This is a genomic window from Microbacterium sp. SCN 69-37 (assembly GCF_001724435.1).
In the GTDB taxonomy this organism is placed as follows: domain Bacteria; phylum Actinomycetota; class Actinomycetes; order Actinomycetales; family Microbacteriaceae; genus Microbacterium; species Microbacterium laevaniformans.
The window spans coordinates 1-187,406 of record NZ_MEEL01000025.1 but is presented as its reverse complement, the minus strand read 5'-3'; the positions used below and the strand labels follow the sequence as shown (position 1 = coordinate 187,406).

Here is a 187,406-nt window from a genome sequence, read left to right as displayed (position 1 = left end):
CCGGCGGGCGAGTTCTTCGACTCGACCTTGATGGTCCCCGCGACGATGTCGTCCTGAAGCTTCTTCAGGTCGTCGGTGAGACCGGCCGGCAGCTTCGACTCGAAGTCGTGGAAGCTGGAGAGCTTGACGCCCTCGTTCTTCAACGTGCCCACGTAGGGAGTCGGGTCGAACTCGCCCTTGGAAGCCGCGATCGTCGCGTCGTAGACGGCGACGTCGATCGCCTTCATGATCGACACGAGCGTGATCGAGGCGACGTTCGGGTCGGCGACGGCGAGGTCGCTGTCGACGCCGAGCATCAGGGTGTTCTTGCCGCTGTCGGCGATGGCCGCCGCCGCGCTCTTGTAGATGGGGCCACCGACGGGGAGGATGACATCGACGCCCTGGTCGAGAACGCCCTGCGCGGTCTGCTTGGCCGTGTCGTTGGCGTCGAAGGCCCCGGTGAACGAGCCCTTCTGGTCAGCGCTGTCCCACCCGACGACCTGAACGTTGGCGCTCTTGTCCTCGTTGTACTTCTTCACGCCCTGCTCGTAGCCGTCCATGAAGACCGCGACGGAGGGGATCTGCATGCCGCCGAAGGTGCCGACCTTGTTCACGCCGGCCTGCGCCGACCACGCCGCAGCCGCGTAGCCGCCCAGGTAGGCCGCCTCGGCGGTGTTGAAGACGAGGGGCTTGATGTTCGGGGCGTCCGTCTTGCCGTCGAAGTCGGTGTCGGCGTAGTCGTCGATGATCGCGAAGTTCAGCGCCGGGTTCGCCTTGGCGGCCGCGACCGTCGCGGCGGCGAGCTTGAAGCCGACCGAGATGATCAGGGTGCAGCCCTCAGAAATGGCGGTCGTCATGTTCGGCGCGTAGTCGTTGTCGTTGGTCGACTCGAACTCGACAGCCTTGATGCCGAGCTCGCCGACGGCCTTGTCCATGCCGTTCTTGGCGGACTCGTTGAACGACTTGTCGTCCCAACCGCCCGCGTCCGAGACGAGGCAGGGCTTGAAGCCGTCCACGACGGTGCCGCCGGCGGCGGCCGAGCCGGAGCCTGCGGGGGTCGGGGCCGAGCCGCAACCGGCCAGGGCGATGATGAGCCCCGCGGCAGCTGTGATGCCGGCGAGCTTCTTGGTGGTCGAGATGGTCAATGCAGCCTCCACATTGATAGACCCGCGGATTTCGCGGGCGCACGGATCGAAGTTACCTACTGTGACGTGGGATTTGCACGCTGCACACCCGGGTGCGGGCGAAAGGTTACAAAGACGCAATCAAGCCGACACGAACGCGGCATCCTGCCTCGCGCTGTGCGCTCAGAGGACGTCGCCGCGACCGGTGAGCTTCAGCGCGTCCACGACGCCCTTCACGCGCTGGGCGTGCTCGCTCGTGGTCACCAGGAGCGCGTCGGCGGTGTCCACGACGACGATGTCCTTCACCCCGATCAGACTGATCACGCGGTTGGTGTGGCTGACGACGATGCCGCTCGCGGCATCGGAGAGGATGCGCGCGTTCTCGCCCAGGATCGCGAGATCGTTCTTGCGTCCCCCGCTGTTGAGTTTGGCGAGGCTGGCGAAGTCGCCCACGTCGTCCCAGTCGAAGTGACCCGGTACGACGGCCAGGCGCCCCTTCTCGGCGGCGGGTTCGGCCACGACGTAGTCGATCGCGATCTTCGGCAGCTTGGGCCAGATCCGGTCGACGGCGGGCCCCCGCCGTTCGCGGTCGTCCCACGCCTCGGCGAGCTCGAGCAGCCCCGCGTGCAGCTCGGGGTTGTTCGCCTCGATCTCAGCCAGGAGCACATCGGCGCGCGAGATGAACATGCCCGCGTTCCAGAGGTAGTCGCGATCGGCGAGGTACTGCTTCGCCGTCTCGAGGTCGGGTTTCTCGACGAAGCGCTCGACGAGCGACGCGTCGCGCGCGCCGTCGACGATGAGCTCGCCGCCGCGCTTGATGTAGCCGAACCCGACGGCAGGCTCGGACGGCGAGATGCCGACGGTGCAGATATAGCCCTCGCGCGCGACCTCCACCGCGTCACGGACGGCGAACTCGAACACCCGCGTGCCGCGGATCACGTGGTCGGCGGCGAACGATCCGATGATGACGTCCGGCTCGCGTCGGTGCAGGATCGCGGCCGCCAGACCGATCGCCGCAGCGGAATCGCGCGGCTCGGACTCGAGGAACACGTTGCGATCGGGGATGCCGGGAAGCTGGTCCTCCACCGCGGCACGGTGAGCGCGCCCCGTGACGACGGCGATGCGGTCGGCACCCGATAGAGGCGCGAGACGGTCCCAGGTGTCGCGCAGGAGGGAGTGCCCGGATCCGGTCAGGTCGTGGAGGAACTTGGGGGCGTCGGCGCGCGACAGCGGCCAGAGGCGGCTGCCGACACCGCCGGCGGGAATCACGGCGTAGAAATCGTCGATCGGATCGGCCATGCCGCCAAGGCTACCGGGCCGGGCGTGACGGACCGATTTCGTGAAGAAGGCCGTTTCGTTCCGAATCTCTCGATATCGAGAGAACTTAGGCTCGCCTTCGTCGCCCTGCTCTCGAACGCCGACTTAGGATGAGAGTGCGCCCGTGTGCGACGCCGAGGGTCCAGTGCCGTTGTGAACCCCGGGGCCGATGTCAGCCCCCGCCGTGCCGAGGTGTCCGTTCACACCAAGGGAGGACGACCGTGTCTGCACCAGCACGCGTCACACCGTCGGTAGCTCAGACCACGTCCAAGACGCCGCGCGGAACGCTCTACCGCGGCAACGAGGGCATGTGGTCGTGGGTGCTGCACCGCATCACCGGCGTCGCCATCTTCTTCTTCCTGCTCGTGCACGTGCTCGACACGGCGCTGATCCGCCTCTCCCCCGAGGCGTACGACGCGGTCATCGGCACGTACAAGAACCCGATCATGGGCTTTGGCGAGGTCGCCCTCGTGGCGGCGATCGTCTACCACGCCTTCAATGGCCTGCGCATCATCGCGGTCGACCTGTGGCCGTGGGCGACCCGCCACCAGCGCCAGCTGTGGTGGGGCGTGCTGGGCCTGTGGGTCGTGACCGTGGGCGGATTCGCCGCGCGCCACATCCCCATCGTGCTGTCGAACATCGGAGGCGGTCACTGATGTCCACCCTCACCCCGAGCAACGATCAGACCATCCCCGCACCGCGCTCCCCGCAGGTGCGCAAGAAGGGCGCCAACCTCGAGAAGATCGGCTGGATCTACATGCGCGCCTCCGGCGTGCTGCTGGTCGTGCTGATCTTCGGGCACCTCTTCGTGAACCTCATGCTCGGCGAGGGCATCCGCGGCATCGACTTCGCCTTCGTCGCGGGCAAGTTCGCGAGCCCGTTCTGGCAGGTCTGGGACGTGCTGATGCTCTGGCTCGCCCTCATCCACGGCGCGAACGGCATGCGCACGATCGTCAACGACTATGTCGTCGGCGCCACCACCCGCAAGGTGCTGGTGTGGGCTCTGTGGATCGCCGCAGGCTTCCTGATCGTGCTCGGCACCCTCGTCGTCTTCACCTTCGACCCGTGCCTGGGCGTGGAGAACTCGACGACGGACTGGCTCATCCAGATGTGCGCCGCGCGCTGAGCGCGCGCACCACGACGCTCATGACGACGCAGAAGACAAGGCATCCCTGACGTGACTACCCAGCAGCATCCCGAAGCCGTACTCAAGGACGGCGTCTACTACCACGAGTTCGACATCGTCATCGTGGGCGCCGGCGGCGCCGGCATGCGCGCCGCGATCGAGGCGGGCCCGGGCGCCCGCACCGCCGTGATCACGAAGCTCTACCCGACCCGGTCGCACACCGGGGCGGCGCAGGGAGGCATGGCGGCGGCGCTCGCGAACGTCGAAGAGGACTCCTGGGAGTGGCACACCTTCGACACTGTCAAGGGCGGCGACTACCTCGTCGACCAGGATGCCGCGGAGATCCTCGCCCGCGAGGCCATCGACGCCGTCATCGACCTCGAGAACATGGGTCTGCCCTTCAACCGCACCCCCGAGGGCAAGATCGACCAGCGCCGCTTCGGAGGCCACACCGCCGACCACGGCAAGACGCCCGTGCGTCGTGCGTGCTACGCCGCCGACCGCACTGGTCACATGATCCTGCAGACGCTGTTCCAGAACTGCGTGAAGCTGGGCATCAACTTCTTCAACGAGTACTACGCGCTCGACCTCATCACGGTGAAGGATGCCGACGGCAACACCCAGGTCGCGGGCGTCGTCGCCTACGAGCTGGCGACCGGCGACCTGCACGTCTTCCACTCCAAGGCCGTCATCTTCGCCACCGGCGGCTTCGGCAAGATCTACAAGACCACCTCGAACGCCCACACCCTCACGGGCGACGGCGTCGGCATCGTGTGGCGCAAGGGCCTGCCCCTCGAAGACATCGAGTTCTTCCAGTTCCACCCGACCGGTCTCGCGGGCCTCGGCATCCTGCTCACCGAGGGCGCCCGCGGCGAGGGCGCGATCCTGCGCAACGCCTCGGGCGAGCGGTTCATGGAGCGCTACGCGCCGACCATCAAGGACCTCGCCCCGCGCGACATCGTCGCCCGCTGCATGGTCAAGGAGGTCCTCGAGGGTCGCGGCGCCGGTCCCCACAAGGACTACGTGTACCTGGACTGCACCCACCTCGGTGCGGAGGTGCTGGAGACCAAGCTCCCCGACATCACCGAGTTCGCCCGCACCTACCTTGGCGTCGACCCCGTCACCGAGCCGGTGCCCGTGATGCCGACGGCTCACTATGCGATGGGCGGCATCCCCACCACCAACAACGGCGAGGTGCTGCAGAACAACGACACCGTCGTCCCCGGCCTGTACGCCGCCGGCGAGTGCGCCTGCGTGTCGGTGCACGGCGCCAACCGTCTCGGCACCAACTCGCTGCTGGACATCAACGTCTTCGGAAAGCGCAGCGGCCGAAACGCCGTCGAGTACGTCCAGACGGCCGATTTCGTCCCGCTGCCGGAGGATCCCGCCAAGGAGGTCCGCGAGATGCTCGAGGGCCTGCGGAGCAACACGGGCACCGAGCGCATCGCCGTGCTCCGCAAGAAGCTGCAGGAGGAGATGGACGCCAACGCCCAGGTCTTCCGCACCGAGGAGACCCTGACCAACGTCATGGGCACGATCCACGACCTGCGCCAGCGCTTCAAGAACGTGCACATCGACGATAAAGGCAAGCGCTTCAACACCGACCTGCTCGAAGCGGTCGAGCTCGGCTTCCTGCTCGACCTCGCCGAGATCGTCGCCTACGCGGCCCGCAACCGTCGCGAGAGCCGCGGTGGCCACATGCGCGAGGACTACCCCGACCGCAACGACGAGCAGTACATGCAGCACACGATGGCCTACCTCACCGGCGACCCGCACTCGCCCGACCCGGAGGACCACATCAAGCTGGACTGGAAGCCGGTCGTCTTCACCAAGAACGACAAGGGCGAGTTGAACTACCCCCCGATGGAGAGGAAGTACTGATGTCGACCGCCATCGTCGAGCAGGACGTCGTCGCCGAGACGACCGGTGAGGCCCCGATCCAGTCGTACCTCGTCACCTTCATCATCCGCCGTTTCGACCCGGAGACCGACAGCGAGCCGCGCTGGGTCGACTACGACGTCGAGATGTACCCGACCGACCGCGTGCTCGACGCGCTGCACAAGATCAAGTGGGAGGTCGACGGCTCGCTCACCTTCCGTCGCTCGTGCGCCCACGGCATCTGCGGCTCCGACGCGATGCGCATCAACGGCCGCAACCGCCTCGCTTGCAAGACGCTGATCAAGGACCTCGACATCTCGAAGCCGATCTACGTGGAGGCCATCAAGGGCCTGCCTCTGGAGAAGGACCTCGTCGTCGACATGGAGCCGTTCTTCGCGTCGTACCGCGAGGTGCAGCCGTTCCTCATCGCCAACAGCAAGCCCGAGGCCGGCAAGGAGCGCATCCAGTCGATCGTCGACCGCGAGATCTTCGACGACACCACCAAGTGCATCCTGTGCGCCGCGTGCACCTCGTCGTGCCCGGTGTTCTGGACCGACGGCCAGTACTTCGGCCCCGCCGCGATCGTCAACGCGCACCGGTTCATCTTCGACTCGCGCGATGACGCGGCGACCACGCGCCTGGACATCCTCAACGACAAGGAAGGCGTGTGGCGCTGCCGCACGACCTTCAACTGCACCGAGGCATGCCCCCGCGGCATCGAGGTCACCAAGGCGATCGCCGAGGTCAAGCAGGCCGTCATGCGCGGCGGTCGCTGAGTCCGCCGGCCACCGACCAGCAGAGCGGATGCCGGGACCGTAACGGCCCCGGCATCCGCTCTCGCTACGCTGATCTGGTGACGGATTCGTCGGAACGCGCGGATGCCGCGTGGCGTGCGCGCTGGGAGCAGTCGCCCCTGCGGGAGCGCCTGGACGAGCCGATCGAGCGCGCGACGGAGATCACGCGCAAGACGCTCGGGTGGTTCCCGATCCGCGTATGGCGTCATTTCCTGCGCGCCAACGGGTTCCTGCTCGCCGCGGCCATCAGCTACCAGTCCCTGTTCGCGATCTTCGCCGTGATCTACTTCGGCTTCGCGATCGTGGGCATCTGGCTCGGGGGCAGCACTCAGGCCATCGCCGGACTCATCCATATCCTCAACCTCTACATCCCGGGCCTCATCGGGCGCGAGGATGGCCAGGGGCTGGTGAGCGAAGCCGACGTCGCCCAGATCGCGCAGGAGTCGGCGAGTGTGCTCGCTGTCACGGGTGCCGTGGCGTTCATCGCCGCGCTGTGGACGGCGATCGGCTTCGTCACGTTCACCCGGCGCGCCGTGCGCGACATCTTCGGGTTGCCGTTCGACACCCGCAGTTACGTGCTGTTGAAGGCCAGGGACTTCTTCGCGGCCGCCCTGTTCGGACTGGCGCTGGTGATCGGCGCGATCCTCGCCAGCGTCGCTGCGGGTGCGATCGAGCTGCTGTTCCAGCTGTTCCCGTGGCCGGACTACTCGGACTGGGTGTGGGTGACGGGCCGCATCGCCTCGGGGGCGGTCGCCTTCGCGATCAACACCGCTGCCATCGGGGCGCTGATCCGCTTCCTCACCGGAACCTCGTTACGGTGGCGGCTGATCCTCCCCGGCGCCGCACTCGGCGGCGCCGCGATGGTGGTCCTCCAGTACGGGGCTGGAATCCTCCTCTCCTACTCCCCCTCCAACCCGCTGCTGGCGACGTTCTCGGTCTTCGTCGGATTCCTGCTCTGGTTCCGTTTGGTGGGCATCGTGATCCTCGTCGCGGCGTCATGGGTCGCCCTCACGGCGCAGGACGCGGACGTGCCCATCGAGCAGTTGTCGGCGGACGAGCAGCGGCGTCGCGAGCACGCCGCATTGCTGATCGCCGCGCGGGTGCGCGTGCGCGACGCCCATCTCGCGCGCGCCGAAGCACCCTGGTGGCGGCGTTGGCACGAGACGCGTGAGCTCCGGCGCGCCGAAGACGACCTCGCGCGGGTCGAGGCCGACGCTCCCTCGCCCCCGCGCGGCCTCCTCGGCTGAGGGCCGCGGAGGCGCGTCGCGTGTCGGCGGCGCTCGTTAGGGTTGACGGGTGCCCCGAAACCTGCGCGTCGCCTCCGTCAATGTCAACGGCATCCGTGCCGCCGCCCGGAAGGGCATGCTCCCGTGGCTCGAGACGGCCGACGTCGACGTGCTGACTCTGCAGGAGGTGCGCGGAGAGGCGACGCACCTCGCCGACGCTCTGCCCGGGTGGCACATCGTCAACGACGAAGCGCTGGCGAAGGGTCGCGCCGGTGTCGCGATCGCGGCTCGCGAGCCGATCGACATCTGGCGCATCGAACTCGGCGACGACACCCTCGATTCCCGCGGACGTTGGGTCGAAGCCGACATCGACGTCGCCGGCGAGAAGGTGACGATCGTCAGCGCGTATGTCCACACCGGCGAAGCCGACACCGAGAAGCAGGTGGCCAAATACGCGTTCCTCGACGCGATGGAATCCCGGATGCCGAAGCTCGGCGAGTTGGCCCTCATCACGGGCGACCTCAACGTGGGTCACCGCGAACTCGACATCCGCAATTGGCGGGGCAACGTCAAGAAGGCGGGCTTCCTGCCCCGCGAGCGCGCGTACTTCGACCGCTTCACGGGCCCCGAAGGCGAACAGGTCGTCGGCACGGACGGCACCACCGGCACGGGGCTCGGCTGGGTCGACGTGGGACGCCGGTGGGCGGGTGAGGTCGACGGCCCCTACTCGTGGTGGTCGAACCGCGGCAAGGCGTTCGACACCGATACGGGCTGGCGCATCGACTACCACCTCGCCTCGTTTGCACTCGCGGAACGCGTGGTCGACTATCGCGTCGTGCGTGCGCCCTCCTGGGACACGCGGTGGAGCGATCACGCTCCCGTGGTCGCCGACTACGCGTTCTGAACTGTCCGGCGGAGCTGTCGGCCCCGGCGGGCGGCGGGACCCCGGCATCCGTTCTCTAGACTGGGACGATGACCAGGCCCCGCCTCTACTCCGGAATGCAGCCCTCCGCCGACTCCCTCCAGATCGGCAACTACATCGGGGCCCTGCTGCAGTGGCGTGACCTGCAGGAGGAGTACCAGGCGTTCTTCTCCGTCGTCGATCTGCACGCTCTGACCCAGCCGAACGATCCGGCGGAGCTGCGGGAGAAGACCCGGCGCACGGCGGCGCAGTACATCGCCGCCGGCATCGAACCGTCGAAGTCGACGCTGTACGTGCAGTCGCACGTGCGCGCCCACGCCGAGCTCGCCTGGGTGCTCTCGACCATCACCGGATTCGGTGAGGCGAACCGCATGACGCAGTTCAAGGACAAGTCCGCGCGGTACGGCGCCGACCAGACGAACGTCGGTCTGTTCACGTACCCGGTGCTGATGGCCGCGGACATCCTGCTCTATCAGACCGACATCGTCCCGGTCGGCGACGATCAGAAGCAGCACGTCGAACTCACCCGCGACCTCGCAGAGCGCTTCAACTCCCGCTACGGCCAGACCTTCCGCATGCCGATGCCGGTGATCCAGCAGGACACCGCGCGCATCTACGACCTGCAGAACCCCACCGCCAAGATGAGCAAGTCGGCCGAGTCGGATGCCGGTGTGCTGTGGATGCTGGATGACCCGGCCGTGTCGGCGAAGAAGATCATGCGTGCCGTCACCGACAGCGAGGGCGTGGTCCGCTACGACAAGGAGAACAAGCCCGGCGTCTCCAACCTGCTGGTGATCTATGCGGCCCTCACCGGACGCCAGATCCCCTCGATCGAGGACGAGTACGCGGGCCGCGGCTACGGTGACTTCAAGAAGGGGCTCGCAGAGGTGGTCGTGAACGAGTTCGGGCCCGTCCGCGCGCGGGCACTCGAGCTGCTCGATGATCCCGCCGAACTCGACCGCGTGCTCGCCGCCAACGCCGACCGAGCCGCCGAGGTCGCGGATGCGACCCTCGCCGACGTGTACGCGAAGGTCGGACTCCTCCGCCGCCGCTGACAACCGTCGCGGGTTGCGGTTGCCGCGAGGCTTGCCCACGGTCCCGTACTCAGTCTGCATGGTGGTCGAGCTTTCCGAGACTGCGATGTTCCGCGCACGTCACGCTCGCAACAATCGTCGCAGACTGAATATGGCGACCCGGGCTGCACCGTCCACGCCGCGATCCCGTCCAGCCCGCATCGCACGACGCTCCTGCGCGTCCGACGCCGCCGGTGTTCCGTATTCAGTCTCTGATGCATCCGCCGGGCGTTGCACCCGGCGGATGTCTGCGAGGTGCGAGAGTGCGACGAGGCGGCAGACTGAATACCGACCGCGCGGCGAGACCGCCCCGCGCACCCGAACGGTCGGAACGACTGGGGGCGCCGCGCGGTGGAAGAGGTCAGCCGCGACGATTGGCGAAGATCAGACCGCGCAGCGCACTGGCGACGTCCTCGAACCGGTACAGGATGTCCTCCGCCGTCAGCCTGAGCACGGTGAATCCGAGCGCCGCGAGCGCGCGGTCGCGTTGGTAGTCGACACGCTGCTGATTCCAGTCGCTGTGGAACTGCTTGCTGTCGCACTCGATGATCAGCCATCCGTTCACCAGCAGATCCACACGACCGACGCCGTCGATGCTGACCTGCAGATCGACGTCACAGCCCCACCGGCGAAGCAGGAGCCGCACGAGTGTCTCCGTTCCCGCTTCCGCACGGCTGTCGATGAAGGGCCGGATAGCCCTGAAACGCGCCGGGACCGCGCCGAAGACCTGGTCGAGCTGATCGACCGCGACTATGCCGAGGTGGATGGCACTATCCAACGTCGCCACCGCGAACCGCGCCTCCTGACAGCGGATCGCGTGCGACAGAGCATCCACGATGTCGACCGCACCCGATGTCGGCGGTTCGGTCAAGGCGTGCCAGTGCAGGACCAGGTCGCGGCGCTGCGCCGCCGGGCCCAAGGCACCGCCCCCGACGACCGGACGCATACGGCTGTCGCCGCGCTCCATATGGACGTGAAGTCTGGTCGAGTCGGCAACGAACACGCCACACTCGGACAAGAGCGAGAGACAGCCCAGCCTGCCCCCGACGTGCGCGGCTTTGCGCAGAGCCTCCGGCGCGTCTCCGCGAACGTAGTGTCCCTTCCTTGCGCGGACGAGCTGACCGCCCTCGAGGCTCGCTCGGATCGCGCGGCTCGTCATCCCTGCCGCGCGCAACTCGGCCCGCGTCCACACATCGAACATCGCGCCAGCCTTGTCATCGCACGGTCGGAAAGCAGCCGCCCCTGACAATCAGTGGACAGTCCGCGGCGGGCAGCAGGTGGGGAGGATGTCTGTGCGTTCTGGCGGTGACGGATGCCGCAATAGGGGTGTTCCGTATTCAGTCTCCGCCGCCGGGTCGCACTCGAGCGACCGCAACAACTCGCGGCGCGTGCGGAGGTGACATCCCTCCGAGACTGAATACGGATCGCGAGAGCCGTCGTCGGGGTCGGCGCGAGCCGCTGCGGGCGCGGGCCGTCCCCGTACCCGTACACGCCCGGGCAGGCGGGCAGGAGACCGCGCGCGCGGGCGGATAGGCTCGCGGCATGCAACCGGTGACCCTGCGGACGGCGCGACTCGAGCTCTCGCTGCCGACCGAGAACGACGTCGACGCGATCTACGCCGCCTGTCAGGACGAGCTGATCCAACGCTTCACGACGGTGCCGTCGCCGTACGAGCGCGCGCACGCCGAGGGGTTCGTCGACAAAGTCGCGGGCTGGTGGGATGCCGAGACGGAGGCGACCTGGGCGCTGCGCCACGACGGCATGCTCGCCGGCATGATGGGCCTGCATCGCCTCGGCCAGGGATCCGGCGAACTGGGCTACTGGATGACGCCCGCCGCGCGCGGTCGGGGACTGGTCGTGGAGGCGGCGCAGAGGGTGATCGACTGGGGCTTTTCTTCGGACGGACTGGGATTGCAACGGATCGAGTGGCGCGCCGTGGTCGACAATCCCGCATCGCACCGCGTCGCGCAGCGACTCGGATTCCGCTACGAGGGCCGGGTACGCTCCGCTCTCGTCAACGGAGCCGGCGTGCGCGCCGACGGCCTCATCGCGGGCTTGCTCGCCGACGATGAGCGCGCCCCACAGGTGTGGCCCGCCGCCGGCTGACCCCTGACGCGGTGTCGGGGCGCAGTGGCAGGATGAGGCCATGCCCGAGATGCCGGAGGTGCAAGGTCTCGTCGACTTCCTCGCCGAGCGCGCGACGGGACGCACCATCACGAAGGTGACGGTCGCCCACATCGCGGCGCTCAAGACCTACGACCCGCCCATCGACGGCCTCGTCGGGGGCCGCATCAGTGAAGCCCGGCGCCACGGCAAGTTCGTCGACCTGGCGACGGATGCCGGCATCCATCTCATCTTCCATCTCGCCAAGGCCGGTTGGCTGCGCTGGTACGAGACGGTTCCCGACACGGTGATCCGACCGGGCAAGACGCCGATCGCGCTGCGCGTGCGCCTCGGCGACGGCGCCGGATTCGACCTGACCGAGGCCGGCACCAAGAAATCGCTCGCCGTCTACGTCGCTCGCGACCCACAAGATGTCCCCGGTATCGCCCGCCTCGGTCCCGACCCGCTCGCGGAGGAGTTCACGCGGGATGCACTCGCCGGCCTTCTGGCCGGTCGGCGCACCCAGATCAAGGGCGTGCTGCGCGACCAGTCGATCGTCGCCGGCATCGGCAACGCGTACTCTGACGAGATCCTGCACGCCGCGCGCATGTCGCCCTACGCCCTGGCGGCCGGTCTTGCCGACGACGAGGTCGACCGGCTCTACGACGCGATGCGCACGACCCTGACGGATGCCGTCGCCACGGCGTCCGGCAAGCCGCCCGCCGATCTGAAGGACGCGAAGCGCCGTGGCATGGCGGTGCACGGCCGGCGCGGCGAGGCGTGCACGGTGTGCGGCGACGAAGTGCGCAGCGTCTTCTTCGCGGACAACTCACTGGAGTACTGCCCCACCTGTCAGACGGGCGGAAAGCTACTCGCCGACCGGCGGCTGTCGCGGCTGCTGAAGTAGCGCAGCGTCCCTTGCGACCGACATGGAATGAAAACGTCGTCGGGGCGTTGAGTAGGATCAAGTGCAAGAAACGTGCTCCGGGGTCGGTGTGAATCCGAACCGGCGGTGACAGTCCGCGAGCCCCTCTCACGAGGGGTTGATCCGGTGGAACTCCGGGACCGACGGTGATGCATGACGGTTCGACAGAACCCGATCGCTAGTCCGGATGGGAGGCAGCACGGACGTGGTCGCGCGCACGCGGCGGCGTCTGCGGTGTCGGCCGTGCCCCGGAGCCTCACAGGAGGACGACGGATGGCCGCGACAGACCGCGACGACACGGCGATCGACCGTGCGATGCAGCGCGCCCTCGAGATCGCTCGACGGGGGCCGCGCGGCATCAACCCGCAGGTCGGCGCCGTGCTGCTCTCCTCCGACGGCGAGGTGCTCGCCGAAGGGTGGCACCGGGGAGCCGGCACGGCTCATGCCGAAGTCGACGCGCTGACGAACCTCGCCGCCGCGTCGGGGGCGGATGCCGCGCGCGGTGCGACCGCCGTCGTCACCCTCGAACCGTGCAACCACACCGGCCGCACCGGTCCCTGCAGCGAAGCGCTCATCGCCGCCGGTATCGCGCGCGTGGTGTTCGCCGTCACCGATCCCGGCGAGGCCTCTTCGGGCGGCGCCGCACGTCTGCGCGAGGCCGGGGTCGACGTGATCGGCGGCTGGCGCGCCGACGAGGGTGGCGCGCTCTTGGCCTCCTGGCTGGAGGTGCAGCGGCTCGGCCGCCCCCAGGTCACCGTGAAGTGGGCGCAGTCGCTCGACGGCCGCGGCGCCGCCGCCGACGGCACCAGCCAGTGGATCACCGGTCCGGCAGCCCGCACCGATGTGCATCGCCGCCGCAGCCTCGCCGACGCGATCGTGGTCGGCACCGGCACGCTGCTGGCCGACGATCCCGCCCTCACCGCACGCCGCCCCGACGGCTCGCTCTATGACGAGCAGCCGCGGCCGGTGGTCGTCGGGACCCGAGCCGTGCCGCAGGAAGCCGCCGTGCGCCGGCATCCGCGCCCGTTCATGCAGGACGAGGGCGAGGATCTGCCCGACCTTCTGGAGCGCCTCCGCGAGCTCGGCGCACACCGCGTCTTCGTCGAGGGGGGACCGACTCTCGCATCGTCCTTCCTCCGCCAGCAGCTCGCCGACGAGGTGCTCGTGTACGTCGCTCCCACCCTGCTCGGGGGGCCTCGCCTGGCCCTCGGCGATATCGGCGTCACCTCAATCGGCAACCAGCGGCGACTGCGCGCGGCATCCGTGGAACATCTCGGCGACGACCTGCTCATCGTCGGCCGGTTCGACGGCACGGCCTGCTCACACACCTCCACCACGAAGGAAGAGAACTGATGTTCACCGGAATCATCGAAGAGCGCGGCGAGATCGTCGCCGTCGAGCCGTCGGGTGACGGTGTGCGGATGACCGTCCGTGCCCCGCTGGCCGTCTCCGACGCCCACCACGGCGACTCGATCTCGGTCAGCGGCGTCTGCTTGACCGTCGTCGACCAGGGCGAGGACTGGTTCACCGCCGACGTGATGCGCCAGAGCCTGGACATGGCGACCCTCGGCGCATTCGGCCCCGGCACCCGCGTCAACCTCGAGCGCGCAATGGCCGCACACGGCCGCCTGGGCGGACACATCGTTCAGGGACACGTCGACGGGACCGGCACGGTGCGGGAGGTGCGCCCCGGCGCCGAGTGGCGCGTCATCCGCATCTCGCTGCCCGCGGACCTCGCTCCGCTCGTCGTCGACAAGGGATCGATCGCCGTCGACGGGGTCTCTCTCACGGTTTCGAATGCGTCGGATGCCGCCGCCGCCGATGCCTGGTTCGAGGTGTCGCTGATTCCCGAGACCCTGGAGGCGACGACCCTCGGCGACCGCGTTGCCGGCGACCGCGTCAACCTCGAGACCGACATCCTGGCGCGCCACGTGCAGCGCCTGCTCGCCTTCGCCCCCACCGTTTCCGATTCCGCCGACTCCCTCACCGAAGGAGGCTCACGATGAGCCTTGCCACCATCCCCGAGGCCCTCGAGGCGCTGCGCGCCGGACGTCCCGTCATCGTCGCCGACGATGAGAACCGCGAGAACGAGGGTGACATCATCCTGTCGGCCCAGCTCGCCACGCCCGAGTGGCTCGCCTGGACGATCCGCTGGTCCAGCGGCTTCATCTGTGCGCCCATGCCCGCCGAGTGGGCCGACCGCCTCGACCTGCCGCCGATGGTCGCGGTGAACGAGGACGCCCGCGGCACCGCCTATACGGTGAGCGTGGATGCCGCCGACCGCGTCTCGACCGGCATCAGCGCGACCGACCGCTCGCACACCCTCAATGTGCTGGCCGACCCGGCATCCGTGCCGTCGTCGGTGATCCGGCCGGGTCACATCCTGCCGCTGCGCGCGGTGGACGGCGGCGTGCGCGAGCGTGCGGGTCACACCGAGGCCGGCGTCGAGCTGATGCGTCTCGCGGGTCTGCAGCCTGTCGCGGCGATCGGCGAGGTCGTCGCCGAGGACGGGTCGATGATGCGTCTGCCGGGTCTGATGGAGATGGGCGAGCGGGAGGGCGTTCCGGTGATCACGATCGAACAGCTCATCGCCTACCTCGACGAGGTCGAACCGGTCGCCGCGCCCGCTGCGCAGGCGGCGGCCCAGAAGCGCCGCGTGAGCCTGCGCGCCGAGGCGACCGTGCCCACCTCGCACGGAACGTTCCGCTTTCTGGCGTACAAGGACCGCGTGACCGGCACCGACCACATCGCGGTCGTCTCGGGTGACCTCACCGAGAAGGCCCCGCTCGTGCGCGTGCACTCCGAGTGCCTCACCGGTGAAGCCTTTGGCTCCCAGAAGTGCGAGTGCGGCCCGCAGCTGGACGCCGCGCTGGAGCGCATCGACAAGGACGGCGGCGTCGTCATCTACATGCGCGGCCACGAGGGCCGCGGCATCGGCCTCATCAACAAGCTGCGCGCCTACAGCCTGCAGGAGCGGGGCCTCGACACCGTCGATGCGAACCTCGCGCTGGGCCTGCCCGCCGACGCCCGCGACTACGCGGCAGCCGGCGGCATCCTCGCGGATCTGGGTGTGGACAGCATCCGGCTCCTGACCAACAACTCCGACAAGGTGAAGCAGCTGCGCGAGCTCGGACTCGATATCGTCGAGCAGGTGCCGCTGCTCGTCGGCGTCGGCGCCAACAACCATCAGTACCTGGCCACCAAGCGCGATCGCATGGGCCACATCATCAGCGCGGCAGAGCTCGACGCGGCTCTCGCCCACAGCACGGAGGAGCACGCATGAGCGGCGACGGAGCCCCCCAGACCGTCCCGATCGACGCGACCGGACTGCGGGTCGTCGTCATCGCCGGCCTCTGGCACGACGTCATCACCGACGGCCTGATCGCCGGCGCGGAGCGGGTGCTCGCGGCATCCGGGGCCGAGTGGAGCCTGGAGCGCGTTCCCGGCTCGTTCGAGCTGCCCGTCGCGGCGAAGGCGGCCCTGGATGCCGGGGCGGACGCCGTCGTCGCACTCGGTGTCATCATCCGCGGGGGCACACCCCACTTCGACTTCGTGTCGTCGGCGGCCACCGACGGCCTCACCCGTGTCGCCCTCGACACCGGCAAGCCGGTCGGCTTCGGGGTGCTGACCCTGGACGACGAGCAGCAGGGCATCGACCGGGCGGGCCTTCCGGGCTCGAAGGAGGACAAGGGCGCGGAAGCCGCGGATGCCGCGCTGCGCACCGCGCTGCTGCTGCAGCGCCTTCGCGGCTGACACCGCACCGACCAGAAGCCGCGTTTCGACTCGCTGCGCTCGCTCAACGACCGGGGCTCTCATCCCGGTCGTTGAGCGAGGCGCGCAGCGCCGAGTCGAAACGCCCTCAGCCTCGGCGGTGACGCGCGCTCCACCCGCGCACGGCATCGATGCCGCCCTGCGCGTAGGCGAGCCGCTTCGCGTGGCTCCATCCCTGCAACCGCTTCTTCCACGCGAAGGCATCGGAGACACGCGCCATCTCCGCACTCCACACCAGCTCGACCGGCAGGCGTCTCCGCGTGTAGACGGCTCCCTCCCCGGCGGCATGCTGGGCGAGGCGCCGATCGAGATCGAGCGTGCTGCCGACGTACAACGTGCCGTCGGCGCAACGGAGCATGTACACGAAGGGCATGCCGCGACGTTAGTCGTCCGCGACGGTTGCCACGGCGACAATCCACAGGAACCGCGTTTCGACTCGCTGCTCGCTCAACGACCGGGGGCGCGGACGCGCGCACTATCAGTTAGGCTGAAGGCATGGAGATCCTGCGTCACGTCGTCGTCCTCGTCCATCTCACCGGATTCGCCATCCTCTTCGGCGCCTGGGTCGTCGAGGCGGTGGGACAGCGGCGCGTCACCCGCCTGATGACGTGGGGCATGCTCGTCGCCGCCGTCGCCGGCCTCGCCCTGGCCGCGCCGTGGGGCATCGACTACCCGCTGAACTACACGAAGCTGGGCGTCAAGCTCGTCGTGCTGCTCGCGATCGGCGCGCTCCTCGGAATCGGCACCGCTCGCCAGCGCAAGACCGGATCCGTGCCGCCGGCCATGTTCTGGCTGGTCGGCATCCTGACCTTCCTCAACGCCGCCCTCGCCGTCCTCTGGCGCTGACCGCGTCGACGCCGGCAGGTTCCCGCTGCACGAACGAGACGCGCCACGCGGCGTAGACTCGATAGCCGTGCGCCGGGAACCTGCCGGCGCCCCGGTGACCTCATTGTCGCGGCGCCCGCTGCACACACCCCTGCCCCGGACGCCCACCACCGGTGCGTCCCACGAGGACCTACGATCTCTCATCGATAGGTAGCCTCTGCGCATGTCCTCAGCCACCGCGGCCCCCACCGCACCCGTCAACTCCCGCGCCCGCGTGATCACCGCGAGCCTGGTCGGAACGACGATCGAGTTCTACGACTTCTACGTCTACGCGACCGCCGCCGTGCTCGTCTTCCCCGCCCTCTTCTTCCCGACCGGCAACGAGACCACCGCCCTCCTGTCGTCGTTCGCCGTCTTCGGGGCCGCGATGATCGCGCGCCCCATCGGCGCGGTGGTCTTCGGACACTTCGGCGACCGCTTCGGTCGAAAGGCCACGCTCGTCGCGTCGCTGCTCACGATGGGCATCGCGACCTTCCTGATCGGGTGTCTGCCGACGTTCTCGGGCATCGGCTGGTGGGCGGCCCTCCTGCTGCTGATCCTCCGCCTGTTCCAGGGATTCGCCCTCGGCGGCGAGTGGTCGGGCGCCGCGCTCGTGGCCACGGAGAACGCCCCGAAGGGCAAGCGCGCCTGGTACGGCACCTTCCCGCAGCTGGGCGCTCCGATCGGCTTCATCATCGCGAACGCGCTCTTCCTCGTGATCAACTTCGCCCTGCCGCACCCCGACGGCCCGACGCAGCGCTCCGAGGCCTTCCTCGCCTGGGGCTGGCGCGTGCCCTTCCTCTTCTCGGCCGTGATGGTGATCATCGGCCTCTGGGTGCGCCTGAAGCTCGTCGAGTCCGAGACCTTCACGACCGCCGAGAAGAGGGGCGCCATCCGCCGCTTCCCCCTGGGGGAGGTCGTCCGCGGACACTGGAAGAACCTGATCCTCGGCACGTTCATCATGCTCGCCACGTATGTGCTCTTCTACCTGATGACGAGCTTCACCCTCGCCTACGGCACGAAGGCGACGGATGCGCCGGTCGCCGGCCTCGGATTCGGCTACACCGACTTCGTGATCATGCAGATCATCGGCGTGGTGTTCTTCGGGGTGTTCACCCTGCTGTCGGGCCCCATCGCCGACGCGGTCGGCCGCCGCAAGCTCCTCATCTGGGTCACCGCGTTGATCGGCGTGCTCGGCCTCACGTTCAACGTCTTCCTGCTTCCGGCCGTTGATCCGAAGTTCACGGGTGCGCTGGTGCAGGCCTTCCTCGTGTTCGGCTTCATGCTGATGGGAGCCACCTTCGGCCCCATGGGCGCCGTGCTGCCGGAGCTCTTCCCGACGAACGTCCGCTACACCGGCTCGGCGATCGCCTACAACGTCTCGTCGATCCTCGGCGCCGCCGTCGCACCGTCGATCGCACTGGGGCTGTGGGCCGCCGGCGGCGGCGAGCCGTGGCTCGTGGGCCTCTACCTGTCGGGCTCCGCCGTGCTCACCCTCATCGCACTGATCCTCTCCCGCGAGACCAAGGACGTCGACTACGAGACGAACATCGGCCTCGGCGAGACCGGCTCACTCTGACGACTCACGCACGAACGGCGGCCGCTCAGTCGAGGAACAGCGCGCGCAGCCGCTTCGTGGTGAACACGAGACCGATCGCGATCATCGCGACGTAATAGAGGACGTGCCACAGCATGTCGACGTTGAGGATGCCGGTCGTCAGCCCCCGGATCAGCTCGACCCCGTGCCACAGCGGCAGCGCCATGACGATCTGCTGCACCCAGCCCGGGTAGACCGTGATCGGGTAGAAGGTGGCGGAGAAGAGGAACATCGGCAGCAGCACGAAGTTGATCCAGTCCATCTGCTGGAACGTCTTCATGTAACTGGTGACGGCCATGCCGAGACTCGCGAAGCCGAACGCGATCAGGACCACCGCGGGCAGGGCGAGCACCGCCGTCCAGGCGAGGTTGAGCCCGAGGATCTGCATGATGATCATGAACCCGGTCGCATACGCCAGCCCACGCAGCAGCGCGTAGAGGATCTCGCCCAGGGCGACATCGAGCGGGCCGAGCGAGGTGGCGAGCATGCCCTCGTAGAGCTTGCCGTAGTTGAGCTTGAAGAAGACGTTCCACGTGGAGTCGTAGATCGCCCCGTTCATCGCCGAGACGGCCAGCAGCGCCGGCGCGATGAAGGCGGCGTAGCTGACGCTCGCGCCCTGGGCGGTCTCGACGTCGCCGATCAGCGCGCCGAGACCGATGCCCATCGAGGCGAGGTAGAACACCGGCTCGAAGAAGCCCGAGAGCACGACCGCCCAGCTGGAAGACCGCGCGGCGATGAGGCCGCGCTGGACGACGGCACCGGGGTTGCCCGCCCACAGCGCGCGCACGCCCCCGCGACGGGCCACGGTGGAGGACACCTCGACGACGGCGCTCACTTCGCGAGCCTCTCGGTGAAGACGCGGCGGGCGAACAGGTAGCCGACCACCGCGAGGGCGAGCAGATAGACGAGGTGGACCGTGACCATCACCGGGTCGACGGCCGCGCCGTATGTGGCGACGCGTCCGAGTTCGGCGCCGTGCCAGAGCGGTGAGACCCACCCGATCCACTGCAACCACAGCGGCAGCGAGTCCAGCGGATAGAACGTTCCGGAGAAGAGGAACATCGGCATGAAGAGGAAGCGCTGCACGAGAGCGAACTGTCCCTTGTCGTCTTCGATCGAGCCCGCATAGGCCATGAGCGGGATGCCGAAGGCGAGCCCGGCCAGCACACCGGCGAACACCGCGAGCCATCCCGTCGCGGGGTGAGGCACCGCGCCGAAGGGCAGCAGCCACACGATGAGGTAGTAGGCAGCCGAGGCGACGACCATCCGCGCCGTCGCTCCGGCGACGACGCCGTTGGCGATCTGCGGGCTCGACAGCGGCGAGGCGTTGAAGCCGTAGAAGTAGCGGCGCCATTTGAAGCCCGCCATGACCGGGTAGGTGAGCTCCTCGCTGGCCACCGAGATCGTCGCGGTCGCCAGCAGCGCCGGAGCGACGAATATGAGGTAGCTCACCTCCTGGCCGTGATCGACGATCGGCACGCGGATGAGGGCCGCCAGGCCCACGGCGAGCCCCAGCAGGTACAGGATGGGCTGACCGACCGCGCCGACGATGATCGTCCACCCGTAGGCGCGCATCGCGCGGACCATGTGCTCGGTGACGTACCACCCGCCGCGGCGGCGGGGCTTGCGCCCCCACTGCATCGCTTCGGCACGCAGTTCGTCCAGGCTGGGGTGCGTCCCGGCATCCGTCTGGGCGGCGCTCATTCGATCAGCGACCTTCCCGTGAGGCGCAGGAACACGTCTTCCAGCGACGAGCGCCGCACCAGCGAGGTGATCGGCTCGAGCCCCTGTCCGGTGATGCGTTCGAGAGCGGCCTCGCCGTTGTCCGCGTAGATGAGAATGCGGTCGGGAAGCACCTCGACCCGCTCGCCGATGCCGCCGAGGCTGCCCGCGACCTGGGCGTTGCGGTCGGAGCCGAAGCGCACTTCGAGCACTTCCCGGCTGGAGTGCTCGCGGATGAGGGATGCCGGGGTGCCCTCCGCCATGATGCGGCCCTTGTCGACGACGATGAGTCGATCGCAGAGCTGTTCGGCCTCGTCCATGTAGTGCGTGGTCAGCACCAGGGTCGTGCCGCGCTCCTTGAGGCGGAACAGGCGGTCCCACAGGACGTGACGCGCCTGCGGGTCGAGGCCCGTGGTCGGCTCATCGAGCAGCAGGATGCGCGGATCGTTGATGAGCCCTCGCGCGATGGTGAGGCGCCGTTTCATGCCGCCGGAGAGCTGGTCGACTTTGTTCTTCGCCTTGTCCTCGAGCTGCGCGAAGGCGAGCAGCTCATCGGCCTTCTCATGGCACACCTTGCTGGGGAGGCCGAAGTACCGGCCGTAGATGTACAGGTTCTCGCGGGCGTTGAGCTCGCCGTCGAGGTTGTCCTGCTGCGGCACGACGCCGAGCCGGGACCGGATCTCGGGACCGTAGCGATCCGGGTCGAGGCCGAGAATCTGCAGGTCGCCGCCGGAGCGGGTGGAGACCGCGCCGATCATCTTCATCGTCGTCGACTTGCCGGCGCCGTTGGGACCGAGAAGACCGAACGACTCACCGGGCGCGACCTCGAAGCTGAGACCGTCGACGGCGACGAAGTCGGGCTTGCCCTTGACCTTGTAGGACTTCACGAGCTGATGCGCGGAGATGACGGGAGCAGGCACCGACCCACCCTACCCAGTGCCTCCGACACCGTGCGGCGATGCTCGTCGTCGTCGAGAGAGAAGATAGAAGTACCCGAACACCGCAGGAAAGCGCCTCATGTCCTCTGCCAGCACCACCCGCCCTTCCCGCTCCCGCCGCCGCGCGCCCGATGACGGCCCTCGCGCGAGTCTGCGACAGCTACTCCCCTTCGTCTTCGAGCAGAAGGGCGTTCTCGTCGTCGTCGCTGTGCTGAGCGTGCTCGCCGCCGTCGCGACCCTCGCCCAGCCGCTGGTGGTCGGTCAGGTCATCGACCGGGTGCAGAAGCAGAACCCGCTGGGTCTGCTGGTGTGGGTGCTGGTGGGTCTCGTCATCGCCTCCTCGGTGATCAGCGGCATCCAGCACTTCCTCCTGCAGCGCACGGGCACGGCGGTCGTCTACTCGAGTCGGCGCCGTCTCATCGCACAGCTGCTGCACCTTCCCGTACAGGAGTACGACGCACGACGCACGGGCGACCTCGTCTCGCGCGTCGGCACCGACACGACCCTGCTGTACGCGGTGCTCACCCAGGGGCTGGCGGACTCGATCGGCAATGCGCTCATCTTCGTGGGCGCGATCGTGGCGATGTTCATCATCGATCCGGTGCTGCTGGTGCTCATCCTGGTCGTCGTCGGCGCGTCGGTCGCCGTCGTGGTGGCGCTCAGCGGGCGGATCCGCCGGGCGACCGCCGTGCAGCAGGAGAAGGTGGGCGAGCTGGCCTCGGGCGTGGAGCGCGCGGTCGGATCGATCCGCACGATCCGCGCCTCGGGTGCGTCCGACCGCGAACGCGAGAGCATCGAGCACACGGCGCGCGGTGCGTACGAGGCCGGCGTGCAGGTCGCGAAGGCATCGGCGTTCGTGGTGCCGGTCGCCGGCGTCGCCCTCCAGCTGTCGCTGCTCGTCGTCCTCGGTGTCGGCGGCTTCCGCGTCGCCTCCGGAGCGATCACGATCGCCGGGCTGGTGACGTTCGTGATGTTCCTGTTCTTCCTCGTGCAGCCACTCGGCTCGTTCTTCGGAGCGATCACCTCGGTCGGGCAGGCCCTGGGCGCACTGGGACGCATCCAGGAGGTGCTGGACCTGCGCACCGAGACGGCGCGCGATGCGGAGGTCGCGGCATCCGTCGCCGTCGGCACCTCTCCGATCTCGACGGCCGCCGCGCACGAGAACCACGAGACGACGTCGGCGATCGAGTTCCGCGACGTGCATTTCGCGTATCCGGATGCCGTGGTCAACGCGCGCCGTCGCTCGGAGACCGAGGCGGCGGCCCTGCTCGCCGAGGCCCACGCCGACGCGACGGTGGCGGTCTCGGAAGCGGCCGGCGAGGTGCTGCGCGGCGTGTCGTTCCGCGTCCCGCGCGGGGCGCGCGTCGCCCTGGTCGGGCCGTCGGGTGCGGGCAAGTCCACCACCCTCGCGCTGATCGAGCGGTTCTACGACCCGACGGCGGGCTCGATCCTGCTCGACGGCGTCGACCTCCGCGGCATCGACCGCACGCGGCTGCGCGCCCAGCTCGGCTATGTCGAGCAGGACGCACCGACCCTCGCCGGGACGATCGCGGACAACCTGCGGTTGGCGTCGCCGTCGGCATCCGACGAGGAATGCGCCCGCGTGCTGCGCGCCGTGAACCTCGGCGACGTCCTGGAACGCTCGAGCCTGGGTCTGGACGCGCCGGTGGGCGAGGCCGGCGTCATGCTCTCGGGCGGCGAACGGCAGCGGCTCGCGATCGCCCGAGCGCTGCTGGCTGCTCCCCCGATTCTGCTGCTGGACGAGTCGACGTCATCGCTCGACGGCCTCAACGAACAGCGCATGCGCGAAGCGATCGACGCCGTCGCCTCGGGGCGGACGCTCGTCGTGATCGCGCACCGCTTGTCGACGGTCGTCGACAGCGACCTGATCGTCGTGATGGACCACGGTCGAGTCGTCGGGCAGGGCACCCACTCCCAACTCGTCGAGACCGTGCCGCTCTATCGCGACCTCGCGAAGCACCAGCTGCTCGTCTGACCCGCGATCACGACACACGCGTGCGCGTCAGCCGCATCACCGCGACGCGGCGAGCTTGAGGCGGTAGCGAAGAGCCGCGAGCTCGGCGTACAGCGCCGGCGGCACCCGCCCCTCGAACGTGCGGTAGAACTCCTCCGTGAGCCCGGCCTCCTGCAGCCACAGGTCGCGGTCGATAGCGAACAGGGCCTCGAGGTCGGCGTCCGGCACCTCGATGCCATCGAGGTTCAGATCTTCCGTGCGCGGCAGCCGTCCGATCGGGCTGTCGATGGCGGGGACCACTCCCTCGATGCGGCGGATGATCCAGTCGATCACGCGTGCGTTGTCGCCGAACCCCGGCCAGAGGAAGCGGCCGTCCTCGCCCTTGCGGAACCAGTTGACCTGGAAGATGCGCGGGGCGCGGTCGAAGCGCAGACGCTGGCCGACCTTGAGCCAGTGGCCGAAGTAGTCCGCCATGTTGTAGCCGCAGAACGGGAGCATCGCGAAGGGGTCGCGGCGCAGCTCGCCGACGGTCCCTTCGGCGGCAGCGGTGCGCTCGGAGGAGATGTTCGAGCCGAGGAACACGCCGTGGGTCCAATCGGTGGCCTCGAGCACGAGCGGGACGTTCGTGGCGCGGCGCCCGCCGAACAGGATGCCGTCCAGCGGCACGCCCTCGGATGCCTCCCAGTCGGGGGCGATCTGCGGGCACTGTCCCGCGCTGACGGTGAAGCGCGAGTTGGGGTGGGCGGCCGGGCGGCCCATGGCCGGGGTCCAGGGCTTGCCCTCCCAGTCGATCAGCTCCGACGGGACGTCATCGGTGAGACCCTCCCACCAGACGTCTCCGTCGGGACGCAGGGCCACGTTCGTGAAGATCGTGTTGCCCCACAGCGTTTCGACGGCCGCCACGTTGGTCGACGCGCCCGTTCCCGGCGCCACCCCGAAGAAGCCGGCCTCGGGGTTGATGGCCCACAGCCGCCCGTCGTCGCCGGGGCGAAGCCACGCGATGTCGTCGCCGAGGGTCTCGACGCGCCACCCCGGAATCGTGGGGCGCAGCATCGCCAGATTGGTCTTGCCGCACGCGGAGGGGAAGGCGGCGGCGAGGTGGAAGCGCTTGCCCTCCGGGCTGATGACGCGGATCAGCAGCATGTGCTCGGCGAGCCACCCCTCCTCGCGTCCGATGACCGAGGCGATGCGCAGTGCGAAGCACTTCTTCGCGAGGATCGCGTTGCCGCCGTAGCCCGATCCGAACGACCACACCTCGAGCGTGTCGGGAAAGTGCACGATGTACTTCTCGTCGTTGCAGGGCCAGGCGACGTCTTCCCGGCCGGGGGCCAGCGGCGCGCCGACCGAGTGCACCGTCTTGACCCAGGGCTTGCCGGCAGCGATCTGCTCCAGCACCGCAGTGCCGACGCGCGTCATGATGCCGATGGAGGTCACCGCGTACGCGCTGTCGGTGATCTGTACGCCGATGTGCGAGAGCGGACCGCCGACGGCGCCCATCGAGAAGGGCACGACGTACATCGTGCGTCCCCGCATCGACCCCTCGAACAGCGGGGTGATGGTCGCCCGGATCTGATCGGGCTGTGCCCAGTTGTTGGTGGGGCCGGCATCCTCCTGTCGCGCCGAGGCGATGAAGGTGCGCGCCTCCGTGCGAGCGACGTCACTCGGGTGCGAGCGGGCGAGGTAGGAGCCCGGTCGCCACTCGGGGTTGAGCTTGATGAGCTTGCCTTCGTCGACCTGCTGGCGAAGAAGAGCCTCGTTCTCGGCGCGGGAACCGTCGACCCAGTGGATGCGCGCGGGCTGCGTCAGGGCGGCGACCTCGTCGACCCAGGCGAGCAGCGCCTCCAAGCCTGCGCCGGCCAGGACCGGTCGCATCCCGAACCCGCCGCGGGGCTCGTCGGCCGCGTCGGCCCCCGTGGCGGTGCGAATGGCGGTCGGGCGGGTGAACATGTCGGCGATGGCCATGTCGGGCTCCTTCAGCGTGGCGTCGGTGGGGCGATCCGGAGGGGTCTCTTCCAGATTGAGCTCCTCACGACGGATTTGCATGCCCTGACGTCGTCAAGAAACGTGATTCTTTCGCTATGCTCAAGGAATGCCACCCACGTCCCTAGAGCTGTCGACGCTCGGTCATCGCATCCGCCACCAACGGGTGTCGCACGGGCTCACCCTCGACGAGCTCGGCGCGATCGTCGGCGTCGCCGGCAGCCAGCTGAGCCTGATCGAGAACGGCAAGCGCGAGCCGAAGCTCTCGCTGTTGCAGGCGATCGCCGCCGCCACCGGCACCGACGTCACCGATCTGCTCTCCGCCGAGCCGCCCAACCGCCGGGCCGCCCTCGAGCTCGAACTCGAACGTGCGCAGCAGTCCCCCGTCTTCCGCAGCCTCGGTATCCCGGCTCTGCGGGTGACCAAGGCGACCTCCGACGAGACAATCGAGTCTGTGCTGGGGCTGCACCGTGAGCTGCAGCGGCGCGAGCGCGCGGCGATCGCTACGCCTGAGGAGGCCCGACGCGCCAACACCGAGCTGCGGCTGCGCATGCGCGCCAAGGACAACTACCTCCCCGAGATCGAAAAGCTCGCGGAGAAGCAGCTGAAGGCCGCCGGCCACGTCTCGGGCGCCCTCACCCACCGCACGGTCAGCATCATGGCGTCCCAGCTCGGTTTCGAACTGATCTACGTCGATGATCTCCCCCACTCGGCCCGCTCGGTCACCGACCTGGAGAACGGCAGGATCTACCTGCCGCCGGCATCGATCCCCGGCGGCCACGGCCTGCGCTCGATGGCCCTGCAGGCCATGGCCCACCGGCTGCTCGGACACACACCGCCCAGTGACTACGCCGACTTCCTCCAGCAGCGGCTCGAGATCAACTACTTCGCGGCCTGCTGTCTCATGCCCGAGACCGCCTCGGTCGCCTTCCTGACCCAGGCGAAGAAGGATCGCAACCTGGCCGTCGAGGACTTCCGCGATGCGTTCGGCGTGACCCACGAGGCCGCCGGCATGCGGCTGACGAACCTCCTGACGCAGCACATCGGCATCCGCCTGCACTTCCTGCGGGTCGACGGCTCGGGCGCCATCACCCGCGCCTACGAGAACGATGACCTGCCGCTGCCGATGGACGTCACCGGATCGGTCGAGGGACAAGTCGTGTGCCGGCATTTCGCCGCGCGCGCCGCCTTCTCGGAGCAGAACCGCACGGTCGAGCACTACCAGTACACCGACACCCCCGCCGGTACCTTCTGGTGCTCGTCGCAGACCGGACGCACCTCGGACGGCGAGTTCTCGATCACCGTCGGGGTGCCTTTCGACGACGCGCGCTGGTTCCGCGGCCGCGAGACGCAGAAGCGCGCGATCTCGACGTGCCCCGACGAGTCGTGTTGCCGACGGCCGGATGCCGATCTCACGGCACGCTGGGAGGGTCGCGCGTGGCCGAGTGCCCGCGTGCACATGCAGATGTTCTCACCGCTGCCGCGCGGCGCCTTCCCCGGCGTCGACGACGGCGAGGTCTACGCCTTCCTCGATCGGCACGCCCAGGGCTGACGACATCCGGCACCGGCATCTGCCCGGGAGCAGGCGCGACGACGGTTGAGTGGGCGCGACGCAGCGGTGTACGCTCGCTGTTTGTGAGGTTCGCCTAACCTCACTTCCCCTCCCCGAAGAAACGCTCGTGCTTGCCACCTTCCTGATCGGCCTCCGCGAAGGCCTCGAAGCCGCGCTCGTCGTCGGCATCCTCGTCGCCTACCTGCGCCGCATCGACCGGCGCGACGTCCTTCCCCGGCTGTGGATCGGCGTGGGCCTGGCCGTCGCCCTGGCCGTCGGCATCGGCGCGATCCTCACCTTCGGCGCCTACGCGCTCACGTTCGAAGCACAGGAGCTGATCGGGGGCCTGCTCTCGCTGGTCGCCGTCGGCATGGTGACCTGGATGATCTTCTGGATGCAGAAGACCGCCCGCACGATGAAGAAGACGCTCGAGGGCGGCGTCGACCGGGCGCTCGCGACGGGGGGTCTCTGGGGAATCGTCCTCATCGGATTCGTGTCCGTCGCCCGCGAAGGCATCGAGACGACGCTCCTGCTGTGGTCGATGGTGCAGTCCTTCGGCGACACGCCTTCCGCCCTTCCCGGCGCGCTGCTCGGCCTCGCCGCCGCCGTCATCCTCGGGTGGCTCCTCGCCCGCGGAATGGTGCGCCTCGACCTCCGCGTCTTCTTCGGCTGGACCGGCGGCTTCCTCGTGATCGTCGCTGCCGGCGTCCTGGCGTACGCGATCCACGACCTGCAGGAGGCCGGCGCCCTTCCCGGTCCGTTCTCCGCGCTGGCACCCATCGTGGGCGGCACGGTCGCCGTGGGGGCGGCCGGCTTCCCCTTCGGCTGGGCGTTCGACCTCTCGGCGGCGATCGCGCCGGGAAGCCCTCTCGCCGCGATCCTCCAGGCCACCGTCGGCTTCATGCCGCAGATGTCGTGGCTGCAGGTCATCGCCTGGGCCCTGTACATGGCCGTCGTCGGCACCCTCTTCGTCCGGGGACTCGGTCGCCGGCCCGCCCGGGCCTCGGCATCCGCACCCCTCACGCCGGTTCCGCACCACGCGGACCTCTCCCACCACCAAGGAGCATCATGACCCGCACACGCACCTGGGGAGCCGTCGCCGCGCTCGGCGCGACCGCCCTCGTGCTTGCCGGCTGCGTCGCCAAGACCGACGTCGCCGCGTCCGACGCCCTGACCGTCACCTCCACCGACACGGCGTGCACGGTGTCGACCGCGACCGCCACCAGCGGCACGCTCGCGTTCGCGGTGACCAACGCCAGCTCGCAGGTGACGGAGTTCTATCTCCTCGCCGCCGACGGTCTGCGCATCGTCGGCGAGGTCGAGAACATCGCCCCCGGCGCCTCACGCACCCTCACCGTCGTCGCCCAGCCCGGCGACTACGTCACGCTGTGCAAGCCCGGCATGGTCGGTGAGGGCATCGGACGCACCGCCTTCACCGTCACGGGCGACGCCGTCACGGCCACGGGCGACGACGCCGCGCAGAAGCAGAAGGCCGTCGATCTGTACGCGTCGTTCGTCAAGGATCAGGTCGAACAGCTCGTCCCGGCCGTGGCGAGCTTCGTGAGCGCCTACGAGGCCGGCGACGATGAGAAGGCGCGGAGCCTGTTCCCCACCACGCGTGCGTTCTACGAGCGCATCGAACCCGTCGCGGAGTCGCTGGGCGATCTCGATCCCCGCATCGATTACCGCGAGGTGGATGCCGCCGCGGAAGGCCTCGACTGGACGGGCTTCCACCGCATCGAGAAGGACCTCTGGGTTCCGGCGCCCGATGCCCTCAACTCCGACGGGTCAACCCCGGCCTGGAAGGACTGGGCGCCCTCGACGCCCGCCGAGCGCGCGACCTCCGGGGCGAAGCTGATCGCCGACGTGGGCGAGCTGAACGACTACGTCCACGGCGACGCGTTCCAGAAGGCACTCGACGCGCAGGGCATCGGCGGCATCTCCAACGGCGCGATCGCCCTCCTGGACGAAGTGGCCACGGGAAAGATCAGCGGCGAAGAGGACTGGTGGAGCGGCACCGACCTCTACGACTTCGCGGCCAACGTCGAGGGATCGAAGATGGCGTTCTCGCTCGTCAAGGACTTCGCCGTCTCCTCCGGGGCGACCGGAACCGAGCTCGCCGGCCGGATCGACAGCGGCTACGCGGCCCTGGAGGCCGCGCTGGCCAGCCACGGGTCGCTGAGCGCCGGCTTCGTGAACTACCGGCAGCTGAGCGACGCCGACAAGCGTCAGCTCACCGACCTCATCAACGCGCTGGCGGAGCCGCTGTCCAAGCTGACCTCCACGATCCTGCAGTGAGCACCGACCCCGCCCTCGCAGGCGACGACCGCCTCGAGCCCGCGCCGCGCGCCGGCCTCAGCCGTCGGGGCCTGCTGGGCCTCGCGGCCGGTGTCGGTGCGGCCGGGCTCGCCGTCGGCGCCGGAGCCGGAGCGGCGGCCGGCGTCGCCGTCGGCCGCACGCGCGGCGCCGCCGGCGCGGCGTCGCCCTACGCGTTCTACGGCGCGCACCAGGCCGGGATCACGACGCCCGTCCAGGACCATCTTCACTTCGCGTCGTTCGACATGATGGCGGGGACCACCCGCGGGGATCTGATCGAGCTTCTCCAGGACTGGTCCTACGCGGCGGCGCGGATGACCCAGGGTCTCGATGTGTCGGCCAGCGGCGCGGTGGGAGGCTCGCCGGAGGCGCCGCCGGACGACACCGGTGAGGCGCTGGGCCTTGCCGCGAACGGGCTGACGATCACGTTCGGCGTCGGACCGACCCTGTTCACGGCCGTCGACGGCACCGACCGCTACGGACTCGCCGACCGTCGGCCCGCCCTGCTCACCGCGTTGCCGGCATTTCTCGGCGACGACCTGGAGCCCGATCACACCGGCGGCGACCTGTGCATCCAAGCCTGCGCCGACGACCCGCAGGTCGCCGTGCACGCGATCCGCAATCTGAGCCGCATCGCCTTCGGCCGAGCACGGCTGCGCTGGTCGCAGCTCGGCTTCGGAAAGACGTCGAAGACGACCGCCGATCAGGCCACGCCCCGCAACCTCTTCGGGTTCAAGGACGGCACGGCCAACATCCTCGCCGACGGCCAGACGGCGCTGGATCAGCACGTCTGGGTCGGCGACGGCGACGAACCGGCCTGGCTCGTGGGCGGCTCCTATCTCGTGGCGCGCAAGATCGCGATGCTCATCGAGACGTGGGATCGCGTGCGTCTGAGCGAGCAGGAGCGCATCACGGGCCGTGACAAGGCGCACGGCGCGCCGCTCTCGGGCGGGCAGGAGCAGACGGCGCCGGACTTCTCCGCCGTCGGCGCCACGGGCCAGCCCGCGATCGACGCGCGCAGCCACGTGCGCCTCGCCCATCCCGACCTCAACAAGGGCATCCGCATCCTTCGCCGCGGCTACAACTACGTCGACGGCAACACCGATCTCGGACGACTCGACGCCGGCCTGTTCTTCCTCGCGTACCAACGCTCTCCCGCGCAGTTCATCGCCCTGCAGCGTGCGCTGTCGAGGGATCTGCTGAGCGAGTACGTCCGCCACATCGGCTCGGGGCTGTGGGCCATTCCCCCGGGAGCCGAGGAGGGCTCGTATGTGGGGGCCGGTCTGTTCGCCTGAGGAGGCGCAGCGCTACACGCGCAAGAACCGGGCGACGCGCCCGAGAGCGGCCTCCACGGATGCCGCGTCGACCGCGGCGGCGAAGGGGTCGGGCATCGGCGGCAGATGGTGTCTGCCGACCGCCGTCGAGTGACGCCAGGTGCCGAACACCTCTCCCCCGGCGATGAGCACGGGACGCACCAGACCGTTGAGGGTCGGACCGATCGTTGCGAGGTGCTCCGGCGGGCAGACTCGGGAGCGGTCCGCGTACGAGAGGTAGTACTCGTCGAAGGGCGGCAGCGCGAGCACTCCGGAGACTGCCTCGGGCGCGCCTCCGGCTGGCGCGTCGGCGCCGAGGAAAAGGCCCTCGTCGAGCGCCGTGACCCGATCGCCGGCGGCTTCCCGCGCGGCCCGGGCGATACCGACGGGAACGCCGGCCCACCAGCGGAAGTCGTCGAGAGTGGCCGGTGCGTGCCCGGCGAGATACCGGACGAACAGCTCGCCCCAGGGCTCGGCGGGAGCCGCGGCATCGGGCAGCCAGTCGTCGGCGGCGACGAGGTACTGCTCCCGCGTGGGCGCGCCGTCGCGCGGCACGACCGGGCCGAAGACGACACCCCCGCGAACGGCGAGGGCTGAGATCAGGTGACCTCCGCGGGAGCCCGCGACATCCGCACCGGCGGCGGCCATGACCGTCGCCGCCTCGTTTCGCGTCAGGCGGTTGCCGCCCGAGAGCGCGGCCCCGACGGCTCGCTCGGCGCGCACGATGTCGTCGGCTTCGATGCCGAACGCACGGTGCACCCCCGCCGCCTGCCGCTGCTGCCGCTCGCGCGTCAGCTCGAGGATCCAGGCGAGGTCTTCGGCGGCGACGATGTGCAGGGTTCCACGCTGCGTCCACGAGCGCACGAGCACACCGCGCGCGAAGGCGTCGTCGACGTCGGTGAGCGTGACCTCCCCCGCCGTGCGGATGCCGAGAGCCCACCGCCCCGCCCAGAACTCCTGCGCCTGCGTGGCGGTGAGCCGGCGCGCGGCGGCCCCCAGGCCAGCGTCGGGAACGACCAGGGCGTGATGCACCAGACGCGTGGCGCGCAGACGGACGGAGTCCATGCGCCCATCCTGCCCGCCGCCGACGACATCCGTTCTTCTATACTCGACGGGTCCGGACGCGACGCGGCATCCGGTGCTCGAAAAAGGGGCACGCGAGACACATACGGCATCCCTTCACCGTTTCGTCTCCCGGAGGACCCATGCCCACCGTCTCTGCGCACGTCGCCCAGACCCTCGCCGCCCACATCGACCACGTCTTCGGCGTGATGGGAAACGGCAACGCCTACTTCCTCGACGCGCTGGAACGCTCCACCGACGTGCACTACACGGCGGTGCGCCACGAGGCGGGCGGCGTCGTCGCGGCGGACGCCTACCATCGCGCGAGCGGACGCCTCGCCGCCGCGACCGCCACCTACGGCGCCGGCTTCACCAACACGCTCACCGCCCTCGCGGAGTCGGTCCAGGCCCACGTGCCGCTCGTGCTCGTCGTCGGGGACGAACCCACGTCGGGCCCCCGCCCCTGGGACGTCGATCAGATCGCGCTGGCCTCGGCCGTCGGCGCGCGCACGTACACCGTCGGACGGGCGGATGCCGCGGCCACGACGGTCATCGCCATCGAGCACGCGCTGGCCTACCGCGTGCCCACGGTGCTGGCCATCCCCTACGACGTCGCAAAGCTCGAGGCGGGTTCGGTGCCGGCCGCGCCGCAGCCGACACTGCCCGCGCCGATCGCCCCCTCCCCGTTCGCACGTGCGGCGATCGCCGACCTGGCCTCCGCACTGGCCGCCGCGGAGCGTCCGGTGCTGATCGCCGGTCGCGGCGCATGGGTCTCGGGCGCCGCGGCCGCCCTCGGGCGCGTGGCCGACGCGACGGGCGCCGTCACCGCCACGACGGCTCTGGGTCGCGGCATCTTCCCCCGGTCGGAGTTCGACCTGGGGGTGACCGGAGGCTTCGGTGCCGAGGGCGCCATGGAGCTGATCGCGACGGCGGACGTCGCGGTGGTGTTCGGTGCGGGACTCAACCAGTTCACGATGCGCTTCGGCGCCCTGTTCGCTCCGGGAACCCGGGTCGTGCAGGTCGACATCGCTCCCGCCGCCACGCACCCCCACGTCGGGGGCTTCATCCGCGGGGACGCGCGCCTGGTCGCCGAAGCCCTGTGCGACGAGCTGTCCCAGAGGGATGCCGGGCCCAGCGGTTGGCGCGAGCGCGTGGACATCGCCGCGTCACGCGCCCGCGAGAGCGGCGACCCGCTGGCACCCGACGGCCGCCTCGATCCGCGTTCTGTCGCGGAGCGGATCGGTGAGCTGCTGGAGAGCGCGCCGTCCACCCGCGACCGCGTCGTCGTCACCGACGGCGGCCATTTCCTGGGCTGGGCGAACATGTACTGGCCGGTCGCGTCGCCCGACCGGATGATGATGGTCGGCACGGCGTACCAGTCGATCGGGCTGGGCTTCCCCTCCGTTCCCGGCGCGGCCCGCGCCCGGCCCGAGGCGACGATCGTGCTGTCCACCGGCGACGGCGGCGGACTCATGGCACTGTCGGATCTGGAATCCGCGGTGCGCGTGGCGGCGGGCCGCGGATTGGCCGTCGTGTGGAACGACGCCGCGTACGGCGCCGAGGTCAACCTCTACGGCGTGAAGGGCCTCGCCCGGGAGCCCATGCTCATCCCGGAGGTCGACTTCGCGGGCCTCGCCTCCGCGGTCGGGGCTCGAGGTGTCGTCGTGCGCACGCTCGCCGACCTCGACGAGCTCGCGCGGTGGGTGCAGGTCCCGGCATCCGACCGGCCCTTCCTGCTGCTGGACTGCCGGATCTCCGGCGACGTCATCGCCCCGTACCAGCAGGAGATCATTCGCGTGAACTCGTGACGCGGGGCCCGCGGCGGGTCCACCTCGACCCGCGAGGCCCCGTCCGGGAGGCGCCGCCCGTGAGACGGCGCGCCCGTCCCCTGTCCCGTATTCAGTCTGCGCACGCGCCCGCCTCCGCGGCGACCCCGGATTCGCGCAGCCGACCGGCACCGGGCACGGCGCCGAGACGGAATACGGAACCGGCGAGACGACCGGCTGCGAGCGGGCCGCCGCGGCGGGAATGCGCAGACCTGTTGAAACGCTGTGTCTGTGGCGCACACTGGGCTGCGACGGAAATCCGTCGGGACGTGCGCGCGGAATCGGGGTGCCATGGAAGGTCTGGAAGTCACCGTTCTGCTCGGGCTGTCGGTGTTGGCGGGAACGATCCTCGCGCCGCGCCTGCGCGTAGCGACGCCGCTGGTGCTGCTGGTCATCGGGTTGGTGCTGGGATTCGTGGCGGCGCTGCGTCACATCGAGCTGCCGCCGGAGACGGTGCTGCTGCTGTTCCTGCCCGTGATGCTGTTCTGGGAGAGCCTGACGACGTCGCTGCGGGGCGTTCGCCGGTCGCTGCGCTACATCATCCCGATGAGCACCCTGCTCGTGGTCGCCTCGGCGTTCGCGGTCGCGTGGGTGGCCACGCTCTTCGGGCTGCCCTGGCCGGCAGCCATGATCCTCGGTGCCGCCGTCGCGCCCCCCGATGCCACGGCTGTCGCCGCGCTCGGACGGCTGCTTCCCCAGCGCACGTTCATGAAATTGAAGGCGGAGAGTCTGACCAACGACGGCACTGCATTGGTGCTCTACGCCATCGCGATCTCCGTCGCACTCGGCGACACCGTCACGGGCTGGTCGATCACCGCCACCGTGCTCGTCTCCTACCTCGGCGGAGCGATCGCCGGCATCGTCATCGCGGCTCTCGCGTACCTCGCGCTGCGGCGCATGCGCAATGCCCTCTCGATCAACGTGACGCTGCTGCTGGTTCCGTTCACGGCGTTCCTGCTCGCCGAACTGGTCAACGCCTCGGGCGTTCTCGCCGTGGTGTTCGCGGGCCTGATCATCGCCTGGGCCTTGCCGCGCATCACCACCGCCGCCTCCCGCCGCACCGCGATGGCGGCGTGGCCGTTCGGCGTCTACCTGCTCAACGGAGCGCTGTTCGTGCTGATCGGGTTGGAAGTGCAGCTCGTCCTGCACGAGATCTCCCCGACCGAGGTGTGGGGCCTCGTGCTGCTGACCGTGGCCGCGTGGGCGGCGCTGCTGGTGGTGCGCTATGTGTTCCAGCTGTTGATGGCCCCCTTCTCGCGCCCGCGTACGCCGGCGCTGACCGCACGTTCCGGCCCGGGATCGCTGAACCGCGCGCGCATCGTGAGCACGATGGCCGGGTTCCGCGGTGCCGTGTCGCTCGCGATCGCGCTCTCGGTTCCGCTGACGACGTCGTCCGGTCAGCCGCTCGTCGGCCGCGACGCCGTGGTCTTCGTGACGGCCGGGGTGATCGTGCTGAGTCTTCTCGTGCAGGGACCGCTCCTTCCCGCCATCGTCCGGTGGGCGAAGCTTCCCAGCGACGACTGGGCCGCCGACGAGATCGAGCTGGCGCAACGGACCATCTCGGGTGCGGCGATCGCCGCTCTCGACGACATCGCGGCCGAGCACGGTATCAGCGATGAGGTGCGCGAGCGCGCTCGTCAGGATGGCTACGACATGCTCGAGCTGGCCAACGCGCGTGCCTTCGCCCGTGCCCAGGCCACCGCGGATGCCGACCAGATCGCACAGCTCGAGGGCATGGTGGCGGCGCCGTCGGCCCCCGACACCGGTGCGCAGACAGTCGTGGACGGCGCGGGGCCCGTCGTGGGGCTCAATCCGGCCGCGGCGGGGGTCGATGCCGCGACCTCGCTGACGATGCTCGCCGCATCGACCGGAATCGACCTCACCCAGCGATCGCCGCTCGTGCGCTTCGAGGAGATGACGCGACTGAAGCTGGCCCTGCTGGATCGCAAGCGCGAGGTCCTTCTGCGTCTTCGGCGTGAGGGTACGGTCGACGACCTTCTCGCCCGCCGGCTGGAAGCACACATGGATGCCGAGGAGCTGCGCCTCAGCGGGTACGACGACCTCGACTGAGCGTCACTCGGCGTCTCAGCCCGTCACCCGACGGGGAGCATCCACCGGCTGAAGAAGTCCGTCAACTCGTCGGTCGCTTCCAGCGGCAGCACCGCCGCGACGTACTGATCGGGGCGCACGACGACGACCACACCGTCTTCATTCTCGTCGGCGCCGATGTGGCGCTCCTGGCCCGCGGGTCGGAGGCCCTCGCGGCGCGATGGGTGACGGAGTACGACGACACCGAGCGCGACTCCTACTGACACGGGGCGCCGCGCGTCGAAACGCGTCGAGCTGCTGTCAACCCCCGCGCGGCCGGCGCGGCGCCATGCCACCCTGTGAGCATGCAGAGGATCGTCACCGCCCGCATCGAGCTCGACGTCACCGACCCCGCCGACCTCGTGTTCGCCGTGGCCGCATCCCGGGCGTATGCCCCGGCATCCGAATCCCTCGACGTGCGCGTCGACGGCTCGCCCGTGCCGGTGCACGAACTCACCGACGCACACGGAGGTCGCCTCCACCGGGTGGACGCTCCGATCGGCCGCCTGCGACTGGACTACGCGGCGACCATCGACGGCGCGGCCACGCCGCTGGACGCGGACGAGACGGAACTGCTCGTCTACGGCCGCCCCAGCCGCTACGCGGAGTCCGACGCACTCGCGCCGACGGCCGCGGCCGAGTTCGGCGGCATCAGCGATTCGAGCGACCTGCTGACGGGTGTGTCGTCGTGGGTGGGCACCGAGCTGTCGTACGTCAGCGGCTCGAGCCTGCCGACCGACGGGGCCACCCGGACGCTCCTGGCTCGCCGCGGCGTGTGCCGCGACTACGCCCACCTGTGCGTCGCCCTTCTGCGCGCCGGCGGCGTGCCCGCGCGGCTGGTCGCGGTGTACGCGCCCGGACTCGACCCGATGGACTTCCACGCCGTGGCCGAGGCGTGGATCGACGGCGCCTGGTGCGTCGTGGACGCCACCACCCTCGCCCCGCGCGACACGCTGGTGCGGATCTCGACGGGGCGGGATGCTGCGGACACCGCCTTCCTCAACATCCTTCGCGGACGCGCCGACCTCGTAGACCTGCAGGTGACCGCGACCGCCGACACCCTTCCCGACGACGACCTGGATCGGCTGATCAGCATCTCCTGATCAGCATCCGCTTACCGCGGGAGTCAACCAGTTGACACCAGGGATGTCAACTGGTTGACTCTGGCTATGGCCGCCCGTCTCACCGTCACCCTCCACGAGCTCGTCGGCGAACTGGATCTGTTCGCGGACGCCTGGTTGCGAGACAGACACGGCGTGACCTTCAACCTGTTCGAGATCCTGGCGACCCTCTCCGAGCGGGCGCCGATCGACATCACCGGGCTCGCACGCTGCCTGCGGGTGACGAAAGCCGCGGTCAGCAAGCGCGTCCCGGCCCTGGTCGCCGACGGGTGGCTGCGCACCACCGCGGGCGAAGGGCGCCGCATCCTTCTGGAGCTGACCCCGAAGGGCGTCAAGCTGGTGCGCGTGGCCGGCGGCGAGCTCGAGGCCGAGTTCGCCCAGATGCTCGCCGATCCGCGCCTGGATCCGGTCTCCTCCGGCACCGGCATCACCCCCGCCGCGCTCAACGCCCATCTGTCGGCACTCACCGACATCGTTCTCGCGAAAGGTCGCACCTCATGAATCGCCGTCTGCTCGTCATCGTCGGCACGCCGCTGGCGGACACCCTCACCCATGCGCTGGCGGAGAGCTACGCGGCGAGCGCCCGCGCCGCCGGCGCCGAGGTGCGCCTCATCGATCTCGCCCACGACCCCATTCCCGACCATCCGCGCAGCCGTGACCAGCTGCGCGCGCCGCGCAGCGGACGCACCGACGACCTGCCGCTGGATCCCGACGTCGCCCGCTACCTCGACGACCTGTTCTGGGCCGACCACATCGCGATCTTTCACCCGCAGTGGTGGGGCACCGTGCCGGCAGCGTTGAAGGCGTTCATCGACCGCGTCTTCCTCTCCAACGCGACGTTCCGCTATCGCGAACGGTCGGCCCTGTCCGACCGCCTGCTCGCCGGACGCACGGCACGCATCGTCATGACGATGGACTCGCCTCGGTTCTGGAACCGTCTCGTCTACCGTGGCGCCGCCGAGGCATCGCTCTCCCGGGCGACCCTCGGCTACTGCGGCGTACGCACCCTGGGCATCACACGCTTCACGCCCGTACGCTTCAGCGATGACACCGCCCGCCGCGGCTGGATCGAGCGCGTGGCACGGCACGGGCACGCGGATGCCGCCTCCTCCCGCCGCGCCGACCACCCGTCGACGGGCGAAGCGTCTTCCCCTCCCCGGACGGCACCGGTGAAGACCCTGTAACAAAGCGTCGCCCGGCGGCGCCCGACACCGCGCCAGCGGCGAAGATGGATGTCGCGGCATCCGCACACAGCATTCGGCGCGCCGCTCATCCCACCCGGAGGTCTCCATGCCGCGTCCCATCCTGCGCACCGCCCTCGCCGCCACCGCGGCCGCTCTCGCCCTCACCCTCGCCGGCTGCGCCGGAGGGACCTCGGGCCCGGGAGGTGCGGCGTCCGACTCCGCGAACGCGGATGCCGGCTACATCACCCCCGGAAAACTCACCTTCGCCACGGGTGAGACGGCGTACGAGCCGTACGTGTACGGCGACGACCCGGCATCCGGCAAGGGCTTCGAAGCAGCGGTCGCGTACGCCGTGGCCGATCAGCTCGGGTTCACGAAGGACGACGTCGTCTGGGTGCGGACCTCCTTCGAGTCGGCCATCGCGCCGGGACCGAAGAACTTCGACATCAACATCCAGCAGTACACGATCACCGACGAGCGCAAGCAGGCCGTCGACTTCTCGACGCCCTACTACGAGGCGAGCCAGTCGGTCGTCGCGATCAAGGGCGGAAGAGTCCAGGGCGTCACCGACATCGCGGGGCTGAAGCCCCTCGCGATCGGCGCGATGACCGGCTCGACGAGCGCCGCCACCTTGGAGAAGGCGATCGCCCCGACCACCGCGCCGTCGCTCTACAACTCCAACGAAGACGCCGTCGCCGCGCTCAAGACCGGCCAGATCGACGCGATCGTGCTCGACACGCCCACCGCGTACGTCGCGGTCAACGCGCCCTACATCGACAACTCGTTCGTGGTCGGCGAACTGCCCGCCGCCGGCATCCCCGACCAGTGGGGACTGCTGCTCGCGAAGAACTCGCCGCTGACCGCGAAGGTGAGCGCCGCGGTCGACACCCTTCTCAACAACGGCACCCTCGACGAGCTGAAGAAGCAGTGGCTGTCGGTGCTGACCGAAGGCGTGCCGCAGCTGAAGTGACCCGCTCGGGTAACGTCGGTCCGTGACCATTCACTCCCCCAGCGCGCTCGAGCTCGAGCGGCGTGCGTTCCGCCGCGGGCGGCAGCGGCGCTCGGTGCTCGTCGCGATCGCCTCGAGCCTCGTGTTCGCGGCGATCGTCTGGGCGAGCGTCATCAACACGCCCGGGTGGGCGAGCGTGCAGCAGGCGTTCTTCGACCCGCAGATCGCCCTGCAGTCGCTGCCGAAGATCTGGGACGGCTTCCTCATCAATCTGCAGGTGCTGGGCATCTCACTCGTCACCGTGTCGGCCGTCGCGCTCCTGATCGCGGTGCTGCGCACCGTGCGCGGGCCGGTGTTCTTTCCACTGCGCGTGCTCGCGGCGGCCTACACCGACCTCTTCCGCGGTCTGCCGTTCATCATCGTGCTCTACCTGATCGGCTTCGGCGTGCCGACGATCATGAACACGCGGATCCCGGTCGTGGTGCTCGGCGTCGTGGCGGTCACGCTGACGTATTCGTCATACGTGGCAGAGGTGCTGCGCGCCGGCATCGAGGCGGTGCATCCCTCGCAGCGACTGGCGGCGCGTGCCCTCGGCCTCGGCTACGTGCAGACCCTCCGCCGGGTCGTGCTGCCACAGGCCGTCCGCAAGGTGACGCCGCCGCTGATGAACGACTTCATCTCGATGCAGAAGGACGTGGGACTGATCTCGATCCTGGGCGCGATCGACGCCATCGCCGCCGCCCGCTCCTCGGCGTCGTTGAGCTACAACTTCACGCCCTATGTCGTCGCCGGCATCCTGTTCATCCTGCTGGCCATCCCGACGATCCGCGTCACCGACTGGTACACCGCGCGGCTGCGCGAGCGCGAGCAGCAGGGATCGATCCTGTGAGCGGGCACGTCGCGGCATCCGGCGCCCCCGTCCTGCGCGCCGACGACCTCTGGAAATCGTTCGGCGAGCGCGACGTTCTGCGCGGCGTCTCGGTCTCGTTGGCCGCCCACGAGGTGGTGGCCCTGATCGGCTCGTCCGGATCGGGAAAGTCGACGCTGCTGCGCTGCCTCGGGCTCCTGGAACCCATCGACGACGGGCGCATCTGGCTGGGCGAGCTCGACATCTCCGACCCCCGCGTCGACGGCAACCGCGTGCGCGCACGCCTGGGCGCCGTCTTCCAGAGCTACAACCTGTTCCCCCACCTGTCGGTGCTCGACAACGTCACGCTCGCCTCGCGGGTCGTGCACCGGATGCCGCGGGCACGGGCCGAGGAGCGCGCCCACGATCTGCTGGCACGCGTGGGCCTCGCGGAGTTCGCGACGGCCCACCCCGACCGCCTCTCCGGCGGCCAGCAGCAGCGCGCGGCGATCGTGCGGGCCATCGCGACCGATCCCGAAGTGCTGCTGCTTGATGAGATCACCTCCGCGCTCGACCCCGAGCTCGTGGGCGAGGTGCTGGAACTCGTGCGCGCCCTGGCCGCGGACGGGACGACGATCCTCATGGCGACCCACGAGATGGCCTTCGCCCGCGACGTCGCCGACCGCGTCGTCTTCCTCGACGACGGCGTCATCGTGGAGGAAGGTACCGCGGCATCCGTGTTCGCCGCGCCGCAGCATCCGCGGACGCAGGCGTTCCTCTCGCGCTTCTCCGGCTGAGAGTCAGCGCGCGGCGCGCGAACTCCGCAGAATCGCGCGAACTCCGCACGGATGCCGCGAAAACGTGCGGAGTTCGTCGCTTTCTGCGGAGGACGTCAGCGCGTGCGGGTCAGCGCGCGGCGCGGATGAGCTGCGTCGAGTGGTCGAGATGCGCGCGAACGGCCGCTCCCCCGTCGCGGGGCAGCGCGTCGAGGTAGGCGCGGTGCTCAGCGGCGAGCGCACCCGGCGCGTAATGGGGACGCACGTGGGTCAGCAGGAGCAGCACCTCCGACTCGAGGCCGGCGTGGGCCTCCGCGAGACGAGGGCTGTCGGCGGCATCGACGATCGCGCGGTGGACCGCGGCATGCGCGCGGATCGTGGCCGTCCAGTCGGCGCGGACTTCGGCATCCGCGAGATCGCCGATCGCCGCCTCGATCGCCGCCCGCGTCGCGGCCGACCACGCGACGCCCTGCGCCTCGGTGATCAGCCGCACGGCCTCGGTCTCCAGCGCGGCCCGCAGCTGCTGGAGTGCCCGCAGATCGTCGTCGTCGAGCGCCGAGACCCGGGCGCCGGCATAGGGGACGAGCTGGACGAGGCGTTCTGCCCCGAGCGCGGCCAGGGCCGCACGCACGGTATGCCGCGACACGTCATGCGCGCGGGCGATCTCCTCTTCGCGCAGCGGCGCACCCGGCGCCAGCGCGCCGCTCAGGATCTCGCCGCGCAGCGCATCGGCCACGCGCACGTCCGCCGTCGGCCGCGGCGCGTCCTCACGCCGGCGCGGAGACACCGGCGCTCCGGAGACGGGCGGGGGCGGCGACCAGGGCGAGCCCGACAGCGATGACGATGAGCCCTGCCACCGAGACGGCGGAGAGCTGCTCGTGCAGCACGACGAGGCCGAGCACCGTCGCGGCGAGCGGCTCGGCGAGCGTGAGGGTCGACACGGTCGCCGGGCTCAGGCCGCGCAGGCCCGCACCGAACAGGAGATAGGCGATCGTGACGGTGACGACGCCGAGCCACAGGGCGAGCGCGACGCCGTTCGCGGTGTTCAGCCACGCGGTCGAGGTCGACAAGAGCACGGGCAGACTCAGCACCGCGGCGGTCCCGAACACAGCCCCCATCACTGCCGGCGCCGTCCAGCCGCGGTCGAGCAGCATCTTGCTCGCGATCGCGTAGAGCGCGTAGGACGCGCCGGCACCCACGGAGGCGGCGACGCCGAGGAGGCTGGTCGGTGCGGCGGAACCGTCGCCGAACACGCCCGACACCAGCACGACACCGACGATCGCGACGGCTGTCGCGACACTCCAGCGAAGGCTCGGGCGGCGGCGGCGCAGCACGCTGTCGAGCACGCCGGTGACGATGGGCGCCGAACCGAGCGCCACGACCGTGCCGACGGCGACGCCGTTGAGCCCGGTTCCCGAGAAGAACGTCGGCTGGTACGCCAGCACCCCGGCGGCTCCGACGAGCACGATGACGAGCGCAGGGACCCCCCGTCGGACCGGGAGGCTGTCGACCGCCGCAGGCGACGCCGTGCGCCGGGCCCGCGACGCGAGCGCGATCGCGCCCAACAGCGCACCCCCGATGAGCACGCGCGCCGCGCCGATCGAGAGGGCGTCGGCATCCACCTCGGCGAGTGCCCGCGACGTTCCCGTCGTGGCGAAGCACAGCGCCGCGACGAGGACGGCGACGACGGACAGGGAACGACTCACCGGAACATTGTTACACAATCCAGCTGGCGGCGGCGCGAGTTCACCGCGCACGCATAGCCGCCGGTCGTACGCTCGGCATACGCCTCCCATCGATGCTCTGCTCACGACCTGGCGCGCCGACCCCGTCACGATCGCGGTCCTGGTCGGCGCGGCACTGCTCTACGCCCTCGGGGTGCGACGCGCACGGCGACGCGGCACCTCATGGCCGGCCCACCGCACGGTGCTCTTCTTCGTCCTCGGGCTCGGCTCGTACGCCGTGGTGGAACTCGGCTTCCTCGGCACGTGGTCGGCCGAGCTCCGCTGGGCGTTCGTCGCCCGCATCGCACTGCTGCTGATGGCCGTTCCGGCGCTCATCTGCCTCGGACGTCCGCTCGATCTGCTCCGCGCGGGCCTGTCGGATGCCGCCCGGCAGCGCCTTGACGCGGCCCTGGACGGCCGTGTGTTCCGCGTGCTGGGCAATGCGATGTTCGCGACGGTCTTCGTCGCGGCGATCTTCTGCGTGTTCCTGACACCCCTCGCGGGAGTTCTCCGCACCTCCCCCCTGATCGGCGAGGCGCTCGGGCTCGTCTCCCTCGTCGTCGGGCTGCTGCTGGTCGTTCCCCTGATGGCGCTCACCGGCAACCACACCAGCACGTTCCTCGCCGTGGAGTTCCTCCTGGCTTTCGTGGAACTCGTGATCGACTCGATCCCCGGCATCCTGCTGCGCCTGAACGACACGGTCGTCGACGGCGTGGCAGCCGCCGCGGGTGCGGCGTGGTGGCCGAATCCGCTGCACGATCAGCACCTCGCCGGCGATCTGCTCTGGTTCATCGCCGAAGTCGCCGACGTGCCGATCCTGATCATCCTGCTGGTGCGGTGGGGACGCCGCGACCGCGTCGAGGCCGCGGGCTACGACGCCCTCACCGACGAAGAGCACGACGCGCTCGTCCAGGAGCACCTGCGCGGATCGCGCGGCTGACGCTCCCGCTGTGCGGGGACGGATGCCGCGGCATCCGCGCGCCGCCGGCGATCAGGCCCGAATGCTGCGCTCGGCCGCCTCGACGACGTTGGTCATGAGCAGGGCGACGGTCATCGGCCCGACGCCGCCCGGGTTCGGCGACAGCCAGCCCGCGACGTCCTCGACGCCCGGGGCGATGTCGCCGTAGACCTTCGCCTTGCCGGTCTCGGGGTCGCTCTCGCGGGTCACGCCGACGTCGAGCACGGCGGCGCCGGGCTTCACGTCCTCCGGGCGCACGAGGTGCTTGACGCCCGCGGCGCCGACGATCACGTCGGCCTGGCGCAGGTACGATGGCAGGTCGCGCGTGCCGGTGTGGGTGAGGGTGACCGTCGCGTTGACCGCGCGACGGGTCAGCAGCAGACCGATCGAGCGGCCGATGGTGACCCCGCGGCCGACGACCACGACGTGCGTGCCGGCGAGGGCGAAGCCGTTGCGCTCCAGCAGCTCGATCACGGCGCGCGGCGTGCACGGCAGCGGCGAGGTGATCTCGTCGTTGACGTTCAGCACGAGCTTGCCGAGGTTGGTCGGGTGCAGGCCGTCGGCATCCTTCGCGGGGTCGATCCGCTCGAGGATGCGATCGGTGTCGATGTGCCGCGGCAGCGGGAGCTGCACGATGTAGCCGTGGCAGGTCGGGTCGGCGTTGAGGCGATCGATCGCGGCTTCGACGTCGGCCTGTGTGGCGTCGGCCGGCAGCTCGACCTGGATCGAGTTCATGCCGATCGCCTCGGACTCGCGATGCTTCATCCCGACGTACAGCTGGGATGCCGGGTCGGCACCCACCTGCACGGTCGCGATGCCGGGGGTGACCCCCGCGGCCTTCAGCTTCGCGACGCGTTCGGCGAGCTCCGCCTTGATGGCCGCGGCCGTCGCGCGGCCGTCGAGCTTGTGTGCAGTCATGCGTTGTCTCCTCCGTGTTCTCCCCGCGAGACACGGTTCCCGCACCGAGACACGCGTCAACGGCGCGTGTCTCGGTGCGCAGGCGGTGTCTCGCGGACCGTGGATGCCGCGGCGCACCCGCGCGGGCGGGGAATGCCGCGGGCGGGTTACTGCGTGAGGCCGGGGTACAGCGGGAAGGCGGCGGTCAGGGCGGCCACGCGCGTGCGCAGCGACTCGACGTCGGCGTCCGGCAGCAGCGCCAGCGCGATGATGTCGGCGACCTCGGTGAACTCCGCGTCGCCGAAGCCGCGGGTCGCGAGCGCCGGGGTGCCGATGCGCAGGCCCGAGGTCACCATGGGCGGACGCGGGTCGTTGGGCACCGCGTTGCGATTGACGGTGATGTGGATCTCGTGCAGCAGGTCTTCGGCCTGCTTGCCGTCGATCGCGGCGTCGCGGAGGTCGACGAGCACGAGGTGCACGTCGGTACCGCCGGAGCGGACGGAGATCCCGGCATCCTTCACGTCCTGCTGCGAGAGGCGCTCGGCGAGGATCGCCGCACCGCGCACGACGCGCTCCTGGCGCTCCGTGAACTCCGGGGTCGCGGCGAGCTTGAACGCGGTCGCCTTCGCGGCGATCACGTGCATGAGCGGACCGCCCTGCTGGCCCGGGAAGACGGCCGAGTTGAGCTTCTTCGCGAGGTCGGCGTCGTTGGTCAGGATGAAGCCCGAGCGCGGGCCGCCGATCGTCTTGTGCACCGTGGAGCTCACGACGTGCGCGTGCGGCACCGGGGAGGGGTGCAGGCCCGCCGCGACGAGGCCGGCGAAGTGCGCCATGTCGACCCACAGCAGCGCGCCCACCTTGTCGGCGATGGCGCGGAAGCGCGCGAAGTCGAGCTGACGCGGGTAAGCCGACCAGCCGGCGATGATGACCTTCGGCTGGTGCTCGACGGCGAGGCGCTCGACCTCGTCCATGTCGATCGTCGAGGTCTCGGGGTCGACGCCATAGGCGACGATGTTGTAGAGCCGGCCGGAGAAGTTGATCTTCATGCCGTGCGTGAGGTGCCCGCCGTGATCGAGCGAGAGACCCAGCAGGGTGTCGCCGGGGCGAGCGATGGCGTGGAGCACCGCGGCGTTGGCGGAGGCTCCCGAGTGTGGCTGGACGTTCGCGAACTCGGCGCCGAACAGCGCCTTGGCGCGCTGGATGGCGAGCTCCTCGGCGACGTCCACCTCTTCGCAGCCGCCGTAGTAGCGGCGGCCGGGGTAGCCCTCGGCATACTTGTTCGTCAGCACGGAGCCCTGCGACTGCAGCACCGAGACGGGAACGAAGTTCTCCGAGGCGATCATCTCGAGGTAGCCGCGCTGACGCTCGAGCTCGCGCTCGAGCACCTGCGCGATCTCGGGGTCGACCTCGGCGAGCGGGGCGTTGAAGTACGGATCGGTCATGACGGTCTCCTGCCATTCGTCGGGTGGATGCCGGTGTGCGCCGGGCGCACGCCGGTGTATCAAACGAAGGCCGGCCCAGGCGTGCGGTCGATTGCCGTGTTCGCCGCTCCCCGATGGTGACCCACCTCAACGCCAGTCGCGACAGTGCGAGCATATCGGATGCGACGCCGCCGGCACACGGCTAGGCTGGCGTTATCGGATTTGTTAGGACTCCTTACATCACCTCCGCAGGCTCGGGCCGCTGCCGCTGGCCCCGATCCCCGGCCGCCACGCAGAATGGAGACACCGTGTCGCAGCCCTGCCTCGTCCCCGCACCCGCGCGGCTGACCCTCGACGAGGGCAGCCCCTTCCTCCTCGCGAGCGACGTCGCACTCGTGATGACGACGGATGCCGCGGGAGTCGCCGACGCCGCCGCGGAGCTCCGCCGGCTGATCGCGGCGCGCACCGGCATCCGCCTCGCCGCTCCGACGCCCGCGAACGGCCAGGAGCCACACCTCCGATTGAGCCTCGAGCACGACGGGCCCGCCGAGTCGTACCGGCTGCGCAGCGACGCCGGCGCCGTGCACGTGGCCGGCGCCGATGCGGCGGGCCTCTTCTACGGCGTGCAGACGCTCGCGCAGGCGACCACGGCGGACGCCTCGGGCTGGGGCGTTCCGGCGATGGAGATCGAGGACGCCCCCCGCTTCGCGTATCGCGGCGTCATGCTCGACGTCGCCCGTCACTTCCTCGATGTCGCGACGGTGTGCGGCTACGTCGACCGCGCCGCCGGCTTGAAGTTCAACGCCCTGCACCTGCACCTGACCGACGACCAGGGATGGCGCATCCAGATGCACTCCCGCCCCCGGCTCACGGAGAAGTCCGCGTCGAGCTCGGTCGGCGCGGACGGCGGCGGCTTCTACACCCACGACGACTACCGCGCCATCGTCGCGTACGCCGGCCGCCACCACATGATCGTCGTGCCCGAGATCGACGGTCCCAGTCACACCCACGCCATCTCCCTCGCCTACCCCGAGCTGTGCGCACCGCCGGTGGTGAGCGCGCAGCTGCGGCGGCAGTCGGAAGAGGACGGCAGCGCCCTCCCGCTCGGCGGCGTCGCCTACGAAGGCATCGGCGTGGGCTTCTCGTCGTTGCGGATCCGCGACGAGGCGACGTACACCTTCCTCGCCGACGTCCTCACCGAGTTGGCGGCTCTCACTCCCGGTCCGTACCTGCACATCGGCGGCGACGAGGCGCTGGGGACGGATGCCGAGGATTACGACCGCTACATCGCACGGGTCTCGCGGCTGGTGGCCGAGACCGGCAAGACCACCATCGCCTGGCACGAGGCCGGCGTCTGCGGCGGCCTCGCGGAGGGAACCATCGGACAGTACTGGGGTTTCGTGTCGGCGACCGACGGCATGGACGAGAAGACCCGGGGCTTCGTCCGCCGCGGCGGACGCGTCATCCTCTCACCCGCCGACGCGATCTACCTCGACATGAAGTTCGACCCCGACTCACCGCTCGGGCTGACGTGGGCGCGTGGAGTGACCAGTGCCCGCCGCTCCTACGAGTGGGAGCCGACTGCCGTCATCGACGGCATCGATCAGGCGCAGATTCTCGGCGTGGAGGCGCCGCTGTGGAGCGAGACCGTCCGCACATCCGCCGACATCGACGCCCTCGCCTTCCCGCGCATCGCCGCCGCTGCAGAAGCGGCGTGGTCCCCGGCGCTGGGAGCCCTCCCTCTGCGAACATGGGAGTCCTTCCGGGCCCGCGTGGGCGGGCTCGGGCCGCTGTGGAGGTCACTCGGCATCCGCTTCACCGCGCTGTCCGAGATCGATTGGACACCCGCGGAGCCGATCACCGTGCAAGGGGACAACACATGACCACCGTCATCCACTCGGCGCAACTGGTCACCGCCGGAACACTCACCCCCGACGCCTGGATCGCCTTCACCGACGGGGTCATCGACGGCCGCGGCACGGGCACGACGTGGCGCACCCTGGGGGCGGGCCAGGTGATCGACGCCGCGGGAGGGGTGCTCGCTCCCGGGTTCATCGACATCCACGGTCACGGCGGCGGGGGCGCCTCGTTCGATGAGGGCGCCGAGGCCATCGCCACGGCGCGGGCCGTGCACCGTGCGCACGGGACGACCCGCGCGGTGCTTTCGCTCGTCACGGCATCGCTCGACCATCTCGCCGCCCGCACCGCCGTCATCGCCGATCTCGTCGAGCGCGACGCGACGATCCTCGGCTCCCACCTCGAAGGGCCGTTCCTCGATCCCGGCCACAAAGGCGCCCACACCCTCAGCCTGCTGCGCCCGCCCGATGCCGCGGCCGTGGGACGGCTGCTCGACGCCGGGCGCGGCACCGTGCGGCAGGTCACCCTCGCGCCCGAGCTGCCGGGCGCGCTGGCGGCGGTGTCGCAGTTCGTCGCCGCGGGTGTCGCGGTGGCGGTCGGCCACACGAACGCCACCGAGGACGACGCCTTCGCCGCCTTCGACGCCGGCGCGACGATCCTCACGCACGCGTTCAACGCCATGCCCGGCATCCACCACCGCGAACCCGGGCCGGTGGTGGCCGCGCTGCGCGACGAGCGGGTGACGCTGGAGATCATCGCCGACGGGGTGCACGTGCATCCGGACGTCGTCGCGCTGGCGTTCACGCAGGCGCCGGGTCGGGTCGCGCTCATCACCGACGCCATGGCGGCCGCCGGCGCCGCCGACGGGCACTACGAGCTCGGCGGGCTCGCCGTGACGGTCACCGCCGGCACGGCGCGGCTCGATGACGGCGGCGCCATCGCGGGCTCGACGCTCACCCAGGACGCTGCCCTGCGGCTCGCCGTCGGCCACGGCATCGCGCTGACGAGCGCCGTCGACGCGCTGACCCGCATTCCCGCGCGTGCTATCGGCGTCGACGACCGGTTCGGCGTCGTCGAGAGCGGTCGTGTCGCCGACGTCGTGCTGCTCGACGAGCACCTCCGGGTGCGGACGGTGTGGGTCGACGGCATCCGCGTCTGACCGCGGGCACCGGACGAGAGAAGCCCCTCCACCGGTACCGCGCAGGTCCTCCCCCGAGATCCCGCGCTTCCGGTCCTGGCCACGGATCGCTCCGTGACTCCCACCCCGACACCGACTCCGGAACCCACACCGGTCCTTCCCGACGGCGCACCCGGCAGCACGGTGACGGTGAAGTTCGGCGACGTTGAGCGAGCGTGGGTCACCCTGTCCGCCGAAGGCACCGCAGAGGTCACGATCGAGGGCACCGTCCTCGACTTCTGGTTCACGAAGATCTCGATTGCGTACATGGCAGGCGCCGCCGTGGGCCCGGCCACCGTCACCGACATCTGGCGCCTCGTCGGCTGACGGCCAACGTGAGTCACAGCCCCGCCGCGTAAACTGGCGGAATGTCCGAGCTGCCGCACGTCCGTCCCGCCGCCCCCGAGGCCCCGCGATCGGCCGACGGCGCCGCCGCGCGTCCGGCGGGCGTGCGCCCTGCGCTGGATGCGGTGGATCTGCTCGCGTTCCTCTGCGAACTGTTCGCCTTCGCCACCCTCGCGGTCTGGGGCTTCACCGCCTGGCCGTTCCCCTGGAACATCGTCGCCGGAATCGGCGCTCCGTTGATCGCGATCCTGCTGTGGGCACTGTTCGTCTCGCCCCGTGCCGTCTTCGCCGTGCACCCGTTCGTGCGGGCCCTCGTCGAGCTCCTCGTCTACGCTTCCGCGACGATCGTCTGGTGGACCAGCGGCAATGCCTGGATCGGCCTGGCGTACGCGGTCGTCGCCGTGGCCGTCGGACTGGTCTCTGGCCGACGCCGACTCGCCGCCTGAGGCACTCCAGATCATGAGCGCCGTCCTCGACCTGCTCACCGCCGAGCTCGCCGATCGCATCGACACCGACCCCACCGCCCTCGACGCCGCACGCGCGGACAAGTCCGGGCACGCAGCCGCCGGGCCGCCGATCGCGATCGTGCACGCGGCATCCGTCGCCGACGTCCAGGCGACGATGCGCATCGCGTCCGCGACGGGCACGCCCGTCGTGATCCGCGGCGCGGGCACGGGGCTGGCGGGCGGCGCGAACGCCGGTGCCGGCGAGATCGTGCTGTCGATGCGCAGAATGAACCGCATCCTGGAGGTGCGCGCCGACGACCTGCTGGCGGTTGTCGAGCCCGGCATCCTCAACGCCGACCTCAACGACGCCCTCGCCGCGCACGGGCTGTGGACGACGCCGAGGCCGAGCTGCTGTGGACCATCCGCCGCTCGATGCATCCGGCCATGGAGGCGATGGGCACGACCCTGATCGAGGACGTGTCGGTTCCCCGCAGCGCCCTTCCCGCGATGTTCGACGAGATCGCGCGCATCGAGCGCGCCTACGACCTCGTGATCCCGACCGTCTGCCACGCGGGCGACGGCAACCTGCACCCCAACTTCGTCTTCGACGGCGAGGAGGTTCCCGAGATCGTCTGGCGCGCCGCCGACGAGCTGTTCCGCGCGGCCCTGCGCCTCGGCGGCACGCTCACCGGCGAACACGGGGTCGGCGTGCTCAAGCGCCGTTGGCTCGTCGACGAGCTCGGCGAGGATCAGTGGCAGCTGCAGCGCCAGATCACCCGGGTGTTCGACCCCCTCGGCATCCTGAATCCGGGAAAGGTCTTCACCGACTGAGTGGGACCGCTCAGACGGCCGGCGGGTAGATCTGCGGGCTCGGAGCGGCCTGCCCGCGCGCGCCGAGGACCATGGCGAGGATCCCCAGCGCCAGCGGCACGGTGAGGATCACGAGCGATCCGAGCGCGAACAGCCACAGGAGGCCCTGCGGGTCCTGACCCGACGCCCCGACGAGCACGATCTGGGGCAGCGCCGAGGTGGCGACGATCACCGCGAGCCCCCAGGCGGGCGCCCACTGCCACGGCCGCGGCACGACGGCGGCGCGCCCGATCGCGACCACGGCGACCAGCGCCGCGGCGGCGGTGACGGCCAGCTGCGTGAACGACAAGATCTGCAGGAGTGCGATGTCCTGCCCGGTCGCCAGGGCCGACAGCGCCAGCTCGACGACCGGCGGGAGGACCGCGAGCACGAGCAGCGCCGCCATGCCCGGTGGACGCCGTGCGACGATCGACCCCCGCCCGCGCAGCCCGAAGGCGAAGACGACAAGGGATGCCGCGAACAGCACCGCCGTCACGATCGCGACGCCCGAGCCGAGGCCTCCCGGCGCCACGGCCCGCACCGCCGTCGGCACCACCGCACTGGCGGCGAGCAGCGCGCCGCCCCAGATCCATGCGGGCACGGGCTTTCGGATCTCGGCATCCGTCATGGCCCGACCCTACCGCCGCTCGTCCGTCCCGTCATGTCGCTTTCGCCGACGCCTACCGGCGAGAGGGGACGGATGAGCGCCGTCAGAGACCCTGCCAGGCCGGCTTGTTCGCGTAGGCGTAGCGGTAGTAGTCGGCGTGCTCCAGGCGGGATGCCGCGGCCTCGTCGACCACGACGGTCACGTGCGGGTGCAGCTGGATCGCCGAGCCCGGCAGCGACGAGGTCACGGGGCCTTCGACGGCGCCCGCGACGGCCGCAGCCTTGCTCTCACCGAAGGCGAGGAGGAACAGGTGACGCGCCGACAGGATCGTGCCGAGCCCCTGCGTGATGCAGTGCATCGGCACGTCGTCGATCGTGTCGAAGAAGCGGGCGTTGTCGCGTCGCGTCTGCTCGATGAGCGTCTTCACGCGCGTCCGCGATGCGAAGGAGGAGCCGGGCTCGTTGAAGCCGATGTGACCGGAGGTGCCGATCCCGAGGATCTGCAGGTCGATGCCGCCCGCGTCGGCGATGGCCCGCTCGTAGTCCTCTCCGGCGTGCGCGATGCTCGCCAGATCACCGTTCGGCGTGTGGATGCGCTCGGGATCGAGGCCGAGCGGCTCGACCACCTCCGTCGTGATGACGGAGCGGTAACTCTGCGGATGCCGCGGGTCGATGCCCACGTACTCGTCCAGGGCGAACCCGCGCACCCGCGACACGTCGGTGTCGGCGAGCCGGGGCCGCAGCGCCTCGTAGACGGGGAGCGGAGTCGACCCGGTCGCCAGCCCCAGCACCGCGTCCGGGCGTGCCGCGATGAGGCGGACGATCTCGTCGGCGACGAGCGCCCCGGCATCCGCGGCCGAGGGGACGATGACGACTTCAGCCATGGAAAACAGCCTCCTGCTCGGATTCGGCGCCGAGGATGGCGGCGCCCAGTGCCGCCGCGGGCGATCCCGGCGGCAGCAGATCGACGCGCTCGCTGAGCCGCAGCGACCGCAGGAACGGGGATGCCGCGGCGCTGGTGTCCAGTTCGGCGAGCACGGGCCTCAGCATACGGTCGCCGAGCGCCGTGACGCCTCCCCCGAGCACCACGGCGTCGACATCGGTAGACAGCACGATCACGCGGACCGCCGACGCGACGCCGTACGCGAGCCCGCGGCGCAGCTCCACGGCGAGCGGGTCGCCGGCGTCGGCGGCGTCGAACACGTCGCGCACGGGCAGCGCCGCGGGCCGGCCCCATCGCTCCGCGACGGCGGCTCCCCCGCTGAAGGCCTCGATGCAGCCGCGCTGTCCGCAGCGGCAGAGGGGTCCCGTCGGATCGACGGAGATATGTCCGACCTCCCCCGCGGCTCCGTGGACGCCCCGCCAGAGTCGGCCGCCGTGCACGAAGCCGGCGGCGATGCCGGTGCCGAGATTGAGGTACGCCATCGACGGCAGCGTGTCCGCACCGCGCAGCACCGAGGCACCGACGGCAGCGGCCTTGACGTCGTTCTCGGCCCGCACCGGAATGCCCAGGCGCGGCCCGAGTGCGAGGGCCAGATCGAGCTCGTCGATGCCGAGGTTCACCGCATGGGCGACCACCGCGCCTCCCGGAGCGACCTGCCCCGGCATCCCGACGCCGAGCGAGGTGAAGGCGGCAGGGGGCATGGCGACGGCGGCAGCCAGCTCGTCCACCGCGTCGAGGATCGTCGTGATCACGGCATCCGCGCCCCACCCGGTCGCCCGGCGCACACGAGCGAGGATCCGCTGATCCGACGCGTCGCCGCCGCGCGGGTCGGATGACGCGACGACCACGGCGTCGGTCTTGGTGCCCCCGACGTCGAATCCGAGTCGCATCAGCCCTTCACCGCTCCCGACACGAGACCGCTGGTCATCTTGCCCTGCACGATGAGGAAGAAGATGATCACCGGAATGGCCATGAGGGTCGAGCCGGCCATGACGACGGCCCAGTCGGTCGCCTTCGTCGCCTGGACGAAGCTGCGCAGCCAGATGGGAAGCGTCTGCGCCTCGGGGCGGGTCATGATCACGAGGGCGAAGATGAACTCGTTCCACGCTTGGATGAACGCGAAGATCCCGGTGGAGACCAGTCCCGGCGCGAGCAGCGGGAAGGTCACGCGCCAGAAGGCCTGTGCCCTGCTGCACCCGTCGATCATCGCCGCCTCCTCGAGGTCGGCGGGGATGCCGTTGACGAACCCGCGCAGGGTCCAGATCGTGAAGGGCAGCACCATGGCGATGTAGACCGCCGACAGACCGATCACGGTGTTCAGCAGGTGCCAGCCGTCGAGCACCCGGAAGGTCGAGATGATCATCGCCTCGGCGGGGATCATCTGGATCACGAGGATCGCGACGATGAAGCTCTTGCGGGAACGGAAGCGGTAGCGCGAGACCGCGATGGCGGCGAGGAAGGCGAAGACCAGAGCCGCAGCGACGGTCAGCACGGTGACGGCGAGCGAGACCCACAGCGCCGGCATGAACCCGCCGTCCCAGGCCGCGCGGAAGCTCTGCAGGGTGAACTGGTCGGGCCAGAAGTGCGGCGTCTCGCTCTTGACGGCCGAGCCGGGCAGGAAGGCGGTGTTGACCATCCAGTAGACCGGGAAGACCGAGCAGACGAAGACGACGACGGCGGCGAGGTTGAGGAGCACACGCCCGGTGGCGCGTCTCGTGCGGGCGCTCATCAGTCGTCCTCCGAGGTCAGCATGGTGCGGATGTAGGAGGCGGAGATGGCGAGCAGCACGACGACGAGGATCACCGAGATCGCGCCTCCCGAACCGAGATCGCCGGTGGCCATCGAGACGCTGTAGATGTAGACGCCGATGGTGTTCGTGTCGGCGCGGATGCCGCCGACGGTCTGCAGCGCATAGATCTGTGCGAACACGCGCAGGTCCCAGATCACCTGCAGGATGAGCAGCACGACGAGGATCGAGCGGATGTAGGGCACGACGATGAAGCGGAACCGCTGCCACGCGCCCGACCCGTCGAGGGATGCCGCCTCGAGCACCTCGTCAGGCACCTGCGAGAGCCCGGCATAGGTGGAGAACGCGACGAACGGGATCGCGCCCCACGTGATGATGATCGCCGCGACGCCGAAGAAGCTGAGGGGGTCGGACAGCCAGCTGTGTCCGATCCAGTTCTGCCCGGTGATCCGCGTCAGCGCGTAGTTGACGAGGCCGTAGGACGTGTCGAAGATCCAGCCCCACACGATGGTGCCGGTGAGCGCGGGCATCGCCCAGGCCAGCAGCAGCCCCACCGAGACGACGGTGCGCATCACGCGGCCGAGTGAGGTCATCATCAGCGCGATCGCAACCCCGAGCACCATGGTGGCGGCGGCACAGACCACCATCAGACCGAAGCTGCGGGCCAGGACGACCCAGAACTCGGAGTCGGTCAGCACACGCACGTAGTTGTCGAACCAGACGAAGGTGGGCGGCTTGCCGAAGATCTGCTCGCGCCCGTACTTCTGGAACGACATGACGATCAGCTGCACGAGGGGCCAGCCGATGAAGACCAGCAGCATCGCCAGGGCGGGCAGCAACAGGACCAGCGGCGTGCGGTCGCGGCGCCGCCGACGCGGAGATGCCGCGGGCGCGTGAGCGGTGGTCATGTCGGCTCTCCTTTCGTGGGTGTCGGGGGCATCTCGACTCGCGGCGCCCGCTCAACGACCGGGGAGGCGATACCACCGCCGATCGTTGAGCGAGGAGCGTAGCGACGAGTCGACACGCAGACGGGTCGAGCGGGCTCAGCCGTTGAGGATGGAATCGATCCGCTCGTCGAGAGCCGTGGCGAGCGTCTTGACGTCACCGCCGGCCGCGACCTGCACGAAGAAGTCCTGCAGCAGGCCCTTCGCCTCCACGTCCGCCCACTTCGGCGACGCCGGCGTCAGCTTCGCGTTCGCGGCGGCATCCGAGATGACCTTCGCGAGTTCCGGCGTCGCCGCGGCGACCTGGCTGCCGAGCGACTTCTTGGCCGGCACGAGACCGGCCTTGGCGAGCAGCGTCTGGTAGTCGTCGCTGAGCATGATCTCCAGCGCGCTCTTGGCGAGCTCGGGGTGTGCGGACTTCGCGGCGATGCCGATGTTCGACCCGCCCGCGAAGACCTGCGCGGCGCCTCCGTTCTTGCCCGGCAGCGCGTAGTAGCCCACCGTCTTGGTCAGGGCGGTGTCGGCCTTGTTCTCATCGGCGACGATCGACCAGTACGCCCAGCTGGGCGCCGAAAGGGTGGCTGCCTTCTCGGTGCGGAACGGAACCCAGGCCTCGGTCTCATCGCCGTCCTTCGGGGCGAGCGAGGCCGTGGTCATCAGCTGCTGCACCTGCTCGATGCCCTTGACCGCGGCGTCGCTGGACATCTGCGCCTCCCACTTGCCGTCCTTCTGCACCGCGATCTCGCCGCCGTTCTCCCAGATAAAGGGCAGCGCGTTGTACCAGTCCTTGCCCGGGAAGTAGACGCCCGAGACGCCGGGCAGCGCCTGCGCGAGCTTCTCACCGTTGGCGACGTACTGATCGAGAGTCGTCGGCACCTGGACGCCGGCGGTGGCGTACTGGGCCGTGTTGTAGAACACGATGCGCGCACCGGAGTAGTACGGCGCGGCATACAGCTTGCCGTCCCACGAACCCGCCTCCACGAAGCCGGGCAGCAGGTCGTCGCCGCCGATGGTGCCCTTGATGTCGGAGATGTCCAGCAGTGCTCCGCTGGAGGTGAACGCGGGCGACTGGGTATTGCCCATCTCGACGATGTCGGGCGTGTCGTTGGAAGACAGGCTCGTGGTGAGCTTGTCGACCAGGCCCGTCCACTGCTGCTCCTCGATGACGAGCGTCGAGCCCGGATTCTGGGCTTCGAAGGTCTTCACGAGATAGTCGCGGGCATCCTGCGGCGTGTCGGTACCGTTCAACCACACGCGCAGCTGGGCCGGCGCCGGAGTGCCGGAGGCGTCGTTGCCGCCCGAGTCTCCGGCCGCGCAGCCGGCGAGAACGACAGCCGAAACGCCGAGGAGCGCGAGAGCGCCGAGCTTCTTGTTCATGGTGTCTTCCTTTGTCTCTCTTGGTGGTGTCGGGGCGCTGTGCCCCGCAGTGATGGGGTCAGGACACCCCGAGTTGTCCGGACAGGACCATGACGGCCGCGCCGCGGAGCACGATGTCCTCCCCCTGCGCCGTCATCCGCACCTGGACGCCGTCGTGGAACGAGGCGAGCGTCCGCGTGCGCAGAGTCTCGACGGTCGCGGTCGCGAGGGTTCCGTCGAGAAGATCGGGCCTGCCGGAGAGGATGATCTCCGACAGATCGAGCACGCCCACGATCGGGGCGAGGGCGATGCCGAGGCGCTCGCCGGCATCGCGCAGCACGGCATCGCGGTCCGCGCCGGGCTCGGCCACGCGTGCGTCCAGGGCCGGAACCGACAGCCAGGCCTCGAGGCAGCCGACCTTGCCGCACACGCAGCGCGGGCCGCCGTCCGTGCCGACGGTGACGTGACCGATCTCTCCGGCGGCGAAACGACTGCCGGCCATGGGCTGGCCGCCGGCGAGCAGACCTGATCCGACGCCTCGACCCACGCGCACCAGCAGCACGTCATCGGCTGCCCCGCCGAAGGTGTACTCGGCGAGCACCGCGGCGTTGGCGTCGTTGGCGACGAGCACGGGCAGGCCCAGGTCGGCGCGCAGGGCCGCTTCCAGGTCGACGCCCTGCCAGCCGAAGTTCGGCGCCGTGAGAACGACGCCGCGATCGTCCACGATGCCGGGGCTGCCGACGCCGACGCCGAGCACCGGGGCATGCGCGTCGGCCACGAGGCGACGCGCGAGCTCCCTGACGGCGCCGAGGATGTCGGCGGGGTCGGTCGGCACCGCAACGTCCCGGCGCGCGACGATCTCTCCGTCGAGCGTGAGGATCGCGCCGAGGAAACGGTCGGAGCCCGAGAGGTCGAGCCCGACGATGCGATGGCCGTCCCGGTCGAGGTCGACGAGGATCGCGGGCTTTCCCGGCCCCGTCACCTCGCGCATCCCGCGTTCGGCCACGTAGCCGTCGTCGATGAGCTCGGCGACCAGATCGGAGATCGTCACCCGGGTCAGACCCGTCTCACGGGAAAGGTCCGCGCGACTCATGGCACCCTGGTGGAAGAGGGTCTGCAGCACGAGCGCGCGATTGTGCGCCCGCGCATGCTCCGGCAGCACCTTCGCTGCGTGGCGCAGTGCGCGACCCGCCACGATGGAGCGGGCCGGCGATGTCGCCTCGACGGCGCCGCGCGGAAGATCAGATCCGGACATGTTTGTTAGTAGACCTTACGAAAGCCGCATCCGCAAGCGTTGACGCGGATTCGGAAGGACGATTTACAAAACTGTTACATTGCACGACGCCCGCCCAGAGGAGCGAACTTGTTGACCGTCACGACATGGACCCCCCGCCTCACCGCGATCCTCCTGACCGCCGTAGCGCTCGCCGGCCTCGTCGGGTGCGCCGCCGACGGCGGGACGGGCCCCGCACCGTCGGGCGGCGACACCCAGACGACGAGCCAGGCGTGCGAGACGGTCCGCGCGAGCGTCCAGGACGCCGCCGCCCAGGTGCAACGCCTCGACCCCGGCGACCCGTCGTCGGCGGTGACGGCGTTCGACGAGGTCGCCGCCCGCCTCGACGACGCCGCGCAAGCGGTGGGCAACCGCAGCGTCGCCGATCTGCTGCCGCCGCTGCGATCGGGCTTCACGACGGCATCCGCCGACCTGTCCGCCATCGCGGGCGGCGACCTCTCCCGCCTGGCGTCGCTGCAGAGCGCTGCCGCGCAGATCCAGGCGGCACTGAGCGCGTTCGCCGCCGCGTGCCCGACCCCCTGACCCTCGGCACGCGCGTCGGCAGCCGCCGATGGACACCTCTGCCGGCGATCGGCGTCCATCGCGTACCATAAGAGGGCGCGGCCGCGCAGAACACGGGGGTGTTTCGGTGACCGATCCTGCAACGGGACGAGAGGCAGAGGGTTCGCCCGACGCCTCCTCAGCGAACCCCGCGACCGCCGCGACCGCCGTCCTGGACGGCCCGATCGACGCGATCGACGGTGCACAGCTGCCGCCCGAAGACGCCCCTCCCGTGCAGTGGGCACCCGCAGAACCCTCGCCCAAGCGGAAGCGCCGCCTGTGGTTGTGGATCGGCGTCCCGGCCGCTCTCCTGGCCGCGGGAGTCGCCACCGCATCGCTCGTGCTCATCGCCCCCGGAACGGCCGTCGCCGGTGTGCCGGTGGGCTTCATGACCGCGGGCGCCGCCACCGACGCGATCAACCAGCGCCTGGGCGCGACCACGATCATCCTCGGCGACGGCGGTCCGACCGTCACCGCCGCGCAACTCGGCGCGGCCGTCGATGCCCGCGGCCTCGCCGAATCGGCCTTCGACGCGCGGCCGATGTGGAACGTCACGCAGTGGTTCGGCGACAGTCTCGACGCGCCCGTGACGCTCGATGCCAACCGGGCCGACGCCGCCCTCCGCGCTGCACTGCCGTCCGCCTTCACGGCTTCGGTCCCGGCGCAGGTGTCTTTCACCGGCACGTCCTACGCCGTCACGCCGGCCGTCCCGGGCACGGGTCTCGACGTCGACGCGATCGCCGCCGCCGTCCATGACGCGTTCGTCGCGGGAACCGGCACCGTGACCGTCTCGGCCTCCCCCGTGCCGGTCGCCGCACCGGCCAGCAGCGAGAAGGCCCAGTCCACCGCCGATCAGCTCAACGCCATGCTGCAGACGATCGGCTTCTACGTCGGCGAGGAGCGCACCGTGCCGGTCGACCCGGCCACGGCCGCGTCGTGGCTGAAGATCACGCCCGACGCATCGGGAACGTTCTCCATCACCGCGGATGCCGCCAAGATCCAGGCCTCCGTCGATGCACTTCCCGCGGCCGTCAACCGCGCCCCCGCCAACGGCACCGTCATCACCAACTCCGACGGAACGGTGCTCGAGACCAGCGTCCCCGGCGCCGATGGCCGCACGCTCGGCGACACGAGCGCGGTGGCGAAGGAGTTCGCCGCGCAGCTGACGGCAGGCAGGGCAGCCTTCGTCCTGCCGGTGACCTTGACCCCGGCATCCACCGTCACGCTGCAGCGCCTGCTCGAGGTGAACCTGAGCGAGCAGATGCTGTATCTGAAGGAGAACGGCGGCGTCGTCGACTCGTGGCCGATCTCCAGCGGCGTCGCGCAGTCTCCGACGTACACGGGCCATTTCCGCATCAACAGCCACATCCGCTCGCAGACGATGACCAGCACTGACCCGAACAACCCGTACTGGAACTACGACGTCCCCAACGTCGAATGGGTCATGTACTTCAACGGCGACGAGGCGTTCCACGGGGTTTACTGGCACAACAACTTCGGCACGCCGCAGAGCCACGGCTGCGTCGGCATGCCCAACTACCGCGCCAAGCAGATCTACGACTGGTCGCCGACGGGAGTCGACGTCTGGATCCACGACTGACGCTCGCGACGCGTTTCGGCTCGCCGCGCACGCCGCAACGAGAACGGCCCGGGTATCACCCCGGGCCGTCTTCTCGTATCCGCCTGTGGATCAGAGCGCGTCGATGACCGCGTTGAGCGTCCCGGAGGGGCGCATCACCGCGGCGACCTTGGCCACGTCGGGGTGGTAGTACCCGCCGATGTCGACCGGGTGTCCCTGCACGCCGTTCAGCTCTGCCACGATCTGCTGCTCCGCGGCCGCCAGCTTCTCCGCCACCGGCGCGAACGCGGCGGCGAGGTCGGCGTCCGCCGTCTGGCGGGCCAGCTCCTGAGCCCAGTACAGGCCGAGGTAGAAGTGGCTGCCGCGGTTGTCGATCGTTCCGAGCGAGCGGCCGGGCGAGCGGTCCTCCTCGAGGAAGGTGCCGGTCGCGGCATCCAGCGTGTCGGCGAGGATCTTGGCCTTCGCGTTGCCGGTGAACTCGGCGAGGTGCTCCAAGGATGCCGCCAGCGCGAAGAACTCGCCGAGCGAGTCCCATCGCAGGTAGTCCTCCTCGAGCAGCTGCTGCACATGCTTCGGCGCGGAACCGCCCGCGCCCGTCTCGAAGAGGCCGCCGCCGGCGAGGAGCGGGACGATCGAGAGCATCTTCGCCGACGTGCCGACCTCGAGGATCGGGAAGAGGTCGGTGAGGTAGTCGCGGAGCACGTTGCCGGTGACCGAGATGGTGTCCTCGCCCTTGCGCAGGCGCGCCAGCGTGTACCGCGTCGCCTCCTCGGGCGGGAGGATCACGATCGTGATGTCGCCGGTGTCGAGCGTCGCGAGCGCCTGGTGCACCTTGCCGATGAGCTGGGCGTCGTGGGCGCGGTTGACGTCGAGCCAGAAGACGGCGGGAACGCCGGTGGCACGAGCGCGGGTGACGGCCAGGCGCACCCAGTCCATGATCGCGATGTGCTTGGCCTGGGTCGCGCGCCAGATGTCGCCCCTCTCGACGTGGTGCTCGATGAGCACCGTGCCGGCGGAGTCCAGCACCTCGACGACGCCGTCGGCGGGGATCTCGAAGGTCTTGTCGTGGCTGCCGTACTCCTCGGCGGCCTGCGCCATGAGGCCCACGTTCGGCACGGTGCCGATCGTCGCCGGGTCGAGGGGACCGTTGGCGATGACGTCGTCGATCACGGCCTGGTAGACGCCGGCATAGGACGAGTCGGGGATGACGGCGATGGTGTCGTCTTCGGCGCCGTCGACGCCCCACAGCTTGCCGCCGTTGCGGACGAGAGCGGGCATCGACGCATCGACGATGACGTCGGAGGGCACATGCAGGTTGGTGATGCCCTTGTCGCTGTTGACGTAGCTGAGGCGCGGGCCGGTCTCGAGGTCCTGCGCGATGCGGGCGGAGATGGCCTCACCGTCGGCGAGCTCGCCGAGGCCGGCGAGGATCGATCCGAGCCCGTTGTTGCCGTTGAGCCCCGCGGCGGTCAGCTGGGCACCGTACGTGTCGAACACGTCGGCGAAGAAGGCGCGCACGACGTGACCGAAGATGATCGGGTCGCTGACCTTCATCATCGTGGCCTTCAGGTGCACGGAGTACAGCACGTTCTCGGCCTTGGCCTGCGCGATCGTGTCGGCGAGGAAGGCGTCGAGAGCCTTCGCCGAGAGGAACGTGGCGTCCACGACCTCGCGCGGCAGCACCTTCAGCCCCTCCTTGAGAACCGTGACCGTGCCGTCGGCGGCGGTGTGGCGGACGCTCAGGACGTCATCGTGAGCGGCGATCCAGCTCTTCTCGTTGCTCTTGAAATCGTCGCGGCCCATCGTGGCGACGCGGGTCTTGGACCCTGCCGCGAAGGGCTTGTTGCGGTGCGGATGCTTCTTGGCGTAGTTCTTGACCGCGAGCGGCGCACGGCGGTCGCTGTTGCCCTCGCGCAGCACAGGGTTCACCGCGGAGCCCTTGATGCGGTCGTACCGGGCGCGGATGTCCTTCTCCTCGACCGTGGACGCGTCGTCCGGGTAGCCGGGGATGTCGTAGCCCTGGGACTGCAGTTCCGCGATCGCGGCCTTCAGCTGCGGGATGGATGCCGAGATGTTCGGCAGCTTGATGATGTTGGCCTCGGGGAGGGTGGCGAGTCCGCCGAGCTCGGCGAGGGCGTCGCCGACCTGCTGCTCGGGCGCGAGGCGCTGCGGGAAGGCGGCGAGGATGCGACCGGCCAGCGAGATGTCGCGGGTGTCGATCTCGACGCCCGCCTGCCCGGCGAAGGCCTTCACGATCGGCAGGAACGACGCCGTCGCCAGCGCCGGCGCCTCGTCGGTGTGGGTGTAGATGATGGTGGACTCGGGCACGTGTGATCTCTCCGTCGTGAGCGTCGTCGTGGGCGTCGTGGTGAGCGTCGCGGGGTCGTCTCCAGGCTATCGCATCGACAGAAACTATCTTGACGTCAAGATAATTCTCGGCATGCGCCACGGCATCCTCCTCGGCACGAGCAGCACTGCGTGTTTTCTCACCATTCGGAGGGTGCCGACCACCCTCACCCCCGGGGTAGCCTGAGGGCATGACCGAGCTGCGCCTCGAGGAACTGTCCGCCGCGACGATCGTCGCCGTCAACACGATGTCGCTCAAGCCGGGGCAGGAGCAGTATCTCGCCCCCACCAGCTATGCCGTGGCGGGCACGGTGGCAAACCCCAGCACCGCCTGGCAGCGTGTGGTGCTCGACGGTGACGAGGTCGTGGGCTTCGTGAGCGCGAACTTCGATCCCGAGGCGCCGAGCGAACACTTCCGCTCCGTGCTCTGGCGCATCAACGTCGACGCCGACGACCAGGGCCGCGGGGTCGGCCGCTTCGCCGTCGAGCAGCTCCTCGAAGAGGCCCGCACCCGCGGCATGGACCACGTCCACGTGATCTACGAGGAGGGGCAGGGCGGCCCCGACGCGTTCTTCCGCAGGGTCGGGTTCACGCCGGTCGGTGAGACCGAGTTCGGCGAGGTCATCGCCGAGGTCCGCTTCTAAGAGCAGCACGGCGGCGTGGCGAGAAGCCGCTCGCCGCCCTGTTTGTTGCCAATCTCCACAAAACTCTTGCGTCGGCGACGCCGACCGCTCTATCGTGATCACCAGCTCATGCCCTACCTGCATCAGCTCGGCGTGGATGCCGCGCGCACCGGCATCCCCCTCTCCGAATCTGCGGTTGTGGAGATGGGCGCGTGGGCGTCGTCAGACGAGCGACTGCTTCCACGCACTGTGCAGCTGCGCGAACTTGCCCGTACCGGCGATGAGGCTGGCGGGGGCGTCGTCCTCGATGATGCGGCCGTGCTCCATCACCAGCACGCGGTCGGCGATCGACACGGTCGACAACCGGTGCGCGATGATGATGGCGGTGCGGTCGGCCAGCAGCGTCTGCAGCGCGGCCTGGATCTGCCGCTCGCTGGGGATGTCCAGCGACGCCGTCGCCTCATCGAGGATGAGAACGGCGGGGTCGGCGAGGAAGGCGCGGGCGAAGGAGATCAGCTGACGCTGTCCTGCCGACACGCGACCGCCGCGCTTGTTCACGTCGGTGTCGTACCCGTCCGGCAGCCGCTCGATGAAGGTGTCCGCGCCGACGGCCCGGGCAGCCGCGCGGATCTCCTCGAACGACGCGTCGGGCTTTCCGAGCGCGATGTTGTCGGCGACCGTTCCGCTGAACAGGTACGCCTCCTGCGTGACCATCACGATGGCGCGGCGGAGGTCCTTGGGGTGCAGCTCCCGCAGATCGACGCCATCGAGTGTCACGGCGCCGCGCGACGGGTCGTAGAACCGCGACACGAGCTTGGCGAGCGTCGACTTGCCGGCGCCCGTCGTCCCCACCAGGGCGATCGTCTGACCGGCGGGGATGTCGAGCGAGAAGTGCGGCAGGATCGTGCGCTCGTCGGAGTACCCGAAGACGACGTCTCGGAACTCGACGTGTCCCGCGGCCTTCCACAGGTCGACCGGACGTGCAGGGTCGGGAACGGTGGGCTGCTCCTCCAGCACCCCCGAGACCTTCTCGAGGGCGGCGGTCGCCGACTGGTACGAGTTCAGGAACATCGCCACTTCCTGAAGGGGCGAGAAGAAGTTCCGCACGTACAGCACGGCGGCCAGCAGCGTTCCCACCAGCAGCGCCCCGTCGACCACCCGCAGACCGCCCCAGAGCAGCACACCGGCCACGGCGAACGCGGAGACCGCCATCATGCCCGGCTCGAACGCTCCGAACAGGCGCAGCGAGCGCATGTTGACGTCGCGGTACTGACCCGACAGCTCGCCGAACTCCTCGTCGTTGCGCGGCTCCTTGCGGAAGGCCTTCACGGCGCGGATGCCGGTCATCGTCTCGACGAACGTGACGATGACCTTCGCGCTGACCACTCGCGACTCGCGGTACGCGCGCTGCGAGTTGCGGTAGAACCAGCGCATCAGCAGGTACAGCGGGACGCCGGCGATCGCGAGGATGACACCCGACTGCCAGTCCAGCAGCAGCAGCGCGATCAGGGTGAACGCCCCGTAGAGCACGCCCGAGACCAGCTCGTTCAGGCCCCCGTCGAGCAGCTCGCGGATGGAGTCGAGGTCGCTCGTCTGACGCGAGATGATGCGCCCCGACGTGTACGACTCGTGGAACTCGAGGCTCAGTCGCTGCGTGTGCAGGAAGATGCGGGTGCGCAGGTCAAGCATGACAGCCTGCGTCAGCCGCGCGGCCACGACCGCGTACCAGCCGATGAGTGCAGCACCGCCGACGCCGGCGAGGAGGTACACGACGACGATGACGATGGTGGGCATCCAGTCGGCATCCTGCAGGGCTTGCGGAAGCGCCGTGTTGAGGCCGTAAGCGATCAGAGCGGGGCCGGCCACGCGCAGCGCGGTGGAGATCACCAGCACGACGAGGGCCAGCACGAGCTGCCACCGCAGCGGATCGACGAGCGATCCGAGCAGCCGCAGCGAACGCTGCCGGATGGAGCGCGATTCGCCGCGCGTGTAGTCCGAGCGGTCTTCACCGGTGGTTCCGGCGACGGATGCCGTACTCACAGGTTCACCTCCGTCTCCCGCAGGCGGGTGTTCTCTTGTGCTTCGGCATCCTCGAGGCTCGAGATGACGTGCCGGTAGTGCTCGCTGGTGCGCAGCAGCTCGGTGTGGGTGCCGACGGCGGTGATGCGCCCCTCTTCGAGCAGCGCCACCCGGTCGGCGAGGGTGACCGTCGAGGGTCGGTGCGCGATGACGAGGGTCGTCGTGTCGGCCATCACATCGCGCAGGGCGTCCTCCACGAGCGCCTCGGTGTCGACGTCGAGCGCCGACAGCGGGTCGTCGAGCACGAGCACGGCCGGACGGGCCGCGATCGCACGGGCCAGCGCGAGGCGCTGGCGCTGGCCGCCCGAGAGCGAGAGCCCCTCTTCGCCGATGATCGTGTCGACCCCGTCGGGCAGCTCGTCCACGAAACCGGCCTGCGCGACGGCGAGCGCCTCACGCAGCACCGCCTCGGCCTGCGCGCTGCCCGGCGCCAGGTCTTCACGACCCAGCAGCACGTTCTCGCGCACGGTCTGGGAGAACAGCGTCGAGTCCTCGAAGGCCATGCCGACGTGGGTGCGCAGCTCTTTCAGGGTGAGGTCGCGCACGTCTACGCCATCGATCGTCACCCGCCCGGCGGTGACGTCGTACAGCCGTGCGGGCAGAGTGGTCAGGGTCGTCTTGCCCGATCCGGTGAGTCCGACGAGCGCCATCGTCTCGCCCGGGACGAGCGTCAGATCGATGCCGTCGAGCAGATCCCGCTCCCGCGCCGCGGCATCCTGATAGCGGAAGTGCACACCCTCGAACGCGAGCGCACCGCGCGATGCGCCCAGCGCGACGGGCGCGGCGGGATCGGTGATCGTGTTCTGTTCGTCGAACACCTCGAAGATGCGGTCGCTGGCGGTGCGGGCGTCGAGCAGGAACGAGAAGAGGAAGCCGATCGACTCCATCGGCCAGCGCAGCACGGTGGCCATCGCGAAGAACGCGACGAGCTCGGCGATGCCGAGCTGGCCGAGCTGCTGCAGCACGATGCCGACGCCGAGGCACAGCGCGAACGCGATCTCGGGCAGCAGCACGAGCCAGAACCAGATCCAGCCGACGGCGCGCGCCTTACTCAGCTCGGTCTCGCGGAGGGTCTCGGCCTGACGGGTGAACTTGAGGAGGGCATGCTTGCCACGCCCGAACGCCTTGAGCACCCGGATGCCGTGGACGCTCTCCTCCACGCTGGTCGCGAGGTCTCCGGCCTGGTCCTGGCTCTGGCGGGCGAGCGTGCCGTAGGTCTTCTCGAACCGGTAGCCGGCGTACCAGAGCGGGGCGCAGACGATCAGGAAGGTGACGCCGAGCGCCCAGTGCCAACGGAACAGCAGCGCCATCCCCACGAGGATCGTCAGCAGGTTGACGACGAGCAGGACGATGCCGAAGGCCATCCAGCGCCGCAGCATGCTGATGTCCTGCATCATGCGCGAGAGCAGCTGTCCCGACTGCCAGCGGTCGTGGAACGCGACCGGCAGGCGCTGGAGGCGCTCGTAGAAGCTCGTGCGCAGGTCGTACTCGACCTTGGTCGACGGTGCCAGTACGAACCAGCGCCGCAGCCACACCATGACGGCTTCGAGAAGCCCGAGCACGAGGATGAGAGCGGCGCCCCACACGAGCTGGCTGCGATCGCCGGTGGCGCTCGCTCCCGCGGCGATCGGGCCCTGCACGAGCACTTCGAGCACGAGCGGGATCGAGAGGGCGAGCAGGCTCGCTACGAGCGCACTGACGGCGCCCGCCACGAGGCGGGGCAGGACGGATCGGGCGAAGGGGTACAGGCGTGCGAGCGCGCGCACCGTCGACAGGCGTTCGACGGGAGGGGCGAGCTCGGAGGGCGAAGAAGAGGAGGTCATGATCCTTGCGGAGGGGTGGAACGGATGCCGGGGTCACGCGGCCGGCGAAAGGTGACGGGTGGGCGCACGAAGGCGCGGCAGGACGGAAAGCCCTGTCGGAGGTAACGCGCGGCGGGACGATGCCGCCGACGGAGGACGCGCGGCGCGTTATCCCCGACCGATTCCGGCGGCCTCGACCGCGGCCGGGGCGGCGTTCGACGGACGGAGGAAGGCGGGCTTCGTGGTGACGATGGCCGTGGACATGGCTTCCTCCAGGGAGTCGGTGAACGGGGACTGCGGCCCACGCGGTTTCCCGCACGAGCGCGACAGCCCTCCAGCCTATGCCGCTGCGTTCATCGGAGGCAAGGATTATTTCACAGCGGCGCCTCAGGCGCGCGCGACCGACTCCCGCGCGAGCAACGCGCGCTTCACGTCGAGACCCCAGGCGAAACCGCCGAGGCCACCGCCCGTGCGGAGCACCCGATGGCACGGCACGAACAGGGCCGGGGCGTTGCGGGCGCAGATGGATGCCGCGACGCGCACGGCCGCGGGCCGTCCCAGCGCGGCGGCGAACTCTGCGTACGTGAGGGGGTGGCCCGCGGCGATGCGGCGCAACGCCGCCCACCCTTCGAGTTGCAGAGCGGTGCCGGTCTGGGCGACGGCGACCGTGCCGATCGCCGTCAGGTCACCCGCGTAGTACGCGTCCACGGCGGACGCGGCATCCGTCTCCCCCTCGCGGACGTCCGCGGGGGCGAGGGCGATCCGGCCGAGGATGGCGGCGGGGTCGGCGCTCCAGCCGCTCGCGAGCACGCGTCCGCGGTCATCGGTGAGCAGCGTGAAGGGGCCGTCGGCAGTGGGGATCGTCTGGATGGTCGCGGTCATCGAGGGCTCCGTTCGCGGGTGCGGTGCGTGCGCGGGGGGCACGGATCGCCGTGGTCGGCGCGGCGCGCCAGAGGTGGGCGGTGAGATAGCTGCGCCAGGGCGCGGCACGGGCGGCCCACGCCTCGTACCCGCGCGGGTCGGCGGGGAGGCCTGCCGCTGCCGCTCCGGCGCGGACGGCGACATCGCCGGGCAGGGTGATGTCGGGGTCGCCGAGCACGCGCATGCGCACGTAGTCGGCGGTCCAGGGTCCGACGCCGGGCAGTGCCAGCAGCGCCTCGCGCTGCGCGAGGCTGTCATCGCCGGGCCCCAGCTCGAGCGCGCCCGAGGCGAGCGCCGCAGCGGCACCGGTGACCGCGCGGATGCGCGCGGCGGGCCCGCGCAGCACCTCGGCGCCGTGCTCGGCGATGGCCGTCATCGTGGGAAAGAGGCGGTCGAGGCCGTCATGCGGCGCCACGCGCTCCCCCAGTTCGGCCGTCAGCGCGGTCAGAGCCGTGCGCGCTGCCGCGACGGTGATCTGCTGGCCGATCATCGCGCGGATGAGCATCTCGTGCGGGTCGGCGGCGCCGGGCACCCGGATGCCGCCGGTCGCGGCGACCAGCGGCGCGACGGCAGGATGCGCCGACAACGCGGCATCCACCGCCGTCGGGTCGGCGTCGAGGTCGAACAGCCGCCGTACGCGGCTCACCAGCACAGGAAGATCGCCGAGGTGGGTCAACCGGGCGCTCAGCCGCAGCTTCCCCGCCCCGTCGAGCCGGATCGCGAACCACACCGGACCACCGGGCAGACGCAGGACGCGGGCGAAGGAGTCGGCACCGGCATCTTCGACGCCCGCGACGGCGCGGGCGCGCATCCAGGCGAACAGTCCGGCGGCGTCGAAGGGCGCACGGTAGGGCAGGACGAGATCGATCGTCCCGGCGGCCGGGGCGCTCACCGTGCGCGCCGCCGCCGGTCGGCGCGCACGCAGATCGCTCGGCGAGAGGCCGAACACCTCGCGCACCGTGTCGTTGAACTGACGGACGCTCGCGAATCCGGCGGAGAAGGCGACGTCCGCGGCCGGCAGGTCGGTGGATACGAGGAGCATCCGCGCGGTGTGGGCCCGCTGAGCGCGGGCGAGGGCGAGGGGGCCGGCGCCGAGCTCGGCGGTCAGCAGGCGCGCGAGGTGGCGGGCCGAGTAGCCGAGGCGGCGCGCGAGCCCCGGAACGCCCTCACGCTCGACGACGCCGTCGGCGATGAGCCGCATCGCACGTCCGGCGATGTCACCGCGCAGGTCCCATGCGGGCGAGCCGGGCGCGGCTTCCGGCAGGCACCGCTTGCAGGCCCGGTACCCCGCCTCGTGGGCCGCGGCCGACGTGGGATAGAACGTGACGTTGGCAGGCTTGGGCGTGCGCGCGGGACAGCTGGGACGGCAGTAGATGCCGGTCGAACGGACGGCCGTGACGAACTGACCGTCGAAGCGCACGTCACGGGCGTCGATGGCGCGGTAGCGCTCGTCGAACGTCATCGCGGCGGTGGCGTCGACGTGGGGCATGCGTCCAGCCTGACACGGCTGCGCGCCACCCGCTCGCGGAAATCGGACACGGCAGCGCGCGGCATCCACCCTGCCCCGTGGATGCCGCGGCGTCAGCCTGATCAGTGGAAGAAGTGACGCTCTCCCGTGAAGAACATCGTCACGCCCGCGGCGCGCGCCGCGTCGATGACCTCCTGATCGCGCACCGAGCCTCCCGGCTGCACGATGGTGCGGATGCCGGCGTCGATCAGCACCTGCGGGCCGTCGGCGAAGGGGAAGAACGCGTCGGATGCGGCCACGGAGCCCGCCGCGCGGTCTCCGGCGCGCTCGACGGCGAGGCGGCATGAGTCGACGCGGTTGACCTGTCCCATGCCGATGCCGACGGTCGCGAGCCCCTGAGCGAGCACGATCGCGTTGGACTTGACGGCGCGGCAGGCCTTCCACGCGAAGATGAGGTTCTCCATCTCCTCCGCGCTGTCGGGGCGCTCGCCGGAGACGAGCTCCCAGTCCTTCGCGACCGACTCGATGTCATCGGGGAAGCGGTCGGCATCCTGCAGCAGGAGCCCGCCGGACAGCAGACGCACGTCCATCGGCTCCTGCCGCCAGTCGGCGGGAAGGCGGAGCACGCGCAGATTCTTCTTCAGGGCGAAGACTTCCAGCGCCTCCGGCTCGAAGTCGGGGGCGACGATGACCTCGGTGAAGATGTCACGCAGGTTTTCGGCCATCTTCAGGGTGACCGTGCGGTTCGCGGCGATCACGCCGCCGAACGCCGAGACGGGGTCGCACTCGTGGGCGCGCAGATGCGCCGACGCGATGGGGTCGAGCGCGTTGGGCGCCGCGACCGCGATGCCGCAGGGGTTGGCGTGCTTGATGATCGCCACCGCCGGCTTGACCATGTCGAAAGCTGCGCGCAGGGCCGCGTCGGCGTCGACGTAGTTGTTGTACGACATCTCCTTGCCCTGGATCTGCTCGGCCTGGGCGATGCCGTGGGCGCCGGCGCGCGTGTAGATCGCGGCGCGCTGGTGCGAGTTCTCGCCGTAGCGGAGCGTGCTCAGCCGCTCGGCCTTGATCGTGAGGTGCTGGGGCAGGTCGCCCTCCGCCTCGAGGGTCTCCTGCGCGAACCAGGTGGCGACGGCACGGTCGTAGGCGGCGGTGTGCGCGAAGGCGCGCGCGGCGAGCTCGCGGCGCTGGGCGAGCGAGGTGCCCCCGGAGCCGAGCGCCTCGATGATCGCGGGGTAGGACTCGGGCGAGACCGCGATGGCGACGTTCGCGAAGTTCTTGGCCGAGGCGCGCACCATGGCCGGCCCGCCGATGTCGATCTGTTCCACGACCGCGTCTCCGACGGCACCGGAGGCGACGGTCTCGACGAACGGGTAGAGGTTCACCACGACGAGTTCGAAGGGCAGGATGCCGAGGGCATCCAGCTGCGTCTCGTGGTCTTCGAGCCGGAGGTCGGCCAGAAGGCCCGCGTGCACGCTGGGGTGCAGCGTCTTCACGCGCCCGCCCAGCGACTCGGGGAACCCGGTGATCTCGGCCACATCCTTGACGGCGAGGCCCGCGTCGCGCAGGAGCGCGGCGGACCCGCCGGTCGACACGATCTCGACGCCCGCGGCATCCAGGGCCTGAGCGAGCGGCAGCAGGTCGGTCTTGTCGCTCACCGAGACGAGCGCCCGGCGGACGGGCACGAGGTCACGGGATCGGTAGAGGGCGGGATCGACGGCAGGACCGGCCATGCGGGGCTCCAGTGTTCGAGGTGGATCGGTTCTTCAGGACGCAGGCGCGTCGGAGGCGGCGGCGGACAGCTGGAGCTCTCCGGACGCGACCGCGCGGACGACATCGATGAGCAGGCGCCGTTCGACGGGCTTGATGCGCTCATGCAGGCTCTGCTCGGTGTCATCGGGCAGCACGGCGACGCGCTCCTGGGCCAGGACCGGCCCGGAGTCGACCCCGTTGTCGACGACGATGACACTCGCCCCGGTCTGGGTCACGCCGGCCGCGAGGGCGTCGCGGACGCCGTGGGCGCCGGGGAACTCGGGCAGGTAGGCGGGGTGAGTGTTGATGATGCGGGGCGCCCAGGCGTCGACGACCGACGCCGGAAGCAGCCGCATGAGACCGCTCAGCACCACGAGATCGGGGTTCCACACCCGCAGCTGGCGGTCGAGCTCCTCTCCCCACTGCTCGCGCGTCTCGAACTCGCGGAACGGCACGAGGAAGGTCGGGATGCCGAAGGCTTCGGCGTGGGCGAAGCCGTCCGCCTGGCGATCGGCGCCGACGACGACGATGCGTGCCGGGAATGCGGGGTCGGCGGCAGCCTCGAGGAGGGCTCGGAGATTGGAGCCGGTGCCCGAGATGAGTACGGCGACCGTCAGCACCCGGTCAGTCTACCGGCGCGCCGGCGGGGTCTCTGGTGTGCGCCGGGGAGAACAGCGCGATCGCGGCTCCGACGGCGAGCTCGACACCCACGCAGAACGCGAACGGACCGGCGGCGGGCCCGACGGTGCTGAGGCGTCCGGGCCCGACCGCGCCCGATGCGACAACGCCCAGCAGCGCCGCCGCGGCGGCTCCGAGCACGACGATCACACCGAAGACGAACAGGCGCACAGCCGTGGTCGACTCCCGCGGCGCGCCGAGCTCGTCAGCGGACGCGAGGCGGGTGCGGGCGGTCGCTCCGGCGACGAAGCCGACGGCGACGACCAGCAGGACGAGCGCGAACAGCCACGGCGAGGGGTTGTCGGGGATGAGGCCGAGAGACGGGATGCCGGGAAGGACCCCGAGAGTCGTCCCGGCGGGCGACACGGCAGTGCCGGCGCCGACCGCGAAGCCCGGCCCGGCGGCGAACGAGGCGCCCCACACGATGAGGGTCGGCAGGTAGACCAGCTGCCCGAGGGAGAGCACCGCGCCGCCGAGCACATCGACGTGCGCCGCCTCGAAGAGGGCGACGACCTGCCCTCCGCGCAGCACCGCGGCCACGGCGACGACGAGCGCACCGACGCCGACCAGCCCGGCGACGGCGGCAGCGAGACCCCGGGCTGCCGCCGAGACGGCACTCACCCACGGGTGACCCCGGCGTGCATCGACGCCGTCGATCCGGTCGCGGAGGCCATCGATGAGACCGTCGTCTCCGATCCGCCACGCTTCGACGACGGCGCCCGCCAGAGCGGGGACGGCGAAGACGAGAGTGGGCAGCAGGAGCGCCTGCCATCCGTAGACGGCGGCGACGGGCGTGCGCGAGGTGGCCCAGAGGGCGGCGGCCAGCAGAAGCGTGACGAGCGTGCCGGCAGCCACTCCCACCGCCCACGCCCCGGAGCGGGCGGCGCGGGCGCCGGAGCGCGCCGCGAAGAGGGCGGTGAAGACGGCGAGCGCGAGCGGAGCCAGCGAGACGACGAACGACGCCGCCTGCGGCGCGATGCCGGCGGCGACGAGGTAGTCGTCGCCGAGCGTGATGTGCAGCGGCACGAACTGACCGAGCTGCCAGATGCGCACGGCCGCGGGCCACAGCGCACCCCAGTCGGCCGTACCCCCCAACGCCATCACCCAGAAGAGCGTGAGGGGTGCGAGCACGACGGCGACACCGACGGCCACCGCGATGAGGGCATCGACGGCGGCGAGGAGGAGGACGAGCAGGCGGTTCATGCGGGTTCGACCCTACCTACCCGGGTGATGAGCGAGCGCGGGGCGCGCGGGGCGGGGGCGGCGCGGCATCCACTACGGTTCTGGATGGAGGATCCATGCCCGCTACACCCACGTCCGCCACCCGTTCCGCCGACGCCCCGCTCGGGGCGCTCGACCGCTTCTTCGAGATCAGCCGTCGCGGCTCGACGATCGGCGGCGAGATCCGCGGCGGACTGGTCACCTTCGTCACGATGGCGTACATCGTGATCCTCAACCCGATCATCCTGTCGGGCAAGGCGGACATCGCCGGCAACGAGCTGGCGTTCTCCGCCGTGGGGGCCGCCACCGCACTGACCGCCGGGGTCATGACGATCCTGTTCGGCCTGGTGACCCGACTGCCGTTCGCCTTCGCGGCGGGACTCGGCATCAACGCGTTCCTCGCCTTCAGCGTCATCCACGAGGTCACCTGGCCCGAGGCGATGGCCCTCGTGATGATCAACGGCGTCATCATCGTGCTGCTGGCGGCCACGGGGCTGCGCAAGCTCATCTTCGACGCCGTGCCGGTGCAGCTGAAGCTCGCCATCACCGTCGCGATCGGCCTCTTCATCGCCTTCATCGGGTTCGTCAACTCGGGCTTCGTCACCGCGACCGGATCGAACTCACCGCCGGTCGGCCTCGGCATCGGCGGCTCGGTCGCGTCGATCCCGACGCTCATGTTCGTCCTGACGCTGCTGGTGACCGGGGTGCTCGTCGCCCGCAAGGTGAAGGGCGGCATGCTGATCGGCCTCGTCGGCGGCACCGTCGTGTCGGTGATCGTAGAGGCCATCTGGCACCTCGGCTCGGCGACCGATCACCCGGGCGGATGGAGCCTGACGATCCCGGCCCTGACCGGCTCGCCCGTCAGCATTCCCGACCTGAGCCTGCTCGGCGCCGTCGACTTCGGCTTCGACATCGGCAAGGTCGGCATCGTGGCGCTGATCATGCTCGTGTTCACGCTCGTGTTCTCGAACTTCTTCGACGCGATGGGCACGATGACCGGTCTGGCGAAAGAGGCGGGGCTCGCCGACGAGAAGGGCGATTTCCCGCGCATCACGTCCGCCCTGGTCGTCGAGGGTGTCGGCGCCGTCGTGGGGGGGGCGACCTCGTCGTCCTCGGCCACGGTGTTCATCGAGTCGGGCTCGGGCATCGGCGAGGGCGCCCGCACGGGCCTCGCCAACGTGGTGACCGGTGTGGTGTTCCTGCTGGCGACGTTCTTCACGCCGCTCACCTCGATCGTTCCCACCGAGGTCGCCGCGGCGGCCCTCGTCATCGTCGGCGCGATGATGATGGCGCAGGTCAAGCACATCGACCTCAGCGACTTCAGCGTGCTGCTGCCGGTGTTCCTGACGGTCTCGGTCATGCCGATGACGTACTCGATCGCCAACGGCATCGGCGCGGGCTTCATCAGCTGGGTGGTCGTGCGCTCGCTCTCCGGAAAGGCGCGGCAGATCAGCCCGCTGCTGTGGGTGGTGGCCGTCGGCTTCCTGATCTACTTCGCCCGCGGCCCCATCCAATCCCTGCTGGGAGCCTGACCCGCGCCCCCTCCCGCGAGCCGCCCCCCTTCCCGCCGGACGCCCCGCCCCCCCCTNGGCTCGGCACGGGGGGCAGATGGAGAGAGGGGGTGGATGCCGCGGCATCCACCCCCTCTCTCGCGTCGAGCGTCAGAGCGTCAGAGCGTCAGAGCGTCTCGATGATCTCCCGCATGAGGGCAGCCGTCTCGGACGGCGTCTTGCCGACCTTGACACCGGCGGCCTCGAGGGCCTCCTTCTTGGCCTGCGCGGTGCCCGCCGAGCCGGAGACGATCGCGCCGGCGTGGCCCATCGTCTTGCCCTCGGGTGCCGTGAAGCCCGCGACGTAGCCGACGACGGGCTTCGTGACGTTCGCCTTGATGAACTCGGCCGCACGCTCCTCGGCGTCGCCGCCGATCTCGCCGATCATCACGATCGCCTTGGTCTCGGGGTCGGCCTCGAACGCGGCGAGGGCGTCGATGTGCGTCGTCCCGATGATGGGGTCGCCGCCGATGCCGATGGCCGTCGAGAAGCCGAGGTCGCGCAGCTCGAACATCATCTGGTAGGTCAGGGTGCCCGACTTCGACACGAGGCCGATCGGTCCCTTGCCGGTGATGTTCGCGGGAGTGATGCCCGCGAGCGCCTCACCGGGCGTGATGATGCCGGGGCAGTTCGGACCGATGATGCGGGTCTTGTTGCCCTTGCTCTTCGCGTACGCCCACGCCTCGGCCGTGTCACCGACGGGCACGCCCTCGGTGATGACGACCAGCAGCGGGATCTCGGTGTCGATGGCCTCGACCATCGCGTCCTTCGTGAATGCCGGCGGCACGAACGCGATCGACACGTCGGCGCCGGTCGCCGCGATCGCCTCGGCGACCGAGGCGAAGACGGGCAGCTCGAGGGGGTTGCCGTCCTTGTCGACGTGCGAGACGGTCGTGCCGGCCTTGCGCGCGTTGACACCGCCGACGACGTTGGTGCCCGCCTTGAGCATCAGCGCGGTGTGCTTGGTGCCCTCGCCGCCGGTGATGCCCTGGACGATGACCTTGGAGTCCTTGTTGAGGTAGATCGACATAGTCCTAGTTCCTTGTTCCGATGCCGCAGCTCAGGCGTTCGCCAGCTCGGCGGCCTTGTCGGCACCCTCGTCCATGCCGGCAGCGAGGGTGACGAGCGGGTTGTTGGCGGCGGCGAGGATGGCACGGCCCTCTTCGACCTGGTTGCCGTCGAGGCGGACCACGAGCGGCTTGGTGGCGGCGTCGCCGAGGATCTCGAGCGCTTTGACGATGCCCTCCGCAACGGCCACGCACGACGTGATGCCGCCGAAGACGTTGACGAACACCGACTTCACCTGCGGGTCGCCGAGGATGACGTCCAGGCCCGCGGCCATGACGGTCGCCGAGGCGCCGCCACCGATGTCGAGGAAGTTGGCGGGCTTGACGCCGCCGTGGTTCTCGCCGGCGTAGGCGACGACGTCGAGGGTCGACATGACCAGACCCGCACCGTTGCCGATGATGCCGACCTGGCCGTCGAGCTTGACGTAGTTCAGACCGGATGCCTTGGCCTTCGCCTCGAGCGGGTCGGCGGCATCCTTGTCCTCGAGCTCCTCATGCTCAGGGTGGCGCACCTCGGTGGCGTTGTCGTCGAGCGACACCTTGCCGTCGAGGGCGATGATGTTGCCCGCGGCATCCAGGATGAGGGGGTTGACCTCGACGAGGGTCGCTCCCTCACCGGTGTAGACGTTGTAGAGCTTGACGAACACGTCGGCGACCTTGGGGGCCAGCTCTTCGTCGAACCCGCCGGCCTTGGCGATCTCGAGCGCCTTGGCGGCATCGATGCCGGTCAGCGGGTCGACCTCGACCTTGGCGAGGGCCTCGGGCTTCTCGACGGCGAGCTGCTCGATCTCCATGCCACCCTCGACCGAGCACAGGCTCAGGTACGAGCGGTTGGCGCGGTCCAGCAGCACCGAGAAGTAGAACTCCTTCTCGATCTGGGCGCCGCCGGCGATCATGACGCGCTTGACGACGTGACCCTTGATGTCCAGGCCCAGGATGGCCTTCGCCGCCTCATAGGCGTCATCGGGGGTCTTGGCGACCTTGACGCCACCGGCCTTGCCGCGGCCTCCGGTCTTGACCTGAGCTTTGACGACCACGACGCCGCCGAGCTTCTCAGCCGCCGCCTTCGCCTCCTCAGGAGTGTCGGCGATGATGCCGGGGAGCACCGGCACCTCGTACTTCTCGAACAGGTCTCGTGCCTGGTACTCGTACAGATCCACGTGCAATCCTTCGCTGGGCGTCAGTGGGTGTCGTGCCGAAGGGTTCTCGGTATCGGAACAAAAGTGCTCAAACAATCTCGATATCGAGAGATCGACCGATCCCCCAGCTTAGTAGACGCACCGCAATGGTCCGGCCGTCGCCCGCCCCGCGCAGCGGCATGCAGGCCCCGGTCGCGTTAGGCTCACGGGCATGGCCGAAGCGTCTCCCACCTCCTCCCGCAACGCCGTCGTCGCCGCTGCGCTGGACCTCTTCGCCGCGCAGGGGTTCGAAGCGACCTCGGTGGAGCAGATCGCGCAGGCCGCCGGGGTCTCCCGGTCGACCTTCTTCCGTCAGTTCGGCGGCAAGGACGACGTCGTTTTCAGCGACCACGACGTGCTCCTCGCGCACCTGCGCCAGAAGCTGACGACCGGCGGCGAGAGCGCCGGACAGAACCCGTGGGCCGCGGCGTGCGCAGCATCGGTCGACGTCTTCCGCCACTTCGCCGCCGAGCCCGAACTCGCCCGCCGCCGCTACGCGGTGGTGCGCCAGGTGCCGGCGCTGCGCGACCGCGAGATCGTGACCGTCTTCCAATACGAGCGGCTCTTCGACGACTACCTGCGCTCCGCGCTCCCGGGCCTCGACCCGATCGACGCCGTAGCGTTCTCTGCCGCCGTGACCGCGGTGCACAACCACGTCCTGCGCCGCCTGCTGCGCGGCACCGAGGACATCCCCGAGTCGGTGCTGACCGACGCCTACGACGAGCTCATGCACCGCTTCGGCGTGCACCCGGACGGCGAGCAGGCGCAGAACGACGACGTCGTCGTGGCGACCTTCCCCCGTCGGATGCCGATGGCCGAGGTCGTGCGGCGCCTGCGCGACGAGCTCTGAGCGCGCGCTGCCCGACCGAACTGCAAGGGTTCGCGGACGGCACGCCGGGATCACGGCATCCGGTGCGGCGTGTCGCCCGGCGGGCCTTGCAGTTGCGGCGCGGGATGCCGAGGGCGGCGGCGGCCCGGCAGGGCGGCGTGCTTGCGGCGCGGGATGCCGAGGCGGCGGCGGCCCGGCAGGGCGGCGGTCCGCCCTCAGACCGTCTCCCCCGAGGCGACGGTCTCGGCGAGCGCGTGCACGCGCGGCAGGTGGTGCGCGCCGTAGAAGTCCGCCGCGGTCAGCCGCTGCGCGTCGGCCTCCTCCGGGGCGGCGTGGGCCGCGACCGCGACGACCGCCAGCGCGTGCATCCATCCGCCGGCAAGGACGCCGAGGAGCATCAGATAGGGCACGCTGACGGCGTGCGCATCCCGCGGCGCGTCGGCGAAGCCGATGAGATCGGCGGTCGCGCGACGCGCGGCATCCACGGCCCGCTCGAGGCGGTCTGCGGTGCGCACGGCGACGTCGCCGCCGGCGGAGCGCAAGGCCGCGACGGTGCCGGTGATGTCGGCGAAGAGCGCTTCGGCGGTCGCGCCCTGGTTGCGGATGACCTTGCGTCCGATGAGGTCGTTGGACTGGATCGCGGTGGTGCCTTCGTAGATCGGCATGATGCGGGCGTCGCGGTAGTGCTGGGCCGCGCCGGTCTCCTCGATGAAGCCCATGCCCCCGTGCACCTGGATGGCGTCGCTCGTGAGCGCCACGGCATCCTCCGTCGACCAGCCTTTCAGAATCGGCACGAAGAACTCGGCCATCGCGAGCACGGCGGCATCGTCGGTCTGCTCGGCCCGGTCGAACAGGTCAGCGACGTAGACGCCCAGCGCGCGCATCGCGAAGACCTCGCTGCGCATTGACAGCAGCAGCCGGCGCACGTCGGGGTGCTCCGCGATCGGCGCCGTCCCCTCGCGACCGAGCACACGTCCCTGCACCCGATCGGCGGCATAGGCCGAGGCCTGCTGCAGCGCGCGGTCGGCGATGCCGGTCGCCTGGAAGCCCATCGCGATACGGGCGGAGTTCATCATCACGAACATTCCGGCCAGTCCCCCGCCGACCTCGCCGACGAGGTAGCCGGTGGCGTCCTCGTAGGAGAGCACACAGGTGGGGCTGCCGTGGATGCCGAGCTTGTGCTCGACGGCGACGGTCGTGACGGCATTGCGATCGCCGAGCGAGCCGTCCGTGTTGACGAGGTATTTGGGCGCGACGAACAGCGACAGCCCCTTGGCCCCGTCGGGGGCACCGGGAGTGCGGGCGAGGACGAGGTGGACGATGTTCTCGGCGACGTCGTGGTCGCCCCAGGTGATGAAGATCTTCTGACCGCGGATCGCATACGTGCCGTCGCCGCGGGGGGTGGCGATCGTGCGGATGGCGCCGAGGTCGGTGCCCGCCGCCGGTTCGGTGAGGTTCATCGTGCCCGTCCACTGGCCCGAGACCAGCTTCGTCAGGTACGTTTCGCGGATCTCATCGGATGCCGCGGCATCCAGCGCATGGATCTGTCCGGCGGTGAGCAGCCAGCACAGCGCGAACGCGGCGTTCGAGGCGTTCCAGATCTCGCCGAGGCCCGCTCGGATCGCCCCGGGAAGCCCGTCGCCGCCCGCGGAGGTCGGCGCCTCCGCGCTGATCCACCCCGCCTCCACGAACGCGGCGTAGGCCTCGGCGAAGCCGGCGGGCAAACGCACCTGGCCGTCGACGAGACGAGCGCCCTCGCGATCGCCGATGCTCTGCAGCGGCGCGAGGACGGACGCCGCGAACTCACCGGCTCCGGCGATCACATCCGCGCCGTCGGCGGCGGTGAGCTCGCCGCCGGTCGCGCGGGCGACGATGTCGAGACCGAACGCCTCGCCGAACAGGAAGGCGTAGTCGGCGGTGGGGGCCTGGTACTCAGCGGCCATGGGAACTCCTCGGATGCTCGCGGCGTCTCGGTGATCGATCCCGATGAAGAATGCGAATGAGACTGCGGACCATCATAAGTGATACTCAGTCTCATCGCGAGTCGTCGGATGCCCCCTGTCGCCCGCGTGCCCCCGCCGTCATGATGAGAGCCATGCCGTACGACATCCCCGCACCGATGCTGGCGAAGGCCGTCAGCGCCGTTCCCGACCCCGCCCGCACCCCCGGGGGCCTCGCGTTCGAGCCGAAATGGGACGGATTTCGCGCCCTGCTGTCGTGGGACGGCACCGACGTCGAGATCGGCTCGCGCGGGGCAAAGCCGCTCACCCGCTACTTCCCCGAACTCGTCGCCGCGTGCACCGCCCTGCTGCCCGAGCCGTGCCTGCTCGACGGGGAGATCGTGGTGGCGCTCGACGGATCCGACGGGCGTCGGCGGCTGTCATGGGAGGCGCTGTCACAGCGCATCCACCCCGCCGCCTCACGCATCGCCCTGCTGAGCAGGGAGACGCCCGCGATGTTCATCGCCTTCGACCTCCTCGCCCGCGGCGAGCGCGATCTCCAGCAGGAGCCGTTCTCGACGCGCCGCGCAGAACTCGAAGACCTCCTGCGGACGGTCCCCGCCCCGGTGCACGTGACGCGCACGACGGGTGACCACGACCTGGCGACGCAGTGGCTCGCCCGCTTCGAAGGCGCCGGGCTGGACGGGGTGATCGCCAAACCGCTCGCCCTGCCCTACGCGCCCGGAAAGCGGACGATGTTCAAGATCAAACACGCCCGCACGGCCGACGTCGTGCTGCTCGGCTACCGCGTGCACAAGAGCGGCCACGGTGTCGGCTCGCTGCTGCTGGGGCTGTACGACGAGAACGGCGATCTCCGCAACGTCGGCGGAGCGTCGGCCTTCAGCGATGTGCGCAGACGTGAGCTCGTCGACGAGCTGACGCCTCTCGTCGTCACGGATGCCGAGGGCACCGCCATGACCGGACAGACCGACCGTTCGCGCTTCTCGGCGACGAAGGACACCTCGTTCGTCCGGCTGCGGCCGGAGCGCGTGCTCGAGGTGCGCTACGACCAGCTCGAGGGCGCACGCTTTCGCCACACGGTGCAGTTCGAGCGGTGGCGGCCCGACCGCGACCCCCGCTCGTGCACGTTCGCGCAACTGGAACAGGTGCGCGCGTATGATCTGGCGGACGTTCTGGACTGAACTCGCCGCGGCGGCGCACGGATCCGACCCGCGCAGCACCGCACGGGCCGGATCCGGCTCTCCCGCGCCGCGCTCGCATCGGCGCCGGGTCCCGGCGGCCGGACATGCGATCCGTGGATGCGGATGGTGAGGGGCGCTCTCCCCTCCTCCGTGATGCCGACCCTACGCGCGCGGCGCGCGCCGCTCGCGGACCGGCGACCGTGAATATCGGCATCCGTTCTTCCGGCTCGCGCCGCTCGCCCTCGCGGCGTGGCGGTGCGAGGATCGGACCATGGCCCCAGCACCGCCCGACGAGCCGCCCCGTGCGTCAGCCGAGTCCCCGGAGCCGACTCTCACCCAGGAGCTCGCCCTCGAGCCGGTGCAGTTCATCGCCCGCACGGACGCGGTGCTGCGCCTGGGATCGCTCATGCTGGGGGCGGGTGCCTCCTCCGCGCGGGTGCGCGACAGCATGGTGCGGGCCGCGGAAGCGGTGGGAATCGACGACGTGCACTGCCGCGTCGGCATGACCGACATCGTGCTCACCGCCGGGCGCGGTCAGATGTTCCGCACACGCGTGGCGGAAGTTCCTCGTCCGACCGTCGACGCCGACCGCATGACGGCCCTGAAACGTCTGACGGCGCGTCTGCAGCCGGGCACGACGCCGGCTCACCTGCAGGGCGAGCTGCGCGAAGTCGAGCGGATGCCGCGACGATACTCCGATCTGACGCGCGTACTGGCGGCTGCGCTGGCGTGCGCGGCCTTCGCATTGTTGAACAACGGTGGGTGGCAGGAGTTCGTCGCCGTCGGGATCGCGGCGGCGGCCGGCCAGTGGGTGCGGATGCTCATCCACCGCCTGCACACGAACGAGTTCCTCCTCGTGTTCGCCTCGGCGATGACAGCCCTGCTGGTGTACCTGGCCGCCGCGCAGGTGTTCGTCGCCCTCGGCGTTCCCGGCGGACAGCACGACGCGGCACTGACCAGCGCCGTGCTCTATCTCGTTCCCGGCTTTCCGCTCGTGACCGGCGCCCTCGACCTCGCCCGACTGGATCTCAACGCCGGCATCGCCCGGGTCACCTATGCCGTTCTGGTGCTGCTGGCGACAGGAACCGCCGTCTGGGGAGTCGCGACCGTCTTCGACGCGACCGTCACACAGGTCGCCGCCCCCGAATTCGTCGAGCCGTTCCTGTCGCTCGTCCGCCTCGCCGCCGGCTTCGTCGGGGTACTCGGTTTCGCTCTGCTGTTCGGCACGCCCTGGGCGATCGCTCTAACGGCATCGAGTCTCGGCGCCGTCGCGAACGTCGGGCGCTTGGCGCTCGTCGACGCCCACGTCAATCCCGCCGTCGCCGCCGCTGCCGCCGCCCTGGCCGTGGGCCTCGGCGCCTACCTTTTCGGTGATCGGCTGCGCGCCGCGCGCGTGACCCTGACCGTGCCGGCGGTTCTCATCATGGTGCCGGGCGCGGCCGCGTATCGCTCGATCGCCGGCGTCATCGGCGGCGATACCGTCGCGGCGATCCAGAATGCGACGACCGCCGTGTTCGTCGTGGTCGCCCTCGCGATCGGCCTCACCGTCGCACGTGTGCTCACCGAGCGGGAGTGGTCGCTTCCGGCACGGTGACCGGATCGGAGGTGACCGGTCGTCTACGGTCGAGGCATGGGACTGTTCCGCGACCGCACCGTCCGCATCGACCAGCACGGCACGGACGGCGTCCACGTGCGCGCCGTGGGCAGACCGTGGAGCCTCTGGGCGGATGCCTTCGGCGCCCTCGCGATCCGGGCGGTGCAGATCATCGTGGTTGTGGCCCTCGCCGCGGGGATCATCTGGGGCATCCGCCAGCTGACCGTCGTGACGATCCCGCTCGTGATCGCGCTGATCCTGGCCTCGGCGTTCGCGCCGCTCATGGCCTGGCTGCGCGGGCGCGGCATCCCCTCCTTCGTGGCGACGCTGATCACCCTGTTCACCATCGCCCTCGTCCTCACCGCCGTCGGCTGGCTGATCGTCTGGGCCGTGCGCGACCAGTGGGACGAGCTGGCGACGCAGGCGCAGGGCGGTTTCACCGATCTGATGGCCTGGGCGGGCACCCTGCCCTTCCAGATCGATCACGCCCAGATCGACGGGTGGCTGACAGCCCTCACCGATTTCGTGACGAGCGCGCAGTTCGGCAGCGGCGCCCTCGCCGGCGTCAGCGCCGTGGCGAACTTCATCACCGGCCTCGTGCTGATGGTCGTGATGCTGTTCTTCTTCCTCAAGGACGGTCCGCAGATGTGGGCCTTCCTGCTGCGGCCGTTCCGCGGCGAGCCGTACCAGCGCGCGCTGCGGGTCGGCGACAAGACCGTGACGGTGCTCGGTTCGTACGTGCGCGGCACGGCGACCGTCGCCGCGGTCGATGCCGTTGGCATCCTGATCGGGCTGCTGATCCTGCAGGTGCCGTTGGCCCTGCCGCTGGCGGTGCTGGTGTTCCTGCTCGCGTTCATCCCGATCGTCGGCGCGACCCTCGCCGGCATCCTCGCCGCACTGGTGGCCCTCGTGGCCAACGGGTGGGTCGTGGCCCTGCTCGTGGTGGGCGTGGTCGTGCTCGTCAACCAGCTGGAGGGCAACCTGCTGCAGCCCGTGCTGATGGGACGCTCGATGCAACTGCACGCCTTCGTGATCCTCATCGCTCTGACCGCGGGCACCGTGCTGGGCGGCATCGTCGGTGCCGTGCTCGCCGTGCCGATCACCGCGGTCGCGTGGGGGATTGTGCAGGTGTGGGACGGACCGCACACCCCGGCGAGGTGGGCCCGCCCGCACCGCCGCGAGGCGATCGCCAACGTCTGAGGGACGGCGTCAGGGAATCCAGACGACGACGCCGTTCTGCCCGCTGAGCAGCGCGGCGACCCCGGCGGTGGGCGGCCTGACCGAGATCCTCGCCGCGGAAGCCGGCTCCGGCCCAGTCGACGGCGAGCACATTCTGCGTCGGCTCGGCCAGTTCGCCGCCCAGGACGAGAAACGGTTGGTCGAGGTGGCTCGCGGTGACGATCGCGAGGGGGTCCACGAGGGCGTCACCCGCCGACATGACGACATCGGCGTGCATGTCGATGGCCTGCGTGATCGCGGGAATCGGATCGTTCCCGGCCCGTACCTCGCGCAGGTCGGCGCCCACCTCACGCGCCCACGCGCGCACCGCGTCGGTCATCGTGACGGTCGCCGCCTCGTCGCCCATCGTGAGCAGGACCACGCGCAGTCTCGCCGCCGGGCGCGCCCCGACCCACGATCCCGGACTCGGGGTCATCGTCGCCGCCGGGGCCAGGGGGGTCGGCGGAAGGAAGTCAGCATCGGCGGCCACGATCAGGCTGGGCGCAGCGTGGGAGGCGGGAGGGCGCCGTATGCGATTCAGTGCCGTGCGGCGCGGCGGCGAAGAAGGGCCCCCGCGCCGAGCAGGGCAGCAGCAGCGGCGGTGAACACGAGCGCTCCGGTGAGCTGGTCTCCCGTCGGAGCAAGCCGACCGTCGAGCGCACTCCCATCGACGGGGCGTGCGTTCGAGAGCCCCGGAACGGCGGAGGGGTGGGGACGGGGACTCGCGGGTCCGCGCTCGTGCGGCGGGACGACGACCTGGATGACCATCTGCGAGGTTGCCTGCGGCCCGGCCGAGGAGCCGTCGTCGGGCGCGGTCGCGGAGGCGGCTTCGGCGACGCCGACGGGGCCGAGAGCCGTCGCGGCAGTGAGGCACACACCAGCGGCGACGCGTGCGAAGGTCCTCGTGCCCATGCCGATGCTCTCCTGTCCGTCACCCGGCCGGCGACGAGTGCCGAGCCTCAGAGGCGCCGGTGACGGAGGGGATGCCGTCAGGCGACCGCGCGGTGAACCCGCTCAGTCCTTCTTCGCCCGACTGGGTTGGACGCGCGGCGGCTCCCCCGGCATCTTGGGGAACTCGGGCGGGAACGGCAGCTCGCCCAGGCCCGCCTCGAGGTCGCGTCGCCACCACTCGAGCAGCACATCGATGCGACCGGGGTTCTCCTGCAGACCCTCCCACGGATCACCCACCGCGGCGAGTCGTGGCGGCACCGTGCGCACGGTGAACGCGGCGGGGTCGACGCCGTCGGCCAGCTCCGCCCACGTGATGGGCGTCGCGACGGTCGCCGACGGCAGGGCGCGCGGGCTGTAGGCACCGGCCATGGTGCGGTCGCGGTTGGCCTGGTTGAAGTCGACGAAGATGCGCCGTCCGCGCTCCTCCTTCCACCAGTCGACCGTCACGGCATCCGGCATCCGTCGCGCGAGCTCTCGCCCGGCCGCGATGACGGCGTGGCGGACGTCGAGGAACTCGTGCGTCGGCTCGATGGGGCAGAACACATGGATGCCGCGATTGCCGCTGGTCTTCAGCCACGGTTCGAGCCCGGCCTCGCGCAGCACCTCGCGCAGCACGGGTGCGACGGCGGCGGCATCCGCGAAATCGGTGCCGGGCTGCGGGTCGAGGTCGATGCGCAGTTCGACGGGATTGTCGGTGTCGGCGGCGAGCGAGGCCCACGGGTGGAACACGACGGTGTTCATCTGCACTGCCCAGACGATGGCCGCGGCCTCGTCGAGCACCACCTGAGGGTGACGGCGCCCGCTGTTGTAGGTGCACATCACCTCGTGGACGTAGTCGGGGGCACCGCGTGGCGGGTTCTTGGAGAAGAAGCGCTCGCCGTCGACGGTGTCGGGGAAGCGCTCGAGCGAGACGGGGCGGTGGCCGTTGGCCCGCAGGAACGGCTCGGCCGCGGCGATCACGTACTCGGCGAGCTCCTGCTTCGTGATGCCGAGCTCCGGCCAGATCACGCGGTGCGGGCTGGACAGCGAGACGTCCCGCCCGGCGACGTCGAGGGTGATGCGCTCCGAGGCCATGCCCCGACCCTACGGGCCGGGCGCCGGTCGCGACAGGGGGCGATCCCGCGCTCGCGCGGGTCGCCACAGATTCGGTGGCCGGCAACGGATGCGGATTCGGATGCCGCGCGGCATCCGAATCCGCTGCATTCATCCGAATCTGCGGGGCCTGCGGCGCGTGTCCGTCCGCGAGTATCAGTCCGCGCGTCAGCCGGCGAGCGCCATGACACCGGCCAGCGCGTCGCGGTCGAGCTCGATCCAGGGGCCGCCCGAGTCGACGACGACGCCGGTGAGGCCCGGCTCGGATGCCAGGGCGCGGCCGAGCTGCTCGGGCTGCACCGGCAGGGGGCTGTCGCCACGGCCGAGAGCCACGACCTCCAACGGGTGCGAGAACACCTCCATGCGGCGCTGACCGTCGGGGGTGCGCGCCTCGGCGAGGCCCATGCGCCCCTCGGCGTCGCTGTTGCCAGCCACCCAGACGGGAAGGCGCGAGAGGGCGTCGGCGACGCGTGCGGCCGTGCTCTCATCGCGCGGCGCCGACAGCAGCGTCTTGATCTCGAACGTGGGCTCGCTCTCCTCGACGGCGCGGGCGATGAGCTCCTTGGGCAGGATGACGCGGGCGCCGGCGGTGGCGTGGTCGAGGTAGATGCCGTCGTATCCCCCGGCCACCGCGTTGCGCAGCACCTCGATGGCGGGCTGCCCGATGACCGAGGTGGCCGCCCCGCCTTCGGAGTCGACGCTGGCCTGCAGTGCGGCGCCGCCACTGAAGGCGAGGAGGAAACGCCTTCCCTCCACGGAGGCGATCGCGAGGTTGATCTGCTGGCCCGCAGCGATCAGCGCCTGAACGTCGCCCTGCGCCCGCAGGAACAGCTGCCCCTGCAGCGCCTGGCGCATCACGTTCATGATCTCTGTGTTCTGCGGCTCCGCCGACAGGCCCGCCAAGGCGCCTTGCAGCAGCGCGTTGTCGACCAGACCGGGCACGATCTCGCGCGGAGCCGGCGCGGTCGCCGCGGGGCGCGTCGGCGCTGCGGGCGCCGGAGCCGTCGGGTCGGCGCCGAAGGTGGAGACCGAGATGCCGACCTGCGGCACCCCCTCGGCCGCGACGGATGGCGCTTCGGCGGATTCGTCCGTCTCCGCGACGGTGTCGACGGACTCGACCTCGGATGCCGGGGCGCCGTCGCCCTTGTCGGAACGGTCGCGACGCGAGAAGAGTGCCATGGGTCCGAGCCTAGCCGTGACCGCCACCGGCCCGCGGCGGGGCCGCATCCGCCTCACGCGCTCCCTTCCGTCTCGCGCTACCGAAACACGCATCGCGCGTGCCGGATTCGACAGCGCGAACCGCCGGGCTACAGCTTCTCGATCGGGGCGATCTTGATGAGCAGCTTCTTCTGGCCGGCGCGGTCGAAGCGGACGTGGGCCACGCGCTTCGCGCCCTCACCGGTCACCTGATCGACGCGGCCTTCCCCGAAGTCCTCGTGGCGGATGCGATCGCCGGGAACCAGCTCCATGTCCCCGTTGTCGCGCACCTTCGCGGGGATGCGGTTGGCGAACTTCGCGAGGTCGCCCGCGGGCTTCTCCCGCCGCGGCAGGGGAACGAGATCGTCGCCGTAGCGCGAGCCGCCCGATGCGCCCGCACCACCGAAGCCGCCAGGTCTCCGTCCGTTGAGCGCTCGCGATCCTCCCTGACCACGCGCGTTGATGTCTCCCGGCGACTGGCGCCAGTCGATGAGCTCGTGGGGGATCTCCTGCAGGAAGCGTGAGGGCATCGCGACCGAGACCTCACCGAACTGGGCGCGGGTCATGGCGAGCGAGAGGTGCAGGCGCTTGCGGGCGCGCGTGAGCGCGACGTAGAACAGGCGGCGTTCCTCTTGCGGGCCGCCCGGCTCTCCCGCGGAGATGCGATGCGGGATGAGGTCCTCTTCGACACCGGTGACGAACACGGCGTCGTACTCGAGGCCCTTCGCGGTGTGCATCGTCATCAGCGATACCGAGCCCGAGGCGTCGGCGAGGTCATCGGCATCCGAGACGAGGGCCACCTCCGTGAGGAAGTCGAGGATCGTGCCGTCGGGGTTGTTGCGGGCGAACTCGCGGGTGACGGCCACGAGCTCGTCGAGGTTCTCGACGCGCGCCTCGTCCTGCGGGTCTTTCGACATGCGCAGGGCGTCGAGATAGCCGCTCTTGTTGAGGAGCAGGGTGAGGCCTTCGGCGACCGAGGTCGACGGCGGTGCCTCGCCCGAGGGAGGCAGCATGATGGCCGTCGCCTCGACGAGCACGGCGTCGAGCTGGGCGATCGCGGCCTGGATCTTGGGGCCGACTCCCAGCGCCGACGCGTTGGCGAGCGCATCGCGGAAGGTGATGTCCTCCTCGGCGGCGTAACGGGCGATCGAGGTCTCCGTGACGTCGCCGATGCCGCGGCGGGGCTTGTTCAGGATGCGGCGGACGCTCAGCTCGTCGGCGGGGTTCGCGACGGCGATGAGGTAGGCCATCGCGTCTTTGATCTCTGCGCGCTCGTAGAACTTCGTGCCGCCCATGATCTTGTACGGCACGGCGGCGCGGATGAAGATCTCCTCCAGCGCGCGGGACTGCGAGTTGGTGCGGTAGAACACGGCCATCTCGCCGTACGGCAGACCGGCGCGGTGGAGCGCCTCGACCTCGTCGGCGACGAACTGGGCTTCGTCGTGCTGCGAGTATCCGGTGAAGCCGACGATCTTGTCTCCCGCGCCGACGTCGGTCCAGAGCTTCTTGTCTTTGCGGTCGAAGTTGTTGCTGATGACGGCGTTCGCGGCGGTGAGGATGTTCTGCGTCGAGCGGTAGTTCTGCTCGAGCAGCACGACCTTGGCGCCCGGGTAGTCGCGCTCGAACTCGGTGATGTTGCGGATGTCGGCGCCGCGGAACGCGTAGATCGACTGGTCGGAGTCGCCGACGACGGTCAGCGACGCTCCGTCGGTCTCGTCGAGCAGAGCGCCGACGTCTTCGATGGGCCGCGTGAGTTCATGGATCAGCGCGTACTGGGCGTGGTTGGTGTCCTGATACTCGTCGACGAGGATGTGGCGGAAGCGTCGGCGGTAGGTGTCGGCGACGTGCGGGAACGCACGGAAGAGATAGACGGTCTGCGCGATGAGGTCGTCGAAGTCGAACGCGTTCGCGCGCTGCAGCGAACGCTGATAGTCGGCGAAGATCTCTGCGAACAGGCGCTCGGCGGGGTCGCTCATGTTGGCCGTGCGCGCGAACGACTCGGCATCCGCGAGCTCATTCTTCAGCTTCGAGATGCGCCCCTGGACAGATGCCGGGGTCAACCCGAACGCGTCGGCCTCGTACTGCTTGACGAGTCGCTTGATGAGGGCGCGCGAGTCGCCGGAGTCGTAGATCGTGAAGCTCTTGGTGAAGCCGAACTGGTCGGCCTCACGGCGCAGAATGCGCACGCACGCCGAGTGGAACGTCGAGATCCACATGCCCTGCGCGGTGTCGCCGATGAGCTGCTGCACGCGTTCGCGCATCTCGCCGGCGGCCTTGTTGGTGAAGGTGATCGCGAGGATCTGACTCGGCCACGCCTCGCGTGCGCGCAGCAGCGATGCGATGCGGCGCGTGAGCACGCTCGTCTTTCCCGAACCCGCACCGGCGACGATCAGCAGCGCCTGTCCGCGATAGGTCACCGCTTCTCGCTGCTGCGGGTTGAGACCGACCAGAAGGTCCTCGTCGGCCCGGCCTCCCGAGCCGCGCGCGGCGTCCGTGGGCATGCCGACGATGACGGGCTTGATCGGGTCGCTCATAACCCGTCAAGTCTAGGTCGCGGCTCTGACACCGCCGACGGGATGCCGCGGCGACCCGGCGTCGCGCGTAGCCCCGCGCGGCCGGGAGAATGGACGCATGCGCACGATCCTCAACATCGTCTGGATCATCTTCGCCGGATTCTGGTTGTTCGTCGGCTACGTGGTCGCCGGTGTGGTGCTGTGCATTCCGATCATCACGATCCCCTGGGCGATCGCCTCGTTCCGCACCGCCGGTTACGTCATCTGGCCGTTCGGGCGCACGATCGTGCCGAAGCCGACGGCGGGCGTGGGCTCGTTCCTCGGCAACGTCGTCTGGGTGATCCTCGCCGGGTGGTGGCTCGCGCTCGGGCACCTGGTCAGCGGCATCGCGCTGTGCGTCACGATCATCGGCATCCCGATGGCGATCGCGGACTTCAAGATGATCCCGATCTCTCTCGTGCCCCTCGGCAAAGAGATCGTCTCCACGCGCCAGGGCGCGTTCGATCGGACGCTGTGACCCCGACGATCGCCCGTGTCACGCGCGGACACATATCGCAACCACAGGTCACACACCTACTCCCGGCGGTCGCGGCGGGTTAGCGTGGGGGTGCCCCCCTCACCGGGGCATCGCGGCGATCCGGGCGGACCCGGGCACCGGCTCATAACCGGGTGCGTTGCGGGTTCGACTCCCGCCGTCGCGTCGACGCAGGACTTCCCCGTTCTCTCCGCGCATTCGCAGGCGCAGGGCCTACCCTCACTTCATCCGGCACACCGCATCCGTCGGCGCGAGGAGGCCCCCATGCGCAGAACCCCGATCCTGACCGTGATCGCCCTGGCGGCGCTCGCGCTCACCTCGTGCAGCTCCGGTGGCACCGATCCCGCTGCGGAGCTGCCGGGCGTCTCCCCGTCGACGCGCCCGCCGCTGCAGACGACGACGCCCGGCCCGGTCGGTCCGTCCGGTCCCGCGATCGCCGTACCCCAGAGTCGCTGGGACGCCCTCGTCGCCGACCTCACGAAGCGGGGCGTGACGGGCACCCCCGCGCTCGTGTCCTCCGAAGCGGTGACGTTCAACGACGGCTCGCTCGGCTGCCCGTCTCCGGGTCAGTCCTACACGCAAGCGCAGATCGACGGCATGCGCGTGGTCGTCTCGGTCGATGGCAAGACTTACGACTACCGGTTCGGTCAGGGCGCCGAGCCCAGGCTCTGCGCCTGACCTCGCGACAGCACACGCGACGACGCGACAGCGCAAACACAGGAGGAGGGGGTGGATGCCGCGGCATCCACCCCCTCCTCCGTCTCGCCGGGGCTACTTCTTCAGCGGCAGCAGCAGCGCCTCATCGGCGCCGGACGCGTTGTCCATCACGACCACCATCGAGCCGAGCGGCTTCTGCGCCTCGATCTGCTTCGCGTTGAAGCCGACCTCGACGCTCGCCGAACCGCGCTGCGGCACCGTGACGAACTGACCGTTGGTGATCGCCGGCGCGGTCGGGTCATACGTCGCCCACCCGTCCACCGCGTCCGACGCGTCGTTGGACGCGAAGGTCTGGGCCGTGTACGAGAACGCCCCCGTGATGCCCAGATCGCTCGCCCGCACCGGCATCAGCAGTGTGCTGCTGTCGGTCGGCGCCTGCGTGAGGAAGCCCGCGGCGGCCGTCTCCTTCGTCTTGGCGTTGACGATGAACACCTCGGACAGACCATTGGTGTCGCCGTTGCGGACCCCGCCCGAGTCGGCCGACAGGACGATCCAGTCGGGGGTGCCGTCGCGATCACTGTCGATCACGATGTCGTACTCGTTCGCGGCCGCGTTCGACCAGCGGTGGTGCATGTTCATCGCGAACACCATCAGCGTGTCGTCGCCATCGGGGAAGGACTGCACCCCGACCGCGCGGATGTCGTACCCGGTGTCGGCCAAGGTCTTGCTGGCGTCCTGCGGGTCGGACAGGCCCCACGTGTACACGTCGGCACCGGCCGGCAGGGCGCCGGCGAGGTTGCGCAGCGTCAGCTTCTTGGTGCCGTCGGCGACCTTCTGCTTGCCGCTGAACCACGGGCCGTTCATCGTCGCGCGCACCGTGCTGTCGGCGCGGGGCACGAGCAGGTAGGGCACGCGCAGCGTGGAGTCGGACGACGTGAGCACGATGTCACCGGAGATCTCGGAGAACGCGAACTGGTCGTCGGCGCCGACCGAGCTGGGCACGTCCTTCGCGGCGGCCGCGACGATCACCAGCACCTTCGCCGAGCCATGCGCCGGGACGGTGATCGAGCGGTTCGAGAGCAGGATGCGCGCCTTCTTCGACTGCGCCGACGGGGTCGTCGAGACGTCGTAGCGCACCGCGGTCGGCCCGTCGTTGCGCACCGTCACGGTCTTCACGCCACCGAAGCCGAGCGGCGACTCCTGGAAGCCGAAGCTGAGCGCCGACTCGCGCGCCCAACCGCTCTCCGTCCGGAACGCGTCACCCGTCGCCGTCACCGTCGTCGCCACTGCCTGAGCGGCATCGACGAGACCCACGCCGCCGAGCGTCAGGCTCTGGCCGGCGACCTTGTCGGGGTCGGCGGTGGACACCACGGATGCCGCGATCTGCGGAGCCGTCCACGACGGGTGCGCTTCGGCGGACAGCGCCGCCACACCCGCCACGTGCGGGGCGGCCATCGAGGTGCCCGACAGGATCGCCGCACCGTTGCCCGAGCCCACCGCGGCCGACGAGATCGAGACGCCGGGGGCGGCCACGTCCGGGCTGATGGCACTGTCACCGGACCGCGGACCCGACGAGCTGAACGACGCGTAGCCGCGGAAGCCGGGGTTGGCGATCTGCGTGGCCACGAGGCTCGCCGTGGCGCCGGCGACGAACGCGGGGCCGCTCGAGGAGCGCACGCCGAGGAACGGGATCGTCAGGTTGAACGGCTCACCGGTGTCGGCGTTGGCCGTCACGACGCCTTCGAACGGGGGCAGGTCATCGGTGTTGTTCACCATGACCACCGCCGCCGCTCCCGCCTGCTGGCCGTAGATGGCCTTGGCGACACGGGCGCACGACCCGCGGTCGACGACCGCGATCTGCTGTCCACCCGGGACGACTCCCGCGGCGGTGAATGCCGCCGGCGAGCATCCGAGCGCGTTGTCGCCGGTGAGGCGCACGACCGTCAGATCGCCGATGCCGTCGAGCGAGGCACCGTTGGCGTTGATCGCCTCGACGGGGGTGCCGCCGACCGTGATCGTCGCGCCCGGGAAACCCTCGGCGCTGTCGACGGCCGATACCGAGATCACACCGTCACCGGTGCCCGGCGAGCCGGTCAGGTACGGGTTGTGACCCGCGTTACCGGAGGAGGCGACCACGACGACACCGGCACCGACCGCGTTGGCGGCGGCCACGGCATCCGGGTCGTCGGCACGTCCGAACGACGAGCCGAGCGACATGTTCACGACATCCATGCCGTGATCGACGGCCCAGTCGAGGGCGGGCACGACCACATCGGTCGAACCCTCGCACCCGAAGACGCGCACGGCGTACAGGTCGACCTGCGGGGCGACACCCGGTCCGACGCGGAACTGGTTCGAGGGGGTCGTGGAGTCGTACGGGCCGCGGTAAGTGGTGCCGTCGGCGAGCACACCCGAGCCGCCCGCGGTGCCGGCGACGTGCGAGCCGTGACCGTTGCAGTCGAGCGGGTTGTCGTCGGGGTGGGGCAGCGGCTGGTAGGAGGCGCTGTTCGGGTCGGCGTTGTAATCGTCGCCGACGAGGTCGATTCCGCCCTTGATGCGCGGGGCGTCGGGACCGTACATCGTCGGGTCGGCGGGCTGGGCCGAGTTCGCCTTCGCGGCGTCGAAGGCCGCCACCGTGCCGGGACCGCCGAAGGTCGCGTGGGTGTAGTCGATGCCGGTGTCGATGATGGCGACCTTGACGTTCTGTCCCGTGTAACCGGTGCTCTCCCACACCTGGGGGACGCCAAGGAAGGGAACCGAGACGGCGTTGTCGACGGTGTACTTGCGCACGGGATGGATGGCGACGACGTTCGGCAGCGACGCGATCGCGTCGAGCTCGGCCGCCGGCACCTTCGCCTGCACGCCGTTGTACGCCGACTGCATCTCGGCCTGCACCGAGCCGCCCTTGTCCTCGATGGCCGAGCTCACCGGCTCCTGCGCATCCTTGAGGCGGTTCTTCACGTCGCCGCGCTCACCGTCGCTGAGCTCGCGGCCCTGCTCGGCTTCCACGACCGCGACGGGATCGCCCGTCATCTCGACGACGACGCTCACGAGTCCGTTGGCGTCGATGGCCGCCGACGTGAACGACGTCGAGATCTTTCCGGCGGATGCCGCGGTCAGAAACCGCAGGGGGGTGTGCCACATCGGGGTAGGACGTGGCTGTATGGAGGCTATGCATCCCCTGCACGAGGCGAAAGGCGGATGAGAGGATCCTCATCCGAGTTCATCCGAAGGTCTATGCGATGCGTGTTCCCGGGGGCAGCGAACGCGCCGGCGTGCGGGTTCGCGCCCAGGCGCCCCACAGCAGCAGGCCCGCCAGCAGCACCTGGACGGCGAGGCCCACGAACCAGCTCGGGACGGTCTCGTCGATGATCTCGCGCGGGGTGGGCTGCGTCGAGTCGAGGTGCACTCCCGGCGCACAGTCGTCCCAGCGCTGCTCGAGCGACGGAGGCAGCTGCGCCGAACGAACCGACAGCTTCAGCGAGCCGAAGAGGTCGTCGGGGTAGCCGTACTCGCTGAACCGGGTGGGCGTGGCGTCGCCGAGGATCACGAAGGGGTTGGCCGACAGCAGCCACCACACGTAGTCGAAGCGCGGCGCCCGGTAGGTGCCGGTCTGCCACTCGCCGCAGACGAACTTCTCCGGGGTGTCGCCGCAGAAGCGGGCACCGTCCTGACACAGCGGCGCTCCGTCCGGACCGGTCTCGTACGAGCGCGTGATCGAGGTGCCTTCGCTGGCGACCGCGGCGCCGATCAGCCCGAACCCCAGCGGCGTTCCGACGGTCAGGGCGGCGACGACGAGGTAGGTCGTCGCGACCGAGAACAGCGGACGTGCGAGCAGGCCCGACAGCGCCACGCCGATCGCGGCGACGACGCCGGTTTCGACCACGAGCACGACGAGCGAGACGACCACGGTGAGCGGGTCGACGCCGCCCGCGAAGGTGGCGATCACCAGGAACGGCGCCGCCACGGCGGCGAAGGCCAGCCCGGTGATCCAGCCGGCGACGAACTTGCCGAGGAGGATCTCCCCCGTCGTGACGAGCGTCACCTGCACGGGGGCGAGCGTCGCGGCATCCCGGTCGCCGTTGATGCTGTTGCCGCTGAGGGTGGGCGAGACGAGCAGCACGAGCAGCAGGGTGACGCAGACGACGACGGAATAGATCCCGGGGCCGCTCTGACCCCAGCCGCCATAGGCGAGGTAGGCCAGCGCGGTCACGCCGATGAGCAGGAGCGCGAACACGCCGAGCAGCACGTACCACGATACGGTGCGCACCCGCTGGAGCAGCTCCAGGCGGGCGATCGTCCACAGCCGCGTGGCGTTCATGAGCGCTCCCCCTCGAGGTCGAGGAACGTGTGTTCCAGAAGTCCTGTCGCCGCCGCGAATTCCGCGACTGGCAGACCCGCCCCGATGAGGGCGGCGAGGGCGGATGCCGCGTCGTCGTCGCTTGCGAGCGAGACCAGCAGGTCGCGGCGGTCGATCGGGACGAGCGCGGCGTCCAGGCCCAGCGTCTGGGCGACCGGCAGCACCGCCGCCGTCGCATCACGGTCGGCGAGGCGGATGCGCCACGTGCGCAGACGCGTCGCCGCCGCCGCGACCCGTTCACTGCTCACCGTCGCGCCGTCGACGAGGAACACCGCCTCATCGACGACTTCCTCGAGCTCGGAGAGGATGTGGCTGGAGATGAGGATCGTGCGCCCCTCGGCGGCGAGGCGGCGCAGCAGCACGCGCAGGTCGATGCGTGCGTGCGGGTCCAGGCCCGAGGCCGGCTCGTCCAGCAGCAGCACGCGGGGATCGTGCACGAGGGCGCGCGCGAGGCCGAGGCGCTGCTTCTGCCCGCGTGACAGCACGCGTGCCGGCGCATCGGACAGCGTCCCGAGTCCCACCTCGTCGAGCAGCCGCGCGGCGCCCGCCTGGGCCGCCGCGGCGTCCAGACCGTAGAGGCGGCCGGTCATGACGAGCGTCTCGCGGGCGGTGAGGGTCGGCCACGCGCCGAGGGCGTCGGGCATCCAGCCGAGCAGCGCGCGGGCGGCGGCGGGCTCGGCGAGCGGGTCGACGCCACCGATGCGGATCGAACCGGCATCCGGCGCGAGCAGCGAGGCCAGCATGAGCATGAGCGTGGTCTTGCCCGAGCCGTTCGGGCCGACGAGCCCGGTGACGGCGCCCGCCCGCGCCTCCAACGAGACATCGCGCACGGCCTGCACGTGTCCGAACGAGCGGCGCACTCCGGTGACGACGATGCCGGGGAGGGTCATGCCCTCACCCTATGCGAGAGCTGTGTCGCAGCTGCGAAGCGCACGGTGAACACTCAGCGGCCGTGCGGAGGGCCGGTCAGCCGAAGGACGCCACCCCGAGGTCGGCATGGTCGACGAAGACGCCGTCGATCCCGGCATCCCGCAGGACCCCCCACTCCGCACGGTAGTCGCCGAAGGCGGCGTCGTCATCTCCGCGGCGGAACGCGGGTGTCAGGAAGGCGTTCTCGGGACGACACGTCCAGGTGAACACGGCAAGCCCCGCCGCGTGCGCCTCGGCGACCAGCTCGGCTCCCCGCGGGGACGCGCTCAGCAGCATCGCCTTGTCGACGCTGATGCCGTCCACCTCCGGCGCCAGCCGTGCCAGCCCGGCGGCGCTGACCTGGTCGCGATACGGTGTCGCCGCCTCACCGTGGGCCGCGACGAGATCGAACGGCGCACCGTCGGCCTCGACGAGGTAGACGTACGTCGCGGGGATGCCGCGCGCACGCAGCTGTCGCAGGACGGTCAGTTCGAACGACTCCACGAACAGCGGGTGCGCTCTCTCGGCCCACCCCGCGTCGCGCAGCTCGGCGGCGACCAGCGCCGCGACATCGAAGCCCCGCGCCCCGAAGAAGGTGGCGTGCTTGATCTCGAGCACGATGCCGACCTCGCGGCCCTGTTCACGTGAGGCTGTCGCGACGAGATCGAGCAGGTCGCGCAACCGCAGCGGAGGTTCCGTGTCATCGAAGGCCGCACTGCCGGGGCGCAGGTGCGGCAGCCGTTCGCGACAGCGCAGCGTCGACAGCTCCGCCCAGGTGAAGTCCTCCGTGAACCAGCCCGTCAGCGGCACGCCGTCGACCGGCTTCGTCGTGCGGCGGTGCGCGAACTCGGGGCGGTCGGCGACGTCGGTCGTCCCCGAGATCTCGTTCTCATGCCGGACGACGGCCACCGCGTCCTTCGTGAAGACGACATCCGGTTCGACGGCATCCACTCCCATCGCCAGCGCCAGCTCGTAGGAGGAGCGGGTGTGCTCGGGGCGGTATCCGGGGGCACCACGGTGACCGATCACCAACGGGCGGGCACGAGGCATGGCTCCAGGCTACCGATCGAGGTTCGTCTGAGCGGCTTCACAGCAGCGACACAGCCGGCGCCCGACGATGCGGCACGACCGTCCGATAGCCTGTTATCCACAGCACCGCGCTGTGCACCCGACCGGTGCACCCTAGGGAGTGGAAAGAGACCATGGCCTCCGGCAACTTCGCCTTCAACAACCCCGCCTTCCAAGAGCAGCGTCCCGGCCTCACGCCGCCCGCCGCGCCGCAGCCCGGCGCCTCGACCGGCTACGCCGCGACGTCGCACCAGGTGACGGATGCCGCGGTGAACGCCCAGCTCGAGGGCGCTTTCGCCGCCCCCGCCGCCGCGTCGCACCAGACCGGCCGCATGACCGTCGAGGACACCGTCGCCAAGACGGTGGGCCTGTTCGCGATCCTCCTCGTCACGGCCGTCATCGGCTGGGTGTGGACGCTGGGCGGCGCCTTCTCGCCCACCGACGTCGCACGTTCCTCGCAGATCACGATCGTGCCGTGGATCATCGGCATGCTCGGCGGCTTCGTGCTGGCGATGGTCGTCTCGTTCACGTCGCGCAAGAAGATCCGCCCCGCGCTGATCTTCGGCTACGCGGCCTTCGAGGGCCTGTTCGTCGGCGGCATCTCGGCGTACTTCGAGTTCATCTGGCCCGGCATCGTCATGCAGGCGACCCTCGCCACGCTGTCGGTCGTGGGCGTCACGCTGGCGCTGTTCGCGAGCGGCAAGGTGCGCGCGAGCGCCCGCGCGACGAAGATCTTCATGGTCGCGATGATCGGCTACCTGGTCTTCGGCCTGCTGAACGTCGTGCTCATGATGTTCGGCGCAGCCGGAACCGGCGGCGCCTTCGGCCTCTACAGCAACGTCAAGATCGCCGGCATCCCGCTCGGCCTGATCATCGGCGTGCTGGTGGTCATCATGGCCGCTTACTCGCTGGTGCTCGACTTCGACCAGATCCAGCAGGGCGTCCGCAACGGCGCTCCCCGCGAGTTCGGCTGGCTCGGCGGCTTCGGCATCATGGTCACGGTCGTCTGGCTCTACGTCGAGATCCTTCGCATGATCGCGATCCTCCGCGGCAACAACTAGCGCGCGACGCATCCGCGCACGAAGGCCCGTCCGGCTCCCGCCGGGCGGGCCTTTCGCATGCCTCGGCATCCGCACGGGCCCGGCTTCCCGACCCCGCCCCCGGCCGTTCCGTACTCAGTCTGCGCGCGGCGGCATCCCGGTGTCGGCCGCGCCACCACCCGGGAGCGGTGTCGCAGAAACTCCGCCGAGACTGAATACGGAACATCGCACCCCGGCGTCATGGGCCGGCGATGCACCCCGCAACGACGGATGCCGGGACCGGGGGCACTCCCCGCGATCCCGGCATCCGGTCAGATCACTCCCACTCGATGGTCCCCGGGGGCTTCGACGTGACGTCGAGCACGACCCGGTTGACCTCGCGGACCTCGTTGGTGATGCGGTTGCTGATCTTGGACAGTACGTCGTAGGGCAGGCGCGTCCAGTCGGCGGTCATGGCGTCTTCGCTGGAGACGGGGCGCAACACGATCGGGTGCCCGTAGGTGCGGCCGTCGCCCTGCACGCCCACCGAGCGCACGTCGGCCAAGAGCACGACCGGGCACTGCCAGATCTCGCCGTCCAGGCCCGCCTTGGTCAGCTCCTCACGGGCGATGGCGTCGGCGTCACGCAGGATCTCGAGACGGTCAGCGGTGACCTCACCCACGATGCGGATGCCGAGGCCGGGCCCCGGAAAGGGCTGGCGACCGACGATCGCCTCGGGAAGGCCGAGCTCCCGGCCGATGGCGCGCACCTCGTCCTTGAAGAGGGTGCGCAGCGGCTCGACGAGCTCGAACTGCAGGTCCTCCGGAAGGCCACCGACGTTGTGGTGGCTCTTGATGTTCGCGGTGCCGGCTCCGCCGCCGGACTCGACCACGTCCGGGTACAGCGTCCCCTGCACGAGGAAGCGGATGGGCTCGCCCTCGGCGGCCGCTTCGGCGACCAGGTCGGCCTGCACCTTCTCGAAGGCGCGGATGAACTCGCGGCCGATGATCTTGCGCTTCTGCTCGGGGTCGCTGACACCGGCGAGCGCGTTCAGGAACGTCTCGCGCGCATCGACGGTGATCAGGCGCACGCCCGTGGAGGCGACGTAGTCGTTCTCGACCTGTTCGCGCTCGCCCTTGCGGAGCAGGCCATGGTCGACGAACACGGCGACGAGCTGGTCGCCGACGGCCTTGTGCACGAGCGCCGTCGATACGGCCGAGTCGACCCCGCCCGACAGCGCCGACAGCACGCGGCCGGAGCCGACCTGCGCGCGGATGCGATCGACCTGTTCGGCGATGACGTTGCCGCTGTTCCAGTCGGCGGCGAGCCCCGCCGCCTTGTGGAGGAAGTTGGTCAGGACGTCCTGGCCGTAGTCGGAGTGCTTGACCTCGGGGTGCCACTGCACGCCGTAGAAGCACTTCTCGGCGTTGCCGAACGCCGCCACCGGTGTCGCGGCCGTCGAGGCGAGCACCTCGAAACCGGCCGGTGCCGTGGCAACCTGGTCGCCGTGGCTCATCCAGACGTTCTGCTCGGCCGGCTGCCCGCCGAGGAGCACGCCGCCGTCGTTCACGATGACGGCATCCGTCGCTCCGTACTCGCGCAGGCCCGTGTTGGCGACCTCGCCGCCGAGCTGCTGAGCCATCACCTGGAAGCCGTAGCAGATGCCGAGCGTCGGCACGCCGAGCTGCAGCACGTCGGGGTCGAGGGAAGGCGCCCCGGGCTCGTAGACCGACGACGGACCGCCGGAGAGGATGATCGCGACGGGGTTCTTGGCCTCGACCTCGGCGGCGGTGACGGTGTGCGGCACGAGCTCGCTGTACACACCCGCCTCGCGCACCCGACGCGCGATGAGCTGCGCGTACTGGGCTCCGAAGTCGACGACGAGGACGGGACGCTGAGCGGTCTCGGTCTGGGTGGTCACCGGCTGCCTTCCGTGGCGGGGATCGGGGCGGAGGATTCGTCGGCTTCACGCTGGGCGAGGTAGGCCCGCACCTCGCGCGCGACGCGCGCCTCCATGAAGAACGACAGCAGCGGCACGATGCCGCCGAGTGCGAGCACGATGAAGCGCACGAAACCCCAGCGCATGAGGCTCCAGACGCGGAAGCACGCGAAGAGGTAGACGACGTAGAACCAGCCGTGCGCGATGAGGATGCCGGTGGAGAGGTTGATCGCTCCGCCGGTGAGGTCAGCGCCCCCGTCGAGGGCGACGGGGTGGAGCCACAGCGCGCCCCCGGAGCCGCCGGCGAACAGCTCGTAGCCGAATGCGTACTTCACGATCATCTCGGCGCACAGCGACAGGAGCATCACACCCGTGATCACCGAGGCGATCTGGTAGAACCTGAGCGCCCCGCGGATCGCCGGAAAACTGGCGAGTTTGGGCTGAGGCATGCCGTCAAGTCTAGTCGGCGTGGGCGGCCGCTCTGGCGGCTTGCGCCTCCTCCAGCGCCTCGACCTCCTTCTCCCACGCGTCGCGTGCGAGCCGGTACCACATGTAGAACGCGAAGCCCGCGAAGATGGCCCACTCGACGGCGTAGAAGATGTTCAGCCAGTTGACGCTGGAGCCCTCCGCCGGCGCGGGCGAGTCGATCGCGACGAGCCCGCCGACGAGGGGTTCGCCGGCGTCGGCGACGAGGTAGGAACGGTACACCGCCAGCTCGTCGGTGTCGTGCCACCAGCTCAGCAGCGCGGCCGGCGACATCCGCGTCATCTCGGTGGCCGCGGCCCCGCGTGGGGGTGCGACGGGCCCCTCGTCGGCGATCAGCCGACCTGTGAGGGTGAGCGCGCCGCCCGGGTCGGCGTTGAGGGTGGATGCCGCGGCATCCGCGACCGCCCGGTCGGCGCTCCAGCCGACCGCGACCGCCAGGGAGGTGGGGGTCGCCGCGTCGGTGCGGAACTGCCCGGTGACCCAGTACCCCTGCTGAGCGTCGTTGAAGCGCGAGGAGACGACGAGGAAATCGCCGGGGACGAAGGACCCGGAGACCTCGACACGCTGGCCGACGAGCGGCTCGGGCAGGTAGGCGCCGGGGGCGGTCACGTCGTCGATCGGGCGCACCTGTTCGGTGGCGCCGGGCGCCTGCGGCGAGGTGTCGATGGCGCGGCCCAGCTGCCACTGGCCGAGCCAGGCGAACATCGCCGCGACGACGAGGGCGAACACGAGCATGCCGAGCCACCAGGGGCGCAGCATGACTTCGCGCAGCGTGGGCGGGAACGGCTCCGCGGTCATCGACCTGCCATGTAGGGCGCGACGACGACCTCGACGCGCTGGAACTCCTTGAGGTCGGAGTATCCGGTGGTGGCCATCGACTTCTTCAGCGCGCCGATGAGGTTCGCGGTGCCGTCGGCGACGGGAGCGGGGCCGTAGAGGATCTCCTCCAGCGGGGCGACCTGTCCGACCTCGACGCGCTTGCCGCGCGGGAGCTTCGGGTGGTGCGCCTCGGGACCCCAGTGGTAGCCGCGGCCGGGCGCGTCGGTCGCGCGCGCGAGCGCGACGCCGAGCATGACGGCATCCGCGCCCATCGCGAGCGCCTTGACGATGTCTCCGGACGTGCCGACACCGCCGTCGGCGATGACGTGCACGTAGCGCCCGCCAGACTCGTCGAGGTAGTCGCGGCGCGCGCCGGCGACATCGGCGACGGCCGTCGCCATCGGCGCATGGATGCCGAGGGTCGCGCGAGTGGTCGAGGCCGCTCCCCCGCCGAACCCGACGAGCACACCGGCCGCTCCGGTGCGCATGAGGTGCAGCGCCGCGGTGTAGGTGGAGGCGCCACCGACGATGACGGGCACGTCGAGGTCGTAGATGAACTTCTTGAGGTTCAGGGGCGCATCGACGCTGGAGACGTGCTCGGCCGACACCGTGGTCCCGCGGATGACGAAGAGGTCGACGCCGGCGGCGACGACGGTCTCGTACAGCTCCTGCGTGCGCTGTGGGGTGAGCGATCCGGCGACCGTGACCCCCGCCTCGCGGACCTCGGCGAGGCGGTCTCGCACCAGCTCGGGCTTGATCGGCTCGGTGTACAGCTCCTGCATGCGGCGCGTCGCCTCGGATGCCGGCAGCGACGCGATCTCGGCGAGCAGCGGCTCGGGGTCGTCGTAGCGTGTCCACACGCCCTCGAGGTCGAGCACGCCCAGCCCGCCGAGCTGGCCGAGCATGACGGCGGTGCGCGGACTCATGACGGAGTCCATCGGCGCGCCCAGCACCGGGATCTCGAAGCCGAAGGCATCGATCGACCAGGCGGTCGACACGTCTTCGGGGTTGCGGGTGCGCCGCGAAGGCACGACCGCGATGTCGTCGAACGCGTAGGCACGGCGGGCGCGCTTGGCGCGGCCGAGCTCGATCTCCATGGTCACCCCCTCAGCCTACTCGCGGTGCCCGCCCTCACCCCGCGACGCCCACACGGCAGGATGGGAGCACCGGGAGAAGGGATGCCATGTCGGAACGTATCATCGTCGTGGGCGGCGGGGTCATGGGACTCGCGACGGCGTGGCAGCTCGTGCGCCGCGGCGAGCGCCCGATCGTGCTGGAGCGGTTCGCCCGCGGCCACCACGAGGGCGCCTCGCACGGCGAGACCCGCAACTTCAACAATGCGTACGGCGACGCCCACTACCTCGACCTGCTGGTCCGCGCGCGCGAAGGCTGGGATGCGCTCGGCGAGGTGGAGGGCGAACCTCTGCTGCGGTTGCACGGCCTCGTCTCCCACGGCTCGGGCATGGCGCTCGGCAGTGCGACGGCGCGCGGTCTGCCGACGATCGCGAGCGAGCTGGCTTCGCGCGGCATCCCGGCGGAGATCCTCGACGGCGCCGCGGCCGGCCGGCGCTGGCCGGGGATGCGCTTCGAGGAGACCGTCCTGTTCTCCCCCGACGCCGGCGTCGCCCGGGCGGCGGCGGCCCTGCGCGAGCTCGAGCGCCGCATCGTCGGCGGGGGCGGCGAGGTGCGGTGGAACACGCGTGTGCGTGCGGTCGCTGCCGATGCCGACGGGGCGAGCGTGGTGACGGATGCCGAGACGCTTCGCGCCGACGCGGTCGTCGTGACCGTCGGCGCCTGGACCTCCGGACTGCTCGCGGACCTCGGCATCCCTCTTCCGCCGCTGCGGGTGACGGAGGAGACCCCGGCGCATTTCACGGCGACCATCGCAGGGCCCTGGCCATCGTTCAACCACTTCGTCGCTCCGGGCTCGCAGCCGGCGAACGTCTACGGCATGCCGACACCGGGCGAGGGCGTGAAGGTCGGCTTCCACGGCATCGGCGACGAGATCGATCCCGACCGGCGCCCGCACCTCCCGGTGCTCCAGCGCGAGCTGCGCGACTACGTCCGCGAGTGGTTTCCCGGCCTCGACGCCGACACGGCCGTCCCGATCTCCTGCACCTACACGACGACGCCGACCGAGGCGTTCGTGCTCGACCGGGTCGGACCGCTCGTGGTGGGCGCCGGGTTCTCGGGGCAGGGCTTCAAGTTCGCCCCGGGCGTGGGCGCCACCCTCGCCGATCTGGTGCTCGATGCCGACGCCCGCGCCGCGGAGCCGTTCCGCCTGCCGCGCGGGTGACCGGTCGCTCGGGTACGCCGCGCGGGTGCGGCGCTATCGCGCCCGCGCCACCCGCGCCTCGTCCCAGACCGGCTCATCGGACTCCACGACCCGCCCGTCGGCGCCGAAGCCCAGGAAGCGGTCGAAGGAGCGCGCGAACCAGCGGTCGTGCGTGACCGCCAGCACCGTGCCCTCGAATCGTCCGAGGGCCTCTTCGAGGGCCTCCGCCGAGACGAGGTCGAGGTTGTCGGTCGGCTCATCCAGCAGCAGCAGCGTCGCACCCGACAGCTCCAGCAGCAGCACCTGGAAGCGCGCCTGCTGCCCGCCCGACAGGGTGTCGAAGCTCTGCTCGGCCTGACGGACCAGGCCGTAGCGGTCGAGGGCGGAGCTTGCGGCCTCCCTCGGCATCCCGGCTCTGCGGTCGTCGCCGCGATGGAGGATGTCGAGCAGCGAACGTCCGGCGTACTCGGGGTGGCGGTGCGTCTGGGCGAACCACCCGGGCCGCACACGGGCGCCGAGCACCGCGCGCCCGCTGTGGGCGACCGGCTCGAGCGCGACGCCGACTTCGGTGACGTGCCCGAGGAGGGCGTCGGGGTCGGTGCCGCCGCGAGCCAGCAGCCGCAGGAAGTGGGACTTGCCCGACCCGTTCGAGCCGAGCACGGCGATGCGATCGCCGAACCAGACCTCCAGGTCGAACGGCTTCATCAGGCCGGTCAGCTCCAGGCGTTCCGCGACGACGGCGCGCTTGCCGGTGCGCGCGCCGCGCAGGCGCAGGTCGAGGTTCTGCGCGGGGGGACGTTCCTCGGGCGGGCCGGCGTCTTCGAAACGTCGGAGCCGCGTCTGGGCGGCGCGGTACCGTGAGGCGAACTCGTCGCTGGCGGCTGCCTTCGCCTTCATGTCGGCGACGAACCGCTGCAGTTTGAGGTGCTGCTCGTCCCAGCGGCGGCGCAGCTCGTCGAGTCGGGCCATCCGGTCTTCGCGCGCGGCGTGGTAGCCGTCGAAGCCGCCGCCGTGCACCCAGGCGCTGCTGCCGGCTCCGCCCGGTTCCAGCGTCACGATCCGGTCGGCGGCACGGGCGAGCAGCTCGCGGTCGTGGGAGACGAGCAGCACGGTCTTCGGGGTCTCGCGCAGACGCTCTTCGAGCCAGCGCTTGCCGGGCACATCGAGGTAGTTGTCGGGTTCGTCGAGCAGCAGCACCTCGTCGGGTCCGCGCAGCAGGGCTTCGAGTGCGAGACGTTTCTGCTCGCCGCCCGAGAGGCTGGTCAGCTCGCGGAAGCGGGCGCGGGCGAAGGGGATGCCGAGAGCGGCGATCGTGCAGGTGTCCCAGACGGTCTCGTACTCGTAGCCGCCCGCCTCGGCGTAATCTGCCAGCGCGCTCGCGTAGCGCATCTGCGTGTCGAGGTCGTCGCGGTCGATGATGGCGGCCTCGGCATCCTCGAGCTCGCGTGCTGCCGCGCCCACGCGCGCGGGGGCGACCGAGACCAGGAGGTCGTGGACGGACTGCTCCGCCGTGCCGTGACCGACGAACTGGTCCATGACGCCGAGTCCGCCGTCGATCGTGAAGACGCCCGACGGCGGGGCGAGCTCACCGCGGATGAGACGCAGGAGCGTGGTCTTGCCGGCCCCGTTGGGGCCGATGAGGGCCGTCGTCTTGCCGTCGGCGACCCGGAACGTCACCTCGTCGAGCAGGGGGCGCCCGTCCGGCAGCACGAAGGAGACGGCGGCGATGTCGATGTAGCCCACGGCGGGTCCTTCCGCCCTCGCCGCGGTGCGGGCGCAGAGCCGACCAGCCTAACCGTTCTCGCCCCGACCGCGCGAACCGGGCCGACCGGCTCCGATGCGAGCCCGGTTCACGAACCCCGCAGAATGTGACGAACTCCGCACCCGATAACGCGAATGGATGCGGAGTTCGTGCGAATCTGCGGGGTTCGTGACCCCGCGCATGCCGCAGCCGAGCCGATCCCGGCGCCAGCGCTACCGCGCGGGCGCGGCGTGCAGGCCCGCGGCCAGCGCCCGGCGAATCGCGCGCTCGACGGCGGCCGCGTCGTGCACGACCTGGGCGTAGGAGAAGCGGAGCACGGTGTAGCCGCGCACACGCAGCTCGACGTCGTGGGAGATGTCCTTCGACCGCTGCGTGGACGACGAGTGATGCGCCCAGCCGTCGATCTGGATGACGAGCCACTCGCCGACCAGAACGTCGACCGGTCTGCCCGCGAGATACACCTGCTGGCGCACGCGGACGCGCAGCCGCCGCAACGGACGACACACCAGCACCTCAAGACCGGAGTCAGCCAGCCCCGTGATCTCCGCGGCGAGCGCCGTCGCCACACGTGACGGCCAGCGGATCGCGCGCAGCGCCTCCGGCGCCAGGCGCTCGACGCCGGCGGCCGACTCCCAGAGCACGATCGCCTGCTCCGGCGGCACGCACACGGCGATGTGTGCGAGCGCATCCTCGACGGTTGCCACGAGCGAGCGCCCGAGGGGCGCGACCGGCTGTGTCCAGTGCGCGACGCCGTCCCAGGCGGCACGGGGCCCCGTCGACCCCGGCGGGAAATGCAGGTGCAGCTCGGTCTCGATCCCCTCGGGCATCCACCACCCTCGCTGACGCGCGAACGTGGTGCAGGTCATCCTCCCGCCCCACCGTGCGGCCTCGCGCAGCTCGGTGGCCGCGTGGCGACCGACGAACCACGCACGACGAAAGAGCTCGGCCGCTCCCGACCGCACCGCCGCGCGGAGCTGCTCGGCGCTGTACCCCTCACCCCGCAGCTGCTGACGGTGCTCCGCCGTGCCGCGGAGACGGTCCGAGATGGGCACGAGCTGCATACCGGCATCCTGACCGGCTCTCGCGCCCGACCGGGCGCCGCAGGCTCCATCTGTTGCGAGAAGCCTCACGACGGCGGTTGGGGAGGAGTTCACGAACCCCGCAGAATGTGACGAACTCCGCACCCGATAACGCGAATGGATGCGGAGTTCGTGCGAATCTGCGGAGTTCGTGACACCACGGATGCGGCGGCCGCGGATGCGGCGGGCCGCGCTCAGCGCTTGTAGTTGGGCGCCTCGACCACGATCTGCACGTCGTGGGGGTGGCTCTCCTTGAGCCCGGCCGCCGTGATGCGGACGAACTTGCCGCGGGCCTTGAGCTCCTCGATCGTGCGCGCACCGACGTAGAACATCGACTGGCGCAGGCCGCCGACGAGCTGGTACGCCACCGCCGAGACGGGTCCGCGGTAGGCGACCTGCCCCTCGATGCCCTCGGGGATCAGCTTGTCGTCGCTCGGGATATCGGCCTGGAAGTAGCGGTCCTTCGAGTACGAGGTCTTCTTGCCGCGCGTCTGCATGGCCCCGAGCGAGCCCATGCCGCGGTAGAGCTTGAACTGCTTGCCGCCCTGGAAGACGATCTCGCCCGGCGACTCGTCGGTGCCGGCCAGGAGCGATCCCAGCATGACGGTGTCGGCACCGGCGACGAGAGCCTTCGCGATGTCGCCGGAGTACTGCAGGCCGCCGTCGGCGATGACGGGGATGCCGGCCTCGCGCGCGGCCTGGTAGGCCTCCCAGATCGCGGTCACCTGAGGAACGCCCACGCCTGCGACGATGCGCGTCGTGCAGATCGAGCCCGGGCCGACGCCGACCTTGACGGCATCCACCCCGGCGTCGATGAGCGCCTGGGCACCCTCACGGGTGGCGACGTTGCCGCCGATGACGTCGATGTGCGCGAACGACTCGTCGGCCTTGAGGCGACGGACCATGTCGATGACGCCCTGGGACTGCCCGTTGGCGGTGTCGACGACGATGACGTCCACACCCGCGTCGCGGAGGGCCTCGGCGCGTTCCCAGGCGTCGCCGAAGAAGCCGATGGCCGCACCGACGCGCAAGCGTCCCTGGTCGTCCTTCGTGGCGAGCGGGTACTTCTCGCTCTTGTCGAAGTCCTTGATCGTGATGAGACCGGCGAGCTTGCCGTCGTCGTCGATGAGCGGCAGCTTCTCGACGCGGTGCTGCGCGAACAGGGCGATGACCTCGTTGGCGCCGATGCCGACGCGCCCGGTCACGAGGCCCTCGCTCGTCATGACGTCGCGCACCTTGGTCGTCTGGCGTTCGAAACCCGAGACGAAGCGCATGTCGCGGTTGGTGATGATGCCGAGGAGGCGCCCGTCCTCGTCCACGACGGGAAGGCCCGAGATGCGGTACTGGCCGCACAGCGTGTCGACCTCCTCGATCGTCGCGTCGGGCGTCGTCGTGATCGGGTCGGTGATCATGCCCGACTCGCTGCGCTTGACCTGGTCGACCATCGCAGCCTGCTCGGCGATCGCGAGGTTGCGGTGCAGGATGCCGAGGCCGCCCTCGCGAGCCATCGCGATGGCCATCCGCGTCTCGCTGACGGTGTCCATCGCCGCCGACAGCAGCGGGGTCGCGACCGTGATGCGGCGGGTGACACGCGACGACGTGTCGGCCTCGGAGGGGATGACGTCGGTGTGGCCGGGCAGCAGGAGCACGTCGTCATAGGTCAATCCGACGAAACCGAACGGGTCGTTGTGCTCCACGTGCTCTCCTGTGTCTGGCATGTGCGTCGCGCGCGGCTCGCGTGTGTCTCGCGCGCGCGAAGGGCGGGTGTACCGATTGTAAGGCGCGGCGACCTCCGCGCATTCCGCCGATACTCCCGGCTCATCCGGTTCCGCCGTGCGCGCCACATCTCGATACGTGCACGTGAACGTTTCGCCTCTTGACGCGGGGCGGCATCTGAGGGAGCGTTTCTCCACGCGACGATGCGCACCCCGACGAAGCTCCAACGACGAAGCGGCGACGTTCTTGTGCGAAACACGCGCGACACATCAGGGTCGTAGCCTCGACCCACCAACGAGCGACCGTCCGGATGGCCGCCGTCGATTTCAGAGTGGAGTGCCATGCTCGTGTCCTCAGCGAGACTCGAGGTCCATCCGCGACGACGTGTCGCCCTCCTCGTCTCCCTTGTGTTCGCCGCGATCACGTTGCTGGCGGTGCTCCTGCCGGCGCAACCCGCCGCGGCCGCCTCGCCCTCGTGCTCGGCCGACGCGTCGACCGCGTGCGTGCAGGGCACGATCCGCCAGAGCGACGGTTCTCCGGCGGTCGGCGTGGGATTGACGATCTCCGGCCCCGGCGCCGGGGCCAGCCCGACCACGACGACCGACAGCGCCGGGCGGTGGGTGTTCGCCGTGACGAAGGACGGCACCTACACCGTGAAGGTGGATGCCGCGACCCTCGCCCAGGGCCAGTACCTTGACGGCGCAGACTCGCGCGAGGTCAGCGTGACGCTGCACTCCGACGTCTCCGCGATCTTCAAGCTCTCCGACAGCCCCGACGGCGCCGCCGCCAGCGCGAGCGCGTTCGACTGGCCGCGGTTCTGGCAGCAGGCGGTGCAGGGCGTCCGTCTCGGCCTGCTCCTGGCCCTCGCCTCGCTCGGGCTGTCGCTCATCTTCGGCACGACGGGCCTCAGCAACTTCGCCCACGGCGAGCTCGTCACCATCGGCGGCGTGCTCGCCTGGTTCCTCACCTCGCTCACCGGCAACCTCTGGCTCGGCGGCGGCCTCGCCGTCGTCGTCATGGCGGCGCTGGGATGGGTGCAGGATGCCGGGCTGTGGAAGCCGCTGCGCCGACGCCGGCTGAGTCTGACCCAGATGATGATCGTGTCGATCGGTCTGTCGATCGCCCTGCAGTACGTCGTGCAGCTGTGGATCGGCGCGGGAACGGTGCGCATCGACAAGTCGAACCCCACCACCGTGACCATCTTCGGCGTCACCCTGACCATCCAGTCGTACGTCGCGATGGGGATCGCGATCGTCGCCATCGCGGCGGTCGGGCTCGGCCTGATGTACACGCGCTTCGGCCGCGCCACCCGCGCGGTCTCCGACAACCCGGCGCTGGCCTCGGCATCCGGCATCGACGTCGACAAGGTGATCCGTGGCGTGTGGATCCTCGCCTCGGGCCTCGCGGGCTTGGCCGGCGTGCTGCTCGGCCTCGTGCTCAACGGCATCGGCTGGGAGACCGGCGGCCAACTGCTGCTGCTGCTGTTCGCTGCCGTCACCCTCGGCGGGCTCGGCACCGCATTCGGCGCGTTCGCCGGCGCGATGGTCATCGGCCTCATCGTCGAACTCACGAACATCTGGCTGCCGGGCGATCTGAAGTACGCCACGGCGCTCGCACTGCTCATCGTCATCCTGCTGTTCCGGCCGCAGGGCATCTTCGGCCGCGCCGAGCGAGTCGGCTAAGGAGAGGGCCATGGACTTCTGGATCACGCTGCTGCAGCAGCTCACCGAGACCGCGATCGCGCCGATCACCGCCGCGTACGTCATCGCGGCGATCGGCCTCAACATCCACTTCGGGTACACGGGGCTCATGAACATGGGGCAGGCGGGCTTCATGCTCCTTGGCGCCTACGGGTTCGCCATCACCGTCATCAACGGCGGCGGCTTCTGGTTGGGGGTTCTCGTCGCGATCGTGGCGTGTGTCGTCTTCGCCTTCGTACTCGGCATCCCGACCCTGCGACTGCGCGGCGACTACCTCGCGATCGTCACGATCTGTGCGGCCGAGATCGTGCGCATGGTCGGACGCCTGTCCGCCCTCGCCGACGTGACCGGCGGGTCGACGGGCCTCGTCGGACCCGAATACCGCGGGGCGTTCACGAGCCTGTCGATCCTGCCTCCGGGCACCACGCAGATCCTGTGGTTCTCCTACCCCAACACCGACCCGGGGTCGGGCAACGACTGGTGGACGCGCCTGGTCGCGTGGGCCCTCGTCGCCGTCGCCCTGCTGTTCACCTGGCTGGCCATGCGCAGCCCGTGGGGTCGTGTGCTCAAGGGCATCCGCGAGGACGAGGACGCCGTACGCAGCCTCGGCAAGAGCTCGTACTCCTACAAGATGCAGGCGCTCATCATCGGCGGTGTGCTCGGCGGCATCGCCGGCATCCTGGTGGTGCTGCCGGCCTCCGTCCAGCCCGACGGCTTCGGCCGTCCGCTGACGTTCAACCTGTGGACGATCATGCTGCTGGGCGGCGCCGCCACGATCTTCGGCCCCCTGCTGGGCTCGATCATCTTCTTCGTCGTGCGCATCGCCATCGTGCAGATCGCGGGCGAGTACATCCCGTCCTCGATCCTCAACACGCAGCAGACGCAGTGGCTGTCGTGGGTGCTGATCGGTGTCGCCCTCATGCTGCTGGTGATCTTCCGACCACAGGGCATCCTCGGCAATAAGAAGGAGTTGAGCTTCAATGCCTGACCAGACCGCCGACCGCGCCGTTCCGGTCTCGCACGAGCCCGGCGCGATCACACAGGCCATCCGCTCCACACTGCTGAACGTCGCGGAGACCCCCGGTTCGGCCAAGCCCGATCCCATCCTCGTGGTCGACAACATCGAGCGCCGCTTCGGCGGGATGACAGCCGTCAACGTGGGCCACCTCGAGGTGCAGCGCGGCGCGATCACCGCGTTGATCGGTCCGAACGGCGCCGGCAAGACCACGTTCTTCAACCTCATCACCGGCTTCGACAAGCCGTCGTCGGCGAAGAAGCTCTTCGGGGGGCCTTCACCGGCCGAGGCTGCCAAGTGGTCGTTCGACGGGCGCACGCTCGGCAACACCGCGGCATCCAAGGTGGCCCGCGCCGGCATGGTGCGCACGTTCCAGCTGACGAAGGCGCTGTCGCGCATGACGGTGCTGGACAACATGCTGATCGGCGCGAAGGACAACCCCGGCGAGAACCTGGCCGTCGGCCTCATCAAGCCGCTCTGGGGCGGCGCCGAGAAGGCGAACATCGCCAAGGCCGAGGAGCTGCTGCAGCGCTTCAAGCTCGACACCAAGCGCGACGACATGGCCGGAAGCCTCTCGGGCGGGCAGAAGAAGCTCCTCGAGATGGCGCGGGCGCTCATGAGCGATCCGAAGATGATCATGCTCGACGAGCCCATGGCCGGCGTCAACCCCGCGCTGACGCAGAGCCTGCTCGAGCACATCCAGGCGCTGCGCAACGACGGCACGACCGTGCTGTTCGTCGAGCACGACATGCACATGGTGCGCCACATCTCCGACTGGGTCGTCGTCATGGCCCAGGGCGAGGTGGTCGCCGAGGGCGATCCGGAGCGCGTCATGAAGAACCCGGCCGTGATCGACGCCTACCTGGGCGCCTATCACGACACCGATCTCGGCGACGATGCCGCCGTCAACACGGGCCTCATCACCCAGATCGAGGCCGAGGTCGAAGCCGAGGCCGAGCAGGAGGACGACCACAAATGAGCATGCCATCCGCCGCTGCGGCGCCCGAGGCGCCGACGGCGACGCCCGTCGTCAAAGCCGACAGCCTCGTCGCCGGGTATCTGCCGGGCGTCAACATCCTCAACGACTGCACGCTGGAGGCGTTTCCCGGTGAGCTCGTCGGGATCATCGGTCCCAACGGTGCCGGCAAGTCGACGCTGCTGAAGGCTCTCTTCGGGCTGGTGAACGTCCGCTCCGGCGCCGTCACGCTGGAGGGCGAGGACATCACCAACCAGAAGGCCAACCAGCTGGTGCAGGCGGGGATCGGCTTCGTTCCCCAGACGAACAACGTCTTTCCCTCCCTGACGATCGAGGAGAACATGCAGATGGGCATGTTCTTGCGGCCCAAGGAGTTCCAGAGCCGCGTCGCCGAGATCTGGGAGCTCTTTCCCGTGCTGGGCGAGCGTCGCAAGCAGCGCGCCGGATCGCTCTCCGGCGGCGAGCGCCAGTCGGTCGCCATGGCCCGCGCCCTCATGATGAAGCCGAAGGTGCTGCTGCTGGACGAGCCCAGCGCGGGCCTGTCCCCCGTTCGCCAGGACGAGACGTTCATCCGCACGCGGGAGATCAACAAGACCGGTGTGACCATCATCATGGTGGAGCAGAACGCCCGCCGCTGCCTGCAGATCTGCGACCGCGCGTACGTCCTCGACCAGGGCCGCAACGCCTACGAGGGCGCGGGACGCGAACTCGCGAAGGACCCGAAGGTCATCGAGCTGTACCTCGGCACGCTCGCCGCGGATGTCGAGGCGTCGCACTCGGACTGACCGCTCGAGGGAAAGAAGGGGCTCGCCGCCACGGCGAGGCCCTTCTGCGTGAGTGCGCAGCGCGCGTCGGCCCGACCCCTGGGTCGAGAGCTGATGCGGAGGAGCGCAACGGATGCGGATGCGGGGGCGGCGCGGCATCCGCATCCGTTGTCCCTATCCGCATCCGTTGAGGGTGAGGTTGCGGGCTCAAGCGGCTCGCGAGGGCACGAAAGAAGGGGCGGATGCCGCGGCATCCGCCCCTTCTTTCGTGCGGGTGTCAGTTCACGGAGCCCTGGATGGACTTCTGGAAGACGGGAGTGTTGTTGGTGTCGAACTTATAGATGCCGATGTAGGCGCTCGACGGGTCGTTCTGGGAGTTGAAGGGACCGATGCCCGCCTTGCCCGTGTACGTGATGTCCTTGCCGCTCTTGATGAGCGCGAGGCACGAGGCGTAGTCGGAGCACTTCTCACCGTTGGTGGTGCCCGAGACCGCGGCGAGGTTCGCCTGGATCGTCGGACCGTCGGTGCCCTTGCCCTTCTCGGCAGCCAGTGCGGCGAGCACGATGGCGTCGTAGGACTCGGGAGCGTAGGAGAAGTCCTTCAGGTCGGCGTTCGCGCTCTTCTTGTAGAAGTCCACGAGGCGCTGCTTGAACTCGGGGTCGGGCTGGGCGCCGGGAATGGTGCCCTGGGCGCCGTTGAGCGTGCCCGCCTCGAAGTCCTTGCTGTAATCGGCCGTGTTGCCGTCGACGAGGTAGGTCTTCGACAGGTCGAAGCCCTGAGCCTTGAGCTCGGGGACGATCTGCTTGGTCTCGTCGAAGGCGAGGATCACGATCGCGTCGGGCTTGGCGGCCAGAGCCGCCGACACCTCGGACGAGAACGTCTTCTGACCGGGAGCGAACTCCTGACCCTTGCCCTTGGCGCCGTAGACGACTTCGCCTCCCGCCTTGGTGACGGTCTCTTCGACGACATCGCGCAGGCCGGTGCCGTAGGCGTCGTTGAAGACGATGAAAGCGACCTTCTGGACGCCGTCACCGATGACGAGGTTGCCCAGCGCCGAACCCTGCACCGTGTCCGGCGGAGCGGTGCGGAAGTAGTAGCTGGAGTAACCCGACAGCTCGGTCGCGGTGTTGGCGGGTGAGATCTGCACCTTGCACTTCGAGACGATGGTGTCGACGAAGTTGAGGCTGACGCTCGAGGACTCGGCACCGAGCACGACCTGCGCGTCGGAGGAGGCGATCTGGGCGGCGGAGGCGGTGGAGACCGACAGGTCGGACGAGGCGCCGGAGTCGGTGATCGGGGCGACCTTGATGGGCTGACCGAGCACGCCGCCGGCGGCGTCGATGTCTTCGACGGCCAGGCCGTAGCCGGCCTCGGCGGGCGGGTTGAGGTAGGCCAGCGAGCCGGTCTGCGGCAGGATCGTCGCGAGCGTGAACGGTCCGGTCGAGGGCGTGCCGGGCTTGCAGGCGGCGGCAGGGTCCGCCGACCCCGTCGAGGTTGCCGTGGGAGCCGTCGTGGCGGCGCCCCCACCCGAGCTCGAACACCCTGCGAGGGCGAGCGACGCAGCGCCCGCGAGCGCAAACGCGGCGATGAGCGCCTTGTTGCGATGAACCATGGGTTCTTCCCTTTCTTCGATGACATCGCGCGGCGCACGGGCTCCGCGGTCTGGCTTGAACGCTAAACCTGCTGTGTCACCAGGATGTTTCGCGCACGCATCGAAGAAAAGCACCGCGACGCAATCGTTATGAACCTCGCCGTGCGCGCGGGAGCACCGCCGGGAGGGTCTCAGACCAGATCGGCGACGTCGGAGATGCTCCGGGCCCGCCGCGACGACACCACGGAATCGACGCTCAGCACGACCAGCGCGACCCACACCAGCGCGAACCCGATCCAGCGTTCGAGCGGCATCGGCTCGTGCAGGATCCACGCGCCGGTGATGAACTGCAGGATGGGGGCCACGAACTGCAGCAAGCCGATCACGGTGAGCGGCGCCCGTCGCGCACCCGCGGCGAACAGCAGCAGCGGAACAGCGGTGACGACGCCGGCAAGGGTGACGAGAACGGTGTGCCCGGCGCCCTGGGTGCCGAAGACGAGGCCGGTGGTGGCGGCGACCACGACCAGCTGGATGAGGGCGATCGGGGTGAGCCAGAGAGATTCCAGGGTGAGGCCGCTGATCGCATCGACCCGAGGACCGATCTGCTTCTTCACGAGACCGTAGGTGCCGAAGCTCGCCGCCAGGGTCAGCGCGATCCAGGGGAACGATCCGTAGGCGACGATGATGACGATCACGGCCAGGCCCGCGAACCCGATCGCGATCCACTGCGCCAGCCGCAGACGCTCCTTCAGCACGATCACGCCCAGCAGCACGGTCACGATCGGGTTGATGAAGTACCCGAGGCTCCCCTCGATGACGTGCCCGGTGAGGATGCCGATGAGGAACACCTGCCAGTTCACGTAGATCAGCAGGCCCGCGACGATCGTCCAGAACACGAGCCGCCGATCGCGCAGGATCGCGAAGAGCTTGCCCCACGTGCGGGTGACGGTGAGCAGGACCGCGCAGAACGCGAGGGAGAAGAGAATGCGCCAGACGACGATCTCCCACGGCCCGATGGGCGCCAGCAGCAGGAAGTAGAGGGGCATGAAGCCCCAGAGGAAGTACGCCGCGAAGGCGTAGATCCCCCCGCGCCGCTCTTCACGTGCGGTCTCGGCGGGTGTCATGAGAGAAAGCCTACGACGGTCGTGACATGTTCGGACCGACGGATGCCGCGGCATCCTGCCATTGCTGGTCGCTGTTCCGCCAATCCGGTTAACGACGATGGCCCCCGGGATATCCCGGGGGCCATCGTCGAATGCGATCGTCAGCGGACGACGACCGCCAGAACGTCACGGGCCGACAGGACGAGGAACTCGTCGCCGCCGAACTTCACCTCGGTGCCGCCGTACTTGCTGTAGATGACGCGGTCGCCGACGGCGACGTCGAGCGGCACGCGGTTGCCGTTGTCGTCGATGCGGCCGGGGCCCACGGCCACGACCTCGCCCTCCTGGGGCTTCTCCTTGGCGGTGTCAGGGATGACGAGGCCACTGGACGTGACCTGCTCAGCCTCGACCTGCTTGATGACGATGCGGTCCTCGAGCGGCTTGATGGAAACCGACACGGTCTACCTCTTTCTTGCTGGGCGTGATGCTTCAAGACTCGTTAGCACCCACAGGGGTGGAGTGCTAACAGAAGTCTAGAGCGCGGCTGGCACTCGTGCAACGCGAGTGCCAGTTCTGCGCCACAGAAGGCCCACTGTCATATGAATCATCTTTCACCTAGCATCGGACCTGCGCTCCCTGGACCGGGACGACCGGGCAACGGTGCCCGGACGATGGCGGGGGCGGGATCGGAGTCGACCGATGACCATTTCCGACCTCACGACACATCGCCACCCTCTCGCCGGCGGCACTCTCGCCGGCCGAACTCGGCGCCGGCGCGCGATCGCCGCCGCCCTGACCGCGACAGCCCTGGCCGTCGGCGCCCTGCTGTCCGCACCGACCGTCGCCCCCGCCGCGGCGGCGACAGGGTCGTGGACGACCGAATCGATCGCCGGCATGAGCGTGCGGCTGTACACGCCGGCCCGCGCCGCGACACTGGGCACCGGCCGCGCGCTGATGGTCAGCCTGCACGGGTGTGTGCAGACGGCGTCGACGCTGCAGACCGCCGGCAACTGGGCCGCGACGGCGGAGGAGTACGGCATGGTCGTCGCCCTCCCCGACGCTCCCGGCGGCGGTGTGGTGCTCGGCTGCTGGGACTACTACGACAGCAACCACTCGCGCATCTCCCCCGCCCGCCACGACGACAACCTGCTCGCGCTGGTCTCGGCACTCACCGACCGCACCTCACTCGGCATCGATCGGGCGCAGGTGTATCTCTCGGGCCTGTCCTCCGGCGGCGGCGAGACCATGGTGATGGGGTGCCTCGCCCCCGACGTGTTCGCGGGCATCGGCATCAACGCCGGACCCACCGTCGGCACCACGTCGGGACAGATCGGCAGCGTCGCCGTCTCGCAGGCCCAGGGCACGGCGACCTGCCGGAACTTCGCCGGCTCGGCATCCGCGTCGTTCTCGAGCCAGCTCACCTCGGTGATCTACGGATCCAACGACACGACGGTGGCGACGGGCTACAACACCCTCAACGCTCAGATCATGGCGGGCATCTACGGCGCCGGGGCGACGTCGACGTTCTCGCTGGCAGGGCTGGCCGGCACCAACACGGCGGGATCCGGCACGCTCTACGCGGATGCCGCGGGCCCGCGCGTCTCGCTCATCCAGAACACCGGCCTCGGGCACAATTGGCCGGCCGGCGGCGGACCGGGCGGCTCGTACGTGTCGACGAACAGCATCGACTACCCCGCGTACGTGACGGGCTTCTTCTTCGCGCACAACCGGCGCGTCGACCGTTCGGCGACCCCGACCCCGACTCCGACGGTCACCCCGACGCCGACCGCCACGCCGACGGCGAGCCCCAGCCCGACGCCGACCGCACCGGGCGCGACGTGCGTGACGACCACCAATGCCGCCCACAAGGCGGCGGGCCGGGCGACCAGCTACGGCGTCAACCCCTACAACCCGTACTACGCGGTGGGCAGTCTCGACTACCTCGGGCAGGGCGATGCGACGGTCACGAGCCTGCAGCAGACGACGGCGTCGCGCTGGACGAAGGTGAGCGGGTGCTGACCCGCCCCGCATAGGCTGGCCGGATGGAACGCGCCGAGCTCACCGCCCTGCTCACCTCCGAGGGGCTGCGGCTGGTCGATGAGCTCGGCGCGATCGACTCCTCCGATGAGGTGGCGCGCACCGTGTCGCGGTTGCGGGCGCAGGGCCTGTCACCCGAACTCGTTTCCGCCGCCGTCGGACAGGCGCGGCTGCGGACGCGCGCGCGGGCGAAGTTCGGCGCGTTCGCCGACCGGATGCTGTTCACGCGCGCGGGCCTCGAACAGGCCACGCGCCTGTCGGTGGGCGCGCGCCACGCGGGCCGGTTCCGCGACGCCGGCGTGCACCGCGTCGCCGACCTCGGCTGCGGCATCGGCGGCGATGCGCTCGCCTTCGCCGGGATCGGCGTCGACGTGCTGGCCGTCGACGCCGACGAGACCACCGCCGCGCTCGCCGCGTACAACCTCGCCGCGTTCGGCGACACCGCGACGGTGCGCCATGCCCGCGCCGAGGACGTCGCACTCGACGGCGTCGACGCGGTGTGGCTCGATCCGGCCCGACGTACGGCCGGCCACACCGAGACCGCGCGGGTCGCCGCCGGCGACTGGTCGCCGTCGCTGGAATGGGTCTTCGCTCTCGCGGAGCGGATGCCCGCGGGCATCAAGCTCGGACCGGCGTTCGACCGGGCGCGGATCCCGGAGGCTGCGGAGGCGCAGTGGATCAGCGTCGACGGGTCGACCATCGAGCTCGTCGTCTGGACCGGAAAGCTCGCCCGCGCCGGTGTCCGCCGCTCGGCGCTCGTCGTCCGCTCCGACCGCGCGGCCGAACTGACGGCGCCCTCCGACGCCGAGGATGCCGAGGTCCGACCCTTGGGCGCTTTCGTCCACGAGCCGGAGGGCGCCGTCATCCGCGCACGCCTGATCGGCGAGGTGGCCCGCCGCCTCGACGCCGGAATGCTCGCCCCCGGCATCGCCTATCTGACCTCCGATACCGAGATCACGAGCCCCTTCGTGCAGTCCTTCCGCGTCCTCGAGGAGCTGCCCACCGATCTGAAGGCGCTCCGGCAGGCGCTCCGGGAGCGGGAGATCGGCACGCTGGAGATCAAGAAGCGCGGCGTCGATGTCGACCCCGCGACATTCCGCACCCAACTGAAGCTGAAGGGTCCGCGCACCGCGACGCTCATCCTCACGCGCGCGGGAACCTCGCGCATCGCCCTGCTCGCCGAGCGCGTCACCGGCTGACGCGCATCGCGTCGGCGCGGCGCGCCCGCTCAGCCGAACAGCGGCCCCTGGGTCGACGCCCACCACAGCCAGCCTGCGCTGTAGGCGAGCGACAGCAGGCTCAGGCACAGCGCCCAGACCGCGACAGCGCGGCTCTCCCATGGGCGGCGCAGTGCGACGACGGCGAAGACCGCTCCCACGATGCCGATGAGAAAGCCCCAGCCGACCACGAGCGACACGATCAGCCCGACGACGGCGAACGTGAGGGCCCACGGGGCGCTGCGGGGCAGCACCGGCGGCGCCGGCGCCCAGCGCACGTCGGGCTCGGGCGTCCACGACGCAGAGGCCGCGGCATCCACATCCACCGGCGCCGCCACGGGTACCGGCTCGGTGAACTCGCGCTGGAAGCCGCCGCGGTGCGCCCCGGGGAGCGCCGCACTGTCGGCGGGGGCGACGTCGGTCGACGGTGCGTCCAGCCGCGTGTCGACGCGCGGGACGGGCACGTCGGGCGCGGGGCCGGGGCGGTCGTCACTCATCCCACGGCCTCCCCGGCGACCTGGATCTGCGTCACCGGCAACGTCGAATCCGCGCCGAACGCGAGGCGCGAGGGCGGGCGTCCGCTCGCGATGAGCTCGGACGCGAGCGCGGCGATCATGGCTCCGTTGTCGGTGCACAGGCTCAGCGGCGGAATGCGTACGGCGACCCCCGCCTCGGCCGCGCGCGCGAGCGCGACCTCGCGCAGGCGCCGGTTGGCGATGACGCCGCCCCCGAGCAGCAGGCGCGGCACGCCGTGCTGCGCGCACGCATCGAGTGCTTTGGTGACGAGCACATCGACGACGGCTTCGCGGAAGGATGCCGCGACATCTCCCACCGCGACCTGCTGCCCCGAGGCCTCGGCCTGCTCGACCCAGCGCGCCACGGCCGTCTTCAGACCGGAGAAGGAGAAGTCGTAGCGGTGCGCCGCCATGTCGGAGGCGCGAGACAGCCCGCGCGGGAAGTGGATGGCGGCCGGGTCGCCGCCCGCCGCGGCGCGGTCGATCTCCGGTCCGCCGGGGTAGGGCAGTCCGAGAATCCGGGCGATCTTGTCGAAGGCCTCACCGGCGGCGTCGTCGAGGGTCTCGCCGAGAAGCTCCACATCGCTCACGAGATCGCGCACGAGCAGCAGCGAGGTGTGTCCGCCGCTGACCAGCAGCGCGACCGTCGGGTACTCGACGTCCTCGCCGGTGAGCAGGTCGGCGGCGATGTGTCCGACGAGATGGTTGACGGCGTACAGCGGCTTGTCGAGACCGACCGCAAGCGCCTTGGCGGCGCCGATGCCGACCATGAGCGCACCGGCGAGCCCCGGCCCGCTCGTGACGGCGACGGCATCCACGTCGGCGAGGGCGATGCCGGCCTCGGCCACGGCGGCGGCGATCGCCGGCTGCAGCGCCTCCAGGTGCGCGCGGGCGGCGACCTCGGGCACGACCCCGCCGAAGCGGGCGTGCTCGTCCATCGAGCTCGAGATGGTGTTGCTGAGGAGGGTGCGGCCCCGGACGATGCCGATGCCGGTCTCGTCGCAACTGGTCTCGATGCCGAGCACGAGCGGTTCACGAACGGTCATGAGCACACTCCCCCGATCTGCGTCTGCGCGTGCCGCTCGGCGGCCCAGGCGACGAGATCGAGCTTCATGACGACGGCATCCACGTCGTCGGGCTGGTAGTAGCGGGGGCGACGCGCGATCTCGAGGAACCCCTCTGAGACGTACAGCGCGGACGCGGTCGGGTTGTCGGCACGCACCTCGAGGAACACTTCGCGCGCCCCGCGCTGCCGCGCTGCCTCCAGAAGTGCCCGCAGCAGCGTCCGCCCGCGTCCTCGGCCCCGGGCGGAGGCGGCGACCGTGATCGTCTGGATGTCGGCGTCTGCGGCGCGGGCGACGGCGCGGACCCCGCCGTATGCGAGCAACCGCCCCGCCTCGACGTCGACCAGGTAATGCGCGTGCGGCGAGAGGAGCTCCTCGCGCATCATTGGCTCGCTCCACGCGTCGGTCGGAAACGACGTGCGTTCGAGGTCCATGATGTCGGCGAGGTCGGAGACCGTGGCCGTGCGCAGCGTCATGCGCGGCCCCCGGCACCCGGACGGGTGATGCTCTTCGGCAGCGTCACGTCGGGGGCACGCAGGTACAGCGGCTCCGCACCGGTGAGTTCGCGTCCGGCGGCGACGGCGCGCGCCGCGACGACCGCGAGCATGGCCGCGCTGATCGCGGTCACATCGACGCGCTCGGCCTCCTGCGCGGACAGCACCGCGTCGATGTCGGTGCGCAGGGCCAGGGCGGGTCCCGTCGCACGGATCGGGAGACCGTCGGCATCCATGCCCTCGTACACCGAATAGGCGACCTCTCGCCGCCGGGCGTCGGTGACGACGGCGAATCGGCGCGTGTCGGCGTACGGATCGGCCAGCGCATCGTCGAGGAGGACCGCGAGGGCCGCCGCGTCATGACTGGGCACCGCGACGACGGGGAGGCTCCGGGCGAGGGCGAAGGCGCGCGCGGCCGCGATACCCACCCGCAGCCCCGTGAAGGGGCCCGGCCCCATCCCGGCCGCGACGTGCGTGAGGGTGACCGGCTCTGGCGCCCCGGTCTGTCCGATCGGACCGCGGGCGGCGTCGGCGAGCGCGTCGCGCAGGAGGTCGCCGATCACTTCGGCGTGACCGAGCGGGTTGTCGCTGGTGCGGTCGGCGCGAACCGCGCCGTCGGGATCGACGATGCCGACGGCGGTGCCGAGCGAGGTGTCGATGCCGAGGATCACGTTTCCAGGGTAATCGCGCTCAGCGCCCGCCGGAGCGCTCACCCGTGCCGGGTGATGCGGACGCGCCGCGGTGCGGCGTCCTCCATCGCGGCCATGTGGGGGCCGGCGGTGCCGCAGGCGTTGTCGACACCGGTGCCGCTCCAGCCCCGGTCGATCTCGACCTCCCACCAGCGGTCGGCGACGGCATCCGCGAACGGCGCCGCCCACTCGGCGACGACGACCGCATGGGCGAAGTCGATGTCGAGATCGTCGAGCTCTCCGTCGGTGCCGAGCCGGTAGGCGTCGACGTGAACGAGGGCGGGACCGCCGGCGAGCGAAGGGTGGGTGCGGGCGATGACGAAGGTCGGGCTCTGCACGCGGCCGCGCACGCCGAGTTCGGCGGCGATGCCGCGCGTCAACGTCGTCTTGCCCGCGCCGAGGGGCCCCGTGAGCACGACGAGATCACCGGCGCCCAGCGCGCGGCCGAAAGCCCGGCCGAGCTCTTCCATCTCTGCGGGCGAGGCGATCTCGCGCTGCCCGACGAACTCATCCAATCCGCTCATGCGATCACCGTTTCGTCTTCTCTCCGCCCGCTGCAACGCCGCGGACGGGTCGCGGATTCCCGCGGGCGGGGTGCGCAGCGCGCAGCGGTGAACTCACGCCACGCCCTCGCGCCGCGGCACGCGCGGACCGATGCGGGTGACGATCTCGTAGTTGATGGTGCCCGCGGCATCCGCCCACACCTCCACCGGAGGCGCCCCCAGCGTCGGGTCGCCGAACAGGACCGCCTCGTCGCCCACCGCGACGGGGTGATCACCGACGTCGACGACGAACTGGTCCATCGCGATGCGACCGGCGACCGGGAAGACCTCCCCGCCGATACGGACGGCGGCGCCCCCGGATGCCGCGCGCGGCACACCGTCGGCGTAGCCCGCGGGGATCAGGGCGAGTGTGGTCGCCCGCGTCGTGCGGTAGCCGTAGCCGTAGGAGACGCCCTGGCCGGCGGGCACGCGCCGGACAGCGGCGACGGCGGCGCGAAGCGTCATCGCGGGTCGCAGGCCCAGATCGGCGGAGGTGCGGTCGGCGAACGGCGACAGCCCGTAGATCGCAATGCCGAGCCGGACGCACCCGAAGCGCGATTCGGGCAGGGCGATGGCCGCGTGCGAAGCGGCGATGTGCCGCAGCTGCGGGGCGAGGCCATGGGATGCCGCGAGGGCGAGCCCGTCGCTGAAACGCTCGATCGCCGCGCGGTCATCGGCGGCGGACGTGTTCGACAGATGGCTGAAGATGCCCACGACCCGCAGGCGCCCGATGCGCTCCAGACGGGCGGCCTCGGCGAAGGCGACCGCGTAGTCGGCGGGGGCGAGCCCGTTGCGGCCGAGGCCCGTCTCGATCTTCAGGTGCACGCCCACGGGGCGATCGGCCGACGCCGCCGCGGCGGCGGCCTGCAGCTGATCGATGCGGGAGACACCGAGCTCGATGCCACGGGAGGCGGCCTCGGCGAAGCGGGCGGCGGGCGCGTGGAGCCAGGCGACGATGGGGGCGTCGATGCCCGCGCGGCGCAGGGCCAGCGCCTCGTCGATGTCGGAGACGCCGATGCGGCGGACGCCCCCCTCGAGCGCCGCGCGGGCCGAACGCACGGCGCCGTGCCCGTAGCCGTCGGCCTTGACGACGGCGATGACCTCGGATGCCGTCAGCTGTCGCAGGTGCCGCACGTTCGCCGTGATCGCCGCGGTGTCGATGACGGCTTCGCGCAGCACGCCCTCGGGAAGTCTGCTCATGCGCTCTCCTGCGATTCGGCAATGACGTACGCGGTCGCCAAACCCGCGTCGTGACTGAGGGACAGATGCAGGGCGCCGATGCCGCGCGCGGCGACCGTGGCCGCCGTCTCGCCGCTCAGCGCGAAGACGGGCCGGCCCGACGGCTCGCTCGCCACCTCGATGTCTGTCCAGTGCACACCGTCCGAGCCGCCGAGCGCCTTGATCAGCGCCTCCTTGGCGGCGTAGCGGGCGGCCAAGGAGTGCGGCCTCAGGCCGCGCTCCCCCGGCGCGAAGAGACGCTCGATCAGCCGGGGCGTGCGCTGCAGCGAACGCTCGAAGCGCGGGATGTCGACGAGATCGACGCCGATTCCGATGATCACGGCATCCTCCCCTGTTCTGCTCGGCGACGGCGTGGTCGACGCCGCGTCGCCCGCGCCCCCGTCAGCCTACCGGCGCCCCACCCTGATCACCGTGGCCCGCCTGCCCGCGATCCCCCGCGCGAGAAACCATCCCCGTTCCGAGAAACCCGGCACGGAGCGGTTTCTCGGCATGCAAGATGCGTCTCGCGGCGCGATGCGGCCCGCCGTGGGCGGCGGGGGCTACTCGACGGTGACGGACTTCGCGAGGTTGCGCGGCTGGTCGACGTCCAGGCCCTTCGCGGTCGCGAGGCCCATGGCGAAGATGTGCAAGGGCACGACCGCGAGCAGCGGCTCGAACAGCGGGCCGGCCAGCGGGATGCGCAGCACCTCGTCGGCGAATGGCAGCACGGCGGCATCGCCCTCTTCGGCGACGGCGATGACGCGCGCGCCGCGGGCGCGGATCTCCTGGATGTTGGAGACGACCTTCTTGTGCAGCTCGGCCGACTCGCGGGGAGAAGGCACGATGACGAACACCGGCTGACCGGGTTCGATCAGCGCGATAGGGCCGTGCTTGAGCTCACCGGCGGCGAAGCCCTCCGCATGGATGTAGCTGATCTCCTTGAGTTTGAGCGCACCCTCCAGGGCGATCGGGTAGCCGACGTGACGGCCCAGGAACAGCACCGACTGGGTGTCGGCCATCCAGTGCGAGAACTGCTCGATGTGCGTCTGCTCCTCCTCGAGCACGCGCTGGATCTTGGCGGGGACCGCCTCGAGCTCGCGCACGTGCGTCGCCTGCTCGCCCACGGAGATCGTGCCGCGCAGGCGCGCGACGTGGAGGGCCAGCAGGTACAGCGCGGTGATCTGGGCGACGAAGGCCTTCGTGGAGGCCACGGCCACCTCGGGCCCTGCGTGCGTGTAGATCACGGCATCCGACTCGCGGGGAATGGTCGCGCCCTGCGTGTTGCAGATCGACAGCGTCTTGGCGCCCTGCTCGCGGGCGTACTTGACGGCCATCAGCGTGTCCATGGTCTCGCCCGACTGGCTGATCGAGACGACCAGCGTGTCCTCGCCGATGACCGGGTCGCGGTAGCGGAACTCGTGCGCGAGCTCCACGTCGACGGGGATGCGGGTCCACTGCTCGAGCGCGTACTTGCCGGTCTGACCGGCGTAGGCGGCGGTGCCGCACGCGATCACGACGATGCGACGGATGCCGGTGAACAGCTCATCCATGCCGTCGAGCTCGGGAATGGTCACCGTGCCGTCGTGCAGGCGCCCGCGAACCGTGTTCGCGACGGCCTCGGGCTCCTCGGAGACCTCCTTGGCCATGAACGAAGACCAGCCGCCCTTCTCAGCCGCCGAGGCGTCCCACACGACCTCGAACGGCTCGACCTCGACCGGCGCGCCGGAGAAGTCGGTCACCTCGACGCCGGCGGGCGTGATCGCGACAATCTCGTCCTGTCCGATCGCGAGCGCGTTGCGCGTGTGCTCGACGAAGGCGGCGACGTCGGATCCGAGGAAGTTCTCGCCCTCGCCGAGACCGATCACGAGGGGCGAGTTGCGGCGGGCGCCGACGACCAGTCCAGGCTGGTCGCGGTGCATCGCGAGGAGCGTGAAAGCGCCGTCCAGGCGCGAGACGACGGTGCGGAACGCGGCGACGAGGTCGCCGGAGGCCTGATACTCGCGGCCGAGGAGCACCGCGGCGACCTCGGTGTCGGTCTCGGAGCGGAACGTGTAGCCCTCGCTGAGCAGCTCGGCCTTCAGCTCGGAGAAGTTCTCGATGATGCCGTTGTGGATGACGGCGAGCTTGTCGTCGTCGGCAAGGTGCGGGTGCGCGTTCGCGTCGGTCGGACCGCCGTGCGTGGCCCAGCGCGTGTGACCGATGCCGGTGGTGCCGTCGGGCATCGGGTGGGCGGTGAGGTCGTCGCGCAGCACCTGCAGCTTGCCGGCGCGCTTGCGCATGTCCAGCTCCCCCGCACCGTCGATGACGGCGATGCCGGCGGAGTCGTAGCCGCGGTATTCCAGGCGGGCGAGCCCGGCGAGAAGGATGGCCTGGCTGTCGCGAGGGCCCACGTATCCGACGATTCCACACATGGGCTCCATGCTAGGTGCGCCCATTTGCGCGGAGCCCTCACAAACGCCGTGAATTCGGCGGATGTCGCCGTCAGAGCTTGCGCAGGCGCACCGACTCCACCGCGTGCGCCGCCGCCTTCTTCAGCACGAGGGTGGCGCGGTGGCGCGTGGGCGCGACGTTCTCGCGGAGGTTGGGCAGGTTGATCTCGTTCCAGTAGCCGAGGGCCGTCGTGACGGCCTCCTCGTCGGAGAGGTCGGCGAACACGTTGAAGAACGAGCTCGGGTTGCTGAACGCACCGCGGCGCAGGGCCAGGAACCGGTCGACGTACCACTGGGCGATGTCGGCTTCGTCGGCATCCACATAGATCGAGAAGTCGAAGAGGTCGCTGACGGCGACGTCGTTGGGCGTCGGCGGCGGCGAGAGCACGTTGAGCCCCTCCACGATGACGACGTCGGGGCGGCGGACGGTGACGTGCGCATCGGGGACGATGTCGTAGCGCACGTGGGAGTAGAACGGGGCACGCACCTCCGCGGCGCCGGATTTGACCTCGGTGAGGAAGCTGACCAGGGCGCGACGGTCGTACGACTCCGGAAAGCCCTTGCGGTCCATCAGGCCGCGGCGCTCGAGCTCGGCGTTCGTGTAGAGGAAGCCGTCGGTGGTGACGAGCTCCACACGCGGCGTTCCCGGCCACCGGCTCATCAGTTCCCGCAGCAACCGCGCAATGGTGGACTTCCCGACCGCGACCGAACCGGCGACGGCGACCACGAACGGTGTCGTCGAGTCGGGTTCGCCGAGGAAGGCGGCCGTCTCGGCGCCGAGCCGCTTGGTGTTCTCGGCGTAGGTGCTCAACAGCCGGCTCAGCGGCAGATACACCTCGCGCACCTCGGCGAGGTCGAGCAGGTCGCCGATGCCGCGCAGCTGCACGACCTCGGTCTCGGTGAGCGGGGCGGGAATGCCGGCAGCCAAGCGTGCCCAGTCTGCGCGCCCGATCTCGCGGTACAGCGAGTCGATAGCCGTCTCGTCTTCGGTGGACATCGGGCCCACTCTATCTGTGGATACGCTGAACCCATGCGTCTCGGAGTCCTCGATATCGGCTCGAACACCGTCCACCTGCTCGTCGCCGATGTCCATCCCGGCGGACGCCCCCAGGCCACGACGAGCCAGCGCACGGTGCTGCGCCTCATGCGCTATCTCGAACCCGACGGCGCGATCAGCGAGGCGGGCGTTCAGGCGCTCGTGGATGCCGTCGCCCAGGCCCGTGCCGTCGCCCAGGCGGAGAACGTCGTGGAGCTGCTGGCGACCGCGACCAGCGCGGTGCGCGAGGCCGCGAACGGCGCCGAGGTGATCGCGCGCATCGAGGCCGCGCTCGGCCAGGAGCTGCAGGTGCTCGGCGGCGAGTCGGAGGCGCGGTTCACGTTCCTCGCGGTGCGCCGCTGGTTCGGGTGGTCGGCGGGGCAGATCCTGCTGTTCGACATCGGCGGGGGATCGCTGGAGATCGCCGCCGGCGCGGACGAGCTCCCCGACGTCGCCGCGTCGGTGCCGCTCGGCGCGGGACGGACCACCGTGGAGTTCCTCCCCCACGACCCGCCCGGCGAGGAGGCCGTGGAGGTGCTGCGCGAGCACGCGCGCGGCGTGCTCGCGCCCGTGGCCGCAGGCATGGCCGGTCAGCCCCGGCCGAACCACGTCGTGGGCTCGTCGAAGGCGATCCGCTCCCTCGCCAAACTCGCCGGCTACCCCGCGCCCGGGTGGAGCGGGAGCGAGCGGATGCTGCTGCCGCGCGGTGCGCTCGGCTCGTGGATTCCGCGCCTCGCGCGCATCCCGGCATCCGCCCGCCAGGAGCTGCCGGGCATCACGGCCGACCGCACCTTCCAGATCGTCGCCGCCGCCGTCGTGCTGCACACGGCGATGACGGCACTCGAGGTCGACGAGCTCGAGGTGAGCCCCTGGGCGCTGCGCGAAGGCGTGCTGCTGCGGTACATCGAGTCGCTGAGCTGGAAGGAGCCGGCCTGAGCGCCGCCGCTGCCCGTCGAGAAGGGAGCGACCCCTCCGTCGTGGGGGGTGCGGGGGGACGCTGACGGAGGGGCCGCGCACCCCTTTTGCCGGCGCGTAATCTGCGCCGATCGCCGCCTCAACCGCGGACGATGTCGGCGAGATCTTCGGCGATGCGCTGCGCATCGTCGTGCGACGCCGCCTCGACCATAACCCGCACCATCGGCTCGGTCCCCGACGGGCGCAGCAGTACCCGCCCGCTGTCCCCGAGAGCCGCTTCGGCGACCTGAACTCCGGCGAGGACGTCGGCGTCGGTCGCGCGGGAGCGCTCGACGCCGCGCACGTTGATGAGCACCTGCGGGAAGACCGTCATGACCGACGCGAGCTCCGCCAGCGAGCGCCCGGTCCGCGCCATCTCGGCACACAGGTGCAGTCCTGTCAGCACCCCGTCGCCGGTCGTGGCGTAGCGGCTCATGATGACGTGACCGCTCTGCTCGCCGCCGAGCGAATAGCCGCCCTCGTTCATCCGCTCCAGCACGTAGCGGTCGCCGACCGCGGTCTGCTCCACGGCGATGCCCTGCGCGGCCATCGCGCGGTGCAGCCCGAGGTTGCTCATGACGGTCGCGACGAGCGTGTCGTTCTTGAGCCGCCCGTCGCGCTTCATCGCGACGGCGAGGATCGCCATGATCTGGTCACCGTCGATCACGCGCCCCTCGGCATCCACCGCCAGGCACCGGTCGGCGTCGCCGTCGTGCGCGATGCCGACGTCGGCGCCGGTGCGCACGACCTCCGCAGACAGCTTCTCGAGGTGCGTCGATCCGTAGCCGTCGTTGATGTTGACGCCGTCGGGGTCGGCGCCGATGACCGTCACCTTCGCCCCGGCGTTGCGGAACGTCTCGGGAGAGACACCGGATGCCGCGCCGTGCGCGCAGTCCAGCACGACGTGCAGCCCGTCCAGGCGGTGCGGCAGGGACGCGAGCAGGTGGATCGCGTAGCGGTCCTCGGCATCCGAGAAGCGCACCACGCGCCCGACGTCGCCACCGGTGGGACGCAGCTTCTCCCCCGCCATCGCCTCTTCGATGCGTCGCTCGACCTCGTCGGGAAGCTTGACGCCGCCGCGGGCGAAGATCTTGATGCCGTTGTCGGGGGCAGGATTGTGGGATGCCGAGATCATGACGCCGAAGTCGGCGTCGATGTCGCCGATCAGGTAGGCAGCCGCCGGCGTGGGCAGCGTTCCGGCGTCGAGGACGTCGACGCCCGACGAGGCGAGCCCCGCTTCGACGGCCGCCGACAGGAACTGACCGGACACGCGAGGATCGCGCGCGATCACGGCGGTGAGCCGCTTGCCCGCGGCCTTTCGCGCCTCGGCGATACGGCCCTGGCCCAGGACGACGGCGGTCGCCTGGGCCAGGGTGAGCGCGAGGTCGGCGGTGAGGGGGCCGTTGGCCAGGCCCCGCACACCGTCCGTCCCGAACAGCGCCATGAAGCTTTAGCGCTTCGAGTACTGCGGAGCCTTGCGGGCCTTCTTGAGACCGGCCTTCTTGCGCTCCTTGACGCGGGCGTCGCGCGAGAGGAAGCCGGCCTTCTTCAGGGTCGGGCGGTTGTTCTCAGCGTCGATCTCGTTCAGCGCGCGGGCGATGCCCAGACGCAGCGCACCGGCCTGACCCGAGGGGCCGCCGCCGGAGATGCGGGCGATGACGTCGTAGCCACCCGCGAGGTCGAGCACCGTGAACGGGTCGTTGATGAGCTGCTGGTGCAGCTTGTTGGGGAAGTAGTCCTCGAGCGTGCGGCCGTTCACCGTGATGGTGCCGGAGCCGGGGATGAGGCGGACGCGCGCGATGGCCTGCTTGCGGCGGCCGACGGCGGCACCGGGAACCGACAGCACCGGGCGGGGCGCGGCAGCGGCCTCGACCGGAGCGCTCTCGGTGGTGTAGCTCTCCGCGTTGCCGAGGGTGTTCTCTTCGATGGAGTCAGCGATCTTCGCCATGAGTTGTCCTTATATCTCTCGGCGCGCTTACTGAGCGACCTGGCCGAAGGTGTACGGGGTGGGCTGCTGGGCCGCGTGCGGGTGCTCGGCGCCCACGTAGACCTTCAGCTTCGACAGCTGCTGGCGACCCAGGCTGTTCTTGGGGAGCATGCCGCGGATCGCCTTCTCGACGGCGCGGACCGGGTTCTTCTCGAGGAGCTCGGCGTAGGAGGTGGCCGTGAGCCCACCCGGGTAGCCCGAGTGGCGGTAGGCCATCTTCTTCTGGAGCTTCTGACCCGTGAGGGCGACCTTCTCGGCGTTGACGACGATGACGAAGTCACCGGTGTCCATGTGGTTCGCGAAGGTGGGCTTGTGCTTGCCGCGGAGGATGGCGGCGGCGTGCGAGGCGAGGCGTCCGAGAACGACGTCGGTCGCGTCGATGACGACCCACTCGCGGGTCACTTCACCGGCCTTGGGGGTGTAGGTGCGCGTCACAGTAGTGCTGCTTTCTTGATTCGAACGGAGAGGTTCGTGAATCCCGCTCCGGGGTGGTTCGCTGCGCGCACACGAGATACGGACAGGTGAACACGCCAGTGGAGGGCTCACGTTCGTGGCGTCGGCCGCAGGCAGCACGAGCACCAAAGGGAGAGTCTACGCTACGCGCTCATCACAGCCAAACCCGCCGAGAGGACGCGGACGGAATGGTTCACAACGTCCCGTGAAAAAAGGGCGACCGAGGAGCCGAAGGGATACTCCGACTCCTCGGTCGCGGCGGCCGCACGCGGGGGGTCGGCGACCGCCAACCGGTCGTGTGGGGACACTACCGGGGGTTGGGGGGACAGGCGCTGCGGGCGAGGCTCACTGTTCCTGTGTTGTCGGTCACCAGACTACCGGTCGGAGGCCGTCTCCACCGCAGGCTGCGCCGGAGAATCGGTCACGGAATCCAGGCCCGCGGCGAACTGCTTGATCCACGGACGCAGCTCGGGCCCGAGGTCGTCGCGGTCGCAGGCGAGCTGCAGGATCGCCTTGATGTAGTCGACCCGGTCGCCGGTGTCGTAGCGGCGCCCGCCGAAGACGACGCCGTACACGCCGGGCCCGTCCGGATCGGCCGCGAGCTCGCGGAGGGCATCGGTGAGCTGGATCTCGCCGCCCTTGCCGGGCTCGGTGTGCGCGAGCACTCCGAACACCTCCGGACCCAGCACGTAGCGGCCGATGACAGCGAGGTTGGAGGGGGCAACCTCGCGGGCGGGCTTCTCGACGAGGTCGAGGATGCGGACCGATCCGTCATCGCCGCGAGCTCCGACGGTGGCGACACCGTAGAGATGGACCTGTTCGGGATCGACCTCCATGAGCGCGACGACGGCACCGCCGGTGCGCTCGTGGACCGCGAGCATGGTCGGAAGGAGCGGGTCGCGCTCATCGATGAGGTCGTCGCCGAGCATGACGACGAACGAGGAGTCGCCGACGTACGAGGCCGCTCGCGACACGGCGTGCCCGAGCCCGCGCGGTTCGCCCTGACGGGTGATGTGGATGTCGGCGAGCTGCGACGAGTGGGCGACCTTGCCGAGCTTTGCGCTGTCGCCCTTCGTCGTCAGCGCCGTCTCGAGCTCGGGGACCGAGTCGAAATGGTTGGCGATGTTGTTCTTGTTGCGGCCGACGATGATGAGCACGTCGCGGATGCCGGCGGCCACCGCCTCTTCGACGACGTACTGGATGGCCGGCTTGTCGACGACGGGCAGCATCTCTTTGGGCATCGCCTTGGTGGCGGGAAGGAACCTCGTGCCGAGGCCCGCAGCGGGGATGACGGCCTTGTAGCGAAGGGACATGCGATCTCCTGCGGGGCGTGAAGGGGGGTCTGCTCCGAGGCGCGCAGCGACGCGCGCGTACGGCGAGCATAGCGCCCGCAGAAGATCGCTCTGTGTCGGCCGGGCGACGGCCAGATGACGTGCCGACTCAGGCCGGGGCGGCGATCCGGGTCGTCGGCACGGTCGATTCGAGCACGACCTCGCGCCCGTCCTGATAGAGGAGCGTTCGTCCCGCGAAGGGCCGCATGGGCATGACCGCGCGAGGCAGCTCACCGGCCGATGCGACGCGCACGTGAAGGTCTCCCCCGGCATCCGTGGAGATGTCGATCCGTGCCGCGCGCGCACCGGAGTGCTTGACCGCGTTGACGAGGGCCTCGTTGACGACCTCCGAGACGATGGGGGCGGCCTCGGCACCGTCCACGGCCGACGCCGCGGCGTCGTCGATGCGGGTCTCCAGCACCATGATCGGCTCCCACCCCGCCAGCATCCGCCGCAAGGCGCCCACCGTCTCGATCTCCGACGTCGGCACGGGCACGAGCACCTCGTCGAGCGCCCGGTCGGTGTCGACACGGAACTGCGCGATGTCGTCGGCCGTCGGCGGATTCTCGTCGACGCGAGCGGCGAAGATCACGCAGAGCCCCTGCACGCGCCCGTGGAGAGTGGATGCCGCATGCAGCAACGGAGCCTGCGCTCGCCGCACGCGGTCGGCGAACTCGCCCGCGGCGCGGGCGAGCTCTCGGGTGGCATCGGCCTCGTCGGTGCGTGCCCACCGATACGTGTCGATCGCGAGGGAGAGGACGATGGCTGTCAGCGGCATCGCGAACACGGGGATGATCATCAGCGCCCCGGTGTCCGGCAGCAGGAGACGCCCCACGACCGCGGACGTCATTCCCGCCAACGTCCACACGAGCAGGAAGATCGCTCCTCGGCCACGGCGGACGTCGCCCGGCAATGCGCGAAGCACGGCACCGGCGGCGAGATCGAGCAGGAAGACGGCGACGCCCGCGATGACCACGTCGAAGACGTCTCCCACCGTCAGCAGATACGGCGCAGCCATGAGCAGGTAGAGCGCCCCGACCCACAGCAGCGGCGTCGGCTGGAGCCGCTCGAGCCCGTGACGGTGCCGAGTGGCGCGAGACCGCGGCACCGACAGCGCGGGAACCGGCGCACTGGCGGCGGCCATCTCCTCCAGGCGGTGGCTCGCGGCGCGCACGCGTTCGGAGAAGTCGCGCACGGCGTCGAAGTCGATCACCCGCGCCAGCATCGCGTCGCGCTCGGCCCGAAGCTCCGCGACGAGGCTCCGGATGACCAGACGTGCGTCACGGTCGCCGGTGACGACCTGCTTGGTCGCGGCATCCAAGCGACCCAGGGCGTGGGCAAGACGGTCGGCGGTCGCACGCGTCTGTTGATACTGGGTGGTGATGATCGCGACGAGGGTGAACAGACCGAAAGCCACGATGACGTTGGTGCCGATGCGCGCCGCCCACACGCCGCCGGAGCGGCCGTTGTAGAGGAGGTGGATGAACGTCTCGTTGAGGATCGGACGCGCGGTCGCGACGAGCAGCAGCGTGACGGTGACCAGGAGCGCACGAGAGCGGTGATCGCGCATTCGGCGTTCGGCGGCAGCCACGGCGAGAACGGGAAGGGCGAGGACGACCCAGCTGAGCACAGCCGCGGCAATGCCTTGCACATAGCCGTCACGGGTGCCCTCCACGATGGCGACGAGCAGAAGCGCCGAAACGGGCAGCGACACGACCGCGCTCCAGCGCGTGAAGAAGCGGCCACTTCCGGCGGTGTCCCAATACGCTGACACCACGTCGATCGCGCGCGGCTCACGCCGGGCCATCAGCTCAACCCCACCATTCCTACCCCCAAGTAGTAGTCAGTGTAGCCATTCGTCTACATGGAGGGGAGAGGGAATTCCTTATAATCCGCCGGTATTCTCGTCGCGACGGGGCGACCCGGTAGAAGGGAAGCCCGATGACGAAAGACGCCGGTTCTGCCCCCTTCGGTCGGCGTCTCGCGCCGACCTGGCAGACGCGACTGGCGCGGTGGGGGCGAAGTGCCCGGGCATGGTTGTCAGCGTACGTGATCGCGCTCGCGCTGATCGCGTTCTGGCCCGTTCCCGTCGACTCCGGGGCCGGGCCACTGCTGCGAGCGGTGACGCGGCTCTTCCCGCTGCTGACCTACGCGCGGATCGAGTTCGGCGCGAACATCCTGCTGTTCGTGCCGCTGGGTTTCCTTCTGACGCTGATTCTCGCGCGCGATCGGTGGCTGGTGATGCCGATCGCGTTCCTTACGACCGTCACGATCGAGACCGGCCAGGCCATCGCGCTGTCCGCGCGGACACCGAGCGTGCTCGACATCATCGCGAACACGGCCGGCGCCTGCCTGGGCATCGTGCTCGCCGTCTTCGCGGAGACGCTCGCGCGGGCGCGGGCGGAGCGTCCGACGACGTAAGTGCGCCGCGTGCCCGACGGAGGGATGCGGTCGCCCCGCGCCAGCCCCCCGGCAGGGGCAGGGCGACCGCCTTCCATTGGTGACATCTGGGGTTCGTCACCGCATGGGGATGGGGCACGCCCATCATCGACCACCCGGGGCGGCTCGTGGGGCTAGATGAGAGGAATCTCACCCATCGCGGTCTCGCGCTCGGCTCCCCCGTGCGCGAGATAGGCGCGCACGGCATCGACTCTGGCATTGCGTGCGGGGTCGGACCCCACGCCGAGCACGGCGTACGCCGCCCGCAGGTGCGACTCGACGGAGCGGGGCGAAAGGGCCAGTCGCCGGGCGATCGCCGTGTTGCTGAGACCCTCGGCGACGAGGGATCGCGCCTCGCGCTGGCGGGCACTGAGGCGGCACAGCGGGCTCTCGCGCCATTCGACGCTCTCCGCCCGGATGGCGGGATCGAGCACGCGGCGCCCGGCGGCGACCGACGTGAGGGCGTACACGAGAGCCGGGGACGTGAGCGAGAGGTTCTTGGAGAGCACGGCCCAGCCGGCCGCGTCTTGCGCCGGCACGCGGCGCAGGAGATCCCGCGTTTCGGGCGCCGCGAGCACGACGATCCCGAGGCGGCTCGATCGGGCACGCAGAGCTTCGCCGAGCGGAACCCCGCCGCCGTCGGGAACGTGCGGGCCGATGAGGGCCACATCGATCGCACGTTCGGTCGCCTCGATGGCGGCGCGGGCAGAGTCGCAGAGCGCGACGGCACGCATGCCCGACTGCTGATCGATGAGGCGTGCGAGCAGATCTCGAAGGAGGGGTTGCCTTTCCACGACGAGGACGCGCACCGAGCGCGGCCGGTCGGTCACGCCCGGCTGGTGGCGTCGCCGCCGCGGTGCGTGGCGGTCGCGAGGTAGCGGGCGACGGAGATGTCGCGGCCGGCGAGACCGGCCGCGCGGCCGGTGAGGCGACTCCAGAGGCTGGGGGCGACGCGCACCATCGTGATGCCCTCGGCGCGCAGCTGGCGGGCCGTGGGCGGGTCGAGGTAACGGCGCGAGGGCGCGGGCTGCCAGTGCGCGTTGACGTAGATCTCCACAATGCGAGCGTCGCCGGCTCGACTCATCGTCACTCCTCATTTCCCCAAGATGCGACCCGCCGACCGCAGGCCCGGCGCATCCGGCGAGGGAGGCGCAGCGCTGCAGAAAGTGCTCCGTTCCCAGAAACGGGTCGGTCGCGCCGGCCCCAAGACCGGACGCAGCATCATTGTGTCGCAGCGCGAAAGAGCGCATCGTCCGATATCCGCGATTTCACGAGAGTTTTACGTGGAAGCACGTAGGGGCGCAGACGCCGGCGATCGCGCGGTCGGACTGGGAGCGTTCCCGCGACGACGCTTTGACACGGCCGCGACCGCTGGCTGTGCCGCGAGGGGCGGAGTTGACTCGACGGTATGAGCGTGTACCCACCGGCGGGGATCGCGGCGCCCGCGCGGCGCGGCACCGTGGCGGTGTTCCTGGGCGTCACCTTCGCCGTCACCTGGGGGCTGTGGCTGCCGCTTCTCGTCGACGCACGCACCGCGCCGTCGGGCACGCTCGACACCGTGCCGGCCACCTTCTTCGTCGCGTCGGCGGGACCGGCGGTCGGAGCCGTAGCGGCGACCTGGTTCGCGGCGGGGCCGGCGGCCGTGGTGAGGTGGGCACGACGCATCCTGCGCCTGCGGTTCGGTGGGTTCTGGTGGTTCGCCGCGCTGGGGATGCCGGTGCTGTACTACCTGATCGGCTACTTCGCCGCCGCGTTCGCCGCGGGCGGCTGGCCCGACCCGGTCGCCTTCGGCACCACCGCAAAGCTGCCGGGCGTGCCCTGGCCTCTGGTCGCACTGGTGTGGGCGGCGACGTTCGGCCTCGGCGAGGAGGCCGGGTGGCGCGGATGGCTGCTTCCCGTGCTCGCGGAGCGCGTCACGGTGTTCTGGGCGTCGGTGCTGGTCGCCGCGGTCTGGATCGTCTGGCACGCTCCGGCGTTCTTCTTCAATCCGACGTATCAGGCGATGGGCGCGGGCATCGTCGGGTGGATGCTGACCCTGGTGCTCGGATCGTTCGTGTTGTCGTGGATGACGGCCGGCGCAGGGTGGAGCATCGTGCCCGTGGTGCTCTGGCACGCCGGCTTCGATCTGCTGACCGCGGCGGATCAGTCTGCGGGGGTGATCGCGTCGACGATCAGCGCCGTCGTCATGGTGCAGGGTGCGGTGTGCGCGGTGCTGCTGTGGCGCCGGCGGATGGCGCGGCATCCCCGGCACTCTCCTCGCTCAGCGGCAGCGTGAGCTTCAGGCGGGCGCCGGTGCGCGAGCGCCCGCCGTGGAGCGTTTCGAGCACGAGCTGTCCGCCGAGCACCTGCGCTCGTCGCCGAAGGCGCGCCAGCCCCGACGGCGCCGGTGTCGCCGGCGGCGCGGAGACGTTGTTGCCGACCACGACGAGCAGGATGCCGCCGCTCTCGCGCGCCGAGAAGACGACGTGGTCGGCCGAGCCGTGGCGAAGCGCGTTGGAGAGGGCGTCCTCGATGACCCGCACCACCAGAACGCGGGCTTCGTGGGAGAGACGGCTCTGAAAAGCCGAGAAGACGGCGTCGTCGGGCGCCGTGACGGCCACCGACGGCGCCAGGCGCACGACGAGCGCACGCACGGCCGGTGCGAGCCCGACCGGGTCATCCCGCCGAGGTCCAGGGCGACGTCGTGCGCTGCAGGTAGCTGCGTACCGCCTCGACACGCGGGTTGCGCTCGCGACGGGCCGGAATGCCGAGCAGGCCGCAGGCCGCATTGAGGTGCGTGTCGACGGAGCGGGGCGAGATGCCCAACCGGGCGGCGATCGCCGCGTTGGTCACGCCTCGGCGACGAGGGCGACCACTTCGCGCTGGCGCCGGCTGAGCCGGGTGAGCGGGCTGTTGCGGCGGATCTCGCGTTGAGCGCGGATCGCGGGATCGAGCACGGTGCGCCCGGCGGCGACGGCGCGGATGGCGTAGACGAGCGCGGATGCCGACAGCGAGGAGTTCTTGGAGAGAAAGCCCCACCCGGCGGCCTCGCTGCCCGGAACCTCCAGGAGGGTGCTGATCGAGTCCGACGCGGAGAGCACGAGGATGCCCGCAGATCCTGCACCACGTGGCGTCGGCGGGCAACGCGATTCCGTATACGACGTGGGTGGGCGAAGGGGCGGAGCAGCGCGATGTCGATCATTGCCCGCCCGTTCCGGGATCAGCGCGGCGCCCGGCGGGGCGCGGACGACGGACGAGGAGCGACGGCGCCAGCTGGCGCATCTCATGGGCGCGGACGATCACCGCCCGACGACGCGAGACCCGGCGTTCGCCCCCGCCATGCGGTGCGGGCGAATCCGGCGACGCTGTCGGTGCGGCCGGATCATCCGGTCGGCACGATCGCGAGCCTCGTGATGATCGCCGTCTGAGTCAGCGCGTGTGAAGCAGGGTGACGCCCTGGGCGGTGAGCTCGCGCGCGGTCGGGTCGGCGTCGGCGACGTCGGCGATGATCGCGGTGACGGCGTCGAGGGCGAGCACGCCGTAGCGAGAGGCGGTGCCGATCTTCTCGTCGCTGCCGAGCACGTAGGTGTCGGCGGCGCGGGCGGCGAGCGCGCGTTTCATGGCGGCTTCGTCGGCGTCGCCGGTGGTGAGGCCGGCGGTGGGGTGGATGCCGGTGACGCCCACGAAGAAGTGACCCCGCGCTGATGGCGAAGAACCTGAAACGGCTCGAGACGGCGGCGTGGCCGCTGTTTCGAGCCGGTCATCTGCCGATGATCGGCGAATGGGTGGCGCTGCCGGTGCTCGACAGTGCGGGGGCGACGGGCCCGGCCGACCCGCTGGCGGCGGAGGTGATGTACCCGACGGCGGAGCGCCTGCTGCAGCGCTGCGATGCGGTGCTGCGCCTGCCGGGAGCGTCGCGCGGTGCGGATCGGGACGTCGCGATCGCCGAGGCGCGCGGCCTGCCGGTGTACTACGCCCTCGAGGATGTGCCGGGCGTGACGGCGTCGACTCCGTCGGAGGGCGCCGCACCGCTGTCGTGACGCCGCCGCGCCGCGGTTCTGACGACCGCGCGCCGGTGCACGGCATGCCGGACAGCCAGCGTGCGGATCAGAACGGCGGTACGGAGTCGGCCGTCACCGGCGGTGGCGCGGGACTCACGACGAACGCGACCGGCGGCACGGGTGCGTCTTCACGGTAGAGGCGGCCGGTCGGAGATGTCCATTCCAGAACGCCGCCGGGATGTTGTCGCACCCTCCACGCCGTGAACTGCTTCATCGAATGGTGCCGCTGGCACAGGTGGGCGAGGTTCCACAGCGCGGTAGGTCCACCTCGGGCATGGTCGATGGTGTGGTCGATCTCGCAGCGGATGGCCGCGCGGCGGCATCCGGGAAAACGGCAGTGCTGGTCGCGGGCGCGCAGGAATCGCCGTTGCGGTCCGGCGGTGCGGTACCGGTCGACCGCGATGACGGTGCCGTCGACGGGATCGGTGAGCACGCGTGCGAGGGAGTGGGTCTCGGCAGCGAGGCACCGCGCGGTGTCGGCGTCGATGGGTGCGCGCCCGACCAGGTCGACCGGGCCGTCGTCGGCGCCGAGCAGGGTGAGGGCGGGCACGATGACCTGCACCTGGGCGCGGATGGCGCCGAGCGTTCCCGGCCCGTCGCCGTACGCGGTCGGATCGAGCGCCGGCGCGCCCGTCAGCAGCAGGTCGCTGAGCACGTCGGCACGCACCTGATCGGTGGTGCGCGGATCGTCGTCGACGGGAGTGCGCGCATTGATGATGACCGTCGCCTGCTGCGTGAGGCGGTCCATGACCCCTTCCGCGATGATGGTCGGAACCGTCGCGATGAGATCGGACATGCCCTGGGCGCCCGGCACCACCCGTACCCGTCGGCCGCGGCTCGCCTCCGCGTGCCGTTCGGTGAATGAGCGCTCGGCGCAACGTTCGGCGAGGATCTCGACCGCGGAACGCACCCGGTTGGGGGTGTCGCCGGCGCACAGCCGAATCGCCTCCGCCTCGAACGGGGCCTTGCGATCGGCAGGCACGCACGCCCCGGCATCCAGGATCACGCGCACGTGGGCGCGGGTGAGGCGCCCGGCCGCCCACGCGTCGAGGGTGGCGGGGTAGCTCTCGACGAGTTCGCGCGCCTCTCCGATGCGCTGCTGCACCGTGCGGTCGGTCACCCGCATGACACCGCCGAGCTCGGCGGCGATCGAACGCAGGGCCATGTCATGCACGCGCACCGAGCCCCGCTGGGTGGCGGCCTGACGCTCGGCGAGCTGGCCGGCCCGCGCGAGCAGCTTCACCTCAGCGACCTGCGCCGCCGAGACCTCTGCCAGCACCGTCTCGGTCTCGGCGACCAGCGCCGCAAGCGCCGACAGCTGGTCGCTGTCTTCGCTCATCGGCGTGGTCTCTTCCATGTCTCAAGGGTAGCGACACCCTCGGACATTTGTTCGAATGAAGAGATCCCGCACAGGGCGCGCGCCTTCTCCCCCGGCGCGACGCGTCAGCCGTTGCAGGCCCAACCGTCTGAGTCGCCGTCGAGCTTGTAGATGTCACGGCCGACGACGCGGGCGACGCCCTCGAAGTAGGCGGGACCGTTGCCCTTTCCGCCCGCGCAGTCGACGTCGCTGGCGATGGGCACGCAGGCGTCGGCATAGTTCGGGTCGCAGCCTCCGGGCGCGGCGGCGGGCGGAGGGGCGGCCGGCTCGACATACGTGCCGACGGAGGTCACCTCGGTGACAGGCGGCACGGTGACGGTGTCGGAGACGAGTTCACGCTTCGTCTCCTTTCCATCGGTGAGGGTGACGCGGTAGGTGCGCGTGCGTTCACCGTTCTGTCCCGCGGTCGTGACCGCGCTCTGTCCCTGCGCCATCGTGGAGTCGTCCACCGACGTGCGGTCGAACGGTACGGCTTCGGTGACGGCCTCGTCGCGGGTGGTGACGACCGGCGTGTGCGTCGGCGTCGGCGTGGGGGTGGGGGTGGATGCCGCTGCCGTGCCGGTCGTCGCGACGAACGCGACCGCACCGTTCTGTTCGCCCGCCGAGCGTACGGCGACCGTGGCCGCGTTGACCGCTCCCCCGACGAGCGCGATGCCCAGCACCGCCGCAGCGCCGACGATGATGCTCGTGCGACGAGAGAGCCCCCGCCGTGGAGTCTTCGCCGCCGCCGCCGTCACCGCGATGTCTGCGGATGCCGCGGCCCCGGTCTTCTCGGCGACGTGCGCCGTCCACGTACTCCGACCCGCGTCATCACGGCAATGGGAGCGGTACCGTGAAAAATCCTCAGGCAGCGAGATCGCTCGCGGCGCCGATGGTCAGCACGGCACCGGACGCGAGAAAGGCGATGGTGGTCATCCAGGTGCCCCAGGTCTGAGGATTGCGGGGGCGCACCGCGGCGAGGGCCGGCGCGAAGCCGCAGACGAAGGCGACGAACGCGACGATGGTCACCGCGATCGCGAGGTCGTCACCCGGCTGCGCAGCAGGATCGAAGGCGCGCGCGATGCTGATCGCCGCGGCGACGACAGCGACGACGGATGCCGCAGCCGACAACCCACTGAGCACGGGCGAGAGCGGCGGGATGTCATCGCGGTCGCGTCGACGCGAGATCGGGCCGTCAGCGAAGACCAGGAAAACCGAGGCCAACGCCAGCACGATCGTTGCGATGAACGTCACGCGTTAGGGCCGCCCCATCCCGTAGTACGCCCACCCCGCGGCGCGCCACGCGGCCGCGTCGAGCCCGTTGCGGCCGTCCACGACGACGCGGCCGTCGGTGAGCGACGACGCGTGCTCCGGCGGCAGCTGGCGACGGTACTCGTCCCACTCGGTGACGAGCACGAGAGCGTCGGCGTCTCGGATGGCCTCGTCGCGGTCTTCGACATAGGTGAGCTGCGGGTGGATGCGGCGGGCATTCTCGATCGCCGCCGGGTCGGTGACCGTCACGTTGGCGCCGAGCCCGTGCAGGCGCACGGCGACGTCAAGGGCCGGAGAGTCGCGGATGTCGTCGGAGTGCGGCTTGAAGGCTGCGCCGAGCACCGTCACCTTCTTCTCGAACACCGATCCCCCGAGCCCGTCGACAACGAGCTGCACGGCGCGCTCGCGGCGGCGCAGGTTGATCTCGTCGACCTGACGGAGGAACGCGACCGACTCACCGCGCCCGAGCTCCTCTGCACGAGCGGAGAACGCGCGGATGTCCTTCGGCAGACACCCGCCGCCGAATCCGATGCCGGCACCGAGGAAGCGGCGTCCGATGCGAACGTCATGGCCGATGGCGTCCGCAAGCTGCGTCACATCCGCGCCGGTGACCTCGGCGATCTCTGCCATGGCGTTGATGAAGCTGATCTTGGTCGCGAGAAAGGCGTTCGCCGACACCTTGACCAGTTCGGCAGTCGCGTAGTCGGTGACGATGAACGGCGTGCCCTTTGCGATGGAGGGGTGGTAGACCTCACGCAGCACGGATGCCGCGACCTCCCCTTCGTCACCGGCGGGCACGCCCGCGACCAGGCGGTCGGGGTCGACGGTGTCCTGCACAGCAAATCCCTCGCGGAGGAACTCGGGGTTCCACACGAGCGTGGCGCCCGTCTCCGACACCCGCGGCGCCAGGCTTGCCGCGGTGCCGACAGGGACGGTCGACTTTCCGGCGACGATGTCACCCGGCGCGAGGTACGGCAGCAACCCGTCGAACGCGCCGTTGACGTACGTGAGATCGGCGGCGTAGCTGTCCTTCTGCTGCGGAGTTCCCACACCGACGAAGTGGACCTTCGCGCCCGCGGCCTCAGCCATGTCAGTGGTGAAGCGCAGGTTGCCCGCTGCAATCCCCGCCGTCAGGATCTCCTGCAGTCCCGGCTCGAAGAACGGCGCCTGTCCCTTGGAGAGCGCGTCGATCTTCCGCTGGTCGACGTCGATACCGACCACCTCGTGACCGATGGACGCCATAGCCGCAGCATGCACCGCGCCGAGGTAACCACAACCGATGACGGACAGCTTCATAGGAGCTCCAAGTTGGGGGGACGGTGCGCGAGCGGAGGTGGAACACGCAAGACTGTTCCTATCAGAGATGCGTATCCGGCTTGTAAACCGCGGTCGTAAAAGAGGTCACGTGACGTTCCTTCCCGCCGATACCTATCGCCTCATCGAGGAGTCGATGCCGATCGCCTGCGTCGACTTCGTGCTGGTGCGTGAACAGAACGGACGCCGAGAGCTCGGCCTGATCCTCCGCGACTCACCTCATGGCCGGGTGTGGTGCCACCTCGGAGGTCGCATTCAGCGCGGGGAGACGATCGCCGACGCCATTCGCAGGCACAGCCGCGAGACGATCGGCGTCGAGCCGGCTCTTCCCCTTAACCCGCAGCCGGACTATGTCTACGAGTGGTTCCCGCCCGACCTGACGCCGACCGACGGGACTGTGTCAGGCGACGACCCCCGCAAGCACGCGATCGGGCTCTCCTTCGTGGTCGCGGCGGAAGGCTCGCCGCGACCACGCAACGAGGGTCTCGACTTTGCGTACTTCGCGCCCAGCGAACTGCCCGCAAACCTCTGGCCCGGATGCCGGGAGTTGTTCGCGCTCCTGAAGCTCGCGCCGCTTCCCGATTGATCTTTACCGGGAGTGGGCGTAGTTTCATCGCTTGGACGTAGTCGTCCCACCATTCCGGGGGGAATGGTTGTGTGAGCACTCTGGGGGGATGATGCTCGAGCGTGTCAAGAAGCGCATCAACGCGCTGATCTGGGGAATCGAGAGCGTGAACTGCGCCGAGTGCGGTTCATCTGTGTCGCCCGCGAAGGCCGTCTGGAGCGGGCGAGACGCCTACTGCTCGATAGAGCACGAGCTCCGCGATCGCGAGGTTCCCCGTTGGGCGCCGCCATCGCATGCAGAAGCGCGGGCGCGCACGGTCGACGTTGCTCCCGTGTACCGTCAAGCAGCGTAGTCGCCGTTCCACCAGTCGGCGATGTGGGACATCGCTTCTGCTGCGTGGACGTGGCGTGGATCGAGGCGGAACCGCTCGAAGCTGCCCTGATCCACGAAGGTGGCATCTTCTACGATCACTCGCCCTTTTCGCGCGTCGAGCGAGAGCTCCACGCGCCAGTCGACCACGCCGGGCACTGAGGCGAGCGATCGCAAACGCTCGATCGCCTCTTCCACCCGGTCGTGGCTGACATCGTCGTGGACACGAAAGAGCACGATGTGACGGAACACAGGACTACTCGCGAATGCTGTCGACGTGGTCGCGATACCACGCGACTGTGCGCTCCATGCCCTCTTCGAGAGTGATCTTCGCCGTCCACCCGGCCTCGGCGAGCTTGGAAACGTCGAGCAGCTTCTGCGGCGTGCCGTCGGGCTTCGAGGTATCCCAGTCGGTCTGTCCGGTGAACCCCGTCACGCCGGCGATCGTCTCAGCGATCTCACGGATCGTGACATCGCTCCCGGTGCCGACGTTGACCTGATCCGGTCCGTCGTAGTTCTCCAGCAGGTGGAGGCAGGCGTCGGCCATGTCGTCGGCGTGGAGGAACTCACGCCGCGGCGTTCCCGTCCCCCAGTTGGTCACCGACGCCGCCCCGGTCTTGGCCGCGTCGTCGTACCGACGGATGAGCGCCGGCAGCACGTGCGACCCCTTCGGCGAGAAGTTGTCGTTCGGTCCGTAGAGGTTCGTCGGCATCGCGCTGATCCACGGCAGCCCGTACTGACGACGCACCGCCTGCGTCTGGAGGATGCCGGCGATCTTCGCGATCGCGTAGGCGTCGTTCGTGGGCTCCAGGTGCCCGGTGAGCAGCGAGTCTTCGCGGATCGGCTGCTCGGCGAACTTCGGGTAGATGCACGACGAGCCGAGGAACAGCACGCGCTCGACATCGTTCGCGAGTGCGGCATCCAGCACGTTGACCTGGATGCGCATGTTGTCGCTCAAAAAGTCGACGGGGTACGTCGAGTTCGCGAGGATGCCGCCGACCTTCGCGGCCGCCAGCACGACGTACTTCGGCTTGGCTTCGCCCATGTAGGCGAACACCGCGTCGCGGTCCTTGAGGTCGAGCTCGGCCGAGGTCTTGCCCACGATGTTCTCGAAGCCGGCAGACTCGAGCCGGCGCACGATCGCCGACCCGACGAGCCCGCGATGCCCGGCGACGTAGAACGTCGCATCGCGGTCGAGTTCGCGCGGGGTGTACTCCACCCCGTCAACTGCCGTCACCACGTCAGACCACTCCCCCGGTCGTTGAGCGAGCGCAGCGAGTCGAAACGCCCCCCGCTCACAGAGTCCCCCACGAGGCCAGCTTCACGGTGTCGATCCAGTCGGCGCCCTTTTCCAGTGCTTCCACATCGGCGTCAACCATGAGCTTGGCCAGTTCCTTCCCATCGATCGTGGGAACCCAGCCGAGCTTGTCCGCCGACTTCGCCGGGTCGCCGATGAGGGCGTCGACCTCGGTGGGGCGGAGGTACCGCTCGTCGAACTTGACGAACTCCTGCCAGTCGAGCCCGACGTGACCGAAGGCGGTCTCGAGGAAGTCCTTGATCGTGTAGCCGACGCCGGTCGCGAGCACGAAGTCCTCCGGCTCGTCGGCCTGCAACATGCGCCACATGCCCTCGACGTACTCGGCCGCGTAGCCCCAGTCGCGGATCGACTCGAGGTTGCCGAGGTAGATGTCCTTCTGCACGCCGGCCTTGATGCGCGCAACGGCGCGCGTGATCTTGCGGGTGACGAACGTCTCGCCGCGGCGGGGCGACTCGTGGTTGAAGAGGATGCCGTTGACCGCGAACAGGTCGTATGCCTCGCGGTAGTTCTTGGTGATCCAGTAGCTGTAGAGCTTGGCGACGCCGTAGGGCGAGCGCGGGTAGAACGGCGTCTCTTCGTTCTGAGGCGGCGGCGTCGCGCCGTACAGCTCCGACGTCGAAGCCTGGTAGAACTTCGTGTCGATGCCCGACAGGCGCACCGCTTCGAGCAGACGGACGGTGCCGGTTCCCGTGGTGTCGGCCGTGTGCTCGGGCTCGTCGAACGAGACACGCACGTGGGACTGCGCGGCGAGGTTGTAGACCTCGTCGGGGTTGATCTCGCTCAGCAGCGTCACCATGCGCGCGCCGTCGGAAAGGTCGCCGTAGTGCAGGAAGAGCTTCGCGTCGGCGTCGTGCGGGTCGACGTACAGGTGATCGATGCGGTGAGTGTTGAACGTCGACGCCCGGCGGATGAGGCCGTGCACCTCATAGCCCTTCGAGAGCAGCAGCTCCGCGAGGTAGGAACCGTCCTGGCCCGTAATACCCGTGATCAATGCTCGCTTCGACAAAGTAACTCCCGTATGGTCGGATCTGCAATCGGACCGGCGCCGATCGCAGAGCACACCATACCGTCCGCATGTTTCCACACGGCAACACGGCCTCCCATAGCTGCCACCCTCTTAGGTAGGATCGCCCACATGCCAGCAAGCCTGAGTATCCGCCGCCGGGGACAGACTTGAGTGGTCCATCTTCGCAGATCGAGGCGCCTACCGGGCTAGGGAGGATCGGGGTCGGCGCGATCTCGACAGTGTTTGTGCTCGCCGCGCTGGTGTTCCCTCTCCTCGCCGCTGCCATCGCCGTAATTTACGTAGTGGGGCTCCATCGCCGGGGGCGGACAGCGGCAGGTATCGGCGCGATCGCCGCTGTAACAGTGCTGTTCGGGTACCTGAATCAAGGCAAGGCCATCGCAGGCGATTGGGCCTGGTACGTCGAGCATTACAGAGCACTCGAACATTTGGACTTGGCTGACTACCTGGGGCGACCGTTCGGTTGGATCACCCCAGCTCCTACCGAGCCGGTCTACTACTCCGTGGCTAGCGTTCTTGCACGTGCGAGCCACGCAGATGTCGGGGTACTTTCGTGGGCCGCCACGACACTCATCTATGTGCCGCTTGGCGTCGCGGCGCTTATGCTGTCGAAGCTGCTGACACGACGCGTAAGCGTCGCAGCGGCAAGCATCGTGGTGGCCATGCTGTGCGGGCTTACCTTCACACTGTCCACACAGCTCGTCCGACAAGAGATTGCGGCGTCTTTCATTTGCCTTGCGATTGCGCTCTTCGTGGTACGCAAGCCAGTAGTTGGTGGGGCCGCGCTGTCGGTAGCGATCCTGACTCACAATTCAGCCCTAATACCTGCCGCAGCGGTTGTACTGTCCGCGTTTTTCGCGCGTGGCGACCGCGTGAATGCCTGGAGAATCATTGCTTCGGCACTGGGCTTTGCGCTACTTGGAGCCCTCTATCTTCGCGTTTCCGGAAACGACTCGTACCAAGGCAAGAGCGATGGCGCCGTGAGTGTTTTCACGATCGGGCTTGACTTGCTGATCGTGAGTGTCTTTCTTCTCCTTGCACGCGACCACGGATGGCCCCCATACACGCGTTTGTTGGCCTACTGCACGCCAGTATTTGTAGGATTTCTCGTCGGCGTAGCCGCCCAGCCACTGCCCTTCCTTCGAATGTACTTTTATCTCGAAGGGCTTCGGGCGCTCATGCTAGTCGTGATCGTCGGGCTCAGTCTCAGGAACGTTAGATTCCGAGCAATCGCAATCACTACCGCGGTAGTTCTGGGATTCCTCTACCTCCATATGAGGATAGCGAACTCTCCTTTCGAGTATCAGACTGGACTGTTCGAAGCCGTATTCTACAGCCCCTGGTGACCCGAGAGTGACCGCACCACTCGCGCAGGCACGCCAGCTGCGAGGGTCCCGGCCGGAATTGATGAACGAACCACTGCGCCCGCAGCGATGACTGAATTATCGCCGATGGTAACTCCTGGGCAAATCACCACGTTTGATGCTATCCAGACGTTCCTGCCGACCGTCACTTGAGAATTCACCGATGTGTCCTTAAAGAGGCGATCGGCGCTGGGGGCCCCAACATCGTGAGATTGCGACGTGATCACCGTGTGCGCCGCAACGATTGAATGATCGCCGATGACGACGCCTCCGTCGCCCCACAGGTGCACGAAGTCACCCAGTCCGACGCCGTTCCCAAGGTGCACATGGTGTCCGGCCTTGATGACAACTGTGGGGGCAATGCTCACACGCGCGCCACAAGATGCCAGTTGCGAGCGAGTTACAAACTGTCGCCAGCGCTGGTAGGCGCGGAAGGGAAAGTCGAAAAATCGCAAGGATGCTCTCTTATAGCGCTGACGGTGCACGGAACTCCTATGACTTGGCCCACGGATTAGGTGCCACTCTGGGTCGCTAACGCGCGGCGGGGATGTTGTTGATTTCAAGTGTCTCGTATTCGATCGGTGTGCGGTAGCCGAGGCGGAGTGTCGGCGTTGGCGGTTGTGGAAGATGTCGATGTACTCGAAGATCGCGTTGGCGAGCTCGACTCGGGTCTTCCACTTCTTCCGGTTCAACAGTTCGATCTGCACCGAGGACCAGGAGCTTTCCATCATCGCATTGTCCAGCCCGTCTCCGACGGATCCGAACGAGAGCAGGAGTCCGGCGGAGCAGATCTTGTCTCCGAAGAGCCACGAGGTGAGTTGGGTGAACTCAACCCGTCAGCGCAACAGTGCTTGGAGCCTATCGGCTGGGGTATCGAAGTCGAGCGTCTTCCGTGGCCTCGAGTTCAGTCTCGCGGCCACGGCGTTGAGGTCGGTCTGGGTGAGGTCTTTCATGCTCACATCCTTGGGAAAGTACTGACGCAGCAGCCGGTTCGTGTTTTCGCTCGTGCCCCGCTGCCAGGGGCTGTGAGGGTCGGCGAAGTAGACGTCGAGACCGGTGTATTTCGTGACGTTCTTGTGGTCGGCCAGTTCCATCCCTCGCGAACGCCTCAGCTGCTCAGGTAGCAGGTTCATCTCTCGCGAAAGCCCCGCGGTGACGGACCCCATGTCGCGGCCGTCGACGTGCACGAGAACGGTGAACCGTGTCGCGCGCTCGACGACCGTGGCGATCTGGGTCCAGTGGCGACCGAGGAGGAGGTCTCCTTCCCAATTGCCGGGGACCGCACGGTCCGCAGCCTCCGCGGGGCGCTCGGAGATGGAGACGGCATCCTTGATCTGGGAGCGCCACTGCCCGGTGACGTTGTTGTGCACGCTCCGGCGGATCGTCCGCCCGGACCGCAGATGCTCCTACAGCTCCTTCGCAAGGACGCCGCGGGCCTGCACGAACAGGCACTTGGAGCCTGACCCGGTTTCCCGGACACCTGAGTTGAGGCGATGATCGTCTCGGAAGGAGTCCGTGAGATGCCTGCTGCCCACCCGCCGGAGTTCCGGCGTCGAGCCCTGGATCTGGTCGCGCAGGGAAACCCTGTCGGCCAGACTGCGCGTGATCTCGGGGTCAGCGAGTCCTGTCTTCGCAACTGGATGAACCGTGACGCGGTCGACTCCGGCCGCAAACCCGGTATCACCACCGATGAACACAAAGAGCTCGTCGAGCTTCGCCGCCGGAACCGGGTGCTGGAGATGGAGATCGAGATCCTCAAGCGCGCGTCGGCGTACTTCGCCCGGGAGAACGTGCTCCCAAAATAGGGTTCCGGCTGGTCCAGGAGCTCGCCGCAGACGGGATCCCCGTCGCGGTGGCCTGCCGGTTCCTGAACGTCTCCACCTCCGGCTACTACGGCTGGGCAAGCCGGCCACCATCGGCGCGCACGTTGGCGGACGCGGAGCTGACGACAACGATCCGACGCATCCATGCCGACTCGCGGGAGACCTACGGGGCACCGCGTGTGCTCGCCGAGCTGCGGCTCGGGCTCGCTGTTCACGTGGGCCGCAAGCGCGTCGCGAGGCTGATGCGGCTGGACGGGCTGGTCGGTGTCTCACATCGCCGCAAACGCCGCGGGGGGAAGCCCGGCACCGCGACGCACGAGGACCTCGTGAAGCGGCAGTTCCGCGCCGACGCGCCGAACCGGCTGTGGTTCTGCGACATCACGCAGCACCGCGCGAGGAACGGGTGGGTTTACTGCGCGGCCGTGATCGACGCGTACTCGCGGCGGATCGTGGGCTGGTCGATCAGCGACCGGATCACCGCGGAGATCGTCGTCGACGCGCTCGAGATGGCCCGCTGGCGACGCCGCCCCGAACCCGGGACCGTGGTCCATGCGGATCGAGGAGCGCAATACACCTCGTGGCTCTTCGGGCATCGGCTGCGCCAGGCCGGACTGCTCGGATCGATGGGCAGAGTCGCCTCGAGCGTCGACAACGCGCTCGTCGAGAGCTTCTGGTCAACGATGCAACGCGAGCTCCTGGACCGCACCGTCTGGGACACCCGGGCGCAGCTCGCGTCGGCGATGTTCGAGTGGATCGAGGGGTTCTACAACCCCCGCCGCCGGCACACCAGCCTCGGCGACCTCAGCCCCGCCGACTTCGAAGCCCTTCACACCACCGCAGAAATCGCGGCATGATCAACACACAAGAACCGTCCGGGAAACCGGGGCAGGCTCCCCTGTCAGAGGCAGCTGTGCGACGGGCGAATCACCCTCAACCGCGAAGAGCCACTTCAGTGACGAGCCAAGCGCACCCGCCGCATCCACCAAACGACATAGCTGCTCATCCACCAGAATGGCCAAGTTGCGGGCGCGGCCTTCTTCAGAATCCTTGCCGAGGATCGAGGATGCCCCCCACTCTTCGCTCCTAGATACGCGCGCCAATCCACCCAAACAGCCTGGCGAGGCCGCGGTGGATTACGAGGACACGTTCCGAACGTGCCAGGAGCGAGCACTGCCTTCATACCGAGACGCGCCAGCCGCAGCCCATAATCGATATCAGCCAGAGCATGTGCGTACTGGCCGTCGATACCGCCAACAAGTCGCGCGACCTCGATGGGAACGAGTACAAGATTCCCGTTCATCGTGTCGACCTCTACCGGCTCGGACTTTGGGGGCACCAGCCGATACCGCAGCGGGTGCAGTCCATCACGGGCAAACCCGCCATAGGTAATGCTGCCAGTTTCAGGATCCCTCGTAGAACCCACAACAGCTCGTCCCGGTCGTTCCGCAGCGGCCGAGAGTAGTCGCTCGAATGCGTCTTCATCTAGCGCCACGTCGTCATTCAGCCAAAGAAAATACTCGGGACCGGGAGCTTCATGCCGCCGAAAAGCTGCTGACTCGGCCGCAGCCATTGATGCGGCCCAAAACGCAGAGCCATTGCCCTCGATGAGTTCGAGATCGAGTCGCCTCTGTTCTTCTCTCAGCATCTCAGTGGTGCCATCGGACGAGCCGTCATCGAACACGAAGATGCGAACGAGCGCATTGACGCGATGGGATGCCTGCTCGACGCCATTAATGGCCCTTTGCGTCAAGGCTCTACGATTCCGCACCGCCATCAGGACGAAGATGCTGGGTCCTGTCCCTGTCGCAGGGGCGTTCCAACCACTTTGCGTACCCACTAGAGAATATCCATGACGGGTCGTACACCGTCACGCACAAGCGTGGCCCAGTGCGCGTCTAAGTCGGCCCCTTCGAAGCGGTATCCAACCACAGCCGCCGGATTTCCAGTCACAATCGCACCGGTTGGGACATCGGAGGTAACCACAGCACCAGCGCCAACCACTGCGCTGTCCCCGATGCTTATCCCCGACAGTACAATGGCGCCAAATCCGATCCATACGTCAGAACCAACGACCGTTCGCCTGCTCAACTCAGCGGGGTGTTCTCCGACCCAGCGTGAATCCCTGATCGTAACCCCAATCGCGCGCATGTCGTGATCTCGGCGACCGACGATCGCGGCACCATTTGCGATGAGAGTGCAGTCACCAATGACTCCATCAGTTTCGATTCGAACGTCTGAGCCCAGCGCAACCTTAGTCCCCACGATCAAGGACTGGGGAGCCCACAAGACGCATCTGTCCCCCAGTGAGAATCCATCGCCGACTTGAACATTCCGGCGAACAGCCCGGCGAAGGCGGGCAGCCGCCCGTTGCTCACGAAGCAATTGTCGAACCGACATCGGTATCCCTCCCCCTCTTTCCCCTGAGAGCCGCCCGATAGACCTCTTCGTACTCTGACGCGCCCCGACGTGCACTGAAGTCGATGGTCGATTGACTGGGCTCTCCGTTCGCGGCGACCGCTTCAATGGCTCGAGCCCACTCGGCCGGGCTGTCCGACACCGAGATCACTCCCGGCTGGTTCCTCGCCCAGCGTAGACCTGGGCTGTCGCTAACGACGCTAGGTAGCCCGCAGACGAGGGCTTCCGCGAGAGCTACGCCCATGCCCTCGTTTCGACTTGGCATCACGTAGTAATCACCTTCAGAGAGCGCACGATCTGGGCCTCCCGCCCCCCGGTGAATCAACCGACCAGAGTCTGCCATTCGGGCTAGGCGAGCCGTCTCCTCCAATGAGGCACCGTCCTCCATCCCTACGTGGATTAGCTCGTGTCCCAGCTGTTCAATGGCAGCGAGCGCCAGCTCGTGACGCTTCGTTTCGGAGCAGTTTCCGATTATGGCCGCTACCGGGCGTGAACCCGCGATGCGCTCAGACTTGGATCGTTGTCGGGCTTCCCGAAGCTCAAAGATTGCGTCGTCCACCCAGTTGTAGACGACTTGCGCAGATCGACCTAGGCCGCGCTCATTCTCCGCCACGTCGGGCGACGGCGCGACCATCGCAGCGACCAACGTATCCGCTATGCGGGCTTGCAACCACCGGGACCACAGCCAACGTCCCCTAGCGAGGAAGACGTTGTGTACAGTGCGCACCACCGCTCCCCGTGATCCCAGCGCCAGGCGGGCAACGATAACTGTAGGGAGGTACGAGCCTTCCGTGTGGATGTGGACGATATCAGGACGATCGCTTCGTATGACCCTTGTAAGCGCCGACCAACGTGTCAACCGACCGGGCGCACTCAGCGCGTGCACGGTGTAGCCGGCGTCCTCTAGGACGGATGAGTACGGATGCTCTTCTCCGATGCCGACGATGGAATGCTCGAACTCCGCCGTCAACATGTATGGGGCACCCGAGACGAGCATACGCTCCATGCCGCTGGGCCGAAGATTGGACATAACATGGAGAACTCGGATCTTCCGGCACACAACGCCTCCAAACTTGACCTGACTAGTGATATGGGATCTGGGATACGGTTGCATGCCGTCGTTGTCCCCGATGCTCGAGCCCGCTGACGGTGACACTAGCAGTGGTACATGTCGCGGGTATCACATCTGCGTTGACCACTGGCGCTACAGTCGGACGAGCGGACGTAGAGAGCACTAATAGGCCGGTTCGGTGGGTGGCTGACGAGGGTCGGGACGACCAGTTAGGGACGCGGATGAGGAGCGTGGCCACCGCTGGTGCTGCGCGCGTTGGAGTTCTTCTCCTGAGCGTGCTGCTCGTGGCAGTCACGAATCGATTAGCGATCGATTCGATTGGACTTGATGCGTTCGGAGTGGTCAACCTGGTCGTCACCCTCTCCGCGCTCTTCCCGTTCGCCGACCTCGGTATCGGCGCTGCGCTCATGACTGAGCTACCCAATCCCACCCGGACCAGAGCCCAGATAAACGACCTGATTGTGCGGGCCAACCGCGTACTGTCAACCGTCGCGTTGGTTGTTGCGTCCGTTGCATGCGGCGGTGGTTTCTTCGGCGCCTGGCCCCAGCTGCTGGGCGTTGAGGACATGGGCTTTGTGAACTCAGCAGTGACCTTCATGCTGTTGTGCTTCGCGGCGAGCATACGTTTGGGAACCGGAGCGCGCGTGCTTGTGGCGACCGACCGCGCACACCTTGCCGTGATCTCTCAGGGTGTTGCACCGGTCGTTACCTTAGGAGCTACGGCAGTCGCGTACCTGACCGACGCGGGGGCACTCGCCTATGCCGTAGCGGCGCCGATTGGCCTAGTCGCCGCCAACGTTGCGGCCTTCTGCCTGGCAAAGAGGACAACTCGTCTCCCCTTAATGCGATTGCGCATCACCAGCCCCTTGCCCGCAGGCCGCACGCTACCGATTCTTCGCCATTCCTTGCCGATGCTCTGGATTAGCATCGTGACCCCAGTCATGCTGCAGTCTGACAGAGTAGTGCTAGCACAGTGGGGTCCAAGCGCAGCGCTTGCGTCCTACGCTGTGGCTTCGCAGCTGTACTGGCCGTCCTACAGTGTGGTCACGACCGCGGCTTCTCCACTCTGGCCGCGCTTCGCCGCGATCCGCGCTCGCGGAGCGCGGATCCTTCGACCATGGCTTCTCTCGACTGCGGCGTTTGCAGCGGTGGGTGTCATTCTTGCCGTGGGTCTTATTGTGGCCACTCCGTTGTACCAAAACTTCGTCGGGGCCAGCGCCGCGTCGGATGTCGGGGAGCTCTCAATCCTCTTTGCGCTGCTTCTCATATGCCAGGCGGCTATCACGCCCACATTCGCGTTGTTCACCGCGCCCTCAGGGCTTCGTATTCAGGCAATTATCGTCAGCGCGGCGCTTATAGTGAAAGTCTCGGTTACTTTGCTACTCCTGGGGCCAGTTGGCGCTGCAGCGCCACTGTATGGAGGACTTTCCGCGGTCTGCACACAAGCAGCATTGCTTCTTATTCTCACCCCGTATCTGCTAAGAAGAATGTAGAATCCCGAACTCCCCTGACTCAAATGGGTGACCTGCCCCACGGAAACGGTTTCAGTTCCGGTGGCTGACTGGTGGCCTGATCCGGAAGGCTCATCTTGATGCCTCGTCCCTACCGGCCGGAGTTTCGTGCTCGCGCTGTCGCGCTCGTGCGTGCCGGCAAGCAGGCCAAGCAGACCGTCGTCGAACTTGGCATCCATCCCGTCACGCTGTCGAACTGGATCCGTCAGGCTGATGTCGACAATGGCCGCCGGCCCGGTGTCGCGTCGTCGGAATCTGCGGAGCTACGCACGGCGAGGCGCCGCATTCGAGAGCTTGAGACAGAGCTGCTGATCGTCCGACAAGCGGCGACGCTCCTCGACGAGGACCGTCTCCGCCCAAAAGGCTTTTCTCGGTGATCGATCGTCTTTCCGACGCCGGGATCCCGATCGACCGCTGTTGCCGCGCCCTCGGAGTTGCTAGGCAGCACTACTATCGCGTGAAACGGAAGCCCTTGGCCGAGTCCGAGCTGCGCAGGCAGTGGCTGACCGGGCTGGCTCTTCGGAATTAGGGGTGTAGCGCGGGTCTGAAGCCTCCGGCTTCGAGCAGTGATCTCGCGATGTAGTGGGTGAGGTTGCGGAAGCCGAGGGCGGAGCCGCGAAGGTGCTCGAGCCGGCCGTTGATGGCCTCCGTTGGGCCGTTGCTCGTTCCGGGGCGGTCGAAGAACGCGAGGATGTCCGCGGCGCGCTGCTTCAGCGTGCGGCCGAGGCGACGGACCTCTTTGAGCAGCGCGGGAACGCCGTTGCTGACAGAGTCAATCAGGCTCTTCACGATTGAAGGTGTAGCGCGGGTCTGAATCCTCCGGCTTCGAGCAGCGACCGGGCGATGTAGTGGGTGAGGTTGCGGAAGCCGAGCGCTGAGCCGCGGAGGTGTTCGAGCCGCCCGTTGATCGCCTCCGTCGGCCCGTTGGATGTGCCGGGGCGGTCGAAGAATGCGAGGATGTCGACGGCACGCTGTGTCATGGTGCGACCGAGTTTGCGGATCTCGACGAGCGCCGCGGGGACCCCTGTGGTGATCGCATCGATCACGGACTGCATCATCTCCTTGGCCTTCTTCTTGTCGGGCTCCCGGTAGGCGGCGACGATGCGCTGGTAGATGCCCCAAGTCGCTTCGACCTCGACGTGCTCCTCACTCGCGAACACCGCGTCCAGTCGAACGCGCTGCCGGTCGGTGAGCAGGTCCGCGCCGGTGTGCAGGGTGCGGCGGGCCTTGTAGAGCGGGTCGTTCTTCATCCCGCGGCGCCCGAACAGGTCTTGCTGGACGCGCCTGCGGCACTGGTCCAACGCGTCGCCGGCGAGGCGGACGACGTGGAAGGGGTCCATGACCGGGACGGCGTCGGGGAGTTCTTCGGCGGCGGCGGTCTTGAAGCCTGCGAACCCGTCCATCGCGACGACTTCGATCTGCTTGCTCCACTCGGTCGGCCGCGCCGCGAGCCACTGCTTGAACACCGCCTTCGAGCGTCCCTCGATCATGTCCAGCAGTCGTGCGGGACCCGTCTCCTCACGGGCTGGGGTGAGGTCGATGATCACGGTCACGTACTTGTCGCCGACCCTGGTGTGACGCCAGACGTGCTCGTCAACGCCGATCGTGGTCACCCCATCGAACCGGGCAGGGTCCTCGATGAGTCGGCGCTTGCCCTCGGCGAGCACCGCGGTGTTCGCGGCGCTCCAGGACACCCCGAGGCCCGCGGCGACACGGGTCACGGTGAGGTGGTCGATGACGACGCCCCGCAACGCCCACTCCACGCCGAGGCGGGAGATCTTCGCCCGCGGCGCCGCCGCCTTCGTCATGTCCTGCCGCCACGCCCGTCGGCAGTGCGCGCACCGGTACCGGCGCACCCGCACCAGCAGCGTCGTCGGCCGATGCCCGAACGGCTCATGCGCGAGCCGACGCGTCACTGTGTCTCTCGGCACGCCCTCCGACCCGCACCTCCGGCACCACGGGTCCGTCTCGACTGGCCGGCACTCGATCGTCGCCCGATCCGGCTCGATCAACTGGCCCACGGCGACGAGCCCGAGCTCATCGAGGCGGCAGAACGTCGTCAGGTCAGGGGTCGCGAACGTAGGGTGGAGCACGTCGAGGTCTTTCGGCGATGGTGAGCGTGAAGAACTTCCATCATCCGGGAGACCTCGACCCCTACCCGGCCACCGACGCGCTCAACCGACTACACCCTCGTTCGTGAAGAGCCGAGTTAGCGCTTCTGATCCTCGGGGACCTCGACCCCTACCCGCCAACCATCACCCGACGAGCCTCACCCCCACCAGATGTCCGAAGAGCCGGATAAATCCGGTCAATACACGTCCTGGCTCTTCGGACACCGCCTCCGCCAAGCCGGGCTCCTCGGATCGATGGGCCGGGTCGCATCATCCGTCGACAATGCCCTCATCGAGAGCTTCTGGTCAACCATGCAACGCGAGCTCCTCGACCGCACGACCTGGGACTCAATGACGCAGCTCGCGTCGGCGATGTTCGAATGGATCGAGGGCTTCTACAACCCGCGCCGCCGGCACACGAGCCTCGGCGACCTCAGCCCCGCCGACTACGAAGCCCTTCACACCACCGCCGAAATCGCGGCATGATCAACACACAAGAACCATCCGGGAAACCGGGTCAGGCTCCGTCAGGCTCCCACATCGAACCGGCCACCAGAGCCAGCTGACACCAGCAAACAGCTCTCCGAACATGCCGGCGCGAGTCACAGACCCCATTTGAATGGCGCGACAGCTCGCTATTACGATGGTCACGACACGCTCGTCAGAGCGTCCTCTATGCCATCCACAAACCGGAGAGCCATTTTCTCGATTGAGAAAGTTGGGGCGATTTTGGCACATCCAGCTCGCAACGATCTGTTCATGCTCGTGTCGCTGAGTACAGCAGCCAGAGTTCGTGCGTAAGCAATGGGGCTGTCCTCACTTTGGGCCGAATTTTCCGTGCTCAGATAGGCATGCTCAGGCGCGTGGTAGGGCCAGGCGGTCGTAACCACCGGAACATTCGCCACGATGGCATCCACCGCGATCAGACCGACTCTCCCGGGCATCGCCAATGCGTCCGCAGCGCGAAGTGCTATCGCGAGTTCTCTACCGAATACTGGTGGTCCCGGATACAGCCACGCGCGAGTACGTGCCGCTTCCGATAACAGGGCCTCGTCTGAGCCTCTCCCCAGAATTGCAAGGCTCGCATCAGGGAGTTCTCTCGTCAGGAGATCGAAAGCTCCCAGCAGGAAGGGAATTCTCTTCGAGCTGTCGAGCCCCCCCACGTACAGTGCGATCGGACCGCCAGACCCGTGGCGGCTGCGGAAAGCTGCCACCTCCTCGGCGGTGACCGATGAAAGATCCTTGCGCAGCTGTGTCGCATCTGTAGTGTTCCACAGGACCGTGGTCCTCTTCCGATCGAAGCCCCTCTCGACCACAGCTTCAACGCTGGCGGGCGTGTACCCGAAGAACCACGTTGCTCGGTTAGTCAGCCGGGTCAGTATGGCTGCATCCAGGAGACGCGCCTGCTGAACATGGTCGCGACCGTGTCCCCACATCGCTACTCGCGGAAGCGACCGTAAGAGGGAAACATAGGTATCTACATTCCGGCGAGCTTGCTCAACGATGACTAAGTCGGTCCGCGTGAGGTGCAAGCGTGTATCACGGAAAGTCAAACGTCGGCCTGCAAACTTAATTTCTCTCTGCTTGACAGACACGTCTATAGCTTCGGTCGCGGAATCCCCCCGCATGGACTGAGTCGCGTTCGGCCTTCCTGCTAGGACACGAATCTCGATGCCCCGAGTTTGGGCTAATGACTTCATCGTTGCGAAAAGTGGGACCCGATAGTGCGGAACATACTCCTGGAGGATGTCAACGCGCATAGCCACTCCGTGCTCTTTGGTACATCGTTTCAACACGCATAACCCATGCGTCGGGGCTGAACTCGTTGCGGAATGCGCGATAGGCATTGGCGCCTTCGAGCGCTAGCGACTCGTAGGTGGAAGCTGCGATTGCCAGAGAAGACAATGACTCGAAAACTCTGCCGCTGGCAGCACTTGAGATGTGATCCCCAACGGCATTGTTCGCCAGCGTTAGGGTCGGTCTGCCTCCGGCAAGTGCGTGCAAGTAGGCCAGCGCCGGAGCGGGCTCAGCCCACAAGCTCGGAAAGACGAGCCCTCTTGAGCCATTCACGTGTGACTGAACTTGGGACTCCGGCAAGTTGCCAGTGAAGTGGACATTCTTTCTCGCAGCGATGAGACGTGCACGGTCGCCCACGGGACCCTCTCCCACGACCATGAGCGGGGTTGACGGTTCCCAAACTTCGAGGAGTTGAAGAATGCCCTTCTCCTCAGCCAGTCTCCCAACATAGATCCAAGGAGCATCCAATTCGATCGAAGATGGCTCATCGGTGGCGGCGAGGAAATTAGGGATTACTTCGGCACGTAGCTTCAACTCCACGTTCGTAACGCGAGAGAGTGTTGCGAGGGAACGCTCAGAAAGGAACACGAGGCGGTCCGCTCGCTTTAGAAGAGCGTTATGCGCCCCCGCGCTTCGAGTTGAGATGGCGAGGGGCACTGTGGCAGCCCGGCTTCCCCTGTAGCACGCGTGACGAATGGCAGAGGCGCTACCCACGGTAGGGCACAGAGCGCACGGCTCGCCTTCACGGAACAAGCTCCCCCGTGCACAGACGGACCGGTAGTTGTGAATGGTAGCTACTAGAGGCCCCTCCCACTCCATGACCCACCGGTTACCGATGTTGGGAAAGGTGTTATGAACGTGGACGACGTCTGGATCAAACTCCCTGAGCGATCTCGTAGGGGAGACACCACGATCGAGCAGTACGCGCACTGCGGCGCGGAGTGGATACCCAGGCCGTGCGCTTAGGTCGTCGGTTGACACACCGATAGTTCGGACTGAATGCCCTGCATCGGTGAGCGCCTTTGCTTGCGCGTAGACTGCGTTATTCTCACCGCTTGGCTGCGATGAAGAGTAGTAACTATGTACGATAGCGATCTTCATCGATATGCAACTATCAGCAAAAACTGCAGGTTCCCGAGGAGGTACCGGCGCCCGAGTCGACGAGGTTCTCTCGCAAGTCTGAAGAGCCACTCCAAGCCGTATCGCTGCACCCACACCGGCGCCTGAGCGACCGTCCCCGCCGCAAAGTCGAATGCTGCTCCAACTCCGACCGCGGGAACGCCTGTTTCGCGGGCGATCGCATTCGCGACGAAATCCTGCTTGGGGCTCCCCATTCCAACCCAGACGAGGTTTGCTCCCGACGCTCGGACGCGGCGGATTGCTTCGTTCAAGAGAGCGTCGTCAACTGGCCCGAACGGCGGTGCCCAAGAGCCCGATATGTGGGCTTGTGGATAACGTTGGCCGACCTGCTTTAGAAGCGAGGCCAAGGTCTCAGGTGTTGCTCCAATAAAGAAATGGCGAATCTCCGTCGCTTGGCTCCGATCGAGCGCAGCTTCGAAGAACGATGGTCCACGAACCCGTTCCGCCGTTGATGTGGTGTCACGGCGTCGGATGAGCGCTGCCACCGGCGCCCCGTCCGGCAGGGTTCTTCCCGGGGAGTTCAGCAATGCGGCGTAATCTTTGTTCTTTTCCGCAATCACCACGCACCATGCGTTCGACAGGCGGGTGCCCCCGACAGCAGCCTCGGCCGTTGCCGTGGCCAAGAGATCCGCGACCGCATCATCGAAGGTGCATACGTCAAAGTTCACTGCCCCAACTGGCACTCGACTTTGGAAACTGACGCTATCCAATATGCTCCTACCTTTCGGGCGAATTAGTGCGCCGTCTCGCCAGGGGCGAGCGCGGCTTTGGCGGTCTTGGTGAGGATGACTAAGTCTCCGAGCAAGGACCAGTTTTCTACGTAGGAGAGATCGAGCCGCACGGTTTCCTCCCACGAGAGGGCTGAGCGACCGCTCACCTGCCACAGACCCGTTATCCCGGGCTTGACGAGGAATCGGCGATGCACGTGCGTCGCATAGTGGGCGACTTCACTCGGCAACGGCGGCCGGGGTCCCACAAGTGACATCGAGCCACCAATCACGTTCAACAGCTGCGGCAGCTCGTCCAGGCTGTACTTGCGCATGATCCGGCCGATCGGTGTGACTCGTGGATCGTTCTTCATCTTGAACAAGACCTCGTTGCCCGAGTCGATGCCCTGTTCTTCGCGCTCGCGCTGCAACTTCTCGAGCAACTCTTCGGCGTTCGTGACCATCGAACGGAACTTCAGCATCGTGAACTCTTGGCCGCTGCGACCGATCCGCACCTGGCGGAAGAGCACGGGGCCTTCCGACGACAGGCGGATGCTCATCGCCAGGAACGCGAACACCGGGCTCAGCAGCAGAACACCGATCGAGCTCGCGACGACATCCACCGACCGCTTCAGAAACAGCTGTCCCTTGCTGAAGCGCGGAGTCTCCACATGAATGAGGGGCAACCCCGCCACGGGACGCGTGTGCAGACGAGGGCCGGCGATGTCGACGATGCTCGGCGCGAGCACGAGGTGCTGACGGCCCGCCTGAAGGTTCCACGAGATCTGCTTCACCTTGTCGGGTGGTAGCTCGTCGGTGCTCGTGACGGCGACGGTGTCTGCTCCGGTGAGTTCCATCGCCCGTTCCACCGCGTTGACGTTCCCCATCATGGGGATCGTCGTTCCGGGCACGACGTCGGCGACCTTGCCTGTGGGCGTGCAGGCGCCGACGACGTGATAGCCGGCGCTCGGGTTGCGGACGAGCTCGCGCGCGATCTGGGCGACCGAGGCCTCCGATCCAACCAGCAGCACCCTCGCAGAGAACTGCCCGGTGCGCCGCTTCATGATGAGCCACTGTCGCCACAGCCAGCGCGTCCAGAGGATCACCATCACCCCGACGGGCAGACTGAGCAACAGAAACCCCCGCGCGACATCGATCTTCGCGAGGAATGCGATGATCGCGATCGCACCGAAGAGACGCAGGCTCGCGTCGACGACACGCAGGTACTCGTTCGAACCTGAACCGAGTACGCGGATGCTGCGCGAGTCGCTCCACGACAGGGCGCCCATCCAGGCGATAACGAGTGCGACAGAGAATGCCCAGTAGGAGACATCGGTGATGCGTGCGTCGGTGCGCATCGCGACCTGCGCATTTCCGAACCCGAACCATGCGATCTGAGCGCCGAAGACGGCCCAGGTCAGCACGAGGAAGTCGCTGACGATCAGTCGTCGCTGAAAGCGGCGACGCCAATCATTGAAGGGTGGGGCAGCGGGACGCATAGTGCTGGTGGCCTGAGTCGACGCACCGGTCGGAGCAGTGATGGAGCCGCTGTCCGCGCGGGATGCTGTCGAGTCGTGAGGCGACTCCGTCGTCGCATCGACCTGAATATCGGTCGACACTTCGGCTTCCTCCTAGATCTCGGTTTCGGCCCCCCGGTTGTCGGGAGAGTATCAGCCATCTGTGTCAGATGTGTGACGAGTGACGGTCTGATGACTGCCCGTGGCACCCGAGCCTATGAGCAGGATGAGAGGCCTCTCATCATCCTTTTGGTGAAAACTTGGTGTCGCGTGCGAGTCGTCAGCCGAGCGACGGCGCCGTCGGCGCGACGGCACCCAGCGTTCCGACGACGACCAGCACCAGATACGACACGTTGTACGTCACGTGCGTCAGCACCGCGCCCCAGATGCGCCCCGTGAGCAGAACCACCAGCGCGCACGTGCCGCCGACCGCGAAGAGTTGGATGCCGTCGACCAGCGTCAACGTCCCCGACGTCGCGTGCAGCAGCACGAACCCTCCCGCCGACACGAGCGCCGCCGTCACCCCGGCCGCGACCCCGCCCAGACTCCGGCGCAGCAGCTGATACACCGCGATCAGCACAACCGTGCGGAAGAAGAACTCCTCAACCAGCGGCGCGACCAGGCCCGCCGGAATCGCCTCCGTCAGCCACCAGCCCGAGGGCAGCCCCCCGTCGAGCGCCATCGCGGAGGGGAAGGCCGCGGCATCCGCACCGCTCACCCAGCCCTGCAGCAGACGCAGGCCGAGCCCCAGCCCGACGCCCCACAGCACATCGATCGGCCGAAACCTCAGCAGCCCGGCCGGCCGCGACCGCGCGAACGCGAATGCGACAGCGGCACCGAGCCCGAGCCACAGCACCACGGTCGAGGCGGTGGCGGCCCACGGCGCCGCGATACGGCTCACGGCGCCGCCGCCGACGACACCGAGCCCCACCCCGATGAGCGCCGCCGACAGGACGGAGAGGTCCCACCGGCGCACCGCCGTGCCGCCCAGCCGCCAGTCGGTGCGCTTGCGACGACGGCGCCCGCGCGTCGCGGCCTCGCCCGACGCCCCCGACGCGCCGCGCCCCCTCGGCGACCGGCGTGCAGGCGCCGACGCCTCGAGGGCGGACGAACCGGGGTCGCTAAGCTGATCGGGCACGTGGCCAAACTACCGGTCACGCGGCGAGCCACACACTCCCTCCCCGCTCTATCGACACCGGAAGTCAGCGTGCTCGAGATCCTCACCGTGTGCACCGGCAACATCTGCCGCTCCCCCCTGGCCGCACAACTGCTGTCCACCCGCCTCGCCGACCTTCCAGTGCGCGTCGCCAGCGCCGGCGCTCGCGCGCGCGACGGGATGCCGATGACCCCCGAAGCCGCAGACCTCGCCGTCGCCCGCGGCGTCGACCCCGCGCTCGTCGCGTCGCACGCCGCCCGCTACCTCACCCCCGTGCACGTGCGCACCGCCGACCTCGTGCTCGCCATGGCCCGCGACCACCGCCGCGAGGTCGTCGAGCTCGACCCTTCGCGCATGCGACAGGCCTTCACCGCCCGCGAGTTCGCCCGACTCGCCGCCGACCTGAGCGACGACGACCTGCGCGCCGCCGCGGCGACAGCCGGGGAGGGCGCCACCCCGCGGGAACGCTTCGCCGCCGCGCTGGGCGCGGTCGCCGGGCGCCGCGGGATCACGCTGCCCCCGGCATCCGCCGAGGACGACGACGTCATCGACCCCTACGGTCGGTCGGCGGCGACGTACGAACGCTCCGCAGTCGAGCTCGAGCCAGGGCTCGTCGCCGTCGAACGCGTCGTGCGGATCGCCTTCGGCTGACCCCTGTGGACAACTCCAACGAGTGTCGTAGGTATGTTCTAATGTCGAAGTCATGGAGAACAGGCTCGATGGCATCGCCGCAGCGCTCGACGCGCTCGCGGCGGCGGGCGGTGCACAGGCGCCGGCCGCGCTGTCACCGAGCGCGCTCGTCGAGGTGAATCGCGCTTTCGGCGTGCTCATGCGCCAGGTCGACGCCGCGTTCGCGCCCGTCGCAGCCGAGATCTCCCGTCAGTCGCGGCCGCAGCTCGGGGGCGACTCCCTCGCCAAGAAGCAGGGCTTCCGCTCCCCCGTCGCGCTGATCCAAGCCACCACCGGCGCGAGCGTGGGCGAAGCGATCAGACTCGTGCAGGTGGGCGAGAGCACGGCGCCGCGCACCAGTATCAGCGGCGAGTCGCGACCCGCCGCGCATCCGCACGTGGCGGCGGCTGTGGCGGCGGGCGCTCTGTCGATGACAGCGGCGTCGGCGATCATCACTCTGCTCGACAAGCTTTCGCTCCGCGTCGATTCCGCGCACAGGGATGCCGCCGAGCGCGACCTCTGCCAGCGGGCACCCGGACTGCGGGCCGACGAGCTGAGCAGGCTGCTGGCGCACGCGGAGGCCGAACTCGACCCCGACGGGCTCGCCGCCGCGCACGAGGAGCATCGGTCGGCCCGCGCGCTGCGGATGCAGGAGCGAGACGGCATGCTCCACCTCACCGGGGTATTCGACGTGGCCACCGCCGCGCCGATCAAGACGGTGCTCGACGCGATGGTCACCCGCGTGCTGCAGAACAACGAGCACGCCCCGCGGCACGAACACGGGGGCGGCGACAACCCCGAGGCAGGCGCTCTTCGCGACGAGCGCACGGTGCCGCAGATGAGAGCCGACGCCCTGCACGAACTGTGCGCGCACGCCCTCGGCTGCGAGCAGGTCCCCACGGTCGCGACGACCACCGTCGTCGTGCGGATGACGCTCGACCAGCTCGAGTCGGGGTGCGGCGTCGCGCGCATCGACGGGTTCGACGCATCGCTGCCCGCCGCGGAAGTGCGCCGGCTCGCCGCCGACCTGCAGGTCATTCCGTGCGTCCTCAGCGGCGACAGCGACATTCTCGACTGGGGCCGCGCGCGCCGCCTGTTCTCTCCCGCCCAGAAGCTCGCCCTCGCCGAACGCGACGGCGGCTGCGCGTTCTGCGGGGCTCCGCCGGCGTGGACTCACGGCCACCACATCGCCTGGTGGAACAGGGATGCCGGGCCCACCGACCTCGACAACGGCGTGCTGCTGTGCACCGGCTGCCACCATCGCATCCACAGCGACGGGTGGGAGATCCGCGTCGACGGCGTCGGAGTGGCGGCGCGGGTGTGGTTCATCCCGCCGCCGTGGATCGACGCCGATCGCACGCCCCGCATCGGTGGGGGCGCCCGCTACACGCTGAGCTGCTGAGCGATGTGGGGTGATGATGACGGATCCACACGGCGGCACCGACGGCGACGACGACCTGTGCAGGCTGCACACGCACGTGTTGCCGCCCGGACACCGGCCCGAAACATCCGCTATGGCAGACTGAGTCCGATCGTCCCGGCCTTGCAACCCCCCTCCTGGCTGGCAGCGCGTCTTCGAGAGGCACCATGGAGCTCAGCGACTACATCCGCATCCTCCGCAAGAACTGGCTCGTGATCGTCGTGCTGACCCTGCTGGGACTCGGCGCGGCGGCGGGCTACTCCCTCACGAGGACCCCGATCTACGAGTCGTCGGCCACGGTCTTCGTGTCGACGCAGGCCGGAAGCACTGTCGCTGAGCTTCAGCAGGGATCATCCTTCGCACAGGCGCGCATCAACACGTACGTTGGGCTGACGACGACGCCGGTCGTCCTCAACCCGGTGATCGCGGACCTTGGGCTCGCGACGACATCAGAGTCTCTCGCGAGCGACGTCAAGGCCTCTGCCGCACTGAACTCAACGCTCATCACGATCACGGTCTCTCAGCCTGACGCGGTTAAGGCAGCCCAGATCGCCAATGCCGTCGCGGGAAGCCTCGCTTCCGCGGTACCACAGCTAGAGCCGGAAGGCAACAACGGCGCCAGCGCCATCCGCCTCACCCGGGTCAGCGACGCGCAGCCCGCGCTCAAGCCGTCGAGCCCCAACGTGCCGCTGAACCTCGCCCTCGGCGTGCTCGTCGGCCTCGCGCTCGGCATCGGTGTCGCTGTTCTGCGCACCACCCTAGACAACCGCGTGCGCACGCCGCGCGACGCGGAGCAGATCACCGGCGCCCCGAGCATCGGCGCGATCGCGTTCGACGCCAAGGCGAGAGAGCGCCCGCTCATCGTTCACGCCGATCCGCTCAGCCCTCGCGCCGAGTCGTTCCGAGCCCTGCGCACCAACCTGCAGTTCCTCGACATGGGCGGCCGGTCCAGCTTCGTCATCACCAGCTCGATCCCCAGCGAGGGCAAGTCGACCACCACGATCAACCTCGCCATCGCCCTCGCCGACGCCGGCAAGCGCGTCGCCCTGCTCGACACCGACCTTCGCAAGCCCAAGGTCGCCGAATACCTCGGCATGGAAGGCGGCGCGGGTCTCACCGACGTGCTCATCGGCCGGGCGAAGGTCGGCGAGGTCATGCTCCCCTGGGGCGGGCGCAGCCTCTACGTGCTGCCCGCCGGCAAGATCCCGCCGAATCCCAGCGAGCTGCTCGGCTCCCGCCAGATGAACACCCTGCTCGAGATGCTCGAGAAGGACTTCGACGTCGTGCTCTGCGATGCACCGCCCCTGCTGCCCGTCACCGACGCCGCCATCCTCGCGCGCGTCACCAGCGGCGCGCTGCTGATCATCTCGGCCGGCCGCACGACCAAGCACCAGCTCCAGGGGGCCACCGAAGCCCTCAACACCGTCGGCGCCAAGCTCGCCGGCTTCGTGATGTCGATGGTTCCCACCCGCGGGCCCGACTCCTACTACTCCGCCTACGGGTACGGCTACGGATACGGGTACGGCTACCGCGAGACCCCGGCCAAGACCTCCAAGGCCGAGCGCAAGGGGGCCAAGCGCCGCGGACGCACCACCCCGCTGGCCAGCGTGCCCGCCGCGCCCACGCTCGACGAGCTCGGGTTCGACTCCCGCCGCGACGCGCGTGAGGCCGACAGGGAGAGCTGAGTCGTGTCTCGCCCGCGCAGCTTCGCCAAGAGCCGCGGCGGCGCGACGCTCATCGCGATCGGACTGATCGCGCTCACCGTCGCGGCCGTCGGGCTCAGCGTCGCCGCGCTCCGGCAGGGCCGCGGCCCCGGCGACGTCGACGCCACCGTCGGACCGGCGCCCACCTTCACCTACACCGTCCGCACCCCGACAGCGACGGCGACACCCACGGCATCCGCTTCCCCCACCCCTGCCGGCGCGCCCGGTGCGGCCGAGCGGTTCCTGTCCGTCGGCGCCGACGCGATGTGGCGCGCCACCGCGGGAGCGTGCGGCGGCGCGGCCCCCGTCGTCGAACGCTCCGGCGACAACGGCGCCACGTGGCAGAGCGTCACCCCCACGGCGAAGGGCGCCGTCCAGGTGCTCAGCCTCACCTCGTTCGGCGGCCGCAACGCCACCGCCGTCGCCGCGCTCGGCGCGAACTGCACCCTGAACACGCTGCGCACCTACACCGACGGCCGGTTCTGGGAGCCCTATCCCGACATCTTCGCCGCCGACACCTACGTGCTGCCCGGCGAGCGCGCCGTCATCGTCGACGGCGCCCGCATCGCCGCCCCCTGCGCGACGCCCTGGGGCCTGCGCTCGGCCGGCAGCACGACCGCGATCGTCTGCGATGACACCGCCTACCGTCTGGACGGCCAGAACTGGACGCGTCTCGCTCCGGCCGCACGCGCCGTCGCCGTCACCGCCGGCACCGTCTACATTGCGCAGACGGATGCCGCGTGCACCGGCATCCGCATCACTGCCCACTCCAGCGACGCGGCCGAAGCGAGCGATCTCGGCTGCACGACACTCGACGCCGCCGACGCCTCGGGACCGCTCGCACTGGACGCCAGCAGCAGCGCATCGGGCACCGTGCTCAGCCTCTGGGCGGGTTCACGCCTCATCGACATCGCCGGCTGAGCCGGCCGCAGTCACGAGGCGAGCAGCTCGGCGACGCGGCGACGCAGCTCGCGCGGCGCGAAGGGTTTGACGACGTAGTCGTCAGCACCCGCTCCGCGCGCCGCATCGATGTCGGACGGCGCCGATTTGGCCGTGAGCATGATGATGCGGGTGGCATCGAACGACGAATCCTGCCGCAGCGTGCGACAGACCTCGATGCCCGTCATCCCCGGCATCATCCAGTCGAGAACGATGAGATCGGGGTGCGCTGCCGATGCCGCGGCGATTCCGTGCTCGCCGTCGGCGGCGACGGTGACCTCATGACCGGCGATGCTCAAGACCGTGCGCACCAGTTCGGCGACGTCGGCGTCGTCATCGACAACGAGCACGTTCGCCATGGGTGCGTCCTCCACCGACTCGACCCCTCGATAACTAGCCTGTCTAGATTTCCCCCGAATGCCATTAGCGTACTCGTATGACAGCCTCCGGGGTGGATCGCCCCGTCGATCGCCCCACAGCTGCGTGGCGCACCCTGGGCTTCTGGCTGGGCGGAGCAGTGCTCATCTTCGTGCTGTCGATCGTGGCGGTCGGCTTCGCCGTTCCCGGCGTGCCGGTAGCCCTGTGGTGGCCCGCGGCCGGCGTCTCGGCCGTGCTCGTCCTGCGCGCGCCGCCGCATCGCCGCGCGGTGTCGGTGTGCGTCGTGCTCGTCGCGACGACCGCCGGCAACTTCGTGGCGGGGCGACCCGCCGAGCTCAGCGGTCTGTACGGACTGGCGAACGCGATCGAAGCGGCGATGCTGGGCTGGCTGCTGCTGCGCGGGGGCCGAGACGCACGCCTGCGCACAACCACCGACGCGGTGCAGTTCGTCGCCCTGTCCGCGGTCTCCGCCATGGTCTTCGCCCTGCTCATCGCGCTCATCAACATCACCCTCGTCGAGGGCGAACCCCTCGCTTCGGCGATCATCACCTGCGCCTCCCACCTGTCGGCGGTGCTGCTGATCGTTCCTCTCGCGCTCTTCGAGGGGCAGCCTCAGCCGCCTTCTCGTCCGGGCGAGTCGGCGGCGCAGATCCTCGTGATGCTCATCGTCATCGCGGCGGGCATCGGGCCGCTCAGCCCGCTGCCGCTCGCATTCCTCGTCTTCGTGCCGTTGGCGTGGGCATCCCTGCGTTTTCCGCCGTTGTTCGCCCAGATCCAGGCCCTCGTCGTCGCGCTCACGACGATGCTGTTCAGCAGGCTGAGCATGGGCGTGTTCGACCCGGCCCGCATCGACCCCACCGAGCGCGCCATCACGGTCGCCGCCTTCGTCGCCGCGCTCGCGATCTTCACGGTACTGACGACCACCGAACGCAACGAGTCGCTGCGCAACGCCCGCACGGCGGTCGACTCCGCGGAGCAGAGCGCCGAAGCCGCGCGTGCCACCGCCGCCACCGTCCAGGTGCGCTACGACCTCGAACGGCAGCGGCAGGACTTCCTCTCCACGACCAGCCATGAGCTGCGCACGCCCATCACGATCATCGCCGGTTACAGCGAGCTGCTCTCCGACGCCGAACTGCCTGCCGAGGCCGGTGCGTGGGTTGACGCGATCCATCGCAACACCGGACGGTTGGCCGGCATGCTCGACGACCTCCTCGCCTTCAGCCGCACCCAGGCCGAACGACCGCGACCGCTCGAGATCGCGGCATCCGACCTGGTGCACGAGGTCGTCGCGCACCACACCGGCAGCGCCACTGCGCGCTCCATCGAGGTCGACATCGACACCGCAGAGGAGATGGCGGTCTTCGCCGACCGCGACGACGCCGCGCGCGCACTGGGCAACCTGCTGTCCAACGCCGTCAAGTTCACACCGGCCGGCGGCGCCGTCCGTGTCGAGATCTCGGGTGTCGCCGCCGACGTGATGTTCACCGTCAGCGACACCGGTCCGGGCATCGGGCCCGACGCCCTCGCCCAGGTCTTCGACCCGTTCTACCGCGGCGAGCAGGCCGAGGTCCGTGCGACCCCGGGGACGGGTCTGGGCCTGCCCATCGCCCGGATGCTCGCACGACGAAACGGCGGGGAGGTCATGATCGTGTCGCTTCCCGGACACGGTACGAAGGCGACCCTGCTGCTTCCCCGCAGCGGCACAGCTGCCGCCGACGCGGATCAATAGACTGCCGAATGAGGAACCGATGACCACCCCCCGCGTCGAGAGTCGATGGGCCGACAGCCAGCTGATCGGCACCGTCGTGAGGTCCGTGTGGCAGTGGCAGCTCATCGTCGGCTTCAGCACCGTCGCGGTCGCACTGGGCGTGACGCTGCTCAACCCCCGGCTCTTCGGCGACATCTCGCTGCTGACGGGGCTCGCCCTGATCTGCGCGATCACGTCGTGGGCGATGGTCATGCCGTGGGCCCGCCATCGCGAGCTCGTCCTCGCACTGCCCTTCGCCGACGCCGTCGCGATCGGACTGCTCGCCATCTCGGACCACACGCTCGGATATCTGTGGGTCGTCCCGATGGCGTGGGTGGCCACCTACTACTCGATGGCTGCCGTGGTCGCCGCGCTCGGGCTCATCTTCGCGCTGCAGATCGTGCGCTGGTGGATTCCCGGGGCACCGCTCACGTCGCCCCTGGAGATCATGATCGTCCTGCTGGGACTCGGCTTCCTCGGCATCGCCATGAACCAGGGCGCCCGTCGCACCCGTGCGTTCCGCCTGCTCATCCAGCGCCAGTCCCGCCAGCTCGACCGCGCCGTGGCGCGGATGAGCGTGCACGAAGACCGCGCCAACGGACTGTTCGACACCGTGAGCACCGCGCTGGCCCGCGTGGACGACCGTGGGAACATCGACCTCGCCAACGCCGCCTACCGGCATCTCTACGCTTACGACAACGACGACTACCGGCATCCGCCGCGCGCCGTCGAGTACGACGCCTACCGCGGCACCGCCCTGCCCCGCGACGCGACCTCCATCGCCCGCGCCGCCCGCGGCGAGCGAATCGAGAACGAGCTGATCTGGCTGTACGACGCCAGCGGAGAGTGGCGCGCATTGTCGATGTCGATCCGCGGACGTACGGTGCGCACCGAGACCGACGACGACACGGAGGTCTCCATCATCCAGCTCGACGACGTCACCGACACCGAGCGCGAGCGCCGAGAGCAGCGGGCGACAACCAGCGCCGTCTCCCACGAGCTGCGAAACCCGCTCACGGTCATCCTCGGTCACGCCGACCTCATGCTCGACGCCGAAGACCTCACGCCGGCCCAGCGCGAGCACGCGACGATCATCGAGGGGGCCGCCGAACGGATGCTGGCCCTCACGAAATCGCTGCTCGACTCCCACCGCGCCCCGGAGGTGAGCGACCAATTCGACCTGTCGGTCATCGCCGCGGCCACGGCCGACGCATTCGCCCCGGCCGCGGCCGCCTCCGACATCGACCTGCAGACGAACATCGACCGCCCCCTGCCGATCACCGGGGACGGCTTCCGACTGCGCCAGGTCGTCGACAACCTCATCAGCAACGCCATCAAGTACACCCCGCGCGGCGGTAGCGTCGAGGTCATGACCACCGCAGAGGGCGACGACGCGGTGCTGCGGGTGTCCGACACCGGCATCGGGATCGCGGCCGACGATCTGGAGCGGGTCTTCGTCCCCTACTTCCGCGCGCGCAGCGCCACCGCGAGCGGCATCGCGGGCACCGGACTGGGAATGTCGATCGCCCGCCAGATCATCGAGGAGAATGCGGGCGCGATCAGTCTGGAGAGCACGCTCGGCACCGGCACGACCGCGACCGTCCGCCTGCCGTTGCGGGGCTCTCACCGTCCGAGCACGACGGAGGTCAGCGCATGAGCATCTCGACCGTCATGGTCGCCTTGACGACGTTGTGCACCGCGATCATGATCGGGCTGGGGTTCTTGCAGCGGCCGTCGCGGGAGGCCGCGATCTGGTCCAGCGGATTCATCGCCGCCATGGCCGCGAGCTACCTGCAGACCAGCGCCAATCTGCTCGACAATGCCTGGCTCGACGCCCTCAGCGACGGACTCATGCTCCTCGCTCTGGGCCTCGTGTGGGTAGGCCTGCGCGCGCGCCGCGGGCGCCGACCGATCCTGCTGTCGGCGGTGATCGGTGTGACGCTCGTGGTCATCGTGACCGTCGCGCTCACCTCGGGCACCGCCGCCGAAGACGCGGTCGGCAACGTCGAGCTCGTCGTGTTCGCGGCGATCTCCGCAGCCACGGCGATCGAACTCGTCGGTGTGCGCACGGCAGCACGCGGCGTGATCGTCCCGCTCGCCCTGTCGTCGGGCCTGGTGGCGGTGTTCTCCCTGGTGTGGCTCTGCACCGACCTCGTGGGCGACCGCCTGCGCCTGGTCGACAACCTCCCTCCGACGGAGGACTTCACCCCGGTGGTCATGGCCATCACGCTCGTGACCGCCTTGACCACGCTGCTGCTGCTCGCCCGGGCCGAGAACCCGACCTCGGTGACGGCGACGGTCGCCGGCTTCCGAGTCATCGCACGTGACCGACTCGCCCGCGCGGAGCGATTCGACGACGCGTGGTGGTCACTGCTGGACGTTCGCCTCGACGACCCGATCGCGCTGCGCGAAGCCTCCAGCGCGCTGGCGTACAGCCGTGTCCTCGAGCGCTTCGCGTCGGACGTCGCCGCCGTCTTCCCCGCCGAGGCCGATCTCGATCGGTTCGAGCCCTCGCGCATGCTCGTTCTGCTGCCGCGCCATGAGGCCGCCGTCCGTCCCCTCCTGCGCGCATTGCTGGAGCGTGTGGCGACCGTCTCGACCGACCAATCGATCGCCGTCCGCCTGTCGGCCAGCATCGGCTGGGCGAGCGTGTCGCGCATCGGCTACGACCTCGACGACCTCATCACGGCCGCCGCAGCCGCCGCCGACGAGGCGCAGCTGGCCGGCGGCGACCGCTGGGAACGCGCGAGCGTGATCGCCTGAGCGCCTCCCCGTAGGATCGTGGCGTGAGCGCACTCCCCCGCCCGGCGCGCACCGCGGGCCGTATCTTCGCGTGGACCGTCGCCGGTCTGCTGCTGCTGGCGGTCGCGATCGCCGTGTGGGTGGGTGTACGCGGGGCCCTCGCCTACCAGCATCTGCAGCGGATACAGACCGGAGCAGCGCAGAGCACCGCGGCGCTGGCCGCCGACCCGTCATCTGCCGCGCCGACGCTGGCCCGGCTGGCCGCCGACGCGTCCGAGGCGCACCAGCTCACCTCCGACCCCGTCTGGGCGTTCGCCAGCCACACGCCGTGGATCGGCCCGCAGCTGGCGGCGTTCGGCACGGTGGCCGCGGCATCCGACGAACTTCTTCGGGAGAGTCTGCTGCCCCTCGCTACCGCCGCTCAGAACGTGTCGATCGACGGTCTGCGCCCCGTCGGTGGACGCCTCGACACGAGTGTCCTCGCGGGTCTCGTGACGCCCGCCCAGGATGCCGCGACGCGCGCAGCCGACGCCGCCGTCGCCGTGCAGGACATCGACCGCACCCCGCTGATCGGCGTCGTCGGCGCGGCCGTCGACCGTGCCGACGATCTCTTCTCGAGCGTGTCGACCGCCGTGGACACCCTGTCGCGCACGTCGCGGCTGCTGCCCGACATGCTCGGTCGAAACGGACCGCGGACATACCTGGTGCTCGTCCAGAACAACGCTGAGTGGCGCTCGCTGGGCGGCATCGCCGGCGCCGCGGTGGTGCTGCGTGCCGATGACGGACGTCTGTCACTGATCGGCGCGCTCTCGTCGGGCGATCTGCCGCGTGGCTTCACGAACCCGGTCCTCGCCCTGCCCGACGAGGTCACGAAGATCTACGACACCAAGCCGGCGCGATACTTCCAGAACCTCACGCAGATTCCCGACTTCACGGTCGACGCTCCGATCGCGCGGGAGATGTACCGGCTGAAGACAGGCACCGACGTCGACGGCGTGCTCGCCATCGACCCGGTCGTGCTGTCGTACCTGCTGCAGACCACCGGCCCGGTCGCCCTCCCGAGCGGCGACGCCCTCAGCGCCGACAACGCGATCCCGCTGCTGCTCAACGAGGTGTACCTGCGGTACGCCAAGCCCGCCGATCAGGACGCGTTCTTCGCCGGTGCGGCGGGCGCGGTCTTCCAGGCCCTCGCCGACGGGCGGGGCTCGGCATCCGGCCTCATCTCCGCCCTCACCCGGGCCGGCGAAGAGCATCGCCTGCTCGCCTGGAGCGCGCACGCCGACGAGCAGGCGATCATCGACGGCACCGTCCTGGCCGGTCAGCTTCCGGTCACCGACGCGCACACGGCACGGTTCGGCGTCTTTCTGAACGACGGCACCGGGTCGAAGATGAGCTACTACATCGACCCCGACGTGTCTCTCGCCTGGGGATCGTGCCGGCCGGGCGGGCAGAGCGCGCCCCGCCAGCTCACCCTGCAGCTCACCCTGACCAGCCGCGCGCCCGCCGACGCCGCGACGGCGCTGCCCGAGTACATCACCGGCGGCGGGTACTTCGGCACCGCCCCCGGCACGACCGAGGTCGTCGGCAACATCTACCTGCCGCAGGGCTTCGAGCTCGTCTCGGCGACGGCCACGAACGGCGCCGGCTTCTCGGGCGGCGTGCACGAGGGACGCCGGGTGCTCACCTTCGGCATCGACCTCACCCCGGGAGCATCGACGGGCGTGACGGTCACCGTCCGGGCGAACACCGCCGCCGGCGACGCCCAGGCCGTCGTCACGCCGACGGCGGATGCCGCGCGCGCTCCCGTCGTCGTGGCGACCTGCGGCGCGGGGTAGACTCCCTGCATCGCACGCTCGGCCGGTTCGTCCCCGGTCTGGTGCACACCGCAGGAAGAAGCTCCATGACCCGCTCGCACCGTCGCACCGCTCGGCCGCTGGCGCGCGCCGCGGGGGCGGTCCTGGTCGGAGCTGTTCTCACCCTCTCCCCGAACGCCGCCCACGCGTCCACGATCTATCCGCCCGTCGACTCCTGCACGACCTCGCCGGCCGGCGTCACCGCCGGCGGAACCCTGTCGTTCTCCTGCGCGGAGCGCACGTTCGGTGCCGACGAGCCGGTCACCATCACCGTCACCGGACAAGACGGCGCCAACGCGTCCTTCGCCATGGTGCGCCTCGGCATCAGCACCGGCAGCATCACACGCACCTCCGACGCGAACGGCGCCCTCGGCGAGGTCCGCATCGTGCTGCCCGCGATCGCGAGCGGCGTCTACAACATCGCGGCGATCTCGCGCAGCTCGGCCGGCGGTACGGCCAGCGTGTCGATCACCGGCGCCGACGGCCTTCCGCGCACGGGCGGCGACAGCGGTCAGCTCGTCGGCGTCTGGGTGGGCGGTGGAGCGCTCGTCCTCGCCGGCGCGGTCGTGCTCGTCGCCCTCGCCGTTCGCCGTCGTCGCGACCGCAACGACCTCTGAACGGCCGTCCGCGCGCCCCGCACCGGTACAGTTCAGACGTGTCCTCCTCCCCCCGCCGGCGCATCCTGTCCCCTCGGCGCGCGCCGAGACGCGGAATCGTCATCGCCGTCATCGTCCTCGCCGCCGTGATCGTGGTGGGCGCGATCGCCGCGGTGGGGATCGCCGTCACCCAGGGGGTGCATGCCATGCTCGCCCAGCCGCCCGCCGTCGGAACGACCGTCATCGCGCCGCAGCAGTCGAAGGCACGGATCGCGCTCGAGAACCTGCCGATGGATGCCGATGCCACCGCCGGCACGACCTACCTCGCCGCGCAGCCCACCGCCTACTGGCTGACCCCTGAGCAGGATCCCATCGGCACCGTCGGCGGAACGGTTCTGGACCTCATCGCCCAGGCCCGCGATCAGAAGCGTGCCACGGCGATGGTCGTCTACGGTCTGCCCGACCGCGATTGCGGCAGCCACTCCGCCGGCGGCCTCTCCCCCGCCGACTACCTCCGATGGGTCGCCGAGATCGGACAAGCGCTGAAGACGGCACCCGATCAGCAGAAGATCATCATCCTCGAGCCCGACAGCATCGCCCTGACCAGCGAGTGCGGGGATGTCGCGACCCGTGCCGGCTTCCTCTCGGGCGCGGTCGACGCCCTTTCGTCGACGGCGACGTGGATCTACATCGACGGTGGCCACAGCGCCTGGCACAGCCCCGACGAGATGGCCCAGCTCATTCGCCAGATGGGCATCATCGACCGGGTGCGCGGTGTGGCCACCAACGTCTCCAACTACCAGTCGACGTACGACGAGTTCGCCTACGCGCACGCCCTCTCGGACCGCCTGGGGGGCACCCACGCCATCATCGACACCTCCCGCAACGGCGTCGCGACCGCCGGTGCGACCTGGTGCAACCCGTCCGGGCAGCGCGTCGGCGATGCCACCGGGACCTTCGGCGACGACGTCGTGGACACCAACCTCTGGATCAAGCCTCCGGGCGAGAGCGACGGCGTCTGCAACGGCGGTCCGGCGGCCGGGTTGTGGTGGCCCGCCGCGGCCGCGGAACTCACCAGCGGCGTGCGCTGACGCCGCTCGGATACCGCCGCCGCGAGGCGTGGCTAGACTGTGGCTCAGCACCGTGCTCCACACCCCCCTACTGGAGAGCCCCCCGGGACCATGACCGATCCTTCGCTACCGATGAAAACCGCCGTGATCATCGAGGACGATCCCGACATCCGTCACCTCATCGTCGAGGTGCTCGAAGCCGCCGGCTTCTCGACGGTGTCGGTCGGCAACGGCATCGACGGCGTACGTGCGGTGCTCTCCTACCAGCCTCTCGTGACCACGCTCGACGTGAACATGCCCGGTATCGACGGGTTCGAGGCGGCGCGGCGCATCCGCGCGCAGAGCGACACCTTCATCATCATGATCACCGGCCTGGAAGAAGAGGCCGACGTCGTCGTCGGGCTCGGCTCCGGCGCGGACGACTACATCGTGAAGCCGTTCCGTCCGCGCGAGCTGCGCGCCCGCATCGACTCGCTCCTGCGCCGCCCGCGCGCCACGGCGGGCAACACGCCGCAGGCGTCCGCGCCCCGCCAGGAAGTCGGCGGACCGTCCTTCCCGGGAGCGCGCCCGGGCGCGCAGCGCATGCCCGACTACGGGATGCCGCAGGCTCCCGCCGCAGGCTACGGGTATCCGCCGCAGGCCCCCGGCTGGCCGACACCGGCGGGAGCCCAGCCCGTCGGCTGGCCTCCCGCCGCGCCGGCCGACCCGCCCTACGGCTTCGACGGCGTGCAGCCCTCCGCAGCGCCTGCGCAGCCGCAGGAGCAGCCGGCCCCGGCATCCGCCGCACCCGTTGCGTCCGCGGCGGCGCCCGCCGCACCCGCCGCGCCGGCGCAGCCGATCGTCGTGCCCTCGAGCGTCGGGCCCCAGTCGCCCGGGAGCGCCCTCGCCGCGACGGGGGGCGCCGGTGAGGTGGTCGCCTACACCGGGCCCGGCTGGGTCGCGCACCGCGATCTCGCCGTGAACCCGGAGCAGCGCGTCGCCGCGATCGCCGGTCAGGAGCTGGTGCTCACCCGCACCGAGTTCGATCTGCTGGCAACCCTCATGGAGTCCAAGCGGCGGGTGCGCAGCAAGGCCGACCTGACCCTCGTCCTTCGCGGAGAGTCGTACGTGACGAGCTACTTCGTGGGCGAGGCCGACAAGCGCGCGATCGAGGCGCACATGACCAACCTCCGCCGAAAGCTCGGCGACAACCCCGCCAACCCGCGGTACATCGAGACCGTGCGCGGCGTGGGCTACCGGCTGACGGCAGAGCACGCCGCCTGAGCGTCGCCGACGAGCTGCGCAGGTCTTCGTCGCGGGGCGTCAGACCTTGAAGCCCTGGTGACGACGGAACAGCCGGAACGACATGAGCACGGTCTGGATGACCGTGACCACCCCGACGATGGGCCAGCCCACCCAGAGGATCGCCGACTGCGCCGCCGGGTCGAGCATGTTCCAGATCACCGCGACCGCGATCGCGACGATGGCGAGCATGATGAACGGCACCCAGTGGCCGATGCTGCCGCCGCCGCGTTCGGCCTTGGCCTGCATCGCCCAGTTGTCGACCTTCTTGCGCGACAGGAACCGCGTCCACGACCGCAGGAAGTGGCTGATGCGCACCCACATGAAGATCTCCGCGGGGAACATCAGGCCGGCGAAGAGAAGATCGCGACTGTTGCAGGTCTCCATCGCCCGTGCGACCCGCAGGTTCAGCATCGTCGCGACCACCGGCGGAATGAGCCACCACGGTGAGAAGACGAACGCGTCGATCGAGAGCGAGGCGATCAGCAGGGTGAGGAAGGCGACGCGCACGAAGAGGTTGGTGAGCATCGAGAAGTTCTCGAACCACCGCAGGCGCAGGTTCGGGTGGAACGGCTGCCCCTTCGTGTCACCGCGCTGGCCCGGCCACATCAGCTCGATCGCGCCGTAGGTCCACTTCACCTGCTGGGCGTCGTAGCCCTTGAGCGTGGTCATGCCGCCCACGTCGGCGCGGGCGAAGGGGCTGATCTTGGTGAGGTAGCCGGCGCTCTTGATCTGCAGCGACAGCAGCGAGTCCTCGACCTCGCTGTCCTTCACCCAGGGCGAGTTCTGGTGGTTCGCCTTCATGACATCGCGCAGCGCCGTCGTCGAGAAGATCGAGAACTGCCCGCCCAGCACCGCCATGTTGCGCCCGCGCAACAGGTTCTGCAGGTTGAAGGCCGCGAACTGCGTGCGCTGGCCGGCGATGAGGAACTTCGCGATGACGCCCTTGATCGGGCGGTCATCGATCGAGTAGATCGCAGAGATCCCGCCGATGCGGGAGTCGCCGACGGCTTCGCCCTCGAGGAACTCGACGGCCCGGCGGTCGGCGATCGTGTCACCGTCCACACCGAGAAGGTAGTCGTACCCCTCGACCAGTGCGTAGCCGTAGTTGAGCGCTCCGACCTTCTTGTCGGGGTTCTTGCCGATGTCGTGGACGAACACCTCGGTGAACTGCTCGCCCAGCTCTGTGGTGATCTCGTGCGGACCGCTGAACTCCGACGCGATCTTGACCGTCGCGTCGGACGTGTTGTTGACGACGACGTGGATCACGTCGGGCACACGGCTCTGCCCGAGCAGCGAGCGCAGCACGTCGGCGATCGACTCCTCCTCGTTGTACGCCGGCACGACGCACCCGATGGTCGAGCGGTGCACGCTGGTGTGCTCGAGCACCGACGAGAAATCGTCGAACTCGGGGATCGTGAGATCCGCGGCGTGGAAGGACTCCTGCGGCACGGGGAACCCGTACGGCTGCGCCGGCGGTGCCGGCGGTGCCCCGAAGGGTGCCGCACGGAACTGCGGTTCGGCGGCCTGCCGGCCGGTGTCGAAGGGCGTGCTCACGGTGTACCTCGTGTCGGTGTGGACAACAGCCTATTGAGTGGGGGTGGTCGGGGAGAAGATGGCGATCGGAAGAACCTGATAGACGGTCTGCTGCTGGAAGCTCGTATCCGTGTTGGCGGTGCCCTCCACCCACACCTGCAAGGCGAACTGGAGGGTGATCCCGTAGGTGTCGGCCGGCAGCTGGTGGATCGTCGTCGTCGGCACGAGCAGGCCGCCCTGGAAGGTGTTCAGCAGCAGGCCGCGGTCGGAGCGCATCGTGTCGGACGGCACCAGGGTGCGAGGGTCGGCCGAGAACTGGAACGGCGACATCATCTGCTGCTGACCGATCGTGGACTGCGACACCTGCGAGGTGATGCTGATCATCGACAGGTACACACGTCGCTTCTGCGTGAGCACCGCCTTCTCATCGACGCGGTGATCGACCACGTTGACCGCGAAACCGAAGGTCTTGTCGTTGTCGGGTGCCCACTCCTGAGTGCGCTTCGGATCGGCGGCCCAGACGTCCAGGCGCACCTCGAGCCCATCGGCGACGTCGGTGGACAGCGACACCGAGCCGTCGTAGGTGAACTTCGAGTCGTAGGGCATGCTGACGGCCTGGGTGACCGCCGGGCGCGGGGCAGGCGTGGACACCGCGTTCTGCTGCAGACTGTTGAAGGCGCTGGCGATCTGGGTGCAGCCGGTCAGAGACGTCAGCACCACGAGGCCCGCGGCGGCGGCGGCGAGGGCGCGGAGGCGGGGAGGACGCGAGGGGGCGGGAAGCATGATCCACACGCTATCTATGGACCACCGGCGGGACGTGCGAATCAGGAAAACCTCGACACGGTCTTTACCCGATCTTGAGGAAGGCGCGTTCAGCCGCCGTTCTGGGCGGCGATCGCGATCGTCAGCGTGTCACTCCCGGTCTGCTTCGCGAACTCGGTCGAGGTGGGCGTCGTCTGCACGAGGAAGTCGTACTCGAACTGCACCGTGACGTACGTGGCCTCGGCGGGGACCGTGCCGACATTGAAGGTGTTGGAGTAGCTGTAGGGCGACAGCACCAGGTATCCGGGAGAGACCGTGGCCTGATCCACCTGGGCATCCAGCGGTGCGAACGTCTGCGACGCATTCGCGGGGATCGCGGTCATCGTGGCGCGCTGGAGATAGACCTTCTGCCCGTCATTGGGCGTGATCGTCGTCACCATCGACAGACTGATCGGCTTGATCGCCGCCGGCGTCCAGCGGTCCATCCGCAACGTCGACCAGTAGTTCACGGCTGCCGAGACCGCGCCCGCCGTGAGCGTGCGCTGGGTCGATCCGCCCGACAGATCGTTGGAGACCGGCGTCGGAACCGGGACGGCGGTCGTGGGAGCGGGCGCGGGTGTCGTCGCCTGCGCGGCCCACGGCGCGGGCCCGCAACCGACCAGCGGGATCACGACGACCAGCGCGGCGAGCGCGGCGCTGAGAGCACGGCGGCCACTCCCGGGGCGTTCCATCCGGCAGGTCTCCTTCACGTCGCGAAACATTTACATATCGGAAACCGCGAGAGTTTGCAATCCGACAGACCCCTAGGCAATACTCGGGAGAGCATCAGCTACACCATACCGCTTCACTCTCCATCCCCCCATCTGCACCAAGACCGGAAATACGGAACGAGCGGATCATCAGGTACCCCCAGACCGGATTCGAAAGCAGGCTCTCATGAAGCATCGATTCACCAAGGTCGCGGCCTCCGTCGCGATCGCCGCAGGGTTGGTTTTCGCCGCCCCGGCAATGGCACAGGCTTACACCCCGACCGGCCCCGACACCGTCACCATCACCGTGACGGCCCCGGGCCCCGTTCCCGTCGCCGGGTTCCAGCCCGGCGCGACCGTCACGTTCACGCTCGTGGGCGAAGGCGTCACCGGCCCCAACCTCGCCGCGGTCAAGTTCGCGGTCAGCTCCACGACGGTCACCAAGACCGCCGACTCGTCGGGCGTCGCCACGGCGACGGTCGTCGGCACCCCGCCGGCGGGCTCCTCGTGGACCCTCTCCGCGACCGGCGCTCGCGCCTCGTCAGAGGCCGGCGGCGGCACCCTGCCCTCGACGGGTGGCGACAGCGAGTCGCTGCTCGGCATCTGGGTCGGCGGTGGCGCTCTCGTCCTCGCCGGTGCGACCGTCGCCGTGGCCGCCACGGTGCGTCGCAACCGCCAGGAGACCAACGCCTGACGCACGCCAGAACGACAACGAGAGAGCCTTCCCGGTCACGGCCGGGAAGGCTCTCTCGTTGTACGCAGGCTACGCGGCGTCAGCGCACCACCGCGGTCACCGCGGGAAGATGCGACAGCACCTCCTGGCTGATCGAGCCGAGCAGGAAGCGGGCGAGGGCCCCGCGACCGTGCGTACCCACGACGACGAGGCGAGCGGTCAGACCTCGCGAGGCGATCGCTCGCGAGGGGTAGCCGCGCTCCACGACGCGCTCGACGACCAGATCCGGGAAGTCGACGGCGAGCCCGGCGAGGGCCACCGCCTGCATCTCCTCCGTGGCGGCCTGCATGTTCGACAGGTACATCTCCGGGTAGACGGCCAGGCCGTTGCGGGGAGCCTCGATCGGAGTCCACACGCTGACCGCCGTGAGCGGCTCACCGAGGCGATCGGCCTCGCGCGCCGCGAAGCGCAGGGCATGCTCGGACACCGGCGACCCGTCGATGCCGACGACGACCCCGCGCCGACCGACCAGCGCCGTGTCGGGCACCACCGCCACCGGGCAGGCGGCCCCGGCGACGATGCGGATGCCGTGGGCCCCGCGCGCCGGCCCGTCACCCGGTCCGCGGTAGTCGCTGCCGAGCACCAGCAGGGAGGCGTTGACGCTGGCGTCGATGAGACGCGCGACGGGGTTGCCCGTCTCCACGCGTGTCATGACGGTGATCCCGGCATCCCGCACCGGCGCCGCCAGACGCTCGAGCACCGTCTCGGTGTCGGCGACGGCCTGCGCGATCAGCTCCGCCTCGCCGACGGCACCGAGCGCTCCCCCGATGACCGACACCAGCTCGATGCCCTGCGTGCCGGGCGGCGCGGCCTGTGCCCGCTGCAGCGCCCACCGCACCGCACGTTCGGAGACGGGTGCCCCCGTCACCGCCACGACGATCTTCTCGACCATGATTCGTCCCTCCGTTGGGATCGGTGCCTCCACGCTACGCCGCGGCACCCACGGCCGCAGGATCGTGGGCCGTGACAAAGAGGGTCAGGGGGTGCGCGGGGCCAGGGCGCGCGGCTCGGCAGTGATCAGAATGGGCAGGTGGTCGCTGCGCCCCTGCGGCAGCGTCGTGATCGTCGCGATGTCGAACCCCACGCTCGTCGCGAAGTCGTAGTGGCCGCGGAAGAACTTGTAGCGCGTGTACGTGCGGGCATCGCTCAGGGTGAGCTCATACCCGGACTCGCGCACGTGCTGGCCGAGGTTCTCTTTGAACACCGGATAGTTGTAGTCACCGACCATGAGGATCGGCAGGTCGGGGCCGAGGCTGGAGAGCTCTTCCAGCGCGGCCTGGATCTGCTTGCGCCGCAGCGAGTTGAGCGCAGTCAGCGGAGCGGCGTGGAAGCTCGCGACGATCACCTCGCGGCCGAGGTCGATGTCGTGCAGGCGCACCGCCAGCATGCGCTCCTCCGCGGGCTTGAGCACACGGTCGTGCAGCGACTTCTTCAGCGCGAGCGCGCGCACCTCGCGCGCATCGAAGATGCTTCGCCGGTAGTACAGCGCAAGTCCCAGCCGGTTGCGTGCCGTCGCCTCGGCCAGGTGCAGATCGCCGATCTGCGACGGCAGGTCGCTGGAGACCGCCTCCTGCAGGCAGAGGACGTCGGCCCCCGTGCTCTCGACCAGCTCGCCGAGCTCGCCGATCGCCTTGTGCTTGTTGAGGTTGTACGAGATGACCTTCATCCCCCGCCTTCCGTCGCTCTCAGCCTAAGCGGCGGTCCTAGGAATCTGCTCCGTCTTGACAACGGGACCCGGCCGGCTCAGTCGGCGTCGAGGCTGCGGCGTGCGCGCGTCTGCGCGGCGCGGGAACCCAGCAGGTCATCGGCGGGGTAGCCGACCTCGGTGAGGGTGAGACCGCGAGCCGCGAGCACCTTCACGTCGCTCGTGCGCACCCCGCCGTCGCGGATCGCAGCGACGTCGGCGATCTTCAGCCGTCCTTCGCCGACCGCCGCGCAGGCACCGACGAGGGCGCGCACCATGCTGTGGCAGAACGCGTCGGCTTTCACGCGCGCGATCAGGATGCCGTGATCGTCTCGACCCCAGCCGAACTCCAGCAGGGTGCGGATCGTGGTCGCCCCCTCCCGCCATTTGCAGTACGCCGCGAAATCGTGCAGACCGATGAGCGACCGTGCCGCGGCATCCATCGCGTCCACGTCCAGCGCGGCCTTCACGCTGGTCGTGCGCACGCGCTCGAGGGGGTCGTAGCCGGCGATGCGATCGGCGATGCGGTACTCGTAGCGTCGCCAGACGGCCGAGAACCGCGCATCGAAACCGTCCGGTGCGACGGCGGTGCGGTGCACCACGACGTCGGGATAGGCACCGAGCACGCCGTTGATGCGGGCAGCCAGCGCCTCGGCGGTGCCGGCGCGGCTGGACGACAGCCGCTGCTGCTGCCGATCGGTGAGATCGAGGTGGGCGACCTGCCCGGCCGCGTGCACCCCGGCGTCGGTTCGCCCCGCCACGACCAGCTGCGGATCGCCGCCGAGCACGCGGGCCAGTGCTGTCTCCAGCGTGCCCTGAACGGTGCGCAGACCCGGTTGACGGGCCCACCCGCGGAAGTCCGTGCCGTCGTAGGCGAGATCGAGGCGCAGCCGCACCCCTCCCGCGGAGTCGGAAACGACCTCGCCTGTCGTCACAGAGCGCCTTGGGACGGCGTCCCGGCCGGCACAGGAGTCATCGTCACGACCTCGGCAGGCCCGGTCACCAGGCCGGTGACGGCGGCTTGCAGGGCCTTCACGGCGTCGCCCTGCGCGTGCGCGGCGAGGGCGGCGGGCTCCGCCCATTTCTCGATCATCACGACCGTCCCGTCGGAGGCGGCGTGGATGGCATAGAGCAGACACCCCTCCTCGGCGTGGACGGCGGGCATGGCGGCGCTGAGCGCCTCGATGAGTGCGGGGCGCTGGCCCTCGACGGGCTGGAAGACGGCGGTGACGACAACAGTCATGACAGGAGACCTTTCTTGTGGGTGGGGACGCGCGCAGCCGGCTCAGCGGAGACGCTCGTCCACGTCGGCACGGGTCGGCGGGTTCGCACCGGCCCGCGAGACGGTGATGCCGGCGGTGACGGCGGCACGGCGCAGCGCCGCGGCGAACGAGGCGGCGTCCTCGAAGATCGCAGGATCGTCCAGCGCGCTGGAGATGAGGCTCGCCATGTACGCGTCGCCGGCACCGATCGTGTCGACGACCGTGACAGCCAGCGCGTCGACGGCGCTCACACCACCGGGCCCCAGCCCGACGGCGCCCTCGCCGCCTCGGGTCATGACGATCACGCGCGGCCCGTAGGCGGCGACCTGGTGCAGCACGGCGTCGGCGTCCAACCCCGGGTACAGCCACGCGGCGTCCTCGTCGCTCAGCTTGACCAGATCGGCCGATGCCGCGGCCTGGGCGAAGCGTGCGAGCGCGACCTCGTGCGCGCCGACGAGCGCCGGGCGGATGTTCGGGTCGAGCGTCACCAGCGCCGCACCCGTGTCGGCGGCGCGACGCAGAACCTCCAGCACGGCGCTGCCGCCCGGCTCCAGGAAGAGCGCGATCGAACCGGTGTGGACGACACGGGTTCCGTCCAGGGATGCCGCGGGAACCGCCCAGTCGATCGCGAACTCGTACTCGGCGGAACCGTCCGGACGCAGTCGTGCGCGGGCGGTGGAGGTCGCGGCATCCGTCCACGACTCCTCGTCGACGACGGCGCCGGATTCGGCGATCTGGGCAGCGATCCGCGCGCCGCGCTCGTCGCGCCCCAGTCGGGTCAGCAGGCGCACCGCGTGTCCCTGCCGGGCAAGGCCCACGGCGACGTTGGCAGGGCTGCCGCCGACGAGCTCGCGGTCGCCCTCGGCGCTCTCGACGATGTCGATGAGCGCCTCACCGATGACCAGCACATCCGTATCCATACGACCAGTCTGGCGCACCGCACGCGGCGCGCGCGCCCGTCATCAGCGGGCGATGCGGCGGACCCTTCGCGTTCAGGGAGGGTACGTACACTGGAAGATCCGCTCGCGCCGACCCGACGTGGCCGGCGCGGCGCCCGCACGGAACCCGACGGAACCACCACGGAATCTCAGCGCCCGCCATGACCTCCCCCCCTCCGGTACCGCGTTACGCCGGCCTCGACGGCCTGCGCGCGCTCGCCGTCGTGCTCGTCGTCGTGTATCACCTGTTCCCCGGCTGGGTGCTGTACAGCGGCTTCGTCGGCGTCGACGTCTTCTTCGTCATCTCGGGTTTTCTCATCACGTCGCTGCTGCTGCGCGAACACGATCGCACCGGGCGCATCGCCCTCCTCGCCTTCTGGTCGCGCCGTGCCCGCCGGCTCCTGCCGGCGCTCGCCGTGGTGGTCACCGTGAGCGCGAGCGTCGCCTGGCTCGTCGGTGGCGATGTTCTGCTGGGACTCGGGCGGCAGGTGCTCGGCGCGATCACGTTCTCCTCCAACTGGGCATCCCTCTCCGCCGGGGCGTCGTACTTCGCGGGAACCCAGCCCGAGCTCCTGCGGAACCTCTGGTCGCTCGCCGTCGAGGAGCAGTTCTACGTGCTCTGGCCACTGCTGCTGCCCGTCTTCCTCCTGCTCCCGCGCCGCGGCATGCGCGCCGCGGTCGCTCTGGTCCTGGCCGCAGCGTCCCTGACATGGGCCGCACAGCTCGCGGTCGCGGGGGCGGGATCAGCCGCGGTCGACCTGACGCGCCCGTACTACGGCACCGACACCCACGCCTTCGGTCTGCTGATCGGCGTCGCGCTGGCCTTCGCCCTGGCCGGACGCACCGCCGGGAGTGCGTCGGCGCGCGAATCGATCGGCGGCGTCGTTCCCGCCTGGACCGCGGTCATCGGGGCCACGAGTGTGCTCGGCATCGTCGTCGTCGGAGCGGTGCCGGACGGCGCGGAGCAGTACCCACTCGTCCCGGCGGTTGCAAGCGCGCTGACAGCGGTCGCGATCGCGGCGACGACGCACGCCGGCTCATGGCTCGGGCGCGCCCTCGACGTCGCGCCGCTGCGCTGGATCGGCGAACGCTCCTACGGCATCTACCTGTGGCACTGGCCCGTCGTCGTGCTGCTCGCGGTGGCGACGACCGGCGGCTTCCTCGAGCAGTCCGTCCCGGTCGCCGTCGGGCTCGGCGCCGCCGTGCTCACGTTGACCGTGTCCGCAGCCTCCTTCCGCCTGCTCGAACAGCCCGTCCGTCGGCTCGGGTTCCGGGGAGCCGGGCGGGCACTGTGGGCGCGCCTTCACTCGACGCCGTCACGGCGCTTCGGGGCGATCGCGACCGTGGGCGTCGGGGTCCTCGTTCTCGGCGGCACGACGGCCGCCGTCGCCGCCTCACCGCAGGTCAGCTCGAGCCAGGCGGTGGTCGAGGCGGGCCAGCGCGCGCTCGACGCGGCATCCGCCGCCCCCACCCCGCCGTCGGACAGCGCCGATGCCCCCCTACCCACGCCGACGCCCACAGCGACGGAGGGCCCCGACGGCGAGCCGCTGCCTCCGGCGCCCGTCACCGTAAGCGGCAACCGGGTGACGGCCGTCGGCGACTCGGTGATGCTCGCCTCGGCCGGCGGCCTGCTCGCCGAGCTGCCGGGTGTGCAGATCGACGCCGAGGTGTCGCGCTCGATGTGGGCCGGCAGCAAGATCATCGACCGACTCTCCGATCAGGGCGCCCTGCGCGACTACGTCGTCGTGGGCCTCGGCACCAATGGCCCCGTGGACACTCAGGCACTCCAGGACATCTACGACCGCGTCGGCCGGGAACGCACGCTCGTGCTGGTCACCGCGTTCGCTCCTCGTGACTGGATCCCCGGCGTCAACGCCGAGCTGACCGCGTTCGCGGCAAGCCACCCCGGCGTCGTCATCGCCGACTGGTCCGGTGCGATCGCGCCGCACACCGATGTGCTCGCCGGCGACGGCATCCACCCGGGCGAGACCGGTGGACGCATCTACGCCGACACCGTCACCCACGCCGTGGATGCCGTGGCGAACCAGCGCGCACAGACGCGCTACCAGGTGCAGCTGATCCGCTGGGCGACGAGCCGGACGCTCGCCGCCGCGCCCCCGTCCTGAGCCGCACCCCATGCCGCCGGCGCGCGCCGCGCCCGTGTCAGATGTGCGCGACCAGGGCGACGGATCGTTCGTCCGCCACGAAGCCGAGGCCCTTGTACAGGGCGTCGGCGCCCGTCGGACTGGCCGTATCGACGTCGAGCACCGCCTTTTCCAGCCCCGCGTCCGCGATCGCCTGCAGCGTCGCCGCGACGACGGCGGGAGCCAGCCCCTGTCGGCGGTGCGCCCGAACGACACCGATGAGGTCGATGTACGAGTTCGAGGCGCCGAGACTCGCCCAGTCGTCCTCATTCACCGACGCGAGGCAGAACGCCGCAATGGCCCCGTCGTGCCCGACGACCAGTCGGGACAGATCGGCACGGAAGAACTCGCCACCGACGAACTTGGCCCAGGGCGCGGGTTGGCTCGGCAGGCTCCCCCAGTGATCACGGAAGGCATCGTTGCGCGCGAGACGGGTGTCCTCATCGCGGTCATGCGAGTACGCGACGATACGCATCCCACTCTCCCGCGCGGCCTCCGGGAGGGCCACGTCCGGCGCGCCGCCCGCCAGATCGCGCAGCATCGTCGCGAACCAGCGTTCCGCAGCCAGACCCGCCGACTCGGCGAGCCTCTGGTTGCCGAGGTTGTGCTCCTCCGCGTACACCCGCAGCTGAGCGGTCCATTCGGCATCCGGCGCATCAGGGAGGGCGCGTGCGGCCTCTGCCAGCTGCTCCAGTCCGCGCGCGTACTGCCAGCCGAACACCGCACGCCCGATCCCCCGGCGCCACAGCGAGGGCAGCACGGCACCCGACAGGTGCACGTTCAGGGCGCCCTCGCGCGACGGGTGCAGGAACGAGCTGCCGAAGGCGATCACCGCGCCCGCGGCATCCAACGCCAGCACCGTGTCGCGGGAGTGGTCGATGTGCGCAAGATCGAACGTATCGGCGACGTCCTCGCGCGGCGTGGTCCACGTCGGGTGGTCGACGCGCTCGGCCGCCACCATCACGGCGTGGATCGCATCGATGTCCTCCACCGTCGCGGTGCGCCACGACGCGACTTCCGGGTGCCGCGGCAGCTCAGGGCCGCGGTCGGACCCCGCACGGCGTCGGAACTCGTCGATGCGCCCACTCAGAGACAACTCACTCACCCACGCCACTGTAGCTGCGACGTGCGGGCTGCGCGCGGGGAGAGCCGGACGAGACACACAGCGAGAAGGCCCGCACCCCTGACGGGTACGGGCCTTCTCGAAAGACAGCCTGATTACTTCGCAGCGTCCTCGGCGGCAGCCTCAGCGGCGGCGCCCTCCTCGGGCGACTCGGCGCCCGCGGCAGCAGCGTCGTCCGTGGCGACCTCGTCTGCGGCGTCCTGAGCCTCGTCGGCCTCGGCGACGGCGTCCGTGGCGGCCTCGTCCTCATCCTTGGCCGGGGCGGCGACCGGAACGGCCGCAGCCGACTTCTTGGCCGACTTCGGCTTCGGGTTGACCGGCTCGAGGACGAGCTCGATCACGGCCATGGGCGCGTTGTCACCCTTGCGGTTGCCGATCTTCGTGATGCGGGTGTAGCCGCCCTCACGCTCGGCAACCAGCGGCGCGATCTCGGCGAACAGCTCGTGGACGGCATCCTTGTTGCCGAGCACGGACAGCACGCGACGACGCGCGTGCAGGTCGCCGCGCTTGGCGAAGGTGACCATGCGCTCGGCGAGCGGACGCAGGCGCTTGGCCTTGGTCTCGGTCGTCGTGATCGACTTGTGGGTGAACAGCGCCGAGGCCAGGTTGGCCAGCAGCAGACGCTCGTGGGCGGGGCCGCCTCCGAGGCGGGGACCCTTGGTGGGCTTGGGCATGTCAGTTACTCCAGAGGGAAAAGGTCAGCGAACCGGTCGGGGCCGGTGCGCGCAGAAGGTCTTGCCGTTCCGAGCGCCGAGGCTCAGAGGGCCTCGTCGTCGTAGCCGCCGTAGAAGTGCGCACCGTCGAACCCGGGGACCGAGTCCTTCAGCGACAGGCCGAGGGAGACGAGCTTGTCGCGCACCTCGTCGACCGACTTCTGACCGAAGTTGCGGATGTTCATCAGCTGCGTCTCGGAGAGGGCGACCAGCTCGGACACCGTGTTGATGCCCTCACGCTTGAGGCAGTTGTACGAACGCACCGACAGATCGAGGTCCTCGATCGGCATCGACAGCTCGTTGGTGAGAACCTCGGCGACCGGCGCGGGGCCGATCTCGATGCCCTCGGCCTCGACGTTCAGCTCGCGGGCGAGACCGAACAGCTCGGTGAGCGTGCGACCGGCCGACGCGACGGCATCCCGCGGGGAGATCGACGGCTTGGCCTCGACGTCCAGGACGAGCTTGTCGAAGTCGGTGCGCTCACCGGCACGGGTCGCGTCGACGCGGTACGAGACCTTCAGGACGGGCGAGTAGATCGAGTCGATCGGGATCTGACCCGCCTCGGCGTACTCGTTGCGGTTCTGCGTGGCCGACACGTAGCCGCGGCCGCGCTCGATCGTGAGCTCCAGCTCGAACTTCGCCGAGTCGTTGAGCGTCGCGATGACCAGCTCGGGGTTGTGCACCTCGACACCCGCCGGAGCGGAGATGTCGGCAGCGGTGACCTCACCGGCGCCGGTCTTGCGCAGGTACGCGGTGATCGGCTCGTCGCGCTCCGAGGAGACGACCAGCTGCTTGATGTTGAGGATGATCTCGGTGACATCCTCCTTCACGCCCGGGATGGTGCTGAACTCGTGCAGCACGCCGTCGATGCGGATGCTGGTGACAGCCGCGCCGGGGATCGAGGACAGCAGGCTGCGGCGCAGCGCGTTGCCGATCGTGTAGCCGAAGCCTGGCTCCAGCGGCTCGATGACGAAGCGGCTGCGGAACTCGCCGATCTTCTCCTCGGTCAGAGTGGGACGCTGTGCGATGAGCACTATGTGTTCCTTTCCGTCACGTGCCCGC

177 protein-coding genes, 1 tRNA gene, 4 pseudogenes and 1 riboswitch are annotated in these 187,406 nt (G+C 69.6%); of the genes and pseudogenes, 80 read left to right on the top strand and 102 right to left on the bottom strand.

Annotated elements, in window-relative coordinates:
• Both ABS64_RS07190 and ABS64_RS07185 read right to left on the bottom strand, forming a co-directional pair.
• Positions 1-1,124 (bottom strand): BMP family ABC transporter substrate-binding protein (locus ABS64_RS07190; RefSeq protein ID WP_292682214.1); only part of this gene is annotated, 1,124 nt, incomplete at its 3' end.
• A 162-nt stretch (positions 1,125-1,286) separates the two neighbouring features.
• Positions 1,287-2,402: a mannose-1-phosphate guanylyltransferase gene (locus tag ABS64_RS07185; protein WP_061681831.1), complete on the bottom strand. Its 1,116-nt coding sequence runs from the start codon at positions 2,400-2,402 to the stop codon at positions 1,287-1,289.
• Positions 2,403-2,641: 239 nt separating this feature from the next.
• Between ABS64_RS07185 and sdhC the strand changes: the two genes are divergently transcribed.
• The 7 genes from sdhC (at position 2,642) to trpS (ending at position 9,421) form a co-directional block, all read left to right on the top strand.
• Positions 2,642-3,076 carry a succinate dehydrogenase, cytochrome b556 subunit gene (gene sdhC / locus ABS64_RS07180; protein WP_005048122.1) on the top strand — a complete coding sequence of 145 codons (435 nt, stop codon included), beginning with the start codon at positions 2,642-2,644 and terminating at the stop codon, positions 3,074-3,076.
• Positions 3,076-3,546, top strand: coding sequence for a succinate dehydrogenase hydrophobic membrane anchor subunit (locus ABS64_RS07175; RefSeq protein WP_061681832.1), 471 nt, complete (start codon positions 3,076-3,078; stop codon positions 3,544-3,546). The genes sdhC and ABS64_RS07175 overlap by 1 nt, the downstream gene beginning before the upstream one ends.
• A 51-nt stretch (positions 3,547-3,597) precedes the next feature.
• A complete protein-coding gene (sdhA, locus tag ABS64_RS07170) occupies positions 3,598-5,427 on the top strand; it encodes a succinate dehydrogenase flavoprotein subunit (RefSeq protein ID WP_061681833.1) in 1,830 nt (609 codons plus the stop codon).
• On the top strand, positions 5,427-6,200 hold the full coding sequence (locus ABS64_RS07165; protein WP_005048113.1) for a succinate dehydrogenase iron-sulfur subunit: 774 nt from the start codon (positions 5,427-5,429) through the stop codon (positions 6,198-6,200). The genes sdhA and ABS64_RS07165 overlap by 1 nt, the downstream gene beginning before the upstream one ends.
• 77 nt (positions 6,201-6,277) lie before the next feature.
• A complete protein-coding gene (locus tag ABS64_RS07160; protein WP_036288353.1) occupies positions 6,278-7,465 on the top strand; it encodes a YihY/virulence factor BrkB family protein in 1,188 nt (395 codons plus the stop codon).
• Positions 7,466-7,514: 49 nt separating this feature from the next.
• Complete coding sequence (locus ABS64_RS07155; RefSeq protein ID WP_036288350.1) at positions 7,515-8,348, top strand: exodeoxyribonuclease III; 834 nt, start codon at positions 7,515-7,517, stop codon at positions 8,346-8,348.
• Positions 8,349-8,416: 68 nt separating this feature from the next.
• A complete protein-coding gene (trpS, locus tag ABS64_RS07150; RefSeq protein ID WP_292682207.1) occupies positions 8,417-9,421 on the top strand; it encodes a tryptophan--tRNA ligase in 1,005 nt (334 codons plus the stop codon).
• Between the two features lie 379 nt (positions 9,422-9,800).
• Here trpS and ABS64_RS07145 read toward each other — a convergent pair whose 3' ends face one another.
• A complete protein-coding gene (locus ABS64_RS07145) occupies positions 9,801-10,406 on the bottom strand; it encodes a DUF559 domain-containing protein (protein ID WP_231477183.1) in 606 nt (201 codons plus the stop codon).
• Between the two features lie 575 nt (positions 10,407-10,981).
• Here ABS64_RS07145 and ABS64_RS07140 point away from each other — a divergent pair.
• The 6 genes from ABS64_RS07140 to ribH all read left to right on the top strand — a co-directional run bounded on the left by ABS64_RS07140 (position 10,982) and on the right by ribH (position 16,220).
• A complete protein-coding gene (locus ABS64_RS07140; protein ID WP_036288341.1) occupies positions 10,982-11,545 on the top strand; it encodes a GNAT family N-acetyltransferase in 564 nt (187 codons plus the stop codon).
• 40 nt (positions 11,546-11,585) lie between these two features.
• Positions 11,586-12,449 (top strand): DNA-formamidopyrimidine glycosylase family protein, encoded by an 864-nt coding sequence (locus ABS64_RS07135; RefSeq protein WP_288119050.1) that lies wholly within the window; start codon positions 11,586-11,588, stop codon positions 12,447-12,449.
• A 291-nt stretch (positions 12,450-12,740) separates the two neighbouring features.
• Complete coding sequence (gene ribD, locus ABS64_RS07130; RefSeq protein ID WP_036289650.1) at positions 12,741-13,820, top strand: bifunctional diaminohydroxyphosphoribosylaminopyrimidine deaminase/5-amino-6-(5-phosphoribosylamino)uracil reductase RibD; 1,080 nt, start codon at positions 12,741-12,743, stop codon at positions 13,818-13,820.
• A complete protein-coding gene (locus ABS64_RS07125) occupies positions 13,820-14,473 on the top strand; it encodes a riboflavin synthase (protein ID WP_288119053.1) in 654 nt (217 codons plus the stop codon). Before ribD ends, ABS64_RS07125 begins: the two co-directional genes overlap by 1 nt.
• Positions 14,470-15,750 (top strand): bifunctional 3,4-dihydroxy-2-butanone-4-phosphate synthase/GTP cyclohydrolase II, encoded by a 1,281-nt coding sequence (locus ABS64_RS07120; RefSeq protein WP_036289646.1) that lies wholly within the window; start codon positions 14,470-14,472, stop codon positions 15,748-15,750. Before ABS64_RS07125 ends, ABS64_RS07120 begins: the two co-directional genes overlap by 4 nt.
• Positions 15,747-16,220, top strand: coding sequence for a 6,7-dimethyl-8-ribityllumazine synthase (gene ribH / locus ABS64_RS07115; protein ID WP_036289644.1), 474 nt, complete (start codon positions 15,747-15,749; stop codon positions 16,218-16,220). The genes ABS64_RS07120 and ribH overlap by 4 nt, the downstream gene beginning before the upstream one ends.
• A 106-nt stretch (positions 16,221-16,326) precedes the next feature.
• Here the strand turns inward: ribH and ABS64_RS07110 are convergent, their stop codons facing one another.
• Positions 16,327-16,611: a GIY-YIG nuclease family protein gene (locus ABS64_RS07110; RefSeq protein ID WP_036289642.1), complete on the bottom strand. Its 285-nt coding sequence runs from the start codon at positions 16,609-16,611 to the stop codon at positions 16,327-16,329.
• A gap of 122 nt (positions 16,612-16,733) precedes the next feature.
• Here ABS64_RS07110 and ABS64_RS07105 point away from each other — a divergent pair, with 122 nt between their 5' ends.
• Both ABS64_RS07105 and ABS64_RS07100 read left to right on the top strand, forming a co-directional pair.
• Positions 16,734-17,084, top strand: coding sequence for a hypothetical protein (locus ABS64_RS07105; protein ID WP_036289640.1), 351 nt, complete (start codon positions 16,734-16,736; stop codon positions 17,082-17,084).
• A gap of 202 nt (positions 17,085-17,286) precedes the next feature.
• Positions 17,287-18,681, top strand: a complete 1,395-nt coding sequence (locus ABS64_RS07100; RefSeq protein WP_292682196.1) for an MFS transporter — start codon at positions 17,287-17,289, stop codon at positions 18,679-18,681.
• A gap of 25 nt (positions 18,682-18,706) precedes the next feature.
• On the opposite strand, the gene ABS64_RS07095 is transcribed toward ABS64_RS07100, so the two are convergent.
• From ABS64_RS07095 to ABS64_RS07085, 3 genes are read right to left on the bottom strand one after another with little or no spacing between them, the layout of a single operon-like run.
• Entirely contained in the window at positions 18,707-19,534 is an 828-nt protein-coding gene (locus tag ABS64_RS07095) for an ABC transporter permease (protein WP_036289638.1), read from the bottom strand.
• Positions 19,531-20,403, bottom strand: a complete 873-nt coding sequence (locus ABS64_RS07090; RefSeq protein ID WP_036289636.1) for an ABC transporter permease — start codon at positions 20,401-20,403, stop codon at positions 19,531-19,533. Before ABS64_RS07090 ends, ABS64_RS07095 begins: the two co-directional genes overlap by 4 nt.
• Complete coding sequence (locus ABS64_RS07085; protein WP_292682193.1) at positions 20,400-21,341, bottom strand: ATP-binding cassette domain-containing protein; 942 nt, start codon at positions 21,339-21,341, stop codon at positions 20,400-20,402. Before ABS64_RS07085 ends, ABS64_RS07090 begins: the two co-directional genes overlap by 4 nt.
• Positions 21,342-21,438: 97 nt before the next feature.
• Between ABS64_RS07085 and ABS64_RS07080 the strand changes: the two genes are divergently transcribed.
• Positions 21,439-23,355, top strand: coding sequence for an ABC transporter ATP-binding protein (locus ABS64_RS07080; RefSeq protein WP_292682191.1), 1,917 nt, complete (start codon positions 21,439-21,441; stop codon positions 23,353-23,355).
• A gap of 36 nt (positions 23,356-23,391) precedes the next feature.
• On the opposite strand, the gene ABS64_RS07075 is transcribed toward ABS64_RS07080, so the two are convergent.
• Positions 23,392-25,296 carry a phosphoenolpyruvate carboxykinase (GTP) gene (locus tag ABS64_RS07075; protein ID WP_292682189.1) on the bottom strand — a complete coding sequence of 635 codons (1,905 nt, stop codon included), beginning with the start codon at positions 25,294-25,296 and terminating at the stop codon, positions 23,392-23,394.
• 127 nt (positions 25,297-25,423) lie between these two features.
• Here ABS64_RS07075 and ABS64_RS07070 point away from each other — a divergent pair, with 127 nt between their 5' ends.
• The 4 genes from ABS64_RS07070 (at position 25,424) to efeB (ending at position 30,477) form a co-directional block, all read left to right on the top strand.
• Entirely contained in the window at positions 25,424-26,866 is a 1,443-nt protein-coding gene (locus ABS64_RS07070; RefSeq protein WP_005048065.1) for an XRE family transcriptional regulator, read from the top strand.
• 127 nt (positions 26,867-26,993) lie between these two features.
• A complete protein-coding gene (efeU, locus tag ABS64_RS07065) occupies positions 26,994-27,938 on the top strand; it encodes an iron uptake transporter permease EfeU (protein ID WP_204946632.1) in 945 nt (314 codons plus the stop codon).
• Entirely contained in the window at positions 27,935-29,164 is a 1,230-nt protein-coding gene (gene efeO / locus ABS64_RS07060; protein ID WP_292682184.1) for an iron uptake system protein EfeO, read from the top strand. The genes efeU and efeO overlap by 4 nt, the downstream gene beginning before the upstream one ends.
• The gene (gene efeB, locus ABS64_RS07055) at positions 29,161-30,477 is read left to right on the top strand and encodes an iron uptake transporter deferrochelatase/peroxidase subunit (protein WP_036289626.1); all 1,317 of its coding nucleotides are present in this window, start codon (positions 29,161-29,163) and stop codon (positions 30,475-30,477) included. Before efeO ends, efeB begins: the two co-directional genes overlap by 4 nt.
• Positions 30,478-30,489: 12 nt before the next feature.
• Here the strand turns inward: efeB and ABS64_RS07050 are convergent, their stop codons facing one another.
• Positions 30,490-31,560, bottom strand: coding sequence for a winged helix DNA-binding domain-containing protein (locus ABS64_RS07050; protein WP_292682181.1), 1,071 nt, complete (start codon positions 31,558-31,560; stop codon positions 30,490-30,492).
• Positions 31,561-31,700: 140 nt separating this feature from the next.
• On the opposite strand from ABS64_RS07050, the gene ABS64_RS07045 reads away from it, so the two are divergent.
• The 9 genes and pseudogenes from ABS64_RS07045 (at position 31,701) to ABS64_RS07005 (ending at position 40,369) form a co-directional block, all read left to right on the top strand.
• On the top strand, positions 31,701-33,365 hold the full coding sequence (locus ABS64_RS07045) for a thiamine pyrophosphate-binding protein (RefSeq protein ID WP_292682178.1): 1,665 nt from the start codon (positions 31,701-31,703) through the stop codon (positions 33,363-33,365).
• A gap of 309 nt (positions 33,366-33,674) precedes the next feature.
• On the top strand, positions 33,675-35,453 hold the full coding sequence (locus tag ABS64_RS07040) for a Na+/H+ antiporter (protein ID WP_061683933.1): 1,779 nt from the start codon (positions 33,675-33,677) through the stop codon (positions 35,451-35,453).
• Between the two features lie 137 nt (positions 35,454-35,590).
• A pseudogene (locus ABS64_RS07035) lies at positions 35,591-35,695 on the top strand (2-dehydro-3-deoxyglucarate aldolase); the annotation flags it as partial.
• A gap of 81 nt (positions 35,696-35,776) precedes the next feature.
• A complete protein-coding gene (locus tag ABS64_RS07030) occupies positions 35,777-36,574 on the top strand; it encodes a transglutaminase-like domain-containing protein (protein ID WP_292682174.1) in 798 nt (265 codons plus the stop codon).
• 66 nt (positions 36,575-36,640) lie between these two features.
• Positions 36,641-37,093 (top strand): MarR family transcriptional regulator, encoded by a 453-nt coding sequence (locus ABS64_RS07025; RefSeq protein WP_292682171.1) that lies wholly within the window; start codon positions 36,641-36,643, stop codon positions 37,091-37,093.
• Positions 37,090-37,776 carry an NAD(P)H-dependent oxidoreductase gene (locus ABS64_RS07020; protein ID WP_292682169.1) on the top strand — a complete coding sequence of 229 codons (687 nt, stop codon included), beginning with the start codon at positions 37,090-37,092 and terminating at the stop codon, positions 37,774-37,776. Before ABS64_RS07025 ends, ABS64_RS07020 begins: the two co-directional genes overlap by 4 nt.
• 106 nt (positions 37,777-37,882) lie before the next feature.
• Positions 37,883-38,746, top strand: coding sequence for a transporter substrate-binding domain-containing protein (locus ABS64_RS07015; protein ID WP_292682167.1), 864 nt, complete (start codon positions 37,883-37,885; stop codon positions 38,744-38,746).
• Positions 38,747-38,768: 22 nt separating this feature from the next.
• The gene (locus tag ABS64_RS07010) at positions 38,769-39,614 is read left to right on the top strand and encodes an amino acid ABC transporter permease (RefSeq protein ID WP_288121782.1); all 846 of its coding nucleotides are present in this window, start codon (positions 38,769-38,771) and stop codon (positions 39,612-39,614) included.
• Positions 39,611-40,369 (top strand): amino acid ABC transporter ATP-binding protein, encoded by a 759-nt coding sequence (locus tag ABS64_RS07005; protein ID WP_292682165.1) that lies wholly within the window; start codon positions 39,611-39,613, stop codon positions 40,367-40,369. The genes ABS64_RS07010 and ABS64_RS07005 overlap by 4 nt, the downstream gene beginning before the upstream one ends.
• A 109-nt stretch (positions 40,370-40,478) precedes the next feature.
• Here the strand turns inward: ABS64_RS07005 and ABS64_RS07000 are convergent, their stop codons facing one another.
• Complete coding sequence (locus tag ABS64_RS07000) at positions 40,479-41,084, bottom strand: GntR family transcriptional regulator (RefSeq protein WP_292682162.1); 606 nt, start codon at positions 41,082-41,084, stop codon at positions 40,479-40,481.
• Between the two features lie 31 nt (positions 41,085-41,115).
• Positions 41,116-42,054, bottom strand: coding sequence for an EamA family transporter (locus ABS64_RS06995; RefSeq protein ID WP_043339949.1), 939 nt, complete (start codon positions 42,052-42,054; stop codon positions 41,116-41,118).
• 7 nt (positions 42,055-42,061) lie between these two features.
• Here ABS64_RS06995 and ABS64_RS06990 point away from each other — a divergent pair, with 7 nt between their 5' ends.
• A complete protein-coding gene (locus tag ABS64_RS06990) occupies positions 42,062-43,012 on the top strand; it encodes a cytochrome c oxidase assembly protein (RefSeq protein WP_292682156.1) in 951 nt (316 codons plus the stop codon).
• A gap of 51 nt (positions 43,013-43,063) precedes the next feature.
• On the opposite strand, the gene ABS64_RS06985 is transcribed toward ABS64_RS06990, so the two are convergent.
• On the bottom strand, positions 43,064-43,948 hold the full coding sequence (locus ABS64_RS06985) for a bifunctional methylenetetrahydrofolate dehydrogenase/methenyltetrahydrofolate cyclohydrolase (RefSeq protein ID WP_288121778.1): 885 nt from the start codon (positions 43,946-43,948) through the stop codon (positions 43,064-43,066).
• 146 nt (positions 43,949-44,094) lie between these two features.
• The gene (gene glyA, locus ABS64_RS06980; RefSeq protein WP_288121777.1) at positions 44,095-45,369 is read right to left on the bottom strand and encodes a serine hydroxymethyltransferase; all 1,275 of its coding nucleotides are present in this window, start codon (positions 45,367-45,369) and stop codon (positions 44,095-44,097) included.
• 66 nt (positions 45,370-45,435) lie between these two features.
• Positions 45,436-45,519, bottom strand: a riboswitch (ZMP/ZTP riboswitch).
• A 137-nt stretch (positions 45,520-45,656) separates the two neighbouring features.
• On the opposite strand from glyA, the gene ABS64_RS06975 reads away from it, so the two are divergent.
• The 6 genes from ABS64_RS06975 to ABS64_RS14675 all read left to right on the top strand — a co-directional run bounded on the left by ABS64_RS06975 (position 45,657) and on the right by ABS64_RS14675 (position 50,004).
• On the top strand, positions 45,657-47,231 hold the full coding sequence (locus tag ABS64_RS06975) for a beta-N-acetylhexosaminidase (RefSeq protein ID WP_292682148.1): 1,575 nt from the start codon (positions 45,657-45,659) through the stop codon (positions 47,229-47,231).
• The gene (gene nagA, locus ABS64_RS06970; protein WP_292682145.1) at positions 47,228-48,364 is read left to right on the top strand and encodes an N-acetylglucosamine-6-phosphate deacetylase; all 1,137 of its coding nucleotides are present in this window, start codon (positions 47,228-47,230) and stop codon (positions 48,362-48,364) included. The genes ABS64_RS06975 and nagA overlap by 4 nt, the downstream gene beginning before the upstream one ends.
• A gap of 93 nt (positions 48,365-48,457) precedes the next feature.
• Complete coding sequence (locus tag ABS64_RS06965) at positions 48,458-48,709, top strand: hypothetical protein (RefSeq protein ID WP_292682143.1); 252 nt, start codon at positions 48,458-48,460, stop codon at positions 48,707-48,709.
• 41 nt (positions 48,710-48,750) lie between these two features.
• Complete coding sequence (locus tag ABS64_RS06960; protein ID WP_036289593.1) at positions 48,751-49,173, top strand: YrdB family protein; 423 nt, start codon at positions 48,751-48,753, stop codon at positions 49,171-49,173.
• Between the two features lie 13 nt (positions 49,174-49,186).
• Positions 49,187-49,642 (top strand): FAD-binding protein, encoded by a 456-nt coding sequence (locus ABS64_RS14680; protein ID WP_363331270.1) that lies wholly within the window; start codon positions 49,187-49,189, stop codon positions 49,640-49,642.
• Positions 49,606-50,004, top strand: a complete 399-nt coding sequence (locus ABS64_RS14675) for an FAD-linked oxidase C-terminal domain-containing protein (RefSeq protein WP_363331269.1) — start codon at positions 49,606-49,608, stop codon at positions 50,002-50,004. Before ABS64_RS14680 ends, ABS64_RS14675 begins: the two co-directional genes overlap by 37 nt.
• A 10-nt stretch (positions 50,005-50,014) precedes the next feature.
• Here ABS64_RS14675 and ABS64_RS06950 read toward each other — a convergent pair whose 3' ends face one another.
• From ABS64_RS06950 to ABS64_RS06920, 7 genes are all read right to left on the bottom strand, one after another.
• Entirely contained in the window at positions 50,015-50,650 is a 636-nt protein-coding gene (locus tag ABS64_RS06950; protein ID WP_036289591.1) for a hypothetical protein, read from the bottom strand.
• Positions 50,651-50,732: 82 nt separating this feature from the next.
• Entirely contained in the window at positions 50,733-51,512 is a 780-nt protein-coding gene (locus ABS64_RS06945) for a glucosamine-6-phosphate deaminase (RefSeq protein ID WP_292682139.1), read from the bottom strand.
• Entirely contained in the window at positions 51,505-52,461 is a 957-nt protein-coding gene (locus ABS64_RS06940) for an ROK family protein (protein WP_288120221.1), read from the bottom strand. The genes ABS64_RS06945 and ABS64_RS06940 overlap by 8 nt, the downstream gene beginning before the upstream one ends.
• A complete protein-coding gene (locus tag ABS64_RS06935) occupies positions 52,461-53,300 on the bottom strand; it encodes a carbohydrate ABC transporter permease (RefSeq protein ID WP_288120220.1) in 840 nt (279 codons plus the stop codon). Before ABS64_RS06935 ends, ABS64_RS06940 begins: the two co-directional genes overlap by 1 nt.
• Complete coding sequence (locus tag ABS64_RS06930; protein WP_292682137.1) at positions 53,300-54,226, bottom strand: sugar ABC transporter permease; 927 nt, start codon at positions 54,224-54,226, stop codon at positions 53,300-53,302. Before ABS64_RS06930 ends, ABS64_RS06935 begins: the two co-directional genes overlap by 1 nt.
• Positions 54,227-54,361: 135 nt before the next feature.
• On the bottom strand, positions 54,362-55,639 hold the full coding sequence (locus tag ABS64_RS06925) for an extracellular solute-binding protein (RefSeq protein WP_061683919.1): 1,278 nt from the start codon (positions 55,637-55,639) through the stop codon (positions 54,362-54,364).
• A 58-nt stretch (positions 55,640-55,697) separates the two neighbouring features.
• Positions 55,698-56,873, bottom strand: coding sequence for an ROK family transcriptional regulator (locus tag ABS64_RS06920; protein WP_061683918.1), 1,176 nt, complete (start codon positions 56,871-56,873; stop codon positions 55,698-55,700).
• Positions 56,874-56,984: 111 nt separating this feature from the next.
• Between ABS64_RS06920 and ABS64_RS06915 the strand changes: the two genes are divergently transcribed.
• Together ABS64_RS06915 and ABS64_RS06910 are read left to right on the top strand one after the other, a co-directional pair.
• On the top strand, positions 56,985-57,434 hold the full coding sequence (locus ABS64_RS06915) for a hypothetical protein (protein WP_292682134.1): 450 nt from the start codon (positions 56,985-56,987) through the stop codon (positions 57,432-57,434).
• Between the two features lie 106 nt (positions 57,435-57,540).
• Positions 57,541-59,052 (top strand): L,D-transpeptidase, encoded by a 1,512-nt coding sequence (locus ABS64_RS06910; protein ID WP_292682131.1) that lies wholly within the window; start codon positions 57,541-57,543, stop codon positions 59,050-59,052.
• Between the two features lie 90 nt (positions 59,053-59,142).
• Here the strand turns inward: ABS64_RS06910 and ABS64_RS06905 are convergent, their stop codons facing one another.
• Positions 59,143-61,359 (bottom strand): NADP-dependent isocitrate dehydrogenase, encoded by a 2,217-nt coding sequence (locus tag ABS64_RS06905; protein WP_292682128.1) that lies wholly within the window; start codon positions 61,357-61,359, stop codon positions 59,143-59,145.
• Positions 61,360-61,375: 16 nt separating this feature from the next.
• On the opposite strand from ABS64_RS06905, the gene ABS64_RS06900 reads away from it, so the two are divergent.
• Positions 61,376-61,564, top strand: coding sequence for a hypothetical protein (locus ABS64_RS06900; RefSeq protein ID WP_036282628.1), 189 nt, complete (start codon positions 61,376-61,378; stop codon positions 61,562-61,564).
• A 4-nt stretch (positions 61,565-61,568) separates the two neighbouring features.
• Positions 61,569-62,021: a GNAT family N-acetyltransferase gene (locus ABS64_RS06895; RefSeq protein ID WP_005047975.1), complete on the top strand. Its 453-nt coding sequence runs from the start codon at positions 61,569-61,571 to the stop codon at positions 62,019-62,021.
• A gap of 201 nt (positions 62,022-62,222) precedes the next feature.
• On the opposite strand, the gene ABS64_RS06890 is transcribed toward ABS64_RS06895, so the two are convergent.
• From ABS64_RS06890 to ABS64_RS06860, 7 genes are all read right to left on the bottom strand, one after another.
• Entirely contained in the window at positions 62,223-64,040 is a 1,818-nt protein-coding gene (locus ABS64_RS06890; RefSeq protein WP_292682120.1) for an ABC transporter ATP-binding protein, read from the bottom strand.
• The gene (locus ABS64_RS06885; RefSeq protein ID WP_292682118.1) at positions 64,037-65,902 is read right to left on the bottom strand and encodes an ABC transporter ATP-binding protein; all 1,866 of its coding nucleotides are present in this window, start codon (positions 65,900-65,902) and stop codon (positions 64,037-64,039) included. The genes ABS64_RS06890 and ABS64_RS06885 overlap by 4 nt, the downstream gene beginning before the upstream one ends.
• A gap of 366 nt (positions 65,903-66,268) precedes the next feature.
• Complete coding sequence (locus ABS64_RS06880) at positions 66,269-66,763, bottom strand: methylated-DNA--[protein]-cysteine S-methyltransferase (protein ID WP_292682115.1); 495 nt, start codon at positions 66,761-66,763, stop codon at positions 66,269-66,271.
• Complete coding sequence (locus tag ABS64_RS06875; protein ID WP_292682113.1) at positions 66,702-68,291, bottom strand: AlkA N-terminal domain-containing protein; 1,590 nt, start codon at positions 68,289-68,291, stop codon at positions 66,702-66,704. The genes ABS64_RS06880 and ABS64_RS06875 overlap by 62 nt, the downstream gene beginning before the upstream one ends.
• Positions 68,292-68,392: 101 nt before the next feature.
• Entirely contained in the window at positions 68,393-70,003 is a 1,611-nt protein-coding gene (gene purH, locus ABS64_RS06870; protein WP_036285929.1) for a bifunctional phosphoribosylaminoimidazolecarboxamide formyltransferase/IMP cyclohydrolase, read from the bottom strand.
• 33 nt (positions 70,004-70,036) lie between these two features.
• Positions 70,037-70,642 carry a phosphoribosylglycinamide formyltransferase gene (gene purN, locus ABS64_RS06865; protein ID WP_292682111.1) on the bottom strand — a complete coding sequence of 202 codons (606 nt, stop codon included), beginning with the start codon at positions 70,640-70,642 and terminating at the stop codon, positions 70,037-70,039.
• Positions 70,643-70,646: 4 nt separating this feature from the next.
• A complete protein-coding gene (locus ABS64_RS06860; protein WP_061683908.1) occupies positions 70,647-71,903 on the bottom strand; it encodes a DUF6350 family protein in 1,257 nt (418 codons plus the stop codon).
• 95 nt (positions 71,904-71,998) lie between these two features.
• On the opposite strand from ABS64_RS06860, the gene ABS64_RS06855 reads away from it, so the two are divergent.
• On the top strand, positions 71,999-73,453 hold the full coding sequence (locus tag ABS64_RS06855) for an NCS2 family permease (RefSeq protein ID WP_292682109.1): 1,455 nt from the start codon (positions 71,999-72,001) through the stop codon (positions 73,451-73,453).
• A 145-nt stretch (positions 73,454-73,598) separates the two neighbouring features.
• Here the strand turns inward: ABS64_RS06855 and sucD are convergent, their stop codons facing one another.
• Together sucD and sucC are read right to left on the bottom strand one after the other, a co-directional pair.
• A complete protein-coding gene (gene sucD / locus ABS64_RS06850; protein WP_292682108.1) occupies positions 73,599-74,501 on the bottom strand; it encodes a succinate--CoA ligase subunit alpha in 903 nt (300 codons plus the stop codon).
• 30 nt (positions 74,502-74,531) lie between these two features.
• Positions 74,532-75,698 carry an ADP-forming succinate--CoA ligase subunit beta gene (gene sucC / locus ABS64_RS06845; protein WP_292682105.1) on the bottom strand — a complete coding sequence of 389 codons (1,167 nt, stop codon included), beginning with the start codon at positions 75,696-75,698 and terminating at the stop codon, positions 74,532-74,534.
• A gap of 190 nt (positions 75,699-75,888) precedes the next feature.
• Here sucC and ABS64_RS06840 point away from each other — a divergent pair, with 190 nt between their 5' ends.
• Positions 75,889-76,566 carry a TetR/AcrR family transcriptional regulator gene (locus ABS64_RS06840; RefSeq protein WP_005047942.1) on the top strand — a complete coding sequence of 226 codons (678 nt, stop codon included), beginning with the start codon at positions 75,889-75,891 and terminating at the stop codon, positions 76,564-76,566.
• A gap of 194 nt (positions 76,567-76,760) precedes the next feature.
• On the opposite strand, the gene ABS64_RS06835 is transcribed toward ABS64_RS06840, so the two are convergent.
• Positions 76,761-78,488: an acyl-CoA dehydrogenase gene (locus ABS64_RS06835; RefSeq protein WP_292682101.1), complete on the bottom strand. Its 1,728-nt coding sequence runs from the start codon at positions 78,486-78,488 to the stop codon at positions 76,761-76,763.
• Between the two features lie 152 nt (positions 78,489-78,640).
• On the opposite strand from ABS64_RS06835, the gene ABS64_RS06830 reads away from it, so the two are divergent.
• The 3 genes from ABS64_RS06830 (at position 78,641) to ABS64_RS06820 (ending at position 82,481) form a co-directional block, all read left to right on the top strand.
• Entirely contained in the window at positions 78,641-79,687 is a 1,047-nt protein-coding gene (locus ABS64_RS06830; protein ID WP_292682099.1) for an ATP-dependent DNA ligase, read from the top strand.
• A 271-nt stretch (positions 79,688-79,958) separates the two neighbouring features.
• Positions 79,959-81,281, top strand: coding sequence for a threonine/serine exporter family protein (locus tag ABS64_RS06825; RefSeq protein ID WP_292682096.1), 1,323 nt, complete (start codon positions 79,959-79,961; stop codon positions 81,279-81,281).
• A gap of 36 nt (positions 81,282-81,317) precedes the next feature.
• Positions 81,318-82,481 carry an AI-2E family transporter gene (locus ABS64_RS06820; protein WP_292682093.1) on the top strand — a complete coding sequence of 388 codons (1,164 nt, stop codon included), beginning with the start codon at positions 81,318-81,320 and terminating at the stop codon, positions 82,479-82,481.
• Here ABS64_RS06820 and ABS64_RS06815 read toward each other — a convergent pair.
• The 5 genes from ABS64_RS06815 to ABS64_RS06795 form a co-directional block, all read right to left on the bottom strand.
• Complete coding sequence (locus ABS64_RS06815) at positions 82,381-82,989, bottom strand: hypothetical protein (protein WP_292682090.1); 609 nt, start codon at positions 82,987-82,989, stop codon at positions 82,381-82,383. The genes ABS64_RS06820 and ABS64_RS06815 overlap by 101 nt on opposite strands.
• A 47-nt stretch (positions 82,990-83,036) precedes the next feature.
• Entirely contained in the window at positions 83,037-83,411 is a 375-nt protein-coding gene (locus ABS64_RS06810; protein WP_292682087.1) for a hypothetical protein, read from the bottom strand.
• Positions 83,412-83,513: 102 nt separating this feature from the next.
• Positions 83,514-84,524 carry a non-homologous end-joining DNA ligase gene (gene ligD / locus ABS64_RS06805; RefSeq protein WP_036285948.1) on the bottom strand — a complete coding sequence of 337 codons (1,011 nt, stop codon included), beginning with the start codon at positions 84,522-84,524 and terminating at the stop codon, positions 83,514-83,516.
• Between the two features lie 186 nt (positions 84,525-84,710).
• The gene (locus ABS64_RS06800) at positions 84,711-85,721 is read right to left on the bottom strand and encodes an SseB family protein (RefSeq protein ID WP_288120195.1); all 1,011 of its coding nucleotides are present in this window, start codon (positions 85,719-85,721) and stop codon (positions 84,711-84,713) included.
• Between the two features lie 128 nt (positions 85,722-85,849).
• Positions 85,850-88,273 carry a UvrD-helicase domain-containing protein gene (locus ABS64_RS06795; RefSeq protein WP_292682081.1) on the bottom strand — a complete coding sequence of 808 codons (2,424 nt, stop codon included), beginning with the start codon at positions 88,271-88,273 and terminating at the stop codon, positions 85,850-85,852.
• Positions 88,274-88,370: 97 nt separating this feature from the next.
• Between ABS64_RS06795 and ABS64_RS06790 the strand changes: the two genes are divergently transcribed.
• The 3 genes from ABS64_RS06790 to ABS64_RS06780 all read left to right on the top strand — a co-directional run bounded on the left by ABS64_RS06790 (position 88,371) and on the right by ABS64_RS06780 (position 89,465).
• A complete protein-coding gene (locus tag ABS64_RS06790) occupies positions 88,371-88,769 on the top strand; it encodes a YccF domain-containing protein (RefSeq protein WP_005050364.1) in 399 nt (132 codons plus the stop codon).
• 111 nt (positions 88,770-88,880) lie between these two features.
• Positions 88,881-88,953: transfer RNA gene (locus tag ABS64_RS06785), tRNA-Met, on the top strand.
• Positions 88,954-89,051: 98 nt separating this feature from the next.
• Complete coding sequence (locus tag ABS64_RS06780) at positions 89,052-89,465, top strand: hypothetical protein (RefSeq protein ID WP_005050368.1); 414 nt, start codon at positions 89,052-89,054, stop codon at positions 89,463-89,465.
• Positions 89,466-89,558: 93 nt separating this feature from the next.
• Here the strand turns inward: ABS64_RS06780 and ABS64_RS06775 are convergent, their stop codons facing one another.
• From ABS64_RS06775 to ABS64_RS06760, 4 genes are all read right to left on the bottom strand, one after another.
• Complete coding sequence (locus ABS64_RS06775) at positions 89,559-92,588, bottom strand: S8 family serine peptidase (RefSeq protein WP_292682078.1); 3,030 nt, start codon at positions 92,586-92,588, stop codon at positions 89,559-89,561.
• A gap of 91 nt (positions 92,589-92,679) precedes the next feature.
• Positions 92,680-93,765, bottom strand: coding sequence for an ABC transporter permease (locus ABS64_RS06770; RefSeq protein WP_292682076.1), 1,086 nt, complete (start codon positions 93,763-93,765; stop codon positions 92,680-92,682).
• Positions 93,762-94,694, bottom strand: coding sequence for an ABC transporter ATP-binding protein (locus ABS64_RS06765; RefSeq protein WP_292682074.1), 933 nt, complete (start codon positions 94,692-94,694; stop codon positions 93,762-93,764). Before ABS64_RS06765 ends, ABS64_RS06770 begins: the two co-directional genes overlap by 4 nt.
• Positions 94,695-94,770: 76 nt before the next feature.
• Positions 94,771-95,763 (bottom strand): glycerophosphodiester phosphodiesterase family protein, encoded by a 993-nt coding sequence (locus tag ABS64_RS06760; protein WP_292682071.1) that lies wholly within the window; start codon positions 95,761-95,763, stop codon positions 94,771-94,773.
• A gap of 152 nt (positions 95,764-95,915) precedes the next feature.
• Between ABS64_RS06760 and ABS64_RS06755 the strand changes: the two genes are divergently transcribed.
• Positions 95,916-96,842 (top strand): Bax inhibitor-1/YccA family protein, encoded by a 927-nt coding sequence (locus tag ABS64_RS06755; RefSeq protein WP_005050373.1) that lies wholly within the window; start codon positions 95,916-95,918, stop codon positions 96,840-96,842.
• Between the two features lie 295 nt (positions 96,843-97,137).
• Here the strand turns inward: ABS64_RS06755 and guaA are convergent, their stop codons facing one another.
• The 4 genes from guaA to ABS64_RS06735 are packed head-to-tail and all read right to left on the bottom strand — an operon-like array spanning position 97,138 to position 101,141.
• A complete protein-coding gene (gene guaA, locus ABS64_RS06750) occupies positions 97,138-98,721 on the bottom strand; it encodes a glutamine-hydrolyzing GMP synthase (protein ID WP_005050374.1) in 1,584 nt (527 codons plus the stop codon).
• A complete protein-coding gene (locus ABS64_RS06745) occupies positions 98,718-99,188 on the bottom strand; it encodes a DUF3817 domain-containing protein (protein WP_005050375.1) in 471 nt (156 codons plus the stop codon). Before ABS64_RS06745 ends, guaA begins: the two co-directional genes overlap by 4 nt.
• Positions 99,189-99,198: 10 nt before the next feature.
• Positions 99,199-100,023, bottom strand: a complete 825-nt coding sequence (locus ABS64_RS06740; RefSeq protein ID WP_288120184.1) for an SURF1 family cytochrome oxidase biogenesis protein — start codon at positions 100,021-100,023, stop codon at positions 99,199-99,201.
• On the bottom strand, positions 100,020-101,141 hold the full coding sequence (locus ABS64_RS06735; RefSeq protein WP_036287715.1) for a GuaB3 family IMP dehydrogenase-related protein: 1,122 nt from the start codon (positions 101,139-101,141) through the stop codon (positions 100,020-100,022). Before ABS64_RS06735 ends, ABS64_RS06740 begins: the two co-directional genes overlap by 4 nt.
• Before the next feature lie 86 nt (positions 101,142-101,227).
• On the opposite strand from ABS64_RS06735, the gene ABS64_RS06730 reads away from it, so the two are divergent.
• The gene (locus ABS64_RS06730; RefSeq protein ID WP_292682064.1) at positions 101,228-102,340 is read left to right on the top strand and encodes an FAD-dependent oxidoreductase; all 1,113 of its coding nucleotides are present in this window, start codon (positions 101,228-101,230) and stop codon (positions 102,338-102,340) included.
• 33 nt (positions 102,341-102,373) lie between these two features.
• Here ABS64_RS06730 and ABS64_RS06725 read toward each other — a convergent pair whose 3' ends face one another.
• The 3 genes from ABS64_RS06725 to guaB form a co-directional block, all read right to left on the bottom strand.
• On the bottom strand, positions 102,374-104,062 hold the full coding sequence (locus tag ABS64_RS06725; protein ID WP_292682061.1) for an ATP-binding cassette domain-containing protein: 1,689 nt from the start codon (positions 104,060-104,062) through the stop codon (positions 102,374-102,376).
• Positions 104,063-104,293: 231 nt separating this feature from the next.
• The gene (locus ABS64_RS06720; protein ID WP_292682058.1) at positions 104,294-105,142 is read right to left on the bottom strand and encodes a DUF559 domain-containing protein; all 849 of its coding nucleotides are present in this window, start codon (positions 105,140-105,142) and stop codon (positions 104,294-104,296) included.
• Positions 105,143-105,354: 212 nt separating this feature from the next.
• On the bottom strand, positions 105,355-106,857 hold the full coding sequence (gene guaB, locus ABS64_RS06715) for an IMP dehydrogenase (RefSeq protein WP_292682056.1): 1,503 nt from the start codon (positions 106,855-106,857) through the stop codon (positions 105,355-105,357).
• A 360-nt stretch (positions 106,858-107,217) separates the two neighbouring features.
• On the opposite strand from guaB, the gene ABS64_RS06710 reads away from it, so the two are divergent.
• The 4 genes from ABS64_RS06710 to ABS64_RS06695 are packed head-to-tail and all read left to right on the top strand — an operon-like array spanning position 107,218 to position 111,352.
• A complete protein-coding gene (locus tag ABS64_RS06710; RefSeq protein WP_292682053.1) occupies positions 107,218-108,558 on the top strand; it encodes a branched-chain amino acid ABC transporter permease in 1,341 nt (446 codons plus the stop codon).
• A gap of 10 nt (positions 108,559-108,568) precedes the next feature.
• Positions 108,569-109,564: a branched-chain amino acid ABC transporter permease gene (locus tag ABS64_RS06705; protein WP_292682050.1), complete on the top strand. Its 996-nt coding sequence runs from the start codon at positions 108,569-108,571 to the stop codon at positions 109,562-109,564.
• Positions 109,557-110,570, top strand: coding sequence for an ABC transporter ATP-binding protein (locus ABS64_RS06700; RefSeq protein WP_292682047.1), 1,014 nt, complete (start codon positions 109,557-109,559; stop codon positions 110,568-110,570). Before ABS64_RS06705 ends, ABS64_RS06700 begins: the two co-directional genes overlap by 8 nt.
• Positions 110,567-111,352, top strand: coding sequence for an ABC transporter ATP-binding protein (locus ABS64_RS06695; protein WP_005050387.1), 786 nt, complete (start codon positions 110,567-110,569; stop codon positions 111,350-111,352). Before ABS64_RS06700 ends, ABS64_RS06695 begins: the two co-directional genes overlap by 4 nt.
• Before the next feature lie 256 nt (positions 111,353-111,608).
• Here ABS64_RS06695 and ABS64_RS06690 read toward each other — a convergent pair whose 3' ends face one another.
• The 3 genes from ABS64_RS06690 to groES form a co-directional block, all read right to left on the bottom strand.
• Positions 111,609-112,943 carry an ABC transporter substrate-binding protein gene (locus tag ABS64_RS06690; protein ID WP_288120169.1) on the bottom strand — a complete coding sequence of 445 codons (1,335 nt, stop codon included), beginning with the start codon at positions 112,941-112,943 and terminating at the stop codon, positions 111,609-111,611.
• Positions 112,944-113,113: 170 nt separating this feature from the next.
• A complete protein-coding gene (gene rarD, locus ABS64_RS06685; protein ID WP_292682042.1) occupies positions 113,114-114,046 on the bottom strand; it encodes an EamA family transporter RarD in 933 nt (310 codons plus the stop codon).
• A gap of 140 nt (positions 114,047-114,186) precedes the next feature.
• The gene (groES, locus tag ABS64_RS06680) at positions 114,187-114,483 is read right to left on the bottom strand and encodes a co-chaperone GroES (RefSeq protein ID WP_005050391.1); all 297 of its coding nucleotides are present in this window, start codon (positions 114,481-114,483) and stop codon (positions 114,187-114,189) included.
• A gap of 241 nt (positions 114,484-114,724) precedes the next feature.
• On the opposite strand from groES, the gene ABS64_RS06675 reads away from it, so the two are divergent.
• Entirely contained in the window at positions 114,725-116,044 is a 1,320-nt protein-coding gene (locus ABS64_RS06675; RefSeq protein WP_292682031.1) for a PHB depolymerase family esterase, read from the top strand.
• 23 nt (positions 116,045-116,067) lie between these two features.
• Complete coding sequence (locus ABS64_RS06670; RefSeq protein WP_288120162.1) at positions 116,068-117,261, top strand: class I SAM-dependent methyltransferase; 1,194 nt, start codon at positions 116,068-116,070, stop codon at positions 117,259-117,261.
• Between the two features lie 29 nt (positions 117,262-117,290).
• Here ABS64_RS06670 and ABS64_RS06665 read toward each other — a convergent pair whose 3' ends face one another.
• The 9 genes from ABS64_RS06665 to coaA form a co-directional block, all read right to left on the bottom strand.
• Positions 117,291-117,776 carry a hypothetical protein gene (locus tag ABS64_RS06665; RefSeq protein ID WP_292682026.1) on the bottom strand — a complete coding sequence of 162 codons (486 nt, stop codon included), beginning with the start codon at positions 117,774-117,776 and terminating at the stop codon, positions 117,291-117,293.
• Positions 117,773-118,840: a tRNA (adenosine(37)-N6)-threonylcarbamoyltransferase complex transferase subunit TsaD gene (tsaD, locus tag ABS64_RS06660; RefSeq protein ID WP_292682024.1), complete on the bottom strand. Its 1,068-nt coding sequence runs from the start codon at positions 118,838-118,840 to the stop codon at positions 117,773-117,775. Before tsaD ends, ABS64_RS06665 begins: the two co-directional genes overlap by 4 nt.
• Positions 118,837-119,334 carry a ribosomal protein S18-alanine N-acetyltransferase gene (gene rimI, locus ABS64_RS06655; RefSeq protein WP_292682020.1) on the bottom strand — a complete coding sequence of 166 codons (498 nt, stop codon included), beginning with the start codon at positions 119,332-119,334 and terminating at the stop codon, positions 118,837-118,839. Before rimI ends, tsaD begins: the two co-directional genes overlap by 4 nt.
• The gene (gene tsaB / locus ABS64_RS06650; RefSeq protein ID WP_292682018.1) at positions 119,331-120,023 is read right to left on the bottom strand and encodes a tRNA (adenosine(37)-N6)-threonylcarbamoyltransferase complex dimerization subunit type 1 TsaB; all 693 of its coding nucleotides are present in this window, start codon (positions 120,021-120,023) and stop codon (positions 119,331-119,333) included. Before tsaB ends, rimI begins: the two co-directional genes overlap by 4 nt.
• 38 nt (positions 120,024-120,061) lie before the next feature.
• Entirely contained in the window at positions 120,062-120,565 is a 504-nt protein-coding gene (tsaE, locus tag ABS64_RS06645) for a tRNA (adenosine(37)-N6)-threonylcarbamoyltransferase complex ATPase subunit type 1 TsaE (protein WP_292682015.1), read from the bottom strand.
• Between the two features lie 93 nt (positions 120,566-120,658).
• Positions 120,659-121,783: an alanine racemase gene (gene alr, locus ABS64_RS06640; protein ID WP_292682013.1), complete on the bottom strand. Its 1,125-nt coding sequence runs from the start codon at positions 121,781-121,783 to the stop codon at positions 120,659-120,661.
• Positions 121,780-122,142: a holo-ACP synthase gene (locus tag ABS64_RS06635; protein WP_005050400.1), complete on the bottom strand. Its 363-nt coding sequence runs from the start codon at positions 122,140-122,142 to the stop codon at positions 121,780-121,782. Before ABS64_RS06635 ends, alr begins: the two co-directional genes overlap by 4 nt.
• Before the next feature lie 219 nt (positions 122,143-122,361).
• Entirely contained in the window at positions 122,362-124,212 is a 1,851-nt protein-coding gene (gene glmS, locus ABS64_RS06630) for a glutamine--fructose-6-phosphate transaminase (isomerizing) (protein ID WP_061682879.1), read from the bottom strand.
• Positions 124,213-124,282: 70 nt separating this feature from the next.
• On the bottom strand, positions 124,283-125,227 hold the full coding sequence (gene coaA, locus ABS64_RS06625) for a type I pantothenate kinase (protein WP_292682008.1): 945 nt from the start codon (positions 125,225-125,227) through the stop codon (positions 124,283-124,285).
• A 33-nt stretch (positions 125,228-125,260) separates the two neighbouring features.
• On the opposite strand from coaA, the gene ABS64_RS06620 reads away from it, so the two are divergent.
• Positions 125,261-126,202, top strand: coding sequence for a Ppx/GppA phosphatase family protein (locus ABS64_RS06620; protein WP_292682006.1), 942 nt, complete (start codon positions 125,261-125,263; stop codon positions 126,200-126,202).
• A gap of 118 nt (positions 126,203-126,320) precedes the next feature.
• Here ABS64_RS06620 and glmM read toward each other — a convergent pair whose 3' ends face one another.
• The 5 genes from glmM to ABS64_RS06595 all read right to left on the bottom strand — a co-directional run bounded on the left by glmM (position 126,321) and on the right by ABS64_RS06595 (position 131,798).
• Complete coding sequence (glmM, locus tag ABS64_RS06615) at positions 126,321-127,664, bottom strand: phosphoglucosamine mutase (protein ID WP_292682004.1); 1,344 nt, start codon at positions 127,662-127,664, stop codon at positions 126,321-126,323.
• A gap of 6 nt (positions 127,665-127,670) precedes the next feature.
• Entirely contained in the window at positions 127,671-128,168 is a 498-nt protein-coding gene (gene rpsI, locus ABS64_RS06610) for a 30S ribosomal protein S9 (RefSeq protein ID WP_061682875.1), read from the bottom strand.
• A 27-nt stretch (positions 128,169-128,195) separates the two neighbouring features.
• Entirely contained in the window at positions 128,196-128,642 is a 447-nt protein-coding gene (gene rplM / locus ABS64_RS06605) for a 50S ribosomal protein L13 (protein WP_005050409.1), read from the bottom strand.
• A 392-nt stretch (positions 128,643-129,034) separates the two neighbouring features.
• Positions 129,035-129,973, bottom strand: a complete 939-nt coding sequence (locus tag ABS64_RS06600; protein ID WP_292681999.1) for a UTP--glucose-1-phosphate uridylyltransferase — start codon at positions 129,971-129,973, stop codon at positions 129,035-129,037.
• 127 nt (positions 129,974-130,100) lie between these two features.
• The gene (locus ABS64_RS06595; RefSeq protein ID WP_292681996.1) at positions 130,101-131,798 is read right to left on the bottom strand and encodes an ATPase; all 1,698 of its coding nucleotides are present in this window, start codon (positions 131,796-131,798) and stop codon (positions 130,101-130,103) included.
• A gap of 134 nt (positions 131,799-131,932) precedes the next feature.
• Here ABS64_RS06595 and ABS64_RS06590 point away from each other — a divergent pair, with 134 nt between their 5' ends.
• Positions 131,933-132,412 carry a VanZ family protein gene (locus tag ABS64_RS06590; protein WP_061682872.1) on the top strand — a complete coding sequence of 160 codons (480 nt, stop codon included), beginning with the start codon at positions 131,933-131,935 and terminating at the stop codon, positions 132,410-132,412.
• Between the two features lie 152 nt (positions 132,413-132,564).
• Here ABS64_RS06590 and ABS64_RS06585 read toward each other — a convergent pair whose 3' ends face one another.
• Both ABS64_RS06585 and ABS64_RS06580 read right to left on the bottom strand, forming a co-directional pair.
• Positions 132,565-133,260 carry a response regulator transcription factor gene (locus tag ABS64_RS06585; RefSeq protein ID WP_292681993.1) on the bottom strand — a complete coding sequence of 232 codons (696 nt, stop codon included), beginning with the start codon at positions 133,258-133,260 and terminating at the stop codon, positions 132,565-132,567.
• Positions 133,257-133,514 carry a hypothetical protein gene (locus ABS64_RS06580; protein ID WP_292681991.1) on the bottom strand — a complete coding sequence of 86 codons (258 nt, stop codon included), beginning with the start codon at positions 133,512-133,514 and terminating at the stop codon, positions 133,257-133,259. Before ABS64_RS06580 ends, ABS64_RS06585 begins: the two co-directional genes overlap by 4 nt.
• A 324-nt stretch (positions 133,515-133,838) precedes the next feature.
• Here ABS64_RS06580 and ABS64_RS06575 point away from each other — a divergent pair, with 324 nt between their 5' ends.
• Positions 133,839-134,705, top strand: a complete 867-nt coding sequence (locus tag ABS64_RS06575; RefSeq protein WP_292681989.1) for a CPBP family intramembrane glutamic endopeptidase — start codon at positions 133,839-133,841, stop codon at positions 134,703-134,705.
• On the opposite strand, the gene ABS64_RS06570 is transcribed toward ABS64_RS06575, so the two are convergent.
• The 4 genes from ABS64_RS06570 to ABS64_RS06555 all read right to left on the bottom strand — a co-directional run bounded on the left by ABS64_RS06570 (position 134,614) and on the right by ABS64_RS06555 (position 136,093).
• Complete coding sequence (locus tag ABS64_RS06570) at positions 134,614-135,063, bottom strand: hypothetical protein (RefSeq protein WP_292681986.1); 450 nt, start codon at positions 135,061-135,063, stop codon at positions 134,614-134,616. The genes ABS64_RS06575 and ABS64_RS06570 overlap by 92 nt on opposite strands.
• Positions 135,064-135,085: 22 nt before the next feature.
• On the bottom strand, positions 135,086-135,262 hold the full coding sequence (locus ABS64_RS06565) for a hypothetical protein (protein WP_288120135.1): 177 nt from the start codon (positions 135,260-135,262) through the stop codon (positions 135,086-135,088).
• Complete coding sequence (locus ABS64_RS06560; protein ID WP_288120133.1) at positions 135,259-135,510, bottom strand: hypothetical protein; 252 nt, start codon at positions 135,508-135,510, stop codon at positions 135,259-135,261. Before ABS64_RS06560 ends, ABS64_RS06565 begins: the two co-directional genes overlap by 4 nt.
• A gap of 328 nt (positions 135,511-135,838) precedes the next feature.
• Positions 135,839-136,093, bottom strand: a complete 255-nt coding sequence (locus ABS64_RS06555) for a hypothetical protein (RefSeq protein ID WP_292681980.1) — start codon at positions 136,091-136,093, stop codon at positions 135,839-135,841.
• Positions 136,094-136,113: 20 nt separating this feature from the next.
• On the opposite strand from ABS64_RS06555, the gene ABS64_RS06550 reads away from it, so the two are divergent.
• Positions 136,114-136,449, top strand: a complete 336-nt coding sequence (locus tag ABS64_RS06550) for a DUF4406 domain-containing protein (RefSeq protein WP_292681978.1) — start codon at positions 136,114-136,116, stop codon at positions 136,447-136,449.
• 67 nt (positions 136,450-136,516) lie between these two features.
• Here ABS64_RS06550 and ABS64_RS06545 read toward each other — a convergent pair whose 3' ends face one another.
• The 4 genes from ABS64_RS06545 to ABS64_RS06530 all read right to left on the bottom strand — a co-directional run bounded on the left by ABS64_RS06545 (position 136,517) and on the right by ABS64_RS06530 (position 140,395).
• Positions 136,517-137,827 carry an HNH endonuclease signature motif containing protein gene (locus ABS64_RS06545; protein WP_292681977.1) on the bottom strand — a complete coding sequence of 437 codons (1,311 nt, stop codon included), beginning with the start codon at positions 137,825-137,827 and terminating at the stop codon, positions 136,517-136,519.
• Between the two features lie 86 nt (positions 137,828-137,913).
• Positions 137,914-138,585, bottom strand: coding sequence for a G5 domain-containing protein (locus ABS64_RS06540; protein ID WP_292681974.1), 672 nt, complete (start codon positions 138,583-138,585; stop codon positions 137,914-137,916).
• A gap of 106 nt (positions 138,586-138,691) precedes the next feature.
• Entirely contained in the window at positions 138,692-139,081 is a 390-nt protein-coding gene (locus ABS64_RS06535) for a hypothetical protein (RefSeq protein WP_292681970.1), read from the bottom strand.
• A 3-nt stretch (positions 139,082-139,084) separates the two neighbouring features.
• Positions 139,085-140,395: a UDP-glucose/GDP-mannose dehydrogenase family protein gene (locus tag ABS64_RS06530; RefSeq protein WP_292681968.1), complete on the bottom strand. Its 1,311-nt coding sequence runs from the start codon at positions 140,393-140,395 to the stop codon at positions 139,085-139,087.
• Positions 140,396-140,504: 109 nt separating this feature from the next.
• Here ABS64_RS06530 and ABS64_RS06525 point away from each other — a divergent pair, with 109 nt between their 5' ends.
• A complete protein-coding gene (locus ABS64_RS06525) occupies positions 140,505-140,999 on the top strand; it encodes a DUF4916 domain-containing protein (RefSeq protein ID WP_292681964.1) in 495 nt (164 codons plus the stop codon).
• Between the two features lie 318 nt (positions 141,000-141,317).
• Here the strand turns inward: ABS64_RS06525 and ABS64_RS06520 are convergent, their stop codons facing one another.
• The 3 genes from ABS64_RS06520 to gmd are packed head-to-tail and all read right to left on the bottom strand — an operon-like array spanning position 141,318 to position 143,671.
• Positions 141,318-141,599 carry a Dabb family protein gene (locus ABS64_RS06520; RefSeq protein ID WP_292681962.1) on the bottom strand — a complete coding sequence of 94 codons (282 nt, stop codon included), beginning with the start codon at positions 141,597-141,599 and terminating at the stop codon, positions 141,318-141,320.
• A 4-nt stretch (positions 141,600-141,603) separates the two neighbouring features.
• The gene (locus ABS64_RS06515; RefSeq protein WP_292682226.1) at positions 141,604-142,584 is read right to left on the bottom strand and encodes a GDP-L-fucose synthase; all 981 of its coding nucleotides are present in this window, start codon (positions 142,582-142,584) and stop codon (positions 141,604-141,606) included.
• Positions 142,585-142,642: 58 nt separating this feature from the next.
• Entirely contained in the window at positions 142,643-143,671 is a 1,029-nt protein-coding gene (gene gmd, locus ABS64_RS06510) for a GDP-mannose 4,6-dehydratase (protein ID WP_292681960.1), read from the bottom strand.
• A gap of 245 nt (positions 143,672-143,916) precedes the next feature.
• Here gmd and ABS64_RS06505 point away from each other — a divergent pair, with 245 nt between their 5' ends.
• Positions 143,917-145,035, top strand: coding sequence for an EpsG family protein (locus ABS64_RS06505; RefSeq protein WP_292681958.1), 1,119 nt, complete (start codon positions 143,917-143,919; stop codon positions 145,033-145,035).
• On the opposite strand, the gene ABS64_RS14670 is transcribed toward ABS64_RS06505, so the two are convergent.
• From ABS64_RS14670 to ABS64_RS06495, 3 genes and pseudogenes are all read right to left on the bottom strand, one after another.
• A complete protein-coding gene (locus ABS64_RS14670; RefSeq protein WP_363331271.1) occupies positions 145,020-145,202 on the bottom strand; it encodes a DapH/DapD/GlmU-related protein in 183 nt (60 codons plus the stop codon). The two genes, ABS64_RS06505 and ABS64_RS14670, sit on opposite strands and share 16 nt — an antisense overlap.
• A gap of 438 nt (positions 145,203-145,640) precedes the next feature.
• A pseudogene (locus tag ABS64_RS14665) lies at positions 145,641-145,868 on the bottom strand (integrase core domain-containing protein); the annotation flags it as partial.
• Between the two features lie 21 nt (positions 145,869-145,889).
• Positions 145,890-146,453: an IS30 family transposase gene (locus ABS64_RS06495; protein WP_292682223.1), complete on the bottom strand. Its 564-nt coding sequence runs from the start codon at positions 146,451-146,453 to the stop codon at positions 145,890-145,892.
• Positions 146,454-146,573: 120 nt separating this feature from the next.
• Between ABS64_RS06495 and ABS64_RS06490 the strand changes: the two genes are divergently transcribed.
• Both ABS64_RS06490 and ABS64_RS06485 read left to right on the top strand, forming a co-directional pair.
• Positions 146,574-146,858, top strand: a complete 285-nt coding sequence (locus tag ABS64_RS06490) for a transposase (RefSeq protein ID WP_292681956.1) — start codon at positions 146,574-146,576, stop codon at positions 146,856-146,858.
• Positions 146,859-146,905: 47 nt separating this feature from the next.
• Entirely contained in the window at positions 146,906-147,730 is an 825-nt protein-coding gene (locus tag ABS64_RS06485) for an IS3 family transposase (protein WP_292681954.1), read from the top strand.
• Positions 147,731-147,825: 95 nt separating this feature from the next.
• Here the strand turns inward: ABS64_RS06485 and ABS64_RS06480 are convergent, their stop codons facing one another.
• From ABS64_RS06480 to ABS64_RS06470, 3 genes are all read right to left on the bottom strand, one after another.
• Complete coding sequence (locus tag ABS64_RS06480) at positions 147,826-148,650, bottom strand: glycosyltransferase (protein WP_292681952.1); 825 nt, start codon at positions 148,648-148,650, stop codon at positions 147,826-147,828.
• A gap of 62 nt (positions 148,651-148,712) precedes the next feature.
• The gene (locus ABS64_RS06475) at positions 148,713-149,024 is read right to left on the bottom strand and encodes a DapH/DapD/GlmU-related protein (protein ID WP_292682220.1); all 312 of its coding nucleotides are present in this window, start codon (positions 149,022-149,024) and stop codon (positions 148,713-148,715) included.
• Positions 149,025-149,247: 223 nt separating this feature from the next.
• Positions 149,248-150,297 carry a glycosyltransferase gene (locus ABS64_RS06470; RefSeq protein WP_292681950.1) on the bottom strand — a complete coding sequence of 350 codons (1,050 nt, stop codon included), beginning with the start codon at positions 150,295-150,297 and terminating at the stop codon, positions 149,248-149,250.
• A 296-nt stretch (positions 150,298-150,593) separates the two neighbouring features.
• Between ABS64_RS06470 and ABS64_RS06465 the strand changes: the two genes are divergently transcribed.
• The gene (locus ABS64_RS06465; protein ID WP_292681948.1) at positions 150,594-151,856 is read left to right on the top strand and encodes a hypothetical protein; all 1,263 of its coding nucleotides are present in this window, start codon (positions 150,594-150,596) and stop codon (positions 151,854-151,856) included.
• Between the two features lie 98 nt (positions 151,857-151,954).
• Positions 151,955-152,388: pseudogene (locus ABS64_RS06460) on the top strand (transposase); the annotation flags it as partial.
• An 11-nt stretch (positions 152,389-152,399) separates the two neighbouring features.
• Here the strand turns inward: ABS64_RS06460 and ABS64_RS06455 are convergent.
• Both ABS64_RS06455 and ABS64_RS06450 read right to left on the bottom strand, forming a co-directional pair.
• Positions 152,400-152,654, bottom strand: a pseudogene (locus ABS64_RS06455) (transposase); the annotation flags it as partial.
• A 5-nt stretch (positions 152,655-152,659) separates the two neighbouring features.
• Positions 152,660-153,967, bottom strand: a complete 1,308-nt coding sequence (locus tag ABS64_RS06450) for an ISL3 family transposase (protein WP_292681946.1) — start codon at positions 153,965-153,967, stop codon at positions 152,660-152,662.
• Positions 153,968-154,156: 189 nt separating this feature from the next.
• Here ABS64_RS06450 and ABS64_RS06445 point away from each other — a divergent pair, with 189 nt between their 5' ends.
• The gene (locus ABS64_RS06445; RefSeq protein ID WP_292681945.1) at positions 154,157-154,471 is read left to right on the top strand and encodes an integrase core domain-containing protein; all 315 of its coding nucleotides are present in this window, start codon (positions 154,157-154,159) and stop codon (positions 154,469-154,471) included.
• 161 nt (positions 154,472-154,632) lie between these two features.
• Here ABS64_RS06445 and ABS64_RS06440 read toward each other — a convergent pair whose 3' ends face one another.
• From ABS64_RS06440 to ABS64_RS06420, 5 genes are all read right to left on the bottom strand, one after another.
• Complete coding sequence (locus ABS64_RS06440; protein ID WP_292681944.1) at positions 154,633-155,580, bottom strand: glycosyltransferase; 948 nt, start codon at positions 155,578-155,580, stop codon at positions 154,633-154,635.
• Between the two features lie 154 nt (positions 155,581-155,734).
• Complete coding sequence (locus ABS64_RS06435; RefSeq protein WP_292681942.1) at positions 155,735-156,883, bottom strand: glycosyltransferase family 4 protein; 1,149 nt, start codon at positions 156,881-156,883, stop codon at positions 155,735-155,737.
• Positions 156,880-157,590 (bottom strand): WecB/TagA/CpsF family glycosyltransferase, encoded by a 711-nt coding sequence (locus tag ABS64_RS06430; RefSeq protein WP_292681940.1) that lies wholly within the window; start codon positions 157,588-157,590, stop codon positions 156,880-156,882. Before ABS64_RS06430 ends, ABS64_RS06435 begins: the two co-directional genes overlap by 4 nt.
• A 65-nt stretch (positions 157,591-157,655) precedes the next feature.
• Entirely contained in the window at positions 157,656-159,128 is a 1,473-nt protein-coding gene (locus tag ABS64_RS06425) for a sugar transferase (protein WP_292682217.1), read from the bottom strand.
• A 298-nt stretch (positions 159,129-159,426) separates the two neighbouring features.
• A complete protein-coding gene (locus ABS64_RS06420; protein WP_292681939.1) occupies positions 159,427-160,284 on the bottom strand; it encodes a CPBP family intramembrane glutamic endopeptidase in 858 nt (285 codons plus the stop codon).
• Between the two features lie 69 nt (positions 160,285-160,353).
• Here ABS64_RS06420 and ABS64_RS06415 point away from each other — a divergent pair, with 69 nt between their 5' ends.
• The 4 genes from ABS64_RS06415 to ABS64_RS06400 all read left to right on the top strand — a co-directional run bounded on the left by ABS64_RS06415 (position 160,354) and on the right by ABS64_RS06400 (position 165,015).
• Positions 160,354-160,953: a low molecular weight phosphatase family protein gene (locus tag ABS64_RS06415; protein ID WP_292681937.1), complete on the top strand. Its 600-nt coding sequence runs from the start codon at positions 160,354-160,356 to the stop codon at positions 160,951-160,953.
• A gap of 52 nt (positions 160,954-161,005) precedes the next feature.
• Positions 161,006-162,373 (top strand): HNH endonuclease signature motif containing protein, encoded by a 1,368-nt coding sequence (locus ABS64_RS06410; RefSeq protein WP_292681936.1) that lies wholly within the window; start codon positions 161,006-161,008, stop codon positions 162,371-162,373.
• A 185-nt stretch (positions 162,374-162,558) separates the two neighbouring features.
• Positions 162,559-164,076: a polysaccharide biosynthesis tyrosine autokinase gene (locus ABS64_RS06405; protein ID WP_292681934.1), complete on the top strand. Its 1,518-nt coding sequence runs from the start codon at positions 162,559-162,561 to the stop codon at positions 164,074-164,076.
• 3 nt (positions 164,077-164,079) lie between these two features.
• Positions 164,080-165,015: a hypothetical protein gene (locus ABS64_RS06400; RefSeq protein WP_292681932.1), complete on the top strand. Its 936-nt coding sequence runs from the start codon at positions 164,080-164,082 to the stop codon at positions 165,013-165,015.
• Positions 165,016-165,026: 11 nt separating this feature from the next.
• On the opposite strand, the gene ABS64_RS06395 is transcribed toward ABS64_RS06400, so the two are convergent.
• On the bottom strand, positions 165,027-165,392 hold the full coding sequence (locus ABS64_RS06395) for a response regulator (RefSeq protein WP_135948566.1): 366 nt from the start codon (positions 165,390-165,392) through the stop codon (positions 165,027-165,029).
• Between the two features lie 77 nt (positions 165,393-165,469).
• On the opposite strand from ABS64_RS06395, the gene ABS64_RS06390 reads away from it, so the two are divergent.
• The 7 genes from ABS64_RS06390 (at position 165,470) to ABS64_RS06360 (ending at position 174,682) form a co-directional block, all read left to right on the top strand.
• Positions 165,470-167,140 carry a HAMP domain-containing sensor histidine kinase gene (locus tag ABS64_RS06390; RefSeq protein ID WP_292681929.1) on the top strand — a complete coding sequence of 557 codons (1,671 nt, stop codon included), beginning with the start codon at positions 165,470-165,472 and terminating at the stop codon, positions 167,138-167,140.
• A 19-nt stretch (positions 167,141-167,159) separates the two neighbouring features.
• The gene (locus ABS64_RS06385) at positions 167,160-168,815 is read left to right on the top strand and encodes a HAMP domain-containing sensor histidine kinase (RefSeq protein WP_292681928.1); all 1,656 of its coding nucleotides are present in this window, start codon (positions 167,160-167,162) and stop codon (positions 168,813-168,815) included.
• Positions 168,812-169,921 (top strand): hypothetical protein, encoded by a 1,110-nt coding sequence (locus tag ABS64_RS06380; RefSeq protein WP_292681926.1) that lies wholly within the window; start codon positions 168,812-168,814, stop codon positions 169,919-169,921. The genes ABS64_RS06385 and ABS64_RS06380 overlap by 4 nt, the downstream gene beginning before the upstream one ends.
• Positions 169,922-169,944: 23 nt before the next feature.
• Positions 169,945-171,735: a DUF4012 domain-containing protein gene (locus ABS64_RS06375; protein WP_292681923.1), complete on the top strand. Its 1,791-nt coding sequence runs from the start codon at positions 169,945-169,947 to the stop codon at positions 171,733-171,735.
• 65 nt (positions 171,736-171,800) lie between these two features.
• Entirely contained in the window at positions 171,801-172,370 is a 570-nt protein-coding gene (locus tag ABS64_RS06370) for a cell wall protein (RefSeq protein WP_292681922.1), read from the top strand.
• A gap of 38 nt (positions 172,371-172,408) precedes the next feature.
• Positions 172,409-173,440 (top strand): glycoside hydrolase family 6 protein, encoded by a 1,032-nt coding sequence (locus ABS64_RS06365; protein ID WP_292681920.1) that lies wholly within the window; start codon positions 172,409-172,411, stop codon positions 173,438-173,440.
• 111 nt (positions 173,441-173,551) lie between these two features.
• Positions 173,552-174,682: a response regulator transcription factor gene (locus ABS64_RS06360; RefSeq protein WP_292681918.1), complete on the top strand. Its 1,131-nt coding sequence runs from the start codon at positions 173,552-173,554 to the stop codon at positions 174,680-174,682.
• Between the two features lie 39 nt (positions 174,683-174,721).
• On the opposite strand, the gene ABS64_RS06355 is transcribed toward ABS64_RS06360, so the two are convergent.
• The 3 genes from ABS64_RS06355 to ABS64_RS06345 form a co-directional block, all read right to left on the bottom strand.
• The gene (locus ABS64_RS06355; protein WP_292681917.1) at positions 174,722-176,257 is read right to left on the bottom strand and encodes a glycosyltransferase family 2 protein; all 1,536 of its coding nucleotides are present in this window, start codon (positions 176,255-176,257) and stop codon (positions 174,722-174,724) included.
• Positions 176,258-176,287: 30 nt separating this feature from the next.
• On the bottom strand, positions 176,288-177,019 hold the full coding sequence (locus ABS64_RS06350; RefSeq protein WP_036289545.1) for a hypothetical protein: 732 nt from the start codon (positions 177,017-177,019) through the stop codon (positions 176,288-176,290).
• Positions 177,020-177,108: 89 nt separating this feature from the next.
• On the bottom strand, positions 177,109-177,729 hold the full coding sequence (locus ABS64_RS06345; RefSeq protein ID WP_292681915.1) for a hypothetical protein: 621 nt from the start codon (positions 177,727-177,729) through the stop codon (positions 177,109-177,111).
• Between the two features lie 205 nt (positions 177,730-177,934).
• Here ABS64_RS06345 and ABS64_RS06340 point away from each other — a divergent pair, with 205 nt between their 5' ends.
• A complete protein-coding gene (locus ABS64_RS06340) occupies positions 177,935-178,441 on the top strand; it encodes an LPXTG cell wall anchor domain-containing protein (RefSeq protein WP_292681913.1) in 507 nt (168 codons plus the stop codon).
• 79 nt (positions 178,442-178,520) lie between these two features.
• On the opposite strand, the gene ABS64_RS06335 is transcribed toward ABS64_RS06340, so the two are convergent.
• The 5 genes from ABS64_RS06335 to ABS64_RS06315 all read right to left on the bottom strand — a co-directional run bounded on the left by ABS64_RS06335 (position 178,521) and on the right by ABS64_RS06315 (position 182,346).
• Complete coding sequence (locus ABS64_RS06335) at positions 178,521-179,372, bottom strand: universal stress protein (protein WP_292681911.1); 852 nt, start codon at positions 179,370-179,372, stop codon at positions 178,521-178,523.
• Positions 179,373-179,456: 84 nt separating this feature from the next.
• Positions 179,457-180,146, bottom strand: a complete 690-nt coding sequence (locus ABS64_RS06330) for an endonuclease/exonuclease/phosphatase family protein (RefSeq protein WP_036320341.1) — start codon at positions 180,144-180,146, stop codon at positions 179,457-179,459.
• Positions 180,147-180,223: 77 nt separating this feature from the next.
• Positions 180,224-181,060, bottom strand: coding sequence for a tRNA pseudouridine(38-40) synthase TruA (truA, locus tag ABS64_RS06325; RefSeq protein ID WP_036320338.1), 837 nt, complete (start codon positions 181,058-181,060; stop codon positions 180,224-180,226).
• A gap of 35 nt (positions 181,061-181,095) precedes the next feature.
• Positions 181,096-181,407: a putative quinol monooxygenase gene (locus tag ABS64_RS06320; RefSeq protein WP_039413227.1), complete on the bottom strand. Its 312-nt coding sequence runs from the start codon at positions 181,405-181,407 to the stop codon at positions 181,096-181,098.
• A gap of 42 nt (positions 181,408-181,449) precedes the next feature.
• Entirely contained in the window at positions 181,450-182,346 is an 897-nt protein-coding gene (locus ABS64_RS06315) for a carbohydrate kinase (protein WP_061683047.1), read from the bottom strand.
• A 179-nt stretch (positions 182,347-182,525) separates the two neighbouring features.
• Here ABS64_RS06315 and ABS64_RS06310 point away from each other — a divergent pair, with 179 nt between their 5' ends.
• Positions 182,526-184,490 (top strand): acyltransferase family protein, encoded by a 1,965-nt coding sequence (locus ABS64_RS06310; protein WP_292681908.1) that lies wholly within the window; start codon positions 182,526-182,528, stop codon positions 184,488-184,490.
• Between the two features lie 37 nt (positions 184,491-184,527).
• On the opposite strand, the gene ABS64_RS06305 is transcribed toward ABS64_RS06310, so the two are convergent.
• The 3 genes from ABS64_RS06305 to ABS64_RS06295 form a co-directional block, all read right to left on the bottom strand.
• On the bottom strand, positions 184,528-185,613 hold the full coding sequence (locus tag ABS64_RS06305; protein ID WP_292681906.1) for a GNAT family N-acetyltransferase: 1,086 nt from the start codon (positions 185,611-185,613) through the stop codon (positions 184,528-184,530).
• A gap of 113 nt (positions 185,614-185,726) precedes the next feature.
• Complete coding sequence (gene rplQ, locus ABS64_RS06300; RefSeq protein WP_292681905.1) at positions 185,727-186,305, bottom strand: 50S ribosomal protein L17; 579 nt, start codon at positions 186,303-186,305, stop codon at positions 185,727-185,729.
• Between the two features lie 83 nt (positions 186,306-186,388).
• Complete coding sequence (locus ABS64_RS06295) at positions 186,389-187,378, bottom strand: DNA-directed RNA polymerase subunit alpha (RefSeq protein ID WP_005050489.1); 990 nt, start codon at positions 187,376-187,378, stop codon at positions 186,389-186,391.
• Between the last annotated feature and the right edge of the window lie 28 nt (positions 187,379-187,406).

Bases quoted from the DNA above. Each gene is read 5' to 3' on its own strand.
- ABS64_RS06800 (WP_288120195.1), bottom strand. From the start codon at position 85,721: ATGGCACTCTTCTCGCGTCGCGACCGTTCCGACAAGGGCGACGGCGCC.
- ABS64_RS06410 (WP_292681936.1), top strand. From the start codon at position 161,006: ATGGAGAACAGGCTCGATGGCATCGCCGCAGCGCTCGACGCGCTCGCG.
- ABS64_RS06710 (WP_292682053.1), top strand. From the start codon at position 107,218: ATGCTCGTGTCCTCAGCGAGACTCGAGGTCCATCCGCGACGACGTGTC.
- ABS64_RS06880 (WP_292682115.1), bottom strand. From the start codon at position 66,763: ATGACCGCGACCATCCAGACGATCCCCACTGCCGACGGCCCCTTCACG.
- ABS64_RS07100 (WP_292682196.1), top strand. From the start codon at position 17,287: ATGTCCTCAGCCACCGCGGCCCCCACCGCACCCGTCAACTCCCGCGCC.
- ABS64_RS06825 (WP_292682096.1), top strand. From the start codon at position 79,959: ATGGCCCCAGCACCGCCCGACGAGCCGCCCCGTGCGTCAGCCGAGTCC.
- ribH (WP_036289644.1), top strand. From the start codon at position 15,747: ATGAGCGGCGACGGAGCCCCCCAGACCGTCCCGATCGACGCGACCGGA.
- glyA (WP_288121777.1), bottom strand. From the start codon at position 45,369: ATGACCGATCCGTACTTCAACGCCCCGCTCGCCGAGGTCGACCCCGAG.
- ABS64_RS06620 (WP_292682006.1), top strand. From the start codon at position 125,261: ATGCGTCTCGGAGTCCTCGATATCGGCTCGAACACCGTCCACCTGCTC.
- ABS64_RS06740 (WP_288120184.1), bottom strand. From the start codon at position 100,023: ATGACCGCGGAGCCGTTCCCGCCCACGCTGCGCGAAGTCATGCTGCGC.
- ABS64_RS06835 (WP_292682101.1), bottom strand. From the start codon at position 78,488: ATGGCCGCTGAGTACCAGGCCCCCACCGCCGACTACGCCTTCCTGTTC.
- ABS64_RS07145 (WP_231477183.1), bottom strand. From the start codon at position 10,406: ATGGAGCGCGGCGACAGCCGTATGCGTCCGGTCGTCGGGGGCGGTGCC.
- ABS64_RS07030 (WP_292682174.1), top strand. From the start codon at position 35,777: ATGCAGAGGATCGTCACCGCCCGCATCGAGCTCGACGTCACCGACCCC.
- ABS64_RS07125 (WP_288119053.1), top strand. From the start codon at position 13,820: ATGTTCACCGGAATCATCGAAGAGCGCGGCGAGATCGTCGCCGTCGAG.
- ABS64_RS07075 (WP_292682189.1), bottom strand. From the start codon at position 25,296: ATGGCCATCGCCGACATGTTCACCCGCCCGACCGCCATTCGCACCGCC.
- ABS64_RS06320 (WP_039413227.1), bottom strand. From the start codon at position 181,407: ATGACTGTTGTCGTCACCGCCGTCTTCCAGCCCGTCGAGGGCCAGCGC.
- ABS64_RS06935 (WP_288120220.1), bottom strand. From the start codon at position 53,300: ATGAGCGCCCGCACGAGACGCGCCACCGGGCGTGTGCTCCTCAACCTC.
- ABS64_RS14675 (WP_363331269.1), top strand. From the start codon at position 49,606: ATGCATCCGGCCATGGAGGCGATGGGCACGACCCTGATCGAGGACGTG.
- ABS64_RS06575 (WP_292681989.1), top strand. From the start codon at position 133,839: ATGAGCGTGTACCCACCGGCGGGGATCGCGGCGCCCGCGCGGCGCGGC.
- ABS64_RS06695 (WP_005050387.1), top strand. From the start codon at position 110,567: ATGAGCATGCCATCCGCCGCTGCGGCGCCCGAGGCGCCGACGGCGACG.
- ABS64_RS06730 (WP_292682064.1), top strand. From the start codon at position 101,228: ATGTCGGAACGTATCATCGTCGTGGGCGGCGGGGTCATGGGACTCGCG.
- ABS64_RS06310 (WP_292681908.1), top strand. From the start codon at position 182,526: ATGACCTCCCCCCCTCCGGTACCGCGTTACGCCGGCCTCGACGGCCTG.
- ABS64_RS06820 (WP_292682093.1), top strand. From the start codon at position 81,318: ATGGGACTGTTCCGCGACCGCACCGTCCGCATCGACCAGCACGGCACG.
- ABS64_RS06395 (WP_135948566.1), bottom strand. From the start codon at position 165,392: ATGGCGAACGTGCTCGTTGTCGATGACGACGCCGACGTCGCCGAACTG.
- ABS64_RS06895 (WP_005047975.1), top strand. From the start codon at position 61,569: ATGACCGAGCTGCGCCTCGAGGAACTGTCCGCCGCGACGATCGTCGCC.
- nagA (WP_292682145.1), top strand. From the start codon at position 47,228: ATGACCACCGTCATCCACTCGGCGCAACTGGTCACCGCCGGAACACTC.
- ABS64_RS06795 (WP_292682081.1), bottom strand. From the start codon at position 88,273: ATGAGCGACCCGATCAAGCCCGTCATCGTCGGCATGCCCACGGACGCC.
- ABS64_RS06590 (WP_061682872.1), top strand. From the start codon at position 131,933: ATGACGAAAGACGCCGGTTCTGCCCCCTTCGGTCGGCGTCTCGCGCCG.
- ABS64_RS07175 (WP_061681832.1), top strand. From the start codon at position 3,076: ATGTCCACCCTCACCCCGAGCAACGATCAGACCATCCCCGCACCGCGC.
- ABS64_RS06735 (WP_036287715.1), bottom strand. From the start codon at position 101,141: ATGGAGATCGAGCTCGGCCGCGCCAAGCGCGCCCGCCGTGCCTACGCG.
- ABS64_RS06345 (WP_292681915.1), bottom strand. From the start codon at position 177,729: ATGGAACGCCCCGGGAGTGGCCGCCGTGCTCTCAGCGCCGCGCTCGCC.
- ABS64_RS06380 (WP_292681926.1), top strand. From the start codon at position 168,812: ATGAGCATCTCGACCGTCATGGTCGCCTTGACGACGTTGTGCACCGCG.
- ABS64_RS06780 (WP_005050368.1), top strand. From the start codon at position 89,052: ATGCGCAGAACCCCGATCCTGACCGTGATCGCCCTGGCGGCGCTCGCG.
- ABS64_RS07080 (WP_292682191.1), top strand. From the start codon at position 21,439: ATGTCCTCTGCCAGCACCACCCGCCCTTCCCGCTCCCGCCGCCGCGCG.
- sucD (WP_292682108.1), bottom strand. From the start codon at position 74,501: ATGTCGATCTACCTCAACAAGGACTCCAAGGTCATCGTCCAGGGCATC.
- ABS64_RS14680 (WP_363331270.1), top strand. From the start codon at position 49,187: ATGAGCGCCGTCCTCGACCTGCTCACCGCCGAGCTCGCCGATCGCATC.
- ABS64_RS06860 (WP_061683908.1), bottom strand. From the start codon at position 71,903: ATGAACCGCCTGCTCGTCCTCCTCCTCGCCGCCGTCGATGCCCTCATC.
- ABS64_RS06475 (WP_292682220.1), bottom strand. From the start codon at position 149,024: ATGCGCGCGATTGGGGTTACGATCAGGGATTCACGCTGGGTCGGAGAA.
- ABS64_RS07165 (WP_005048113.1), top strand. From the start codon at position 5,427: ATGTCGACCGCCATCGTCGAGCAGGACGTCGTCGCCGAGACGACCGGT.
- ABS64_RS06775 (WP_292682078.1), bottom strand. From the start codon at position 92,588: ATGTGGCACACCCCCCTGCGGTTTCTGACCGCGGCATCCGCCGGAAAG.
- ABS64_RS06760 (WP_292682071.1), bottom strand. From the start codon at position 95,763: ATGCCTCGTGCCCGCCCGTTGGTGATCGGTCACCGTGGTGCCCCCGGA.
- glmM (WP_292682004.1), bottom strand. From the start codon at position 127,664: ATGGCGCTGTTCGGGACGGACGGTGTGCGGGGCCTGGCCAACGGCCCC.
- ABS64_RS06350 (WP_036289545.1), bottom strand. From the start codon at position 177,019: ATGCTTCCCGCCCCCTCGCGTCCTCCCCGCCTCCGCGCCCTCGCCGCC.
- ABS64_RS07110 (WP_036289642.1), bottom strand. From the start codon at position 16,611: ATGCCCTTCGTGTACATGCTCCGTTGCGCCGACGGCACGTTGTACGTC.
- ABS64_RS06810 (WP_292682087.1), bottom strand. From the start codon at position 83,411: ATGGGCACGAGGACCTTCGCACGCGTCGCCGCTGGTGTGTGCCTCACT.
- ABS64_RS06315 (WP_061683047.1), bottom strand. From the start codon at position 182,346: ATGGATACGGATGTGCTGGTCATCGGTGAGGCGCTCATCGACATCGTC.
- ABS64_RS07120 (WP_036289646.1), top strand. From the start codon at position 14,470: ATGAGCCTTGCCACCATCCCCGAGGCCCTCGAGGCGCTGCGCGCCGGA.
- ABS64_RS06875 (WP_292682113.1), bottom strand. From the start codon at position 68,291: ATGCCCCACGTCGACGCCACCGCCGCGATGACGTTCGACGAGCGCTAC.
- ABS64_RS06670 (WP_288120162.1), top strand. From the start codon at position 116,068: ATGGAACGCGCCGAGCTCACCGCCCTGCTCACCTCCGAGGGGCTGCGG.
- ABS64_RS06755 (WP_005050373.1), top strand. From the start codon at position 95,916: ATGGCCTCCGGCAACTTCGCCTTCAACAACCCCGCCTTCCAAGAGCAG.
- ABS64_RS06545 (WP_292681977.1), bottom strand. From the start codon at position 137,827: ATGGAAGAGACCACGCCGATGAGCGAAGACAGCGACCAGCTGTCGGCG.
- ABS64_RS06855 (WP_292682109.1), top strand. From the start codon at position 71,999: ATGCCCGCTACACCCACGTCCGCCACCCGTTCCGCCGACGCCCCGCTC.
- ABS64_RS07050 (WP_292682181.1), bottom strand. From the start codon at position 31,560: ATGGACTCCGTCCGTCTGCGCGCCACGCGTCTGGTGCATCACGCCCTG.
- ABS64_RS07025 (WP_292682171.1), top strand. From the start codon at position 36,641: ATGGCCGCCCGTCTCACCGTCACCCTCCACGAGCTCGTCGGCGAACTG.
- ABS64_RS06950 (WP_036289591.1), bottom strand. From the start codon at position 50,650: ATGACGGATGCCGAGATCCGAAAGCCCGTGCCCGCATGGATCTGGGGC.
- ABS64_RS06690 (WP_288120169.1), bottom strand. From the start codon at position 112,943: ATGGTTCATCGCAACAAGGCGCTCATCGCCGCGTTTGCGCTCGCGGGC.
- purH (WP_036285929.1), bottom strand. From the start codon at position 70,003: ATGGCCGGTCCTGCCGTCGATCCCGCCCTCTACCGATCCCGTGACCTC.
- ABS64_RS06480 (WP_292681952.1), bottom strand. From the start codon at position 148,650: ATGGCGGTGCGGAATCGTAGAGCCTTGACGCAAAGGGCCATTAATGGC.
- ribD (WP_036289650.1), top strand. From the start codon at position 12,741: ATGGCCGCGACAGACCGCGACGACACGGCGATCGACCGTGCGATGCAG.
- ABS64_RS06530 (WP_292681968.1), bottom strand. From the start codon at position 140,395: ATGAAGCTGTCCGTCATCGGTTGTGGTTACCTCGGCGCGGTGCATGCT.
- ABS64_RS06550 (WP_292681978.1), top strand. From the start codon at position 136,114: ATGGCGAAGAACCTGAAACGGCTCGAGACGGCGGCGTGGCCGCTGTTT.
- ABS64_RS06335 (WP_292681911.1), bottom strand. From the start codon at position 179,372: ATGGTCGAGAAGATCGTCGTGGCGGTGACGGGGGCACCCGTCTCCGAA.
- ABS64_RS06595 (WP_292681996.1), bottom strand. From the start codon at position 131,798: ATGGCCCGGCGTGAGCCGCGCGCGATCGACGTGGTGTCAGCGTATTGG.
- ABS64_RS06920 (WP_061683918.1), bottom strand. From the start codon at position 56,873: ATGTCCGGATCTGATCTTCCGCGCGGCGCCGTCGAGGCGACATCGCCG.
- ABS64_RS06770 (WP_292682076.1), bottom strand. From the start codon at position 93,765: ATGAACGCCACGCGGCTGTGGACGATCGCCCGCCTGGAGCTGCTCCAG.
- ABS64_RS06425 (WP_292682217.1), bottom strand. From the start codon at position 159,128: ATGCGTCCCGCTGCCCCACCCTTCAATGATTGGCGTCGCCGCTTTCAG.
- ABS64_RS06435 (WP_292681942.1), bottom strand. From the start codon at position 156,883: ATGAAGATCGCTATCGTACATAGTTACTACTCTTCATCGCAGCCAAGC.
- ABS64_RS06360 (WP_292681918.1), top strand. From the start codon at position 173,552: ATGAAAACCGCCGTGATCATCGAGGACGATCCCGACATCCGTCACCTC.
- ABS64_RS06490 (WP_292681956.1), top strand. From the start codon at position 146,574: ATGCCTGCTGCCCACCCGCCGGAGTTCCGGCGTCGAGCCCTGGATCTG.
- ABS64_RS06390 (WP_292681929.1), top strand. From the start codon at position 165,470: ATGACAGCCTCCGGGGTGGATCGCCCCGTCGATCGCCCCACAGCTGCG.
- ABS64_RS06945 (WP_292682139.1), bottom strand. From the start codon at position 51,512: ATGGCTGAAGTCGTCATCGTCCCCTCGGCCGCGGATGCCGGGGCGCTC.
- coaA (WP_292682008.1), bottom strand. From the start codon at position 125,227: ATGTCCACCGAAGACGAGACGGCTATCGACTCGCTGTACCGCGAGATC.
- ABS64_RS07040 (WP_061683933.1), top strand. From the start codon at position 33,675: ATGGAAGGTCTGGAAGTCACCGTTCTGCTCGGGCTGTCGGTGTTGGCG.
- ABS64_RS07105 (WP_036289640.1), top strand. From the start codon at position 16,734: ATGGAGATCCTGCGTCACGTCGTCGTCCTCGTCCATCTCACCGGATTC.
- ABS64_RS06370 (WP_292681922.1), top strand. From the start codon at position 171,801: ATGACCCGCTCGCACCGTCGCACCGCTCGGCCGCTGGCGCGCGCCGCG.
- ABS64_RS06340 (WP_292681913.1), top strand. From the start codon at position 177,935: ATGAAGCATCGATTCACCAAGGTCGCGGCCTCCGTCGCGATCGCCGCA.
- ABS64_RS06930 (WP_292682137.1), bottom strand. From the start codon at position 54,226: ATGACCACCGCTCACGCGCCCGCGGCATCTCCGCGTCGGCGGCGCCGC.
- ABS64_RS06470 (WP_292681950.1), bottom strand. From the start codon at position 150,297: ATGGAGCGTATGCTCGTCTCGGGTGCCCCATACATGTTGACGGCGGAG.
- ABS64_RS06830 (WP_292682099.1), top strand. From the start codon at position 78,641: ATGCCGTACGACATCCCCGCACCGATGCTGGCGAAGGCCGTCAGCGCC.
- ABS64_RS06405 (WP_292681934.1), top strand. From the start codon at position 162,559: ATGGAGCTCAGCGACTACATCCGCATCCTCCGCAAGAACTGGCTCGTG.
- ligD (WP_036285948.1), bottom strand. From the start codon at position 84,524: ATGGCCTCGGAGCGCATCACCCTCGACGTCGCCGGGCGGGACGTCTCG.
- ABS64_RS07185 (WP_061681831.1), bottom strand. From the start codon at position 2,402: ATGGCCGATCCGATCGACGATTTCTACGCCGTGATTCCCGCCGGCGGT.
- ABS64_RS06600 (WP_292681999.1), bottom strand. From the start codon at position 129,973: ATGTCCCTTCGCTACAAGGCCGTCATCCCCGCTGCGGGCCTCGGCACG.
- alr (WP_292682013.1), bottom strand. From the start codon at position 121,783: ATGAGCAGACTTCCCGAGGGCGTGCTGCGCGAAGCCGTCATCGACACC.
- ABS64_RS06720 (WP_292682058.1), bottom strand. From the start codon at position 105,142: ATGCAGCTCGTGCCCATCTCGGACCGTCTCCGCGGCACGGCGGAGCAC.
- ABS64_RS06790 (WP_005050364.1), top strand. From the start codon at position 88,371: ATGCGCACGATCCTCAACATCGTCTGGATCATCTTCGCCGGATTCTGG.
- rarD (WP_292682042.1), bottom strand. From the start codon at position 114,046: ATGACACCCGCCGAGACCGCACGTGAAGAGCGGCGCGGGGGGATCTAC.
- ABS64_RS06665 (WP_292682026.1), bottom strand. From the start codon at position 117,776: ATGAGTGACGACCGCCCCGGCCCCGCGCCCGACGTGCCCGTCCCGCGC.
- efeO (WP_292682184.1), top strand. From the start codon at position 27,935: ATGACCCGCACACGCACCTGGGGAGCCGTCGCCGCGCTCGGCGCGACC.
- trpS (WP_292682207.1), top strand. From the start codon at position 8,417: ATGACCAGGCCCCGCCTCTACTCCGGAATGCAGCCCTCCGCCGACTCC.
- ABS64_RS06385 (WP_292681928.1), top strand. From the start codon at position 167,160: ATGACCACCCCCCGCGTCGAGAGTCGATGGGCCGACAGCCAGCTGATC.
- ABS64_RS06885 (WP_292682118.1), bottom strand. From the start codon at position 65,902: ATGACCTCCTCTTCTTCGCCCTCCGAGCTCGCCCCTCCCGTCGAACGC.
- ABS64_RS07015 (WP_292682167.1), top strand. From the start codon at position 37,883: ATGCCGCGTCCCATCCTGCGCACCGCCCTCGCCGCCACCGCGGCCGCT.
- ABS64_RS06445 (WP_292681945.1), top strand. From the start codon at position 154,157: ATGTCCGAAGAGCCGGATAAATCCGGTCAATACACGTCCTGGCTCTTC.
- ABS64_RS07020 (WP_292682169.1), top strand. From the start codon at position 37,090: ATGAATCGCCGTCTGCTCGTCATCGTCGGCACGCCGCTGGCGGACACC.
- tsaE (WP_292682015.1), bottom strand. From the start codon at position 120,565: ATGAGCGGATTGGATGAGTTCGTCGGGCAGCGCGAGATCGCCTCGCCC.
- ABS64_RS06925 (WP_061683919.1), bottom strand. From the start codon at position 55,639: ATGAACAAGAAGCTCGGCGCTCTCGCGCTCCTCGGCGTTTCGGCTGTC.
- ABS64_RS06745 (WP_005050375.1), bottom strand. From the start codon at position 99,188: ATGCCTCAGCCCAAACTCGCCAGTTTTCCGGCGATCCGCGGGGCGCTC.
- ABS64_RS06985 (WP_288121778.1), bottom strand. From the start codon at position 43,948: ATGACTGCACACAAGCTCGACGGCCGCGCGACGGCCGCGGCCATCAAG.
- ABS64_RS07045 (WP_292682178.1), top strand. From the start codon at position 31,701: ATGCCCACCGTCTCTGCGCACGTCGCCCAGACCCTCGCCGCCCACATC.
- ABS64_RS06765 (WP_292682074.1), bottom strand. From the start codon at position 94,694: ATGACCCTCCCCGGCATCGTCGTCACCGGAGTGCGCCGCTCGTTCGGA.
- ABS64_RS06700 (WP_292682047.1), top strand. From the start codon at position 109,557: ATGCCTGACCAGACCGCCGACCGCGCCGTTCCGGTCTCGCACGAGCCC.
- ABS64_RS06675 (WP_292682031.1), top strand. From the start codon at position 114,725: ATGACCATTTCCGACCTCACGACACATCGCCACCCTCTCGCCGGCGGC.
- ABS64_RS06840 (WP_005047942.1), top strand. From the start codon at position 75,889: ATGGCCGAAGCGTCTCCCACCTCCTCCCGCAACGCCGTCGTCGCCGCT.
- ABS64_RS07140 (WP_036288341.1), top strand. From the start codon at position 10,982: ATGCAACCGGTGACCCTGCGGACGGCGCGACTCGAGCTCTCGCTGCCG.
- rplQ (WP_292681905.1), bottom strand. From the start codon at position 186,305: ATGCCCAAGCCCACCAAGGGTCCCCGCCTCGGAGGCGGCCCCGCCCAC.
- ABS64_RS07070 (WP_005048065.1), top strand. From the start codon at position 25,424: ATGCCACCCACGTCCCTAGAGCTGTCGACGCTCGGTCATCGCATCCGC.
- ABS64_RS07135 (WP_288119050.1), top strand. From the start codon at position 11,586: ATGCCCGAGATGCCGGAGGTGCAAGGTCTCGTCGACTTCCTCGCCGAG.
- ABS64_RS06960 (WP_036289593.1), top strand. From the start codon at position 48,751: ATGTCCGAGCTGCCGCACGTCCGTCCCGCCGCCCCCGAGGCCCCGCGA.
- ABS64_RS06705 (WP_292682050.1), top strand. From the start codon at position 108,569: ATGGACTTCTGGATCACGCTGCTGCAGCAGCTCACCGAGACCGCGATC.
- rpsI (WP_061682875.1), bottom strand. From the start codon at position 128,168: ATGGCGAAGATCGCTGACTCCATCGAAGAGAACACCCTCGGCAACGCG.
- ABS64_RS06330 (WP_036320341.1), bottom strand. From the start codon at position 180,146: ATGAAGGTCATCTCGTACAACCTCAACAAGCACAAGGCGATCGGCGAG.
- glmS (WP_061682879.1), bottom strand. From the start codon at position 124,212: ATGTGTGGAATCGTCGGATACGTGGGCCCTCGCGACAGCCAGGCCATC.
- rimI (WP_292682020.1), bottom strand. From the start codon at position 119,334: ATGACGCTGCGCACGGCCACGGTCTCCGACCTCGCCGACATCATGGAC.
- ABS64_RS06940 (WP_288120221.1), bottom strand. From the start codon at position 52,461: ATGCGACTCGGATTCGACGTCGGGGGCACCAAGACCGACGCCGTGGTC.
- ABS64_RS06580 (WP_292681991.1), bottom strand. From the start codon at position 133,514: ATGAGTCGAGCCGGCGACGCTCGCATTGTGGAGATCTACGTCAACGCG.
- ABS64_RS07090 (WP_036289636.1), bottom strand. From the start codon at position 20,403: ATGAGCGCCGCCCAGACGGATGCCGGGACGCACCCCAGCCTGGACGAA.
- tsaD (WP_292682024.1), bottom strand. From the start codon at position 118,840: ATGACCGTTCGTGAACCGCTCGTGCTCGGCATCGAGACCAGTTGCGAC.